Genomic DNA, 229,945 nt, shown 5'->3' on the forward strand with positions numbered 1-229,945 from the left:
TCCTGGTCTCGACCAGGCTGAAGATCGTCATCCTTGCTCCCAACGTTGGCATTAACCAGTGCACCAAGAGGCAAGATTGTCGCATCTCTAACTGGCCCAACTGTCGCATTACTAAATAGCCGCTACAAGTGTCGGTGGCGTAAGAGGTATTTATGGAACTGGAACATGCAGCAGGCGCGAACGAGCGGGTTTACTTCGGCCGGATGATTGGCATCACGCCAGAAAAAGAAGATAATCGCTCATGCAGCTCAATCGAGCGCACTGCCGAGGAGGGCGTAAAACTCCGGGAGTTTGTCTCGCTCGTCATCGAGGCTCATGCACATCTCCCGTCAGAGCGGTGACATGCGTGCGGTTTAGGGCTGCTTTTCAATTTCACAATAGACAACGCTCCGATTCGAGCCGGGCCAAACAGACACCTTCAGATCCGCCCCAGCCGCGCTTTCACTGGCGATCAAGCCCATCTCGCGTTCTGACCGCAACAGCAGTTCCCAGTTCATAAATGTCTCCATATAGCCATCGACGTCCGTCTCCGGGGAGAAGTTGGCGAACAGGAATGTGCCGCCGGGCTTGAGCATGCTGACGCACTTCTTGGTCAGCTTTACGGCTACGGCATCCGGCAAATAGTCATAAAGACCCGCGGCATAGACGAAATCGAACATTCCCAGCGCATGCCTTCCACCGAGCAAGGATTTGACCGACCCGTTGATTGACTCGACGGACGTGCCGGCGAAATCGCGGGCTACGGTTCCAACGCTCATCGGGTCCTGATCCAAAGCCACCCAGCGTTTGATCGCGCCGGCGCCGAGAGCGCGCGACAAAGGCCCCTCGCGAAGATGGCCCGACGCGATGGCCAAGACTTCGGCGGAACCGGGCCGAGCCGAAGCGATTTCGTCTACTCGGCGCGCCAGAATGTCCCGGCGCTCCCTTACCGCGACGGATGACGAAGCATTTCGAGTGTAGGCATAGATTGAACGTCCCAAGGTGCTCGATGATGCGACGGCGTCCTCGATCTCGGGCCTGCCGTAGATGAAGTCGAGAAGACGTGCGTCGCCAGAATAGCCGCGGGGTTTTTCAAACGACCAGCGGGTCAACGGATCCTGATTTAGATAGTGAGCAACTGGATGAGATTGCGCGATAGGAACGATGACATCCCACACCTCTGGATGAACGCGACGCCGTAACCGATGCAAGGCGTCGGTAAGACGCTCGATTATCGCACTTGCCTCGACGCCGGATTTGAACTGACGGATCGACACGTCAAGGCTGACAGCAAGGTCGGCTTTGGCAACGGTAAAGTCGCAGGGATTTGGCGCAGCAAACCTCCTTGTTGCCTGACGAATTTCACCCGGCGCAACAAGACTTTCACCGTCCAAGACAAGACTTCGTGCCATTTCGAGACTCCCTTGACCTCGCGTTAAGCATAATCACCCTCGAAATTAGATGCGACTAGAATCTGCACGGGATAAGGGTATTTCTACTGTTGCGGGTGGGAACCTGCTCCTCTACGAATGTTAAGTAATAAGACAAACCGGTTGCAGGTTGCCGAACGTAATTTTGGAGGGCGCCCAAGCATGGCTTACTTTTTACGCTCGTTAGCTCGCTGTCGGGCTGGTGTTGTTGAATGATCGCGGCTTACGCTAATGTTCAGCGCGACGAATCAACCGCCAGCTTTTCATTCGCCGAGGCTCGTAACTCTCTGGAAATTGAGAATGATACTGTCCGAAGGCGAAGCTCACGGCATGGCCTTTGGATCGCGGTTGCCGTTTATGTGGCCTTCGCACTTCCCGACCGATGGCTCATCCCCGATGTTGCGCCTGTGACGATCGCCGCGCGATTCGTTGTTGCAACGATCGCGCTGCTGGCTTTCGAAGCCTTGCGACTGGCAAAAGCGAAAACCGTCTGGCTGGACATCACATGCGCCTCTGCATTGCTTGTGGGCTATGTGGGCTGGCTTTACCCGGCGATCGGCACCCGCGATGTCACTGCCATGTCATACTACATGATATTTGGCGCCATCTTCATGATGGGCGCCAACCTCTTTTTCAGTTTTCCGTTTCGGCTCTCCGTGATCACCTCCAGCTTCGTTCTCGGCGCATTTTTTGTTACCATCGAGGAGTTCTTTCCTTCAGGCCAAACCTACAAGCTTGCCTTCGGGATGTTCTACATTTCGTGCTTTGTCTTCACGTCTTTCGTCAATTGGCGATTGAACGTGGAGCGTCGAAACGTGTTGCTGAACGCGGCAGAGGCTCGCTACCAGCACTGGGAAGCGTCCGAGCGTGGAAGATCACTGCTCGAGCTTTCAAATACCGATTACCTGACAGGCATAAGCAACCGACGCGCGCTGGATCGGCGACTCGACGAATGCTGGGCCATCTGGAAAGACGAGCGCCGCGACTTCGTCGTCTTCCTGATCGACGTCGATTTTTTCAAACGCTTCAATGACCGCTACGGGCATCAGGAAGGAGACCGATGCCTGACTGTCATCGCCAATGCGCTGAAGGCGGTTGTGGAGTCGTCCGGCGGCATGATCGGCAGGTATGGCGGCGAGGAGTTTATCGTGGTCTTGCCGGTTGAAACTCCTAAGATCGCGATGAGCCTGGCCGAAAAGATCAGAATGGAAGTCGAGTTTCTTGCGATTGCTCACGACGGGCGACCAGATGATAGCCCGATCGTAACCGTCAGCATTGGCGTCGCGTTCACTCGCGAGAAAGTTGGAGAGAAAGTCGAACGAATAGTGCGTGAGGCCGATCTTGCTCTCTACAATGCCAAAGCAAGTGGCCGAAATTGCATTCGCAGGTTTGATCCGTTGTTGCCTCGCCCCGACGACAATGCTGGTAAACTCGTCCCGCTGCTGACGGCCGCCATTGATCGCAAACTGGTCTCGCTCGTTTACCAACCGATCTTCGATGTGACCAACGAGAAAGCAAGAGCTGTCGAGGCTTTGATGCGCCTTAGGATGCCGGACGGCACCGCGGTTTCGCCGAAGACTTTCATTCCGGTTGCAGAACGGACGGGCGCTATCCTCGAATTGGGTAAGTGGGCGATCGAGACGGCATGCCGTGACATACTGATGACCGATCGCATGGCGACCGTCAGCGTCAACGTGTCGCCCATACAACTACGTTCCCCCGGCTTTGCTGCGAGTGTCGCTGATATTCTTGCCCGGTGCGGGGTCTGCGGGTCGCGACTGGCCTTAGAAGTCACCGAGGGCCTGGACATGGATATGCAGTCGGAGGTGCTCAAATGCATTGCAGATCTGCGGGCTCTCGGCGTCGAGATCTGGCTTGACGATTTCGGCTCCGGCTTCGCAGGCCTCTCTTGGCTGAGGGCGATCGAGTTTCAGACGGTCAAGGTCGATCGCACCTTCCTGCACGACTGCTCCAACCCGCGCGGGTTGACGATGCTTCAGGACATGATTGCTCTCATCCGCAATCGTGGGAATACGATCCTGGTGGAAGGCGTCGAAACTGCAGCACAATTGTCGCTGCTCAAGGATCTTCGCATTGACCGCGTCCAGGGCTTTCATATGGGGATGCCGGTTAGCGCTGAACTTCTAAGCGCGGCATAACTGGATCTCAAGGCTTCCAGAAGAACGTTGATTGCAGACGCGACGTCGCCCGCGATCTTGGGCCTGAACCGGCCCACGGCGCCGGAGGCACTTAGAAATTCTTTAGATGAAAGCGCACTGAACGCCTGAATTCCCGATCCGCGCTCGCAAGCGATCTTCGTTTCTTGAGGTGGTCGACTTAGACGGACATTCGATTACCGAGGAAAAATTTGTATCGCTCGGGTCGGATGAAGAATTCCGACCACTCGGCGCAGGCGCCATGATCGAAATATGAGGTTCGTTCAAGGACGAGCAAGACCGCATCTGCAGCAGTACCGATCAAGGACGATATTTGCGGCGGGACGGCGCGCGCGCCTATCGCGATCTCGGCGGAGGCAATATCGGCGCCTGCTTTCTCTTTAAGGAGGGCATAGGTCGGCCGTTGTTCGGCCGTTTCCAAAGCCAGCTCGGACATGACGGCGGGCAGGAGGCTCCGACCCAAGGCAATGGGCTCGTCATCCACCATGTGAAGACGCTCCAACAGCGCGCATTTTGCTCCGAACAACGGGACAAACGCCGACGGTGTGTCAATCGCCGTCAGTGCGACGATCCGCATCGTGGCATCGAAACCCTGCACTTTCAGCGACTCGTGGGACGCTGCCGTGGAGACTATCCATAGCCTCAACGAGCCCGGCCGCTTCGTCTGTTATCCGGGCACCGAATGGTGCGGCAACTCGGCAGCCGGCGGCGACCGCAACGTCGTCTTCCTTCGTGATGGCAAACCCTTCGATCAAGAGGGGCGGTCCCTTCGCTCTTTCGAATGGAATGAGACGACGGCCGGAACAATCCGACCCGGCATCTGGCCTGTAGAGCGGCTCCATACCGCCTATGAGGACGATCCAAAGGGCCATTTGCTGATCCCACATGTGGGCGGCCGGCGCTGCATTCTGGATTGGAACCATCCCGAGCTGGAGCGGCTGATCGAGATTGGGTCCGCCTGGGGACAATTCCATTGGCTCTACACCGAGGCGCTCGCGCGCGGATACAGGGTCGGAGCTTCCGCGGCGAGTGACGAGCACCAGGGCCGATGGGGTGGCGGCGCACCGGCAACCGGCACCTTCGGGTCGCGCGGCGGTCTGACCGGCGTCATCGCCGACCGCTTCGACCGTGCCGGCGTCGGCAGCGCACTCAGGGCACGGCGCACCTTCGTCACGACCGGTGAACGCAGTTTTGCTGTTCTGTCGCAAGGACGGCATTTCATGGGCGAGGTGTTCCATGCCGAACCGGAAAAGCCGCTGGCCTACCGCCTGCTCGGCCAGGTCGGCTGGGAAGAGGTTCAGCTTTATGACGGCGATCGCCTCGTGTGGAGCCGCGACCTGCATGTGGAGGCGGGTCTCAGCCAACGCAGCGTCCGGGTCCGTTTCGGCGGTGCGCGGATCAAGGACCGCTATCGGGCCGCCTATTGGAGCGGCGAGGTTGCTGTGATCGGCGCGGGGCTTCTTGATGCGCATGGAGTTGGCTTTGACCACCCTGAACAAAGCGTATGGCGTACCGGACTCGGCAAACTCCGCTTTAGAACGGCAACACATGGCGATGTCGACGGGATCGAGCTCAAGCTTTCCGACCTAAACGATGCTCACATCACGATTGCCGCGGACCTTCATGGTTACAGCAAGATCGGCGACCCGCTGCAGCCGCCACCGCATGTGCATGCCCCGGAAGCAAGACTAGAGGTAAATGGGAAGGATCTCCTTGCGAAGGGCTCGGTCACACTCGATCTACCAGGCGTCGAGCTGCGCCTTATCGTGGAAAGGGTGACAGACCAACCGCTACCGAGAGATCTTGCGGGTGAGATATTGCTGCGCGAACTGAAGCTCGATCCGGAACGCGAACATCCATTGTTCATCACGGCGCGCCAGCGTGACCAATCCCGAATTTGGACGTCTCCGTTGTTCTTGAAGCCTCGGTAGTTAATGCTCCTACAACAGGATGATTTTTGGCCGGATCGGCCTAAAATCTGAATCCTGTTCTACATCAAGGAGTTAGGCGCGACGATTGAGTCGCAGCTTGGGCGGCCCTTAGCCTGTCGAGTGTCGGCGGGTTGGGGCAACGGGAGGCGATTGATGCAGAAGGCGCCATGCCAACTCGGCAAAGAACGCAGCCGTTCCGCCGATAGTCGAAGACAGGAGGATCGACGGCGCCGATCTCAAAGGCCACCCGCCGTCATTGAGCGCAATTGGCTGATATGGGCGTGCCCAAGGGATCCATGAGGATGAAATTCGCAGAAACGTTGCGCGGGTTTGTGGCCAGCCAGCGCTCTGTCGAAAAATACGCCTTAGTCCTCACCTGCGAAGCTGAAGTCGCCTTAAGGCCAAGAACAAAATCAAAATTGTTTCCGCTGCCGGCTTCGCGCGTGAAGCTGAGATAGGCCCCGAATCGTTCATATTCGACATTTCGAAGGTTTTGGATCGCCTCAAGAGTATCCTCGAAATCACGCCAGCATGCCTGCTTCACAATGATCGCGAAAAGGTGCAGGACGGCGGGGGCTAGGCGCCCCTTCGCGTCTGTCGTCGGCTTAACGATCTTGGCGCGGATCTCAAGAATATCGCCGGTTTCATTGCCACGAACCTTGAGGAAGGTGGAACTGAGGGGACGCACCTCGTCCCGTTCGTAGATGCGCTGAAAATAACATTCATAATTGCGATTGCGCATCGATGCGGCTTTCCATTCGCTCATCTCGATGCCGGCCTCCCGAAGAGCACCGCAAATAACCGGCCCCGAGACGCGCCACGTCCGCAGAAATTGACTTGCCAACTCCGGCTTCGGGACCTCGATCAGCCGCGGCGATATAGACATCGGCGGGAGAAGAGAGGGAGCCGCCGTATCAGGACGGACGGCTATGGGCGCCGATCGGGCAGCGTTATGGAGAGCTCGATTTTCGGAGAGCCCGACCGGATCTTCGACGCGGTGGATTTCACGGTAAAAAACAACGCCTGCAAGAAGCAAAACGGATATCAAAAGCACTGGCCAACGCAGCCAGCGGCGGTCGCTCCGCAATAGGAATTTCCAGTGCCAAAACGGGATGTCGCGAGGCGGATCGACTGCTGATAACACCTTATCCACGGCGCGACCTCACGAGAAAAATAGCAGCGGATGCGAGTTCGAACGCAATCAACCTCGATCCTGTTTGCGACCAACCGGCGTCGGTCGGCGCGTGAGCCAAAGCTCCTGCTGGCGACTCCTTCTGAGGTGGGCAACGGATGTGAACAACGGTACAGTCTGTCCGACTCACCTTCGATACCGCGAGTGTGAGGTCGCGTGTGTGGAGCGTCAAGCAGCAACCCCGGTGGACGGCGTTCGCCCCCAAAATTCGCGCGGAAGAACGCACCGGCGGCCCTCAAGACAATCACATCAGCTAGAGCCTGTCTCGCAAAAGTGTGCTGCGGTTTTGCGTTAAAGACATGCGTAAAAACAAAGACCTAAAGCGTGACAAGCGAATCTGAAAGATCGCGACACGCTTTAGCGTCGCGACAACTGCGCAGGTCCTGAGTGGAGATGCTCAGCGTCGCATTTCTAACTGGCTGGCAGCGTCCCGTCTCTGATCCGTCGCGTCATCGCCACGTCCGCGCGAGCGATCATTGTGAATTCCAGATGAAAACAATGAAGCCGAAAGCGATCGCCATTGTCGTGGTGGCGGCGTAAAGCATGGTGAACCGGGCGGGACCGACGGATGCTGCCAGTATCACGCGGCCAATTGCGTTTGCAGCCATGGCGCCCAGTACCGCGTGGACGACGATGTCCGAAGCCTGGAGGTCGGTCCGGCGCAGCGCCGTCAACACTGCGACGTCGACGTCGAAGCTGCCAGAGATGATCGAGGCCAACAGGACCGCAGAATTTCCCAGGTATGCGACCAGGACTTCGCTCGCAGAAAGCGCCAGTACGTATATCGTCGCAAAAAGGAAAAGCGAGCGGACCTCGAAGGGGTTGCGGGCCGAGACGTCGACGGCGGCCCGCTTGTGTTCAGACCTCGTCAAGAACACGGCCATGCAGGCGAAAACCACTGCCGCGACCGTTGCCACAGGCGCTATCTTCGGCAAGACTGCGGGACCAACGATCAAGGTCAGCCCAGCCACGCGCAGGATAGACACCGTGGCCGCCAAACACGCGGCGCCGGCAAGTCTCCAAAATTCCGCTCCATCCTTGGCGGAACGAGCCAGCGTTAGCGTCACGGCCGTGGACGAGACCAAGGCGCCGGCGGCTGCGCCGATCAAAGTGCCCTTCCTCTCGCCGAATAGGCGTACGGTGATATAGCCTGCAAAAGAGATGGTCGCGGTCAAGACGGTGAAAAGCCATACTTCAAAGGGGTCACCGTCAGTGCCCGACCTACATCGCGGTTTGGTAAAAGAGGAAGTATGACGGCCGTCATGACCGCAAGCATCAGAGCCGAGCGCAGCTCGACCCAAGTCAAACGCCTGAGGAAGGCGTGAAGAACGTCGCGGCTCGCCAGTATGGCTGCAAGGGCAGTGCCGCCCGCCGCCGCGGCGACGTGATCGCCATCGACTGCAAGAGCGCCGAGTCCGAAAACGCATAGCGCGGCAATGACCGAGGTGACGCTGTAGTCTTCGTCGTCCCAGGCCTCCCGCAGCTTGAAGAGTCCGAATACGGCGGCAAAACTCATGAAGCCGCAAGCCAGGAGCAGCGAGGACCCGGTCGCGTTGGCCAAGGCCGCAATTACACCTCCAAGCAACCCCGAGATGCCAAAGGTTCGGATGCCCCCGGTTCTGCTCCCTGCAGGAGAATCCCGCTCCCGCCAGCCACGTTCCAGCCCGACCAGGAGACCGATGGAAAGCGCTAATGCAAATCTTGCAACGACCATGGAATTCACAAGGGCCTCCCTATGTCAAAGTTGCTGCGAGTCAGTCAGCACGCGCAGTACCGCCCGGACTGGTTTGGCAGACATCGTCGTCTGCGGTCCGACGTCAGTTTGTCCGGGTTGCGCTCCGACCGGACACGGCGGTGCTTTGACGAAGCGCAATGCGAAGTTCGGCTCGGGATGCATCATGGCGGAGGTATAACCTCAGGAGGTCAGCATGAAACCACAATTCCATCTCCCTTTGTCAACTTATCCCGATGCAAGTTCCTTCACCATCGTTGACAACGCGATCGACCTCGCCCGCCAGATTGGCGCCGACCTCCTCGCCAGTATCCCGCAGGTGCGGATCCCACCGATCCACCCGCCGTTTCCAACGGTGGTCGATGTAGACTCATGGCGGGGGCAAGCGGAAGGGTATAGCCGCGACAGTGGGGCCTCGCTTCGAAAATACATTGCCGACGCGGCCTCGGAGAGCGGCGTCGAGGTGCGAATTCATGGCTTCGACGCCAGGGAGCCGTTCGTCTTTGAGTGCTTCGCGAAAATCGCCAGGAGCCACGACCTGTCCATAGTGGAGGCATCGGAACTCTCTCGCCAGCTTTCGGAGACGCTGTTGCTCGAGAGCGGCCGTCCGTTGATTCTGTTTCCTGCCAGTAGCGTCTGTGGTCGCGTCGATACCGTTGCGATCGCCTGGGACGGCAGCGCGACCGCGGCACGAGCGATCTCCTGCGCCCGTATATTCGCCGAGCGGCTGACGAAGATGCAGGTCATCTCGGTGATCGACGACAAGCAGGTCGACGAAGCGAACCGTTCGCTCCTGATATCCTCGTTGAGGCACTCCGGGTTCGAGGTAGAAGACGTATCGATTCAGGCCGGCGGGCAGTCCCCGGCTGCCGCCCTTCAAGCGGCCGCGCTCGAACGGAATGCGGATCTCCTGGTGGCGGGCGGATTTGGCCACTCCCGGCTTCGCGAGTTTATCCTTGGCGGCGTCACTCGGGAACTCCTTTGCAATGCTGACATGCCGGTCCTTCTCGCGCACTAGAAGGCGCGAGGGGCGTGCCGATTCAGGCGGCGGGAGAGACCTCTGCAGCGGCGTTGAATTGGCAGCATTGGAACGGTGCCCAGAATGGATGCCAGGCGCTCCTGAGACGATGGCCTTCCGTGACCAAGATCAAAGACATCAACTTCGGCATCGCTGGCAGCAGACGCTTTTCGGGGGCGTGACCCGCAGCATGATCGAAAACGGTAGGACGCCGATATTCCTGTCGCATTGATTGGAACTCGCTTTAACAGATTACCTTTGACGGTCGCGCAAAGTTCATAGGCGTCATCATCGGCCAGGGCCATTTGATGGCCGTGGCCTTGTGCAGCAGGTCCTACAAGCGGGCGCAGCTCGTCCGACGAATAAGTCAGCGAACAGCTCGCCGACCCGCTTGAAGGCGCGGTTGACCGCGACCGCGAGATGCGCGACTTCCCGCGGCATTTCGTCGAACCCAAATGCGAACGGGAATCCATTGGGTCGATGCGATCGGCCGCTTCTGCCGCGGCCCGCACCGGACGCAATGCCTGCCGGACGGACAACAAGGTTCCACCGAGGACGAGGACCAGGAGAATGCTCATCGGCACGATCAGGTGTTCTATCACCTCGTTCCAAAAGGACATCGGACATGACGTCGGAAGGATCATCGATCGTTGCGATATCGACAAGGAAACGCTGATTTCCAATGAAAAATGCCCTGCCGCCAACAAGCGACAACGGCTTGCCGGGCGTCAAGGATCGCAACCAGAAATCCGGCGGGTTGACATCGGCCGGAAGGACGATCTCCTCGAACATGCTCTGGTCAACGCTGTCGAGCCGCGCGAGAGCGGTGAGCTGGCCAACGAAACGGACGAGATCATCGACGTCGGCCTCCGCCTGCCTCGCACGAGGATGGTCGATATGCCCGAGTTCCAGCTTCAAAGCCGCAAGCGGCGTTCGGACTTCATGGGCGATCCCAGATGTCAGGATCTTTTGCGACTTCATTAAACAGCGTGGGGGCACCCTGCAGCCCAGCGGCTTGGACCTGACAAACGAACTTCCAGCGAATGATTGTTTTCGTAGACCCACGGGGCGAGTTAAAGCGCTCCTCGCAGGCGGCATCGCAAGACTCGAACAGGAGCGCGCCGCTTGCTTGACGAACACGGGCCACGTAGCCGGTGCTACCCTGACTGTAACGCTGCTGCACATTTTCAGGAATTCGGTATCGAACGCTTGCACCATCGACCACGATCCCAGATGCGAGCCGCTCCGTTTCCGGCTCGACGAACAGTCGAGAAAGCTCCCCTACATTCCAGTAGTAGTCCGAGAAGACGACGGCGAGCTGCAAGAGCATGGCCAGGATCGCGAAGAATGCAATCCGGCGCGCCAGAATGGCTCCGAGCGTCGGGCGGGATCGGCTCAATCGCGTACCTCGCGCATCATATAGCCAACCCCTCTGATTGTTTCGATCGATGAGTAGGTCCCATGACCTTCCAACTTCTTGCGCAAACGGGAGATTGCCAGCTCGACGGCGTTGCTACTTCTTTCAGCGCCAAATTCCGAGAACGTGTGCTCGATCCTTGATTTTGCGACCACCTTGCCACCGTTACGCATCAGAAGCTCGAGCAATCCTTTCTCCGATGGGGCAAGCGCAATCTCTGTGCCGGCGCACATTACCTGTCGTGAAGCGACATCGAATTGAATTGCTGCATATTCCAGCACTGGCATGGAAGTGAGGGGCGCCCGGCGCATGATTGCGCGTATCCGGGCAACCAGTTCGCCATTGTGAAACGGCTTGGCCAGATAGTCGTCGGCGCCTGCATCAAGCCCGACTATCCGCTCGTCGATCGCACCACGCGCCGTCAAAAGAAGCACCGGTGTCTGCATGCCAGCGGCCCGAAGAGACTTCAAGACGTCGATGCCATCTTCGTCAGGCAGACCGAGATCGAGGAGCAGGAGATCGTACTCGCCCTCACGGAGCGCAAGCCGGCCTTCCTGCGCTGTCCCGAAGGCGTCGATCTTCCAACCTTCGTCCCTGATCGCCTCGCAAAGAAGATCGCGAAGCCGGGCGCTGTCCTCGATGAGCAGAACTCTCATGCCTTCTTTCGACCTGTAACCATCGACCAGACGAGATTTTCCCGATGCCGCCAGCTTTCCAAAATAGCAGCGCCGCCATGGATGAAAGCAAGCACTATAATGCTGTTGGCAATCGTGCCGTGCAATCGCTCCAACCATTTTTCGCCCCAGAAGGCATCCAGTGTCGTCATGCAACCAGTCGTGGCAGTTGCCACAAGAAGCACGATCAGCAACAGCATCATCACAGATGCCAGGGGACTGTGGCCGAGATGGCGCTTCTCGTTCCGACCGACAATGCCACGGATTTGATCCAAGACCTTACGCGGCGTCGGAAAGAAGTCGCTAAAGAGCGCGTGCTTCGTGCCAACGAAACCCCATTCAAGCGAATGCCGATCGCAGCGGCCACCACGTAGCCCGTAATGCGATGCCAGTATTTGCCCTCTTCCAAAATGAAAAGATTGAGGGTGCTGGCAACGACGATGGTCCAATGGAATACCCGGACAACCGGATACCAGACCTTGACGCTTTTCGGAGCGACGTCGGAGGGCGATGCGCCCTCCTTCCTTAGCGAGATCACCGTCATCCTCATTCGCCCTTCTGGACAATATCACCGGATACCGGATTGAAATAGACCTCGGCTCGCTTGCCGTCCTTGTCCTTGCCGTAGATTTCATAGCAATTGCCAGTGATTTCAAATGTCTTCACCTTGTAGCCAAGCGTATCGACCTTGGCCTTCATGGCGTCTTCGGACATCCACTTTGATTTCGGCTCCTTGGTGCAACTTGGGCTAGCCGATGCCAATATCGGCGTGGCGGCGATGATTGCGACAGCGGCGATCAGTTTCAACATGATGTTTTTATCCTTTGAGTAACCCGTCCGGGCGACCTCCGATCAATAGAGGTCACTAGCTGTCGGTTTACTGTCAGGACTTTCGAAACGCTCTCGGGGATTGAGATCAAGAGCCGGAATCATTTCGTCAATATGTGAAGGCCACATCGGGTACCGCTCATCCAAGTGCTTTCTTAGCCCTACGTCTGGCGTACACGAAGTCCGCAACCAGAATCACCCCGGCGACGGCAAATCCAGAATAGTCCCCTCTTTTCCCGCTGACCGGCTCCTTCGACGCGATATCGTCGGAAATCGTCTGGCCATACTGCGACGCGTGGTTCGTGACCGCGGTTTCGATGCATATGGTCCCTGGGGCGGGCGTGGGCATGAAGTCACCCGGATCGAGGACCTGCGAAGTCACTCGGGATCTCGTTCGGGGCGAACTGAACCATCGCGTCCTACGGTTCGCGTATTGCGTTATCGAGGCCACGCAGCAACGGATACAGAAAATAGGAGATCACCGTGCGGTTGCCGACCTTGATTTCCGTGGATACGGTCATGCCGGGAAGCAGCCGCACCGGCACATCTGCGGCATTCAGCCTTGTATCGGCAAGCAGTATCCGGGCCTTGAAGAAGGGGGCGGCCGGCTGGCCGGGGGTGGCGCTCTGTTCCTGTTGGCCGGTGAGGAACGTGTCCTGGCTGATGGTTCTCACCTCGCCCGAGGCGGTGCCGTATTTCTGGAAGGGATAGGCGTCGAGCTTGATACGCGCTTCCTTGCCGACGGCGACACGGCCGATGTCGCGGGTGTTGATCGAGACTTCGGCTTCGAGCGGCACGTTGATCGGCACCAGCGTCACCACCGGTTCGGCCTCGCGCACGACGGAGCCGACCGAGCGTTGCGCCAGGTCGAGCACGACGGCATCGGCGGGTGCGGTCAGCGCCACCATGTTGCGGCGCAGCTCCATCTTTTTCAGTTCCTCGTCAGCCATGTCGCGCTGGCCGCGCAGCTCCACCAGCTGCTCCATTGCAGCGCGGCGGAAATCCTCGATGAAGGCCTGGCGGTCGGCTCGGAGCTTGGCATACGAGTGGGCGGCCTCGTCGGCCCGGCCGCGGACGGCGGTCAGATCGGATTCGACGTCGAGGCGGGCGTCGCGGGAGCCGAGCAGCGTGATCAGCGAGCCGCTCTGTGTGTTATAAAGCCGCTCCCGCGCTGCCTCGATCTGCGAGAGCCCATCGCGCCTTTGGGTCAACACCGCTTCCTGGTTCTTGCTGGCGGTGAGCGACGCCGACTGGCCGGCGATTTGCTGCTCGAAATTCTGCAGCTGCGCCGCGTAGAAGGCCTGTCGCTGGCCGAAGAGCTGCGACTGCAGTATCTGGTCGGGCGTATCTCCCGCCATCTTCGTATAGTCGACGCCGGCAAGCTCGGCCTCGATGCGTCTCACCTGAGCGTCGAGTGCGGAGAATTTCGCCTGCTGCTGGTCGACATCGGCCTGGCTGAAAGTGGCATCGAGGGTCGCCAGCGTCTGCCCGGCATGCACCACCTCGCCGGCCTTCACCTCGATCGTGCGAATGATCGATGTTTCGAGCGGCTGGACGACGATGGTCGGCTGGGTGGTGACGAGCTTGCCGGGCGCAATCACCACCTCGTCGATGGAGGAAACCGAGGCCCAGATGATCGCTGAGGCAAGCAGCGCCGTCACGCAGTAGAGCGTCATGCGCGCCACCCGCGGCGGCGCGCGCTCCTCGAGCTCGACGGCATCGGACTGAAATTCCGCTATTGCCGGCGGCAGCGGCGGCCGGGCAGTCAGTTGCCTTCCCGTGTCTGAGGGGCCCTTGTCTGAGAGGCCTTGGCCTGTGGAGCCTTTGTCTGAAGGAACCGGCAGGTTTTCGCTGGATTTTCTGGCGTGCGCGTTCATGCGACCTGCCTCATTTGTTGGGACCACAGGTGGCGGTAGGTCATGCAGCGCGACACGAGCTGATCGTGCCGGCCGATATCGGCGACCTTGCCGCGATCGATGACGAGAATGGCATCGGCATCGACGAGCGTCGAAAGCCGGTGCGAGACGATGACCACGGTCCGGCCGGCGGCGATGCGGCTGAGGTTGTCGCGGATGATCGCCTCGCTGTCAGGGTCGAGCGCGCTCGTCGCCTCATCGAAGATCAACAGCTTCGGATCGGTGATCAGCGCGCGGGCAATCGCCAGGCGCTGCTTCTGGCCGCCCGACAGGTTGGCGGCGTTTTCTTCCAGCATGGTGTCGAAACCGCGCGGCAGACGCTCGATGAACTCCTCGGCGCCGGCGATGCGGGCGGCTTCCATGATCTCCTCGATGCTGGCATCGGGCTTGGCGGCGGCGATATTCTCGCGAACCGAGCCGCGAAACAGGAAACTATCCTGGAGCACCACGCCGATGCTGGTTCTTAAGTGCACCAGGTCGATCTCGCGGCTGTCATAGCCATCCATGCGCACGAGGCCTTCCTGGCTCTGATAAAGCCCCTGGATGAGCCTTGTGATCGTCGTCTTGCCCGACCCGCTCTTGCCGACCACGCCGAAGACGCAGCCCGCCGGAATGGCGAATGAGACATTGTCGAGCGCAGGCGCACTATCAGGCGCATAGCGGAAGGTGACCCTGTCGAATTCGATGCGGCCCTTCAGATGCGGCCGAACACCTCGCCCGCGGCCCGCCTGCTCCGGCCGCTGGTTCATGATCTCGCCGAGCATGCGCACGGAGAGCGCCACTTCCTGATATTCGTGCACCATGGTGACGATCTGCACCAGCGGTCCGGAGACCCGGCCGGCGAGCATGTTGAAGGCGACCAGCGCACCGATGGTCATCGAGCCGTTAAACACATCGAGCGCGCCGAGGCCGATGATCGCGACACTCATCAGCTTCTCCAGAAGCCCGGTCAGCGACTGGGCGATGGTCGAAATCTTGTCGACCCGGAAACGCACGGAGATCGACTGGGCCGAATAATCGTCCCACACCTTGCGCTGGCGCGGCTCCAGTGCCAGCGATTTGACGGTGCGCATGCCGTGCACGGTTTCCACCAGTAATGCCTGCCGGTCGCCTTCGGCCTGGTAAAGCGCCTGCAACCGGCGCTGGAACGGCCCGACGAGCATCATCACCACGAGGCCGACGAGCGCTGCGAAACCGAGCACCACAAGCGTCAGCTTGACGCTGTAGAGAAGCAGGATCGGCACGAAGACGAAGAGCGAAACGCCGTCGAGAAGCGTCAGGAACAGGCGCCCCGTCAGGAATTCGCGGATGCGCCCCGTCTGCTGCATATGCTTGACGAGAACGCCGGCCGAGGCCTGCTCGAAAAGTGCGATCGGCAGGTTGAGCAGATGGCCGAAGGTGCGTGTCGCGACGCGGATGTCGATCCTGTTCGTCGCGTAGAGCAGCAGATAGCGGCGCAGGAAGCTGAAGGTCGCGTCGAAGACGAGCGCGATAGCAATACCGATAGTCAGAACCGTCAGCGTCGCATAGCTCTGGTGCACCAGCACCTTGTCGATGACAAGCTGGAAGAAGATCGGCGTCGTCAGGCCCAGCCCGTAGAGCACGAAGGCGGCGAGCGCGACATCGCGGAAGAAGCTACGCTGCTTGATGATCTCGGGCACGAACCAGCGAAATCCGAAGGGCCGGTCCTCGTCGGACATGCGATAGTTGCGCTTCAGTAGGATCACCGATCCGAGCCAGGCCTTGGCGAACTGCTCTTCGCTGAGCATCATCACTTCGGCGCGTGACGCGAGCGGGTCAAGAACGCGAATTCTCTCCTCCTCACCCTCCCCGACGGCGCCGGCGATGACCACCCAGTTGCCGTTCGTCAGTTCCGCGATCACCGGAAAGGCTTCGCCGAGCTGAAACAGGGATCGCCAGCCGAGCGTCAGATGCCGGGCTCTGAGGCCGGCATCCTTGGCCATGCGCAGCAGCTGCCGCACGGCAACGGGATCGTTGCCGACGGCATAGTCGTGCTGCAATCGCTCAGGCGCGAGATCGACGCCGTGATGACGCGCGACGAGCGCTAGACAGTGCAGGTTGGTATGCAGAAAACCACTCATGGCCCACCCGAAACAATACGAGACCCAGTCACTATTTGTTTTATCAGTTGAAGTTCGGCGAAGCGTTCGAAGCGCCGGGCTGTACCGACTGGATATCGGCAGCCGCCGCAGCTGACATATCGCCGATGCGACGGACCGCGCCCGCCTCGACCAACCCGCCGAGCGCCTTTTGCATGAGGTCGACCGCATTGGCGAAGGCATCGACAGGCATGATGATGCGCTGACGGAAGACCGGCTTCGGGTTGTTGTTGGCGTCACGATCGGTTGCCGAAAGCGACATCAGGTCGATGCGCACGATCGTTCCGGTAATGGTGATTTCGCCGATGCCATCTGCATAAAGTTCGTCACTCATTGTTCTCTCCTCTGGTTGGTAATCAAAACGTCTTCACACTAGGCCGTCTTACGCCCATCATGACACTTCTAACTATTTGAATGTGCGAGGATATGTCCGTGCTGCCATGCCGGAAACGGATCGCGGAGGCCGACGGCGGTTTGCGGATCGAAACCCGTCTCCTCGCCGGTCAGGCAATCGCCGAGCGCAGCACGGATCGCTTCCTCGTCGAAGCCGGAACCGATGAAGACGAGCTCCTGGCGGCGATCGCCCCAGACATCGTCCCAATGCCGGTCGATGAGCTGGCGGAACTGCGGAAAGCGCGGCCATTGCACCCGCGGCACCGAGGCCCACCAGTACCCCCTGGTCTCGATGCGGCACTGGGTGCCGGCAATTGACAGAAGGCCGATCTCGTCCGGCCTCGTCGCCAGCCAGAAATGGCCCTTTGCGCGGATGAGGCCCGCCCATTTCCGGTCGAGGAAATCCTTGAGCCTCAGGGGATCGAAGGGCCGGCGACTGCGATAGACGAAGCTTGTTATGCCGTATTCCTCGGTCTCCGGCACATGATCGCCCCAACCGAAAAGTTCCTTGTGCCAGAGCGGATGGCGGGCGGCCTTCGCTTCGCTGAAGAGGCCGGTATCCAGGATCGCGCCAAGCGGCACCTGGCCAAAAACCGCCTCGACGACCTGGGCATCCGGATTGAGCGCCGCGACGACCCGGCGAACCTCGGCAAGGTCGGCGCACGGCACATCGCCTGCCTTGTTGATGATGACGACATCGGAAAATTCGATCTGCTCGACGAGCAGGTCCACGAGCTTGCGCTCATCGTCCCCGTCACGCCTTTCGCCGCGATCGGCAAGGAATTCGGCGCTCTGGTAATCGGTGAGAAGATTGACCGCATCGACGACGCAGACCATCGCGTCGAGACGCGCCACGTCGCAGAGGGCAGCCCCGCTCTCGTCGCGGAAGGAGAAGGTGGCTGCGACCGGCAGCGGCTCGGCAATGCCGGTTCCCTCGATCAGCAGATAGTCGAAACGGCCGGCGGCTGCGAGCCGGCGCACTTCGCTCAGAAGATCGTCGCGCAGGGTGCAGCAGATGCACCCGTTGGTAAGCTCTACCAGCGTCTCGTCGGTGCGCGAGAGGTCTGCACCGCCCTCGCGCACGAGATCCGCATCGATATTGACCTCGCTCATATCGTTGACGATGACAGCAACCCGGCGACCCTCCCGATTACTCAGGACATGATTGAGCACAGTCGTCTTGCCGGCGCCGAGAAACCCGGCGAGAACCGTTACGGGCAATCTGTTGTCTGCACTCATCATCGAAACTCTCACTCTTTACAGCATGCTTGGCCTTGCATCCTCGCGGGCTTTACGCCGCGAGCTGCGGTTTGAACGCCACATCCACATAGTAGTTCGTGCTGTTGTAGCTGGCTGTCGGGAACAACCCGCCCGCCCCGTAGGCATAGACGCCGTTGCTGCCGCCGGGCGCCTTGAGATCGCCGTTCGTCACATCGCTGGCAAAGTAATTGCCGGTCGCCGAGTAATTGCCGTTGCTCGAATAAGAAACGACATAGCTCGTATCCGCCTGGACCGCGATCTGCTGGGTGAGCTGCGCAGTCTGCCAGCCGCTGGCCGTCTCGTTGTTGAAGGTGACGCTGCCGAGCAGCGTGCCCGAGGCGGTCCAGAGATAGCCGCTATGCGGGCCGGTGTTGTCGGCCCCCTTGTAGAAGCGGACGCCGGTGATCCAGCCTGACGTATCGGCCTGGAATTTCATGCCGAGATTGATTTGCTGGTTGTCGTTGATGGAGACGATCGACGGCGTGGCACCGGCGGCAAAGAGGTTCTGCTCCGGCCCTCCCGTCTGGCCGCCGTTGATGGTGAGGGCAACCTGCGCCGACGCCGTGCCGCCCTTGCCGTCTGCTATCGCGTAGCTGAAGCTTGCCGGTCCCGAATAGCCTGCCGTCGGCGTGAAGGTCACCGTCTGGGCCTGGGCATCGTAGGCGACCGAGCCGTTGACCCCGCCGCTGACGCCGGTGATGACAAGCGGATCGCCATCGGCATCGGCGTCGTTTGCCAGGAGCACGGAGGCCTGGATGGTGATCGGCGTGCCGGTATTGGTCGAGAAGCCGCTGTCATTGGCGGCGACCGGAACCGCATTCTGCGCGCCGCCCTGCTGATAGAGCACGTCGACCCAATAATTGCTGGCATTGTAGGAAGCGGTCGGGAACAGGTTGCCCGAGCCATAGGCATAAAGGCCGTTGCCGCCGCTCGCCGCACTCGACGGCGCCGTCAGCGCACCGTTCGTATGATCCGTCGTGAAGTAGTTCGCCGTTGCGGAATAGAAGCCGTTCGAATGGTAGCTCGCCACATAGGTGGCGCCGGCCGTCACATTGATCGGCTGGATGAAGGAAACCGTCTGCCAGCCGCTCGCCGTCTCGTTGATGAAGGTCGCCTGAGCCAGAAGCTGGCCGCTCGCTGTCCAGAGCGAGCCGGCATGCGTGCCGGTATCCTGGGCGCTCCTGTAATAGGTGAGCCCGGTGATCTGGCCGCTGGCGGAAGCGATGAACTTGACGCCGAGTTCGACCGAGTTGGCGTCATTGGCAGCGGTAACGCCCGACGTGTCGGCGCCGGTGAACAGGCTTGCGGTCGTGCCGCCGCCAGGCTGCGAATTGACCGCGAGGCTCACAGTGGCCGACGACGTGCCGCCATATCCATCCGAGATCGAATAGGAGAAGCTTGCTGAACCCGTATAGCCAGAGTTCGGCGTGAAGATCACCGTTTTGGTCTGGCTGTTGAACGACACGGTTCCGTTGACCGCACCATTCGCGCCGATGATGCTAAGCGGATCGCCATCGGCGTCATGGTCGTTTGCAAGCAGGCTGGCTGCGGCAATCGAAAGTGCGGTGTTGGAATAGGTCGTGTAGCCATTGTCATTGGCGGCGACCGGCACCGCATTGGTTGTCTGGTTGAAGACGACATCCACCCAGTAGTTCGACGACTGGTAGCTGGAAGTCGGGAAATCCGTGCCATTGCCGAAGACGCCGTTACTGCCGGCAAGCGCCGTCAGCGCGCCGTTGGTATGCGCTGAGGTGAAATAGTCTGATGTCGCCACATAGGAGCCTGTCGTGTGGTAGGAGGCGACATAGGTTGTGCCGGCTGCGATATGCACCGGCTTGGTGAATGTCGCGGTCTGCCAGCCGCTCACCGATCCGCTGTCGGCGAAAGTGACGGTCGCGACCAGCGTGCCGTCGGCCGTCCAGAGGGAGCCGGTATGGGCGCCGGTATCGCCGGCCGCCTTGTAGTAGCGGATGCCGGAAATCATGCCGCTGGACGAAGCGACGAACCTCATCCCGAGTTCCAGCGACTGACCGTCGTTGAAGCTTGCGCCCGTCGGCCCTTCGCTTGAGGTAAACAGTGCTTCCCCGGCAGGGCCCTGGTTTACGGTGAGGCTGACGTTGCCCTGATCCGTGCCGCCGCGCCCGTCCGACAGCGTATAGGTGAAGCTTGCCGGCCCCGAATAATTGTTGGTTGGCGTGAAGATGACGGCGCCGTTCTGCTTGTTGAGCGTCACCGTGCCGTTGACGGCATTGCCGACGGCCGAAATCGTCATCGCATCGCCATTCGGATCCGTATCGTTTCCGATGAGCGAGGCGATCGAGATGACGACGCTGTCGTTGCGGGTGATGGTCAGCCCCGTATCGTCGGTCGCAACCGGGGCGCTGTTGGGCCCGGCATCGAAGACTACGTCGACCCAGTAATTGGTGCCGGTGCCGGGGCTTTGGCCGGGGAACGTGCCGGCAGTGGTGCCGTAGGCGAAGACGCCGCCGCCATCGACGGCCTTCACCGCGCCGCTGGCATAGGTGCCGCCGGTGAAATAATTGTTTGTCAGCGAGAAGAAACCGCCGCTGTGATAGGAGGCCACGTAGGTCGTGCCGGCGGCAATCTGGATCGGCGAAGAGAACATCACCGTCTGCCAGCCGGAGAGCGGTTCGTCGACGGACACGCCTGATGCCAGCAGCGTTCCGTTGGCGCTCCAGAGGCTGACGACATGGTCGCCGATATTGGAGAAGCCCTTGTAGAAGCGGATGCCCTCCACGGAGCCTGCTGTCGTCGTCTGGAAGCGCAGGCCGAGCTCGACGGAATCGCGATCGATCGCCACTTCGACCGCCGGCTTTTCCGCAAGCGTCCAGAGGCCTGTCGTTCCCGGCAAGGTGACGGTGACTTGCTTGCCGGCCGATGACGCCTCCATATTGACGCTGTCGTCGACGGCCCGTGACATGATCGTGTAGGTTCCGCTCGCCTGGACGACCCAGTTATAGCTCCAGCTCTCGCGGCCGGTGGCCTTGAACCAGTGCTGGCCGCCATCGGTCGAGACTTCCACGCCGGCAATGATGCCGCCGCCGAAATCCTGCGCCGTGCCCGTGATCGTCACATGCTGCCCTTCGAGGAAGCTTGCGCCGACGATCGGCGACGTGACCGACGAGGTGGGCTTCAGCGTGTCGGTCGATTGTGTCGCAAGGATCAGGCTCGCATCCAGCGTCGTCGGCTGAATGCCCATGTCCGCGAACATGTTGACCATCGCCTGTTGCACATTGCGATCGGTTGACGTCGCCGCGCCCTGATGGTTGTCACTCAGCCCCCAGGACCAGAAGACCGTGCCGGCGCCGAAGACCAGCGCGCCGCTTGCCGCCCGGTACATGGTCAGGCTGTGGGTCGCCACCGCATCGCCGACCGTCGTGCCGTAATCGCGCAGATAGGTGCTTACCGAGACCGAGGAGAGTGACAGGTCGATCAGCCCATCCGGACGGAAGCCGTTCTCGACATCGGAATCCCATTCGTAGCCGAGCAGGTTCTGCACGAGATTGTAGCTCTCGCCCTGCTGCAGCTCCGCAACATCGGTGTTGCGCCAGAAGCGCAGGTTCGAATAGTCGTAGGGAATGGAGATCGTATCGGAGCGGTAGCTGTCCACCTGGAACATCGTGCCCGTCAGCGAATTCTCCGGCTCCTGTCCCGCATCGGCATAACGCGGATCGCGCCAGGTGCCGGTGCCGACATTGCTCGGATCCGTGCTCGTGCCCCAGGTTTCCTTGTAGCAGACCATGGTGCGGTAGGCCTGGCCGCTGCCGTCGATGCTGCTTTCCCAGCGGACCTTCCAGTAGCACTCGTTGCCGCTCCAGAAGGCGAGGTTGACGCCGGCATCGCGCGCCGCCTCGACATTGGCGCGCTGTTCGGCAGACCAGTATTCGTCATGCCCGACGGAGAGATAGGCGTCGTGGTTGAGCAGCAGGCTGCCGCTGCGCGCTGCATCGACGCCCGAAATATAAGATACGTCGTAGCCGTTCTGCTCCAGCCACGAGATGGCAGAGGATTCGGCGCCGAAGATGTAGTCGTGCGAACCGCCGATCGGGCTCGTATTGGTAATGATCGGTCTGTTATAGCTGACCGCCGAGGCCCGGCCGATGGCCTGCAGGCCGCAGCTGCAGTTCGGTGGCAGGTAGCCGATCATGCTTGCGGGATCGACGGGCACTTCGCCATAGTAGAGGCTGGCGCCGCCCCAGGCATTATAGGCCTGCCATGTCGTGTCGGACGTCTGGAAGACGATATTGCTGGTGGAGGCGTCGTCGCGCACAACGAAAGGAATGATGCTGGCGTCTGCGGTGCCGTCCTCGCGCACCAGCTTGGCGAAATAGACGCCGGAGACCGCGTCCGTCGGAATCTGCCAGCTCGCCGAGACCGACCAGTTGCCGCAGTCGATGAGGCCGAGTGACATATCGACGATCGGATGCGGCTGGATCTGCGCCGTGGTCAGCGATTGCTCGATCGAGTCGACCTTGCGCGCCCCGGCCCCGCCATAATAGCCCATGCGGTAGATATCGATGCGGTAATGGGTGGAATCGGTGGCGATCTTGAAATCGACCGTCTGGCCGATATTCGTGCTGATTTCGGTGGCGAAGCCCTGAATGGTGCCGCCGCCGTCACCCTCCAGACCCCACTCGCTGATCGGGTTGCCCTGCTTCAGGTTTTCGAGCGCGATCTTGTTGGGCGTCGCCGCAGCCGAAGCTGCCGGTATCGATGCCATCAGTGCCGTCGGGGCCGCGGTCGTCTCAGCAGAAACGTCCTGGCTCGGCTCCACCGAGATGGATGCTATCGAGGCCTGAAGGCGCAACGAAGCCGTGCCGAGACTGCTGGAAGAACTGACCGGCGCCGCCGTTTTGGCGCTGCCGGTATCGGCATCGCTGGTAACACCCGTAAGCGCGGGAGCAGCAGGCAGTGTCGCAGCCTCCTCGGCCGGATCCGGGCCAAGCACAGTGCGTTGCAATGTCGAGGAAGGCGTCTGGAAGACCGTCGCAGCCGACGCCGTCTTCGTGGACGTATCCTGCGCGCCGCCATCGGCAGCAGGCGCAGGCATCGCCGTCGACGACGCAGGGGACGATTGCATGTCGCCTGATGATATCAGGAAAGATGTGACCGTGCCGGTGAAGGAGGATTGGACGGTTGCGCTGCCCTGATTGGCAAAGCTTGGGGAGCCATCGGTACTTCTCGACGATACGACCGTCGCGGATGCAAGTACTGCGCTCCAGGCGGAGGATGCACGAAAGATACTCAACGCTCCACCAAATGTACTCAGGTACTCACGATTACTCACATGAATTCTCCGCATCAGCGGCGTCCCCTTCCGCATCGGCCGGCTCTTCGCCCGCTGTAGCATGACGTTCATTCTGGCACCTTTGCTAAGGGAACGTACGACAGCAATCCGGGGTATGAGGGAGGTACCCCCCTACGCCCATAGGATGATCCTCACCGCACGCCGGCCGACAAGCTTCAAAGCTGCCCACCGTTCTGCCAAGTGGCCGACGCTGGTTGAAAGGAATTCTGATTCCGTATCATTCTGCTGGTCCGGCTGGTCGAGGTTGTCAACTCGAGCGTTGTCCTGCGCCCCGTGCTACCAGGCCGGAAACGGATCTTCGAGGGTGGCCCAGTCGCGCGGATCGGCGCTGGCGAGGCATCCGTCCAGCGCGGTCCGTACACCTGTCTCGTCCATACCAACGCCGATAAAAACCAATTCCTGCCGGCGGTCGCCCCAAGCGCTGTCCCACCGGCTCTCAAGGTGCTGACGAAACTGCTGATGGCCTGGCCAATCCTGCCGGGGCACGGCTGCCCACCAAAGCCCCATGGGCTCGCAGCGCCGTTGCACGCCAGCGGCCGACATCAGGCCAACGTGACGCGGGCGCGTGGCAAGCCAGAAATGGCCTTTGGCGCGGATCACCCCCGGCCACGGCTCGTCCAGGAATGCTCGAAACCGCTTGGGGTCGAAGGGGCGCCTCGTGCGATAGACAAAGCTCGAGACCCCGTACTCCTCCGTCTCCGGAACATGCTTATCAGGGCTGTACAGTTCCTTGTGCCACAACGGGTGCGCTGCCGCCTTTGCTTCATCAAAGAGGCCCGTATTGAGGAGGGTTGCGAGCGAAACCTCACCGAAATCCGTCTCCACCTGGCGTGCGTCCGGGTTGAGTGCAGAAATGATCTTGCGAACTTCCGCGCGGATCCCTTCGGTCGCCTCCGAGATCTTGTTGATCACGACGACATCGGCAAACTCGATCTGATCCACCAGCAGATCGATGAGTGTGCGCCGGTCCTCACCGTCGCGCTGCAGGCCGCGGTCGGCAAGCAGATCGGCACTGCTGTAGTCGGCTAACAGGTTTGCAGCGTCGACCACGGTGACCATTGTGTCGAGCCTGGCAAAATCGGCGAGCGAGACGCCGTTCTCGTCGCGGAAGGAAAAGGTTGCCGCGATGGGGAGCGGCTCGGCAATGCCGGTACCTTCTATCAACAGATAGTCGTATCGCCGGTCTTCGGCCAGCCGTCGTACTTCCGTCAGGAGATCGTTGCGCAGGGTGCAGCATATGCAGCCATTGCTGAGCTCGATCAATGTCTCCGTCGTATGCGACAGGTTGCAGCCGCCGTCTCGAATGAGACTGGCGTCTATGTTCACTTCGCTCATATCGTTGACGATGACGGCGACCCGCAGGCCCTGACGGTTATTCAGGACGTGGCTGAGGAGCGTCGTCTTACCAGCGCCGAGGAAGCCGGCCAGCACGGTTACCGGGAGCCGCTCGATCCTGTTCATCGGCATTCCTCGAATGTGGGGTCGGAGCGCCTCTCGCCGCGACCAGCATTTGCGTCGTATCAGAGCATGATGCCGAAAAGTGTGAGCGGTTTTCTTATGACATCATGCTCTAACTCTTTAAATTAGAACAGGATTCAGATTTTAGGCCAACCGGGCCTAAAATCATCCTGTTCTACCCTCATTCGAAATCGGTCCGTAACCTTGTCCTTTCTTCACCCGGCGAGCTGCGGCCGGAAGACAACGTCGGCATAGTAATTCGATGAATCGAAGGAGTTGGTCGGGAAGAGACCTGTGGTGGCGGAGCCGCCATACGCATAGACACCGTTGCCACCGGCGACCGCGCTTGTTTGGGCCGTCAACGGACCGTTGGTGACGGCAGTGGCGAAGAAGGCATCCGTTGCCACGTAGCCTCCGGTGGTGTGGTAGGACGCGACATAGTTGGTATTGGCGGCGATGGTAACGGGCGTTGTGAAGTTCACCGTCTGCCAACCGCTCCCTGTGGTGCTGGCGAAGGTGGCGGTGGCGAGCTTGGTGCCCGTCGTGGTCCACAGGTCGACGACGTTCTGGCCGTTGTCGTTGGCGCTGCGATAGAACTTGATGCCGGTAACGTCACCGGCAACGTTCGACTGGAACTTGACGCCAAGCTCGAGCTGCTGACCATCGTTGAGGTTCGTCTGGGTCGGCGTGCTGGAGGCGGAGAACAGGCTGTAGGTCGTTGCCGTCGCCGACACCGCGACATTGAAGCTCTCGTTGGCGGCAAGGCCGCCAAGATCTGTCGCCGTCACCTTGACGCCATAGGTGCCCGATGCCGTCGGTGTGCCGGAAAAAGTCCGCGTCGTGGCATTGAAGCTCAGCCAGGCGGGCAGCGCCGTGCCATCGGCAGCCGTTGCCGAGTAGGTCAGCGTCTCGCCGCTGTCGACATCGGTGAAGGTCGTCGTCGGCAGCACGAAGGAGAAGGCCGAGCCCACGGTCGCATTCTGGGCGACGGTCTGGACGGCCAGCACCGGCGCATCGTTGGCGCCATGGATGGTGACGGTAAGACTTGCCGTGGCCGTCGCGCCGGCGGTATCGCGCATCGTATAGCTGAAGACATCGCTCAGCGTGTTGGTCGACTGGCGCAGCCCCTGGACGGCGGTATTGCTCTCGTTGACGGCATAACTATAGGCGCCCGATGCACTGAGCACGAGACTGCCATAGGTGCCGCTCAGTGCCGTGCCGAGCGTGCCTGATGTCGCACCAAAGATCACTGCCGTGACGGTCTTGGTGTCACCGGCATCCGGATCGGTGTCGTTGGTCAGCACGTTGCCGCTCGCAACCACGCCGCCAGAACCGTTGGCCACCCCGCCCTTCTCGGTCGCATTACCCGCATCGGCAACTGCCGTCGGTGTCGTGTTCGAGCTCGGCGTCGTGAACATCACATCGACCCAATAGTTCGTCGACTGGAAGGTGCTCGTCGGATACAGGCTGGCGCTGCCATAGGTGTATACGCCGTTGCCGCTGGCTGGCGCCGTCAGCGGTCCGCTCGTCACATTGGCGATGAAGTAGTCGGTGGTTGTCGAGTAATTGCCGGTATTGGTGTGATAGGATGCCGTGTAGGTCTGCCCGGGCGTCAGGCTCACTGGGCTGGTAAAATAGGCAGTCTGCCAGCCGCTGGCGGTCTCGTTTGTGAAGGTGAGGGTCGCAACCCGCGTACCCGTGCTCGACCACAGTGAGCCTGTATGCGTACCGGTGTCCAGGCTGCCCTTGTAGAAACGAATACCGGTGACGGTGCCTGCCACGGAGGTCTGGAATTTGACACCGAGCTCGACGGCTGACGTATCGTCGGTATTGACGACCGCCGGCGTCGCCGCGCCAAAGAGAGAGGTAAAACTTGCCCCGGTCACGGTGACCGTGCGTCCTGTCGAGGGTGTTTCAAGGTTGATGTTATCGTCGACGGCCCGCGACCGAATCGTGTAGCTGCCCGCGACCTGCGGCGACCAAGTATAAGTCCAGTTCTCATCGCCTGTCGCCGGATGCCAGCTCGCGCCATTGTCGGTCGAAACCTCGACACTGGCGATGACACCGCCGCCCGTATCGGTGGCGGTACCTGTAATCGTGACTGTGGAGCCAACCGTCGCCGCTGACGGCCCCGTGATAACGGAAGTCGGTGCAACATGGTCCGTAGAACCGGTTGCGGCGGCGAGCCCGGATTGCAGCGTCCCAGGCTGAATACCCATGTCGGCCAGCAAATTCACCATTGCCTGCTGCACGCGGGGATCGGTCGCGGTCGCCTCGTTATCGTGATTGTCGCTCAGGCCCCATGTCCAGTAGACTGTGCCGGCCCCGAACACCAGTGCACCGCTCGGCGCACGATAGAGCGTCAGATTGTGGGTCGCGGTCGCATTGCCGGTCGTGTTTCCGTAGTCGAGCAGGTAACTGCTGACCGGAAGCGTCGTCGACGACAGCTTGACGAGGCCGGCCGGATCGAAGCCGTTATCAGGCGCTTCGTCCCATTCGTAACCAAGATAGTTTTTGGTGAGCGTTGCCGTCTGGCCAGGCTGGAGATTGGCGACGCTCGTATTGCGCCAGAAGCGCAGATTGGCGTCGTCATATCCGACCGTGATCGCGCCGAGATTGCTGCCGACATCGTCGACCTTGAATAATTGACCCGTTAGCGAGTTCTCAGGATTGCCGCCGCCGATAGCAGGTGGGCTGAGGCGTGGGTCGCGGAAGGTGCCGGTCCATTGGTCGGAAGGGTCGAGGCTGGTACCGGGTGGTCCCCATGTCTCCTTGTAGGAGATCAGGGTGCGATAAGGCGTTCCGTCGGCGCTGTAGGCATTGCCCCAACGCGTGCGCCAGTAGACCTCGTTACCGCTCCAGAACATCAGATTGACGCCCGCATCGCGTGCGGCTTCGACATTGGTCCTCTGCTGCCCCGACCAGTATTCGTCGTGCCCGGCATCGATATAAGTCTTGTGATTGAGCAACAGGCTGCCATAACGGTCGGCGTCGACACCCGACATGTACGAAACATCGTAGCCGTTCTGCTCCAGCCAGGAGATGCCCGCATATTCGGCGCCGAACAGGTAATCCTGCGGACCGGCATAGGTGCCGACGCCGCCGCGGGTCGCAATCGGCCTGTTGTAGCTGACCGCATAGGCACGACCCGCCCCCTGCCCCGTCGCCGGACCGTTGCCGCCGTAGAAGTTTGCACCACCCCAGCCGTTGTATGCCTGCCAGGTCTCGTCGGCGGTCTGGAAAACGATGTCGCTGTGGCTGGCATCGTCGCGCACGATGAACGGGATCTGATTTTCGCCGGAGGTGCCATCCTGGCGCACGAGCTTGGCGATATAGACGCCCGAGACGGCATCATCAGGTACCGCCCACGAGGCGGAGACTGCCCAGTTGCCGGCATCGACCGTGCCGGTCGTAGCATTGCGCAACGGATTGGGCTGGGTCTGCAATCCGGTGTGCTGCATGGTCGCAACCTTGCGGGCGCCCATGCCGCCATAATAGCCGAGCCGGTATATATCGATCCGGTAGTTGGTGGAATTGGTGTTGATCTTGAAGCTGACGGTCTTGCCGTTGTCGACGCTGATGTCAGTCGCAAACCCCTCGATGTTGGTGCTGCCGGCACCGTCGATGCCCCACTCGCTTTCCGGATTACCCTGCTTCTGGTTTTCCAGCACGATCGCGTTGCTGGCCGTCGCCGCAGCGGCCGCCAGATTTTGCGTCGTCAACGAGCGCTGCGCAGAAGGTTGAGGCGGCGTCGTCACCGAGCCGGAAAGGATGCCGACACCTTTCGTGGTGGTGCCCTTTCCGGTCTCTCCGCCGCCTGGCAATGATCCGTTCAGGGCCGTTGATTCTGTCCAATTTGCGGTTCCGCGCCAGCCCGAGAGAGGAGACAGGCTACGATCGAGAAGCGGGTCGCTGACCGAGGCTCCGATGGCCTTCTTGATCGACTCCACATAGTCCGGTCCTTCGGTCAGCCTTGTTCCCGGCAACTGACCATCTTGCTGAAGCAAGGCGCCGCCATGGGCCCAATCGAGAATCCGTGTGGGGGACGTATAGTAGCCGCACCCGCACACACCAAAGGGCATGCCAAACGCCAGCGCATTTGCTCCAGCATGCTGCCCGGTCGTCTGCGCCGTTGGCGTCGATTCCAGAATGACGACTTTGCCCGAGTGTGCACGCTCGCTAGCGACGGTGGCAGAACCGTGGCTCGACGCTGTCGGTGAAGGGCTTTGCGGCAGATACGGCGCCAAAGGATCGTCGCCTATGAGGTTCATCCCAGCGTAGGTGCGTAAAAGGGGTGATGCCGCCCCGAATGCAACTCCGTTCGCGTTCCCCTCGAAATGGGCAAAATCCGGCATATGAACTGACAATACGGACGCGGCTCTATCACCGCTTCGCTCTCCGATTTCGCGATTGATTGCGAAAGCGTCAGGCAAGGGCGGCGCTACGAGGCTGTCGTCGGCCCGACCGTCAGCGTCGCCGTTCACGCCCGCGCTCTGCCCAACCTCATGCTCGTTGAGCGCCGCGTCCTTATGGGGATCGCCGACGAGGGGGGCCTGCTTGTTTCCATCCGCCGTTTGCACCTCTGCCGCGAGTTGAGCATCGTCCCCGTGCTTTCCGGCAGGCTTGCGCGGCCTTTCCTTTCCGCCGACAGTCAACCATCGGGGAACCAACGAATCCAGCAGGAGTGAGCGCGAAGTCCACCGGCGAGCGTTGCGATACATGGCAGGTACCTCTCGCGAGATTGTCAGGGTCGAATCTATGAGGATCGCTTAAAGGCGAAGCTCTGAAGTATAGTCGAAATTAGCAGAGTATATCCTACGCCTTTCGCTCTACCGGCGGCATCCTTTGGGCAAGCGGCCGTGTTGCGTCGCCCACGCTACGTATCAGATGCCTGAGGACAGAGATTCGCCGTTTCCTGGGCAAGGCTCGAAGCCGCAGAGGTGGCGAAGCGGCGGGGCATCGTGCGGTAAAATCGGCGATCCGGAGCATAAAGACGCTGCCGGAGGGGTTGCGCTTTACCGAAGCGAGCGCGCCTATTTCTGCGTGCAGAACCTATTGATTTTCTGTGACGACGTCTGTGTGGCGCACCGACGATATATGTTTCTACCCAATTTAGTCTCCGCACCCTCCCCACCTCATCAATATTGATGTGGCAAAGCAGGCGACCTCCACCTTCCTCAAGGCTTCGCCAGACTGCACACTGGCGAAGCAGCTTCGGAATTGGCTTCCGGCGTTCGAGCAGAGTTCAAGTTATCGTATCAGCGTCCGTGTAAGAATGTTTTGCAGGCGAGACATATACATGAATCTATCGCACCGCGCCCCTAGCGTGTTCTTTCACGCGACGTTTGTCGTCAGCGCACTCGTCTTTCTCGCCGGGGCTGTGTCGCCCGCTGTTGCCGACAGCGCCCCCTTGGCTCCACAAACGAGAATCCGCCTGACGATCGTCCAATGGATCCAGTCCAAAGGCCAGTTTGAGCGATGGGATGGGATTGGAGGCGACTATACGGTTTCGGATGCAGGTACGGTCTCCCTACCCTTTCTGGGGGCGCTGTCGGTTGGAAATCTGGACAATGCGAGCCTCACCAACGAGATTGCCAAGCGCCTTCAGGCGAAGATGGGTCTGGCCCAGGCACCTGCAGTGACCATCGATATCCTCGACTATCCGTCCATTTACGTCGTCGGAGACGTGGTGGCGCCGGGAGAATACAAGTTTCGCTCCGGCCTCAGCGTCCTGCAATCCCTGGCCATGAGCGGCGGCCCGTTGCGGGCTGCGGCACAGCAGCAATCGCAGACGATCAGGCTTGCTGGCGATTTGCAGGAAATCGACCATTCGCTGCTGCGCGGTTCGGCAAAGCTCGCGCGGCTGCAAGCGGAGATGGCCGACGCGAAGGAGATCGCCTTCGATCCGCCGCCCGCAGCCGATCGGCAATATGCCGAGAGTATCGACCAGGAGGAGCGGGTCATTTTTCAGGCCCGTGCAAACGCGCTGGACAAGCAGTCGGTGGCGCTCGTCGAATTGCGCAATCTCTTGACGGCGGAAATCGATACACTGGAAGAAAAGCTGAAAGGTTCGGATGACAATATCCAGTCGGTCGAAGAGCAACTGACGAGCGTGAAGACGCTGGTCCAGAAGGGGCTTACGATCACCTCACGCCAGATGGATCTGGAACGATTGCTCACCACCTATCGCTCCGACCGGCTCGACCTCGTGACTGCCATCATGCGGGGCCGCCAGGCGATCAACGAGACGACGCGCAATCTCGAGGGACTTTCCGACACTCGCCGCAGCGAGGTCGCTTCCGAGGTGCAGGCGGAAAAAGCCAATCTCGATCAGCTCAAATTGAAGCGCGACACCACGCAACAACTGCTTCTCGAAGAATTTTCGAACGGCGCCAACGTGAATGACCGCCGTGAAGAACTCCCTCTGACGTTCGTCGTGAACCGGCGGGACAAGGGACAAGTCAATCAATTCCAGGCCTCCGAAACGACCGAGCTAGCGCCGGGCGACGTGATCAGGGTAACCCGAGGCCGCATCGCCGATGCGCCGTCCGAAGACGCCGCTGCCCCGCCTGTTCAGACCGAGGCGCATGTCAGTCAGGTAAGCCGGTGATACGCGAAAAGCATGTGCTGCAATCGAGCCTGCGGCGGGCCGTTGAACGCCAGCACGGGATAAACGGCTCGAACAGGATGATTTTAGGCCTGATCGGCCTAAAGTCTGAATCCTGTTTCAAATTAAGGGTTAGAGCATGATGTCGTCCGAAAACCGCGCACACTTTTCGGCATCATGCTCTAGGGGCTTCCGATGACTTTGCGCATCACCCCACCCACCAGCCAGACCTACACTCAGATCCTCAAGTCGACGATGCTGATGGGCGGCGCTTCGCTCGTGAATGTCGCACTCAGCATTATCAGAAACAAGGCGATGGCCGTTCTGCTCGGGCCGGAAGGCATCGGGCTTATGGGCCTTTATAGCTCGATCGTCGATATCGCGCAGTCTATCGCGGGTCTGGGCGTTGGCGGCAGTGGCGTGCGTCAGGTCGCGGAGGCTGCCGGCACCGGCGACGCAGCGAGGATTGCCCAGTCGGCGACCGTACTGAGACGTATATCGGTGGTGCTGGCGCTGCTTGGCGCGCTTCTTCTGGCCGCTTTGGCATATCCTGTCTCAGGTTTCACCTTTGGTGATTACCAGCACGTCGGCGGCATTGTGCTGCTGTCGCTCGCCGTTTTCTTCCGGCTGGTATCTGCGGGGCAGAGTGCATTGATCCAAGGCATGCGCGGCATTGCGGATCTTGCTCGCATCAACGTGCTTGCCGGGCTCTTCGGTACAGCCGTGAGTATCCCGCTGATCTACCTGTTCGGGATCCAGGCGATCGCACCGTCGCTCGTGGTAATTGCAGCTGCCTCCATCCTTCCGACCTGGTGGTACAGCCGGCGGATCTTCCCGAATCCCTCGCCCATGTCGACGCGCCAGTTCAGCGGGGAGGTGTCGGCGCTGCTCCGGCTCGGTTTCGTCTTCATGGCAAGCGGACTTCTGACCTTTGGTGCGGCCTATGCCATCCGCATCATCGTGCTGAAGGAGGGCGGCGTCATGGCGGCGGGATTGTATCAAGCAGCTTGGGGCCTCGGCGGTCTTTACGCCGGTTTCATCCTGCAGGCCATGGGAACGGATTTCTATCCGCGCCTGACCGCAACGATCGACAACAATGCCGAATGCAATCGGCTGGTCAATGAACAGGCCGAAATCAGCATGCTGCTCGCTGGCCCCGGCCTGCTCGGCACGCTGACGCTCGCGCCGCTCATGATGAGCCTGTTCTATTCGGCGGAATTTCACGGGGCAGTCGAGCTTCTGCGCTGGATCTGCCTTGGAATGATGCTGCGGATTATTTCCTGGCCGATGGGTTTCATCGTCGTGGCGAAGCGTACCCAGGCGATTTTCTTCTGGACGGAAGTTGCGGCGGCAGTCGTGCACGTGGGGCTTGCCTGGCTCTTCGTATCGCTGCTCGGTACGCAAGGAGCCGGCATGGCGTTTTTTGGCCTCTATGTCTGGCACAGCATCCTGATCTATGGGATCGTGCGGAAGCTGACCGGTTTTCGCTGGTCCGCCGCCAATCGCAGACACGCGCTGCTTTTCTTGCCCGCATCGGCAGTGGTTTTCCTGACGTTCTCAATTATGCCGCTATGGCCGGCGACGGTGATTGGCTTCGTCGCCGTCGTTCTCTGCGGGCTCTATTCGCTGCGCATGCTGATCGACCTGCTTCCGCCGGAGTCCGTGCCAGCAACCATCCGCGGATGGCTCACGAAATCGGCATAACGAACAATGCGCGCATCCGGAGACACGCGCATTGTTCGGTATGCCGATTGTTGCGTCAGGCAAATTGCGGGTTCAGGCGACAGCGACATCCATGGCACGTTGCACGCTGGCGGCTCCGATGATCGCTTCCGCAAGGGCTGCGCGAAGTGCCTCAACAACCCGGTCCACGTCAGACACCGTCATCTGGGCATAAAGCGGCAGGATGATCGTTTGCTGCTGCGCAGATACGCCCCGCATCAGGCTCGTGGCAGCGCGGTGGGAACTCTCATCGGAATAGGCTCCCTCCAGATGAATGTTCATCACACCACGCCGGGTCGAGATACCCTGATCGAGCAGGGTTTGCATGACGGCCCGCTGGTCGGCCGTATCGGGCAATCTCACACAGAAGCTCTGCCAGTTGCTGCGAGCCCAGCGCGGCTCGGCCGGCCGAGATAGCCCGGCAATCGTCGACAGACGTTCGCAATATTGCTCGGCAAGCAGCCTGCGCTGGGCAACCAACTCCGGCAGCCGCCGCAACTGCTCGCGTCCGACGGCAGCCTGAAGATCGGTCATCCGGTAATTGTAACCCAACTCGTCATAGTCTTCGAAGATGACCTGTTTCGAGCCGTGACGAACGGCATCGGTGACGCTCATGCCATGCTGGCGCCAGAGCCGGAACTTCCGGTCATATTCGGGATTGGCCGTGGTCAACATGCCGCCATCTCCCGTCGTGACGACCTTCCGGGGGTGGAACGAGAAGCAGGCAATGTCGCCATGCGCTTTGCCGATCTTTTCCCAACGCCCGTCCCACAGGATTTCGCTTCCCGTCGCACAGGCGGCATCCTCGATGACCGGTATCTGATGGCGCTTGCCGATCTCGACGATGGCGCGGAGATCGCAAGGCATGCCGAGTTGATGCACGCAGAGAATTGCCTTGGTGCGGGGTGTGATCGCTCTTTCGATCAGACTGGCTTCGATGTTGTAACCATCTTCTTCGATATCGACGAAAACAGGCACTGCATCGCAGTATCGAACCGCGTTTGCGGTCGCGATGAAAGAATGGCTGACCGTGACGACTTCATCGCCAGCGGATACGCCGACCGCCTTCAGCGCCAGATGCAACGCGGTCGTGCAATTGGACATGGCGCAGGCATGCACGGCGCCCACAAAGGCAGCGAATTCACGCTCGAAAGCCGCGACTTCCGGCCCCTGCGTCACCCATCCCGACAGAATAACGCGGCGCGCAGCCTCAGCCTCTTCCTCGCCGAGGACGGGTTTGGCGACCGGAATTGTGGCCGGAATCGTGGATTGAGATGAGCTCATGCTGCCTGCCCCCCTGCATCGGTCTGCTTTTGCCACCAGGCAACAAGATCACGAAGCCCTTGCTCCATAGAGATCTCCGCCTTGAAGCCGAGGAGCCGCTCGGCCTTGCTGATATCGGCGAGACGACGGGTCACGCCGTTGACCGTGCGGGCTTCCTTGTGCTGCGGTTCGAGTGAGGAACCCATAATGTCGCTTAGCATTTTCGCGAGTTCCAGCAGGCTTATTTCCTTGCCGCTGGCGACGTTGAACACCTCGTCCGTGACATCGCTTTTCGCGGCCAGAATGTTTGCGCGGGCGATGTCGCGGGCATCGACGAAGTCCATCGTCTGGCTACCGTCCCCGTAGATGAGGGGCGGCATTCCGGCCACTAGACGTTCCATCCAACGGATCAGAACTTCCGTATAGGCGCCGTAGACGTCCATGCGCGGGCCGTAGACGTTGAAATAGCGGAGCGCGACATAGCGCAGGCCATACATCTCCGCAAAGCTGCGCATCAGCCCCTCGTTGAATGTCTTCGCCGCGCCGTAGATCGTCCGGTTATTGTAGGGATGATGCTCTTCGGTCGTTGGAAAGCTCTCGGCCAGCCCCAGCACGGAAGCCGAGGAAGCAGCAACCACCTTCGAGACACCTGCCTTGACGGCAGATTCGAGAACGTTGAACGTGCCCTCTGCAAGGACATCGAAAGCCAGTCGTGGCTCTTCCGCGCATTGCGTGATGCGGATTGCGGCCTGATGAAAGACGATGTCGACGCCTTCGAAGATTTTGGCCAGAAGCGCCCTGTCGCGGATATCTCCCTCGATGATGTTGACGGACCCGCTGGCTATTGCCGTGCTGAGATTGTCCCGGCGTCCGCGCACGAAGTTGTCGAGGATGATGATCTCACGCGGTTTTTCCAATGCGACGAGATCGGCAATATGCGACCCGATCAGGCCGGCTCCGCCGGTAATGAGCACCCGTTGATTTCTCATGATCTTCCCTCACGCGACATGTTCGTCATCGGATCATTATCCGAACGCCAACGTATGAATTTCGCAGGTACACCTGCGACAACTGAGAACGGCTCGACGTCTGAAACGACAACTGCCCCCGCTCCAACGATCGCTCCCTTCCCGATGGTCACACCGGGTAGAATGGTCGCATTCGTCCCGATATCGGCCTCTGCACAGATGCGTACCGGCTTGATTTCAAGATCCGTGCGAATGATCGGCACATCCATCGGCAGTGCCGTGTGGGTCGAGCCAAGCACCTTGGCGCCAGGTCCCCACCCGACAGAATCCTCGATCACCAGATCGCGAGCGTCGAAATAAGCCATCGGCCCGATCCAGACATTGTCGCCGATCACGCAAGTACCGTCAAAGCGTCCCTGGATATAGGCCTGGGCGCCAATGAACACGCCATCGCCGATTTCGAAAGTTTCCGGATGTTTGAAACCGGCACCGCCTGCAACCTGCAATCCTGTGCCGCAGCTCCGCGCAATGGCTTGCCAGATGGCTTTTCGCATCAGCGTATCGATGACACCGTCACCGACCGCGAAACGACCGTAGAGCTCAATCAGGCCAGGGCGCCCATAAGATTGCCTGAGTTCTTCGGCCAACCCAGCTTGGTAGGCAGGGTCCGCCGGCCTTTCATGACGGCCATGGACCGCCTGTACGACCCGGGCCTCGTCGGCACGACTAGCTGACATAGGCGTACTCCAGCGCGGCGGCCACCTGATCGACGTGCCGCGCCGGCATCTCGGGATAGATCGGCAGCGACAGGACCTCCCGTGCGGCGACTTCCGAGATTGGGAAATCGCCGGGTCGGTAACCAAGGTCGGCATGGGCCTTCTGCAGATGAACGGGAACCGGATAGTGCAACCCGGACTGAATGCCCTCCGCGCTCAATACGCGCTGAAGCTCATCGCGATCGCGACTTCTGATGGCATAGACGTGATAGACGTGGCGCCGGTCGGTGATTTCGACAGGCGTCCTCAAATTCGCCGAACCGCCAAGCAGCAACGAGTAGCGGCGTCCATGGGCGCGCCGCGCTTCGGTCCAGGCTTCGAGATGCCGGAGCTTGATGCGCAGGATCGCACCCTGAATGGCATCCATGCGGTAGTTGAAGCCCTTCAGCAGATGGTGATAGCGCTGTTCCTGACCCCAGTCGCGCAACATGCGCATCGTTTTGGCCTGATCGTCGCTGTTCGTGACGACGATACCCCCCTCGCCGCAGGCCCCGAGATTTTTGCCGGGATAGAAGCTGAAACAGCCGGATGCGCCGATGCTGCCGGCACGCGCGCCTTTGTATTGCGCTCCGTGCGCCTGGCAGGCATCCTCGATCACCGGTATCCGGTAGTGGTCAGCAATCGCCCTGATCGCGTCCATATCGGCCATCTGACCATAGAGATGGACGGGAACAATGGCCTTGGTTCTGGGTGTGATCTTTGCCTCGAGCTGAGCTGGATCCATCGTAAGCGTCACGGGCTCGACATCGACGAATACCGGTCGTGCACCTGCGTAGCAGATCGCCGATACGGTCGCGACGAAGGTAAATGGCACGGTGATGACTTCATCGCCGGGGCCAACGCCTGCCGCAAGAAGCGACAGATGCAGGGCACTCGTCCCGGTATTGACGGCTATCGCATGTTTGACATCGCAATAGTCCGCGAATTCCTGCTCGAGGCGGGCGACCTCCTCGCCCAGTATGTATTGCCCCGAGGCAAGCACGCCGAGCACGGCGGCGTCAATTTCGCTCTTGATCGATTGATATTGTGCTTTGAGGTCCAGGAACGGGATCATGCGATGCGCCTCGCCTCTTCAAGCTCTATGATGCGACCGCGCTGGGCAAGCGACCGGCTTGCGGCTTCAAGGATGCGGACGACGCGCAGCCCGGCCTGGCCATCAGTGATGGGCCGCGAATTGTGCTCGATGCAATCGACGAACTGATCCAGTTCGCGTTTCAACGCTTCGGTCATATCGAGCTTGGGCGCCCACATGTCGCCGCTGCGGTAACCGACCATCATCTGATGCACCTTCTCGCCATACGCGTCGGAATTCGGGCACATGGTGATGCCCTTGTCATAGACCTTGATCTTTTCACTGGGCTCCAGATCGTCATAAACGATCATCTTGTTGCTGCCGCCGATCAGCGTGCGGCGGACCTTGACAGGGGCCAGCCAATTGACGTGGATGTGCGCGATGAGCTTGCTCTCGAAGAAGAGCGTCAGATAGGCGATGTTCTCCGGCTCGCCGAGTACATGGCTCATGCCCGTCGCAGAAACAGCCACCGGCCTTTCCTGCAGGACATGGTCCAGGATGGACAGGTCGTGCACCGCGAGATCCCAGATGACGCTGACATCGTGCTGGAAGAGCCCCAGATTGACCCGGACGGAGTCATAATAATACATGTCGCCGAGGCCGCTTTCGACGAGTTCGCGCATCTTGCGGACGGCGCCGGTGTGGACGAAGGTATGATCCACGGCCAGCACCAGGCGTCTGCGCGCGGCTTCCTCGACCATCCGCGCGGCTTCCTCCGTCGTCGATGCCATCGGCTTTTCGACGAAGACATGTTTTCCGGCCATCATAGCCTGCATTGCGAGCTTGAAATGGGTCGAGACCGGCGTTGCGATGGCGATTGCATCCACCCTCGGATCGCGCAGAACTTCCTCGAAATTGTCAGTGATCGTTACTGCGGGATACCGGCTTTTAACAGCCGCCAACCGTTCGACGTTCAGATCACAAACTGAAAGGAGGTTCGCGCCGGCCGCTTCCGAGATGTTACGAACCAGGTTCGGACCCCAATACCCATACCCAATAACAGCAATGCCGATCATCGCATTCCTCCCAACTCTTGCATGTTGACTGACCGGTCATGAACGCGACCGGTGATCCTCGCCGGAACGCCGGCAACAATGGTGCCGTCAGGCACATCCTTCGTTACAACCGCGCCTGCGCCGACTTGCGCGGCCTCTCCGATGGTCACGCCAGGCAGAATGGTGGCGTTGCTGCCGATCGACGCGTGGCGCTTGACCAGAGTGGGGATGACAACCCAGTCAGCCTCCGTCTGCAGACTGCCGTCCGAATTGACGGCGCGCGGGTAAGTATCATTGGTGAACATGACCCCGTGACCGATAAAAACGCCGTCCTCCAGCGTCACGCCTTCACACAGGAAGGAATGGCTGGAGATCTTGCAGTCTTTTCCGACGAGGACGTTTTTCTGGATTTCAACGAAGGTGCCGATGCGCGTTCCCGCGCCGATCGTGCAGCCGTAGAGATTGACAAGATCCCGATGGTGGATAACGCAGCCGTCACCCAGGTTGACGTTCGATGCAATCATCCCAACTCGCCCCCTACTCCTCAACAAACCCTGACTTGGGTGAAACCGGCAATCGCAAGAATGCATCCAAGGTTTCGTTTCGTCAGAGCAAATATTTCTTCCGCTTCAAAAAGAATTGTTTTCTTCCTTTTAGTAAAGAAACAAAACGTGGAAGCTCATCCACCTAAAGGCGTATCTGCTTACGAAATTTGATGACGATCGCATGCGAACGTCTATGGCCATCGATCATCAGCAGCGACAGGTCACGCAACGATCGATCCTGATCCTCCACGTCGAAGACGGGCATAGTTTACATGGGTTTAGCGAGTTAAATTGAATATGTGTAGCAACCCCATGGATCGACATACAAATGAACTAGACTCAGATTGATCAGTTTTAGAGATTCAACCATTTGTATCTTTCCATGGAACCTATGTGCTGAGGTAACCACTATTAATTAGTTTAACATCCCCGAAACTGTGGTATTAAATTAGCACTTTTGCTAATTAAACTCCCATATTTGCAGAGGAGTTTGATATTCGACTTTGAAGTACCGCGTAAAAAAGGCTGGGAGGATGGGGCGTTGGATACAATAAATATAAGCCACAGGCAGGAATCCGTATCTCTTCCGATAGAGATAGAAGATGGCTCGACGGCGTTTACCCGACCGTCGAAGTCAAAGCACTCACTAGTCATTCTTGACAGGAGGGAACTTGATCGGCACTGCCTTGCGCAATGCATGGCCGCCCACACGGCGGATTTCGTGATTCTGGCGTTCGGATCGATTGAAGAGTGGAAGCAAAAGCGCGAAGAATATCCTCCGCTTTCGGCAATCCTCTTGAACGTCGGTGGCAAGACGGTCGACGACCCTGTCGTTTCGGAGCAGATCAAGAGCCTTTCGTCGGAATTCGTGTCGACACCGGTCATCATATTGTCGGATAGTGACGATTTCGCTCAAATCGTCAGGGCGATCGACTACGGAGCCAAGGGTTATATTCCTGCCTCCGTCAGCATTAGCGTGTGCATGGAGCTGATTGCGCTATCGGTAGCAGGAGGACTCTTCGTGCCCGCAAGCGCCCTGTTCGCCATGCGTCACTTGCTGCAGTCGAACAACCCGACAGCGCACCCGCTGGCCGGGATATTCACGGACCGCCAGGCCGAAGTCGTCGCGGCACTGCGGCGCGGAAAGGCGAACAAGATCATTGCCTATGAGCTCAACCTGCGAGAAAGCACCGTCAAGGTACACGTTCGCAACATCATGAAAAAGGTCAAGGCAACCAACAGGACGGAAGTCGTGTTCAAGCTTAACGACTTGTTCCAGAGTGGAATTCCGGCACTAGCGTGAACAATACGTAGTGACGATACTAGGGCTTGGACAAATCTTTTCTTGCAACCACATTCTTGCTCAAATCACCCCCGGTGGCGCGAATGCGTCACCGGGTCTTCTTATACCAAGGCGATCTATTACGCTTCCCGCGATTTTGGCATGAGTAGCAATCGGGCGCTCAACCACGGCCTGTTTTTACCATACTTGCGGATGAACTGACCCGGCCCGATCCTGCCCATTCACGCCGCAACTCTTCGCCGCACAGAATTCAAGGCATACCAGCATTTTGGCCCGATCGTTTGCTTGCAGATCAACTTGATCCAGGGCAACGAATTTCGCACCTCAGGAGAAACCTCCAGTGCAAAACGCTGAATAGCCACGGCCGTCGCAACGTCGAAGTTGTTGAATGCAATACCAGCCTGTCGAAGCGCCTGTTTTCCGAGATCTCTGGCAAGAAAGCGTCGCAACATCTCATCTTTCCTGAGGCTATCGGCCGCTTGGTTAAACAGGATATCAAAAGCCATTTTTCTTTGTAGAAGGTCGGAGAGGATATTTTCCCCATAGTATTGCAGCGACATATTCGAAGCATGCTGGCGATAGACTGCTTGGTCGTCATTGATGTAGCCAACGCCGGCATGTGATGCGAGTCGCAGCCACATTTCCATATCGCCGGCATGCGGCAGTTCCTTGCGATAGCCGCCGACCTGCTTTTGCAGCGCCGTCCTCACAACAGCTGTCGGCGTTGGAACGAGATTGCGCGCTCCACTCAACCGCATGAATTGCCGACCGGACAAGACCTGCATGGGGTGCACGTTATTGTCGCCGAGAGGATCCGCGCGCTTGCTCGTAGTACCATCTGGCTCAGCTATGAGCGCGTTCCCGAACACCAACCCCACATCCGGATACTTGCGCATCAGCTCCGCCGAGCGGTCCAGCGCGCCCGGCAGAAGATAATCATCCGCAGAAAGAAGCAGGAATAAGTCACCGCCTGCCCAATCGATCCCTTCATTGTAGGTAGCGATGTGCCGCATGTTTGCAGTGTGCCGCCGATAAGTGACCCGCGTGTCGCGGGATGCCAGGGCCATCCCGACTTCCGGCGTATTGTCTGGCGAGCAGTCATCTATAATGAGCACGCGCACATCGACGCCCGCCTGCGAAAGGACGCTTTCAACGCATTCCTGCAAGAAATGGGAATAATTATAGCAGGGGACTACGACATCAACACGTTGCAAACTTCTTCCTCCGTAAGCACTGCGTCACTCCTGGTTTGACAAATCTTTCGGACGCGGCATCGTTTCTTTGTTATGCGTAATTTGTTTTCCGATTATTCTCGCATGCGTTGAGAATGTTTTCGCCTGGCTGATTTCACGCGAGGCCAGACAGTTGCCAACAAGGCGGACCGGGCAAGAAGACGGGATATTGCCGGCTCGGCAAGACTTTGGGTGTTCATATTTTGGCGCCGAGATAAGAGGTGGGGGAAAGCCTTGACAGCGCATATTGGCCGACCAGCTTTGCCACCGTGCGGCGCCTGAGGGGAAAGCCGAAATCCTGCCAGATGCGCCAGCGGTCCCGAGCCGGGAGAGACTTGAACCAGTGATATGGCTGGTCGGTGAACGCGAGGGTCTTGCTGCCTGCAGGAACAGGTTCTCCCATTCGCTTGTAGTCGGCTTCCCAAGTCGTCCGGTAGCATACCGTCGCGGTCGGTTCATGAGAGAGCGACAGCCGAGAGCTTCGGATCGAGCTCCAATAGACGGAATCTCCGACTGGATAGAGTTCCCTCGGCATGTGAGCCCAGCGCGCAATGATCGGCAGGGACGGTCGCGTGAGAAATAAGCAGTTCGTATCCACGTGCGTGCGACCGTCGCTCTTTGAGTCGTCGAACATGTAGGTGCCGTCCGCACGGTGCATCGAACGTCTCGATGTGCAAACCGCAGCACCGGTACGGCGGTGAAGCTCAAGCAAGCGCTGGATGTGGTCGGATCTGTACCAGTTGTCCGCATCGAGAAACGCCACCGCGTCATAGCCCTGGGCAAAGGCGCTGAGGCTGCCGATCACGCGAGCCATGTTGCCGGCGTCGCCGTGAGCATTCGGCAGAATGAAATGTTTTGCGCGCCAGCCACCGACGATAGCGTTCGGAAACCCGTCGGCAACAAAAACATGGTCGCATGCAACGGTTTGGTCGAGAACGCTCGCCCGGCATTGCTCAAGGAGCTCGTTAGGCTCCTTGTAGTATGGCGTAACAACGGCAACGCGCATGCCTCATTTCCTCATTGTTGTTTTTGCAGCGATTTGCACGTCCGACGGTTGCCGCTCATTTTGCAAACCGCGATTTGGGGCTCGGTCTATTGAAGAAACCGAGCCTTGATTTTCGCTTGCCGTTTCTGTTCACGTTCCCAGGGGCGCAGCTTGCGCAACAGGAAGGCCGACGGCCGGAGTAGGCAGATAGGTGTAAGCCGTTCGCGAGGACCGGACGCCAGGCACGCTCTTGGCTCCGCCAGAAAGCTTCCACTCGAAATACGCGATCGTTTTCTCGAGCCCCTCACGCAGGTTCACCGTCGGCTGCCAGCCCAGGTCCTGCTTTGCCCGGCTGATGTCGGGCTTGCGCTGTGTGGGATCGTCAATCGGCAGAGGATTGTAAACGATGCTTGATTTCGATCCGGTCATCTCGATGACCATTTCGGCCAGTTCCCGGACCTGGAATTCTCCTGGGTTGCCGAGATTGATCGGACCCGTGACGCCGGCCGGCGTACCCATCAGGCGGATGAAGCCCTCGATCAGATCGTCTACATAGCAGAAGGAGCGCGTCTGCGTGCCCTTGCCGAAGATGGTGATCGGCTCGTTTTGAAGCGCCTGAACGATGAAATTGGAGACGACGCGGCCGTCGTTGGTCTGCATACGCGGCCCATAAGTATTGAAGATCCGCGCCACGCGGATTTCCACACCGTATTGGCGATGATAGTCGAAGAATAATGTTTCGGCACACCGCTTGCCTTCGTCATAACATGCCCGCGGGCCTATCGGATTGACGCTGCCTCGATACTCCTCGGGTTGAGGGTGCACGGCCGGATCGCCATAAACTTCGCTGGTGGAGGCCTGGAAGATCTTCGCCTTGGTGCGTTTTGCCAAGCCGAGCATGTTGATGGCCCCGTGCACATTGGTCTTCACCGTTTGCACGGGGTCGTGCTGATAGTGGACCGGAGATGCCGGGCAGGCGAGGTTGTAGATCTCGTCGACCTCCACATACAGCGGGAAGGTAATGTCGTGGCGAAGAATCTCAAAGCGCGGGTCGTCGAGAAGGTGCAGCACGTTGTCGCGCGAACCGGTGTAGTAATTGTCCACGCAGAGGACGTCATTGCCCTCTCGCAAAAGCCTTTCGCACAGGAATGATCCCAGAAACCCGGTGCCGCCGGTAACCATAATTCTCTTGTGTCCGTGCATTGGTGTGCTCCGTTGTTGATGGTTGCCTCGTGGAAGTGGTCAGCAGGCTCCCCTGCGCTTGAAAACCGCGGGGATTGTGCCGAGAAGAATTTGGCAGTCGAACCACAGGGACCGGTTGTCGATGTAGAACTCGTCGAGTTGCTGCTGCAGCTCGATGTCCGCATCGCTTCGTTCAGAAATTTGCCAAAGGCCCGTGAGCCCCGGCGTGACGGAACGGCGCTTGTCCCGAAATTCGCCGTCCATCGCCGAAAGGTGATACTCCGGGAACGGGCGTGGTCCCACAAAGGCCATCTCGCCCGCAATGATGTTTGCCAATTGCGGGAGCTCGTCGATGCTCGATGAGCGCAGCATATGTCCTATAATCGGAAGGACGCGCGGATCGTCCTTGAGCTTGAAGTGGCTCAACCACTCGGCGCGCATGGCAGGGTTGTCTCGGAATAGTGCTTCGAGGCGCTTTTCCGCGTCTTGGTACATCGTCCTCAGTTTCAGGACGTGCACCGGCCTGCCGGACCGTCCTTCCCTGGCATGCCGAAAGAAGACAGGGCCTGGATCGATGGCATAGATTGCGGCCGCTGCCATCGCGATGAATGGCGCGACCACGATCGTTGCAGGGACGGCGATTGCGAGATCGAGGATCCGGCGAACCGGATCCGAGTTGATCGAACTCCCACCGGTGGTGAGGCGAATACCGATCTCTCCGCCGATATCCGCAGGTCGCAATCCACTTACCTTAAGGCTCGGCGTGTCGGACAGCAAAATGATTTCGGCGAACTTCCGACGCATCGCCGGCAAGTCGGACACAAGCGAGCCAGTGTCGCCGGCAATCACCGCAATGGATGGCCCGCCACCCGGCAATGCCTCCAAAGTATCGGAGGAAGAGGGCTCCGGCCTGATGCCATACTGCCAGTGGTCGTTGAAATGTGCCACGAGCGCGGGAGCAAGGTTGCGCCCCCCTATGACAACCGCGCGCTCCCCCCAAATTCCAAGTCTCCAGCACAGGCCACGTGCAAGCCAATGCACAAATGGCTGAACAATCAGCCCGAGACCGAGGAACACAATAATGGCAAGCAGCAGTCGTTCCCCCTCCGGCAGGACAATCGCTGCGAATGCCGCCAGGACAGCCACCTTGACGGCAGCCATAGTGCGCCGCCGCAGATGTTCGTGGTCATGCAGCCGATATCCAGGATAGAGGCCGGCCGATGCGTAAAGAACAATCGCAGCCAGTGCGGCGATCGTGAACGCACGCTCCACGAGCGTGCCCTCCGAACCACTGGGAAGAAAGAACAGGAGAACGAAATAGGCAGTCAGATAGCTGGCAATGTCGCCGGCGACCAGGAAGGACGACGTTGCAAGCCGAGGAAGCTGGCGCCCTAGTGCGACGGGCATATTCAGTCCAGCCGGCGCAAAGGCATCGGCAGTCCTGGCTGCTATGGGCGGCACGGACCCTGCCGGAATCGCCCGCGATGTCATGTCATTTGGTGTGGATGCCTTCGACGGACCCGGTGTCATAGCTGACGGCACAAATATGGACATGACGCTTTTACCCCTCTACTGCATTTGTCCCGACGCGCCCGATTCAGAAATGGCGTCTTCGATCGGAAACTTCCGAAGTCCCAGTCTCTGGAATGCTGACAGTGAGATGAAGGTCGGCACGACGAGCGCATAGCGCCGCCACAGCCGCCGCGGCTCGCACAGAAGACGAAACGCCCATTCGAAGCCGCTTCTTTGAATGAACCTCGGAGCCTGCCGCTTGAGGCCGGCGTGGAAATCGAACGCAGCTCCGACACCGATGAGCATCGATGCTTCCAGACGATCGCGCATGCGCGCCATCCAGAGTTCCTGTTTGGGACTGCTCAGCCCGACCCAGATGATATCGGCGCCCGACCGGTTGAGCCGGTCAGCAATATCCGTTTCCTCCCGCGTCGACAGTTTGCGAAAAGGCGGTGCATAGGAGCCGACGATCCGCGCTTGCGGATATTTTGCGAGAAGGCGCGCCTGCAGTTGTTCGAGCGTTTCGGCCGTTGCGCCATAAAGGAAATGGCGCAAGCCCTTGGCGCTGCCGGCATCGAAAACGGATAGCATGAGATCTGGTCCATAGACCCTGTCGCTTTCGGCATGACCAGCATGTCTCAGCGCCCAAACAAGCGGCATGCCGTCGGGGGTTACGAGGAACGCCCGGTTATGGATCGACCGGAGCTCGGGATCATCCTGACATCGGACGATGCCGTGTGCGTCGCGAACGCATACATATTCCTTCCTGCCGTCTTCGACCGCTTTTTGAATAAATCCCGTCGCGCTTTTGAGATTGACTGCCGAGACGCGAACACCAAGGACATTCGTCCATCCTAAAGAGCCCCCTGGATGAAGAACTGAAGTTGGGCTGCTGCCTACTGATTGTTTTCTCATGACCTACGCTTTCGCGACTGAAACTGTCATCAGAATATCCCGGCAGGTCGATTGCCTCCATACTTGCCGCTCCAGCTATTGGACGTAGAAGAGACTTCACGTTTACGTCTTACGCCGGGATGGCGTACGATATTCGAAGTAAGTCTACGTACCCCATGGCTTGCCATGTTGCTCTTTTTGATGACCGAAGAGCTGCAGAAGATATTCGCTCGCGCGAACAAAGCCGGGGAGGATCGTGTTCTATCGCCAGAATCGGAATGAACTCGCCGGCGACATTGAAGGTTCGACCGAAATCTCATCTCAAGGGTCTGGTAAAGGCCTTGCTAGAGAAGAGCCTGCGCGTACGAGCTGGCAATGCCATCATCTTTGATGTGCGGATCGAACATGCCCGGCAAATGCCGACGCTGGTTGACAGGAGCCAGCAGATCTTCGAGGCGATCTGGCTGCGGCTTCGCCTGACCCTCAAAAGGCCTTCGCCTTGACGCGATTGATCATTCGACGGATCGGCAGATCCCGGCGAACATTATCGCCGCAGAACACCGCTCGTCGCGGGGCGCGCGCCTTTTGTTACTCGGGCGGCGCGGCCACGCTCCCGGTGTCCGCCCCAGCCTTCTGAAGATCGCCTAGACTGCCAAATTCTCCCGAACGCATGATCCTCGGATCTATTCGGAAGCTCTTGTCGTTCAAGTTGCCGCTGTAGCGGTTGCGCGCGAATTGCACAAATCCAAGCCCAAGATCGGGAGCGTTGACGTACGCGACAATGCCGCTGTCACTGTCAACCGATACAACGTTCTCCTCAATACGATTGGGGCGTGCCCACGGTGGACGCCAACCCCTGCCGGTACCGTCATCAACGCGAAAAGCAGCGCCCGATCCGTTCGTGATGACGTTTCCCGCCACCAGGTTGCTCCAACCGCCATTGATACCGATCGCCGCGACGTTGCCCGAGAGCGTATTTCCCTCGATGCGCAGCCCGCTCGCCTTCCCATCCGTATAGATCGCCCAGCTGATAGGGGACGGCCATTCACCGGTATTTTCATATCCGGGAGGCCAGAACGTCCCATCGGCCCTGTTCATGAGATGACCGGTGCCGGTCACGAGATTGGAGCGGATGGTGCTGTTCAGAGGGTCGGCCTGCTCGCCCATCATCTTGATGGCACCGCCATCTGCCGTCTGCTGATTGGCGTTATGGATCACGTTGTGCTCGATGACAGCGTTATAGACGGCGTCATTGGAACCCCACAGCGAACCGCCGGCGATTCCGAACTGCGCCGTGTTTTCGATCAGATTGTCGGCGATCCTGACATTGTCAGCCGCCTGAAACCATATTCCGGCGGTTTCAATGTAAACCTTTCCGATGTCATGGATATGGTTTGAAAGGATCCTGGCGCCGTTCGACTTGCCGAAGGTGCCATAATTTGTGCCGACGTAGATCCCGTTGCCAGCCACATCCGCAATCACATTGGCGGCAATCAACGCATCCTTGCTTTCCGTCACATGGATCCCGACGCCGACATTCTCGATGCTGTTGCCGACAATCTTGACGCCATCAGCGTGTTCGATCCGAATGGCGCCAAATCCTCTGGTTTCCGTATAGAACTTGCCGCTGCCTTCGGGAGCTCCATCTCTAAACTCGAACCCTGATACAACCATCCCGCTGGCCCCATCCAACTTGAAGAATGTCGGCAGGATGCCAGCAACGACGACGGAATTGGGCAACGACTGATCGACAGGGATATAATGAAGCTCGCCCGCGACAAGGTCGTACCACCACTCTCCGGGAGCATCGAGCAAGGTCTTGGCTCCGGCAAGGAAATAGCGGCTGCCTTCTGCGGTAAAGAAATAGCCTGTGCCTTTCGTATGGACAGTCCGGCCGGCGTCATCGATGGATACAACGGGGAGCGTATCATTGCCCCACTGGCTTCCGGGTTGATACCCCCCAACGATGTCCACGACCAGTCCACTTGTATCACCCACTGCCGGAAGATCGCCGGCATGGAAACAAAAGCCCGTGTTTCCTTCTGACGCGTCGACGGTAGGCTGGCACTTTGCGGCAAACAACCATCCCTTGCGTGGATCGCCATCAGCGGGGGCGTTGGGGAATCGAGCTCTGGTTTGGCGTATCCCATCGACGAAAAGGTCACCGACCCCTTCATCCGGCGGCAACTTCAGCGGCGCCGTCCAGCGACCATCGGCTTGCTGCGCGAAGTCGCGCACGCGCGGCCCCCCATGCAAAATCGGCGCTTCATTGCATCTTGCCGTCAGGATCAAGCCCGTATCGCGGGCATCAAAGACGATCGGCTGAGTAAGGTAGTAATCGCCTTTACCCAGCGCGATGGTGTTGGTGCCGCCCTTCTCACGGGCAGCATCACGGGCTCTTTCAATGCTGGCGAAAGGGCCGTCGCCACCCTGCTGAGTTGCGGTCGGAAGGAGGCCACTCCAGGTGTCTTTGCCATCGGGAGAAACGTAAAATATCGTCCGCACCCCGGTGCTGCTGCTCAATTCGTCGCTTAAAGAAGTCCCCTTCAACTTGGCTGACAAAGTCGCGGAAGCTTCCGCGCAAGTCGCCTCCCTGACGAGCACCTGCAGGCGCTCGGGCCCATCTATCTCTGTCCCAACTGGCGCCGGATTGCCGGGCTGGGGAAAGAGCATGACAGGCAAAATGCTCAGGATCCGTCTAAAACGCCGCCTCATGATGTCTGCAACCCGCTCGTAAGGCCATGCGCGGGCGCCTGCCAAGCTGGCGAACGGCTGGTCGAAACGACGGGCGCGTATAGCGAAAACATGATGATGGCTGTGGTAAACAGGATGAAGATGGCGTCATTCTGAACGAAAAAAATACTCTCGGTCAGATTCATCACCGGAATCATGATCGTAAGGACATTGAGCCAGAGCCACCCGTACTGCGGATCATGACAGTGAAGGAACGCGCCCTGGCGAATTGCGTAGGGAAGCATCAGAGCGAACGGAATCATTCCAATGATGCCAAAGCTCAACAGGATATCGCGGTATCCATTATGCGCGTGGGGCGCCGGCCATCCGATTTTTAACCAGATGTGCGTCGCTTCAGGGTTCGCGACTGTCCAGAAAGCCTGGTAACCGTAGCCAAGCAACCAACGATCGGATATTTCGCGGTCAACCAGCTCCCACAATGGCACCCGACCCGTCAAAGTCGCGTCCTTGCCGAGCGCTACAAGGGCCGGAACCAGGAATTCGTGCAGCGAAATCAGAATGCCGACAGACAGCTGAACGAAAAACAGGACGATGACGACGCGGCCAATGCTGCTGCTTCTTTGCAGGAGGGAATAAAAGCCGATCAGGCAATACGCCACTGACGTTGCAATGATCGCGGTCATCGATCCGGAGCTTGCAAGGCAGATCACACCCGCCGCCAACAAGATGAACGCGGTTCGCCGCAGACCGAGCGTGCCGTCGATCAGCACCGCCGTCGCCACCAAGATCATCAGAGCCGCGTACCAGCCCAGGACGTTCTTGTGAATGAAGACGCCCCGCATAGCACCGTCCGGCATACTGGCGAGGCTTGGTGACACCACGGAGATAACCACACTCAGGCCGATACAGGCTCCAAGCGTCACAAATAGCAGGAACAGCAGCTGCCTTGGCGTGAAACGTATCGCCAGGACATAGGAAAGAAGCATGCAAAACAAAAGGCCGATTGCGCGCCTCAAGGTCGTTGGCGGTGATATTGACCACAGGGCAGACAAAAACGGCAAGACGAGCATCAGGGGAAGAATCAGATTTCGTCTGAGCGCCGTTAGAAACTGCGGAAAATTGCGTATCAGGATCACGATTGTAAATGCATAAACAGGAAAGCAAGGAAGACGCAGTATAGATTTGGCAGATTCGCTGAGCGTTCCGTCCGCATCAGCCAGGATAAGTGGCAGAAGAGCGCCTGCCTGAAGAAAAAGGGATATGCCGGCGCCCCAGCATTCTATGGCCCGCCAACTGATGGTTGGTCCGCTGGCAGTTCTGAGGCTATCTACTCTCATTATCCGTCCCGACTGACTTGAACAGACAAGCGGCTGTTGATCGCGGCAGATCAAAAAAACAGGTGTCGGCCTTTGTGGCTGCGCTGCTCTCAAGCAATCATCCGGCCACATCCCCGGTCAACCTGTTCTAGTGAAGGGCGGGCTACGCCTAATGCACCTTCGCTCCACCCAAAGACGATGTTGCGCCTAAGCTTTCAGCCGGCATTTACCCAAAAGGTGGGTCTTCATGCCCGCGAATTGCCCTTAAGAGCAGATGTTGCGCTTGTCCGTTCACCGGTACCGTGGCGATGAATCTCTCGTGAAGCGTGGTGGGTAAGCCGCGGTTCCACTGCAATGAGGCAACAATTCTGACAGAGGCTATCTCTGCAGTCGAAGCCTGGAAGGTTAGGATTACTATGTTTCTGCGTCATGATCCTAGTTCTCTATGCAACACGACCGGCGCTCTGCTCGTCGTGGCATTGTCAGCGGCGATCTCATCGGCTCTGCGCGAGATGCTGTTCGGCCGACATGGTATTTTGAATATCACCATCACCGAGGCTCCAAGCCTCGATGGCTACCTAAAGGTCGACCTCTCAAGCAACTTTGCGCTGCTGCACAGCAGCGCATCGCGGCAACCCGCCTGAGCGCGCGCCATGGAGCGGCCGGCCCTCAGTGTCCTCATCAATAATTACAACTACGCTCGCTTCGTTGGGCGGGCGATAGACAGCGTGTTGAGCCAGGACGCGCGCAACGTCGAGATAATCGTCGTCGATGACGGCTCTACCGACCAGTCGCGGTCTGTTCTGGAAGTGTATGACAACCGAGTAAAGGTGATCTTCCAGGAGAACGCAGGACAGGCGGCTGCGATCAATACCGCTGTGAGATCAAGCACGGGCGAGATCCTCTGTTTTCTGGATGCTGACGACTGGTGGGCGCCGAGCAAGCTGTCGGCGACGGCTGCAGCGTTCCGCGCAAACCCGCAAGCATCGCTCGTCTATCACCGACTGCAGCCAACGCTTGTCGATGGCACGCCGACTTCCAAGCCGATCCCTCGAACCCTGTGTTCGGGCGCTTTGTCGCCGCTACTCACCAGATCGGCTGGCTGGTGGCCTTTTCCGATGACGTCAGCCGTCGCGGTACGGCGTAGCGCATGGAATGCTGCCGGCAGCATTCCCGAACAATTCCGCATATCGGCCGACGCCTGGCTCGTGGGGATCTATCCGTTTCTGGGGGACGTCATTGCCATGCCGGATCCGCTTGGATTCTACCGCATCCACAATAACAACTGGTATCGCTCGACCGAGGATGCCACCACGCTAAGGAGGCGGATGACGCACTGGCAGCGTACCGTTGAAGCGACGAACCTGTTTCTCTCAACCCATCAACTGCCGGCAAGACTACGTCTGACGGATCACCATCCCTATCGCATCGCGTCGGCAAAGCTGCAGGGAGCCGATACACGCACCCGGTTCAAGCTTGCCGTCGAAGGCCTCTTCTTTGCCGGCGAACCGAACCTGCTCCGACGGACGCGCGATAGTTTGCGCTCTGCGCGCGGCCTGTCACGGCTCGGCCTGGACGTCGGCTTGTCGGAGGCAGCGAAATGAAGGCGCTGCTATTGGTTTCCGAACTGGAAGACTATACCATCTCCTTCGCCAGCGGCGTTGCCCAACACCTGAACGTTGTGCTTGCCGTGCCTCGCCGGCGCTATGCACATCTCGCCTCTTCTTTCGATCCGGCTGTCGATCTGCACCTTCTGGACTGGCCGAGACACCGTTCTCTCTCCAATCCCTGGTTTCTCTACCAGCTTACGCGTCTGATCCGGCGGGAACAGCCAAACCTCATCCATCTCCTCAGCAATTCTACGCTTTGGCTGAACCTTGCCGTGCCGTTCTGGCGCCCGATCCCGCTTGTGACGACCGTTCATGACGTGGAAATCCATCCCGGCGATTCCGATACGCGTTCGCTGCCCGACTGGGCCCCCGAATTGATGGTGAAACAATCCGGACATGTTGTCGTCCACGGCGAGGGACTGAAGCGGCTTGTCCTCGATCGATATTCAAAATCGCCGGACTGTGTCCATGTCCTGTCGCATCCCTCCATCCTTCGCTATGCGGAACTCGCGCGGCGACAGAAGATGGCACCGCGCGAAGCGGATGGTACCATACGCGTCCTGCTCTTCGGACGGATTTTCGCCTACAAGGGCCTGGAACATCTGGTTCGGGCCGAGGCGATGCTCAAGGACGCCCTTCCCAACCTGCGCATCACGGTCGCAGGCCGTGGCGACAATCCGCTGATATTCCAGCCGCTTATGGGGGATGCCGGCCGCTACGACATTCGCAATCGTTTTATCGAGGATGCAGAGGTCGCCCAGCTTTTCCTGGACACCGACATTGTCGTGCTTCCCTATACTGAAGCATCCCAAAGCGGTGTACTCAACCTTGCTGCCGCATTTGGCAAACCGGTGATCGTCACGGATGTCGGCGAGTTGCGGGGCACCGTTCAGCCCAACGGGTTGGGAATGGTGGTCCCTCCCGGAGATGCCAAAGAGCTCTCGGCAGCAATCAGGACATTGGCAGACAACGGCGAACTGAGAAACAATTTCGGCGCCAATGCGCTCGAATGGGCCAAAGGACCGAATTCGCCTGAACGGGTCGGCGCCCAGGCCGCGGCCGTTTATCGGGAGGTGATCGGGTCATGCTGATGGAGGCCGTGACGGACAGAAGTCGAATGGCACTACGGAGCACGGCCAGCGTCCGCCACTATGTTCCGGGCGGCTGCGAGAACGGCGGCGGCATTGGCAGGCTGGTCGGCTATATAACAGAGACAGCGAACGAGACCGGCACCGAACATTTCGTCACCGATACCAGAGGGGCTCGATGGTCCAAGGTGACGTCACCCGCACGCCTGCTCGGCGCCATCCTGACGATGGCAAAGGACCGGATTGTCGCGCCGGCCCGCATTCACCATATCCATATCGCCGGCCGCGGCAGCACCTCCCGAAAACTGATCCTGACCGAGGCTGCCCGTTTGTTCGGGTGCTGCCACATATTGCACCTGCACGACTACGACTATGCCGGCGACTTTGCGCAACGCTCGCCGCGCCAGCAACGGCTCATCCGTCGGATGTTTCAGAATGCCGATTGCGTTGTGGCGCTCGGCCGGCGCGATCGCATGACGCTGACCACACTTCTGGGCGTTGACGAGCGTCGCACGGTCGTTGCCCATAATTGCGTCCCCGATCCCGGGGCGCACGATATTCGCGTCGGCCAGACACCGCTGATCGTATTCCTCGGCCGGTTGAGCGAACGCAAGGGCGTCACGGAGCTTTTGTTGGCCCTGAGCCACCCGCTCATGAAAGAACTCCAGTGGCGGGCTGTACTGGCAGGCGACGGACCTGTCGAGGATTATCGCCGTCAGGCTGACGCCATGGCGCTTTCCGATCTGGTAGAGATGCCCGGCTGGCTCGACGCCGGTGAGGCGCGAGCCCTGTGTGCGCGTGCAGATATCCTGGTTCTGCCTTCGCACGCCGAAGGTCTGGCAATGGCCCTGCTCGAAGGGCTGTCCCACGGGCTCGCGGTCGTCACCACGCGTGTCGGAGCGCATGACGAAGTCATTACCGACGGTGAAACCGGGATTTTCGTGCCCGTCGGAGATCCGAATGCCTTGGCTGCAGCCATGGCGAAACTGGTGACCGATCCAGAAACCTGCATCCGCCTCTCAGTCCGGGGGCGCACGCATTACCTCAACCATTTCAGCATGAAGGCCTACATGCGGTCGCTCGAGAAACTATACGAAACCGTTTCCGCGAAACCTCAAGCAATGGTTGGCGCACGATGACGATTTCCACTCTTCCGCCGGACCGCAATCTTCCGATCTCGCCGATGCGCTATGACCCACGCTTTCAGGTAGAGACCAAGGCGGACAACTTCGATCTGGCATCCATTTACCGTCTCGTTCGCCGAAGAATGATCATGATCATCACGATAACCATGCTGCTCATGGCGCCCGCGGCGATTATGATCTTTGGGCTGAAGCCCACCTACCAGGGCTGGGCCCGGTTGATTGTCCACCAGCCCCTCGCAACATCGCTTGATACGGACGATGCCAACCACAGTGATCTACTTGACGCGAAATCGGAGACTGAGCGGCTTCTATCCAGAAGTATCGCAGAGCGAGTTGTCCGCGAACTGCAGCTTGACGTGCGGGAGGAATTCAATCCAGCGCTGCGGGAGACCTCGTTCATCGAAAGGATCCGGACAAAGGTGCGCGCCCTGTTCGACACAAAAAACCCCACCTCGCCTTTACGGGACAACATCAACGCCATCATCCCGGAATATTTTAGGGCGCTCGGCGTGTGGCATGAAGATAAGAGTGACGTTATCCAGATCAGCTTCAATTCGACTGATCCTGAACTCGCAGCCGCGGTTCCGAACCGGGTCATCGGCATTTACCTCGATGAGCGGAAGGAGAGTGTCCGTGGCCGCCTGGATGCGGCGGAAGAGTGGATACGACAGCGCATCACGGAACAGCAGGTTCGCGCTGACACTTCTCGAGACGCTGCCCGCAACTATCAAGAATCGATGGACGTCGTCTCGAAAGAGGACGCTCAGGAGGAACGGATCAAGTCATTTCTGGAACTCACTGGCCGAGAAGGGAAAATCGAAGAAAGCCGGGTTGAGGTAGAGGCGGCGATCTCGACGCTGGAAACAGCCGATAACGCTTCGGTCGCAGCGCAGAACATCGTCGTCCCCGACAGCATTGCCATAAAGCAACGCGATCTTCGCGGACAGGAACAGGATCTCGCCCGTCTTCTCGAGACATATGACGGCAATGCCGACGCCGTGGTGGAGCTACGTGGAGAGATCCAAGAATCCCGTGCCGATCTCGAACTTGCGACCAAACAATATCTCCAGACAATGCGGATCAAGCTCGTCGCACTTGATCATGAAGCTGAAGCAGTACAATCCAGGTTGGTTGTTGCTAATGAAAAACGCATACGCGATGCGCTGGTGCAGACGGAATTGTTGCGACTTCAGAAGATCGCGGAAAAGGAACAAACGGCACTCGACAAGCTTGAGAACCAGCGCCGTGACCTCGCCGCGAGGGCCCTGCTGCCGGGGGCGGAGTTGGAAGTTTTAACACCGGCTACAGTGCCGCTTGCATCACAGGGACGTGGACGGCTTTCCTATCTGGTGGGCGCCCTCCTGGCCGCAATCTCGGCCGCCATAACGGCCGCTTTCGTGATCGAAATGTGGGACCGGACGGTCCGGAGCTTCGACCAGATATCTGGAATGGCGCGCACGATACCGGCTGGACTTATCCCGCGTCTGGCGCGAAGGGAACATTCGAAGACGATGTTCACACATATACCGGTCCCGATGTTTGACGAAGCAATCCGTACCGTGGTGCTTTCACTCAAGCAGTCCAATGGCGGTAAGTTGCCGAACAGCATCGTCGTTACGTCGGCTCACAGCGGGGACGGCAAGTCGCTTGTCGCGCGATCGCTGGCTATCGAACTTGCCGCCGCCGCGATTCCGGTGCTGCTGGTCGATGGCGACCTTCGGCGGGGAAAACTCGATTCGTTTTTCAGGTCGGAGCTAACGCACGGATTGAACGAATTCCTGAATGGTCAAGCCGATTTCCGCGACATCGTCTACCACCATCCAAGCGGTATCGATTTCATTCCGTCTGGAAATTTCAGTCTCCAGCGGCGCGTCCGTCCGAACGGCCTCGCAGAAATCATCGAGATGGCGGTCGCGGCCGGCCAGGTTGTCATCTTCGACAGCGCGCCTGTGCTCGCCTCGACAGATACCGTGCATTTGACTGCCCTGGCGGAAAGAACACTGGCAATCGTTGGATGGGGAAAGACGAGCCGCCGCGCCGTCGAGTTCAGCCTGCAGCAAATGAAAAGCTCGCGGAACTCGGAAATCGTTGTCGCGATCAACAAGGTAAATCCCGAAAAGCACGCACTGTATAATTTCAGCGACTCGGAGCTTTTTTCAAAATCCCTGATGAAATACTACAAACTCAAAGTGTGAATACATCACACGCACTGATTAAATGCTCATTTTTTGAAATTGCACGAACTACACAGCATAATTTGCTTCTGCATTGGCATCCAAGTTGGAGGACCCATGGATACGAGAATGAGAGAGAACCGAAAAGTTGCGCTGATTACCGGTATAACAGGTCAGGACGGCGCGTATCTGGCCGAAATGCTCTTGGAGAAGGGCTATATCGTTCACGGCCTCAAGCGACGCTCATCGTCCTTCAACACCAGTCGTATCGAGCATCTCTACGAGGATCCCCACATCGAGAATCCTCGCTTTATTCTGCATTTCGGGGACATGACCGATTCAACGAATCTCATCCGTGTCGTTCAGGAAACGCAGCCGGACGAGATCTATAATCTCGCCGCACAGAGCCACGTTCAAGTCTCTTTCGAGACGCCGGAATACACGGCTAACGCGGATGGAACCGGCACTCTTCGGCTACTTGAAGCAATTCGCCTCCTGGGGCTGACCAAAAAGACCCGCTTCTATCAAGCGTCCACCTCAGAGCTCTACGGCAAAGTCCAGGAAGTCCCGCAGAGCGAAACGACGCCTTTCTACCCCCGATCACCCTACGCGGCGGCCAAGCTCTACGCCTATTGGATTGTGGTCAATTATCGCGAGGCATACGGCATGCACGCCTCGAACGGCATTTTGTTCAATCATGAAAGCCCAATCCGCGGCGAAACATTCGTGACACGCAAGATCACCCGGGCGGCGGCGGCGATCCATCTTGGCCTGCAGGAAAGGCTCTATCTCGGCAATCTGGATGCCAAGCGCGACTGGGGACATGCACGAGAATATGTCCGCGGCATGTGGCTGATGCTGCAACAGGACGAACCGGAGGATTATGTCCTGGCGACAGGCGAAACGCACTCGGTTCGTTCCTTTGTCGATAAGGCTTTTGCCAAGGTGGGCATGCCAATTGATTGGCGTGGGAACGGGGTTGAGGAAAAGGGATACGATAAGACATCCGGTCAGTGTGTGGTGGAGATCGATCCAGCTTACTTTCGTCCGACTGAAGTTGATCTTTTGATCGGCGATCCGACGAAGGCGCACACCAAGCTTGGCTGGAAACACGAGACCAGCCTTGATCAGCTGGTTGCGGAGATGGTTCGCGAGGATCTGAAAGTCATGGCACGAAATGTTCCGTCGCTAGGCGCAACCAAAGGCTTTGCTCATGCCTGAGGTGATCTACAGCCTTGCCGGAAAAAGGGTCTATGTCGCGGGCCACCGCGGCATGGTGGGCTCTGCGATCGTGCGGCGTCTCGCTTCCGAGGGTTGCGAGATTTTGACGGCCACCCGCGCCGAGGTCGACCTCAGACGGCAGGAGCAGGTGGAGGCCTGGATGAGTAAGAATCGTCCCGACGCCGTCTTCCTGGCTGCGGCGAGGGTCGGCGGCATTCTGGAGAACGCTACCTATCCGGCCGACTTTCTTTACGACAACTTGATTCTCCAAGCGAACGTCATCCACGCAGCCCATAGAACTCACGTCGAAAAACTGATGTTTTTGGGCTCGTCCTGCATTTATCCGAAATTCGCCGACCAGCCGATCGTGGAGGACTCCCTTCTGACTGGATCGCTTGAGCCCACGAATGAATGGTATGCGATCGCCAAAATTGCCGGATTAAAGCTCTGCCACGCCTATCGCAAACAGCACGGTAGAGATTTCATCTCGGCCATGCCGACCAATCTTTATGGTCCCGAGGACAATTTTGACCTCGGGTCAAGCCATGTCATGCCGGCGCTCATACGCAAGGCGCATGAAGCCAAGGTCAACCAGCAGCAAGAGATCTGCATCTGGGGTACTGGCACGCCGCGGCGCGAATTCCTGCATGTTGACGATTGTGCCGACGCCTGCCTCCATCTCATGAAGACCTATTCCGCCGAAAGTCATGTGAATGTCGGTTCCGGCGAAGACATTTCCATCCTCGAATTGGGACAACTCGTCTCCAAGGTCGTTGGCTTCGAAGGCAAGATCAAGCACGACCTCACCAAGCCAGATGGAACGCCACGTAAACTCTTGAGCATCGACAAGCTTCGCGCTCTCGGCTGGTCTCCCAAGATCGGTCTGAAGGAGGGTATCGAAGACGCCTATCGCTCTTTCCGTGACGGTCATTATCTCGAACGCAGCAACAGGATTATTTCCGGCGACCTGGTCGGCCAAAGCGACATCGGTATTGAGAGAGCCGAGACTTCGGCGCTGCATGCGTCCACGCTCTCTTCGGTCGCACATCATCCTCGCGCATAGCGAATTTGCGCGAGGCACAATGAGCTTTTGTCTCGGGGGGGACGCATATGCGGGGATGGAGCAAACAATGCGACCGGTAGAAATCAGGATTGTAGCGCTCATTTTCCTGATAGTCGTGTGGGCGCTGATTATCGGTGCGGCAATGGATTTTTTCGCGGTCGAGATGCCGATATCGCTTGTCGCTCTATTAAACGGATAACCACGTCGGATGGCTCCACGAGATCGCCTTCGGCCGGGCTGTCGGACGACGATTGCTACGGTAAAGTCGGCAGGCGCGGCCGCACCCACATGCAAACCGTTGCTCGAGCCAGTTTGCCAAACCAGCTCCGACTTTGCCGGGCTGCGCCTTGAGACAGGGTGGTTTCTGGAGCAATAGAATCAGTTAGTTACGCGCATCCACAGGAAAAATTGTTACGAGCATCGACCGGAAGCGTGGTACACAATCGAAATGGTGCTTTAGAACAGGATGATTTTAGGCCCGGTCGGCCTAAAATCTGAATCCTGTTCTACATTAGATAGTTAGAGCATGATGTCATGAGAAAACCGCTCACACTTTTCGGCATCATGCTCCAGGGAAGACGATCATGCGGTATCTTCGATCAGGGCCGCGTCGGCTTCAAACCCAGGACATGGGTGCCCCGCGCGCCAAAACAATTGGCCTCAGGTCCGGTGAAATCGCCGATCGAAATATTCGCGTCATTCTGGAAGCCATCCGCCGCCATGGTCCGTTGACGCGGATGGAGCTTGGCCGGCATAGCGGCCTGTCAGGCCCCGGCATCACCAATATTCTTCGCCGATTGGCCGACCAGAAGCTTGTCACCTCCCATCGCCGCAGCGGTCCCGGTGGCGGGGCGACCGCCACCGAGTTCGCCTTGCGTCCGGAAGGCGCCTTTTCGATCGGCGTCAAACTCCGCCAGCGGCGCGGCGAGATCGTGCTCATCGATCTCAGCGGCCAGGCTCATGATCGGGTCTATTTCAGCCTGGGCCCCACAGACAGGGTCGGCGCGGTGCACGCCGCCGTCAAGGACATCGCCGATCGCCACGCCGCCATGCCGATCCTCGGCCTTGGCATCGCCGCCAACGATTGGACGGACGAGCAAAGCGATCAAATCGCCGCACTGTCGGCGATCGCCCGTCCCTATGCCGAGAACGAGTGCACCGCGAGCCTACTCGCAGAGCGCACGATCGGCAGCTCTACGCGGGAGGGCGGGCTGGCGATGATCATCATCGATGACGACGTTCAGGCTGGTTTTCTCATTCGCGGCATTCCCTATTCCGGCGTCCACGGCAGGGCGGGCAGCATCGGCGAAATGCTGACCGGCCCCGACAATGTCCAGCTGAACACCGTCGTCGGTTTCGAGTCCCTGCGGTCGAGGATCGGCGACCAGGAATTCACGCGCTTGCTGGACGGGGAAGAATTCTCCTCGCCATCATTGTCGCAATGGATACGCGAGGCCGCCGGCCATCTGCTCGACCCGATCATCGCCATGGCCGGCTTTCTTGCGCCCAGCGTCGTCATGATCGGGAGCGATTTGCCACAAGGCGTGATCGAAGCCCTGATCCATCAACTTTCCATCGAGCGGCGCGACACCTCGACGAGGCCGTTGCTGACACCATGGATTTCGCCGATGAAACCGGCGAGCTTCAGCGGCGGCGGGGTGGCACTCGGTGCCGCCCTCCTGCCCTTCCTCAACACTTTACTGCTGCCGCCAGCTTCCGCCTGACGCCATTGCGTATCATGCATCACGCTAGAGCATGATGCCGAAAAGTCTGGGCGGTTTTCGGACGACATCATGCTCTAGCTATCTAATGTAGAACAGGAATCAGATTTTAGGCCGACCGGGCCTAAAATCATCCTGTTCTAGCGCTTCGTCGGCATGGCTGAGATCGGATGCCAGCGCCTTGTCGAGGATCTTCTGGATATTGGCGGCGCGGCGGAACGACGGTTCCTGCGTCCTGCCGGCTCGCACGGCCTGGACGAAACGCTGGTAGTTGGTCTCGACAGGATCGAACGGCACGTCGCTCCAGGTCGCAGTATGCACGTCTTCGCCGAGACAGGCGCGCAGCGTCGATTGTCCCGTATCGTAAATCATCTCGATCGAGCCGGTTTCGCCGTAGACCCTGAGGCGCAACTGATCCATCTGGCCGGCTGCCGTGCGTGTGGCCTGAATCGTGCCGATCGCACCATTGGTGAAATCGACATTCATCGTGAAGCTGTCGTTCGCATCGAGATCATATTCGCCGATCTTGTGGCCTGGCGCCTTGTCGAAGGTTTTCAGCCGCGCGAAGACATGGGCGACGTCGAGCCCCGAACCGTATGAGGCGAAATCGACGATGTGGATGCCGATATCGCCGAGTGCGCCGTTCGATCCATGCTTCTTGCTCAGCCGCCACAGCCATTTGCTTTCGCTCTTCCAGTCGCCCCAGTGTCGACCGACCAGCCAGCTTTGAAGGTGGGAGGCCTCGACATGGCGCACCGCGCCGATTTCGCCGGCGAGCACCATCTGCCGACCTTTCTGCAGCGCCGGCGAGTTGCGATAGGTGAAATTGACCATGCCGACCTTGCCCGATCGCTCGATCGCCTCGGTCATCTCCATCGCCTTGACCGCATCGGTGGCAAGCGGCTTTTCGCAGAAGACGTGTTTTTCGGCGGCGATCGCCTGAAGCGTCGTCGGGTGGTGGATGTTATCAGGCGTGACATTGGCGACCGCATCGAACTCGCCCCAGGCGAGAGCCTCTTCGAGGGAAGTGAATTGATTGGCGATGCCATGTTCGGTGCAAAAGGCAGTAAGCCTTTCCGCAACGACATCGACGCCTCCAACGACGCTGACGCCTTCGATCGCCTTGAATCTCGCGGCGTGCTGGTTGGCCATGCCGCCTGTGCCGAGAATGAGTAACCGCATCTTATCCTCCATGAGTTCGCTTCCGGCTACCGCGCAGCCGGACAAAACCTTTGCCTTGCCATCGCGGCCATCCGCGATCGCCTCGTGCTCTTCTTCAGGAAAATTGCGGATGGATGCGCCACGTGTCCGAAAGGCACGCGCTCCGTCACTTTAATTGGCGCATATCCCTTCCGAAAACCAGCGTGCGCGCTAGCTGCTGTTGAATGTCGCCAGCATTTCGATCCTCCCAAAAGCTCTGGCTTGACATCAAATCAAAGTAACTTAATCTATTTAATGCAGCACGGAAATGAGGAGAGGTCAACTGACCGCCAGGCTGTATTCGTTCCAAATGGGGAGGAGACCCATCATGAAGAGCGCCACCGTCAGCGCATTTGCGCTGAGCACAATGTTATTTTCAGCATCCGTTTCATTTGCCCAGGAACTCGCTACCAAGGACAGGATCGGCTTGGCCGATGCCCCGAAATCCCTCGTCGTCCGTCTGACGAACGACAGTCCGAACAATGCGGATCCGGCGATCGCCGAGGGCTATCAGAAGCTCTTCGTCGATTTCATCAAGAAGCATCCCGACTGGAAACTGCAGATGCAGTTCATGTCGTCGGACATCGGCACCGAACAAGCCAAGATGCTGGAGCAGGCCAAGGCCGGCAATGCGCCCGATTGCGCCGCCGTCGATTCCTTCGTGCTTTCACAGTTCATGGTCAATCACGTGCTTGCGGACTTCACACCCTACTTCTCGAAGGAAGAAGTGGCTGACCTCTTCCCCTTCATCCGCAGCGGCATCACCGACAAAGACCAGACGGTCCGGGCATGGTGGTGGGACACGGACCTTCGGGTGCTCTACCGCAACAAGTCGATCGTCGCGGATGCGCCGCAGACATGGGACGACCTGAAAAAGGCCGCGCTCGCCTCCACCAAGGAAGGAATGGAAGGCGTGCTCTTCAATGGCGGGCGCTGGGAAGGGACGACGTTCGACTGGCTCGCAAATTATTGGGCGCTCGGCGGCAAGCTCGTCGACGACTCCGGCAAGCCGGTCTTCGGCGAAGGCGAGAACAAGGAGAAATTCCTCAAAGCGCTGAATTACTTCAAGGATCTCGTCGATTCCGGCGCAGCGCCCAAGCGCGTCAGCACGATCGCCAATTACGACGACATGAATGCTGCGGCCGCAGCGGCGACGACGGCGCTCTTCATCGGCGGCAACTGGCAATATGCGCAGTTGAAGACGACGCTCGACGCGGACGAATTCAAGAACTGGACCTTCTCGCCAATCCCCGGTCCCAGTGCCGATCAGCGCTCGACCGGCACCGGCGGCTGGACGATCGCCTCCTTCAGCAAGGACAAGGACAAGGTCGAGATGTGCGCCAACCTCGCACGCGAGGTCTATATGGGGCCGGCAAACGCGCTGCAGCAGCAGCTGCCGACCCGCAAATCGCTCTTCGACAAATATGAGGTGTTCTCCACGGAGGCCAACAAGACCTTCGCCGCGGCTCTGGTCGACGGCCAGGCACGCCCCGGTGTGCCGATCTATCCGGAGATCTCCAACCAGATCCAGATCATGATGGGCGACGTGCTCTCCGGGACCAAAAAGCCGGAGGACGCTTTGAATGCCGCCTTCAACGCGGCAATGGAGGCTTACAAGCGCCTGTAACCCCGCGCCAAGCAATCGTAACGCTTCAGACAGCGGCGACGCCTGCCCTTCAGGCGTCGCCGACTTTGCCAAACCCGGACAGAGAGCTAATGAGCCCCATTGCCATCGAGGCTGACAGCCCGCCTCAAAGCAGAACGTTCATGCGCCGTTTCGCCGGCGCGCCCTTGCCCTGGATCATGCCCGTGATCATCGTCATCGGCATTTTCTATCTTTATCCGGTCATCGACGTTTTCAGGCTGTCATTTACCAATGCGACGCTGATCGGCGACAATCAGCAATATACGCTGGGCTCGATCACCAATGCCTTGAGTTCGCCGCAGCTGCCCGACATTTTATGGGCGACGCTGATTTTCGTCGGCGGCAGCGTTATCGGCCAGCAAATTCTGGGCATTGCCGTTGCCGTCGTGGTTATCCGCGGCGAAAAACGCGGCCTGTTCGGCACCACGATCCTGAGAACGACGGCGCTGATCGCCTGGGTCGTCCCCGGCATTGCCGGCGGCATCATCTGGCAGATGCTGTTTTCCGAAGCGCCTTACGGCGCATTGAACAGCATTTTGCGGCTGATGCACATGCCTGTTGTCGCCTGGCTTTCCGATCCCGCAATCGCCCCATGGTCGACGCTGATCTCCAACATATGGCGCGGCACGGCCTTTTCGATGGTCGTCATGTATGCGGCGCTGAAGGCGATCGATCCCTCGCTCTACGAAGCCGCCGAGGTCGATGGCGCAACCGCATCGCAGCAGTTCTTCTTCATTACCCTGCCGCAGCTGCGCGCGGCGATCCTCGTCAATATGATCCTCATCACGATTCAGACGGTGAATACTTTCGATGCGATCATCACGCTGACCGGCGGTGGTCCGGGGCGCGCGACCGAGGTCATCTCGCTCTACGTTTTCAATATCGTCTTTAGAAACTACGATCTATCAGGCGGCAGCGTGCTCTCCGTGCTCATGCTGATCATCAGCCTCGGGCTTGCTTTCGTCTATGCGTCATTCCTACCGAAGGAGGAAGAGCAATGAGCGGACGGACCGGAACGCGGCTCGGCGATGCCTTCAGCTATCTCTTCATGCTGGTGATGTTCATCTTCTTCGCCGGCCCCCTCACCTATCTCCTGTCGATGGCGATGCGTGACAAGCGCGAGATCTATCGCGGCGCGGCGCGCTATATTCCCCAGAATCCCACCATCGACAATTTCATCACCGTTCTGAACAACAGCTATTTCCCGGTCTATCTCTGGAACGGTCTCAAGCTTGCGGCCTTGAGCGGCTTCGGCGTGCTGATCGTAGCACTGCCCGCGGCTTACGCCTTTTCCCGCTTTCAATTCCGCGGCAAGGGCCTGTCGATGATGGGTCTGCTGCTTTTCCAGATGATTTCGCCGCTTGTCATCATGGTGCCGCTCTACCGCTACATGAACCGCCTCGGAATGCTGGACACCCATTTTGCCGTCGTCATGGTCTATATCGCCCTCGGCGTTCCGCTGGCGACCTGGCTTTTAAAGAGCACCGTGGACGGCATTCCGCGCAGCCTCGACGAGGCCGCCATGATCGATGGCTGCAACAGGTTTTCGGTGTTCTGGCGTATTGTTCTGCCCTTGTCGGCGCCGGGCATCGCCTCGGTCTTCATCATCACGGTGATTGCCGGCTGGTCGCAATTCCTGGTGCCTTTCCTGCTACTCACCAAAAATGACCTGATGCCGATCGGCGTCGGAATCTTTAACTTCCGCGGCATGCAGACCGACTCGTCCATCCAGCTTCTCGCCGCCGCCTGCCTGATCTCGGTCGTTCCGGCGATCGTGGCCTTCCTGTCGCTCCAGAGGCTGATCCTCGGCGCAATGACCAGCGGCGCGGTGAAGGGATGAGGGACGGTCAATCTCCATGCGTGAGGAAGGATACGACCCCATGAACCAAACGCTCGGCGCCAGGCTTTCCCCGGATTTGACCGGCGCCAATGTCGAAGATGCAGGCGAGCACAACAGGGCCGTCGTCCTGCGCTGCATCCATCGCCAGGCACCGATTTCACGCGCCGAAATCGCTCGGCAGACGGGTTTTACCAAACCGGCAATCGCCCGCATCGTCGATCGTTTGCTGGATGAGGGCCTGATCATGGAAGCCCGTCGGCGGCATGGGCTGAGAGGGCAGCCGGCGATTGAACTGGAGATCAATCCGGACGCCTGTTTTGCGATCGGCATCAATATCGATCGCGATCATCTGACAGTCCTGGCCGTCGATGCCGTCGGCAATGTCCGTGCCCGCGTGCATCATGAAAAGCGCTTCATCCTGCCGGTAGAATTCCTGCAGCTGACATCAGATGCGATTTCGCATTTCCAGCGCAGCCGGCTGATCGACGACGCGCGCCTGGCCGGCATCGGTCTGGCGATGCCGGATTGGCTTGGGGAGATTTCGCTGCTCGGTAAGCCCAAGGCCTATCAGGAATGGACGGCATTCGATGTGCGCGCGGCACTGGAAAACCTGACACAGCATCCTGTCTTCATCGAAAATGAAGCCAATGCCGCAGCCCTTGCCGAGCTCGATTATGGACTGGGGGCCGAAAGCAGCAGCTTCTTCTACATCGCCATCAATGCCTGCCCCGGCGGAGGTCTCGTGCTTGACGGCAACGGTCATCGCGGCGCCATGGGCCTCAGCGGCGAGATTGGCTGGCTTCCAATTGCCGACGGCAGAGACGAAAAGAGCCAAAAGGTCCAGCTTCTCGGCGAGATATTTTCGCTGTTTTCCCTTTACGATTTTCTTGCGCGGCACGCCGTCGAGGTGAGTGTTCCGCACGACCTCCTGAGCCTGGATGCGCATGGCAGGCGCCTGGTTTCGCAGTGGCTGAAGGAAATGAGCGCGCACCTGGCCGTCGCCGTCAAGCATATCGGCATGATCGTCGATCCCGACGCCGTCCTCGTCGGCGGCAGACTGCCGATCCGCATCGTCGACGAGTTGCTGCGTTATGTGCACGAGCATCTCGACCCCGAGGATACCAACCTGCCCTCGCTTCATCGCGCCTCGCTCGGCGAGGATGCCTCGGCGATGGGGGCGGCGGCCATGCCGATGGCGGCAGCACTGATGCTCGCATCGGCCGACGCGGCTCAACGCACCCGGTCGCCGCTCAAAAACATGGATCGCCTGAACAGCTGAAAACGGCCGGCACGGCCCCAGGCATTTGGTGAAGATGGGAGGATTTTGGTGAAGATCGGCTTTTACACCTCGACATTCAATGATCGCCCACTGGAGGAAGTGGTGGATTTCGCCGCATTGGCGGGGTTCGATGCCATCGAAATCGATGTCGGCGGCCATATCAAAACGCCCGACCGGGTTGAGGCCGCCGTCGCCCTCGCCCGCAGCCGCGGCCTCTTCGTCTCCTCGATCACCTATTTCGGCAATCAGCTCGACGCCGACCGCGACAAGCGCCGGGAGCTTCGGGCGAAAACCGCCGATTTTGCCAAGGCAATCGGTGAGGCCGGCGTCCCGATCTTCGTGATTTTTCCCGGCCGCGACGACAGCGCCAGCGAAGACGCCAATTATGACGACTTCGCCGAATTCGCAATCAGGCTGATCGGAGAGACGCAATCCGCCGGCCTGACCTTCGCGATCGAAAACTGGCCGGGTCCGAAGGACAATTTCATCGGCACGACGCCGAGAGGATGGCAGGAGCTTTTTCGGCGAATCTCGGATCCTCGCTTCGGCTTGGAATTCGACCCGTCGCATCTCATCCGCATCGGCGTCGATCCTTATCAGGCGATGGAAGCAGTGAAGGATCGCATCGCCATCCTGCACGCCAAGGATACGGCGATCGATAAAGATGTGCTGGAGGCTGTGGGGTATCACGGCAAGGGCTGGTGGCAATACAAGCTGCCGGGTCTCGGCCTCATCGACTGGCCGCGCTTTCTGCGCCAGGCGCGTGGGGCCGGCTTCGACGGCACGCTGTCGATCGAGCACGAGGACGCCGCCTATGGCTGGCCCGGCAAGGATTTGTCGGCGCGTAAGGAGGGCGAGCGTCTCGGCCTCGATTATCTCAGAAATGTCTTGAGCAGGCTTTGATAGCGATTTCAGGAGGACTGCAATGGCCCATGTTTCGGTCAACAATGCACGCAAGGATTACGGCGCTTTCAAAGCCATTAAAGGCGTATCGGTCGACATCGGCGACGGCGAGTTCGTCGTTCTGGTCGGCCCCTCGGGCTGCGGAAAATCCACGTTGCTCAGGATGATCGCCGGCCTGGAAGGCATCACCTCAGGGCAGATCCAGATCGGCAGGCATATCGTCAACGAGCTTGCGCCCAAGGATCGGGACATCGCCATGGTGTTTCAGAATTACGCGCTCTATCCGCACATGACCGTTGCAAAGAATATGGGTTTTTCGCTGCGGCTGAAACGAATGCCGAAGACGGAGATCGATCAGCGGGTCGGCAATGCCGCCAAGATCCTCGGCCTGGAAAGTCTGCTGGAGAGATATCCGAAACAGCTGTCGGGCGGCCAGAGGCAGCGTGTCGCCATGGGCCGGGCGATCGTGCGCGACCCGGCCGTCTTCCTCTTCGACGAGCCGTTGTCGAACCTCGACGCCAAGCTCAGAGTACAGATGCGCTCAGAGATCAAGGAACTGCATCAACGGCTGCAGACGACCACCATCTACGTCACCCACGACCAGATCGAAGCCATGACCATGGCCGACAAGATCGTCGTGATGAAGGACGGAGTGATCGAACAGTCAGGCTCGCCGCTGGAATTGTACGACCGCCCCAACAACCTTTTCGTTGCTGGCTTTATCGGCTCACCCGCGATGAATTTCATCAGCGGCAACATGACGCAAGACGGGTTCCGAACCGCCGACGGGCTGCTGCTGCCGAGCGAGCGCCGCCCGGATGATGCCGTGACTTATGGCATCCGTCCCGAGCATATTTTGCTGGATTCCAACGGCATCGAAGTGACGACCGTCGTCGTGGAGCCTACGGGTTCGGAAACGCTGGTTATCGTCCGGTTAGGAACGCAGACGCTCACCTGCGTCTTCCGGGAGCGGATCAGGGCGGCCCCCGGCGAGGTGCTGAGGGTTGCTCCGGTCCCTGATGCCGTTCACCTGTTTGCCGCCGGCGAGCAACGCATCACATCAGGCGAAACCCCGGTGAATTAAGCCGGCCGATTGCCCCTCCCCTTCGGCCGGGTGTCGGCCGGGGGCGCGTTTTCCGCGCCCCCGGCCGCGAAAACTCTTAAGTCTTCAGGCACTACAGCGCAAAGGACGCTGTAACTTGGAATTGCTGCAGCACCGGCCAAGTGCTTGAACCAACGCCGAAAAGGTTAATATGCGTTAACCTTAAAATTCTTGGCTGGCATCGGAGAATCGCGGATAATAACGGTTAGAAGGGCTTTTGGTCCCGAAAATCGTTATCCGAGAGATTGCTGCCAATGAACGCTAGTTTGATGCCTTTGAACAAGGCGCCGTTGCAATTCGAGGATCAGATCCTCGAACATGGCGACGTGATTTCAAAGAAGCTGCATCTGCTCAGCGTGCAGCGCTTTCCGCCCAATGCGAAGAAAACGCTGCGCAACTTCTCCCTGGCGGAGGTCGCGAATTTCGTCGGTGCCTCGCAAAGCACGCTGAAGAAACTCCATCTCGAAGGCAAAGGCCCCTGCCCGCAGACGTCGCCCTCCGGACGCCGCTCCTACACCGCCGAGCAGATGCTGGAACTGAGACGATATCTCGATGTCCACGGCCGCTCCGAAAGCCGCATGTATGTTCCCCATCGCCGCGGCAATGAGAAGCTGCAGGTGCTGGCCGTCGTCAATTTCAAAGGCGGCTCCGGCAAGACGACGACGGCCGCCCATCTTGCCCAGCATCTTGCGCTGACCGGCCACCGCGTGCTTGCCGTCGATCTCGATCCGCAGGCATCGCTCTCGTCCCTGCATGGGTTCCAGCCGGAGTTCGACCAGGCCGCATCCATCTACGAAGCGATCCGCTACGACGGCGAGAAGAAGTCGCTCGCCGACATCATCCACAGGACGAATTTTCCCGGCCTCGATATCGTGCCGGCCAATCTCGATCTGCAGGAATACGAATACGACACGCCGCTCGCCATGGCCGACAAATCGACCAATGAGGGCAAGACGTTTTTCACCCGCATCTCGCGCGCCCTTGCCGAAGTCGACGATCGCTACGATGTCGTCGTCATCGATTGCCCCCCACAGCTCGGTTACCTCACCTTGACGGCGCTGACGGCGGCAACAAGCGTGCTGATCACCATCCATCCGCAGATGCTCGACGTCATGTCGATGGGCCAGTTCCTGCTGATGCTCGGCGGCATCCTGAAGCCGATCCGCGCGGCCGGCGCCGAAGTGAACCTCTCCTGGTACCGCTATCTGATCACCCGCTACGAGCCGACCGACGTGCCGCAGGCGCAAATGGTCGGCTTCATGTCGACGATGTTCCACGAGTTCATGCTCCGGAACCAGATGGTCAAATCGACGGCGATCTCGGATGCCGGGATCACCAAGCAGACGCTCTACGAGGTCGAGCGTTCGTCGATGAACCGGGGAACCTACGATCGGGCGCTGGAGGCGATGGGCTCGGTCAACGCAGAGATTGCCGATCTCATTCACCAGGCATGGGGGCGATGAACTTGTCGGCTGACAAATTCATCGTTTCCTTAAACCGAATCAATTGATTGACCGCAATCGGGGGACGTGATGGCACGAAAGAATCTTCTGGAAGGGCTGGGCGACATGCCTGACGAGGGCGCAGGCGCGCCGAACTATCCGATGCGCGGGGCAGGCCGGTCGCTTGTCCGCTCGCTGGATGAACTGGCCAAACAGGCGGAGAAGTTCCTGGAGGGCGAGGCGGTCGTCGATCTCGACCCGGATGTCGTCGATGTCTCCTTCGTCAAGGACCGCCTGTCCGAGGACGACGAGGAATTCCGCGCGCTGGTCGAAGCGATCCGCGCCCGCGGGCAGGATACGCCGATCCTGGTGCGTCCCCATGGCAAGATCGACGGACGCTATCAGGTTGTCTTCGGCCATCGGCGCCTGCGCGCGGCCCGCCAACTCGGCCGCAATGTCAGGGCCGTCGTCAAGGCGATCGACGATCGGACCCATGTCATCGCCCAAGGGCAGGAGAATTCGGCCCGGGCCAACCTTACCTTCATCGAGCGCGCCCTCTTTGCCAGCCGGCTGGAGGAGCTTGGCTACGACAGGGAGGTCATCTCGACCGCACTCGCCGCCAATGCGGCGTCGATTTCGAAGATGATAACGGTAATGGATCGCATCTCGCCGGAGGTCGTCCAGGCGATCGGCGCGGCGCCCGGCATCGGCCGTGAACGCTGGGTGGAGCTTTCGCTGCTCGCCGGCAAGTCGGCCAATGCGGCCGATATCGCCAAGATCCTGGAAGACGACGATTTTCTTGGATCGCCCTCCGACAAACGTTTCGAAGCGCTCTACACGGCGCTGAACAAAAGCGCCCGGCCGGTGAAGAAAACCCAAGCCGCGGCAGGCAAGGTCAAATGGCAGCCGCGGGACAAGGCAGTTCAGGCAGAAATGAAGAATGACGGCAAGGCATTTTCGCTTTCGATGAAAGCCAGGAATGCCGGCCGCTTCGGAAAATTTCTCTCCAGCAGGCTGGATGTGCTCTATGAGCAATTCCTCGCCGAGGAGAGCAATCAAGGAGACTGAAACCGCAAAAGAAAAAGGCCCCCAAACGACCAGGTCGTGGAAGCCCTTCTCCTATCCTTAAGCAAGACAGAGAATCGCATTTTCACGAATCCCAGTCAAGAGTCCTGCAGCGCCGCCCGTGTCTTTTTCAGACACGCAAGGAACGCTGTAGCGCTTTGAAGCTACGCGCCGTTTGGTGAGCGGATTTCTTTTGCCTGATGAAAGGTGAAGGAAATGGAGAGTGAATGTGTGACGACGCCCTTCGGGCGGCGGCCAATGTCGCTTGCCATGCTGCTGAAACAGCGGCGAGGCGAAGCGATCGAGCCCGGGACGAGACGCAACAAGTGGAAACTGTTCAGATCTGTCTGCGAGGCCCGCGCGCGTCTCGGCGTGAGCGACCGCGCGCTGACGGTGCTCGATGCCCTGCTGACATTTTTTCCCGACGACGAGCTGTCCGGTGGGAAAGGACTGGTCGTCTTTCCCTCGAACGCGCAACTTTGCCTCAGGGCACGCGGCATGGCCGCCGCGACATTGCGCCGGCATCTCGCAGGTCTCGTTGAAGCCGGCCTCATCTCCCGCAAGGACAGCCCGAACGGCAAGCGCTATATCAGGCGCCACAGGGAAGGCGGGCTCGACGAGGCCTATGGCTTCAGCCTGGCGCCGCTTCTTGCCCGCGCCACCGAGATCGAAACGATCGCCGCCCGCATCGCCGCTGACCGACAGATGCTGCGCGCAATGAAGGAGCGGCTGACGATCTGCCGGCGCGATATCGCCAAGCTCGTTTCCGCAGCCGTCGCGGAAGCGGTTCCCGGTGACTGGGAGCGCACCTCTTCGATGTTCCAGGCGCTCCTGCAGCGCATTCCGAGGGCAGCAACGCCCGAAAACCTCTCGCCGGTCCTCGAAGAGCTCGAGACGGCGCGCCGAAACATCATCAACACATTGGAATCGCACGATAAAATACAGATAGCGAGCACCAATGAATCCCAGATTGAGCGCCACATACAGAATTCGAACCCTGAATCCACATCTGAATCTGAACCGGGCTTGGAAACGGGGCAGAAGGCGAACCGAGATTGCGAGCCGAGGGCAGGGCTGGAAAGGTGCGAACCCAGAATGGTGGGGAAGGACGGGGAGGGATCGCGGGCCATCGCCCGGACGAATGCTGCGGGATTGAAATCTTTCCCGCTCGGCATGGTTCTGCAGGCCTGCCCTGACATTGTCGACTATGGGCCAGGCGCCGCGATCGCCAGTTGGCGGGACCTGATGATGGCGGCGGTCGTCGTGCGCTCGATGCTGGGCGTCGGCCCGTCGGCCTATGAGGAAGCGGCGAAGGTGATGGGACCGGAGAACACCGCCGCCGTCATGGCCTGCATTCTGCAGCGGGGAGAGAGCATCAACTCCGCCGGCGGTTATCTCAGGGACCTGACGCGACGCGCCGAACGCGGCGAATTCGCGCTCGGTCCGGTGCTGATGGCGCAGTTGCGCACGAGGGGCTCATCTCCCTCGCACCCCGCTCAGGCAGCATTGCGATAGGCCCGCGTGCCGGACGCCGCCCTGCCCAGTTCGAACTGGGTAACCAGCTCGCGCAGGCGCTCGGCCTCGCCGGCAAGCGTGACGCTGGCGGCTGTGGTTTCCTCCACCATTGCGGCGTTTTGCTGGGTCACCTGGTCGAGCTGGTGCATGGCCGCATTGACTTCCGACAGGTTGGTAGACTGTTCGCGCGCCGCGCCTGCCAGTGCTTCCATGAACCGATTGATATCGACGATGAAGCGGCCGATATCACCAAGTGCTGCGCCGGTCTGGTTGACCAGTTCGACGCCGGTGGTGACCTTGGCGGACGACCGCCCGATAAGGTCCTTGATCTCCTTGGCGGCCTGGGCCGAGCGCTGTGCGAGTTCGCGCACCTCCTGGGCGACAACGGCAAAACCCTTGCCGGCCTCGCCGGCCCGGGCAGCCTCGACACCAGCATTGAGCGCCAAGAGGTTGGTTTGGAAGGCAATCTGGTCGATGACGCTGATGATGTTGTTGATCTGCTTGGACGATTCCTCGATCTGCCCCATGGCATCGACTGTCTGGGCCACGACCTTGCCCGAGCCTACGGCGCTGCGATTGGCACTGTCGGCGACACCGCGGGCCTCTTCGGCGATCTTGGAGGCTTCGTTGACCTTGGCAGTCACGGCGCTGAGCGCCGCGGCGGTCTGTTCGAGCGTCGCCGCCTGCCGCTCGGTGCGGCCGGAGAGTTCGTTGGAGCCGTTGCTGATCTCGCGAGTGCCGGAATTGATGATCGATACGCTTTCGGAAACGGAAAGGAGCGTGCCGCCGAGCTGCTCGACGGAGGCGTTGAAATCATTTCGGAGGGGCTCGAATTCCGGCGCGAACCGGTCCAAGAGCTTGAAGGCGAGATCGCCCTCCGCGAGCCGCTTCAGCCCGGCCGCGAGACCCGACGTGGCAACCGTCAGCCGCTCGGCCGCGCTCGCCTCCGCCTGCTCCTGGTCAGCCAGCCGGTTTGCTTCCGCCAGCCGCCGGTTTTCCGCGGCTTCGCCTTCGAGCCGGGTGCGGGCGATGGCGTTCTGGCGGAAGACTTCCACCGAGCCCGCCATCAGGCCGATCTCGTCGCGGCGCCCCGCATAGGGGATCGCCTTGTCCGTCTCGCCGCTCGCGAGCTCCTGCATGGAGTGCGTGATGCGCTGGATCGGGCGCGACACGTGCCGGGCGATGGCGATCAGTATGCCGAGACCGATGATGGCGGCAAGGCCCGCCAAGGCCAATTCGATTTCGATCTTCGTCTCCAACGCGCTGCCGGCGTCAGCCACACTCTCCGTCGCAATCTGATCGACGATGGCATTGACGGCGGCAATTCCGGTCAGGATCGCCTGCTGCGAACGCGCCAGCTTTTCGGCCGTCGGGACCTCTTCCGCCTGCTGCAGTCCAAGGCTGATCCTGACATTCTTATCCCAGACCTCATGCGCCTGGCGGAGCGATCGTACCCCCTCGGTCAGCGAAGCGGCGAGATCGATGCGGCCAAGCTCATCGAGCGATTGCGAGAGCACGCTGTCGGTCGCGTCAAACTCGGCCTTGACCTCGGTCGCCGGCACGAAGTTCGTCATCGACAGCACCCGCTCGACCACCGATGTGGCTTGCCGGAACTGCTGTTCGATATGAGCGGAGGCCAGCTTGGCGTTCACCGCCTCCTGCACCACCGCGGCGACCCGGGTCTGGCCGGTGACCGCCTGGTAGCCGATCAGGAATGCGCTGCCGAAGCCGACGACGATCGTTGCCACCATCGGCACGAGAATCTGCATGCGTATCGAGAGTTTCATTGCCTGCACCTCAGTTCGGCAGCGTCGGCAAGGGGATGTCTTGCTTTTCCGCGGTCAAAGTTCCCAGAAAGGCGATCAAATCTTTGCTCTCCTCTTCCGTCAGCAGGAAGGGCGACATCGCCGGATCGAGCGACGGACGGCTGACGCCGCCGCTTTCATAATGGGCGATCACCTCGTCCATGCTCTTCAGGCTTCCGTCATGCACATAGGGACCACGGTAGAGCGTGTTGCGCAGGCCGGGTGTCTTGAAGGCGTATTTATTGTTCGGGCTGCTCGCGTCGATCTTGTAGCGGCCGATATCGTCGCCTGGCAGACCGATGTCATGGAATTTGTTGTCGGTGAAATTCCAGCCCGTGTGGCAGGAGGAACAGCCCACAGTGCCGGTGAACAACTCAAAGCCCCGCTTGGCGCTGTCCGAAACCGCCTTCTCGTCGCCATCCACCCAGCGATCGAACGGCGACCAGTTGGAAACCACCGTCCGCTCATATGTGGCGATCGCCGTCAGCAGGGTCTCCTTGCTGATGCCCTTGTCGGGAAACACCTCACCGAACCAGTTCTTGTAATCGGGTATGCCCTGCATTTCGATCACGGCGTCGTCGAGCTTTCCGTTCATTTCGGCGGCAGCGGTGATCGGACCTGCCGCCTGCTGCTCCAGGTTCGGCGCGCGCCCGTCCCAGAAGAAGGGCGACACCCAGGCAACGTTCAGAACCGTCGGCGCCTGGCGCGCCAACGGGGTATTGGCGGCGCCGATCGGCGTCGTCACCGGCGTCTCGAAGCCGAAGGAAGGATTATGACAGCTGGCGCAGGTCATGTTCTTGTTGCCGGAAAGCCGGGGATCGAAGAACAGCATCTTGCCGAGCGTCGCCAATTGCGGGGAATAGGCCGTCACCCCCTCGAAAGGGACCGTCAGCGGTCTTTTATAGGCGGAAAGATCCGCGGCCGCGCTGGGCTGGACTGCGGCCAATGCGAAGAGGGAAGCTGCAATCAGGAGACGCGTCATTCTAGCAGGTCCGGAGAACGTTTCTGGCTGATGCTAAAATTAGCGCAATTGCATTAATGGTATGTAAAGCAAAATATATTTGAGGCCGACGTGAAGATTTTGCCAGCCAGCATTGCAATGCGGATATTTATCCCAGCGAAATACAATACCAGGTCTACTTATATCGATGTTGCGGATGCACGAACGACTTAAAGGAAGCCGGATATGGGCAAACCCAATGTCATCCTGCTCTGGCCGACGCGCCCTTCTTGCCGAGAAGAGCTGCGCGGATCTGTTCGCTCTTGCTCAGCAGGGGAAGGGGAACCGGTACTGGCGCTTCGGGCGCTTCGGCCTTGCCGGTGCTCTGCTTGAGACTCAGGAAGCGTTTTTGCGCGACCAGCCGGTCTTCGGGCGTCATTGGTTCGACGGGTTCGCCCTCGAGGCCGTGGCGCATGGAATCGGGCTGGGCGCTTGCAAAATAGTAGCGCCGGCAGTGAACATAGGCGGCGGTCGCCCGACGCAGCGTCGTCACGCCGGCTTCGGGCTTCAGCAGCGGACGCAGTTCGTTGAAAAGGCCGACGGCAAAGGGAAGGATCGGATCTCCTGCTTTGGCCGGAAGGACGGCGACCGACCGGATCAACAGCATGTTGATCGCGGTTGCCTTCTCAACGTCGAGCTCGGTTGCCGCAATCGGTCCGCGGCTGATCTTCCAGGGCTTGTCCATGCGTCCTCCATATAACGTCCATAGCGACCGACTATGATGGTATTTTGACGAAAAGGGCGAGTAACGGACGTGGCACATCGTCGGTCCGGCTGCAAGCCGCACTGAAGCGGTGCGGCAGCCCTGTGGCGAAATGCCGTTTCCTGGGTTGATGTCGCTCGGTGTTTTCGGAATGCCGTTTCATCTAATCGTTTTTATCGAGCAATATGCATTGACCTCCAGCATCGATTACAGTCCTTATCCGCGCCCAAGATAGAGTGACCGGCCGCGGGGAGGATGTATGCGGGTTTTCTCGAGTATTGACGAGCTGCGCCACACGCTGGATGCGCTGAAGCGGCAGGGGAGGACTGTCGGCCTCGTTCCGACGATGGGCTATCTTCATGCCGGTCATATGGAACTCGTCTCGCGCGCGCGCGCCGAGAACGACATCGTCGTCGTCTCGATTTTCGTCAATCCGCTGCAGTTCGGCCCGGCCGAAGACCTGAGCAAATATCCGCGCGATCCGGAACGCGACGCAGCCATGCTGAAGCAGGTCGGGGTCAATTTCCTTTTTTCGCCCGACGTCGAGGATATGTATCCCCAGCCGATGCTGACCGTCGTCGACGTTCCCGATCTCGGACACGAGCTCGAAGGGGCGGTCAGGCCTGGGCACTTTGCCGGTGTCGCCACCGTCGTCAACAAGCTCTTCAACATCGTGCAGCCGCAGACCGCCTATTTCGGAGAAAAGGACTATCAGCAGGTCGTCATCATCAAGCGCATGGTGGATGATCTGGCCGTGCCGGTGCGGGTGATATCGGTGCCGACGGTTCGGGACGGCGACGGCCTCGCATTGTCGTCGCGCAACGTCTATCTCAGCGAGGCGGAGCGGCGTGCCGCGGTGATCGTGCCTCAGACCCTCGACGAAGCGGAGCGTCTCATCGCCGGCGGCCTGACGGATCCAGCTGAACTCGAGAAAAAGCTCAAGGCGTTTCTCGGTCGAGAGCCTCTGGCAAAGCCCGAGGTCGTTGCCGTCAGGGATGCTTCGACGCTGCAGCCGGTCGCGTCGATCACAGAACCCGTCGTCGTGGCGCTCTTCGTTCGGCTCGGCACGACACGGCTTCTCGACAACCGGGTCCTCGGGGGTAACAGAGTGATCGGCGGGCGGGGCTTGCCGGGAAAGGGAGTGACCAGATGAGTGCGGCCGGAATTCAAAAGCGCCTTACGCCAGCCCGCATTTTAGCAATGAAGGGCGGCAAACCGATCGTCTGCCTCACCGCCTATACGACGCCGATGGCGCGGCTGCTCGATGAGCATTGCGATTTGCTCCTGGTCGGGGATTCGCTCGGCATGGTGCTCTACGGCATGGAGAACACCATTGGCGTCACGCTCGACATGATGATCGCACATGGCAAGGCGGTGATGCGCGGCGTCGGCAAGGCTTGCGTCGTCGTCGACATGCCGTTCGGCAGTTATCAGGAATCGAAAGAGGTTGCCTTCCGCAACGCCGTCCGCATCCTGCAGGAAACTGGCTGTGATGCCGTCAAGCTGGAGGGGGGCGAAGAGATGGCCGAGACCATCGCCTTTCTGACGAAGCGAGGGGTCCCGGTGATGGGGCATATCGGCCTGATGCCGCAGCAGATTAATACCGCAGGCGGTTATCGTTCCGTCGGCCATTCCGAACACGAGACGTCGAAGATCCGGCGTGACGCGCACGCCATCGGCGGCTCGGGCGCCTTTGCCGTTGTCATCGAGGGCACGGTGGAACCGCTCGCCCGAGAGGTGACTTCAGCCATGCACATCCCGAGCATCGGTATCGGCGCCTCCTCAGCCTGCGACGGCCAGGTTCTGGTCTCTGACGACATTCTCGGGCTCTTCAACGATTTCACGCCGCGTTTCGTCAAACGCTACGACGAGCTCGGCAAGCGGGTCACCGAGGCTGCCGCCGCCTATGCCGCCGAGGTGCGATCGCGAAAGTTTCCGGCAGCAGAGCACACGTTCAAGCGGCGATCCTGAGGACATCCGGCCATCACCGTGCGACCTGTCGTTCGCGCATAATGTCGGCCGACCGGCGAACCGCCTCGGAGACCTGCAGGAGCTGTTTGGCCATGGGGGTCGAATTGCGCCAGACCATGCCGATCGTTCGCGACGGCTGCGGAGACTGGAAGCGGGAGATCGAAACGTGCGCCGAGCGCGTTTCCACAGGAACCGCCATCTCCGGGATCAATGTGATGCCGATGCCGGCGCTGACCATCTGGACCAGGGTGGAGAGCGAGCTGCCTTCCATGACTTCCCGGGGGCGGGCCGACCCGATCTTGCAGAACGACAAGGCCTGGTCGCGGAAGCAATGGCCTTCTTCCAGCAGCAGCAACCGCATTTCGCGCAGCGCCTCGCGTTCGGGCACCGGCTTGCCCTCGTCTTCTGGCCGCCGCACCAACACGAATTCTTCCTTGAAGAGCTCGAGCTCGGTCAGCGACGGTTCCGACACGGGCAAGGCGACGATTGCCGTGTCCAACTGGCCTTGGGTAAGCTCCTGAACAAGCTTTGCCGTCTGCGTCTCGCGCACCTCGATCTGAATTCCGGCGAAAGTTTTGTTCAGATCGTTTATGATGACCGGCAGCAGATAAGGCGCGATGGTCGGTATGATACCGATGCGCAGCCGCGTCAGGAAGGAGTCGCTGGAGGCGCGCGCCAGCTCCCCCAGCTCGTCCACGCCGCGCAGGATCGCGCGGACCTTGAGAGCGAAGGTCTGGCCGAAGGCCGTCAGCTTTACTTCACGCGCGCTGCGCTCGAAAAGCGCGCTGCCCAACTCCTGCTCAAGTTCTTTGATCTGCATTGAGAGTGCCGGCTGGGAGATGGCGCAGGCGTCGGCAGCGCGCCGGAAGCGGCCATCCCTCGCCAGGGCTTCAAAATAACGCAGCTGTTTCAAGGTCAGGTTCTTCATAAGCTCAGCTTATCGCAGCAATCAGTAAATCCAACTTAAAATTATCATATGCTTCCGATATGAAGACAGCAAGGGAGAGCGGGGCGCCCACTCGGCTCAACGTTTGAATGGCAGACAGATCAAGCAATGAAGGAGACAATCATGGACAACCCCGCTGACAGCACAGGCAAATGTCCTGTTGCGCATCACAAGGCTCCAGCCGCCCGGTCGAACCGTGACTGGTGGCCGAACCAGCTGAACGTGCAGATTCTTCACCACAACTCCGGCCGCGCCGACCCGCTCGGCCAAGCCTTCGATTATGCCGAGGAGTTCAAGAAGCTCGATCTCGAGGCGCTGAAGCAGGATCTTCATGCGCTGATGACGGATTCGCAGGATTGGTGGCCGGCCGACTTCGGACATTACGGCGGCCTGTTCATCCGCATGGCCTGGCACAGCGCCGGCACCTACCGCATCACCGACGGCCGCGGCGGCGCCGGCCAGGGCCAGCAGCGTTTTGCGCCGCTCAACAGCTGGCCTGACAATGCCAACCTCGACAAGGCCCGCCGCCTGCTGTGGCCGATCAAGCAGAAATACGGCAACCGCATCTCCTGGGCCGACCTTCTGATCCTCACCGGCAACGTCGCCTTGGAATCCATGGGCTTCGAGACCTTCGGCTTTGCCGGCGGCCGTGCCGACGTGTGGGAGCCCGAGGAACTGTTCTGGGGTCCTGAGGGAACCTGGCTGGGCGACGAGCGCTACAGCGGTGAACGCCAGCTGGCAGAGCCACTCGGCGCCGTGCAGATGGGTCTCATCTACGTCAATCCGGAAGGCCCTGGCGGCAATCCCGATCCGATCGCTTCGGCGCGCGACATCCGCGAAACCTTTGCCCGCATGGCGATGAACGACGAAGAGACCGTGGCGCTGATCGCCGGCGGCCACACCTTTGGCAAGACGCATGGCGCAGGCGATCCGTCCCTTATCGGCGCCGAGCCGGAAGGCGGCGCGATCGAGGATCAGGGCCTCGGCTGGAAGAGCTCGTTCGGCAGCGGCGTCGGCAAGGATGCCATCACCGCCGGTCTGGAAGTGACTTGGTCGCAGACGCCGACCAAGTGGAGCAACTACTTCTTCGAAAACCTCTTCGCTTTCGAGTGGGAACTGACGAAGAGCCCGGCCGGCGCGCATCAGTGGCAGGCCAAGAACGCCGCCGCCTCCATTCCTGATGCCTATGATGCCTCGAAGAAACATCTGCCGACCATGCTGACCAGCGACCTGGCACTGCGTTTCGATCCGGTCTACGAGAAGATCTCGCGCCGCTTCCTCGAAAATCCAGATCAGTTCGCCGACGCCTTCGCCCGCGCCTGGTTCAAGCTGACCCACCGCGACATGGGACCGAAGGTCCGTTACCTCGGCCCTGAAGTGCCGGCCGAAGACCTGATCTGGCAGGATGTGATCCCGGCCGTCGATCATCCGCTGGTCGACGACAAGGACATCGCCGAGCTGAAGGCAAAGGTGCTGACAACCGGTCTTAGCGTGCAGGAACTGGTCTCGACCGCCTGGGCGTCGGCCTCGACCTTCCGCGGTTCCGACAAGCGCGGCGGCGCCAATGGCGCGCGCATCCGCCTTGCCCCGCAGAAGGACTGGGACGTCAACCAGCCGGCACAGCTCACCAAGGTGCTCGGCGTTCTTGAAGGCATCCAGAAGGACTTCAACGCTGCCCAGACCGGCGGCAAGAAGATCTCGCTCGCCGACCTGATCGTTCTCGCCGGTGCTGCCGGTGTGGAGAAAGCGGCAGCCGCCGGGGGTCATCCCGTCAGCGTGCCGTTTACGCCGGGCCGCACGGATGCATCGCAGGAACAGACCGATGCTGCCTCCTTCGCTGCCCTTGAACCGCGCATCGACGGCTTCCGCAACTATGTGAACGGCAAGCGCCTGCAGTTCATGAAGCCGGAGGAAGCCTTGGTGGATCGCGCCCAGCTTCTGACGCTGACTGGACCCGAAATGACGGTCCTCGTCGGCGGCCTGCGAGTCCTGAAAGCCGGCACGCCCGATCATGGCGTCTTCACCTCCGGCCCGGAAACGCTGACGAACGACTTCTTCGTCAACCTGCTCGACATGGCCACGCAGTGGTCGCCCGCAGCTGGCAAAGAAGGCGTTTACGAAGGCCGCGACCGCAGTACGAACGCAGTCAAGTGGACCGGCACCCGCGTCGACCTGATCTTCGGCTCGCATTCGCAGCTTCGCGCCTTTGCCGAAGTCTACGGCCAATCCGACGCCAAGGAGAAGTTCGTGAGAGACTTCGTCGCGGCCTGGACCAAGGTCATGAACGCCGACCGTTTCGACCTCGTCTGATCGGTAAGCATTCCCCCGGGCGCAGCTTCGGCTGCACCCGGGCATTTCTTTCTTTATGGAATGCCGCGCATCGGGAACTACCGCCCGACCATCCAATCCTCGACGCGCAAGCCATCCACGCGCCGGAACTCCCCGACATTGTTGGTAATGACAAACAGATCCCGGGCCTTCGCCTGGGCGGCGATCAGAACATCGTAGGGACCGATTGGCCTTCCCTTTGCCGCCAATGCCGCGCGGATCTCGCCGGCGGCCAGCGCATCCTCGCGTTCGAAACCAATGGCTGGGAAATCCGCCATGAACAGGCGCAGGGTCTCAAGATTGTAGGAAATTTTCGCGCTCCCATAGGCGCCGTAATAAAGCTCGTGCATCACGATCGTCGACAGTCCGATCGATCCCTCGTCGCTCTCAATCACGCGGCTCAAGAGTATGTTGGACTTCCGGCCGATCAAAGCGATCACTGCATTGGTGTCGACGAGATGGGTGATCACTTGAACAGGTCCTGTAGCCCAGGCCTCTCCTGATCCTCCGGCTGCCCGCGTCCTTCCGCCATGAAATCGTCACTGAAGCCGCGCTCCAAGGCGCTCTGCAACGACGCCCAGCGCCTGCCGTGATCGGTCCGCGGCCGCAGGATTATGGCATCGCCTTCCCGCGTCACTTCTACCTGGTCAACGTCGAAACGGAATTCCTTCGGCAGACGAACCGCTTGTGAATTGCCGGATTGAAACACTCGTGCATATTGCGGCATAGGAGCCTCCGCGATTTGTATATATTAGAACGTATATACGCGGTGCGCCATGTTTTTAAAAGAAGGAGAAGGCGTGCCAGGCACACCCCTCCTGTGTCATGCCGGCTCCGTGCCTCGAGCATCTGCCATCGATCGATGACAGATGCTCGAGGCACAAGCCGCGCACAACGAATATGCAGTCAGCAGTAGGAGACCCCGTGTGGGGTGAACACGGGATCTCCCTGCCGGACCAATAAGTCGATGAAACCTTACTTCTCCGGCATCATCGACGAGTGGTGCGAGGTGATCAGCCAGGTGCCATCCTTGAACTCATAGGTGTAGGTATAGCGGGCCGGCACCTTCGAACCGTCCTTCAGCGCGAATGTATAGGTGCCGGTATCGACTGCCCAGTTGCAGCCGGTCTTGATGTCGCGGCTGTCGATGTGGCCCTTGGGCTCCTTCGCCAGGAAGTGCTCGAAATAATCGATCCGTTCCGCCTGGGTCAGGCGAGGTTTGTCGGACAGGGTGGCGAGAAGCACGGAATCCTCGCTATAGTTCTTTGCGACTTCCTGCGGGCTCAGCGTCGCCAGCGACGTATTCCAGCGGTCGAAAAGCTTTGCCACTTCCTCCTCGCTGACTGGCGCGCAAGTCGCCGTTTCGGCCGCTGCCGCCGACTGGACCTGAACGAAACCGAGGACGAGGGCGGCAGCGATGATCGTACGCATGTTTGACTTTCCTTTATGGCGGCTCCAGCGGACATCGCATCGGTCAACCGCATGACCAATATCTAAGCGGCCGGCGCTGCGGCCCCATCTGCCGGGTGGCTCCGATCCGATTTGCCGAACGGCATAGATGACATTCCCACCGGAATGACTATCGTGCCCGCGTCATTCATTTCAGGAGCAGTCCCGTTGGGTCTGGAGCATAACACAGATACGGCGCATTCGCCTGATGTCGCGGAGATGAGAGCCCTTTACAGCGCGGGCGGCACGTCTGCGTTTCATCATCGAAGTGCGGAACCTTCTCGACACACACGCCTTCGAAACGGCCGCCCCAGAGGTCTTGTCCCGGCTTGCCGATTTCGCCGGACGGCCGCTTGCCAGGCTCGTCTTTCCGCCCTTGCAGGGAGAGGCGCCCGTGCAGCTTACGGTCGTGCAATCGAGGAGCTCGGAAAGCGACGGCATCCTGTTTGCCTCGCAGGATGGTTCCGCTCTCCATCTGACGCTCATCGGTCCTTCGAGGGCGCGCGCATACGATGCCGACGACCGGCAGACCTTGGAGGTGGTGGCGGGCCAGCTCGCCGACGCCTGCAATCTCGAACGTCAGGCGGCAGAAAAGCAGGCGCTGCTCGGCGATCTCGAACGGCAGCGCAGCGAGCTTGCCGCCCTGGTCGCGCAGCTGATCCAGGCACAGGAGCAGGAGCGGCAACGGGTGGCGCTCGATCTGCATGACGGCTCGGCGCAGCCGATCCTGGTTCTCACCGCCGACGCGACCTTGCCGACGCGCAGGCGGGCGCTGTCCCTCGGCGCCAAGGATTTCCTGACGAAACCCTTCGATGCGATCGAGGCGGTCCTGCGAATCTTCAACCTTCTTGAAACTCGCATTCTGACGTTGGAGCTCGCCAGACACGGGCTGGCGACGCCGAAGTCGGAACGGCCGTGGGTCGATCCACCCTTATCTTGAAGGGGCGTTGGCCGTCGGCGGCGGTTTGCGCGCTCGCGCGTCAGGCGAGCAGCACCTTACCGCCCGTCCGGAAGGGAAGGGCGGATTGCAGCGCCTGGCGGATATTTTCCAAGGGAAAAACCTCCCGCACCTCGGTCGCGATGATCTTCGAGGCGATCTGCGCCGCCACGTCGCAATAGGCGTGCTGGACGTCGCCCATGGCTTCGGAATGAACCCATTCGCGGAGATGGAAAAACGAAAAAGTCATATCGGGATGGGAGGCCCAGAAGGAATTCGGGATGCTTTGGCCTGAGAGCAGGCCGTAATGCACGAAGTGCCCGCCCGGCCGTAGCGCGTCGGCGAGCAGGCCGGCGCGGGCGCCGCCGACGCAGTCGAGTACCGCGTCGAGCCCATGCCGGCCGGCAAGCCCCGCGGCCAGGTCGCCGTTCGCCCTGTCGATGATCACGGCCTCGAGACGACCGTGGAGGCGCTGGAGGGATTGTTCGCTGCGGACGATCGCCACCGGTTCCACGCCGCCGGCATTTGCCAAGCCGATCAATATCGATCCGATCGAAGAGGCGGCGGCATTGACGGCGATGCGCATGCCCGGCCTCAGCCCGATCTTCTCCTGCAGCATCAGCCAGGCCGTCATCGGGTTGACGTAGCTCGTCGCGGCTTCGAAGTCGGAGAGCGCCTCCGGCACACGGAGACACCAGCTGGGATCGGTATCCTTGAACTCCTGCCATCCACCGGCGCTGCGCACCGGCAGTACACGCGTTCCCGGGGAAAGGCCATGAACCTCCTCGCCGCACGCTTCGACCACGCCGAAGGCTTCGAAGCCGGGGATGAACGGCAAGGTCGTCCGCCCCGCATAGGCGCCTGAAATGGTGATGATATCGGACGGATTGATCGAACGCGCGAGCAGGCGCACCCGGACCTGATCGCGCCGCAGCGTCGGCAGTGCGGTCCGTTCGATCTCGACGACATCCTGGGCCGGCCCGAATTTTCGCACGACCGCCTGATATTGCATTGCATCCCCCAGACAACAGCGGTTAGAACAGCCCACCAATTTTCGGTGATCGAATGAGTGTTGACGACAGGCCTTTAGCATCCTTCCGGGTGTCGATGCGAGACATCGACATCTATGGTCATGTCCATAACTCGGTTTACCTCGACTATTGCGAGGATGCTGTCGTCGAGTTCCTGCGGCACCGGCAAATTCTCAGCCACTTCCGCCACACCTCCTCGGGTGTGGCCTATCACGTGAAGAAGGCGGAGATCACCTTTCACAACCCCATCGACGTCGATGATGTCGTCGAGGCCAAGGTGGCTGTCGAGAAAATCGGGCGCACGAGCCTCTCCTTTGCGATCGAACTGTTTCGCCGGCGCGATGGCGCTCATTGCGCCTCGGCCGGGCTCGTCTGGGTCTGCGTCGGCCTCTCCGACAGCCGCCCGACGCCAATTCCCGACGCCACCAGGGCCGCTTTAGGCTGACGGCCGATCTTCAAACCAGCGGGTGTCCATGCCGATCCATGCGCAGCTTCTTCGACATGCAACGGAAAGGCCTGACAAGCCGGCCCTGGCGATCGACGGCCGCTCCCTGCGCTACGGCGAACTCTCTTTACGCGCCAAGGCGATTTACGGTTTTCTCCAGGAATTGCCGCACTCGACCCGCCGCACGCTCGATCTGCCCGGCGTGGAGAAACTTGCGGCCCTCAGCCTTGGCAACCACATCGGCTTTGCCGAATATTTCATCGCCGCCACCGCCTGGCCGCATGCCGCCGCGGTCATCGACCCGATGATGCCGCCGGAAAGGATCGAGCGCATCATCGAGCGGCTGGCGCCCGACGTGCTCATCGTCGACGACGAGGCGAGCCCGAGCGCCGAGATCGGCCGCAGGCTCGGCATATCAGTCATCACCGCCGGAGCGGAGCCCTTCGATTTCACCGAGACGGAAGGCGATCTGCCTGATGATGCCGAGGGCATCTTCCTGATCGGCTTTACCTCAGGCACGACAGCCGAGCCGAAAGCCTATTATCGCTCGCGCGGGCAATGGCGCCGGAGCCTTGATCGCGGACGCGTCATTTTCGAACTCGAAGATGCTCCGTCCACCATGTGCCCCGGCGCCCTGGCGCATGGGTTGGCGCTTTACGCCATGGTCGAAGCCTTGGATGCCGGCGGCACCTTTTATTCGGTGAGGAAATGGGATGCCGAGGCCGTCGCGCGCACGCTCTCGGCCGAAGAGATCGAGCGGCTGGTCGCCGTGCCCACCCATATAGCCGGCATATCAAGGGCCTGGGCCGCCAAACCGGCTCTGACATCCCTGCGCGATGTCCTGACCGCCGGCGCAAAATTGGACGTGAACGGGGTCGAATCCATGCGCCGTCTTTTTCCGAAGGCGCGCATAAGGGAATATTACGGCGCATCCGAAATCGGTTTCATGACGGTCTCGACGCTCGTCGGCGGCGCGGTCGATTTTCCGATCGATCGGGTGGGACAAGCCTATCCCGGCGTGGAAATTTCCATTCGCGACCCTGATGAAAACAACGTCGGGACCGATGTGCCGGGAACCATATTCGTCAGGAGCGACCTGATCGCCGACGGCTATCTCTGGGGTGACGACGGTCAGGCATTCCGGGTCACCGAGGCGGGAGCGACGGTCGGGGACCTCGGCGAACTCGATGAAAACGGCATGCTGCGGGTGATCGGCAGGGCAGGCGGCATGATGATATCCGGCGGCAATAATGTTTATCCCGCCGAAGTCGAAAGCGCCCTAAAAGCTTGCCCGGGGGTCGACGATGCCGTCGTCTTCGGGCTGCCGGATGCCTATTACGGCCAGCGGATCGTCGCGGTCGTGTCGGGAGAGGCGACAGATCCAAAAATCCTGGCCGATTATTGCGCGGATAAGCTCGTCAGGTACAAGATCCCCAGGCAATTCTACCATATCGGATCCTGGCCGATGACGAGCAGCGGCAAGATTGCCAGGGGGCACGTGGAAACGGCTGTGATCTCGGGAGACGATCTTGTCCTACGCCTATCAGCCTGACGAGGATTGGCAGCCGGTCGTGGTTGCCGCTTACCGCACGCCGATCGGGCGGGCTTTCGGATCGCTTTCGACAGTTGCGGCGGAAGACCTGCTCGCGCCGATCATCCGTCGGATCCTTTCCGAAACGGCAATTGCGCCCGACGTTATAGACGACGTCCTGGTCGGTAACGCCGCCGGCGGTGGTGGCAACATCGCGCGGCTGGCGGCACTCGCCGCAGGCCTGCCCATGGCGGTTCCGGGTGTGACGATCGACCGGCAATGCGGTTCAGGCCTGGAAGCGATCATCATGGCCGCCCGCCTGATCCAGGCGAAAGCGGGCTGCTGCTTTCTGGCCGGCGGCGTCGAGAGCGTCAGCACCGCGCCATGGCGTGTCGAACGACCAAAAGCCAATGGGGCACTACCGCGCTTTTATGGGCGCGCCCGGTTTTCGCCTGATGCCGTCGGCGATCCTGAGATGGGAATTGCCGCCGAAAACGTCGCCCGTCAATTCGGCATATCGCGGCAGAGACAGGATGAATTCGCGCTCCGCAGTCACCAGCTCGCCGCCGCGGCGGCCGATGCCGGCATCTTTCGGCCCGAGATCGTCGAAATCTCCACCGGCCACGGACTGGTCGAACGCGACGAATGCCCGCGCCCATCCACATCGCTCAAGGCGCTCGCAAACCTCCGGCCGGTCTTTCTCCCCGGCGGTTCGGTGACAGCAGGCAATGCCTGCCCTGTGAATGACGGCGCCTGCCTGGTGCTGGTCATGAGCCGCGGGATGGCGAAAAGTCTCGGCATCGACAAGGGCCTCGCCTTCATCGACAGCGCGGCGGCCGGTGTCGACCCCAACCTGCTTGGCATCGGTCCGGTTGCCTCGACCAAAAAGCTCTTTCAGCGTCAGCCCGGGCTCTCGCTCGCCGCCGTCGATGCCATCGAATTCAACGAGGCTTTCGCGGCCCAGGTTCTGGCATCGCTGGATCAACTCGAAGTTTCCGCGGACGCGGTCAACAGCAATGGCGGCGCCATTGCCTTGGGTCATCCGTTCGGCGCATCCGGTGCAATCCTCGTCACCCGGCTCTACAGCCAGCTGATCCGCGCCCATAAAAGCGGCTCAGCTGCCGGCGCGACCGGCCTGGCAATGATCGGCATCGGCGGCGGCATCGGGCTGACCGCCATGTTCGAGACCGCCACGCTTTCCTGATCATAAGGGTATCGTGTGTCATCGCCACCAAACATGACACCGAGTAACAAACCAGGTTTTTAGCAAACTGAGCCGGGCGAAGCTCTTCGCCCGGTCCGTTCTTCATGCTGCGATCCCGTCAGGCGGCGATGCGCTTGTGATCCGCGGGGTGCTGAAGCCGGAAGCCGATCGCCAGCCTGTTCCAGGCGTTGATCATCGCAATGCCGATCGAAAGGGCCACGAGTTCGTCATCCGAAAAATTGCTATGCGCCTCTTCATAAACATTATCAGGCGCATGGCTTTTCGCGATTTCTGTGAGCGCCTCGGCCCAGGCGAGGGCGGCCCGCTCCCGTTGGGTGAAGAGCTGCGACTCGCGCCACGCATTCAGAAGCAGCAGCCGGTCGTCCGTTTCGCCGAGCTTCAGGGCGTCCTGACGGTGCATATGCAGGCAGTGAGCGCATCCGTTCATCTGGGAAACGCGCACTTTGACAAGTTCGAGCAGCTTCGGGTCGAAGCTCTTGGCGATCCAGGCTTCGACGGCGACCAGACCGTCAACGCCGCTGTTCTTATGGGCTATGAAGTTCAAACGCTTGATCATTCTCGTCTCCATCGAGAGGGTTGATGACGCAAGCCACGGCTTGCCCGACAGTGGATACGCCGTGCCATCAGGCTCGCCTATCTGCTCCGAGGGTAGGTTCGGCCGATCCCGGATGACGTGAAACTCCTCCATTTCGGCCGGATGGATCGAGCGCAGGGCGAGCCCGGCTACTGCCTACGCATAGGGTGACCGCGACTGGGGGAGAATGGTTCGGGGCCGCGATCCGGCGCATTCTGCAGCCCGTCGGTTCCGGCCGGCCGCGCCGGAAAATCCCCGCGGCGACGGTCCCCATTCCGATGAAGTCGCTTGCCTCGCCGAGGAGGCGATTTCGGCAGCCACCTCAGGTCAACAGAGGAAATCCTCGCAAGGACAAGGAGACTACCCATGAAGATCGTCATTATCGGCGGCACCGGGCTGATCGGCTCGAAGACCGTGGAAAGATTGCGCAACAAGGGACACGAGGTGCGGGCGGCGTCGCCGAATTCGGGCGTCGATACGATCACCGGCAAGGGCCTGACGGAGGCGCTCGCAGGTGCCCAGGTGGTGCTCGATCTCGCCAACTCACCCTCCTTCGAGGACAAGGCGGTCCTCGAATTCTTCCAGACTTCGGGCCGCAACCTGCTCAAGGCAGCGGCTGCCGCCGGCGTGAAGCATCACATCGCGCTGTCGATCGTCGGCATGGAGCGGCTGCAGGGCAGCGGCTACATGCGCGCCAAGATGGCCCAGGAAGAGCTGATCAAGGCTTCCGGCATCCCCTACACCATCGTGCACTCGACGCAGTTCCATGAATTCATGGCCGGCATCGCCCAGTCGGGCACGGTCGGTCAGATGGTGCATCTGTCGCCGGCCTATGTGCAGCCGATCGCATCGGACGATGTCGCCGACGTCATGGCCGAAGTGGCGCTTGCCGAGCCTGCGAACGGCACGATCGAGATTGGCGGACCGGAGAAAATCCGCCTCACCGACATCGTGACGCGCCTCCTGAAAGCGACGAACGATCCGCGCCAGGTGATGGCGGATCCCCACGCCCGCTATTTCGGCGTCGAGCTCGAAGACGACTCGCTGGTAACCGGAGCCAAGGCGCGGCTCGGCCGGATCCGCTTCGACGATTGGCTCAGCCGGCAGCCGCCGCAGAAAAAGAGCGCCTAACAGCGAGACCACGTCCCATCAACGCAGGAGACCACACATGCTCAGAAAAATGATCTCGGCGGCCGCGTTCGCCATTGTCCTTGCCGCCGGCACTCAGGCTTATGCTGCAGGCGGCGACGCGAAGGTTCGCGTCGTTTTCGACCAGAAGCTTCCCAATGTTCCCGGCAAGAGCATGCGGGCGGTGCTCGTCGAATATGGGCCGGGCGGCTCGTCGCCCGGCCATACGCACCCGGCCTCGGCCTTCATCTACGCCACCGTTCTCGAAGGGGCGATCACCAGCAAGGTGAATGACGGGCCGGAGAAGGTCTATAAGGCCGGCGAAAGCTTTCCCGAATTTCCGGGTGATCATCACGCCGTCAGCAAGAATGCCAGCAAGACAAAGCCGGCCCGCCTGCTTGCGGTCTTCGTGCTGAATACCGACGAGACGGAACTGACAACCGACGACAAGTGACGTCCCCACGATGCCCGGCGCCGCCGGGCATCGATTTCCCCGCCGTATCAGGCCGCCTGCAGCGCCATCTCCAGGTCGGCGATCAGATCGTCCGGATGCTCGATGCCGATCGACAGGCGGATCGTCGATTCCAGCACGCCGATGCGCTGGCGGACATCGGCGGGCACGCCGGAATGCGTCATGGCGGCCGGATGGCTCGCAAGCGATTCCGTGCCGCCGAGGCTGACCGCAAGTTTGAAGACCTGCAGCGCGTTCAGGAATTTGAAGGCGGCCGGCTGGCCGCCGCGAATGTCGAAGGAGAAGGTGGAGCCGGCGCCGGTGCATTGCGCGGCGAAGGTCCGGCCGGATGGTGAATCCGGATCGTGATAGGGCAGGTAGTGGACCTTCTCGACCTTCGGATGATCGCGCAGAAAATCGGCAACGGCCCGCGCATTGCTGTTTGCCCGTTCCATGCGCAGCTGCAGCGTTTCCAGCGACCGGCCGAGCATCCAGCAGGAATGCGGATCGAGCTGCGTGCCGATCGCGCCGCGCAGCGCCTTGACCTGCTTGATGACAGCCTTGCGGCCGAGAACGGCGCCGGCGATCAGGTCGGAATGGCCGCCGACATATTTGGTCAGCGAATAGAGCGAGATATCGGCGCCGTGTTCGATCGGCCGCTGGAAAACCGGGCCGAGCAGGGTATTGTCGCAGACGATGTTCGGCGTATGCCCCTGCTTTGCGCCGATCGTGTGGGCCACGCGCCGGATCATCGCGACATCGACCAGGCTGTTGGTCGGATTGGCGGGTGTTTCGATCAGGATGACGGAAACGCGGCCCTTCGCCATCGCCTCTTCCGCCGCCTTCTGCACCGATCCCTCGCTGACGCCATCGGCAAAGCCGACGGCGCCGACGCCGAAATTGAGGAACGTCTTTGCCAGCAAGGTTTCCGTGCCGCCATAAAGCGGCTGCGAATGCAGGATCGCATCGCCCGGCCGGACGAAGGCGAACAAGGTCGTGGCGATCGCCGACATGCCTGAGGAAAACAGCGCGCCGCTTTCCGTCCGCTCGTAAACGGCGAGCCTGTCCTCGACGATCTCGCTATTGGGATGATTGAAGCGCGAATAGACGAGACCCGCGCCTTTCCCCGCCGGCGGCTCGCGGCGGCCCGAGACGTAATCGAAGAAATCGCGGCCATCCTCGGCCGACTTGAAGACGAAGGTGGAGGTGAGGAATACCGGCGGCTTGACCGCCCCTTCCGAGAGTTCGGGATCGTAGCCGTAATTCAGCATCTGCGTTTCGGGATGCAGTGCATGATTGCCGATATGGGTTTTGGAAGGATGCGGGGCCGTCATGATCGTCTCCTCTGTCGGGGTTGCGGAAGGATAAAATACATCAAAACCACAGGTGAGGCGCAGTCATTGATGATGCTCCTCAATGATCAGTTGACGGCCTCGCCCAGAGTGTCTGCAACATAGGCGCCACGCGCGCCCATCGGCAGCGGCGTGCCCGTCGTCGTATCCCTCGCGGTCTGATGCTCCAGTTCGGCGTTGAGCTCCGCGCCGATGACGAGAATGACGACGGAAAGCCAGATCCAGATGAGGAGGCCGATCAGCGCACCGAGCGTGCCGTAGGTCGCGTTATAATTGGCAAAATGATCGAGGTAGAAGGAGAACCCGAGAGACATGGCGGCCCAGGCGACCGTCGTCAGAACGGCGCCCCACGTCATCCACCGGAGCTTGGCAGGCTCCCGGCTGGGGCCAAAGCGGTAGACTGAGGTAACCGCCACCGCGACGACCAGCAGCAGCAGCGGCCACCGCAGGAGAAGGGCCATGTGCTCGTTGAACTGATCGAGCCAGAGATAGGAAAGCACAACCGGCATGACGCCGACAAGCGCCACCATCACCACCGTCAGAAGCATCGCGCTCAAGGTGAAGCAGAGTCCGACGAGGTTCAACCGGATAAGACCGCGCTTTTCATTCTCCTCATAGGCGACGTTCATCGCATCGAAGATCGCCAGCGTGCCGCTATGCGTGCTCCATAGCGCGATGCCGAGACCGACGAAAAAGGTGATGCCAAGTGCACTGTCGCGCTTATTGACGAGTTCCTTGATCTGATCGGCAAGTAGATCGAACGCTCCCGGCGGCATGAGGCCGGCCAATTCGCGAAGATGTTCGGATATGGTGATCGGATCGGCAACCAGCCCGTAGAGCGCCACCAGAGCCGCCATGGCGGGAAACAGCGCCAGCAGCAGATAAAAGGTCACACCCGCGGCAATGAGTGTGACCCGGTCGTTCAGGACTTCATGGTAGACGCGCCAGAACACATCGCGAAGTCCGCGGAGCGGAATAGCCTCGGGCGTCGCGGCGCTGCGGCCATGATCGTCAACCGCGCGGCGGGGTTCGGCACTCGGGGGAACGGAACTGCGCTCCGTTGCCTGCATCAACGCAAGTGCGCCGATCGCCGCAGCCACCATCGCCGCTGCGATCGACATCTTCTTGAGGTGAAGCACATCTGGCATGAGGATGCTCTCCGCTCTGGTGCGGGGATAACGCAGAGTGCCGCTAAAGGATGCAAGCCGCTGCCTCCCGCGACCATTCGAGCGGGGGGCAAAATCATTCCGTTCCTCGAGCCTGTCGAGTAACGGCAATTTTGACCGATTCGGGCTTGTCAAACCGGTCGCTGCGGGGGAATCTATCGCCTGGTGGCGGGGGGTATGGTGCAGCTTACAAAATTCTAAGCCATTGATCTCGTTATTATCACTTCCAGTTATGGAAGTGAATTCGCACTTTAGTTTCGTTACTGACTGGGCGGTCTTTTCGACAAGCCTGCCCGACAACCATCGTTTCGGTCTCAAAGGCAGCGAATTCTGGCTCCAAGCGTCTGCAATGTTGCGACCACAGCGCCTGTCAGCGATCGACAAAACAATAACGCCAGTGGCAATCCCCTGCAATAGCTGCTCTCGTTATCGACCGCGAATATCGGGAACCGGACGCGGAGGTGCTTCTGCCCGGCATCATCCATGTTGCCCGCCGCCGAAGCCGGAGCATTGCCTGCCCGCGATCGAGATCGAGATCTCAATACCTCGGTCGCAGCCGGACAACGCATTCACGATACGCCCCCGAAAGTCTCGTCTGCAGACCGGGTCGGCGCTGCTTGAGAACCAGCCCCTCCCCTGCTTCATGGTCATTCGGTTCGGCCGCATGGCGAGGCCGGCCAGACTGCCGTGCGCCTCGACCAGCCATCGCGCGATGGATGCGGTGTCACATGGCGGAAGGGCAATCGGCTCGATATCTCCAAGCATCGACCGATGAAAAATGCACGTCCGACGATGCACGCGATCGCCTCGTCACGGGCGTGCGACAGCCGAGCCTCGGCCGGGTCAGACCTCGGCCAAAGGCTCTTCCCGGCACGAGGCCTGGCGCGTCACCAGGCGAATCCCTGAACTCGGATGTAGGTCCGCTTGCCTGATTGCCCGTTGTCCGCGGACAACTTCCAATCAGACGATGGCCGCAAAGCCTATTCAACACGCCCCGCAACTGGTGTGCATGGCAGCGAAATGCGAGGGGCGCACCGACGCCGAATGGATGCAAAGAGCAGCGCTGCGGCGTCTCCCTCGAGGCAATGGCCTTCGGCCTGTGCCCCTTAGGATGAGGGACGCCTAGAGGGTGCCGCCGTCCATAGGAGACGCCAGGAATCTGCGCCCAACAACGAGCGCTGGAGAATGCCGTGCCGTGGCCCACGAGAGCCTCATCCCGAGGCGCACCGCCTCGAAGGACGAGGCGGGCGCGCCGACGTCGAAGGAATGCAAGGAGCAGCGCTGGAGCGGACCCTTCGAGGCTCCGGCCGTCGGCCTGCGCGCCTCAGGATGAGGAACGCCCTGAGGGTGCCGTCCTCAACAAGGGACACTGCGGATCTGCGCTCCAATAGTGCGCGTTGAAGAACCCGCGCCACCGCACACGAGGGCATCATCCTGAGGCGCCCCGCAAGAGGCCTCGAAGGGCGAGGCCGGTGCGCCGACGCCGAAGGAGTGCAAGGAACGGCGCTGAGCACGTCCTTCGAGGCTCCGGCTGTCGGCCTGCGTGTCTCAAGATGAGGCGCACGCTGGAGGATGCGCCCCCAACAAGGGGCGGTAGATTTCCTGCGTCTCAATTTCAGGCGTTGAAGATTCCGATACTACCCCCGAGAGCCTCACCCTGAAGCGCGCCGCTCGGGGCCTCGACGGGCGATGCGGGTGCGCCGACGTCGAGGGAAATGCAAGGAGCAGCGTCGGCGCCGCGCGCTAAAGGTGAGGAAGGATCAGCTATGCAAAAGCCTGAGCGTCGAGAATACGGGATTGATCGTAAATGGGTTGTCCGCGGACAACCCGGTGACCATCGAGACAGAACAAGTTCTCGAGAACACTTCACCTTACGCTGTCGTCCAATTGAGCCTGAGGCGCTCCCCGCAAACGCCTCAAAGGACGCAGCGACCTGCTCGCTTCGGGAATGAGTGGCGGCGCAGCGCAAGTTGTCCGCGGACAACGCCGCCGAATCCGGCCGCGAGCAATAATCAAAAGCTGCGCCCAATTCGACCCTCTTGCAGCGTCACCCGTCTTGCCACCCAGCCGCCAAGCTTGAATTTGCCGCGTCGCGGCACTACCTCGTGATGGACCGAAGCGCTTCACCCCTCCGAGCCGCTTGGGTCCGACAGACAGTCATTCCTCCTCCCAGGCTGTCGCTCACTATCGAAGCCCGGTGCCTCTCCCGCGCCGGGCTTTCGCTGTTTCGGCAAACCACTGGAGTAGCCGGACAGGCCACATCCTCCATTTCTTCCGCTCCTATCGATCCGGTCCTCAAACGGGATCGGCGGAGCCGGCGGCAAAGTTCATTGCCTGCGTCGCCAACCTGCGCCGAAGCTGCCGCCTTGCCGCCGGCGGTGGTGCGCAATTCATATGAACTTTCGCCGCATGGCCGCGGCTCGAATACTCGGCGCCTCCGGCTCGATCTCGAAGATCATCGACAGCAAATTTCAACAGCAGAGTTTCCCGCTTCAACTGGGGAGAGGCGCCGTTGGCGAGCTTGCGCTAAGCTTCGGGAAGGCCGGATCTAAGGTCGACACTCCGAACGTGTCATCGCCCATACCATCTCCGCCGGATGCTCGGGTGTTGCGATGTCGTCGCTGATCAAACCTGCGGCCGACTGATCGCGCCGGGCGAAGGGGCGAGGGGCATCGAGATCTTCGGCGTGGTGGGCTGCGTCGCTGTTCGCAACGGAGATGCAGCAGTCGGCACTCTGGAAGGAATGCTTCAGGGATCGTCATAGCAGAGCGCCCATTGGTCGCCGATATACCAGCAGCGTCCTATCCGCGGGTCCGTCTTCCAGAGCAGGCTTTTGATGAACTCGATGCCGCCACGCTTGAAGGCGGCCGTCAGCTTCTCCACCTCGGCCTCGTCGGTCGTCAATCCGCCATTGGCGCAGACGAAATACGCATTGCCGATCCAACGCGCCGCATATCCATTCGCGCCGCGCTCGATACGCAGTGCGGCGCCATGGGATGCATGGCGACCGCCGTTCGACGGTCGGCCCTGGCGCGGTACGCCAAGCGGCAACACCAGGCGCCCTCCGGCTCGCAGCTTTTCGATCCACGGCGCTGCGGGACGCCCGACGGCGAAATTCACGCAGATCGCATCCACTTCTTGCTGCGGCCATTGGTTGCCGTCGGCGGTGATGACGCTGACATTGGACCGGTCGGCAAGCGCTGCTTGGGCATGGCCGGCCAGATCGGGGTCCATTTCTACGGCATAGACATGCCCGGTGGCGCCCACCAGCTCCGCGAGAATGGCGCTATAATAACCGGTGCCGGCACCGATATGAGCGATGCGATCACCGATCCGGGCGTCCAATTCCGCCAGGAGGCGGGCATGCAGCGACGGGCTGCCATTGTTGACGCCCTTGTCGGGCTGCAAGGCGAACAGCGCATCCTGATAGGCCAGAACCACATCTGAGGAGAGCAGGGGGCGATATCCGCCACCGAGATTGGCGATCTGCCATGGCGGCGCACCGAGGAATTTTTCGCGAGGGACAGCGGCAAAGGCAGCCTCGATCCGCGGGTTCGTCGTTCCGGCGGTTGCCGTCACCTGATGGGCGTAAGCGCGGCGGATCAACGCAAGTTCGTCGGTCGTGAACATCGCAGCGGACATGGCTAATCTCCGGACATGACTTTGATCGGTGCCGTTTTCTCCGTCTTTGCGCCTGCAGATCTCTCCACGCTCGATACCTGGCCGCTGTCGACGGCGGATAGCGTCCTGAAGCAGTCTGCACGCATGGCGGAAGTTAAGCTCATTTTTGCTTCCATTGCAGAAAACTACGTTGTTACGTCATGGGCTTAACATGGCAACACTATATAATTCGAACCCGCCGCCGCAGGTCAGAACCGACCTGCACGCGGGCATCACCGGCGCGCGGCGTCGACACCTCCCCATAACGCCGTCGAGGCATTCAGCCGTGCGGCGTCGCGCGACCCATGGCGTTTACGCTGAAACGCGTCTTGATCCTGTCGACTTGCGTTCCGTCCTGAAGCGGAACCTGAACCAGCCTGTCATAGGTCTCAAAGCCCATCTTCGCGTAATAGCCAAGTCCGCTGATATTGTCGGCGCGGATGGTCGCATTGATGAATTCCAGCCCGAGCTCTTTTGCTGCCGCTCTTGTCGCGGGAAAAAGCGCGCTGCCGACGCCCGCGGTCTTTGGGCTCAGGCGGGCAAAGGTCGCAATGTCGGCGACGCCTTTCGGCGGATCGCCGTATAAGCTCAGCGATTGAAAGCCGACAAGCGACTGATCGTGCTCTGCAACATGGCAGACAAGCGGAAACTCGCCGTCGATGAACCAATCGACGAACTCGGCGGCCGAAAGCGGGGTCTCGAGCGCTGTCGTTCCGCCTGCCCGGATGAGCTCGTTCAGGAGAGCGCTCAACTCTTCGGCGTCGGGGGAGGCGGCTTTTCGGATGTGCATGTCTTGGCTACCTCGTCGTTCGCCAACAACCTATCGGCGAGATTTTGAGATGACAAGTCACCATTTCGTCTGCCAGGATGAGGCATCGTCCAGCGCACCCGACACCGATTTCGCGTTCGCCGATTGCGCGGAAACTGTCGTCAGGCGTTCAATCGCTGCTGCGTCTGCCGGTCGAAGAAATGAACCTTGGAGGTTTCGAAGGAAAGCTTCACCGGCTGTTCCGGGACGAGCTCGACACGTTCGCGCACGACCCATGTCAGCTCCCGGCCGTCGACTTCCACGGCGACATGGGTTTCCGATCCCGTCGGTTCGACCACCTTGACCACGGCATCCACCCCGTTCTCGCCGCCGAAGGCGATGTCTTCCGGGCGGATGCCGAGCGTCAGCGGCCGGTTGGCGGAATTTGCCGGCGCCCGCGAGAGCGCCACGCGCGAACCGCTGGACAGCGCCAATGCCGGCTTTCCCCCATCGTCGATCGTCCCTTCGAGAAAATTCATGGCGGGGGAGCCAAGGAAACCGGCGACGAAGATGTTGCGCGGCCTGTCATAGAGCTCGAGCGGGCTGCCGATCTGCTCGACGCGGCCGCCATGCAGCACGACGATCTTGTCGGCCATGGTCATGGCTTCGATCTGGTCATGGGTGACGTAGACGATGGTGGTCTTCAGCCGCTGGTGCAGGGCCTTGATCTCCGCCCGCATCTTTACACGCAGTTTCGCATCGAGATTGGAGAGCGGCTCGTCGAACAGAAAGACTTTGGGATCACGAACGATGGCGCGGCCCATGGCGACGCGCTGGCGCTGCCCACCGGAAAGCTGGGCCGGCTTGCGGTGGAGAAGCGGCTGCAAGCCGAGAATAGCGGCGGCTTCGCCGACCTTCTTCTCGATCTCAGGCCGCTTGGCGCCGGCAAGCTCCAGCGCGAAGCCCATGTTCTGGGAGACGGTCATCTGAGGGTACAGCGCGTAGTTCTGGAAGACCATCGCGATATCGCGATCCTTCGGCTGCAAATTGTTCACCACCCGGCCGTCGATGCTGATCTGGCCGCCGGTGACGTCTTCGAGCCCGGCGATCATGCGCAGCAAGGTCGACTTGCCGCAGCCGGAGGGGCCGACGAGAATGGTGAATTCACCATCGGCGATCTCGACGTCGACACCATGAATAATATCGACGGTGCCGAAGGATTTCTTGACGTTTCTGATGCTCAAGCCTGACATTTTGGACCCCTTGATTAGTTCTTCCCGCGTCGGCGCACGCGCAGCGCCTGGTATGGCTTGCGCGGGATTTTGACGCCGAAGGCCGCGTCCGGCTTGCCGCCGCGCACGATCGAGCCATGGCGGGTCGGATGCGGAACGGGCGCGGCCACCTTTTCAGCCGGCGTGATCGTCATCTCCCAGGTGTCGATGATATCGACATCGTAATCGTCGCCATCGACAGGCAGGCCAGTGGACCAGATGACCGGCTGATGTTCGCCGAAATAGATCAGCCGGAAATCGCCGTCGCCGTCACGCGCGCCCGATACCCGCGACCAGGGCCATTCGCCGATGATACCGAGCGGCTCGAGCCCATGTTTGACGTCGGCCTCCAGCAGATCGCGAAGGAAGCCGATGCGCTTCCAGGCCTCGCCGCGCAGCTCGCCGCCCTTGGCCCACCAGATCAGATCCTCGGGATGGGAATAGGTCTCGCCATGGCCGGCATAACCGCCGCGCGCCATGGTGATCCAGAAGCGATGCACGAGTTCCCCCGCATGGAGATTGCCCCATGACTGCAGGATGTCGCCCTCATATTCCGGCTCGTCGTTGACGACAGGCTTGCCATAGGCATCGCGCCATTCCTGGGTGCGCTTGACGTCAGGGTTCTGAATGCAGCTATGCGTGACCCACGGCTTGCGATGATCGAAATTCGCCGTAACGTCGCCATTGTGGATGGAACGCAGGTGCTGGTAGGGGTCGTTTTCCTCCAGGATGTGGAAGTAGCGGTCCCACTGCGCCATCGGTTTGGTGTCGATGAGGAAATCATATTCATTGGCGAGCGACCACCAGACGTTCCGGCAGGCGGAAAGACGCGCGGCCAGATATTCGACATAGCGGAAATCCTGCGCGGCCGACATGTCGGCATAGCCCCAGCGGTCATAGGGGTGGAAGATGATGATATCGGCCTCGATGCCGAGTTCGCAAAGCGCCGCGACCTGCTTTTCGAAATGCTGGAAGGCGGCGGGGTTGGGCCGGTCGAAATCTTGGCCGCCATCCGCGCCGCGTTCGAAGCAGGCATGCAGCGGCTCGTTGACATTATAGGGATAGTCCTTTGGAAACACGCCCATGCGCATCTTGTTGAAACGCGCCGTCTTGAGGGTTTCCAGCGTCTGCTTCTGCATGTCGAGCGGCTGGTGCGTCCAGGCGTAGCAGGTTGTTCCGAAGGAGAGGAACGGCGTGCCGTCGGCATAGGCGAAGTGGAATTTGTTGCGCACGCGCACCGGGCCGTGATTGCCGGCCGAAGGTGCGGTCGCGGTCAAAACACCGGTCTTGCCGTCGAGGGCCGCAGTCTTGGAGCGCGTCTTGAACGACCACTCACCCTCACTGTCGGGCATGAAACGGATGCGATAAGTGCCGTTGCCGTCATAGAAGCCCGGCACGCGCACATCGCGGCTCTTCTGGGTGAACACGGCATCGAATGCCACGTCGAGATAGGGATTGCCGCCGGCCGGCCCCTCGAAGGCGGCCTCGAACACACCCCATTTTTCGACTGTTGCATCAGACATTCTGTCTCTCCTCGTGAGATAAGATTTCGCGATCAGCCCTTGACGGCGCCGGAGGTGAGGCCGGAGACGAAGTAGCGCTGGAACATGAGATAGACGATCGTCGCCGGCAGAACGGTCATGACGATCGCCGCGTTGAGCTGGCCGTAATTGCTGGAGAACTGCCCCTGGAATGACATCAGGCCGAGCGGCAAGGTCCACATGTGCTGGTCCTGCAGCAGCACCAGCGCCATGGCGAATTCGTTCCAGGTGGAAACGAAATCGAGGATGAGCAGCGCGGCAAGCACGGGCAGGCACACCGGTAGGAAGATCCGCCGGAAGATGGTGAAGTGGGTGGCGCCGTCGATGAGGGCTGCTTCCGACAGCTCCTTGGGAATGCCCTTGAAGAAGCCGTGCAGGATGAAGACCTGGTAGGGAACGCCGAAGGCGATATAGGGCAGGATGACGCCGGGATAGGTGTCGATCAGTCCGAAGGAATTGACCAGGGTGAAGAGCGGCGCCAGCATCACCTGAAAGGGGATCATCGTGCCGAAGACGACGACGAGCAGCAGGGCCTTGCTGATCTTCAGCTTGATCTTGGCCAGAGCATAGGCGGCCATGGCCGACAGGAACAGGCCGAGCGGCACCTTGATGACGGTGATGACGACGCTGTTCAGAAAGGAGTTGGCGAAATTGCCGCGGCTCCAGGCAGCGCTGTAATTGTCATAGGCAAGCTCGGTCGGCGGCATGAAGGCGCCGGTGCTCGTCACCGCCGCCGGCGTCTTCAGCGAGGTAAAGACGATGAACACGAAGGGCGCAACCCAGACGAGGGCGACGACGACAAGCGTGATCCAGAGGCCGATCAGAACGGGATCGCGCTTCATCGACGACGGCTGGACTTCGAGATGCACGGCGGCGGTATCGCTCGGCACTGCTGTCACGATTCGACCTCCTCGTGTTTCTGGGTCCATCTCAAATAGGGAATGACGACGGCCATGGTGATCAGCAGCAGGACGACGGAGATCGCCGCACCCCGGCCGAAATCGAAGATCTGCATGGCCTGCGTGAAGGCCCAGAGCGCCAGCATCTGGGTGGACTGCGCCGGCCCGCCGCCGGTCAGGCCGTAGACGATATCGAAGGCCTTCAGCGAGGAGATGATCGAAAGAACGAGAACGATGGTGATCGTCGGGCGCAATGCCGGCAGCGTCACATGCTTGAACACCGCCCAGCGGCCGGCGCCGTCGATGCGCGCGGCCTCGACCAGCGTCTGCGAGACACTCTGCAGGCCGGCCAGGAACAGCACCATCGAGAAACCCACCGTCTGCCAGAGATAGGCGACGAAGACAGAATAGAGGGCGATATCCCTGTTGCCGAGCCAGTCCTTGATCCAGCTCTGCATGCCCCAGGAGGTCAGCAGCTGGGCGAACAGGCCAAAGAAGGGATCGTACATCCATTTCCACATGGTGGCGACGGCGATCGGCGCGATGATGACGGGCAGATAGAAGATCGCCCTCAGGCCATTGCGGCCGAAGATCTTCTGATTGAGGCTGAGCGCCAGGAGCAGTCCGACCATCGGCGGGAAGATCAGGCTCATCAAAGTCCAGATCACCGTGTTGCGGAAAGCAACCCAGAAGACCGGGTCCCGGGTGAAGATCGCCGAATAATTGGCAATGCCCACGAATTGCCGGTTGGCATCCAGCCCGTTCCACTTCTGGAAGCTCAGGATGACGACGTTGAGCATCGGGTAGAGCGCAAAGACCGCATAGATCGCCAGCGCCGGCACCAGCAGGATCGCCGCTTGCACGCGCGGATCATGAGTCGATTGTCGAAGTGACATGCTTTCCTCCTGAGGGCAAAGCAGCCGCCAGCTGATGAAAGAATGTGCCAGCCGATCAACTCAGCGGTCGATCGACTGGCGCCTTGGAAGGAATCAGCTTCTGCTTGCGATGAAACTCTGCAGCTGCTTGGCCGCGTCGGCCGGCTCGGTGTTGCCGGAGGCGACGTCGTTGATGACGCGGAAATATTCCGTCGTGACATCGAGCGGGAAGGCCTGATCGCCGTTCATGTAGACCTTGCCGTACTTCTGGAAGATCTCCAGCCATTCCGCCTCGAGCGGCTTCTGGTTGGCGTATTGGACGTTCTTGTTGACGGAGGTCGAGCTCAACTGGCCGAGCAGATCCTGCTGCACCTTCGTCGACAGGAAATAGTCGAGGAATTTGGCGGCTATATCAGGATTCTTGCTCTTGGTGCTGATGTAGTTGTACTCGGCGAAGCCATAGAGACGCTCGGTATTGGTCGGGAAGGGGAAGATGCCGTAATCGTCGAGATTGGCGCCGGAGCCGTTGAGCTGGCTGACCAACCAGTCGCCTTCGAGCATCATCGCCGCGCGGCCTGCGGTGAAGAGGCTGTAGGACTGCTTGTTGTCGATGCCCATGAACGGCTGCAGCGTATAATCCTTCGTCCACTTCGCAAACTCGGCGAAGGCGTCCGTCGCACAAGGTTCCTTGGTCCAGTCCAGCGTCATAGCCTTCAGTGCATCATGCTTTTCGGCGCCGCACTTGGTTTCGAGTATGACGTCCATCAGGCGCATGACGTGCCAGTTGACGGTGCCACCGAAGGTGAAGGCGGGGATGCCGGCGGCTTTCAGCTTGTCGGCCGCGGCGAGAAGTTCCTCATAGGTCTTCGGCTCTTCCTTGATGCCGGCCTGTTCGAAAAGCTTCTTGTTGTAATAGACGGCTTCGCCCTTGAAGGTGAAGGGAACGCCGTGCTTGCCGCCGGGATAGAGGTCGGCGAAAGCCGCAGCGGCGGGCAGCAATTCGTCGTTCCATTTATATTCGGCATAATATTTGTCGAGTGGCAGGGAGAGACCGGCCTTCACATATTCGCCGCCAAGGCCGAGGCCCGCCCAGCTGAAATAAATGTCGGGGCCTTTGTCGGAACCGGCCGCGACACGCAGGGCCGTCTTGTGTTCGTCGACGGCGCGCTGAACGATCTCGACATGGGTTCCGGGGTTTGCCGCTTCGAAATCCGTCGCAACCTTCTTGAGCGCGCCGTTGGCGGCGTTGTTGTCGAAGTTGAGGGTCCAGAGCGTGATGTCTTCGGCAACAGCCGGAGTTGCAGCCAGAGACGCCACAGCCATCGCGACGATGCTCGCAGTCTTCAATTTCGCAGATAGGGTCAGCATTACCGTCCTCCTCTTGATAAGCCGGCCCCTTGTCGCAGATGATCATTTACATGTCAACTGGTATGATGAGATAACCATCGCGATGCCGGATGAATTTTGCAATGGAAGCGATGATGATGACGGCCGAGGCGGCACCCGGATCGATATGGCCAATCACTCGATCCCCCAGCCGCGAAGCCCGTCCCTTGGCCGCTGTCATCTCCCGGGTCGCTTCGCAGCCTTGGCGCGCTGCCCGCTCCGCCATGTCGAAGCATTCAGGAAGGGCGGTTCCCGACGCCCAGGCCCTGAGCGCCGCATCGGTCGCCGGCTTCCAGGCGTCGACCATGGTCTTTTCGCCGGGCTCCGCCTTGCCGCGTTCCTGAATGCCTTGCGCCATCGCCGCGAAAGCCCGCACAAAATCGTCATCGCTCAGGTCAGACCTGTCCTTGACCGAAGCGCCGGCGCGCATGAAGGCGGTGGCATAGAGCGGGCCCGATGACGCGCCGACCGCATTCAGAAATGCCTTTGCAGCAGCGTTGAAGGCAGGCGTCGGCGCAGTCTGCGCGGCATCGAGCCCGCTGATCGCCTTGGCGGCGGCTTCACAGCCGGCGTCCATGGCAAGGCCGTGATCTCCGTCGCCGATGGCGCCATCCAGCTCGCAGAGATGATCGCGCTGCGCGGCGATGTCCTCGGCGATAAGGATAAAGAGGTGCTGCAGGTCTTTCGTCGTGATCAGCATCGATCACCTCGTAAACATGGCGCAATCGCAGGGATGGTCGATCAGCCGCTGAAGCTCGTCGTCGAGGTGCATGAGCGTCACCGAAGCGCCGGCCATTTCGAGCGACGTGCAGTAATTCCCGACGAGCGAGCTATGGATGACAAGCCCCGCCTCGTCGAGCCGCACCTTCACGCGCCGCATCATGATGTAGAGCTCCATCATCGGCGTGGAGCCCAGCGAGTTGACGAGCACGGCGACACGGTCGCCCCGTTCTGCCTTCATCTCGCGGAGGATGCTGTCCATCAGTTCGTCGGTCACCGCGTCGGCCGCCTTCAGCGGCTCGCGGGCCATGCCGGGCTCGCCATGGATGCCCATGCCGATCTCCATCTCGCCGTCGCCGATCAGGAAATTCGGTTTCAAGGTCTGCGGCAGCGAACAAGGCGCGAGCGCCACACCCATCGTATAGGTTCGCGCATTGGCATGGCGGGCGGCGCGCTCGACCTCGTCGAAGGAATAGAGAAGATCGCAGGCAGCACCAGCGGCCTTGAAGATGAAGACATTGCCCGCCACGCCGCGCCGCCTGTCCCTCTGATCGGCGGGGGCGGACGCGACATCGTCGGTGGTCAGGACGGTGCGCACCTCGATCTCGTCAAGCGCCAGCATTTCGGCGGCCATGTCGAAGTTCATGACGTCGCCGGCATAATTGCCGTACATGAAGAGCACGCCGGCGCCGCCGTCGACGGCTTTGGCGCAGGCGATGATCGGATCGGGGGGCGGCGAGGCGAAGACATTGCCGATCGCGGCAGCATCCGCCAGCCCCTTGCCGACATAGCCGAGGAATGTCGGTTCGTGCCCGGACCCGCCGCCGATCACCAGCCCGACCTTGCCCTTGCGCGGTCCGTTTCTGGCAATGATGGCGCGCGGCATGTCGTCCACGGCATAAAGGTGCTCGGGATGGGCCGCGAGAACGCCTTGCAGCATCTCATCGACGGCATCTGCGCCTGCATTGATAAGCTTTTTCGTCTTCACGCCGATCCTCCCCAGAACGAGCTCCGACTGCATAGATGCGGCTGTATCGCCGGAGGTCAATCCGCCAGCGGCAAGACGACCGTCCCGAAAGGCGCGAGCCGCAGCTCTTTATCCAGAGCACCGCCGTCGACCCTTCGCTCTTTGCTGGTCAGATTGACCACATAGATCCTGGCGCCTGCGGCATCCCGCGCCACGAAGGACAGCACTTCGGACGGCGAAGACGAGACGCATTCCTGCCAGGACGCGCCGGCGAGGGCCGACAAGGTCCGCACCGTGTTGAACAGCGGCCGCCGCCCGCCTTGCTCGACCGGTTCATCCGGGCCGGCGATCAGGCCGAAAGGGCCGGTCAGTGCCGAAAGCGTCAGGCATTCGAGATCGGCATTCAGCACCCGGATCGCGTAGCCGAGCGCGAAAGCCTCCGCGAAACGCCCGTTGTGGCGCGGGTCGCGATTGGCCATCGGGATGCGTCCGCCCGCAGGATTGTCCATGGTGCGGCTACCATAAGGGTTCTGCCGCATCGGGATCGTCGACGGGCCGATGCGGTAGGGCTTGTCGCGGTAGACCGCGCGGACGGATCGCGTGATGAAGGGCAGCGCTTCCAATGTCTGCATGACGCTGAGATCGTCGGCCGCATGCACGATCGGATTGGTGCAATGGCTGACGAAATCGATCTCGCCTGATGGCACGCGCTTGCGGTTGAGCTCGGTGAAATAGCTCAGCATGCCGCCGCCGATGCGAGTGCCGGGGAAGGCGGCGCGGGCCGCGGCATAGATCTCTTCGAGGGGAGGGCAGTCCGGCCATTTGCTGCCAGGCGGCGTCGATTGCCGATCGACGGAAGGCGAGATCAGGATCGCTTCCGGCTCGAAGTCCGCGCGCTGCATCTGGCGGGCAATCTCGGCCGCTTCGCTTGATGGCGACGACTTGCAGGCAAGCGCGATCTCCAGCGTCGTACGGCCAGGATGGTCGGCAGCGATAGCGGCAAATTTCTGCAGCGCTTCGACGCCATGTCCAGCGTTCGGATCGAAATGGAAGAGAAGCTCGCGCGGCGCGATCTCCGACAGGAGGGACCGAGCCGAGAGGGTCGCATCGGCCTCCTGCGGCGTAACGACCACACCGATATCGGGCATGGTGCCGGTCCGTGTTCCAAGTTCGAGCCTTATGACATCGCTCGACGTCGCGGCTGAGACCGCTGCGGAACGGCTGGCGTCCCTGATCATCAGCGACGTCTTCTGCCGAACCGGTTGGTTGGCGGGAATCCGATAAGGCCAGGGCAGGGCGAGCGGCCTGACATAAGTCTTGTAAGAGGCATCGGACCAGTTCCTCTGATCCTCCATTTCGAAGGTGTCACCTTCCATCCGGCATTCCGCCGTCACATCAGGCATGACCTCATGGGAAATAGCGCGCATATCCTGGAACGGCTGCCAGGGTTCGATCACATCGGGAAAGCGTGTCTCGACGATCCGGCCGTCGACATGCTCGACCGTCGCGGCTGAACCGGCGACACCGACAATCGGATGCAGGATGCAGAAGCCGCAGCGATTGGTCTCGAAGCCGGTCTCGCTCGTGGCTTCGGCCTCGAAATCGAGCCGGTCCTGATATCCGATGATGCGGACGTCGATGACGAGGCTCGTTCCGTCGGATGCCTCGCAACGTGCCCGATAAGCGACTTCGAAATGGTCGTCGCCCTGCTCGATCCTGAGATCGGCGATCTCGGGGCTGTAGGTGCCCCAGTCCCGGTCGCGAACGAGATAGGAAATCGCCCGCAGCACCTCGACACCGTCGTAACGGATGGTGCGGAGATTGCCATCGGCGAGATCGGCGGCCAGCTTTCCGGCCGTCAGGCGAACCGGCGGCGTTTCCAGAGCATGGGTGCCGTAAAGCTGGAAGGCATCGCCCGTCATTGCAGCATCGCCCCGACGTCGATGGTCTTTCCCCCGGCAGCACTGTCATAGGCAGCCTCGACAAGGGCGAAGGTCTTCAGATTGTCGACGCCTGACGTCGAGTGATCCGCGCCGCGCTTGAGTTGGTCGACCCAATGCTGCTGGATCGCGTAGACGCTCTCCTGGATATTGTGCCAGGGCCGAGAGGCCCATGATAGCAGCTTCGGAGAGACATCCATTTTGGTGGTGCCCTCGGCGTTGTTGATTTCGAGGCCATAACCCTGGCTCAGGCGGATCGTGCCCTCGGTGCCATCGAGCTCGATCAGGGTCTCCGGGAACGGCTCTTTGGAAAGCTTGGTGGCGTAGCTGACATCGACGACCGAGGTGGCGCCATTTTCATGATCGAGCAGAATGGTCGCGACGTCCTCGCCCTTGATTTTTGGATTGACCCGCCTGGTGCGCGCCGTCAGCGAGCTGACATCGCCGAGGATATAGCGAGCGATGTCGAGCGTATGAATGCCGAGATCTTCGATGATGAAGCGCTCGCCTTCGGCGAGATAGGGCTGGCCGGAAAAAACGTCGTAGCCCGAACGGAAGGAGAAGCGGCCCCAGAAGGGCGTGCCGATCGCGCCGGCATCGAGCGCCTTGCGAACCGCCTGGATCGGCGTCTGCCAACGAAAATTCTCGTGCACCATCAGGGCGACGCCGGCGTTGCGGCAGGCCTCGACCATCGCCTTCGCATCCGACAGCGTCTTGGCGAACGGCTTCTGGCAGATGGCCGGCACCTTATTGCCGGCGGCCATTTCCACCAGCGCGCGGTGGCTCTGGACGGTGGTGGCGATATCGACGAAATCGAAGCCGCCATCGGTAAACAAGGCCTCGGCATCGCTATAGCGGCGCTCGATGCCGAACTGGTCGCCGACGATGTCAAGCCGCTCCGGATCGCGGTCGCAGATCGCGACGATCCTGGCGCCGTCGACATCGCTCCAGGCGTGCATCTGGTTGATCGCAAAGAAACCGCAGCCGATCAACGCGCCTTTCAATTCGGTCATCTCAACCTGCCCTTGCCATCTGCATGAGGGTGACGCGCTGCTGCAGGCGGCGCTGCGCCTGGTCGACGACCACGGCGATGATGATGACGAGGCCCTTGATGACCATTTGCCAGAAGGAGGAAACGCCCATCATGACGAGCCCGTCGGAAAGGATGCCGATGACGAAGGCGCCGATGATCGTTCCGCCGATCGTGCCGCGGCCGCCCGACATCGAGGTGCCGCCGAGCACGGCTGCCGCGATCGCATTGAGCTCGAAGCTCTCGCCCGTGGCCGGATGGGCGGCCATCAGTTCCGAGGAGATGACGACGCCGACGATGGCGGCGCAAAGACCGGAGAACATGTAGACGAAGATCTTCACGACATCGACGCGGATACCGGACATGCGCGCGGCTCGCTCATTGCCGCCGACGGCAAAGATGTGGCGGCCGATCGGCGTCGAGCGGGCGACATAGGCGGCCACAAGCGCCAGCACGATCAGGATCCAGATCGAGACCGGCAGGCCGAGAATGCGTCCCGCGCCGAAGAAGTCGAAGCCGGTCGTGGCATATTCCGGCCGGCCGACGAGGTTCGGAAAGGTCTGACCATCCGACGACAACAGCGCCAGGCCGCGGGCGATATAGAGCGTGCCGAGTGTCGCGATGAATGGCGCAACGTTAAGCTTGGTGATCAAGAGGCCGTTGATCAGACCGATGATAAGGCCGATCGACAGCGTGATCAGCACGATCTCGAAGAGGTTGAAATAGATGGTGTAGCCGATTGGCAGTTCGATGCCGTAGAGGATCAGGCCGCCGGCAACCATGCCGCACAGCCCGACGATCGACCCGACGGAGAGGTCGATGCCGCCGGTGATGATGACGAAGGTCATGCCCATCGCCAGGAAGGCGTTCAGCGCCACATGTTTCGACATCAGGATCATGTTCGCTGTCGAGGTGAAGTTCGGCGCGAAGATCGCAAAGAAGATGATGACGGCGAAAAGCGCGATGAAGGTCCTGAGCTTCATCAATGTCAGAAGCACGGAGCCGTTGGCGCCTTTTGGCGCAAGAGTGGTAGATGTAGCCGCCATCATGACGCGAGTTTCCCTTGATGTCCGTGTCCCTTGGCCGAAGCCGCGATGATCGCTTCCTCAGTCGCCTCATCCCTGTCGAAGACAGCGACCAGTTGGCCGTTGCTCAAGACCGCGATGCGATCGGAAAGCGCCATGACCTCTTCGAGGTCGGAGGTCGAAAACAGAATGGCGAGCCCGTTTGCCGCCAGCCGGCGCATGGTGCGGAAGACGTCTGCCTTGGCGCCGACGTCGATGCCGCGGCTCGGCTCGTCCATCAGAAGCACCTTCGGATTGGTCATCAGTGCCTTACCGATGACGACCTTCTGCTGGTTGCCGCCGGACATCGAGGTGATCTCGAAATCTGGATTGGGCGCCTTGATCGAGAGATCGCGGATCGCCTCCTGAATGGCGTTCTTTTCCGCGCCGCTGTCGATATGGAAGAGCCGGGTGAAGCGCGAAAGGCTTGCAAGCGTCAGGTTGGAGGCGATGGAGAGCACCTGCACCAATCCCTCCCGCTGCCGGTCTTCCGGGATCAGAGCAAGGCCGCGGCGGATGCGCCGCGTGGTGTCGCGGGCGCGCACTTCCTTGCCGTCGATGAAGATCCTGCCGGTCGAATGCGTATGGCGCCCGATCACGCATTCGAAGAATTCGCTGCGCCCGGCGCCCATCAGGCCGTAGATGCCGAGGATCTCGCCTGCCTTGACCGACAGGGAGACATCGTTGACGGCAAGCCCGCCGGTCGGCCTCGCCAGGCTGATGTTTTCGGCGCGAAAGACCTCAGCCCCGACGGCATGCTCGACGGATTTTGCAAAATCCTTGGCGTCCGAGCCGATCATCGAGCGCACGATCCAGCGCGTGTCGATATCGCGCACCATGGCATGGCCGGTGATCTGGCCGTCGCGCAGCACCGTGATGTAGTCGCCGATCCGCATCAGCTCTTCCAGTCGGTGCGAGATATAGACGATCGCCACACCCTGGGCTTTCAGCTCGGCGATCACCTTGAACAGGATTTCGACTTCCGCCGCCGAAAGCGCGGAGGTCGGCTCGTCCATGATCAGGATGCGGGCATCGAGCGACATCGCCTTGGCGATCTCGACGAGTTGCTGCTGGCCGATCGGCAGATCCTCGACCATCGTATCCGCCTCGATGCCGGCATCGAGACGCCGCAGAAATTCATTGGCCTTTTCGACCTGCGCCTTGTGATCGATGCCGAGCAGGCCGCGGGTGATCTCGCGCCTTGTGAAAATGTTTTCGGCCACCGACATGTTGGCGAAGAGATTGAGCTCCTGGAAGATCATGCCGATGCCATTGGCCTGCGCGTCGGCCGGACTGTCGAAGGATATGGGCTTGCCATCCAGGATGATGCGGCCGAGCGTCGGGCGCTCGACGCCGGCGATGATTTTCATCAGCGTCGATTTGCCGGCGCCATTTTCGCCAACCAGAACGTTCACCGCGCCGCGGCGCAGCTCCAGATTGGCGCGCTTGACGGCGACGATGCCCGAATAGACCTTCGACACATCGTCGAGGCGCAGGATGATGTCGTCCTCTTGTGCCTCTGCCGCTGTCATGAGCCCACCTTCAGTTCCGAAGGTGTCACGAGCGGAAGCTCGCCGCTTTTCGGCAGCGGAAAGGCGCCGATCACCGTCACCGTCTTGCCGGCCAGGCCGTCGCGCGGAACGGCGGAGAGAACAGCGGTATTAGCCTTCTCGTTGAACGCCTTGCCGAACTGCGCCCATTCGATCTGGTTCTTGAATTCATTGAAATTGACGAAGTCCAGCGTGTCGCGCAGTGCGGTGCCGCGCAGCGCCGGCCCGATCTGCACCTTGGCATCGGCCTTGCCGTCGCCATCGGCGTCGAGATCAAGCGTTGCCGCGCGCGACGCCGTGTCGGCCGCAACGACCGTGCCGGTGATCTTCACCGCATAGGTCCAGGGCGAGCTGCTCTGCTTGCGAGTATTGCCGTATTTCTCGCCGGCGGCATCCGGGTTGGAGGCGGCAAGCTGCATGACGTCCTTCAGCTCGCCGGCGCGCTTTTCGAAATACGGCACGACGTCAGGCTGCCAGATCGCCTCGACCTTGGCATTCGGGTCGAAAGCGGTCTTGGCCGCTTCCGCGGCCTTCTCCTCTGCAGTCGGCGTCTTGATGATCTTGCAGCCGGGCAAGGCCGCCGCCACGACGGCGGCCAGCAGGGCGCCCTTCATTCTCAACATGCGATGAACCTCGACGTCTTGCAAAATGCATTGCGGAGGGCGCAACGCTGCACCCTCCGCAATTGGCGCTGATCAGTTCGTCAGGGCGAAGGTCTCGAGCTTGCCGGCATTGTCGGCATTGACGAGAACGCAATCCATCAGCTGCTTCTCTTCCTTCGGCGTCGTCTTGTTCTTGATGTAGGCGTCCGCCTGTTCCACCGCCAACTGGGCCTGCGCATAGGCGGGCTGCAGCACGGTCGCCTTGATGCCACCCGACTTGATGGAGTCGCGCACGTCGTTGGAGCCATCGAAGCCGACGACGATCACGTCCTTGCGGCCGGCTGCCTGAAGGGCTGCGATCGCGCCCATGGCCATGGTGTCGTTGCCGGAGATGACGCCCTTGATATCGGGGTTGGCCTGGAGGATGGTTTCCATCTTCGAATAGGCTTCCGTCTGGCTCCAGTTGGCCGACTGCTTGGCGACGGACTTCAGCTCCGGATAATCGTCGATGACGTCGTGATAGCCCTGTGAGCGGATGCCGGCATTGGTGTCGGACTCCTTGCCCACCAGCTCGACGTAATTGCCCTTCTCGCCCATCAGCTTGACGAATTCCTGCGCCCCGAGCTGGGCGCCCTGATAGTTGTTCGAGACGATCTGGGCGACGGCAACGCCGGTCGCATTGATTTCGCGGTCGATCAGGAAAGAGGGGATGCCGGCATCCTTCGCCTTCTTGACGGCGGCGACGGAAGCGTCCGCGCCGGCATTGTCGAGGATGATCGCCTTGGCGCCGCGCCCGATCGCCGTATCGATCATTTCCGACTGCTTGTTGGCGTCGTCGTCATGGGTCATGACGAGGGTCTCGTAGCCGAGTTCCTTCGCCTTGGCTTCGGCGCCGACGGCTTCGGCCTTGAAGAAGGGATTGTCATGTGCCGGCGTGATGATGGCGATGAGGTCGGCCGCAAAGGCCGGCATGGCAGTTCCGAGCGCCAGTGCGCCGGCAAAGGCTGCAAGTGTTAGTCTGCGCGTCAGTTTCATTTTTTCCTCCCGTTGTGAATGAAGCCCCGTTCTCCCCGGAGCGGTTGCCCCGTCTCCGGGGCGGTAGAGGGGGAGGGACTTGCCTCCCCGGGCCGGTTCAGGTGATGCGCCGGATGCTCTCGGCGATCTCCTGCGGTTCGAACACTTTCTTCCAGTCGTCGCGCATCAGCGCCGGAATGCCGAACTCGATCGCCTTGTTGCAGGCGTCCGAGAACACGCCGTCGACCTCCTTGAAGATGACCGCGCCGAGCACGTTCATATGGCCGAGCAGAAAGTCGCGGGCCGCTTGTTCAGGCACGCCGCGCGCCACGCATTCGTCCATGGCCTGGCGCATGACGACGAGCAGCGATGCGCAGACGGTTTCGGAAAGGCCGGGTTCGAGCATGGCGAGCTGGTCGACAGTAACCCGGTGCGAGCGCATGACCGGCGCCCAGATGAGCTTGGCAATTTCCTCGCCGAGTGCATAGGCGCTGTCGGGCCCCTGCATCAGCGCTGAGACGATGTGCTGCTTGGCGAACAGGCCGCCGAAATGGTCCTTCTTGGCCTGCATATCCGTCTCGTCGTTGAAGATCGGCGGATGGCAGGGATGGGTGACGAAATAGGTTAGGTCGTCGCGCTTCGGCAGGTGGCCGGCAAAGGGAGCGGCGGCATCGAGCGCAACCACCATCGTGCCGGGTGCGAGCTTGTCGACGATGCCGGCTGCGACCTTGCCGATCGCCGTATCCGGTACGGCGAGGATGACAACATCAGCGCCGTCGAGCGCGGCCTCGACAGGCAGACAATCGAGACCGAGATCGTTCTTCAAACGCGCCTTGCCCGCGTCGCTCACCTCGACATGGCGCACCTGGAAGCGTGAGCCTTTGAGATTTTTGGCAAGCCGGTATCCCATTTTGCCGCCGGCGCCGAAGAGAGCAATCTTGGTCATGTTTTCCTCACTTTTTCAGTTCTGGATAGGATCATAAGCTGGTATGATGAGTCAATCACCATATCACTACTTTAGTTGTTCAAGACCCATGTTTTTCGGCGTCGAGCCGGTCGATCGCCTCAACGTTGCCTGCCGATGGGCCGTCAGGGTCGAATTCGGATGCAAGCCAGACGTCGACGATCGATTTCGCCAGTTCCGGCCCGATGACGCGCGCCCCCATCGTGATGATCTGGGCGTTGTTCGATTTGGCCGCGCGTTCCGCCGAATAGGTATCGTGCGTCAGCGCGGCGCGGATGCCCGGCACCTTGTTTGCGGAAATGCACACACCGATGCCGGTGCCGCAGAACAGGATGCCGCGCTGATGTTCGCCGTCGACAATCGTCTGCGCGAGACGCTGGGAGAGATCGGCGTAGAAGCCGGCCTGACTGAGATCGTGAACTTCGAGATCCGCCTTGCCGGCGAGATGGGCGGCAATAACATCCAGGAGCGGTTTGCCGGCGCTGTCGGCGCCAATTGCAATCTTCATAGCAGTTTCCTTTCATCGCCCTCGGGCATGGAAATCACCTTTCGATCGCCGCGCTGACGCGGCGAAGAATGTCGAGGTAACCGTCGACGCCCCAGGCGGAGCGGCCGATGAACAGGCCGTCGATATGCGCCTCGGTGATCAGTTCCTCGCAATTTTCCGGATTGACGCTGCCGCCGTAGAGAACCGGCACCGCACGTCCAACAATGGACTTCGCCACCTCGGCGATCTTTCCGTGTCGCTCCGACGCGTAGTCGGCGGTCGCCGGCATACCCTTGGCGCCGATCGCCCAGACCGGCTCATAGGCAAGCAGGACCGGAGCCTCGGCCCCGGCGTCGACGCCCCTCAAGGCGGCCTCGACCTGCCGCCGTAAAACCGCGTCGGCCCGACCCTCCCGGCGCTCCTGCAACGTCTCGCCGATGCAGATCAGCGGCGTCAGGCCATGGCGGATCGCGGCGGAAACCTTGAGGCCGACGGTTTCGTCGGTCTCGCCGAAATGCTCGCGCCGCTCGGAATGACCGAGTTCGACGATATCGAGCTGGCAGTCCTTCAGCATCAGAGGCGAAATCTCGCCGGTCCAGGCGCCGGCGTCTTCCCAGTGCATGTTCTGGGCGCCGACCTTGACCGATGTCTCGGCCAGCACACGCTTGACCTCGCGCATCGCGGTAAAGGCGGGAATGACGAAGCGCTGCACGCGGATGTCGCGTTCGCTGTCTGCCTGGGCGAGGTGGCGCGCGAAAGCGAGCGCTTCCTCAACGGTCTTGTTCATCTTGAAACTGGTGCCGACCCAGACGACCATCAGCTTTTCCTTCCGTCGCGGATCTGCGCGAAATAGCCGTCCGTCCCGACCTGGCCGCCTTTGAGCGCAATCTGCAGGCCGTTGGTCGGCGGAAAGTCGCCATGGGCGAGGCACAGCGGCGACCCCGGCGTCTGGGGAAGCGGCAGAAGCGTCGTCAGCGCGTCGATCTTCAATTGCCGGAGTGCGTGACTGGAGGTGTCGCCGCCGGCGACGACCGCACGCGACAGCCCTTCCGCCTCGACCAACCGGCAGAGGATTGTGCCAAGCGCGCTTCCCAGCCGGTGACGCGCGCCAGGCAGCCGGTCGATATCGGCGCCGCGGTCCGCGGAGGGGCCGAGAGCCGTGTAGAGGATGACGCTCTTGCCTTCTTTCAGCTTTTGAATGCCTGCCTGTATCGCTCCATCCACGGCGCCTTCGCCATTCGAGACCAGCGTCAGCGGATCGAGCGCAATGCTTTCGAAGCCGTTCTCGACAGCGGTGCGGATTTGCCGCTCGGTCGTCGGCGAGACGCTACCCGAGACGACGGCGAGGCGGTCGACGGGGCCGACATCGGGAAATTCGCCGCTGCTCGCGCCGATCAAGCCGGCCCGCCGCCATGCGCTGAGCAGGGCATATTCGACCCCCGAGGAGCCGGCGACAAAGCTTGCCGAGCGGCTGGTGACACGCAGCATCTGCCCGCCTGCCGCGATCTGTGTTGCCTCGGAGTCGACATCGAGGAGCAGGATCCCGTCCGGGCTCGACGCTAGCGCGTCTATCCGTTGATCGGCGTCCGCCGCGGTGATCGTGACAAGATCGGCAAGCAGGACGGGGAGGGAGGTCTGCTTCGACAGGTGGACCGTAAGGTCCGCCTCGTCCATCGGCGTGACCGGGTGGCGGCTCATGACGGGATGGCGGTCGATGCGGAAGACGCGGCCCTGATAAGCGGCGAAGAGATTGCCGAAGGCGGTATAACGCTTCAATTGCGGCGCGCCGACGATAACTGGCACAATGGATTGCCCGAATATCGTGCGGCCGATTTCGATCGCCTTGCCGATATTGCCGATCTCGGGGCTGGAATCGAAAGTCGAGCAGACCTTGTAATGGCAGATGGCAGCGCCGAGCGATTTCAGCCAATCGAAAGCAGGCGCAAGGTGCTCCTCCATCCAGTCCGGCGTCTCGGAGCGGCTCGTTCCGGCAATGCCGATCGCCCGGCAGTGTTTGAAGCGAGCGAGCAATCCCGGCGTCGGAATGTCGAGGAAGAGTGCCGTCTCGACACCGTTCGAGGCGAGCGCCTCCATGACATCGGTCGAGCCGGTAAAATCATCCCCGTAATAGCTGACGAGAAGTCGATCCATATCGGTCACGCGCCTTTGCCGTCGCTGAATTTCGCAATCGAGGCGGCAAGCTCCGGATGATCTCTCGCGTAGATCTCAAGTGGTATGTCGGCGACAGCCGCCTGCCAGGCCTGCTGCACCGCCCGGACGCCGGCAGCCGGGCCGCCGGGATGGCTGACGATGCCGCCGCCGCAGAGATAGAGCAGATCGACAGTGCGGCCGGTGCGGCGATAGGTTTCCGGCGCCTGTCCGCCCCACTGGCCGGAGCCCGCGACCGGAAGCGGGCAATCGGCGGCGTCGAACAGCGGCGTGCTGACCGCCTTGAAGGATGAGACGAAGCTGTCGTCCGGCTCCCAGTATTTGACCCTGATGCCGTTGATCTGAAACTGATCGACCCCGAGCAGCCGCCAGAACTGCTGATAGACCTTGAAATCCAAGCCGGCGCCCGGATCGCGGGTCAGCACGTCCCAGCCGTTTCGATGCGCGTGCAGCACCAGGCTCGAGCGTTTGCGTAGAAAGCTCATGCCGCCGAAGCCGATCGAGTTGATGTTGACGACGGCGCAATTACCGCCGGCCGCAGCCACGATGTCGTGGTTGCGCATCATCTCGTCGGGGTCGGCATGCGAGATGCCGAAGGCATACATGACCTTTTTGCCGGTCTTCTGCTCGTGATCGAGAATGCGCGGCATGATCGCCGCGACGCGGTCCTTGAGCGGCGAGTAGGCCGGGCTCATCAGCTTCTCGTCGTCCTTGATGAAGTCGACGCCTGACGCAATCAGCTCGCCGACGAGTTCCGCCGTCTCGTGCGGCCTCAGCCCAAGCGCCGGCTTGACGATCGTTCCGATGATCGGCCGGCCTTCAACGCCGGTGAGGCGGCGGCTTCCAGGAATGCCGAACTGCGGCCCGGGATGGGCGCTCTTGAAGGCGTCGGGCAGCTTCATGTCGACGATGCGAATGCCGGTCATGCCCTTGATCGAATAAACGCCGCCGATCGCGATGGTCATCAAGGCCGAGAGATCGGTGCCGATCGCCTCCAGCGGAAAGCCGATGTCGACATCGGCGCGTCGGAGCAGCGTGCCGGCAGCGACCTCAGGCCAGGTCGGATGGCGCGCATCGTCGAGCGGCCGGATGGCCAGCACGCGGGCGGCGACACGCGCTTTCAGCTCCTCGGTTTCGCCCGGGACCGGCACGAAGGTTCCGGTCGACTGGTCGCTGGCGATCTTGTCCGCCATCGCCTCGACGCTGCCGGCCGTTTCGATGCGGTAGGTCAGGGTAATCATCATGAAACGGACGGCTGCTCCTCTCGCCAATGCAGATTGCCATGGCGTCAACTCATGATCTGGTATAATGAGTATTCCAACCAATGAAAAGCGAATTTTTTGAGTGTGCAAATTTCCAGTCGCAAGCTTTGTCCTTGGTCCGGAAAACTGTTAGGAGGAGACATTTTGAGCCAGCGAGATGTTATGACCCAGCCCCTCGAACAGATCGTCCGCCGCAAACTCTCTGACGAAGTGTTTGATCGACTTGAGCGATTGATCACCTCAGGCGAGCTTCAGCCCGGCGATGAAATGCCCTCCGAACGGGTGCTGATGGAGCGCTTTGGGGTCGGCCGGCCGGCGATCCGCGAGGCCATGCAGTCGCTTGCCAACAAGGGTCTCGTCAACATTTCGCACGGCGAGCGGGCGAAGGTTCTGAGGCTGACGGCAAAGTCGATCTTCCGCCAAGTCGATCTCACCGCCAAGATCATGCTGGCACAATCGGCTGACTCGCTGGAGCATCTGAAGAGCGCCCGCATCTTCTTCGAGCGCGGCATGGCGCGCGAGGCCGCGCAGCGCGCCTCGGCAAATGATATTGGCGACCTCAGGGAGATCATCGAGCGCCAGCGCAGGTCACTCGGGCAGCCCGAAGAATTCATCGATGCCGATATGGAGTTCCATACCCGCATCGCCCAAATCTCAGGCAACCCGATCTACGTCGCCGTCAGCGAAGCCATGCTCGCCTGGCTGAAGGAATATCATACCGAAATGCTGATCTGGACCGGCAAGGAAAAGTTCACGCTCGCCGAACACGACGAAATCGTCGGCCGCCTTGAAGCCAATGACGTGGACGGCTCGGAAATAGCGCTGCTCAAGCATCTCGAACGCTCGCGCGCGCTTTACGCGAAATAGCCTCAACTCTGTATGTGAGCGGTGCGCCGCCCACCTTCCTGCTGACGCTCAACCCTCGGCCGGCCCGGCTTCCGAACGGTAGCGTGCATTTATCCGCAGCAGCGGAACAATGCTGTGCCGGCGAGGTTGTGGATAGGCCAAGCACGCAAAGATCCCCAAGGAGGACACCACATGCGTATGAAACTCGTAGCAGCTTCGCTTCTCGCCCTCGGCATGGCCACTTCAGCCTTCGCCCAATCCAATCCGGCGCCGGCCGGTGCCACGATCGACAAGAACCAGGCCGATCAGGGTGGTGGTGCAACCAGCGACCCGAAGACTAAAAAGCCGATGGCAACCGATTCCACCATGACCAATTCGACGACCGGCGGCACGATGAAAATGGACAAGACCAAGTGCCCCAACCCGGTCAACAACTCCGCCAATCTCCAGACCCAGGGCGGCACCAGCAACGCCACACCGATGGATGAGGCCTGCGCGGCCCATAACAACTGATCGGCCTCACCACAAAAAACCCCGCTTCGGCGGGGTTATTGCGCGAGCCGACCCCCCGGCAGGCGGCATTTGCGTCAGCGATTCCATCATAACTTGACTTACTGCAAAACGCGCGATATCAATTTGGGTAATCGATAACCCAAAAGAGATCCCGTGACCGCCTCACTCAATGACATAGCCGCCCGTGCAGGTGTCTCCGTTAAGACCGTGTCAGGTGCATTGCATGGCGGCTCGGCGCGCATGTCGGAAGACACCCGCCAGCGGATCAAGGAGATCGCCGCGGAGCTCGGATATGTCACCAACTTCGCCGCACGCAGCATGCGGCAAGGCTGGATGCCACTTGTCGGCCTGGTCGCGGACGACTTGATCACCTCGCCTTTCGCGACCGAAATCATTAGGGGGCTCGATGGCGCCGTGCGCGCCGCCGACATGGCCGTCTTCGCCATGACGCTCGGCGGCCATCGCAGCGTAGCGTCGATCCTCGACGAGATGCGCCGCTTTCGCCCGCGGGCGATTGCCTATGCCGCCATGTATCACAAGAGCGTCGACCTGCCGCCCGAATTTGCCGACACGGTCGGAGTCATGATCAACTGCCGTGATGCCAACGACCGCGTGACCTCGCTGGTGCCGGATGAAACGGGGGCGGCGCTCGAGATTACCAACTATCTGATCGATGCCGGCCGGCGCAATATCGCCTTCATCAATCTGCCGGGGCTGCTCGCCGGGGACCTTCGTGAACTCGGCTTCCGACAGGCGCTCGATCATGCGGGCATCGACGGAGCCGGCGCCATCGTCTTGCCTGCCGTCAGCAAGGCGATCTACAGCGACCGGGCGCACAGCCTCGTGGCCACACATGTGCATGAGCTGATGAGCGGCGCCCGGCGCCCCGATGCCATCCTGTGCGGCAATGACCGCGTGGCCATGGAGGTCTATGCCGCGCTGCACCGGACAGGCGCGGCCATTCCCGACGATGTCGCCATTGCGAGTTTCGACAACCAGGTCGAGATCGCCTCGCGTCTCGACCCGCCGCTGACCACCATGGCGCTGCCGCACCGCGCCATGGGCCGCCAGGCGGCGCAAATCCTGCTTGCCGAAGACCGGGTCCCGGTCGGGGTGCAGAAACTGCCGTTCCAGCTGGTGGAGCGGGCATCCGTATAAATTGAGATAGGCCATCCAATTGAGGAGGAATTCTAATGGGTAAACGTTTACTTTGGTCTCTGATCCTGTCCTCGGCGTTGACCGCGCCATGGGCGCAGGCAGCCGAGAAAACCACAATCCAGGTCATGCATCAGGGCGATCCCGGCTTTGTCGCCGCCTATGGCAAGGTCGCCGAGCGGTTCGAGGCGGCCAACCCCGATGTCGACGTGCAGTTCATCTATGCGCCGCACGATGCCTATAACGAGAAGTTCAGCGCGGCCGTCATGGCCAAACAACTGCCCGACGTCATGGAACTCGATGCGCCGTTCCTCGCCAATTACGTCTGGTCGGGCTATCTTCAACCCATCAAGCCGCTGATCGACAAGGACCTCCTCGACGATATGACGGAGTCCAATATCGCCCAGGGCACATACCCGATCGACAAGGACCTCTATGCACTCGGACTGACCGACTCGTCGGTCGTCCTTTACGGCAACAAGAAATATCTCGAAGCGATCGGCGCCCGCATCCCGAAATCCGTCGACGATGCCTGGACTCGGGAAGAATTCGAAACCTATCTCGAAAAGCTTTCCAAGCTCGACGGCGTGAAGTGGCCGATCGATACCTTCCGCGGCTACGGCATCAAGACCGAATGGATCACCTATGCCTATGGCCCGATCCTGCAATCGGCCGGCTGCGATCTCATCGACCGCAAGGCTTGGAAATCCGAGGGCACGCTGGATAGCGACGCCTGCGTCGATGCTCTCGCCATGATGCAGAAATGGGTCAAGAACGGCTGGGTCGTGCCGCAGTCGGCCGGAACCAACCAGTTCTTTGCCGAAGGCAATCCGGCGGCGCTGGCGCTCGGCGGACACTGGGTCTATGCGGAGGCCGCCGCGACCATGAAGGACAACATCGTCGTGCTGCCGCTTCCAAAGTTCGGCGCCAAGGGCGCGAGCCCGAATGGCACCTGGATCTGGGCGGTCACCAAGACCTCGACACATCCCGAGATATCAGGCAAGTTCATCAGCTTCCTGCTGAAGGACAAGGAGTTCCGGACCTTCGCCGCAAGCCAGTCGGGCTATCCCGGCTTGAAGAGCTTCGCTGCCGAATCTCCGCTCTATGCCACTGGCGGCCCGATGGCGATCGCCTTCGAGCAGGCATCGAAGACGGCCGTCGCCCGCCCGCCACATCCTGCCTATCCCACAATCACCTCGGCCTTCATGCAGGCCGTCGACCAGGTGTTCAATGGCGGCGATCCCAAGGAGGCGCTGACGTCAGCCGCCAAGAAAATCGATCAGGATATCGAGGACAATGACGGCTATCCGCCATTCGGCGACGGGCAATAAGCGTGATCGCTGCCGATAGGCGAACCCCTGCGATGTCTCAGGCAGATATCGCAGGGCGCGACCGGCATCTAAAGCGCGTCGCGATCTTTCAGATTCGCTCCTCGCGCTTTAGCTCTTTGTTTTTACGCATGTCGTTTGCGGCAAAAGCGCTCAGCGCTTTGCCTGGCAAAGCCGCTGCTCACTTTTGCGCGACATGCTTTAGGCTTGGAAAGGAGGAGTTGCATGGTCATGCAACAATCGACATCTTCGACATCCGTCCGAAAGGCTCCGGCGCGCCGGCATAACAAGGGACGGCTGATGCAGGAAGCCGCCATGCTCGCGCCGGCCATGATCCTGTTGACCCTCTTTCTGATCCTGCCGTTCCTCTTGTCATTCTGGACGGCAATGACCAACCAGCCTCTGGTGCCGCGGCCGACGCCCGTCCGGTTCGTCTGGTTCAACAATTTCATCCGCATCTTCCAGGACTATCTTTTCTGGACCGCCCTTTGGAACGTCGCGCGCTTCACCTTCTGGATCATTCCAGCGCAGTGCGGCCTCGCTTTCGCGACGGCGCTGCTGCTTCATCAAAAGCTGCCGTTCCGCAATCTGCTGCGCGGCATGTTCTTCCTGCCGGCGATCACCTCGATGGTCGTGGTCTGCGTCATCTGGGGCACCCTGTTCCAATATCCCACGGGGCCGTTCAACCAAATCCTCGGCTTTCTCTCAGGCGGAGCGATCCAGCCGATCGATTGGCTCGGCGATCCGCAATGGGCGATGTTCTCGCTCGTCCTGCTCTCGGCCTGGCAGGCCTACGGCTTCCAGATGATCGTCTATCTCGCCGGCCTCCAGGGCATTCCGGACGAACTCTACGATGCCGCCAAGATCGACGGTGCGAACGCTTTCCGGCGCTTCTGGCATGTGACCATGCCCGGCCTGCGGCCGACCCATGTCTTTGTCCTGGTGATCACCACCATCCAGGCGTTCAAGCTCTATACCCAGGTCGCCATCCTCACGCAGGGCGGACCGAAAAGCAGCACCGAAACGGTGGTGCACTACATGGTCCGCGCCGGCTTCGAAGAGCAGAAGATGGGCTACGCATCCGCCGTTTCGGTCATATTGTTCGTGATCGTTCTCGTCATCGCGCTGATCCAGCGCCAGCTGCTGAGGCGCTTCGATGTCTGATATCGCACTCTCGATCCCGCAGGCCCGCACAGCGCGGCCCCGTTCCGCCGTAAAGGTTCTTCGTATCATCCAGACGACGTGCATTTTCATCATCGCATTGGTGATCGTCTCTCCATTGCTGCTCCTGGTCGTGGCAAGCCTCAAGGATGACCGGTTCCAAATTCTGGCCGATATGGGCAGCTTCCGGGCCTTCTGGGTTTCGAACCCCACGCTTAACAACTATGCCGAGGTCGGCCACCTCTCGGGTGAACTCGCCTTCGGACGCTACCTCATCAACTCGCTGATCATTCTGGTCACGACGGTCTGTTCCGGCCTGATTGTCAATTCGATGGCGGCGTTTGTCCTGGCCTGGGGATCGCTCAGGGGCCGCGCCGTCATCCTGTCGATCGTGATCGCACTCTATGTGATCCCGCAGGAAAGCATCATCATGCCGCTCGTTATCATGGTCTCGCGGGCGGGAATGTCCGATACCTTCGCGGTGCAGATCGTGCCGTGGATCGCCAGCCCCCTCTATATCTTCCTGCTCTACCAGTTCTTCGCGCAACTGCCGAAGGAATTGCTGGAAGCCGCCGAGATGGATGGCGCATCTTTTTTCCGGGCCTATCGTTCCATCTTCCTGCCGCTCAGCCTGCCTGCACTCGCCACCGTGTCGATCCTCATGGGTATCGAGACCTGGAACCAGTATCTCTGGCCGATCTTGGTGACGCAGACGGACTATGCCCGGCCGATCGCCGTCGCCATCGCGACCTTCTTCGGGCAGGACAGCATCTACTGGGATCGTGCGATGGCAGCCTCCGTTTTAATGATGATCCCGATCCTGGGGCTCTACCTCGCATTCCAGCGCTGGTTCGTGAGTTCCTTTATCGGCTCTGCCGTGAAAGGTTGAATTGATGACAAGCCAAGCGACTTCTCCGTCCGATGAAGCGGAGCTGGAGACGATCAGCGCCTTCCTGCCCGCAGGGTCCACGATTCATGCCTGGATCAGGGCGTCGCATGGCGACGCTCCGGGAAGGTTGACGGCACATGTCGATGGGAATCCGGCCTGTGCTGTCGAAACTTCAAATCCGCATGAGTTTGAGTTTCGGCTGCTAACGCTGGAAAGAGGCGGAGAGGCTGCTTTCTCCTACGATCCCATGACGACCGACGTCTCGGTCCTCTATGCCTTCCTTCAGCCCCACGTTCTCGAAGAAGGCGTCCGGCTGCTGCATATCAGCCCTGCCAATGCCACACCCGAGGTCCCCGGCAGCTATCACTTCCGCCCGCCTTTCGGCTGGATGAACGATCCCAACGGGTTTGGAAGGTTCGGCGGCAAGCTGCACCTCTTCTACCAGCACTATCCCCACAGCCTTCGGTGGAACAACATGCATTGGGGTCATGCGGTCTCGGAGGACTATCTTCGCTGGAAGCATCTGCCGATCTTTCTTTTCCCTTCGGATGAACTCGCTGCGCGGGCCGACGGGCGGGGCGGGGCATTTTCCGGCTCCGCGATCGCTCTTCCCGGCGATGAAGCCGGCCTTCGCATTTTCTTCACCGAGCATATGAAGGATCGGGAACCGGAGGAACAGGTTCAGTTCACGGCCACCAGCCGCGATCTTGTCAATGTCGAGCCGGCGAGCCTGATCCTGCCGGCGCGTCCCGCCGGGCTCGGTCTGACGACCGACTTCCGCGATCCCTATGTCTTCCTCGGGCCCGACGGCCAATGGAAGATGTTGCTCGGCACGCGAGACCGCGAGGGCGGCGTTATCCTGCTCTACCAAACCGATGACCCGGCTGCGGCGACGGGATGGAACTTCCTCGGCATGCTTCACCGTGAGAACCGCTTCGGGATGACGGCGGCGGAGTGCCCCTGCATGGTGCCGCTCGATGGTCCCGCCAATGATCCGACGACGCGCTGGGCCCTGATCTTCGGTCTGCTCACCAGCCGCGACCCGGCAACGGGCCGGCGCAACATGACGCTTGCGACTGTCGGCCGTTTCGATGGCCAACGGTTCTCAATGGAATTCGAACAGGAACTGGACTTCGGCACCGACGCCTACGCGTTCCAGGCCTTCGTCGACGAGGGCGACCCGATCGGCATCGCGTGGCTTGCGAACTGGACGGATATTTCCAGAGAGATCGACATGCCGACGGCGATGACCCTGCCGCGCCGGCTGGCATTGCAAAGTGGGGCGCTGATCACGCCGCCGGTGTCAGGTGTCGAAAGCCTGCGGCAACGGCGACTGGATGCCGGAGGTTTTCTCGATGGCCGGACCGTCGATCTTGCCAACGGCTCCGTCGAAATCCTTCTCACTCTCAGGCAAGCCGGCAATGCGTTCCGCCTCGATCTCGAACATTCCGAGGCGACGGTCGCGGTTCAGTTGGATGAGGCCGGGCTGAGCATTCCCTTCTCGGTGGCGAATGCCAAGGCATCGCCCCGCTATATCGCCGCCGGCGCAGGCCCATCGACCATCCGGATCTTCCTCGATGCAGGCTCGATCGAGGTCTTCGCCGACGATGGCCGCTGGACGGGAACCAAGCGGCTGCCCGGCGTCAAGGGGGTAAGTGCTGCGCGTCTGACCGCATCCGAGGGAAATATAATCGCCGCTGAAATCTGGCAGCTCGGTCTTTAATCGCTGGAGGATAAAACGACATGGCATCGGTTACGATAGACGAAGCCCGCAAGCATTATGGCGCCGTTCCGGTGATCCACGGCGTCTCCGTCGATATCGAGGACGGCGAATTCGTCACGCTCGTCGGTCCCTCTGGCTGCGGCAAGTCTACCCTGCTCAGAATGCTAGCAGGGCTGGAGGAGATCAGCGACGGCGAAATCCGCATCGGCGGCCGGGTCGTGAACGACGTGGCGCCGAAAGAGCGGGATATTGCTATGGTGTTCCAGAGCTACGCGCTCTACCCGCACATGACCGTCGCGGAGAATATGGGCTTCGCTCTGAAGCTCCAGGGCCAGAACAAGTCGACGATCGAAAAGCAGGTGAAGGAGGCGGCTGACATCCTGGCGCTCGGACCTCTCCTCGACAGATTGCCCAAACAGCTGTCGGGCGGCCAGCGCCAGCGCGTCGCCATGGGCCGCGCGATCGTCCGTCACCCGCAGGTCTTTCTCTTCGACGAGCCGCTCTCGAACCTCGACGCCAAGCTGCGTGTGACGATGCGGGCGGAAATCAAGGAGCTTCACCAGCGACTGAAGACCACCACCGTCTATGTCACCCATGATCAAGTCGAAGCCATGACCATGGCCGACAAAATCGTCGTGATGCGCAGCGGCCGCGTGGAGCAGATCGGCAAGCCGCTCGAGCTCTTCGACCGTCCGGCAAACACCTTCGTCGCCTCTTTCATCGGCTCGCCCGCGATGAACCTGTTCGAAGGTGAAGTCAGGAACGGCAGCTTCGTTTTGGGCGGAACCAGCCTGCCTCTGCCGCCCGGCCGGCAAGAGGCGGACGCCGTCACCTATGGCATCCGCCCGGAGCATATGGCGATCCGCGAGGACGGCGTGCCGGCCACCATCGTCGTCGTCGAGCCGACCGGATCGGAAACCCACATCAACGCTAGGCTTGGAAGTGCCGATATCACGCTGCTTCTGCGTGAACGGGTCGACTTCAAGCCGGGACAACAAATCTCGATCGCCCCTGACCTGTCGAAGGTGCATTTGTTTGGAACAGGCGGCAATCGCCTAAATTAAGATGAATGCCCTGTGGGTCGCTTTGGGCGGCGTGCCGATTGTGAGTGTCGCAGAGGTCCCTCGCAAAATGCCCAACTTTTGCGAGGGACTTCTTCCATAGATCGTTCGGGAAGATCAAAGCGGGTGGCTCCGCAGGATTTGTGCAGCAACGGGCTCCGTGATTACGCTGGAGACTTGCGGTCCCTCACGCCGTTTATGGATGGCCCTTCTGAAAATCTGAGGTTTCTGATGTCTCAACCGACAGATTGGGGCCGAGAGCGCCCAGGAAACTCGCGGCATGGAAAATGGCAGCCGGCGGCTTTGCGCCGGTATCGCGGATATCACCGGACAAGATACGCTGGACCGCTTCGCAGATGATCGGCGCCGTGACGGCATAGATGTCCTGTCCCTGGGCGAGAATCCGGCGGCGCAGGTCGCCTTGCGTGACGATCACCTCAACGGCGAAGCGCTGCGCCGAACGTCCGGTTTCATCGATGGCCTGGGGCGGGGGCGTCGATGGATCCCGAACATCCCGCAGGGCTGTCGTGCTGAGAAAGGTGTGCAACTCCTTCGTCCGGACGTGGCGGGCGATCAGCGGCACTTCCGAAAATGGAAGCTCGACGAATGTCTGCTGGCCGAACGGGGCCGGTAAAACGGATACCTTCTCGGCCGGCGGCTGATGCACGGGTCCAAGCTGCCCGCCGCTGACGGCCAGGCGCTGCGCGGTGTTCTTCTCCCCGGTCACGCGCGTGCCTTTCGTGGGCAGCCAGCTGTCGAGCGCAACCCGGATTTCGACAGTGTCGGCATGCAGCCATTCGTCCATCAGGGCTGCCACCAGCAGGTCTGCCAATCCGCCGTAAAATCCCATGGCCGGGATGACGGCTACGCCCGCTTCCCGGGCCGCAACCTCATGCCGGTCGAATGTGGCCTGTACGCTCGGCTGTTCAGCCGTTACGTCGAGATAATGGATGCCGGCCCGGAGCGCGGCACGCACGACCGCGTCGGCCGTGTCCATGAACGGGCCGGCGCAGTTGATGACCGCCGCCGCTCCTGCGAACGCGCTGTCCAGCGCCTCGTCATCCTCTATCGCTGCTTCGCGGCATTCGACGCCGCGTTCCGGAAAGCCCGCCTCTGCCAATCGTCTGGCACTCCGTCCGATCGCAATCGGCGTCAGCCCGCGCCGCAACAGTTCGGCGACGACAAACCGGCCGGTATGGCCGTTCGCTCCAAGGACTGCCACCACGGCGTGGAGTGTTCCAGTGTTGTCGGTTTGATGAATGGTCATTGCTCTCTCCTGCGCTACCGACCTGTCTGTAGCTATAAAACATACAGGTCTGTAGCGTGTCAATCCGCTTTCTGCTAGTGTGGCTGAATTGGAGATGAGCGAATGACGAAAAACACAGCGAACGCCCCGGCCGTGAATGAGGTACGGGATAGAATTCTCGAGACTGCATCGGAACTCTTCTACCGGCGCGGTGTACGCGCCGTGGGCGTCGATCTGGTGGTGGAAAAATCAGGTGTCGCCAAAACCAGCCTTTACCGCCATTTCGGCACAAAGGACGATTTGATCGCGGCCTTCCTGAAGCGCGAGGACCTGGATTTCTGGAACACCTGGGATAGGGTAACCGAGCGGCATGCGGATGACGCCTTAGCCGAACTCGACGCCCATTTCGAGTGGATCGGCGAAAGGGTCGGGCGGGATAATTACCGGGGCTGCCCGCAGATCAACACGGCGGCCGAGTTCCCGGAAGCCGGTCACCCCGCCCGCAAAGTCGCCGAAGCCCATATGCATGAAATGCGGCGGCGCTTGATGGCCATCGCCGGGAGACTGGCGGTTGCTGCACCCGACCGGCTTGCCGGGCAACTCGCGGTGCTGATCAACGGCGCTTTTGTCAGCATGCAGGTCTTCGAACCCGGCGAGGCGACGGGTTTGCTCCGCGATGCCGCGCACGCCCTGATCGCCGCTGGCCGCAATTGATTCACTGGAGGCACATTTCCCAGAATTGGGAAATGGGTCAATAGGAACTGGCCACGCATCGGGATCGAGAGTTCCCGACATTCGTCGACGTGCGGCACAGCCAAAATTTGTACCGCAACATCTACTGTCGGCGCTTTTGGCCGCCGGTTCGGATCCCTTCAAGGCGATCAAGCGGGGCCAACTTCGTCAAAGACGCGACGAACCCTCGCATGAGCCGGGCTACAAGGTGCGCGTTCACCCGAATGACCGCAACAACAGATTAAGAGAGACGGCAACCTTGTCGATGTCGCGAATATCCCGCGAATATTGACCGGTGTAGAGTTTGACAATCATGCTGTCGCGAGCAGCGCCGCTGAGTTCGAAATACAGGTGCAGGTAATAGGCTTGCTTTGTCGCCGCTGCGACTTACGCTCCTTCGTCGCTGAGTGACCTGTCCGAGCTCCGCTTTGAACGGGGCGAAGCCGGGGAGTTTCTCCCGCTTTGACCAATATGGTCAAGCCATCTCCGGCGCGGCGACTGACGTATGGGTGATGATGGAGTGGGAAATCACTGCGCCGCGCCTGACAGTGCTGCCATCTCATTCAGTCAGAAACAGCATAATTCCACGCGATCTTTTTTCTAGAGCATGATGCCGAAAAGTGTGAGCGGTTTTCTCATGACATCATGCTCTAACTCTTTAATCTAGAACAGGATTCAGATTTTAGGCTGGGTCGGTCTAAAATCATCCGGTTCTAATGCGGTCGAACCCTTTTGGTCGCGATCAGCATGACGAGATCTTCGGAGGCATCTGCGAGCTCCAATGCCAATTCCGCAGCCGACCATCCACGTTTCTGCAAAGTGACGAGCATTTCCACCATCGCGACTTCGACCTCTCGTCTGCAGCTCGAAATCGGCTTCAATTCGATATGTTTCTCATCACATGCGGTGGTCATCTTAGCCTCCGATCTGCCATAGAAATGGGCAGCGTTACAAAATTCGCCAATGGGTGGATATGGTAAGGGTTGCGTGCAAGCCTCGGCCTCATTACGCATCGACACAGACGGCCTCGGCCTGCGCGCAACCCCTTCGCGTCCTTATTTGCCGATTTCCGGCATCAGGAGCGTCTCGCACGAAGGTGAGCAGAGGAAACCCGCACTATTGGCGATAGGAATTTTTCCCGGCGCCTGAGGGTTATGCGGAGAAGAATTCCTGTCGTAAGCCGATGCTCGCGCAAAGCGCGCACGAATATTGCCCCGATAGTTCACGACCTATCCTCCTCTGCTTGCATATTTTGTTGTGAATTAGTGTCGTTTCACGTTGAGAGTGCTTTGAAACTGCATTGCACTGGCAAGTGAGTATTTGGGCTTTCCGAACGTCCTTCGGAACTAACCCTTGCTCATTTAGATACAGGAACAGGACGCAATTGTCGTTATCGCCGCATCCCGAAAATTATCGGTCCGTCCATTTCTGCTCGTAAAGGAATATGATAAGTAGCTTATGCACGTAGGACTTCAGTCGATTCGGTTTTGTCGGATGGGCTGCGCGGACGTTTCAGCCGCGAAAACGATTTTTTGCCTCAGTTTCAACAGCCCGGATCGGCTTATGCGCTGGAGGAATTGGATGGTTACGGAGTCTGGAGATGACCCCGCTGCTGGACAGGAATGGCCGGCCCACCTCGAGCGGCGGCGCTGGCCGCGCGAACCGTCCTCGCAGAAAGAACATCGGGTGGACGTTCCGCCTGCATTGGTGCCCTTGCGATTTTCGACGCGAGACCTGCCGCCGAAAGAACAATTCCAGTCCTGGCGATCACATATGGCGCCGCTTATGGATGTTCATCTGCCGGACGGACAACCAGAGGACGACGGTTTTCTCGCGGAACAGACCGGCTGGCATCTCGGCGATATCCTCATCGTCCAGCAGCGGACGCAGGCATGCAGCTATGTTCGCGATCAGGCCATGCTGCGATCGAGCCCAATCGATCACTGGAACGTCGGCGTACTTCGCAGCGGCCGGGCCTGGACCGAGGCCAATCGGCATGTAACGGAGACCGGCCCGGGTGAGATATTTTTCAGGTCTCTTGGTTACCCATACCGCGGGCGGATGACCGATTCAGCCGCTGTGCTCGTCTTCTTGCCCTATGAACTGTTGACCCGTGATACGCCTCTTCTGCAGAGCGCCAACAACATCGCCCCCTCCGGTAGCCTCGCCGAATTGCTCGTCAGCTATATCAACGGCCTGGAGGCGAACCTGGGCAATTTGACGGTGGAGGAGGTGCCGCGGATCATACGGACGATCGGCGATATGGTCGTTGCATGCGCTGCATCGTCCGCAAGTTTGGATCGCGGTCAGGAACAGAACAATATGGGCCTGATGGAGCGGGCGCATCGCTATATTCACCTCAATCTTCTTTCAGATAGCTTGACGCCTGACGTCATGTGCCGTGCGCTGGGCATCTCGCGGACGCGGCTCTACCAATTGTTCGAAACGAGCGGGGGCGTCTTCAACTACATTCGCAAACGTCGATTGCTGCAGGCATATGCGGATCTTACCAACCCGACCGACAACAGGCCGATCTCGGAGATTGCCCAGGCCGCCGGCTTCGACGTTGCAGCCAATTTCACGCGCGCGTTCAGCCATGAATTCGGGCTCAGCCCGCGTGAAGTGAGAAAGACCATAGCAACTGAGCGCCCCGCCATCCCCACAACACGTTCCATGCAACGTTTTGGGACAACGATCGGCGATTGGCTAACGCTCGCACGTTGATGCGGTGGGCTAAGCTTTCCTCAACTCAGTCTGAGATCCACCCGAGGATTCACCTCGGTCAGATGATTTTCGATATCGCACGGCAGATCGAATATTGCTCCAGTTTCACGCGCCTGGAGTCGGGCGATGTCATTGTCAGCGGCACGCCAGGCGGCATTGGCTCGTAGGGAGGCAGCCGAATGAACTGGCATTCACAGTCTCAAAGCTGAAGCCGAAGAGGCAATTCCCTCACCCGCCCGCTCCTCCCTTGCAACCCGGCCCAGCCGGTCGGATCGGGGGCTGATCAACAGTGCCAGTGTCGCATCTCTAACTGGCTGGCGGCGTCGCATCTCTATCAGCTTTGACATTATTTGTAGCCGCAAAGTTAGAATGTCCTGTTTCTGCAAAGTTGGAATGCCACACTCTGCCCGTTTTGATGACGGCGGAGATTGCAGAAGGGATTGATAGCGATGAGCGAGCGTGATCTGCAGCGGATGACCTAATCCTGATTGGCAGCCACCGGCAAACTGCCTTCGCTCGAATGACGGGTTTCGGTCTGCCGGGCGGCAGAGACGACGCGGCGTTTTGCGCGGATGGCGTGCCATTGTTGGTCGATCAGGACGCCGATGAGGATCACGCCGCCCATGACGGCGAAATTCAGAGACGACGGGATGCCGAGCAGATTGACGAGGTTCTGCAACTCCTGGAGCAGGACTGTACCCAGCACGACGCCGACGATCGATCCCTCGCCGCCGCGGAGCGAGAAGCCGCCGAGCACGGCCGCGGCAATCGCGTAGAGTTCGTAGAACTGGCCATGGCTCGCCGGCGAGATCGAGCGCGTGTACATGGCGAAATAAATCGCCGAAAGCGCCGTCAGCAGCCCGCAGATGACATATGCCGACATGATCATGCGGCTGGTCCGAATACCGGAATAGCGGGCCGCCTCCTCATTCTTCCCGATCGCGTAGAGATAACGCCCGAAGACGGAGCGATGCAGCATGATCCACATGACCACGGCAATGATCACGAGGGCAGTGAAGGTATTGGGAACACCGTAGAACCGTCCGGCGGTCAGGAATTCGAGGTCCGGAAAATTTTGGCCAAAAGCAAAGCCCGCCGTTCCGTCGGCCGTATAGAAGCGCGCTGCCCCACGATAAATCAGCAGGCCGCAGAGGGTGACGACGAAGGGTTGCAGGTTGAGCCGGGTGATCAACCAGCCGTGGACGGCACCAACGACTGCGCCAAGCACGAGAATGAGCGGCAGCGCCAGCATCCACGACATATCCTGGACGGCGATGAAATCGACGAACAGCACACCGAGAAGAGCGACGAGTGAGCCCACGGAAAGCTCGATGCCGCCGGTAATGATGACAAAGGCCTGACCGATCGACAGAATGCCGAACAGGCCGATCAGGTTGGCGGTGTTGGCCAGGTTGATCGGCAGCAGGAAGCGCGGATTGATGACGGCGACGACAATGCCGACGACGACGATCAACAGCAGCAGTCCGAGATCTTTCTTGATCATTCGAGATCCATTCCCCGATACCTATTTGTATTGCCGCAGCCGCTATTTTACCCTTTTGCCGACCGCAAGCAAAAGGACGTTTTCCTGGCTGAATGCGTCCTCTTCCAATATGCCGGCGATCTGGCCCTCCTGCATGACGGCGATGCGGTCGGAAACGCCGATCACCTCTTCCATGTCGCTGGAGATCATCAGGATCGCCACTCCGGCATCGGCTAGCGCTCGCATCAGGCCGTAGATCTCGTTCTTCGCGCCGATATCGATGCCGCGCGTCGGCTCGTCGAAGATCATCACCCTCGGGCTCATCGACAACCATTTGGCAAGCACGACCTTTTGCTGGTTGCCGCCGGACAGAGTGCCGGTTCGCGTCGAAACGGATGGCGCCTTGATCCCGAGGCGAACCCGCTGCTTTTCGGCCGCCGCCGTCTCCCGTTCAGCAGAAAGCATGAAGCGGCTGGAAAGCCTGGGAAGATCGGAAAGGGTTATGTTCTGGGCGATCGGGAAATCGAGAAGAATGCCGTTGCGCTTGCGATCCTCCGGCACCAGGAAGATGCCGCGAGCGACGGCGTCACGGGCAGAACGGACCGAAATTTCCCGGCCGTCCTGCAGGATGGTTCCGCCGTAGCTCCGGTCGATGCCGAAGAATACCCTTGCAAGCTCGGTGCGGCCCGACCCGACGAGGCCTGCAAGCCCCATGATTTCCCCATACCTGATCTCCAGATCAACGGGACGGCCGGGATAGGCTTCAGTGCGCACGCCGCTTGCCTTCAGCGCAACCGAGCCGGGCGAGCGCTGCGGTTTTGCGGTCCGGGCCGCAAGCACCCGGCCGATCATCAGCTTGACCATCTGGTCGTGGCCAATGTCCTTCCTGGCGAGCGTGCCCACAAGCGTACCGTCCCGCAGGACGACGACCCGGTCTGCGACGCGCTCTACCTCGTGGAGGCGATGCGAGATGAAAATGACGCTGATTCCGTCGGCTTTCAGCGATTTGATAATGCTCAGAAGCCGCTCGGTTTCGGCCAGCGGCAGGCTGGAAGTGGGTTCGTCGAAGATGACCAGCCTGGCGTTGATCGACAGCGCCTTGGCGATTTCCACCATCTGCTGCTCGGCAAGGGAAAGCGACGCCACCGGTGTGTCGGCGGAAAAATGAGCCCCGACGCGTTTCAAGAGCGGCTTCACCATGTCGCGCAGCCGATCGCGATCGACGAGCTTGAAAGGTCCCGCCTTCAGCGGTTCGCGACCCAGGAAGATGTTGGCGGCAACGTCGAGATTTTCAAAGAGATTGAGTTCTTGGTGCACGAAGGCAATGCCGGATGAGATGCTCGATTCCACCGTCAGAGAACGAAGCTCCGCACCGTCGAGCAGGATCGTGCCTCGGTCGGGTGCGATCACGCCGCCAAGGATTTTCATCAGCGTCGATTTTCCAGCCCCGTTCTCGCCGACGAGGCCGATGACCTCTCCCGGCATGATGTCGAGCGACAGGCCCTCAAGCGCCACGACGCCCGGATAGGTCTTGCCAACGCCGGAAAGCGAGAGGAACGGCGTTGCAAGCGGGTCCGGTGACGTGATGTCGGAGCTATGGTTCATCGCCTGTCCATGGCAGCTAATGCTGTGTCGGCATAAGACGTCTATCGCGGCAGCGGCGAGTGCCGCCGCCGCGAAGGAGGGCTATTTTCCAGACATAGCCTTCAGGCTGGCGGCATACTTGTCAACGTCATCCTTGCCGATGACCACCGTCGGGATGATGATCAAGCCGTTGCTGGGAACGCCGGATTTGTCGCCCTTGAGGTAGGCGGCCATCAGCTTCATACCCTGATAGGCCCACTCGAATGGCTGCTGCACGACGGTTGCTGCGATCGTGCCTTCCTTGACGCCGCCCAGTGTGATCGGATCGTCATCAAAGCCAACGACGGTGATCTGGCCGAGTTTGCCGGCGTCGCGCAGCGCCTCATAGATGCGCGGCGTATTGTAGGAATAGAAGCCGACCATGCAGGTGACGTCGGGGCTCGCCACCAGCGCATCCTCGACGTTCTTCTTTGCACGCGTCTGGTCGATATCGTCGCCGCGTACATCTGTCAGCTCGATTTTCGTGCCCTTCAGGCCGTCTTTCATGCCCTGGATACGTTCCTTGGCATTATCGGCGCCGAGCAGGCCGACGAAGCCGATGCACTTGCCGCCGTCCGGCATCGCCTTCTTGGCGATTTCGGCGGCCTGCATCCCGGCGTCGACATTGGATGAGCCGATATAGGCGACGCGGTTGGTCTGCGGCGCGTCACTATCGGTCGTGAAGAGAGCCGTCTGCGAGCCGATCTTGCTCAAGCCCTCCGTCTGGGTCTTGGGATCGACCGCGGAGACCATGACACCCTTGACGCCGGCACTGACCAAGTCTTCCATCAGGCGTTGCTGAACGGCAACCGATGCCTGCTCAGGGTATTTCAGCTCCATCTGATAGTCCGGCATTTCGGCCTGCGCCTTCTTCACACCGGCCTCTGCGGCTTTCCAGAAGTCGGACGCTCCGTTGACGACGAATGCAAGCGTCGGTTTGTCGGCGGCATGGGATACGGCAATCGGGGCCGCGCTCAGCATCAACCCGGCGAAGAACAAGGCTGCATTGCGTTTCAGCTGTTTCATAATACACCTCCCGAGGGGCCGCAGTGCATGGGCCCGTTTTCGACTTACGGCCGGCCGGATGCGCCCCCTCCCAGGGCCGCCGCAAAGCGACGAGTGGCATTGGTTCCGATCGCTCCGTGACGGTATAGAAGAATTTTAATTAGTAAATAGTATTATCAATCCAGATCAAAACATTTCATCGTGCGTCGACACGGACGCGATTTTGTACTGGAAATTACCATTAACTGGCGGCGTTGCAGCAATTGATGCAATTGCCAGCGCTTTCAGATGGATGCTAATAGTAATTACCAAAACGGCAAATCCAGGCAAAGACAGTTTTCCGCGAATGCGACAACCCACGACCCAAAAGAGCAATAAGCCCGCCGCGGACAAGCCTGCCCGCGTGACGATGATGGATATCGCCGCCGCCGCCGGCTGCTCGCAGGCGGCCGTGTCCTTCGTTCTCAACGATACACCCGGCACCCGTATCTCACAGCAGACCCGCGACCGCGTATGGGAGGCGGCGCGCGCACTTGGCTACACGGGAACGACTTATACGACGAAAGCCTCTTATTCGGGGCTGGACAATGTGATCGGTTTCGCGGTGGATCAACTCGCCACCAGCCCGGAAGCGATCGTTGCGATCGAAGGCGCGCGGCAAGCCTCATGGAACGCCGGCAATGTCCTGTTGGTAACCCAGACACTCAGTGATCCCGTCATGGAGCCGAAAGCCATCAAGGCGTTGACGAGCGGAGGCATTTCGGCGCTCATCTATATGACGATCTATACCCGCCAGGTAGAGCTTCCTTCTTACGTCAGCAAGCTCAACATCCCGACGGTCCTGCTGAATTGTTATACGGCGGACCATGCCTTTCCGGCGGTGGTGCCGAGCGAGATCGCCGGAGGGCAGAGCTCCACCCGGCATCTGATCACGCACGGGCACCATCGCATCGCGACGATCACCGGTGAAATCTGGATGCAGGCTGCACAGGACCGCCTGACCGGATATCGGCGCGCGCTTTCGACCGCCGATATCCCCTTCGATCCGGAATTGGTCATCGAAGGCGACTGGTCGGCCGGTGCCGGCTATGCCTCCACGATGAAGCTGCTTGCTCTGAAAGAGCCGCCGACCGCGATCTTCTGTCAGAACGACCGCACCGCCATCGGGTGTTATGAAGCGCTCAAGGATGCAGGGCTTCGCATTCCCCAGGACATGTCGGTGGTGGGTTATGACGACGAGGAAATTTCACGGCATCTCGTCCCCCCGCTGACGACTTCGGTCCTTCCACATCTTGCCATGGGGCAATGGGCGATCGAACATCTCAACCCGGAAACCATGCCCGGCAAACGCTATCCGATTGCCAAGCTCGAATGCTCGCTCGTCAAGCGTCATTCCGTCGCCGCGCCAAGGGCCGAGGCGCGGCAGATGCTCGATGGCGTACATACCTCGCCATAGGCGCCGGACCGAAGGCCGGCAGCGGTGGCCGGGAACAGATCACCGACGAAACCCTTGCAAAGAACCTCACCTGTCGGTCGATCCTCCGACCGCGAACGCGATGCTGACCGCACGTTTCACGGCGGTCGCAAGAACGGACATGTGGGTCTCACCGGCGTAAAGCTCGAATTCGGCACGCAACCCGTCGGCCGTGCTATTTAATCGCTCCGCCATCTCCTGCGCCAGGAGGATCGTCCGCTCCATCTTCCTCTTCTCCAGGCGTATGGCGGCATCTTCGTTCCGATACTGAAAGGGTGCCAGTTCATCGCCTTCGTATTCTCCGGCGGACAAATGCAGGAAGGCGGAATTTCCCGGGATGAGTTGACGCTGCGCCTCATGGACAGGAATATGCGATAAGGCTCGCCGCCCGCAGCCGGAGCCAGATCGAAAAAGCCCGTTCCGGGCAATGAATAGACGCTGACAGGATTAGTCATGAGAAGGTTTTCTGATGTTTGCACGAGAGGATAGGAGGAGCAAAATTGATGTGCGATTCATTGGTTGCTTTTGAAGGGTGGGGTCAAGGATGAAGCCTGACTTGCGACGGGTAATGATTTATCACCCGCAAGGAAAGCGCAATGAACCTCACCTACTCTCACGTCAACCTGGATAAACGCTGCAAGATCGCTCGGCAGCGCATGGCCGGCATCAATTGAAATCATTGCCGAGAAACTCGGGCGGCATCGCTCGCCGATATGGGATGCGGGCAAGGCGCCTATATCGGGTTGGCGGCAGCTGGAACAGTAAGGGTGTTCGCACCGAACGAGTAATCGAGGCACAAACGCAGCACGCGAAATGCGCGTCCACCACGGTGGCTGTTGTCACTGCGTCTTAGCTGACGCCAAGAAACTGTTTCAGTTCTGCAGTCTGTGGATTGGCGAAGACTTCCTCCGGGACGCCGACTTCGTGGACCCGGCCCTGATGCATGAAGACGACGCGGCTGCAGACGTCGCGGGCAAACTTCATCTCGTGCGTTACCATCAGCAGCGTCATTCCCTCAGCGGCAAGCTCGCGCACGACGGCCAGAACTTCGGCAACCAGCTCCGGATCCAGCGCCGAGGTGATCTCGTCGCAAAGAAGCGCGCTCGGCTGCATGGCGAGCGCGCGGGCGATGGCGACGCGCTGCTGCTGACCACCCGAGAGCTCATCGGGATAGGCGTCGAACCTGTGGGCCAGCCCCACGCGCTCCAGCATCTTGCGGGCGATGGCTTCGGCATCGGGCTTTGAAGTCCTCTTGACCACGGTCTGAGACAGCATGACGTTGCCGCCAACGGTCAGGTGGGGAAAGAGGTTGAACTGCTGAAAGATCATGCCGACCTTAAGGCGCAGCGCCTTGAGATGCATCTCGTCACCGATGAGTTGCGCACCGGCCACGGAGATGGAGCCGTCGGTGATGGTCTCCAGGCCGTTGATGCAGCGAAGCAGGGTCGATTTGCCCGAACCGCTTTTGCCGATAATGGCGATGACTTCGCCCACCTCCACATCGAGATTGATGCCTTTCAGCACTTCTGTGGTTCCGAAGCTCTTTCGGACTTCAGTGATTTCGATGAGCGACATTAAGCTTCCTTTCCAGGATCTGGCTGCTTTTTGACAAAGGCCAGCAAAGGGCAAAGTAGATAAGGGCGACGAGCCCGTAGACGATGAAGGGTTGGAAGGTCGCATTGGTGACCACCGTGCCCGCTTTCGACAATTCGACGAAGCCGATGATCGAGGTCAGCGCTGTTCCCTTGACGATTTGCACGGAGAAGCCGACCGTGGGCGGTATGGCGACCCTCAACGCCTGCGGGAGGATGACGTAACGCATCTGCTGCAGCCGGCCCATGCCAAGGCTGGCTGAGGCTTCCCATTGCCCCCCGGCGACCGCTTCAACGCAGCCTCGCCAGATTTCGGCGAGGAAGGCGGCGCTCCACAGGGTGAGCGCCAGCCCAGCAGCAAGCCAGGCCGGCACATCGATGCCGAAAAGGCAGAGACCGAAAAAAGCGATGAAGAGCTGCATCAGCAGCGGGGTGCCCTGGAAAAGTTCGATGTAATATTTCGCGAGCACCTTGAATGCCTTGCGCTTGCCGATGCGCAGGAACAGCAATCCCAGTCCGACCGCACCGCCGCCGACGAACGAGACGAGCGAAAGCAGGATCGTCCAGCGAGTGGCGAGCAACAGGTTGCGCAGGATATCCCAGAATGTGAACTCGATCATCGTGCTTCTCTCGGCGGGAAAATAAAGCCGCCGACGATCCCCAGCACCTGCCGGAGCAGGATTGCCAGCATCAGATAGATGGTTGTCGAGACGATGTAGGCCTCGAAGGCGCGGAAGGTTCGCGATTGTATGAAGTTCGCGGCAAAGGTCAGATCCTCGGCAGCGATCTGCGACACGACCGATGAGCCGAGCATGACGATGACGACTTGCGACGACAGCGCCGGCCAGATGCGCTGCAGTGACGGCACGAGAACGACATAGCGGAAAGTTTCGAAGCGCGTCATGGCAAGGCTTTCGCCTGCTTCGAACTGACCCTTCGGGGTTGCCTGGATGCCGGCGCGGATAATCTCGCAGCTATAGGCGCCGAGGTTGACGACCATCGCGAGGTTGGCGGCCGTCAGTTCGGAAAGCCGGAAGCCGAGCGATGGCAACCCGAAGAAGATGAAAAACAGCTGGATCAGGAACGGCGTGTTGCGGATCAGTTCGACATAGGTGGCAATGGCAGGCTTCAGCCAGATCGGGCCGAGTGCGCGCACCCAGGCGCAGAAGATGCCGAGCGAAATGCCGAGCACTCCGCCGACCGCGATAAGCTCCAAGGTGATCAGTATGCCCTTGATGATCTCAGGGTAATATTGAAGCAGCCAGCCGAATTCGAAATGGTAGCTCAAGAAATTCTCCCCTCTTGCGGTGACGGAGCGGATGTCATCCCGCCAGCCAGTGCGGGATGACGTCCGTGAAACCGGTTTCCTTACAGATCCGACGGGAGATCGGTGCCGAGCCACTTCTGCGATATGGTGTTCAGCGCGCCATCGGCTTTGGCGGCAGCAATAATGCCGTTTACCTTCTCCAGAAGAGCCGTCTGCTCCTTGTTGAGACCGATGTAGCAGGGCGAGTTCTTGATGAGGAACTTCAGCTCGGGGCGCTTGAGGGGATTTTTGGCGAGGATCGCAGCAGCCACCACGTTGCCGGTAGCGACAGTGTCAACCTGGCCGGACAGGAAGGCCGAGATAGTGCCGTTATTGTCCTCGTAACGCTTGATCGTCGCGTCGGCCGGCGCGATCTTCGTCAGCTCCAAGTCCTCCACGGCGCCGCGCGTAACGCCGATGCTCTTGCCGGCGAGATCTTCCGCCTTGGCGACCGAAAGATCGGCCGGCGCGAAAACGCCGTTGAAAAAGGGGGCGTAGGCGACAGAGAAATCGATCACCTTTTCACGCTCCGCATTTTTTCCGAGGCTGGAAATGACCAAGTCGACTTTGTTCGTCTGCAGATAGGGAACGCGGTTGGCGCTGGTGACCGGCACGAGCTCGGCTTTGACGCCCAGCTTTTCGGCAATGAGATTGGCCATATCGATGTCATAGCCCATCGGCGCCATATCGGTGCCGACACTGCCGAAGGGCGGAAAATCCTGCGGCACAGCGACGCGCAGCGTACCGCGTGCCATGATGTCGGAGAGAGTATCGGCGTGAGACGGCGAGCTGAAGCCGAAGCTTGCCGCCAGGGTCGCGATTCCGATGAGTGCTCGTCTTGTCAGCATGTGTTCATTGCTCCTTTGGAGTTGTGGTTTTGAAGTTTAACGATGGAGGAGAGGAGGACACGGTCTTGGGAGGGAGTGAGAGGGAGCTGCGCAGTTCCGAGAGCGGGTCCGGGCGCGTGGTGAGGTCGAGGCCCATTTCCACTTCATCAAGATGTTCGACAGAAAGCGCCGCAGCTCTGAAGAAATCGCCCGCCTGCATGGCCTCGAAGATACGGCAATGCCCGTCATGAGATTGCGCTGCGTGAAATTCAGACTGATAGAGCATCGAAATGAGGATCGTCCTCGCCGTTAGATCGCGAAGGATATCGACGATGATGGCGTTCCCGCTCAATTCGGCGATGCGGATGTGGAAATCGCCCATCAAATAGGTCAAGCGCTGGCGATCGGCGGCAGCCATTGCGCTTTTTTCCTCGTTCAAATGTTGCGGCAAGAGCCTTGCGTCCGTCATCTGTCAGCACGCGCATGCCGCGCAGCGATCCAGCCTCGACGACACGCCGTGCCTCATAGACAGCGATCGCCTCTTCTGCGGACGGCTCAACGACAAACCAACCCCGCCGGGGACTTACATGCACGGTGCCGCGTGTCTCCAAGCGCATCATGGCTTCCCTGACCCGGGTCCGGGACACCCCGAAGAGCGCGGCCAGCTGGTTTTCGCTGAGACGCGTACCGGGCCGAATCTTTGCCGAAAGGATCCCGGAGACGATCGTTGCCTCGATGGACTTCTGCGCGGTCTCGGGTGTGTGGCTATCTTGCATAAAAGAGAGAAAGCAAAGCATATGCCAAAATCCTGCGTTCAGGATTTTCAAGATGTCTCGAAGGCTTGGCCGGGAATTTGCCTGCCGGGAATGCAGATTGACCGAAATTTGTGCGCGCGCCCGCACCTCCTCGTCCCGACATTTGGTCCGGTCGTCATTGCCGCCGGCGCCCACTGGCAACGAGGACTAACAGTTCCCTCGATCGGTTGCCCTGTTGGCAGATTTCTTTCTTGAAGACGGAGCGGCCGCGCGTCGAAACTCGCCTTGGATCGGGCGCCATGCAGGTAAGCAACGCTGATGGTCCACGCGGCCTCTTTTTCGTCTAAAGCGCGTCGCATCAAATTTGATGCATGCGACGCGCTTTTGCCCTTTGTTTTTATGCATGTCGTTGTCCCGGAACCGCTGCACACTTCCGGGCGACATGCATTAGTTGAAACTCGAGGTTTTGAGGAATTCTGCGAGCCGTTCGGTCTTCGGCCGCACGAACATTTCCTTCGGATCTCCCTCCTCGCAGATAACGCCCTGGTTCATGAAGATGACGCGCGATGAAACCTCGTAGGCGAAGCGCATTTCATGGGTGACGAGCAGCATGGTCATGCCGTCGGAGGCAAGCCCCTTGATGACCTGCAGCACTTCGCCCACCAGCTCCGGATCCAGCGCCGAGGTCACTTCGTCGAACAGCATCAGCCTCGGCGACATGGCGATGGCGCGGGCGATCGCGACGCGCTGCTGCTGGCCGCCGGAAAGCTGTCCGGGATAGTGGTTGGTGCGCGCGGCGAGGCCGACACGATCGAGCCATTTTTCCGCGATGGCGCGGGCTTCCGGCTTCGTCATTTTCTTCACCTTGACGAGACCGAGCATGACGTTTTCAGCGGCACTCATATGCGGGAAGAGATTGAACTGCTGAAAAGCCATGCCGGTCAGCGCGCGCTGGCGTGCAATTTCCTTCTCGCTCTTGCGGCGCCGCGTAGCGCCTTCGGCGCGGTAGCCGATCTCCTCGCCATCGAGGCTGATCGTGCCGCCCTGGAATTCCTCCAGCATGTTGACGCAGCGCAGCAAAGTGGTTTTCCCGGAGCCGGACGAGCCGATGATGGAAATGACCTCGCCTTCCGCTACGGCGCAATCGACGCCTTTGAGAACCTCGTGGATGCCGTAAGTCTTGCGCAGGCCTTTGATGTCGAGAATGGTGTTGGCCATCGGGGGAACTCCTCAGGACGGCAGGGCGGTCTTGCGCTCGACATATTTGCCGAAGTGCTCGATGCCGTAATTGACGATGAAATAGAGACCGCCGGCCAGGAAATAGAACTGGAGGCTCATGAAATTGCGGGAGATGATCTCCTGCGTGCGCAGCAGAAGCTCCGCGACGCCGATGACCGAGAGCAGCGTCGAGGCCTTCACCATCTCGGCGGCGGTATTCACCCAGGCCGGCAGGCACTGGCGCATGGCCTGCGGCCACAGCACCGAGGTGAAGGTCTGGGTAAAGGTCAGGCCGATCGCCTTGGCGGCTTCAGTCTGCCCCTTCGGGATCGCCTGAAGCGCACCGCGGACGATTTCGCCGACATGCGAGGAGCAGAAGATAGCAAGGGCGAGCACACCGGCTGAAAACGGCCCGAGATCGAGACCGACAGCGGCAGAGACATAGTAGCTCGCCAGCACCAGCACCAGCACCGGCGTGCCGCGGATGATATCGGTATAGGCGCGCACGGCCACACGTAAAACAACGCCGCCATAGACGAGCGCCAGGCCGACGAAAACGCCGAGGACGGAACCCGCGAGGATGGCCAGCAGAGAGATCGATACGGTCACACCGACGCCATTGATGATGACGTAGCGGGCGATCCAGAGTTGTTCGAGAAAGGTGTGGGTCATCAGGTCTATCTCGGCAGGGCCAGGCGGCGCTCGACGAAGCGCATCACGGCAGCGATGAGGAAACAGGTCACGACGTAGAGGGCCGATGTGACCATCCAGGTTTCGATGACGCGAAAGCTCTCGACATTGATCTTGCGGGCAGCAAAGGTCAGCTCCGGCACGGCGATGGCGGCGGCGAGCGAGGTGTCCTTGAAGAGCGAGATGATCGTCGAGGATAACGATGGCAGCACGTTACGCAGCATCAACGGCGCGATGATAGAGCTGCGGATCTGCATTCCCGTCAGGCCGATGGCGAGGCCGGCTTCCGTCAATCCTCTCGGGATCGACAACAGCCCGGCGCGGAACACCTCGGCCAGATAGGCGCCGGAATAGAGCGATAGGACCAGCACGAAGCTTTTTATCTTGTCGAGGCGCAAGCCCATCTGCGGCAGCGCGAAAAAGACGAAAAGCACCAGGACCAGAATCGGCAGGTTGCGGATTACCGTGACATAGAGCCGTGCAGGCACGACCGCGAAGCGGCTTTTGGACGTCAGCGCGAATGCCACGGCGAGACCGATCGCAGCCCCGATCAGGATCGAGATCACCGCAAGGCCGAGGCTGAGCGCGAGCCCGCTCAAAAGGAAATCGAAATTGCGCCAGACGGCGCCGAAATTCAACGTGTAACCCATACGGGCCGCCCTTTCAGACTGAACATGATGCCGAAAATTGTGCGCGGTTTTCTTATGACATCATGCTCGCACTGTTTAATTGAAAACAGGATTCAGATTTCAGGACGACCCGGCGTGAAATCATCCTGCGCAGCGGAGCGGGAGAACAGTCCCGCTCCGCATGGCCGTTACTTGAATTCAACAGGAAAGCCGATCTGCGGTGGCGTCAGATCCTTGCCGAACCAGGTCTTGAAGGACTTGGCGTAGAAGTCGAACTCGACGCCGGTCATGGCTTCATGCAGGGCGGTGTTGACGAAGTTCAGCCAGTCCTGGTCGCCGCGCTTGACCGCGCAGGCGTAGGTCTGCGGGTTCCAGCCGTAACCAGCGTCCTTATAGCGGCCCGGATTTTGGGTCATGTACCAGGCGAGCGACGACTGGTCGGTGGCGACGGCGTCGGCGCGTCCCGACTCCAGGGCCTGATAGATCAGGTCGACGGAATCATACTGATCGACGGCCGCCTCCGGCAATGCCGCATGCACCATTGTCTCGGCGTAGACGTTCTGGAGAACCGAGATGGTGACGGAAGAACCAGCAGCCTTGAGAGCGGCGTAGTCGGCATATTTTGCGTCCGCCTTGAGCATCAGGCCCACACCCTCGCGATAATAGGGAATGGTAAAGGCAACCTGCTGGGCGCGTTCGCCGGTAACGGTCATGAACTGGCAGGTGATGTCGACCTTGTCAGTGGTAATGTTCGGGATGCGGGCGTCGGAGGACTGGTTCACATATTCAATTTTCTCAGGATCGCCGAAGAGAGCTTTGGCGATGATATGGCCCATGTCGACGTCGAAGCCCTGAAGCTTGTCGTCTGCGCTCTTAAAGTGCCAAGGCGCGTTGGTGCTGCCCGTGCCGAGGACGAGGTGGCCGCGGGCCAGCACTTCATCGAGCTTGCTGCCGTCGGCCAGCACAGGCGTGGACAACATGGCGGCGGCGACCAGCGACATCACGCCGGTGCGAAAGGAAATGGTCATGGCGTTCCCCTTATGGATGGTTCCCATTATTCCAGTATAATGGACGTATGTCTGTTTTACTGGAATAATGTATCAAGTGCCATGAAGGATGAATTGTCAATGGGTGGTGCCGAAAAAACGCGCAGTGAAATGCGTGACGATTTTTTTGGCAGTGCAGCATTTTCCTGTTGCCACCGGGGCTGACCGCCGGAGGCTTGCTGACCATTTCGCTGAAGGGATATCGAATCGAACAGTGCCGCGTCTCAACGGTCGGCGATGTCTTCGTTGTTGGAAGCGAGACAGACTTTAAAGCCGTCGACACGAGGATGCCGCCGCCTGAGAGGAGGCCCCGGCTCGCAGCGGCTGTTTCCCGACCATGGCTGCTGCGGCCTGGCTGAACCCGCCGAGCATAGTCGATTGCCTTCACGCAATACTGACAGATCGGGTCATTTTGCGCGCGAAACGACATTGCCGACGCATCGCGAACGGCTTCCGTCACCTTGCACAGATCGTCTACGGAAGATCGTTTGTCATTTAGGCAGGCGAACGGTACTGGTTTTCGGCCTCCAGCCCGCGGGCGGGTTCATTGCCGGAAGATTTGTCGTTTGCATCACGGGTTTCAGGATCGCGGCGTGACGGAACGAGCCCGAGCATTTGTTCGAGACGGACAGCATTGAGCGGAGCGCTTATTCCCTTGAAGTTCATGATCCATCTTTCGTCTGCGCATGGCCTGTGTGACGCCGGAGAGATAAGCGCAATTTGAACCCGCCGAGAACAACCCGTGGCAGTTATCACCATCTTTTCCCAAGCGAAAAAGGGGAGGGGCCTCCAGAGCTGGCGCTAACCCGGTTGACCAGATCGCATCTCCATCTTCCGCAAACGGGCACTCTTTCCTGTCGGGGCTTTTTTGGTTGGTTCGCCCCGGGCAGTGGAGTTGGAGCCTATCGCGCCTTCGTTGCCTCGCGATTCGTGAAATGCGCATTGCCCAGACCCGTACCGATCGTCAGTACCGCCCACCTCGACACGTCGGTCATAAATGGGATCTGCGACAATCCCTGCACGACGGCGTCGTTGTGCATCATCACGAATGTGCTGTCGTCGCCGATCTCAGGAATGGCCTTCATCAGCGCGGCGGGCAGGTTAAAGCTGTCGCTTTCCCAGTTTCCGCCCGGCAGGTTCTGTCCGCCGCGTTCGATGGAGCCATCGGCTTTGATAATGCCGGGGCAGGCGATCCCGATGATGGGCGCAGGTTTGAGATTGGCCTTCTCCGCCTTGCCGATCAGTTCGTGCAACATCGCAGCCAACTTCTCGATGGTTGCGGTGCGACTTGGCTCATCGTCCGCATGGCGCCAGATGGCTGATTCCCATACGCTCGCATCCGCGAAGTTCGGCGCGTCGTCCTTTCCGAATATAACGACGCCGGCGCGAACGTTGGTGCCGCCGATATCAACGGCCAGGATCGCCTCGTGGCCCTTGAACATCCAGCGCGGCATCAGCTGGACCGAGCCGATCAGTCCAGCCTCATCAGGATGGTGAACGATCGGCACGACCTCGACGTCTATGCCGGCCGCCTTGAGGATAACCATGGTCCTGGCGATGGTCAGCTCGCCGAACCGGCTCTGCCGGAAGCCGCCGCCAACGACGATGCGTTCCGTCTTGCCCCAGCGCTTGTCTTTCAGGAACTTTCCGATCACGTCGGCAAAATCCTGAGCGAAGTCTTCCACCGCCCCCATGATCAATGCCGCTGCCTCCATGTCGTCGCCCTTGAGGAAGGCATCGATCTTCTTCTTGGAAAGCTTCGCCGTCGCGGTCTTGCCGATCGGGTCGTCTCCGACCTTGCGGATGCGTTTTCTCCAATCGTCAAGCTTCATTTGAAAAGTCTTCTTGTTGGCGTTGTCGCCAACGAAACCATTCTTGTCACGCAGCTCGTTGTTGTAGTCGTCGATCGTCACCAATGGCAGGTTTAACGCGCCATGTGCCAGCGGGGCATTGAGCTCATCACGGGGCTCGGAACTGCTTTTGGCCATCAAAATACCTTCTACGGCGCGAGTGCTCGAACGGGCGGCGAGATACAACGCGGACCAGCCGCTTGATGTTCCGGAGTCGGAAAGCTCACCTTGCCCTCATCGCTTGGCGACCTAGCTTCAATGACTGCAGCGTTTGGAGAATCCCGTGCAGGACGATAGCGCCACCCAGGAAATGCTTTCACTGGTCTTGGAAGAGCCGGATCATTGGGCGATGTTTCTCGATATCGACGGGACGCTGCTCAATCTTGCGCCCACGCCGGACGCGATCGAAGTTCCGGAGGCGCTTCCCGGGCAACTTCACCGCCTGTCGAACAAGCTTGGCGGCGCCTTGGCACTGGTCACCGGACGGTCGCTTGCTTATGCAGACACGCTGTTCAAACCCTTTGCATTTCCGACGGCAGGCCTTCATGGCGCGGAAATCAGGAGCGCCGCGGGAATGCAGACGGTCGAGGCGACACCTGAGTTTCAGGCGCTGAAGCACGCGCTGACTGCGGAAGCCGAGCACTATCCGGGAGTCTTGATCGAGGACAAGGGCGCCGCCGTTGCCGCCCATTACCGGCTGGCGCCCGAATATGAAAAGGTACTCGAGGACCGCATGCACCACTATGCGGAGCTGGCAGGGTCGAACTGGGCGTTGCAGCTCGGCAAGATGGTCTTCGAGCTGCGTCCCGCACGATCGAGCAAGGGCGATGCGCTGGAACGGTTTTTCCAGTCCGACCCTTTCAGGAACCGCTGCCCGATTACCATCGGCGATGATCTGACCGACGAGTCGATGTTTGCGATCGCCAATGCGCGCGGCGGCGTTTCCGTGCGGGTCGGCGCGATCGGCGCCCCGAGCTGTGCCACGAGCCGGCTGTCCTCCTCTGCACTGGTCAGAAACGTCATTGCCGCCTTGGCCGGCTGAAGCATGTCCTCGGATGATGTGCAATGCCGATTGCTGTCGTCTTTCCGCCAGCTGCGAAGCGTCGATCGTCAAAAAAGTATCAGTTTTGCCTGGAAATCGTGGTGGCGGGCGTGAGACGTGCCCACTACACTCCGCTTAACAATAAAGCCAAAAAGGGAATTTGGCACGCGGGCTTACCACCCGTCCTCGGAGGAGGAAACAATGGAACCTGACTTGGAAGTCATTCAGATCAGACCGGGCGAATCCTTCGCAACGAAGGCCCATGGCTATCCCTATCATACGGTTCGTTGGCATTTTCATCCGGAATACGAACTTCATCTCGTCGTGGCGACAACCGGACGATATTTCGTTGGCGACTTCATCGGCGAGTTCGAGCCAGGCAACCTTGTGCTTGCCGGGCCTAATCTTCCTCATAACTGGATCAGCGATGTCCCGAAAGGATCGAGCATTCCGCTTCGATGCCAGCTCATCCAGTTCAGCGAGAATTTCATCAGCGACACCATGAAGGTGCTGGCCGAGCTCGGCCCGTTCGATCCGGTTCTCGAAGCCTCCCGCCGCGGCGTGCTCTTCGGCGCCGAGACCAGCCGGCAGGTTGCTCCCCTGATGAACGAGGTGCAGCAGGCTCACGGTGTGCGTCGCATCGAGCTCTTCATGATGATCGTCGGCCTGCTCAGCCGGGCGCAGGATTCCCAGTTTCTTGCCAGCCCGAACTATCTGCCCGATCCGTCGGGCTACATGTCGGCCGGCATCAACAAGGCACTCGCCTACATCAGGGAAAATCTGACCAAATCCTTCGATGAAGCCGATCTCGCCAGGATTGCCGGGCAATCGGCCGGGGCCTTTTCGCGCGCCTTCCGCCGCCATACCGGCATGTCGCTGGTGCAATATGTGAAGCGACTGCGCATCAACCTCGCCTGTCAGATCTTGATGAGCGACGACCATGCATCGATCACCGACATCTGCTTCGAGGTCGGCTTCAACAATCTGTCCAATTTCAACCGGCAATTTCTCGCGGAAAAAGGCATGACGCCTTCCCGTTTCCGGCGGCTATTGGGCGACAATATCAACATAGCGAAAGCGGCCTGAGCCAGCCGAGCGAACAGGAACCCGGGAATAGGACGACGTTTCGCCGAAGACGGCGATAGGGAGGACGAGGAGGAGGAACGAAAACTGACATTGATTGAACGCGAGCGCGCAGTGAGCGGTTCGCGAGAGGAGACGCTTGTCCTCAGAAAACGGCAAACCGCCGGGACAGGCGTGGCGGTTCGCTCAGCCGAACGGCCACAGCGAAACACTGCAACGAAGAAGCTACACAATTTTTTTCCAACGGGAGGATATGGAAATGATGAAATTCTCAACCAAGGTGGCAGGTGCGACAGCAGTTGTCCTATCCCTGCTCGGCGGCACGTCCGCCTTCGCGCAAAACGCCGTTTCGGATGCGACGGTCGCATTCCTTATGCCCGACCAGGGCTCGACCCGTTACGAAGAGCACGACCATCCAGGATTCGTCGCGGAAATGAAGAAGCTTTGCGCCTCGTGCAAGGTTCTCTATCAGAATGCCGATGCCGATATTGCCAAACAGCAGCAGCAGTTCAATTCGGCCATTACCCAGGGCGCCAAGGTTATCGTGCTCGATCCGGTGGATTCGGCAGCCGCCGCGTCTCTCGTCCAGCTCGCCCAGAGCCAGGGCGTTAAGGTCATTGCCTATGACCGTCCTATCCCGAAGGGGAAAGCCGATTTCTACGTCTCCTTCGATAACAAGGCGATCGGCAAGGCAATCGCGGAATCGCTCGTCCAGCATCTGAAGGCTAAGAAAGTGCCGACCGATGGCGGCGGCATCCTGCAGATCAACGGTTCACCGACCGACGCGGCTGCCGGGCTGATCAAAGACGGTATTCACGATGGTCTTGCCAGTGGCGGATACAAGACGCTTGCCGAATTCGACACGCCGAACTGGCAGCCGGCGAATGCCCAGCAATGGGCAGCCGGTCAGATCACCCGCTTCAGCAAACAGATCGTCGGCGTGGTCGCCGCCAATGACGGCACCGGTGGCGGCGCCATTGCAGCCTTCAAGGCAGCGGGTGTCGATCCCGTGCCGCCGGTGACCGGCAATGATGCGACGATCGCTGCACTGCAGCTGATCATATCGGGGGATCAGTACAACACGATCTCCAAACCGAGCGAAGTCGTTGCGGCTGCCGCTGCCGACGTTGCCGTCAAGCTCCTGGCTGGAGAAACGCCGAAGGCCGAAATGACGCTTTACGACACGCCGGCACAGCTTTTCGTGCCTGCGGTCGTCACTGCCGAGAACCTCAAGGCCGAGATCATCGACAAGAAGATCAACACCGCCGAGGAGCTGTGCACCGGCCGCTACGCCGACGGCTGCAAGAAGCTCGGCATCACCAAGTAATCGAACCAAGGGAAAGCGCGGCCGGTCCGCCGGTCGCGCTTGCCGTTTCGCTTTTTCCAAAAGGCCAGGCGATGTCTGAAACCTCTCATACTCTTGACCCTTCCCGCCAGCCCGTCCTCAGCCTGCGCGGAATATCGAAGAACTTCGGGGCGGTGTCGGCACTCACCGATATCGAACTCGATGTCCATGCCGGCGAGGTCGTGGCACTCGTCGGCGACAACGGCGCCGGCAAATCGACGCTGGTCAAGATCCTGGCCGGTGTACACCAACCAAGCTCAGGCGCGATCCTGTTTGAGGGTGAGCCAGTCAATCTGCCGAGCCCAAGTGCTGCCCTCGGGCTCGGCATTGCAACCGTCTTTCAGGATTTGGCGCTTTGCGAGAATCTCGATGTCGTCGCCAATATCTTTCTCGGCAAGGAGCTCAATCCTTTCCAGCTCGATGAGGTCGCCATGGAGATCCGTGCCTGGAAGCTTTTGAACGAGCTTTCGGCCCGAATCCCAAGCGTACGCGAGCCCGTCGCCTCATTGTCCGGCGGACAGCGCCAGACCGTGGCGATCGCCCGATCGCTGCTGCTCGAGCCGAAACTGATCATGCTCGACGAACCCACCGCAGCGCTTGGCGTTGCCCAGACCGCCGAAGTGCTGGATCTGATCGAGCGCGTACGGGAACGCGGACTCGCCGTCATCATGATCAGCCACAATATGGAGGATGTGCGCGCCGTTGCCGATCGCATTGTCGTCCTTCGGCTCGGCCGCAACAACGGCACTCTGCTGCCCGATGCTTCCAACGAAGAGCTCGTCAGCGCGATCACCGGCGCATCCAACAATTCCGTCTCCCGCCGCGCGTCGCGCCGCCAGGCGCAAAGCCAGCAGAACGAGGAGGGCAGGCCATGATGAAGACCATCCAGAATGAACCGGCAGCACCTGCGCTCCTCGACCGGCGTGACGAAAGAGTGCGCCATGACGATAGTCTTGCCGGCTCAATCCGCGCCTTTTGGGATCGCATCCGCGCCGGCGACCTCGGCTCGCTGCCGGTCATTGTTGGCCTGGCAATCATCTGGACGGTGTTCCAAGCGCTCAATCCAGTGTTTCTCTCCAGCGCCAATCTCGTCAACATGCTGTTCGACTGCTCGACGGTCGGCGTCATCTCGCTGGGTATCGTCTGCATCCTGATGGTGGGCGAGATCGATCTTTCCGTCGGCTCGGTCAGCGGCTTCGCCTCGGCGCTGGTCGGCGTCTTCTGGGTCAACCAGGGCTGGCCGGTGGTCCTGGCGGTCCTCGTCGCCATGGTCGTCGGCGCTCTGATCGGCTCTCTCTACGCCTTCCTGTTCAACCGCTTCGGCATGCCGAGCTTCGTCTCCACCCTATCCGGGCTGCTCGCGGTTCTCGGCCTGCAGCTCTATATCCTCGGAGCGACCGGTTCGATCAATCTGCCCTATGGTTCCTGGCTCGTGAGTTTCGGCCAGATCATGGTCATGCCGGACCCGATCGCCTATCTGCTGGTAGCCCTTGCCGGCATTGCATTCTTCTTCTCCAGCTACCGCACGGCGGCGCGCCGGCGGGCAGCCGGCCTGTCGGCGAAATCGGCCCGGGGGCTGCTCCTTCGCGCCGTCATCATCACCGCCGCCTTGGAAGCTGTCGCATTCTATCTCAACCAGTCGCGCGGCGTTCCATGGATGTTCGGCCTTTTCGTCGGACTCGTTGCCGTCATGAACTATGCGCTGATGCGCACCAAATGGGGACGCTCCATGCATGCCGTCGGCGGCAACAGGGAGGCCGCCCGCCGCTCTGGCATCAACGTCTCGCGCATCTATACGAGCGCCTTCGTCATATGCGCCTTGCTTGCGGCAACCGGCGGCGTGCTTTCAGCTGCCCGGCTGGCGACAGCAAGTCAGCAGGCCGGCACCGGCGACGTCAATCTCAACGCCATCGCTGCGGCGGTCATCGGCGGCACGAGCCTGTTCGGCGGGCGCGGCAGCGCCTATTCAGCCCTTCTCGGCATCATCGTCATTCAGTCGATCGCCAGCGGGCTGACGCTTCTCGATCTGTCGTCATCGCTTCGATACATGATCACCGGCGCCGTTCTCGCCGTCGCCGTCATCGTCGACTCGTTGGCACGCCGATCGCGGATTTCGCACGGCCGGGCCTAAAACCCATCAAGAAAGCAGAGGAAGAAAATGAGACAGGATCTGTCTGGAAAAGTCGCGGCCGTCACCGGAGCGGCATCGGGTATCGGCCTCGAATGCGCCAAGGCCCTGCTTGCCGCCGGCGCCCAGGTGGTGTTGGTCGATCGTAACGAGGAGGCATTGAAGGAAATCTGCTCGAAACTCGACGCGAACGCCATTCCGTTGGTCATCGATCTAACCGATCCGAAAAGCGTCGAAGGGATGATGCCGCAGATTCTGAAGAAGGCAGGCCAGTTGGATATCTTCCACGCCAATGCCGGCTCCTATATCGGCGGCGAGGTACTGGGCGGCGACCCCGACGCGTGGGACCGGATGCTCAACCTGAACGTCAATGCCGCCTTCCGCTCGGTGCATGCCGTGCTGCCGCACATGGTCGAACGCAGGACCGGAGATATCATCCTCACCAGTTCCGTCGCCGGCTTGATCCCCGTCGTCTGGGAGCCGATCTACACGGCCTCGAAACATGCGGTTCAGGCATTCGTCCATACACTGAGGCGACAGGTGGCCAAACATGGCTTGCGCGTCGGCGCCGTCGCTCCAGGCCCAGTCGTCACGGCCCTTCTCAGCGACTGGCCGCAGGAGAAGTTGGATGAAGCACTTGCCGCCGGCGGCCTGATGGAGCCGAAGGAGGTGGCCGAAGCGGTGCTCTTCATGCTGACGCGTCCGCGCAACATCACGATCCGCGATCTCGTCATCCTGCCGCAGAGCACGGATATCTGACGCGTTTGTACCGGCTCTGAAAATCACGGAAGGAAACGGAGATGATCTTCGATAGGTTTCGCTTAGATGGAAAGGTAGCGCTGGTGACCGGCGGCACGCGCGGCATCGGGCTTGCCATCGCCGAGGCGCTCGGCGAGGCTGGCGCCAAAGTCCTCATCACGGGAAGGACGCGCAATGCAGCGGCGGAGGACAGGCTCGCCAAGGCCGGTGTCGATTGCGATTTCGTCGCCGCCGACCTGATGAAAGACGATGCCGCCGACGCGCTCGTCACGGAGACGCTCCTACGGGCGGGCCAGCTCGACATCCTCGTCAACAATGCCGGCATCGCCATTCATGGCGACAGCGGCGCGTTCTCCGACGCGATTTGGCGCGAGATCATGACCGTCAATGTCGACGCCGTCTTCCGCGCCTGCCGCGCCGCACTCGCCCCCATGCGGCGTCAGGGCGGCGGTGTCATCCTCAATATCGGCTCGATGTCGGGCATCGTCTCCAACATTCCCCAGAACCAGGTCGCCTACAACACCTCCAAGGCGGCGGTTCATATGATGACGAAGAGCCTCGCCAGCGAAGTTGCCGCCGAGAATATTCGCGTCAACGCCATTGCGCCGGGCTATATCGAGACCGATCTGTCGCGCGGCGGCATCGCCAATCCCGACTGGTTCCCGACCTGGCGCAGCATGACCCCGATGGGACGGGTCGGGCAGCCGGAAGAGGTGGCGGGGGCCGCCTTGTTCCTCTGCTCGGCAGCGGCAAGCTATGTCACCGGCGAAGTGCTGGTGATCGATGGCGGCTATACGACACGATAATGGCCAGACACTGAGAGGAGAGCGAAGCATATCGCCCATGAGCGGCATATGCTCACGCCAAGCAGTCGAGCATCCACTGGACACCAAAACGATCGGTGAGTTTGCCGTAATAGCTCCCCCATGGCTGGACCGCGAGCGGTGTCGTTATCTTGCCGCCTTCGGCGAGCCGGGCGAAAAGCCCGTCGGTCCTGTCGCGGTCATCCAAGATCAACATGTGGGCGGAGCCTCGCATCGGCTCCGCATCGTGATTGTCCGAGGCGAAGAACAAGACACCAAGCCCTTCGAAGCGAGCGTGCATCACCTTGCCCCGCATAGCTTCGCTGGCAATGGGCATTCCGTCCGCGCCGTGGCGCTTCAATTGCGTGACCCGGCCAAGCCCGCATTCGGCATAAAAGGCCAGCGCCTCCTCGCAGCCGGTGGAAAAGAATAGATAGTTGGCAAGCTGCATGATCTCGCTCCGTCGCGCCGCCGGATGGCGACGCATTGCTGAATCAGGTCTGAGATTTCCGCGCATGCACCGCGACCCTTACAACGCGGCGGCCGTGCCCTGGATGGCGCCGACGAAATCCGCATTGCTGTAGCTGTGGCCGGCGATTCCCCACGCCCCTTCGGGCGCGTAGACGATGTTCGACCAAATATGATCGCGCTTGAGCCGGCCTTCGGCGGCCTGTTCGACGACATCGGCCGCTTTTTCGATGAAGGCCTGTTTCGCTTCGGCGCTTACCAGCGCGACCTCCGGCAATTTGAGTTCGACGAATGCCGCAGCGATCGGCTTTCCCGCCGCAAGCACGTGCTCGCGCGGCAGCACGTTGATCGTGCCGATGACATTGGCGGTCATGAAGGCATTGCCGGTCAAACCGGCTACATCGAGCAACGCGTCCGTCAAGCCGGCAAAGGCTTGCGCCTGGGCCTCCGGCGAGAGCAGGCCTTCCGGAACGGTGAGTGTGATAGGCATCGGATATCTCCCTCTTTGAATCGTGACCGCTTGTGATATACCGATCACTCTTTATAGATACACAGCGATCGCTCTCTTAGCAAGCAATAAAGAGCGTTCACTCTTATTGAGGCATTCATGCGTTATAGCGCCGAACACAAATCAGAAACCCGCGCCCGCGTCCTCGCAGCCGCAGGACAGATCTTCCGCAAGGACGGCTATGGCGGTGCCGGTATCGATGCGCTGACGAAGGCCGCCGGCGTGACAAACGGCGCCTTCTACGGACATTTCAAGTCGAAGGCCGAAGCCTTTCGCACAGCCGTGCTGGAAGGCCTCGAAGAACTGCGGCAAGGAATCGCCGCGTTGAAGACCAATCAACCGAAAGACTGGCTGACGACCTTCGTCGGCTACTATCTCGGTTATAAAAGAACCTGCGATCTGGGCGAGAGCTGTGCTCTGCCGAGCCTTTCGCCCGATGTGATGCGTGCGGACGATGAAACGCGAAGCGCTTATACGGCAGAGATCAAACGCCTCGTCGAAGAAGTCGCCGCCGGCCTGCCGGAGATAGACGGCCGATCCGACATTGTGCGGGAAGACCAGGCGATCCTGCTCCTCGCCATGCTGAGTGGCGGTGTTACCCTCGCGCGCGCCGTTTCCGACCCGGCACTCTCCGAACGCATTGCAGAGGTCATCGCGCAGGCTGCGTTGACAGCGATAAAGCCTGGAAGCTAATCCGCATGCGGCGATGGCGTTTGGGTTCAGGACTGCGCACACGTGTTCCCAACCCTGCGAGAACTACACGGGCATGGTGATTTCGAACTCGGCACCTGCGCCGGTCGTCGGCAGCAGGCGGATCGTACCGCCATGGGAGCTCAGCATGGCGCGAACGATGCCGAGACCCATGCCGGTGCCGCCCTGTTCGCGGCGGGTTGAAAAGAACGGCTGAAAGACATGTTGGCGATTTGCCTCGGAAATACCGCCGCCGTCGTCTCGGACAAGAACAACGGTTGTCCGGACATCGGCTGACGCGCTGAGTTCCAATAGCGTGGCGCCATGCTGAAAGGCATTCTCGGCGAGATTGGCAAAAACGATGCCGGCTGCTTCTCGGGGAAGAGCAACCGATATGTCCGTATCGCCTTTACCGGAGATATCGAGGGATGGAAATTGCCGGCGCAGCGAGGACAGGATGTCCCTGATGCTGCTTTTGCCCTCGGCTAGAGGGATTTCTGCTTGGGCAAGCTCCCTCAGCCGCAGCAACAGCGCGTCGAGCCGAGCTGCATCGACGACGATATTATCGAGAAAGTGCAAACGCTGCGCCTTCGTCATCGCCTTTTCGGCATCGTCGTCGCGCAAAAGCTCCGCCGCACCGCGGATCGCCGTCAGCGGCGACTTTAGTTCGTGGGAGACGTGGGCGGCAAAGGAGCGGACATATTCGGTGCGATCGACCAGTCTTCCGGCGAGATCGAGGAAGCTCTGCGACAGGACGGCGATCTCGCGCGTTCCATAGCTGTCCAGCGGCCGGATCGCCCGCTTACCGCCCCGGGCGATCTCTTCCGTGCGGGCGATCAAGGCGTCGATCGGGCCGGTGATGGTGCGCGTCAGCACATAGGCGACGCCGAGCGTCAATATGAAGACGACGGCGAGGGCGACCATTTCCGCCGGCGCCATCCGGTTCGAACTCACTTCCACGGCGCGGAACCAGATGACGATCAGGATCGGCAGCGCCATGACGGCGAGAAGCACGACATAGACGATCAGCGCCAGCGTCGGGCGCCATTTCATCCTGACTTTCGGTACCGGCATCAGGCATTCCTCCCGATTTCACCGCCGAGTTTGAAGCCGATGCCGTGAACCGTCGCGATGATCCCCTGGCCGCCGGCCGCCAGGAACTTGGCCCTGATGTTGCGGATATGACTGTCGATCGTTCGGTCGGCGACATAGGTTCCAGCGCCATAGGCCGCCTCCATCAGTCGTTCGCGGCTGAAGACCATGTCGGGGCGTGACAACAATGCGTCCAGGATGGCGAATTCGAGCGCCGTCATCGTGATGGCCCTGTCGCCGAACATGACCGTCCTGCCGTGGCGATCGAGGCTGAGTTCGCCGGCGATAAAGATGGCGTGACGCCTTTCAGGCGCGGGTTCATTGCCGCTGCGCTTCAAGATCGCCTTGACCCTGGCGACGAGTTCGCGCGGGCTGAACGGTTTGGTGACGTAATCGTCTCCGCCGATTTCCAACCCCAGCACCCTGTCGATCTCCTCGTCGCGTGCGGAAAGAAACAGGATCGGCAATCCCGATGTCTTGCGGATCTGGCGGCACACTTCCAGACCATCCATATCGGGCATGCCGATATCGAGAATGATGAGATCGATGTTGGCGCGCCGGAATGCCGTCATCGCCTCGGTTCCGCTGCGGACCGCCGTCGGTGTCAAGCCGGCACGCTCGAGGGCGAAGCAGATCACATCGCGGATGTGAGGTTCGTCATCGACGACGAGAATTCGGGGCGCCATCCACCAGTCCTGCGTTGTTTGTCGTGCCTGTTGTTATCGTTCTCGTTCTATCTTGCAATGGCTGCAGGAGACAGAAGATAGGTCTCCAGCCGCGCTGCCCGGAAGGTCCAGTTCCGCCAGTCGTGCGGGCGCCGCGCGAAGTCCCTGACGAGATAGTACCGAATCGCCAGTGCCTGATTCCTCTTGTCGATCAGCTGATCCGGCAGCATGTGGAGATAGAGATCGATCGCCGGAATGGCGGAAGGGCCAAGCGAGGAGAGATAATCGAGATCGAGCGGTGGACCTTCCTCAGTGATTTCCTGGCTGTGGGCGACATTGAAGCGGGCGATAATATCAGGGAAATCAATGAAGGCGCTGATGTAGACGACTACAAGCAGAGAGGCGAGATTCATCGCGATCAGCCACTCGTTGGATCGGCTGAGCAGAATGCGCAGCAGGATCAAGAAAAGACCGATGGCGACGAGGCCCATCCAGAGACCGGCGGCGACACGCAATTCCGTCAGCGAATAGACCTCGACGTAAAGCCCAAGCCGCAGCATCGACGACAGGCAAAGCAGAATATTCTGGCCGATCCAGGTGTGGACGAGGCCGCGGATCAGCGGGCTGTGATCGCCGGGACCACCGCGCCGCATAGCGACCAGCACGAAACCGGCGGCAAGAAGCGCTGTCGCAATCAGCGGATAGGCGCCGCGATGAGCATATTCGGCACGGCTCATGTGATCGGGCAGATCTGCGCCGCCCCAGAGATAGACGAGATCGAGGAGCGTCTGCACGGCAAAGAGCGCGTTGAACAGGACGAGCGCCCGCAACAACGAGGCATAACCGAGCGGCGCATTTCTGGTGGGCACGATCATGAAGGCCCTGGCGGCCTGCGACCTCGCACCGCGGCGCTTGAGGCGCGGCCGCAACATCGCCCAAACCACAATAGCGACGATCATCCAGAAGCCGATCCGCCAGAGATCGAGGAACTGCAGCAGAACGGCAAAATCGATGCTGCGCAGAGCGATCTCGATAAGTGGGTTGGCCGCCGCAAAGAGAGATACGAAGACCGCTGCAAGAATGAGCGGCATGATCCAGAGGGCGATGCTCTGTCGGGTTCCGGCGAAAGAGTAACGTTTCCCCGGTGTCGCAAGATATTTCCTGATATCCTCGGCAAGCCGCAGGGGAACGACAAGGGCGAAACGGAAGAAAACCAGGGGCAGGGCGGCGGACAGGCGACGCGGCAGGAGCCTGGCGCTGACGAGCGCAACCGACATCAGGGCGCCGAGGCAAAAGGCAATGCCCGTAAGCGAAGGCGATTCCAGCAGCGGCGCCGACGCCAGAACCGAAAAGCCGAGCAACATGATCGCTTGGGAAAGCCGAGGTCTCTTGCTGGCCGAAAGCAAAGTGGCGGCGCAGACGGCGAGCGCAAAAAGGAAGATATTTATCCCGGGTTCATGGCCAAAGATCAGAAAATCTGAAAGCGCCACGAGCGCCAACAGCCCGGTCATCCGGCCACTGCCCCGCCTCATCGGCATTGCTTCCGTCAGGATATCTGTTGTGTCCATTGCTGCTCCTCTCGTAGATGCGGCTTTTCGATCGTCATGAGCATGACTGCGGAACTCGCATGGGAAGGCGGGCCTTGTGTCCCGCACGTCTCCGTCAGCCACCAACCGTCGTTGCGAAGGCGGTCCGGCAAAGTGGGAGGTATAACGCGGGGCGGCATGTCGTTCTGGTTCATGGCAGGAAGATGCCGCGCCGGATTGCAGATTTTGTGCAGAGAGTGAGGAGCAATTCAGGAATCGCCCGCGGGGCGGAAACGCCGGGAAAGTCTCGCGAGGTCGTATCGGGCGTGAAAACGGCTTGTCATTTCCGCTTTTCGGGGAGGCCCCGGTCGCAGAGGACGGCGCCGCACTCATTTCAGCAATCGGGGAAAGCAATCCGCCAAGCGAACGAGCCTCACCCAATCAATACATTCCTGGCGCAGTCTCATTTGCCGGCTGACTTTGCCGGCATTTGTGAAAAGATCATCGAAGGAATGAAGGGAGGTTTATCTGAACCTCGGCGCGCGCCTGGCATTGTGGAGTAGTTCGCAGGCTGTCGCGAACGGTCCGAAAAGTTTGAGCAACAGCGCTTGTTCCTCGGTATCTATTCGATGGCGAGCGCAGAACTCGGTAACGGACCAGACTTTCGTCAGCTCATCGGTCTCAATTTGCTTGGGTTCGATGTGTTCGGTCAAGGGCGTATCCTCCGAACTTCGAGACTACGCCTCCCCGGCATTTATAAGAACTAGCTAAAAAGAATTATATCGACCGAATATGTCAGGTGCCGCCAGGCCCCGCATCAAGAGAGGCGGAGATGCAAAAACGCCCGCCGATTGCGCGGCGGGCGTTGTGTCATGCTGATCTATTGATCAAGCGATATGGGGAAGAGCATCCGTGCCGGTGATGTTGAGGGTCACCTTGGCAGTGTCCGTGTGGCCGTCACCATCGGAGATCTTGTAGTAGCGCAGAACTTCCGTGACATGATCGCCAGCAGCGATATCGTGCGTCAGCTCGTAGGTGAATTCGCCGTTCGACTTGACATGGAACGTACCATAGGTGCCGGCGACGTCGGTGGTTGCGCTCGGGTTGCCGTCGACCTTCGTGGTCAGGAACTGACGGAGGAACATCTTGCCGTTGTCGCCGGCAATGTCGTTGTCCAGAACGTTGCCGCCGATGGCATGGCCTTCGGTGAAGCTGTAGACATCGTCAACTGCGATCGGCTTGACCTGGGTTACGCCCTGAATGTTCAGGGTGAACAGGCCGACGTCGGTATGACCGCTGCCGTCGGAGATCTTGTAGGAAACCTTTTCCTGGTACGATTCGCCGTTGGCGAAGCCAATCTTGGCAGCATCGCTCAGGACATAGGTGTAGCTGCCGTCCGGCTTGACGAAGAACGTGCCGTAGTCGCCATGGATTTCGGTGATCTGGCTGTTGCCGCTTTTGGCGCCAACGGTCTCGCCGTCGAAGGCGCGCAGGAAAAGGTGGCCATTATCGGATGTATCGTTGGAAAGGAGATTTCCGGAAATAACGTCAGTTTCTAGAAATGTTGCACTATCATCAGTTGCGTGTATCGGCGAAGCCATCGCTCTCTCCTCAAATTGTTATAGACGGGTCAGTTTCGACCTCAGCGAGCGGCTCCTTTAACAACCTATTAATACTGCAAGTCAATGGGTTATTTAACGAAAGGTTAATTTCGTAACCGATATGGGCGTTGCTTAATTCCTGGGCGAATAATTTCGTTTTCACACCAAATTGAAGAAAATTTGACCGAATCTATACCCGGCTAACTTGAACATCGGCAATGAATATATCTAAGGATGATTCCGGCCGTTAAACCGAGCCATCGGGGTCAGCTGTTGCAATCGCGCGCTCCGCCAACTATTTTAGGGCTAAAGCGGAAATCGAAGCCGTCGCCGGCTTGGGAACGAGACGCTTGTACATCGGCTGAATCGGCGCATGCCCTTGAGGCAGCGCGATGGTCAAATCCACAACGATCGATGAAGCCGGCAATGGCCGGTATAAGGATTTCTTTTTGAACGACACAAATACAGCCACTGCGATTGCGGTGGTGAACTCGCGTGAGGGTGACGTGGCCGTCCGCCGCGCTGCCAAGACTTGGAAGCCATCACCCTGCCTTCTCACCCGCCGCGAGTTGCGGGCGCTCATCGCCGAGCAGCTCGGCTGAGCGTCCCTTACATAGGAGAATTCGAAATGCAGGTACTCGTCAGAGAAAACAACGTCGATCAGGCCCTCAGGGTTTTGAAAAAGAAAATGCAGCGCGAAGGGCTGTTCCGCGAAATGAAGGAACGGCGCGCCTATGAGAAGCCCTCCGAACGACGCGTCAGGGAAAAGGCGCAGGCGATCAGTCGGCACCGTAAAGCCGCACGCAAGAAGCTGCAGCGTGAAGGCCTGATCGCCGGGCCGAAGCGGACGGCCGCCCGTTAACAGGCCATCCCGGCCGGCCTTCCCAGGCTTCGACGACAACATTCCCCGGAAAGGACAGACAATGGACGAACTCAATAGCCTCACCGTTTCAGAAGAACGCCTCGAGGATTGCCGCGATGTCGTGGAGCCGGATCTGCAGGATCTGATCCAACGCGCATTGACGTCGGGCTTTTCCCGCGAGGAGGTCCTGATCGCCGTCAGTGAACTGGTCGCTGAGGACTTCGCCATGGTCATGGAAACCCCAAGCGTGCATTGAGGATAAACGCAGGCAGCAGGAACATTCCATCCCGCCTGTCGATCGATTGCGGGAATTGGCGGGATGAACCACGGGAACATCGGCGCCGGCAGACGGTTATTTCGTCTTTTGCACAGATGGAGATGACGATGGCCGAGCATGATGATGCGACACGGGTGTGGGAGCTGATCGACAGAATAGGGTTTTGCATGCTGACGACCCGCAGCAGTGACGATCTGCGCGCCCGCCCGATGTCCGCCTATACCGCCCAGATGGAGAATGCGGTCTATTTTCTGACGGATGTGGCCAGCCACAAGGACGACGAGATCGCCCACTGGCCAAATGTGTGCCTGGCCTTTGCCGACACCAAGGGACAGAAATATGTTTCCGTGTCTGGGACGGCCCAGGTGCAGAACGATCGCGAGAAGATCAGGGAATTATGGGCAACGCCGGCCAAGGCGTGGTGGGACAATCCCGACGATCCCTCCATCCGCATCCTCAAGATTACCCCGTCCTCGGCGGAATATTGGGATAGCCCGGGCACCATCATCAGCTATATCAAAATGGCAGCTGCAGCGGTCTCGAACAGCAAACCGGATATGGGCGACAACGCCGAGGTCAAGCTTTAACGGATCGCAGCGCTCTTCAAGCCTGCTTGGCCGAGGCCTTGACGAAATCAATGAAGGCCCGCAGCGGCGCTGGCACCAGCCGCCGTCCAGGATAATAGAGAAATGGCCCGGAAAACCGCTGCCACCAGGGTTCGAGAATTGGCTCGAGAGCGCCGCTGTCAATATACGGGCGCAGCCAGTCCTCGAAAACGCAGATGATCCCAGTGCCCGATATCGCTGCATCGACGGTAAGATCGGTCGCGCCGCCGACCCTGACGATCAATGGTCCTGAAGGTTCGACCCGCACCACCTCGCCATCTCGTTCGAACTCCCATGGCGTCGTCAGCACACCACTGGCAAAGCGGCCCAACAGACAGGCATGGCCGAGCAGATCGCTCGGATGTTGCGGCCGGCCATGGCGGTCGAGATAGTCAGGGGAGGCGGCGGTGGCAAAGCGCTGAACACGCGGGCCGATCGGCACGGCAATCATATCCTGCTCCAGCCGCTCGTCATAGCGGATGCCGGCGTCGCACCCGGCAGCAAGCACATCGACGAAGCTCTCGTCGGCGATCACCTCCAGCCGAATGTCGGGATAGGCGGCGAGGAATGGCGGAACGATGGCGGGCAGCACCAGCCGCGCCGCGCTGACCGGCACATTGAGCCGCAACGCACCGGCCGGCCTGTCGCGATATCCGTTGACCACATCGAGTGCGGACTCCACTTCGGTCAAGGCAGGGCCGAGCCGTTCCAGCAGGCCCTTGCCGGCTTCGGTCGGCACGACGCTGCGTGTCGTGCGGTTGAGCAGCCTCACACCGAGCTCGGCCTCCAGCCGACGCACCGCCTCGCTGAGGAAGGAAGCACTGCCGCCGTTTGCACGCGCGCCCTCGCGAAAACCACCGGCCCGCGCCACGGCAAGGAAGGCATTCAGATCACCCAAATCGACTTTCACTGTTCGCCACTCCGCACAGCCTGTGCGGATTGTAACGAATTATCAGGCGCGCCGACAACGCCTATCTTGGCGTCGACTCTTGAAAGGAGTGAGTTCATGTCCACCATCGATCAGGCCGGCACCTTCAATCTCGGCGACAGCAGCATCAAACGGCTCGGCTACGGCGCCATGCAGCTTGCCGGGCCCGGCGTGTTTGGCCCGCCCAAGGATCACGGCGCGGCCTTGGCGGTGCTGCGCGAGGCTGTCGCAAGCGGCGTAAACCACATCGACACCAGCGATTTCTATGGTCCGCACGTCACCAACCGGATCATCCGTGAAGCGCTCCATCCCTATCGTGACGACCTCGTCATCGTCACCAAGATCGGCGCACGGCGCGGCGCGGATGGATCATGGATTCCGGCCTTTTCGCCAGAAGAACTGACGGCGGCAGTCCACGACAATCTTCGTCACTTAGGTCAGGATGTGCTTGACGTCGTCAACCTCAGGCTCATGTTCGACGTGCATGGCCCTGCCGAAGGCTCGATCGAAGGACCCCTGACGGTGCTTGCCGATCTCCAACGGCAGGGACTGATCCGTCACCTGGGCTTAAGCAACGCCACAGCGAAGCAGATCGCCGAAGGGCGCGGGATCACCGAGATCGTCTGCGTGCAGAACCAGTACAATCTTGCGCATCGGGCCGACGATCGCCTGATCGACGAGCTCGCCCGCGAGGGCACCGCCTATGTGCCCTTCTTCCCGCTCGGCGGCTTCACACCGCTGCAGTCGTCCAGCCTGTCTAATGTCGCCGCACGCCTTGATGCTACGCCCATGCAGGTCGCACTTGCCTGGCTGCTGCGCCGCGCCCCGAACGTCCTGCTGATCCCCGGCACCTCGTCCGTCGGCCACCTCAAGGAGAACCTCGCCGCTGCCGCGCTTGTTCTGCCGGATGAGGCTGTCGACGAACTCAACCAGATCGGGAACATCGCCGCCTGATCGCATTCAAAGGCCGCGAGCTACCGCCACACCACGCTCACACGTGGTGTGGCGGAGCCGAAAGCGTCAGCGACGCTGAAATCCGCTCGTCATCTCCGGCCGGGAAGGCCGGTATGGTTATGCCTTCAATAGCGCTCCGGCACGAGCATTTCAGACGCAACCGGCGCCCTGTTGTAATCGGCATGGCGGATGCGATCCGGCAACTCGATTTCCGGTTTCGGAACATCCTCGTACGGGATTTGTTCGAGAAGATGGGCGATGCAGTTCAAACGCGCCCGTTTCTTGTCTACCGCCTGCACCACCCACCAGGGTGCATCCTTGGTGTGCGTCCGCGCCAGCATTTCTTCCTTGGCCTTGGTATATTCCTCCCAATGGACGCGACTTTCCATATCCATCGGTGAAAGCTTCCATTGCTTCAGCGGATCGTGGATACGCATCTTGAAGCGGAATTCCTGCTCCTCGTCGGTGATCGAAAACCAGTATTTGATCAGCACGATTCCGGAACGGACCAGCATCCGCTCGAATTCAGGCACCGAGCGGAAGAACTCCTCGAGTTCATCAGGGGTGCAGAAGCCCATCACGCGCTCGACACCGGCGCGGTTGTACCAGCTTCGGTCGAAGAGCACCATTTCGCCGGCTGTGGGAAGATGCGGGACATAGCGCTGGAAATACCATTGATGGCGTTCCCGTTCGGTCGGGGCGGGCAACGCAACCGTCCGGCAGACGCGTGGATTGAGCCGCTGGGTCACCCGCTTGATCGCGCCGCCCTTGCCGGCCGAATCGCGGCCTTCGAAAAGCACCACCACTTTCAACTTCGTGTGCTGAACCCAATCCTGCAGCCGCACCAACTCGTGCTGCAGCCGAAACAGTTCCCGGAAGTAGGTCTTTCGCTCGAGCGTCGGCTCCGCCGCTTCCGACATTCCTTCGGCGACCAGATCGTCCAGCCGGTCTTCCTCCATCTGCATTTCCAGCTCTTCATCGAAGCTGTCGGCGATTTCGGCCTTTATCCGGCTGAGTTGGTCCTGATGGTTTTGAGACATGGGCTTTTCCTTCCTGCTTTTTTTGACAGGAGCATGTCACTGCGAAGTTTGTATGACGGTTCAAGTAGCGATGGTGGACCATCGGCGCTCTGCCTTGGCCGTGGTCGCTCACGTCACGGTCCGGCGCTGACGCGCATCGGCCTGTTTCATCAGCTTGGCGTATTCTATCTCGGTGATATCATCCAACGGGAACATGCATTCGATCCTCAGTTCCTGGGTCGTTATTGTCTGTGCGGTGCCGACCGTCGTCACCAGCGAGAAGAAACTTAGAAGCTGCCCATCCTTCATGAACGACAAGGGGATGACGGGTGTGCTGTCCGCTGTCGTGGAGACCTTCCAGGCACTATCCACATCCGGATAGGCAAGCAGCGCGTCGATCAGTGCCTTGGTGCGCATGTCGATGACGCGGCCGACGGACTCCCTGAATATCCGCGCCATCAGGCTTCTTGCCGTTTCCTCCCAGTTCGGAATGAAGGGCCGCAAACCGGCCGGATCGAATATCAGATGCAGCAGATTGCGCGGTTTTTCCCGTGCTGCCATGTCGATGAAGCAATTGAAGAAGCGCTGCGTCGCATCGTTGGCCATCACCACGTTCCAATACCGGTCCATCACCACGGCCGGAAATGGTTCATGCTGAAAAAGCATGCGTTTAAGCACATCCGTGACGCTTTTCATTTCAAGATCGTCGATACCGTTTTCTGCATAAATAGGCGCATAGCCGGCGGCGAGCAGCAGCGTATTGCGCTCCCGGAACGGCACATCCAGGGCGTCGGCGAGATGCAGCAGATTGTGGCGGCCAGGCGTGCTCCGGCCACTTTCGATGAAGCTGATTTGGCGCTGCGATATGCCGGTGTCGAGCGAGAGTGCCAACTGGCTCTTGCCTCGCGTGCCGCGCCAGGCACGCAACTGCGCCCCAAGCTCGGTCGGCGCTCTGCTTAAACGGTTGTGCGTCGAGCTCATCTTCCGGCGGTCTCCGTTATCCGTCCCGTTGGTAACTGGCGGGCAATAGCGCTCCCGCCAGCGATTTGTGGATTAAAATGCAACGGGGCCGACAGACCCGTACCAGCGACCAACTTTGGCAGGTTCTCGTTCGTCCATGTAGAAAAAGTGTGTCATGACAGGCTTGACGACCGGTTGCGCCTTCTCGTCGGGTGTCATGGTGACAGTGCCGCGAAAGATCTTAAGCGAGCCGCCGTCCCAATATTCCGTCACATCGTGAAGCGCTGAAAAACCCGTATCGATGAAAGCGCGCAGGTTCTCGCGAATGGCCTCCCGCCCCTTCCAGTCGGCGACGCCGAGATTGCAGGTGGCGTTTTGCGCCAGGCAATCGAAGCCTTCGCCGAAGGTCTTGTCATCGATTTCTTTCCAGAAAGCCAGCAGCCATTCCGGGGGCTCTCGCTTGGTAAAGTTCACCGTCGTCATCGTCGTTCTCCTCGGCCGCCTCGTACGGTTGACAGCGGTTTGGCCGTCGACATCCTCCGGATTGGCCGCTTCTGTTTGAGGACTGGAATGTTCCTCCTGCAGGAAGGCCGTTCACTGATATCGCGGGAGGGGGAATGCCCTCAATTACATCGGGTGTAATAAGCCAGGCGAAAACGCATCGTCTTCCGATTTCGCAGCCTTTGTTGCTGGCGAGACCGATCTCATCGACTTCGCAGAACGTTGAGGCAAGCTAAGACCGGCAGGGAAGGCCGGACCAGCAGGCCGGGTGTGTTTGCCATTGGCAATGCGGACGCGGTCGCTCACCTTGCGCATGCCTCCGCGGCAGGCACAGCCGTCGGCCCGGTTGTCACCATGGACCTGTTCGAACAGATCCTTGCCGAGCGTCGGGACGCCAAAGCGGCGTGAACGATCTTGCAGTACAGCCGCTGAGGCGCAGCTACAGCTGTCCTGTCCGGTATTGCGAGACAAGATTCCGGCAGGCGCGGATCGTCAGAGCCATGACGGTGAGTGTGGTGCCGGCGATGCCGCTGCCGGGGAAGGCGCTGGCGTCGGTGACAATCAGGTTCGGGACATCCCAGACCTGGTTGTAGGGGTTGAGCACCGAAGCTTCCGGGGTTTCACCCATGCGCGCGCCGCCCGTTTCATGGATTGCCGCGCCCATGCACATGGTCTTGCGGAACCAACTGCGGAACATGAAGCGGCTGAAGGCATCGGCCTCGGGAAAGGCGCCCTTGCCCATCTCCTTGAGGCCGGTGGGCGAACCGATGAATTCAAGATCGCCTCCGACCTCGCTGATCATGGCGATCAGCGTCTCTTCCTGCCGGCGAAGCAGCGCCTGCTCCTCCGCTTGCATCACGCAGCGGATATGCGCAACGGGAATGTTCCAGGCGTCCTTGCGCCTGACATCAAGCGTAATGCGATTGTCGGCATAGGGCAGCATGCGGCCGAAACCGAAGAAGGCGAGACGCGCATCAGCGTCGCCGGAGACCGGCGCTCGGCCGACGCTTCCCTGGTAGTCGAAATCGCCGCGGGCAGCGTCGCCCTCACCGAAGCGGGGAATGAAGATCCCGCCTGATGGATTGTAGAACGGATCCGTCGGGGCGGAGCCATCGGGCGCCCAGCCCTTCGCCTTCGAAAAGGAACCGAAGGCGAGGCACGGAAGCTGGTCCATGAAATAGCGGCCAAGAGCGCCTGAGCTGTTGCCGAGCCCATCCGGATGTTTTGCCGAAGCCGAATTCAAGAGCAGCCGCACGCTCTCTATCGGCGAGGCGGAGAGAACCACCGTCGCGGCGCGGGCCGTCGATACTTGTCCGGTATTGCGATCGGTGAACTCCGCGCCGGTGGCACGTCCGGTTCTCCCGTCCGTGGTGATGCGGCGAACGACGGCATCGTAGCGGACTGTCAGCCTGCCGGTGGCCTTGGCTTCCCGCAGCGGTCGCGGCATGCGTTCGGCATCCGGCGCGATGTAGCGCCAGGAGACAACGTGCCTTTCCGGCCAGCGGCTTTCGACCGCCTGCTTGAAGATCTGTTCGGCGGGCGTCAGGCTTGCCGGCTTCGCATAGACGCCGTCCGGCAGGGTCGGCACATCGTCCTTGTTGCCGTAGAGCCCGAGATAAGTCTCCACTTCGTCGTAGAAAGGCGCCAATTCGCAATATGAGACCGGCCAGTCAACGCCCTTTCCGGCGCGTGATCGGATCTTGAAATCATCATCGGTCCAGCGCAGCAGCACGCGGCCAAAACTGTGGAGGCGGCCGCCGCCCTGGCGGCCACGGATCCAGAGGAAAGGCTCGCCCTTCGGCGTGGTATAGGGGTTCTTGCGGTCGTTGACGAAGAAGTGGCTGAAGCGCTCGGTAAAAAACGCCGCCCGCGCCTGGATCGGCTGGCCCTTGAGTGTCGCCCGCGCACGCTCCCAGATATTGATGCTGCTTGCAGGCGCCTTCTTGCGGGCGGGATCGAAATCCTTCGGCCCAACAGCGGGGCCGGCCTCGAGAAGCAGCACCGAAAGGCCCTGCGCTGTCAGCTCTTTGACCGCGAAGGAACCCGCCGCGCCGGAGCCGATCACCAGCGCATCGTAGACAATCTCAGACATTTCCAAATCCTGTCCTGGAGCAATTGCTCAAAACCGCGCGCAACGCGCCGGCAATTGCGGGAAAACAAAGGGACGAGGCATCACAGCCGCGATCCGTCGGCGCCGAAGAGCGACGCCTTGGCGATATCGAGCCCGGGAGCCAGGGCATCGCCGGGCTGCAGGGTGACGTCGCCCATCAGCCTCAGCGAGAGGCTTTGATCCGCCCAGTCAAACCAAACGACGGCGTCCGAACCCATCGGCTCGACGACGGAAACACAGCCGGGAATGATGGGCAGGCTGCTTACCGCCCTATCGAGCACAAGATGCTCAGGGCGAAAGCCGAGCGTTGCCGGTCCTTCCGCCGCGCCTGCGCTAAAGGAATAGCCGGAGAGATCGACGGCGAGCCCCTTGCTCCGGAAGACCGGTGAGGAGGCGGCGCGCTCGATCCTGCCTTCGATGAAATTCATTGCCGGCGCGCCGATGAAACCGGCAACGAAGAGATTGGCCGGGCGGCGATAGATCTCAGCCGGCGAAGCGAGCTGCTGGATCACGCCGTCGCGCATGATGGCGATGCGATCGGCAAGCGTCAGCGCCTCTACCTGATCATGGGTCACGTAGATCATAGTGTTGCCGAGGCGCTGATGCAGCTTCTTGATCTCGACGCGCAATTCGTTGCGCAGCTTGGCATCGAGGTTCGACAGCGGTTCGTCGAAAAGGAAAACATCGACTTCGCGCACCAGCGCCCGGCCGATGGCGACGCGCTGGCGCTGGCCGCCCGACAGCTCGGCAGGGCGCCTGTCGAGCAGCGTGTCGAGATGGAGGAGCGCGGCCGTGCGGGCGACGCGGGCCTCGATCTCGGCTTTCGGCAGACCGGCGACGCGAAGGCCGAAGGACAGGTTCTTGCGAACCGACATGCGTGGATAGAGCGCGTAGGACTGAAAGACCATGCCGATGCCGCGGTCCTTCGGCTCCTCCCAGCTGACGTTCTTGCCTGAGATCCACACCTCGCCTGATGTAATGTCCTGGAGGCCTGCAATGGCGCTCAGAAGCGTTGACTTGCCGCAGCCGGAAGGGCCGAGCAGAACCAGGAATTCCCGGGGAGCGATATCGATCGACAGCTTCTCGATCACCGTATGGTCGCCATAGGCGATCTTCAGGTCCTTGACGGAGACGGCAGATTGCATGGAAGCATTACCCCTTGACTGCGCCGGCCGCGATGCCGCGCACGAACCAGCGGCCGGACAGGAAATAGATGGCGAGCGGAACGATGGCGGTCAGGATCGTCGCCGCCATGTTGACGTTGTAGGTCCGCTCGCCCATCGTGGTGTTGACGATATTGTTGAGCTGCACGGTCATCGGCAGGTTGTCACGCCCGGCAAATACCAGACCGAGCAGGAAGTCGTTCCAGATGCCGGTGAACTGCAGCATCGAGACCACCACCACCATCGGCACGGCGATCGGCAGCATGATCTCGAAAAAGATACGCCAGAAGCCGGCGCCGTCGACGCGCGCCGCCTTGCAGAGCTCCTCCGGCACGCTGATGAAATAATTGCGGAAGAGCAGCGTCACCAGCGGCAGGCCGAAGATGACATGCACGAGAATGATGCCGGCGAGCGAATTGTAGAGGGCGATATTCGCCATCGCCCGGACCATCGGATAGAGAAAGATCTGGTAGGGGATGAGGCCGCCGGCCATCAGCAGGCCGAAGAGCAGGTTTGCCCCTCGCGGCCGCCAGAGCGACAGCGCATAGCCGTTGACGGCGCCGATAAAGACCGAGAGCGCAACCGCGGGAAGGGTGATCGCCACCGAATTCCAGAAGCCGCTGCGAATGCCGACACAGACGGTCCCCATGCAGGCGCCCGACCAGGCGGTCGTCCAGGCGGAAAAATCGAGCGTCGCCGGCAGGGCGAAGATCTGCCCGAGCCGGATTTCCTCCATCGACTTCAGCGAGGTGACGACCATCGTGTAAAGCGGCAGAAGAAAGAAAAGTGCGGCAACGACCAGGAAGGCATAGAGGCCGATGCGCCCGACGGTGATCTGCGCCGGCTTCGGACCGTTCGGATGAGGACCGGCCATCACGCGGCTCCCTTCGCTCTGTCGCGCATGTGCATCGCGTAGCGGAACGGCGCGACTGCGATGATCACACCGAGGACAAGCACCGTCGCGCCGGCAGTGGCGAGGCCGAGGTTCTGACGTCCGAACAAATTGTCCATGATGAATTTCGCCGGCACCTCCGTCGCATTGCCGGGGCCGCCGTTCGTCATGGCGACGACGATGTCATAGGTCTTGATCACCCCCATAGCGAGCAGCATGCCGGCCGCGGCCAGCGCCGGTCCGAGCTGCGGCAGGACGATCGAGACATAGATCCGCCAGACGGGAATTCCGTCTATCCGCGCCGCCTTCCATTGCTCGCCTTCGATGCCGCGCATGCCGGCGAGCGCAATGACCATCACCAGCCCCGCACCCTGCCATACGCCGGCAAGCACCAGCGCATAGATCGCCATGTCACGATTGACCACCCAGTCGAGGACAAAACTCTCCCAGCCGAGCGAACGCACGCTCGCCTGGATGCCAAGGGTCGGATTGAGCATCCATTGCCAGATCAGCCCGGTCACCACGAAGGACATGGCATAGGGATAAAGAAATATGGTTCTGAAGGCGCTTTCAAAACGGATCTTGCGGTCCAGCGCCGCGGCCAGCAGGAAGCCGAGCAACAGGCAGCCCGCGACGTAGAGGACGCCGAAGATCAACACGTTTTGCAGCGATGCAAGCCACTTGGCGGAAGAGAACAGCTTCGAATACTGCGAAAAGCCGACATAGGTTGAAGATGGAAAGAGCGTCGAATTGGTGAAGGACAGGCGGATCGACCAGGCCATGGTGCCGATGAAGACCACGACCGCGACGAACCAAGTCGGCAGCAGCGCAATGGTGGCGGAAAGATTGGATTTGCGTTTGATGGGCATCGGCCGGCTCGTTGACTGAAAAAGCGGGGCACACGCCACCGCGAGGCAGCGACGTCGGCCGCGGCGTCGGGATCAGGCCGACGCCGCGGGCACTATTCTACTCGAAGACAGCGAAGAAATTCTCGGCCCCAGTAGCTGCATCGTTCGAGCCACCGCTCCAGTATTCGTCGACGAAATCGTCGAGCGCGCCGACCTGCTGAGGAGTAAGCACGATCGCCTGATCCGGGACGATCGCACCGGCAGCCATCAGCTCGACACCCTTCTGAGCGCAGACATCAAGCTTCGACTTGTCGACATCGGTTCGCATCGGAACCGAGCCCTTCTTCAAGGCGAATTCGACCTGCACCTTCGGATCCATCACGACTTCGGCGAGAAGTTTCTGCGCCTTGTCGGTCGCGGCATTGCCGGTCTTCGGGAACCAGAGGGAGTCGGCGATATAGACCATACCCTTGGACTCCGGCACGATCATGCAGCCATAGTCTTTACCCGGCTCCTTGCCGGCAACGGTGAATTCGCCCTTCGCCCAGTCGCCCATGAACTGCACGCCGGCCTTGGCGGTGATCAGCATGGCCGTTGCGTCGTTCCAGTTGCGGCCGGCGGCACCCGCATCGACATAGCCGCGCAGCTTGGCGAGAATTTCGAGGGTCTTCTTCACGCCGTCGACCGAGGCCTGGCTCTTGTCCTTGTCGACATAGATCTTCAGGAAGCCGTCGATCCCGACCTGCGAGAGCAGGATCATATTGAAGACCTTGGTCTGCTGCCAGGGCTGGCCACCCCAGGCAACGGGAACGATGCCGGCAGCCTTCAGCTTGTCGAAGTCGGCGAAGAACTCGTCCCAGGTCTTGGGCTCCTCGGCGATGCCGGCCTTGCCGAAGGCTTCCTTGGAATAAAAGACCCAGCTTTCGCCATGGGCGCCGGTCGGCGCGAGATAGACCTTGCCGTCATAGGAGATGAGATCATGGATCGATTTCGGCAGGACGTCGGCCCATTTGCCGGCACCGGCTACGTCGTCGATCGGATTGAACAGACCTTGGTTGATGAAATCTGCGGCCGCGAGGCCGATGACGCCCTGCTTGGCCCCGGGCGCGTCACCGGCGACGATACGGTTCTGGAAGGCGGCATCGGCGGCGCCGAAGCCGGCGATCGAGGAATCCTTCCAGACGCCGCCGCGCTTTTCGAACTCGTTCTTGATGACGTTGAGGGCTGCCGCTTCGCCGCCCGACGTCCAGGACGACATGATCTCGATCGTCGGTTTGTCCTCGGCATGCGCCGAAGCGAAGAGACCGGCGAATGCCACACCGGCAAGAAAAAGCTTCATCATTGTCTTCATTGTTCCACCTCTTGAAAATGCCCTCTTTGCGGGGCGTTCGTTGTCTTGGGAATAATCGTCAGCGGTAGATCGGCAGGAGCGCCTGCCGGACGAGCGTCAGCCCGTTGGCGATGTCGCGGACGGGATCCGGCGCGGCATCGAGTTCGAGAATTGCCCAACCTTCAAAGGCACGGTCGCGCAGCAGTCGGATCCAGGCCGGCCAGTCGACCCGTCCAAAGCCGAAGCTGCAGAAATACGGCTGGTGGCGATCGTGTATGTGCTTGTCGATCGGCGTGTCGGCGGGCATAGGCCCGACCGCATCCTTCCAGTGGGCAATGATCATGCGCTCGTGGTGGCGATCAACGAGCTGGATGGGATCGGAGCCGGCAACGATGATATGGGCAGTGTCCGGGCACATATGCACATAGGCTGGGTCGGTCAGCAGCATCATCAGGTCGACGTCGCGTGCAGCGGCAAAAATCGAATGCGCCTCGGTGTGCAGCGCCAGCCGCACGCCCCTGGCATAGAGGGTCGCGCCGAGCCGGTTCAGGAAATCGGCGATCACCTTGGCGCGGTCGAAATCGTAAAACTGCACCGGCTGGGCGCCGAGCGTCTGGCGAAGCGGGGCGCCGATCACCATGATGTCGCTGCCGCAGGCTTTCAGGAAGTCGGCATATCGCTCCGCCTTGTCGATCAGCGCGCGCTGGGCTTCGGGCTCGGCGAAGTCGCCCGCCGCCTCCAGTTCCGCGAAGAAGCCGCTGCAGAGCGTCAGGCGGCGTCTTGCCAGCTCGGCTGCAAAAGCATCGACGGAACCATAGGTCTTGATCGCATCCTGCCAGTTGAACGGAGAAAAGGTCAGCTCGACGCCGGTGACGCCGGAGGCCTGGACGCTGTCGAGAATCTTGTCCCAGAAGGCGCGCGGTTCGGTGCGCGCATAGTCGATGATCGCGTCATGGCTATCGACGCCCCAGAAGCCGGGATCGAAGAACGTCACGAGATCGACGCCGAATCGGAGCCTGTCGCCAGTAGCCATAATCCATCCATTTCTTAAGGCATGACCTACTCGCGTGCGGAAGATCAGTTCCGCAATCAATAAATCATGAATTTTCAACGCATTAAGGAATGGCAATCGTTTGCCATGCCTAGATGATAATCAAGCTGGTTTTTTAAGCAAGCGATTTTTGGCAAACGTTTGCTATAAATCGGCGGCTGCCTTAGAGTTGCAAATCGAAGCATCCGGGAGAATGAAACAAACGTGAATAAAAACAAGGATGTGGCCATAGAGGAGCAGCCGGGCGCGCTGATGGCCGATGTCGCGCGGCTCGCCGGTGTCGCGATCTCAACGGTCAGCCGCGCGCTCGCCAATCCAGGACGGGTCAACGAGAAGACGCGCGCCAAGATCAACGCGGCGGCCAAGCAGCTCGGCTATACTCCCAATGCGATGGCGCGCGGTCTCAGGGTCGGCAAATCCAACATCATCATGATCATCCTGCCCGGATCGCTCTATTATGGCGTCTCACAGATCATTCCGCAGGTCCTGCAGAGCATCAACAAGTCGCTGATCCAGGGCGGCTACAACCTGATGATCGCCAACCTCGATCGCGACGAGATTTCCGAGCGGCACATTCTCGACCTCGCCTTCGGCGGCAGCGTGCGCGGAGCCATTATCCTGTCGTCGAAGCTTCCGGAGGTCGATGGGCGCTCGCTGGCAAGTTCCGGCCTGCCGATCGTTTCGATGCTGCTCGACATGAGCGATGCGGGACTGCAGAGCGTCGTGACGAACGACCGCGAGGCTGTGCGCGACGTCACCGCCGAACTGATCCGGCTTGGCCATCGCCGGTTCTTCTACCTTGCAGGACCTGAAGGCAATTATCATGACGTCGAGCGCTATGGCGGCGTGCTCGAGGCGCTTGCGGCAGCCGGCCTATCGAAGGAGGCCGTGCGTCGCTCGGGCGGTCGTCTCGATTATCAGCATGGTTTCGACATCGGCGTGCAGGCGGCAGACGATTTCGCTGGATTGGACGAGAAACCAACGGCAGTCATCGCCACCAGCGATGACATGGCCATCTCGTTTGTCAGTTGCGTCAAGCGAGCAGGCTTGAGCATTCCCGATGATCTGTCCGTCGTCTCCTTCGACGGTTCGCCCGTCTGCGAATTCTCCTCGCCACCGCTCTCGACGATCGAGCAGCCGGTGGAAGAGATGGGCCGCGCCGCAGTGGATCTCCTGCTCGACGCCCTTGGCCAGAGCCAGAACCCTGCTTCTGTGCCCACCGTCATCCGCAGCAGGCTTATCCTGCGGGAAAGTATTGCCCCTCCGAAGAGTTGACGATGGGGAACCGGTTCGCGCATCCCGTACAGAAACGCCAGGCCCTCATTCGGAGGGTGCCACCCTGAAGCGCCGTGTGCAACTTCTCGCTGCCGTAATCCGCGACCTCGAGGCTCTCCGGGAGTTCTTACGGGCGAGACGGCGATTTTAGTTGTCAGTCATACGATCGTCCGGCAACATTACTGGCTAGCTTCTCGAATTGAATAGTATTGCCACCAGCACGTTGGGGAGACGGGCATGTGTGCAGAGCTTGTCGAGCGTCGATTGACGGCTATTCTGGCTGCCGATGTGGTGGGGTACAGCCGTCTCCTGGAGGCAAACGAAGAGGAGACGCTCAATGCCCTTCGGCAGCATCGCCGCGAGCTCTTCGAACCAGCTGTCACGACCCACGACGGGCGTATAATCAAGGTGATGGGCGACGGTTTCCTGGTCGAGTTCGGCAGCGTGCTCAGTGCTGCACGATGCGCAGTCGATATCCAGCGCGGCATGCTGGAGCGCAACATGGGGATTCCAGCCGACAGGCACTTTGCGTTTCGAATAGGCTTGAATTTGGGCGACATCGTCTTCGATGCGGATGACTTTCATGGGGACGGCATTAATGTGGCGGTCCGGCTACAAGCCCTTGCAGCTCCGGGCGGTATTGCCTGTTCGGCGGCTGTGCGCCACGAAGTCGGAAACAAACTCGGGCTCGATTTCGCAGACCAGGGCGAAAAGACCGTCAAGAACATCTCCCGTCCTGTGCATGTCTATTTTGCCGATTGGGGCAATGTCGCCTCCGGTGAAGGGGTGCCGCTTGCGGCAAACGGCCACACGCAGGCACCCGTCAACAAACCATCCGTGGCAATCCTGCCATTTGCCAACATCAGCGACGATCCCGCCCAGGAGTTTTTCAGCGACGGCATTACCGAGGACATCATCACTGATCTGTCGAATGTTTCAGGCCTGTTTGTCCTGAGCCGCTACACTGTCTTCACATGGAAAGGCCGGAGCGAGAACCTGCAGCGCATCGCCAGGGAACTCGGGGTTGCCTATGTCGTAGAGGGCAGCGTCCGCAAGGCCGGCAACCACGTGAGGATCAATGCCGAATTGATCGACGCAGCCAGCGACGGCCACGTCTGGGCCGCGCGTTACGATCGCGACCTCACCGATATCTTCGAAGTGCAGGACGAGATCACGAAGGCAATTGTCGAGCAACTCAAGGTCAAGCTGCTCCCTGAGGAAAAGGAGGCAATCGAGCTGGCGCCGACAGAGAGCGTCGAAGCTTATACGCACTTCCTCAGGGGGCGCGAATACTACCATATTGCCTCGCGCTCGAACCATCTGATGGCCAGGCAGAGCTTCGCCCGAGCCATCGAACTGGATCCGAATTATGCGCGCGCCTATGCCGGTATCGCGGTTTGCGATGCGCGTCTGCGATCTCAGTTCGGCGCCGAGATTTCGGTGGAGGACATTCTCGCGAATACGACGATGGCGCTCGTTATCGATCCCAATCTGGCGGAGGCCCATGCGGCCAAGGGATTTGCGTTGGCGGTGGCCGGCAATCGCACCGAGGCAGTTTCTGCGTTCGAACAGGCTTTGTCGCTCGACGCCAATTGCCACGAGGCAAATCGGTACTATGCCGAATTTTGCGTCACCGAAGGTCATTTCGAACTCGCGGCTACGCACTTTCAGCGTGCGATGGAAATCAAGCCTGCCGATTATGGCGCGCCGATCATGCTTGTGAACGTCCTTCGTTCGCTCGGGCAAACAGACAAGGCCAGAAGCTATGCTCGGATCGCGTTGAAAAAGGCGGAGGAAGAACTGCGGCGACATCCGGAGAATGCCAATGTTGCCTGCCTGGGAGCGACGGCGCTGGCCTTTCTCGGTGTCCGCGATCAGGCTCTGGAGTGGTTGGCCCGCTCTTTGGCGACGGATCCCGACGATATCAACATTCAGTACAATGCCGCTTGCACTTATGCACTGCTTGGCGAGATTGAGCGAGCGATAGACTTGCTCGAGGTCTGGATGCCTCAGGTCGGCATCGAGATGCGGCTATGGTTCAAGAACGATTCCGACCTCGATCCCATTCGCAGTCACCCACGCTATTTAAGCTTGGTTGAGCTGTCAGAATAACGCCCCGTAGATTTTGGCAGGTTAGTTCTAATTCTATTTTATTACTTGCTAAACTTCTTGCAAGCGCCGATCGTCAACTTAAACTGGCAATCATAAAAGTCTTTTGAGGGGGAGCGGATGGGCACCCGGTTCAGGCTTTTTGTACAGCCTCCATTTGAAGATGCTCGGTCTCGTCCCGAGATCGTCGAAGTTTCGTCTCCGTTGGGTAGCGCGACAGCCGGCCCGGCCGACGATCGCATGTTCGTTGTGGAGCCGGTCGGCAAGACCGGTCCTTACGGTGTGAACCGCGGGCCGCTCGGAACGCCGTACATCTATCTGCCGCCCTGGACCGGGAAAATCCTCGAGCCCGCCACCCCCGACGCGTGCGGCAATTTCGACTATCTCCGACCTTCGATGGCTGGCTTCGAAGCCGCGCATGTTTTTGGATGCGTGCGATTCACGCTGGATGTGTGGGAGCGCTATCTCGGCCAGCCGCTCACCTGGCATTTTCGTGATCATTATGACCGCCTGGAAATCTCGATCCTGCCGCAATGGGACAACGCCCAGTACGGTTATGGTTTCCTCGAAGTCGGGAGCCAGTTCGAGAGCGACGGGCGCATCCTTCCCTTCAGCCTGGATTTCGACGTCATCGCGCATGAGGTGGGGCACGCGATCATCTTCAGCGTTTTGGGCGTGCCGCGTCCGGGAGCCGAGTATCCTGAATATCTTGGCTTCCAGGAGGCCTTCTCCGACTGCGTGTCGCTGATCGCGGCCATGCATTTTCCGTCCGTGATCGACAATGTTCTCGAAGAGACGCGCGGTAACCTCTACCGCGCAAACCGCCTATCACGCTTTTCGGAATTTTCGCCGCATCGCCAGATACGGTCGGCAAATAACAAACGGACGATGGCCGAGTTCGCGCGTGGTTGGAAAGACGAGCATGAGCTCTCGCAACCGCTCACCGGTGCGATATTCGACATCCTCGTCGACATCTTTCATGAGAGCCTAGTGGCGCGCGGCTTGATCTCCCATGCGGTTGAAGATCTCGCCGATATTGCGGAGTTCGATCCGGCCGCCGAGGCGCCGGTGCAGCATACTTTCGACCGCGCTTTCGCGCAGAACGCTGATGGCTTTGTCGAGGCACTGCTCGACGCACGCGATATCGTCGGGACGTATCTGGCGGAAACCTTGTGGGCTCTCGCTCCCGATTTTCTCGACTACGGCGACGTAGCGAGAACGATGCTTGCAATTGATCAGGACGAAAGCGGCGGTCAGTTCGCACGGATCATCAACAGAAACTTCAGACGGCGGGCGATTGGTGAGATGCACGCGGGCCTGCACCTCAAAGGCGGCGAGCATGACAGTCATGTCCACTCTGCTCGGACGTTACTGCCGATAGACTATCTCGGGCTTCCGAAGATGAGCTATCGCGAGAAAATTTTGCTGTCGAGATCAGGCATCGGTCAATAATCAGTAGATGGAGGCAGACGTGGCTGACGAAGAAACCTTACTCGGAGTATCAGCGGTATATCTGTTTGGGCGTGAACTCAGTGATCTGATTGTTAGAGGCAGCGTTTACGGGTCTCTCAAGATACCTAAAACAGGGAAGAACAATTTTCTGAGGCGCCAGCTTGGTTCGGGCGAGGCCACTCTCGCGCGAATCTATGCCTTCTCTTTCGAGGGAGTTTTCGTTGAACTGGGGCGGCCAGCAATCTTCATTGTCCACGGCTCCGGCGCGGATCCCGACGGTCCCCCTCCGAGCTCCCTCAGGTACGACAGCTTGTCTCGCTCCCCTGGTTCAAGTGCTCGAACGGGCCTCGGTTCCCAAATTGGAGCTCTCGCTAGGGAGATGAGGGTCTGGATCTATGACAAGGCCGATCTCTCGATGAGACTCGATGCCGAGACGGGAACCTTTGAGCAAATCCTGCTCTCGGCCGAGGTTTCAGCCGATCCCAGAGGAATGGCGAGTGGCGGAATGTCCCGATCGGGCGGCGCCCTGTCCCGCTCCGGCGGCGTGATGTCAAGATCAGGCGGATTCATACCGCGCAGATCGGGCGACAACGATTAATCTATAGTTGGGGACAGACCAGGGAGGCTAACATGTCCGACGACAAGTCTGAAGTAGAGGTTAAAATCGACAATTTAGACCCGGATCCTGTAGAGGCTCCGTTATTTGCCAATAAGAGTTTTAAACTCGTAGGTCATGGCTTCGGCAAAAAAGAGCTCGATGTATATATATCAACCGACAAAAATGGCGGTAATAAAATTTCAAAAATCAAAGTATCTATTGATGACCATGCTACGATTGCGGATGACTTTTTGATGGTGGTTGCCAAGCCCGAGCTTGGCGCTCCGATGGAGACGGTCTTGTGGGTTGCCGTAGAATTGAACGGTAAGTTTCAAGACGCCAAAGAAGGATTCAAAGTCGTCTGATTTTCGAGCGATCACCTCGACGCTGGTTGGCGGTCTGCGACTTCGCCAGCCACCGCCTTAATGCGCAGTCTGTCTGTCAGTCGCGCCATCCGATGAGACTGAACCGAGCAAGAAACGAGTGCTCGCCGGTTCGAATCTCCCATCAAGAGCGGGCATCGCCGAACGACCTGTTCTCATTGGAGGATTCCGGCGGGGCCGGCGACAGGTCCCCGCCGGGCCGATTGCACTCCATCAAAACTTCGTCTGACCCCATCAACCCATACGTCGTGCTACGAAAATCACGACACCGGGCGATCTGAAACTTCAGCTATGCGCGGTGGAATTTTGAAATTCCGAGCACGCACATGGACCTCTCGAAGATCAAGACGCTGATCGACTTTGTCGGACGATCGAACATTACCGAGCTGACCGTGACGGAAAAGGCCGTGACGGTTCGGATTTTCCGCACGTCGCCGGGAGAGGCAGACGCTGCTGAGCCCCCGCAAAAGCCGGAATCGGCGATAAGCCTCGTCTCCGATACGCCTCCGAGTGTCGAGAAAACCTCCCATGCGGTGAAGGCGCCCGTCTTCGGCGTTCTGCACCGGGCGCCGACGCCCGGCGAGCCGCCGTTCGTCGCGATCGGCGACGCGGTGGAGGAGGGGCAGACCCTTTTCATCATCGAAGCGATGAAGGTCTTCAACACGATCGCCGCGCCGCGGTCCGGGCGCATCACGCACCTGACCGATATCGACAATGGCGAGGTTGAGACCGGCGATCTGCTGGCGGAGATCGCCTGATGCCGGAAACATCTGAACAATCCGCCGCTTCAGGCCGCCGTTTCGATACCGTCCTCATCGCCAATCGCGGCGAGATCGCTGTCCGGATTCAACGCGCCTGCCGCGAACTCGGCCTGAAGACGGTCGCCATCTGCTCCGAGGCGGACAGGCAAGCGCCCTACGGCAAGACTGCCGACAGTTTTCTCTGCATCGGCCCGTCGACTGCGGGCAAGAGCTATCTCAATCAGGATGCCATTCTGCTCGCGGCACGTCTGACCGGCGCTGGCGCCATCCATCCGGGTTATGGCTTTCTGTCGGAAAACGCCGCCTTCGCCGACGCCGTCGAAAGGGCCGGGCTGGTCTTCATCGGCCCGACGGCGTCATCGATCGCGACCATGGGCGACAAGATCGCGGCAAAGCGAGCAATGATGGCCGCCGGCGTCCCCTGTGTTCCGGGTCCCGATACCGCGCTGCCCGACGACCCGGCCTCGATCGAGCGCATTGCGCTGGAGATCGGCTATCCCGTCATCGTCAAGGCGTCAGGCGGCGGCGGTGGACGCGGCATGCGCGTCGTGGTGAAGGCCGACCAGCTGCATGAGGCAATCGCGCTGACCCGCGAGGAGGCGCGCAAGGCCTTCGGCTCGCCGTCGCTCTACATCGAGAAATTCTTAGAGCATCCGCGCCACATCGAGATCCAGGTCATCTGCGACGATCACGGCAATGCGGTGTGGCTGGGTCACCGGGATTGCTCGATGCAGCGCCGCCACCAGAAAGTGGTTGAGGAAGCGCCGGCGCCCGGCATCGCGCCCGAGATCATCCAGCCGGTCGGCAGGGCTTGTGTCCAGGCCTGCCTTCAGATCGGCTACCGCGGCGTCGGCACCTTCGAATTCCTCTATGAGGATGGCGCCTTCTATTTCATCGAGATGAACACGCGGCTTCAGGTCGAGCATCCCGTCACCGAGCTGACCAGCGGGGTCGATATCGTCCAGGCGCAGATAAAGGTGGCCCAGGGTGACGTTCTGGATCTCGCCCAGAGCAATGTCACCTGCGAGGGCCACTCTTTCGAATGCCGCATCAACGCCGAGGATCCCGACACCTTCCTGCCGTCGGCAGGTGTCGTCACGCATCTGGCTTTGCCGCAGGGATCAGGCATCCGCGTCGATACGCATATTCATTCCGGCTACAGGGTCTCGCCCTATTACGACTCGCTGATCGCCAAGCTGATCGTCCACGCACCGACGCGGGCGAAAGCGATGGCCAGAATGTGCGAGGCGCTTGCCGGCATCGAGATCGAGGGCATCGCCACCAATATCCCCTTCCTGCGCGCCCTGTTCGAGGATCACGCATTCGCGCGCGGTGAGACCGATATCCACTATCTCGAGCAATGGCTGAAGCTGAGGAGGACGGCGGCATGAGCACCATCGATTTCAGCGATCCCGCAACCATCGCATTCCTCGCCGACGCGCTGACGGCCGCCGGCGTGGAGGGCCTCGAAATCTCCCGGCCGGACGGGCAGATTCGCATCGTCATTTCAGGGGAGGGCGGCGCCCGGATCGGCGTACAAGAAGCTACACCCCGCGCTCCAGGCCACGCACCTGTCATCGTGAAGGCGCCGATCGCAGGACATTTCTGCGCCGAACATCCGGCCGCCGCCGTCCTGCCCCAAACTTTGCCGCGCTCCGTATCCGATGCGGATATCCTCGGCTTCATCAAGATAGGGCATGTGCTGCTTCCCCTTCGCGCCGGCTATTCCGGTGTTTTGTCCAAAGAGCTCGCTGAGTCCGGCGCATTGGTCGGCTTCGGCGATCCTCTGTTCGAAATCGAGCTGCCATCATGATCGTCACGACAACCCGACATGCATCCAGACATGCAGCGCAGCGCGAAATCGTTCCGGCCACCCAAAGCCGGGCACGGGTTTCCTCGATCGGGGCCAGATCCTTCCTGCTCGAGGCGCCAGGCGAGTTCGACCTCATCGCGCAGCGGCGGATCTGGGCCCTGTCCCAGACGGTGAAGGGTTGGACGGATCTTGCCGAAAACATTCCCGGGATGACCAACCTGCTGGTGATCTTCAAGGAGACGCCCGAAGACCCCGATGCAGTGGTCACCCGGCTGCTGGAGGCATGGGAGAATGCGCAGAGCATCGATCTCGATGGCAACACTATCGAGATCCCCGTCACTTACGGCGGCGAACATGCGACGGATCTTCCCGCCCTTTGCGATCTCTCCGGCTTGAGCGACCACGAAGTCGTCCGCATCCATCATGAAGCGACCTACCGTGTCTTCGCCCTGGGCAGCGCGCCCGGTTTCGGCTATCTGCATGGCCTCGATCCGCGCATCTATATGCCGCGAAAGACCGTGCCGTCGCTGAAGATGCCGAAGGGCTGCGTGACCATCGGCGGCATGCAGACCGGCGTCGCCATGCTGACCGGTCCTAATGGCTGGAATTCCATCGGCTTCGCATCACTGCAGATGTTCGACCCAACCTCGCCGACCCCCGCCATGATGGCGCCGGGAGATACGGTGCGGTTCCTGCCGGCAAGGATCGAACTATGATCGAGATCTTGGAAACCGGCCCGTTCAACACGGCGCAGGATCTCGGGCGTTCCGGCTATCGCGACATCGGCGTATCGGCGAGCGGCGCCATGGACCCGCTTGCGGTCAGGATCGGCAATATTCTTGCCGGCAATGATGAGAATGCGGCCGTGATCGAGGTGCAGACCTTCCCGTTCAGCCTGTGTTTCGAGCGTCGCACCGTCTTTGTCGTGACCGGGGCCGACGGCGGTCCGCATCTCGATGGATCGGAACTGCTTCCATGGTGCGCCTATACGGCAGAGCCCGGACAGGTCCTTGAATTGAAGCAGCCCCCGAGGCTCGCGCGCTCCTATATTTCGGTCGGAGGAGGGCTGGATATCCCAGTCGTCATGGGGTCGCGGAGCACGTCGCTGCGCGGCGGTTTCGGCGGCAATGCCGGCCGGCCTCTGACGAAGGGCGATCGGATCGCGGTCGGCGAGGATGCGGAGATCGCCATGCTGCCCGCCTCGGGTCTCGCCGTCGTCGAGCCCGCGGTGGCGCTACGTGAAGTCTTTCCGGCTCCTATCGACGGCGCCTTGCCAATCCGTGCTCTGCCTGCCGGCGAGCACGATCTTTTCGCCGGCGACGGCGAAGCCTTCTGGAGCCAGACCTGGAGGATTTCCTCCCGCAGCGACCGGACGGGCTACCGCCTGTCCGGCGAGCCGATCACGCCGACCGCATCCATCGAAATGCGCTCCCATGGCGTCGTGCCCGGCGTGATCCAGGTTCCGCCGGGCGGCGAACCGATCGTACAGATGAGCGATGCCAACACCGCCGGCGGATATCCGAAGATTGCCGGCGTGATCGAGTGCGATCTGTGGCGGCTCGGGCAGGCCCGCATCGGCGCCCGCCTGAAGTTCGTCCGGTCAACGCATGCGGAAGCGCGCGCCGTCGAACAGGCCGTCGCCCGCTATGTCGACGATGTCAGGCAAACATCGGGGATGGTCAAGCGCGCCCTGAAGGCGATGGCTTAAGGGAGGCGAAAGGAGGAACTGATGAAGATCGATCTGAATTCCGACATGGGCGAAGGATTTGGTCCTTACCGGCTGTGCGATGACGAAGCGATGATGAAAATCGTCTCCTCGGCCAACATCGCCTGCGGCTTCCACGGCGGCGACCCCGAGACGATGGGGCGCATGGTGCGGCTTGCGAAACTGAACGGTGTCGGCATCGGCGCCCATCCCGGCCTGCCCGATCGGCTGGGCTTCGGCCGACGCGAAATACCGTTCCAGGCAGACGAGCTTCGCCAGCAGATGCTCTATCAGCTCGGCGCACTGATGGCGATCGCCAGAAGCGAGCGGGTCGCTGTCTCCCATATCAGCTTCCATGCGGCCATGGGCAATATGGTCAACCGCGATCCTGTCCTCGCCGACCTGATGATGGACTCGATTGCCACCGTCGACGCCAATCTCGTCGTCTTCGTCACATCGGGCAGCGGAATTGAGCAGGCGGCGAAACGCGCGCGCCTGAAGACATTGGCGCTATTCCTTGCCGACCGGGCCTATGACGCCGGCGGCAGGCTGGTTGCGCGCGGGCTTCCCGGCGCCGTGATCAAGGATGAAGCTGCGGTGCGCGCCCGCGTCCGAAAATTCCTGCTCGACGGTAGCGTCGAGACGATCGACGGCGCCGTGATCGCCATGCCGGCGCGCTCCATTCTCGTCCACAGCGACACGCCGGGCGCGCTTGAGCTTGCCGGCATCGTGCGCGGCGAGATCGAGGCCACGGGCGCGACGCTCGCTCCGGCCACCGAACTCGCCGACTGACGCAATCCCGATCGCCTGCCGGCGGTCTTTCTTCCAAAGTCTCATCGAAGGACCATCGTGATGTCCGCCATATCGGATCGCCTGAAAAACGTCTCCATATCCGCATCCGCCGCCATGACACAGCGCGCCCGGGAATTGGCCGCCAAGGGGATCAAGGTCGTCAGCCTCTCATCCGGCGAGCCGGATTTCCCCACTCCGGCACACGCGATCGAGGCAGCCCATGCGGCGGCGCTTGCCGGCGATACGAAATATCCGCCGATGGACGGGACGCCGGCCCTCAAGTCAGCCATCATCAGGAAGTTCAAGCGCGACAACAATCTCGACTACGATGCCAGCCAGATCGTCGTCTCGGCCGGCGGCAAGCAGGTGATCTTCAATGCCATGCTGGCAACCTGCAATCCGGGTGACGAGGTGGTCATTCCCACACCCTCCTGGGTCAGCTATGCCGACATCGTCAAATTCGCCGGCGGCGTCCCGGTCGCGGTCCCCTGCTACGAGCAGACCGGCTTCAAACTGCGTCCGGAGGATCTGGAAGCGGCAATCACGCCGCGCACCAAATGGCTCTTCCTGAATTTCCCGAATAATCCCACAGGAGCAGCCTGCACCCGGGCGGAGATGGCGGCCATCGCCGAGGTCATGCTGCGCCATCCCGATGTCTGGATCATGACCGATGATATCTACGAACACCTGGTCTATGACGACTTCCAGTTCTGCACGATCGCGGAGGTCGAGCCCGGACTGTACGATCGCGTCCTGACGATGAACGGCGTCTCCAAGGCTTACGCGATGACCGGCTGGCGGCTCGGCTTTTGCGCCGGACCGAAAGACCTGATCTCCGCCATCAGCAACGTCAACGGCCAGAATGGCGGCGGCATCGCGACATTGACGCAGGCGGCTGCGACCGCAGCGCTCGACGGGCCTCAGGATCTGCTGAAGGAGCGTGCGGCGATCTACAAGGAAAGACGCGACTTCGTGCTCGCCAAATTGTCGGAAGTGGAAGGGCTGCGCTGCCATCGGCCCGAAGGCGCCTTCTACATCTATCCCAACATTTCAGGGCTGATCGGCAAGACCAGCAAAGGCGGTCGAAAGATCGGGACTGACGTCGATTTCGTTATGGGGCTGGTGGAAGAGCATCATGTCGCAACCGTGCAAGGCGCCGCTTACGGAATGAGCCCCTTCTTCCGCATTTCCTACGCCACGAGCATGGAGAAACTGGATGAAGGCTGCGCGCGCATAGCCCAGTTCTGCAAGGACATGCGCTGACCGGCAATTGCGTCTCAGGCTTTCAGCCGCGCCGTCAACTCCAGAAGGATGTCTCGGACGGCAAGGGCCGGTTCCGACAAGGGATTCTGGTCGGAAACGCAAAGCGAAAGGGTTTCCTCGATCCGGGGCGAGACGAGCCGGCAAATCAGCGGCTCGCTCGATTCAGAGACGATGCGGTCGGCGATGGCTTTCGGCATGATCGTCGCGCCGAGACCGCCGTCCACCGCGCGGGCGAGCGTGCGGACGATTTCGACTTCCGCCACGACTTTCAAATTGGTGCGCGTGCGGGTGAAGGCGGTATCGACCGCGCGGCGGACGAAATTATAGACCGGGGGCAGGAGCAGCGGTATTCCGTCGAGAGTGTTGACCGGAACCGGTTTCGCATCCGCTTCAATGGCAAAGTCGCGATGGGCGACCAGGAAAAACTCTTCGCTGAGGATCGGTTCGAACCGCACGCCCTTGATCGGTCCGGTTCCGTGGAGAAGCGCCATCTCCAGCCGCCCGTTCATGATCATCTGGCTATAGGTCTGACCGACACTTTCGGTCAGATGCAGGAGAATTCCGGGATGCCGTTTCCGGGTCTCCGCCAGCAGGTCGACCGAGAGCGTCGCCGCACTGCTGAACGGCACGAGGCCGACGGAGACGCGTCCGGCAAGCGAATTTCCGGCCGCCGATGCATCGGCCTGCGCCTGCTCCATCTGCCGAAGGATAATCTGCGCATGGCGATACACCGCGTGTCCCGCATCGGTCATGCTGACGCCCTGCTGGCTGCGGATCAGCAGCTTGTGGCCGAAATGCTCTTCCAGCGCCGCAAGCTGCTGACTGAGAGCCGGCTGGGCGATATGCAAAAGATCCGCCGCTCGCGTGATGCTGCCGCTGTCGACGATCACGATGAAAGATTTGAGGCGTCTGATGTCCATGGGGATCGGGGTACCGTGCTGATCTGCGGATGGCATGTTGCAGACGCGCGTCGCTTTTGCAACGCGACGCGGCCTGAGGCAAGGCCGCGAGAGAATGCCGGCATCGCCGCTTTCTCTTCTTCGGCAGACCGCACCGGCTCCATAACCGTTGCTTATTGCTCCAGAGATAATCGGTCTTAGGCAAGGGGTTGAAGCTTCGCTACTCTCTCTTTCAACAACAAGGGAACGACAATGCCATTCTCCGACTACAAGACCGCACTGGTGACCGGCGCATCCTCCGGTATCGGCGCAGCCGTGGTTGAGCGGCTTCGCCGAGAGAACATCGAAGTCCATGCCGTTGCCCGCAGTGCCGAAGCACTGAAACAGTTGGCGACACGCACAGGCTGCGTCGCCCACACCATCGATGTGACCGACCGTGAGGCGATCGCCGAGCTCGCGCGTCGGGTGGAATTCGACATCCTCGTCAACAATGCCGGCGTCGACCGGCCGAAGAAGTTTCTGGAAGCCGACGAAAGCGATATCGATCTCATCGTCGACGTCAATCTGCGAGCCGTCCTGCACATCTGCCGCCTGGTCGTGCCGGGCATGGTGGCGCGGGACCGCGGCCACGTCATCAACATCTCGTCGATCGCCGGCGCCTATAATTTCGGCGGCAATTCCTCCTATCACGCCACCAAGGCAGGGGTGAGCATGCTGTCCAACCAGCTGCGCATCGACGCTTTCGGCAAGCGGGTACGGGTCACGGAAATCTGCCCCGGCCGCGTCGCCACGGATATTTTCAATCACGTCCACGGCGATGATCCGAGCATTCGGGAAAAGTTCATCGACGGTTTCGAACTGCCGCAGGCGGGCGATATCGCCGACGCGATCGCCTTCGCCATATCGGCCCCCGTCGCCGTCAACATCGGACATATGGAGATCACGCCGACGCTGCAGGTCATGGGTGGCCTGCAGACCGCAAGGCCGCAGCTAAAGACAGATCCCTCCGGGGAGCCAACTCCGTGAGCGGTTTCGACCTTTCGGCAATCCTCGGAAATCCGGAATATGTCGCCATGCTGCTGCATGGCATCGAGATGACCTTCATCATCTTTGCCGGATCCTGGTCGCTAGCGATGGCGCTGGCAGTTCTGCTGCTCAGTTTGCGTCTGTCGCCCTTTCGCTTCGGCGATCCGATAGTTGCCGCTTACGTATCCTACCACCGCAACGTCCCCACCCTGGTCCAGCTGATGCTGTGGTATTTCGGGATCTTCACCCTGATGCCGAGCGGGCTGGGAGAATGGCTGGCCATCCATAATGCCGAGGCCATCTTCGCGGTGATCGGGCTTGGGCTTTGCCAGGCGGCCTATTTCAGCGAAGATCTTCGTTCGGGCGTGCGCTCGGTCGGTCCCGGCCAAATGGAGGCGGCTCGGGCGCTGGGCCACGGTTATGTCTCGGCGATGCGTTTCGTCATCATGCCGCAGGGCGTGCGCAACGCGCTGCCGCCGCTCGTCAATCATAGTGTCTCGCTGTTCAAGAACAGCAGTCTCGCCGTCATCATCGGGGCGTCGGAACTGACGCATGCGGTCAAGGAAATCGAGAACCTCAGCTTCCGGACCTTCGAAATCTACCTGATCGGCACCGTTCTCTACCTCTTCTTCTCGCTCGTGATCATGAGCATCGGCGCCTATCTGTCGATGCGCGCGGATCCTGCCAGGAGCGCGCGCGCATGATCCACGATATGATCGCCATTGTCCGAGACTATTGGCTGCTGCTCTTGATCGGCCAATATCCGAACGGACCGCTCGGCGGGCTCGCCAATACGCTGATCCTGTCGGCGCTGAGCATCGCTCTCGCCTTTCCGGTCAGCATCGTATTTGCAATGGCGCGGCTCTCTCAGTCGCCGCTGCTGCGCTGGCCAGTCACTGCCCTTGTTTATTTCACCAGGGGCGTGCCGCTGCTGATGCTCATCCTGTGGAGCTATTTCCTGGTTCCGCTGCTGACCGGCGCCGACGTGCCAAGCTTCGTCACCATGCTGACGACACTCGTGGTCTACCAGAGCGCGTTCCTGAGCGAGGTCGTCCGTGCGGGCATCGTCGCGCTCGGACCGGGCCAGATGGATGCGGCGCGTGCGCTTGGCCACGGTCATATCGGCGCGATGCGCTACATCATCCTGCCGCAGGCGCTCTACAACATGATCCCGAGCATCCTCTCCACCTTCGTGTCGACGATCAAGGACACGACGCTCGGCTACGTGATCAACGTGCCGGACCTGACCTTTGCGGCAAGCCAGGTCAACAATCAGCTGCTGACGCAGCCTTTCCAGGTCTTCCTCATCCTGGCGATCGTCTACTTCGCCATCTGCTGGACGCTGACCTACTTCGCAAATCGCCTCGAGCGGCGCATCACGCGGCGGCGTGCGGGACTTCTCAACGTCCCCGCCGCCCTGGTCACGCCGTCGAAAATCGTATCGGAGCAGCTATGACCATGTCCGTTTCAACGCAGGAATCGCAGACGATCCGGCTTTCGCAGGTCTGCAAGAGCTACGGCGACTATCCGGTCCTGAAGGACATCGATGCGCAGGTTGCGCGCGGCGAGGTCGTGGTCATCTGCGGACCGTCCGGTTCGGGAAAATCCACGCTGATCCGCACGATCAATCGCCTTGAGGAGATCAATAGCGGATCGATCACGCTCGACGGGCAAAACATTCACGCCTCGATGCGGGCGAGAGAACTCAATACGATGCGCAGCCGGATCGGTTTCGTATTCCAGAATTTCAACCTGTTTCCGCATCTTTCGGTCGCCGAAAACGTATCGATGTCGCCGATCCGGGTGAAAGGCGTGGCAGCCGCTGCCGCGCACGAAAAGGCCCTTAAGCTGCTCGATCGGGTCGGCCTCGCCGACAAGGCCCGGTCCTATCCCGGTCAACTGTCGGGCGGCCAGCAGCAGCGGGTGGCGATCGCCCGCGCCCTTGCCATGGAACCGCCGGTGATGCTGTTCGACGAGCCGACGAGTGCGCTCGATCCCGAAATGGTCGGCGAGGTGCTCGCCGTCATGAAGAGCCTGGCGTCCGAAGGCATGACCATGCTCTGCGTCACCCACGAAATGGGTTTCGCGCGCGACGTCGCCGATCGGATCTGGTTCATCGATGCGGGCCAGATCATCGAAACGGCGACTCCCGAGGACTTCTTCAACAATCCGACCCATCCCCGGGCTCAGCGTTTCCTCGCTGATCTCAGGCATTGAGACCAACGACCAAAAACAAAGGAGAACAGCAATGAACTGGAAATACCTGAGCCTCACCGTCGCATTTGCCGGCATGGCGGCCGCCTTGCCCGCGAAAGCCGATCAGCTCGACACCATCATGTCGGCGAAGACCCTGCGCTGCGCGACTTTCGCCGACGTTCCCCCCTTCGCTTCGCCGGATCCGAAGACCCGCGAAATGGCCGGTTTCGACGTCGATCTCTGCGGCGCCATCGCCAAGGAATTGGGCGTCAAGGCTGAAATCAAGCCGGTTTCGGTCGAAGCCCGCGTGCCCGAGGTCAAGCTCGGCCGCGTCGACATCACCGTTGCAAACCTCGCCTATACGGTGAGCCGCGCCGAGCAGATCCAGTTCAGCGATCCCTATTATCTCGCAAAGGAGATGCTGATCGTGCCGGCCGACGATGCCGGCAAGAAGAAGGCCGATTATGCAGGCCAGCGCCTCGCTTCGACCAAGGGTTCGACCTCGGAAATGTCGATCAAGCTTAACAAATCCGACCCGCTGACATTCCAGGATACAGCCTCGGCCTATCTCGCCGTCCAGCAGGGCAAGGCCCGCGGCATGGTGGCCAACACCATGACGACGACCAAGTTCGTCAATGAATCGAAGAGCAAGGGCAAGGAAATGCGGATGATCGAGGAGCCGATGCTTTACCAGCCGATCGGCATCGGCATGGCCAAGGATCAGCCGGCGCTGACCGCCAAGGTCAACGAAATCCTTCACAAGCTCGACGCAGCGGGCGAGATCAACAAGATCTGGGACAAGTGGCTCGGCCCGGATACCGAATACAAGATGACCCGCACCGATAAGGTCGTGCCGCTCTCCGAGCTGAAGTTCGACCCGATCCCGTGAGGCCTCCCGGCCTCAACGTCCTCAAGTGACGATTTCCAAACGAAATCCGACGGCGGGGCATGCCCGCCGTCACCAACGATGTGAGGCATCCATGATCCATATAAAAGATATCACTGAGCGGCCTGATAAAGCCGATATAGACGCCGTTTCCAAGTTTTCGCCGGCGACGATCCACGAAGCCCAGGGACGCCGCGGCGCACTTTCCTCCCGCCTCAAGCCCGTCGACTACCGCATGAAACTGTGCGGCCCGGCCTTTACGGTGAAATGTGCGCCGCGCGACAACATCATGCTGCAGCTTGCCATCAACTACGCAAAGCCCGGCGATATCATCGTCGTATCGGCAGGGGAATACGAGGAGGCCGGATCCTTCGGCGATGTGCTCGCCAATGCCTGCCTGGCGAAGGGCATCGGCGGTCTCGTCACCGACACCGGCGTGCGCGACACGCTGCAACTGCGGGAACTCGGTTTCCCGGTCTTCTCGCTCAGCGTCTGCATCAAGGGCACGGTGAAGGAAACTATTGCGGCGGTGAACGACCCAATCATCGTCGGCGGCGAAACCATCAATCCCGGCGACATCATCGTCGGCGATGCCGACGGACTGGTGGTCGTGCGCAGGCAGGAAGCGCGGGAAGCCGCCCGGCTCTCGCAGGCCCGCGAAGACGCCGAAGCCGGCTATATCGCCGCGTACAAAGAGGGCAAGTCGGTCATCGAGGTCAGCAATCTCGACGCGGTGCTGAAAGCCAAGGGCCTTGTCGTGGATATTTGATGCACGGCGGGAGCGCCGAAGGCCTGCACCCAAAGATCAGCCTGGACACTATTATGGACACGTGTTCTATAAAGTGGACAGTTTTGGGAGCGCGCCATGCATCTTTCCATGTGGACTTACCCCTGGGATATCCATGATCAGGGGGTCGACACGATTGCCGCCGAGCTTCGCAACCGGGCCGGCCTCAATACGGTCAGCCTTGCGACCTCTTATCATGCCGGCCGCTTTCTCCAGCCGCGCAGCCCGCAACAGAAGGCCTATTTTCCCGAGGACGGGACGGTTTATTTCCGGCCGGATGAAAGCCTGTGGCAGGACAAGGTGATCCGGCCGTTGATGGCCAGGAATGTAGCCGAGCGCGGCGACATGCTGGAAGCGCTCGTCAGGGAGCGTGAGACAACCGGTCTCAAGGTCTCCTGCTGGACGGTCTGCCTCCATAATAGCCGCCTCGGCATGCTGCACCCCGACCACGCGACGCAGAACGCCTTCGGCAATCCCAACTATTACAACCTTTGCCCCTCCAGCCCGGCGGCGCGTGCCTATGCCGTCACTCTCGTGCGCGACATCACGACGAACTACCGGCCGGACATGGTGGAACTCGAAAGCCCGAACTTCATGGGTTTCGCGCATGAATACCATCACGAAAAAGATGGTGTCGGCCTGAACGCCGAAGACGATTTCCTGCTGTCGCTCTGCTTCTGCGACCATTGCACGGCGCGCGCCACCAAGGCCGGCGTACCGGTCGAAGGCGCGCGCCGATCGGTCAAGCGCTTCATCACCGAACTCTGCGAAAGGGCTGTCCCGGAGCGGCAGTTCCCGGACTTTCCGGCAGCGGGCAACGACGCCTTCCGCGACCACCCCGATCTGCATGCCTTTCTTGCCTGGCGCAGCGAACCGGTGACCAGCCTGATCGGCGAGATCAAGGCGGCAGCCGATCCGGCGACACGCATCGTGCTCATCGACCTGAAGGATGGCTGGCTCGGCGGCGTCGATCTCGCAGCCGTCGGCAGGCTCTGCGACGGGGCGATCCTCTGCTGCTACGACATGGAGCCGGATTCGATCGGCGATGTCATCCGCACCGGCCGGGCAGCCCTTGGATCGGAAAAGTTCCTCGGGGTCGGCCTGCGCGTCTTCTATCCCGAGGTCGGTGAAGCCGCTGTGCTGGCGGCCCGCTCCAAGGCGGCCGTTGATGCCGGTGCCGACGGCGTGAACTTCTACAATTACGGCCTCATCCCCGCAAAGCGTCTCGACTGGGTCAAGGCGGCCGTCGCCGCCATCACCTAAGCTGCAATGGGTTCGGCGACCTGGATTAAACAGTCGCCGGCCTGGCTGTCGCAATGCAGACGCTGGGAAATGACGATGCCGCTCTCGGCAAAGCGGAGCTCTTCCTCCGGCTGCTCCAGCCGTTCCAGATCGTGATACCATCCGGCCAGATCGCCGGCAGAAACGGTGGCTTCAAGCGTGACGGCCGGTTCGAACCAGCCTCTGCGGTTGGCATAGATGCCCTGGCTGTGCCGGGACAGCGAGAGAAGCTGCAACGGCCCCGGTTCGGCGAGGGTCGCTCGCGACAGGATCGGGTGTTTGACGATACGGAGCGTGAGGAGCAACCGGTCGATCGCTGCCGCGGTGAAGGCCATCGTCGCAGGCGTCACGGTCCCGCCACCGCCGAACTCGCCGGAAAGACCGACAGTCCCCACCCGTGCCGCAGCCCCCATCGATGTCGGCGCCGCCGGCCCGTTGTCGGCGATGAAGGCATGCGATGCTCCGATCGCCCGCATCAGCGAGACGGATCGCTCGAAGCGGGCGGCGTCGGCCTGCCGCTCGATCAGCGTGCAGGGCAGGTGCGCCATCGACGTGCCGCCCGAGTGCAGGTCGAGCATGACGTCGTGGCGCGGAAAGAGTTCGTGTTCGAGGAAATGCGCCAGCCGCGCCGTCGGCAACCCCAAGGGATCGCCGGGAAAGGCCCGGTTGAGGTTGCCGCCGTCGAAGGGCGAGCAGCGTTTGGCCGCCATCACCGCCGGCAGGTTCGCCATCGGCAGGATGGTGACGGCACCGCGGATCTGAGTAACTTCAAGCAGGCGGATCAGCCGGGAGAGCTGGAGTTCGCCCTCGTATTCGTCGCCATGATTACCGGCCATCAGCAGCAAAGACGGTCCCTCACCATTTCTGAGACGGAGGATCGGAATGCGGATCTGATAATAGGGCGAACGATCGATCGAATAGGGAATGGCGAGATGGCCAGCCTGTCGGCCCTCGCGCGAAAAGTCGATCGGATTGACGAGGCCGCTGTGCATGAAGTCTCCAGTGCGGGCGGTTGCCGTGCAATTATAGCGCCGCGACCGCGGTCATTTCGACGCGCAGATCCGGATCGGCGAGGCGCGCCTCGACGCAGGCGCGGGCCGGCGGGTTTTCCATGTCGATCCAGCTGTCATAAACGCCGTTCATCGCCTCGAAATCGGTAATCGCCGGCAGGAAGACATTGACAGCGAGGAGACGCGAGCGGTCGATACCGGCTTCCTTCAGAAGGGCGTCGATCTTGCCGAGCACGTCGCGGGTCTGCTCCTCGATATCAGCCTTGCGATTTTCCGCGACCTGACCGGCAATATAGACGAGACCGCCATAGCTGACGGCTTGGCTCATGCGCGAACCTTTCTGGTAACGCTGGATCATGCGGGTTTTCCTTTTCTTGGCTTTGCAGGGAGAATTCAGCCGAAGCTGGTCAGATAGGCCGCCGTCACCGAATGATCCGGGTCGAGGCCATACAGGATTGCATGCCGGTCAAGGCAGGTGCAGGGATGCGAGATGCCGAACTCGATGACGTCGCCGACCGCGATATCACTGCCATCGGCGAGCGTGACGAAGGCATGTTGATCGTTGAGCCGGATAACGTCGGCACTTCCCAAATCGGTAAGGCGGGCGCCATGGCGATAGAGCGCCAGCGGCCGCGGCAGGCCCTGGTCCATTGCCACGTCGCGCATGCCCATGCCGCAGATCGCAAGCTGCGGCTCCGGCCGCGACAGAACCTCGGCCCAGACGCGCAGCGCCGGACGGAAACCGGCCGCCGCCGAAACCGTCTCGCCGCCGATACGCAAACCGCCGCGCGCGTCGAGGCCGGCAAGGCCACGCTCGTAGATGCCGTGATCGTGGAAGAAGATCGCGCCGCTGCGCAGCACCAGCCGGCAGGCGGGATCGGCTGCGACGGCGGCTGAAAGCCGGGCCACCACGATGTCGAAAAACACCGAACCGCCTGATGTGACGAGAAGCGGCCGCTCCTTGCCGATGCGGGCGCGTATCTTCGGCAGGAATTCGGCGGTCAGGGCCATCAGCGCGCCGATGCGGTGCATCGTCTCGTCGGCATTGGCGGTCGCGGCCGCACCTTCATAGGCGGCGATGCCGGTGAGCCGGAAGGCCGGCGTCTCAATGGCCAGGATCGCATCGAGGATTGCCTCGGCAGCGGCGGCGCTTCGAAGACCGGCGCGGCCGGCGCCGAACTCAACCAATAGGCCGAGAGGCGGCAGATCTGCGCGCTCACGCCATGCGGAGCGAAGCGCCTCGACGAGCGTTGTCGAATCCACGAAGATATGGAATTCCGCATCCGGATAGTGGCCGAGCAGGGCAGCAAGCCGGCGAGCAGCGGCGATCCCACCGATCTCGTTGGCGAGGATCAGCCGGCGTTGTCCCGCCTTGAGCAGGACGGCTGCCTGGCGGATATCGGCAACGGTCGTGCCCCAGGCGCCTGCCGAAAGAAGCGCGTCTGCCAGCACCGTCGACATCGGGGTCTTGGCGTGCGGCGCGATGTCGGCGCCATGGCTTTTCACATAGGCCATCATCAGTTCGACATTGCCGGTGAAGGCCCGGCGGTCGAGCGAGATCAGCGGCAGGGCCATCCTGCCGTCATAGGGCTTCCACCCCTGCGTTCCGATTGCAGCAGGCGAAAGCGGAGGGTTGTCCGGCGGAAAGCCGCGAACCCGGTCGTCGATCAGCCGGTTTTCCGTCGTGGCATGAAGGTCAGACATGGCGGCCTCGCCCGATCTCGGCCGGATCGCCCAAACCGAGGCGATAGGTGTCGTTGGCGGTGGCAAAGAACAGATCGCGCTGCTCGTCGGGAGAAAGTTGCGCGGCGACCGTGCGGAAAACCTGATAGACCTCGTCGAATGAGGCGTGCAGGCCCGCGACCGGAAAGTCGCTGGCGAACATCGAACGTTCAGGGCCGAAACAATCGAAGCAGTGCTCGATCACCGGCCGCAGGCTTTCGAGCGTCCAGTCATTGTCGTAGGCGACGAGGTCGGAGATCTTTAACCGCACGTTCGGCTCTTTGCCGAGCGCTCGCAGGCCGTGACGCCAGAGCGCCATGCCGTCCTCCGATCGGTCGGCGGGGCTGCCGCCGTGGTTGAGCACGAACAGCGTTTGCGGAAAATCGCGCACCAGCTCGAGGGCCTGATCCATCTGCCAGGGGTAGAGCATCAGCTCGAAGACCAGCCCCAACTGTGAAGCGTGAGCAAGCCCCGCCCGCCAAGCGGGATCGGCCATGCGATCTGCGCGCAGAGCAAAACTCTTCGCCGGCTCCGAATGCCAACTCAGAATATCGCGGATGCCGACGACATAAGGGCTCGCCGCTTCCGCTTCGAGCAGGCGCGCGGCGTCCGGCCCGTCGAGGGGAACCCGTGCGATATAACGCTTCGCCACGCCGGAGCTGCGGTCGAGACCCTCCAGCCAGCGGCTCTCTTCCAACGGATGCGCATCGGACCAGCCAGCCTCCACATGCACGGTTGCAATGACGTTCTGACGCCCGGCATCGGCACGATAATCATCGATGCCGTAGTCGCGCAGGATCGGCGCGAGGCTCCCGAAAACCATCTCTTCGCCGGAAGCCCGCGCCTTCTGAAGCCAGGGGTGGCGCTGCAGGCTGAGGTCCCAGAGATGGTGGTGCGGATCGATCACCGGCCCGTCGTAGCGCGCCGTCATCTGCGTGCCTCACGGCCGGACACGAGCAGAAGGGCGAGGATCAGCGTGCCGAACATGATAGACCGCCAGCCGGGGGAGGCGTTGACGACGGTGATCAGCGCCGTCGTGGTGACGAGCAGGATCGCCCCCGGTATCGTGCCGGCATAGGTGCCGCGGCCGCCGAGGATGGAGGTGCCGCCGAGCACGACGGCGGCGATCGACGTCAGCAGATAGGGATCGCCGATGCCGACATAACCTTGCCGGTTCATGCCCAGCACGAGAATGCCGGCAAGCCCGGCGAAAAAGCCGGACAGAGTATGGACGATCAGCGTGTTGAGGGTGACGCTGACGCCGGAAAGCCGGGCGGCGAGCGGGTTCGCCCCGAGCGCCAGAAACCGTGCGCCGATCGGCATGCGATGAATGAGCAGCAGGACGACGACCGAGACGACGAGCCACAGCAGGATGCCCGAGGGGATGCCGAACGGCCGCGCCTGCCCGAGCAGAATGACCGCCGGATTGCTGACGGTGACGGCGCTGCCGCCGGCGACGATGACGAGCAGGCCCTGCAGGAAGGTCGCCATCGCGAGCGTCATGATGATCGGCGGCACACGAAGATAGGCGGCCCCCGCGCCGTTCATCAGGCCGATGCCGGTGGCGATGGCAAGGGCCGCCGCGATGCCGGCAAGGCCGGTTGGATCCCAGGCGGGCGAAATCAGCGGCAGCAGGATCGCCGTGACGGTGATGACAGCACCGACGGAAAGATCGATGCCGCCCATCAGGATGACGAGCGTCTGGCCGGCAGCGACGATGCCGATCACCGCGGCAAGCTCCAGCAGATAACGCAGATGGCCGTAGGCGCCGAAACCGCGAAGCGTGAAGCTTGCAACGATCCAGACGAGCGCGACCAGAAGAAAGGTCAGGAGCGGCGGATTGCGGAACGCAGACCGGATGATGTTCATCGTCTTGCCCTCCATACTCCAAGAAGTTCCGGAACGGCGACTGCGCCGACGATGATCAAGCCTTGCGCGACATATTGCGCGACGGGCGGAAAGCCCAGGAAGAACATCACGTTGATCATCACCGAGAGCAGCAGGCTGCCGCAGATCGCGCCGCGCATCGTGCCCTTGCCGCCGAGGAAACCCACGCCGCCGAGCACGGCGGCGGCGATCGAGTTCAGCGTGAAGGGCGTGCCGATGATGGGATCGCCCGAGCCGGTCTGCGCCGCAACGAAGAGACCGGTGAGAGCAGCAAGAAGGCCGGAGAGCGCGAAGGCTGCGACCTTCACCCGTTCGACCGGCACGCCGGAGCGGAATGCGCCGACCGGGTTGTCGCCGGCCGCATAGATGCCGAGGCCGAGCGGCGTTGCCAGAAAGGCTTTCCAGAGTATGAGGATGACGACGAGCAGCAGGAAGGCGACGGGCGTATGGCCGGCAAGCACCGTCGACAGCCAATCGGGAATGAATCCGCCCGGCCGCGGCAGCAGGATGAGCGCGACGCCGCCGATGATGAAGGAGCCGGCCAGCGTGACGATGATCGCCGGCAATCTCAGATGTGTCACGATGGCGCCGGTGACGGCGCCGATCAATAGGCCGGCGACGGCGACCGCGACAATGCCGCCGGGCACACCGAGCGGCCCTTCCATCGTCGTCGCGGCGATCACCGCGCCGAGACTGACCAGCGGCCCGATCGCCAGCGTGATGCCGCCATTCAGCATCAGCAGCGCCTGCGCCATGGTGACCAGCGCGAGCGGAAACCAGTTCTGCGTGAACTTCGAAAAGCCGCCGATGGAAAGGATGCCGGGAAAGAGCAGCGCATAGAGGATGAGAAAGGCAGCGACGACCAGATAGAGGCCGGCGAGGCCGCGGTTGCGGCGGAGTTGGATCGCGCCGTAGAGACGGGATGCCGAAATTGTATTCATGCCGCCTCTCCCTGCGTCGTGGTCGTCACGCCCATGGCCGCGCCGACGATCGCTCCTTCGCTGATCCGATCTTTTGACAGCGTCGCCGCGACGCGCCCCTCGCGCAGGACCACGACACGGTCGCAGAGATGCACGAGTTCCGGCGTATCGGAACTGGCCAGAATGACGAGCCGCCCCTCGGCGGCGAAGGCGCGCAGCATCAGGTAGATCTCACGTTTGGTCTCGATGTCGACGCCGCGCGTCGGATCGTTGAGGAGCAGCACAGACGGATCGAGCGGCAGCCATTTGGCGAGCGCCACCTTCTGCTGGTTGCCGCCGGAAAGCGCCTGCACCGGCCGAGCCGCATCGCCCTTGATCGTCAGCCGGCGCGCGAGATCGGCGACCAGGCCGTTTTCCGCCTTCGCGTCGCGCAGCCCCTTGCGGGCAAGCCGCCCGAGCGAGGGCAGGATGAGATTGGAGGCGATCGAATGCGGCAGCACCAGTCCCTCGTGCTTGCGGTCCGCCGGGACGTAGACGATACCAGCCGCATTCGCCGCGCCGACATGGGCGGGCAGGTGGGGATTGCCCGCTACCTCCGCCCGGGTCGCCGAGGCTGGAATCGCGCCATAGAGGCCGAGCAGCAGGTCTTCTTGACCCTGCCCGACAAGCCCGCCGATGCCGACGATCTCGCCGACGCGAGCGGAGAAACCAATGTCACGCACGATGCCGGCCGAAAAACCTTCGACGCTGATGCGCATCGCACCGGGTACCGCGGCCGGGCGCGGCGGAAACAGGTCGCCGGTTTCGCGACCAACCATCAGGCGCACCAGACCCTCGCCGTCGATGCCGGACAGCGACTGGTCGGCCGTTACGCCGCCGTCCTTCAGCACGGTGACATGCGAGCAGAGCGCCTGCACCTCGTTGAGGCGGTGGGAAATATAGAGAAGTGCCGTGCCGCGACCCTTGAGCGTCTCGATCAGCTGGGCAAGAATGCCGGCTTCATGCGCGGAGAGCGACGAGGTCGGTTCATCCAGAATAAGCACACGCGGCCTGCGGAACAGCGCCTTAGCGATCTCCACCATCTGACGGCGGCCGAGCGCGAGATCGGCAACCGGCACGTCGAGCGGTTCTGTCAGCCCGACCAGGTCGCAAACCTCTTGCACGCCGCGATGAAGCGCTCCGTAATCGATGAGACCGAACCGGCGCGGAAACGCGCCGATCCCGATGTTTTCGGCAATCGACAGGTTGGCCGTGAGGCTCAGCTCCTGTTGCACGACAGCGATGCCGGCCGCGCGCGCCGCCGCCGGGCTGAAACGCCCGACCGGCCTGCCGTCGACGAGGATGGACCCGCCGTCGGGCTGGAGGGAGCCGGACAGGAGATTGATCAGCGTCGACTTGCCGGCGCCGTTTTCACCGAGCAGGGCGTGAACCCTGCCCGGCAGAAGGGCGATGTCGACGCCCTTCAAAACGGGATTGCCGAAAAATCCCTTGAACACCTGCCGGGCTTCCAGCAGGGGCGCTTCTTCCGTCATGACGGCGTCCCCCAACCGCGGATTACTTGGCAAGCAGCTTGTCGAACAGCGCCTTGTCGTAATCCGAGTAGATATAGCCGTCGGCCGGGAACTTGTCGGCCCGTGCGAGGTAGCTGCCGATCGTGCTGTCGTCGATGACAGGCAGCGGCACCTTGACGAAGGCCGGCACGTTCTTGCCTTGCAGCGCCTGCACCGCAGTGTAGACGGAAAGGGCGCCGAGCCAGTTGGGCTGCATCGTCGCCCAGCCTTTCAGGCTCTTCTCCTTCCAGAGTTCCAGGAACTGCCTTGCATTTTCACCTGTGGTCGGCACCTGGTCGCGGCCCTGGCGCTCGAAGGCGAGGACGGAGCCGGCAGACAGCGCGCCGCCGAGCGACAGCACGCCGTCGATTTCGGGATTGGCGAAGAGCAGGCTGGTCATCGCTTCCTGTGCCGGCGCGACGTTATATTCGGTGTTCGTCTCGGTGATCACCTTGAGACCTGGATTGGCATCGAGGACCGGCTGGGCGCCCTTGCGGCGGTCGTCGCTGACCGAGATGCCGGCCGGGCCGTTCATGATGATGATCTTGCCCTTGCCGCCGAGCTGGCTGACCATCCACTTGGCAGCGGTCGCACCCCATTCGCTGGAATCGGTATTGATCTTCGCCGTCACCTTGTCGGTGTTGACCAAGCTGTCGAAATTGACCACGGCGATGCCCTTGTCGCAGGCATCCGATATGACGCGGTCGAGCGCGTTGGAGGAGCCGGCGATGACGACGATGGCGTCGACATTGGCGTCGATCATCGACTGGATATGCTGGATCTGCGTCTGGGCGTTGCCCTGCGCGTCAGTGATCATCAGGTCCTTGACGAGGCCGGCCTTCTTCAGCTCCTCCACTTCAGCGGTAATGGTGCCTTCGGTCTGTTTCATCCAGGTCGGCACGGAGTAGATGTTCGCCCAGCCGATCGTATAGGGCGCTTTTCTGTCGCCCTTGATGCAATTGGCAGCGGCCGAGGCAGTGCCGGTGGAAAAGACCAGGAGGGTGGCTGCTGCGGCAGCGCCCGCGAGGAGGCGGCGGCGCAGCGAAGCGGAAATGCTGTTTTCAAAATTCTTCATGTCGATCCCCTTTTTTGTGCGGCAACCTTGACGGTTTGCCATCTATGTCCAATATATCGTACATGTGATCTTTATACCGGACGAGGCGATCTTATGCCGATTTTTTTACCCCGCAAGAGGGGTGGGGAAATTTCATTCGCGATTGAATGACGGGATCAATTGACAGATACGGCAGGCGGCTTGAAAAGCTTGGCCGGACAAAAGAACAGGACGATAGCAATGGATGCAGTTCAGGACGAAGCAGCCGGCAAACGCGCCCGAGGGCTCGACCGCGCCTTCGAAATCCTCGATTTCCTGCGCCAGAAACGGCAGGCCTTGAAGCCGAACGAAATCGCCGCGCAGATCGGTGCGCCGCGTTCGTCCGTCTACGAACTCGTCAACCTGCTGCTCAGTAACGGCATTCTCGAATTCACCGGCGGCGAGGGGCGCGTCTATCTCGGCCGCAAGCTCTATTTCCTCGGCGCCGCCTATGAGAACCATTTCGACTTCACCCGCGAATGCGAGGCGACGCTGGAACGGCTTGCCGATGAAACGCGGGAAACGGCGCAGTTCTGCATGCTGGATGGAAACAGGTATACGGTCGTGCGCATGCGCGAGGGGGCGCGGCCGTTCCGCATTTCGACGGATGTGGGACAGTCGGTGCCGATTCCGTGGACGGCGTCGGGGCGCCTGCTCGTCGCGCATCTGTCGGATCAGGACATCCTGAACTTCATTCCGTCGCAGGATTTCCGTCTGCCGGGCGGTGAATGGCTCGAGCCCCAGACCTTCATCGCCGAGGTGCGCCAGGCCGAGCGTGAAGGCTTCTTCACCTTCAACAGCATCGTCGACAGCTTTACCCATTGTTTTGCCGTGCCGGTGCGGGGCGAGGAAGGCCATGCAGCTGCAACGCTCTGCCTCGTCACCCCACGCGACGACGGTATCGCGAACCGGGACCGCTACCTCGACTGCCTGAAGAAGGCCGCCGCCGGCCTGGAGCATGCCCCTTCCCGGCCAAAACGGGGCTGATGCCCAAGCATAGCCAGGCACCGCTATCCGGCGGCACGCACCGCTCATGCATGACCCGTGCCCGGCTGCATGTTCCCATAATCATATCACGAAACAGGACGTCGCTCGTCGACCTGTCTGACATGGAAAACATCAAAGACGGCCGCAAGACGACATATCTCTTGTTGGCCGCCTCGATCGTCGATTTCCAGATTCAAGCCAATCCCGCAAAACTATTCACTCTTCCTCCGAAATTATGAAATGAAGTTTCTCTATAAAATTTATGGAGAACGTAGTGTAGAGTCCTGACAGCCAACCTATACCATGGCCCTGGAAAACACCGGGCTGTGGGCGGCAAACGGAGAGGACGCGAAATGACACGCAAAATCAGGCTTGGGGCATTTCTTCCCGGTGGCGGACAGCATGTTGCATCCTGGCGGCATCCTGACCAGCCGGCCGACGGTGCCACCAGTTTCGAGTTTCACAAGCAACTCGCCCTGACAGCCGAGCGCGGACTCTTCGATGCGTATTTCCTGGCCGACGGACTGGCTGTCGGTTTTGGCGGAGCGCGCGAAGGCGGCAATGCCCGCGTCGCCGGCTTCGAACCCGTCACATTGTTTTCCGCGCTTGCGCCTTTCACCACCCATCTCGGCTTTATCGCGACGTCTTCCACCACCTATGAGGAGCCCTATACGACTGCTCGCAAATTCGCCTCGCTGGATCTGATCTCCGAGGGCCGCGCCGGCTGGAATGTCGTGACCACGACGGGCGACCTCACGGCACAGAACTTCAACCGCGATACGCAGCTTCCACATGCCGATCGATATCGCCGTGCTGCCGAGCATGTCGACGTTGTCCGCAAACTCTGGGAAAGCTTCGAGGACGACGCGTTCATCCGCGACAAGGAGTCGGGCGTATTCTTCGATCCGGCGAAGCTGCACGACACCGACCACCGCGGCGAGCATTTCAGCGTGCGTGGCCCGCTCAACGTCTCGCGCTCGCCCCAGGGACATCCGGTCATCGTGCAAGCCGGGCAGTCCGACGACGGGCGCGGGCTTGCCGCGGCAACGGCCGAAGTCATCTTCACCGCCCATCAGCACATCGAAACAGCCCAGGAATTCTACCGCGATATCAAGGCACGCGCCCGCGGCCTCGGCCGCAACCCCGATCACATCCTCGTCATGCCCGGCGTCTCCGCTTTCGTCGGCAGGACCGAAGCGGAAGCACGCGAGAAGTACGACCGTCTGACCTCGCTGATTGTCGAAGAGGATGGAATCGGCCTCCTTAACGGCCTGACCGGCGGTACGCTCGACCTGCACGGTTATGATCTCGACGGGCCGCTGCCGCCGGCGCCGCCGACGGAAGGCATGAAGAGCCGCCAGGCCCTCATCCGCCAGATCGCAGACGAAAACAATTTTTCCATCCGCCAGCTCTATCAATGGATCGCGTCGGCCCGCGGTCACTACACCATCGTCGGAACGCCTGAAAAGATCGCCGATACGCTACAGCAATGGTTCGAGAACGAAGCGGCCGACGGCTTCAACATTCTGCCGCCCTGGCTGCCGACGGCCCTCGACGATTTCGTCGATCTGGTCATCCCGGAGTTGCAGCGCCGCGGACTGTTTCGCACGGCCTATGAGGGCAAGACGCTCCGGGAAAACCTCGGCCTGCCTTTCCCCGCCAATCGATGGGCTGCCGGACACGCAGCTCTCCAGGCAGCAGAATGAGGGAACGGACCATGGCCTATGAAATCAACCAGACTCTCCCGAGAAGCTTCGGCCGCCTGAAAAGCAGCGAAAGCACCATTTCCACTCTCGGCTCCCATGGGCGCGGGTTGCTCGCATCGTTTTTGCCGCGTTATGGCCTGCTCCTCGCCTTCCTCGCGCTCTGGCAGGTGTCGAGCACCAGGGGCTGGATCAATCCGGCCATCTTCCCGCCCCTGAACGTGATCCTGTCTGCTCTTTGGACCAATCTTGCCAACGGCGCGTTGCTGGACGACATCGCCATCAGCCTGCAGCGAGCCGGAACCGCCTTCGCCTTTGCCGTCGTGATCGGCATTCCGCTCGGCCTGTTCATGGGCCAGGTTCGTGCGGTCGAGCAGGCGCTCGATCCGATCCTGCAGCTCTTCCGCCAGACCTCGGCGCTGGCGCTCTATCCGATCTTCATCCTGCTGCTCGGCCTCGGCGAAACCTCCAAGATCTTCGTGATCTTCTGGGCCACCCTGTTTCCGGTGCTGCTCGCCACGATCGGCGGCGTCAAGGAGGTGGACCAGAAGCTTATTGAGATGGCGCGGACTTATGGCGCCGGACCGCTGACCATCTTCCGCCGCGTCATTCTGCCGGCGTCCGTCCCTGCGATCTTCGTCGGCCTGCGTCTCTCGGCGACGACTGCGCTTCTCCTGTTGATTGCCGCCGAGATGATCGGCGCCAACAAGGGTATCGGCTTCCAGGTGATGAACGCCCAGTACAATTTCCAGATCCCGCTGATGTTTGCGGCGATCCTTCTGCTCGCCTTTCTCGGGCTTGCCGCCAATGCCTTGCTCGTTCTCCTGCAGCGCCGTCTCTGCCGCTGGTCTCAGCCGAGCCGCTAACCTGCTTCCCCCGATTTTCCTCTTCCGAAAGGGATACGTCATGACATTCCATCCCCGCAACCTTCTCCTCCCGGCCGTCATCGCGCTCGGCCTTGCTACGCCGGCCGCAGCTGCCGACACGATCAAGCTGCGCTACCTCGCCAGCCAAGGCGGTCTTGCCGCCCATGAGCTCGCCGACGAGCTCGGCTATTTCAAGGGCACCGGCATCACGTTCGAAAATGTCGGTTATGCTCAAGGCGGGCCGGCCTCTCTGATCGCCCTCGCATCCGGTGATGTCGAGATCGGCAGTGCGGCCACCTCCGCCGTGCTGAATTCGATCATCGGCGGCAATGACTTCGTCGCCGCCTATCCGTCGAACGGCATCAATGACGAGGTGCAGTCGACCTTCTATGTGCTGGAAGACAGCCCGATCAAGAGTATCAAGGACATTGCCGGCAAGAGCATAGCAGTCAATACGCTTGGCGCGCACCTCGATTATACCATCCGCGAGGCCTTGCATTCCGTCGGCCTGCCGAGCGACTCCGCCAATCAGATCGTCGTTCCCGGGCCGCAACTCGAACAGGTGCTGCGCTCCAAGCAGGTCGATATTGCCGCCTTCGGTTATTGGCAGACGACCTTCGAGGGTGCGGCGCTCAAAAATGGCGGCCTGCGCGCGGTTTTTGACGATACCGACGTGCTCGGCGACATTGCCGGGGGGTTTGTGGTCCTGCGCCGCGATTTCATTCAGCAACATCCCGAGGCCGCAAAGATTTTCGTCGAGCAGTCGGCCCGCGCGCTCGACTATGCCCGCGAACATCCTGAAGAAACCAAGAAGATCCTGGCCAAGGCGCTCAGCGAGCGTGGCCAGAACGCTGATATCGCGCAATATTTCCGCGGCTATGGCGTGCGCGCCGGCGGTCTGCCGGTCGAGCGCGACATCCAGTTCTGGATCGACGTCCTGGTTCGCGAAGGCAAGCTGAAGCAAGGCCAGTTGGCGGCCAAGGACATCCTCTTCACGGCCGATGCCAAGCCGGCAAGCAACTGAGGAACCGAGATGAGCATTGCTGAGGACATTCGCCGCGGCGAGGTGACGATCCGTCGCCTCTCCAAATCCTACAAGTTGAACGGCACGCCGCTGCAGGTTCTCAAGGATATCAATCTCCACATCCGCTCCGGCGAAAGCCTCGCCATCGTCGGTGCCAGCGGCTCGGGCAAAACGACCCTGCTCAGGGTTCTTGCAGGTCTCGAGGATGCCGACACCGGAGAGGTCCTCGTCGACGGCAAGGTGGTGCGGGGCGTCGGCGCAGAGCGCGCCGTCATCTTCCAAGAACCGCGCCTTCTGCCCTGGCTTGATGTGCTCGACAATGTCGCCTTCGGGCTGGAAACAAGTGGTCTCACCCGTCAGCGGGCGAGGGCGCGGGCGCGCCACTATGTCAAGCTTGTCGGCCTGCAGCAATTCGAGGCCGCCTATCCCCGGCAGCTCTCCGGAGGCATGGCGCAGCGCGTCGGGATCGCCCGGGCGCTGGCTGTTCAGCCCGAGATCCTGCTGCTCGACGAACCGCTCGGCGCGCTCGACGCGATGACCAAGATCGGCATGCAGCAGGAACTCGCCCGGATCTGGCGCGATGAGGATGTGACGACCATTCTCGTCACGCACGATCTCGAGGAGGCGATTTATCTCGCCGACCGGATCCTCATCCTGCCACGGGAGAAGGGCGGCGAACCGCGCCTGATCGACATCGATCTGCCGCGACCGCGCGACCGCAGCGCACCGGAATTCGTTCGCCACCGCGAGGAGCTGCTGAACCTGTTCGGATTGCATTGACGGCTGCGCTGTAGCCTTCGCCAGGACTAAAGGATCCAGGGATTGATCAGTTCGATCCCCAAGCCGTCGAAATCCTTCGTGTTGCGCGTCGCGAGCGTGAGATCGTGAGCAACCGCGGTGGCAGCGATCAGGCCATCCATCGACGGCAGGCCACGGCCGCTCCGCTTTGCATGGCCCATGAGGTCCCCCCAGGCCAGGGCAACCGATTCATCCACCGGGATGATGCGGTGCTCGAAGCGCTGCGTCAGGTCCCGGGCGAGCCATTCAGCCAGCGCGTCGCGTTTTCGTCCCTCGTCCATCAGGGCAACACCACGTCGGATCTCTGCGACCGAGACGATGCTGATGAAGGAGCGATCCTCGTCGAGCCTGTCCAACCATTGCAAGACGTGCGCATCAGGCTTCGGCTTCATCACCTCGGACAGGACGTTGGTGTCCAGCAAAAGTCTCACAGCGCCGGATCACGCGGTTCGTCGCGTTGACGCTCAAGGTCCAGATTGGCGCCGCGCAGCGGCGACTCCATCAGAAATTCGGCAAGCGTCCCTTGGCGAGCGGTCTTGCGCTGCCATTCCTCGGCAGAGACGACGACAACGCTCGGCTTGCCGTTCCTTGTGATTGTCTGTGGCGCGGATTGCGCGCGTTCGATGACTTCGGAAAGCTTCGCCTTTGCACTGGCAACGGTCCAGCTTTCATTGTCTTGCCGTGATGGCTGCATTGCTCAGCTCCTGACCAGAATGACTATAGTGACTATATAACTGGACTGGGGTGAGTTTGCAAGCGGCGGGATCGAGCGGTTCAATTGGCGGGGCCGAAGAAACCTGAGGCGGCTATCACGATTTGCTCCTCGCCCCGGCAGTCAGATACGGCCGCCGATCCAGTTCCTGCGACCTCAAGGAACTGCGTAGCCGCAGCAGATCCTTGCGGGCGATCAGGCCGCACAGCTTGCCGGAAGCGGGATCGACGATCGGAATACGCCCATCGCCCGTCGACAGCATGAGGTCGGCGATAAAGGCAACGGTATCATCAGGATGCCCGACGGGAACGGAATCGTCGGTGACGTTTTCGGCAAGCGTCTGGAGGGTCAGGTCCGGCGTCCCCTGCCAGCGCAGGGCATCGGCCCGCGAGACGATGCCCGCCAATCTGCCTGCCGCGTCGATCACCGGGTAGATCCGATGGGTTTTCTCCTGAGAGGCGAAGAAATCGCAGGCCTCCCCCACCGTCATGGTGACGGGAAGCGTGTCGACATTGCTGATCATGATCTCCCGTGCACGGGAGAGCTCGAACGGATCGACGCCATATTCGCGGGTGATGTGCTGCCCGCGGCGCGCAATCTTCTCGGTAAGGATCGAGCGGCGCAGCAGAAGAACCGTGACGGCATAGGCCACCACCGTTGCGGCGAGCAGCGGAACGAGCGTGCTCACATCGCCGGTTATCTCCATCGCAAAAAAGGTCCCCGTCAGCGGCGCGCGCATGGTTCCGCCCATCATCGCCGCCATTCCGAGCAGCGCCCAGAAGCCGGGATCGTTGCCCGGCATGACAAGGCCGACCAGCCATCCGAGAGCACCGCCGAAGATGAGAAGCGGAGCAAGCACGCCGCCCGAGGTGCCGGACGACAGCGCAAACAGCCAGATGATCGTCTTCACCAGCAGGATCGACATCACCGCCGGTGCGAGCAGCCGGTTGTTGAGCAGGCCATCGATGATGTCGTAGCCGACGCCCATGGCACGCGGTTCGATCAGACCGCCGAGGCCGATGACAAGACCGCCAAGCATCGGCCACCACATCCAGTGGATCGGCAGTGCCTCGAAGAGGTCCTCGATCCGGTAGAGCAGCGTCGTCAGCAACCCCGATTGCAGCCCCGATATGATGCCCATCGCCGCACAGGCGAAGATCCCCCACCAGGGCAAATCTACTTGGAAATGGGTCGGAAACAGCGGGCCGGTGCCGAACAGCAGCGGGCGCCAGCAGATCGACACGCAGGCGGCAACGGCGACAGGAATGAAGCTGCGCGGCTTCCATTCGAACAACAGCAGTTCGACCGCCAGCATGACCGCGGCAATCGGTGAGCCGAAGATCGCCGTCATGCCTGCGGCTGCACCGGCGACGAGCAGCGTCTTCCGCTCGGCAGCGCTCATGTGAAAGAATTGCGCGAAGAGCGATCCGATCGCCCCGCCGGTCATGATGATCGGCCCCTCGGCGCCGAACGGACCACCCGTTCCGATCGAGATTGCCGAGGACAGCGGCTTCAGGACCGCGACCTTCGGCGACATCCGGCTGCCGCCGATCAGGATCGCCTCTATGGCCTCGGGAATGCCGTGGCCGCGGATCTTCTCCGATCCGAAGCGGGCCATCAGGCCGATGACCAGCCCGCCGAGCGGCGGCACCAGCACCACCCACAGCGAGCGCGGCACGGCAGCCAGCGAAGCAGGCTGGATGCCGATCTGCCCGAACCAGATGACATTCGTCACCAGCGCGATCAGGCTGACGAGACACCAGGCCGCAAACGCGCCGCCGGTGCCGACGATGATGGACATTCCGATCAGCAGGAGGACCCGCCTGTCGGTGGTGAAATCGCCGGCCTCGCGCCGGGAAAGGCCGCCCGTGAAATCGTGCGGCCGGTTGCTTGGTTGATGCTGCGCCATGGAAGCCTCTGCTACGCCGGAAATGGATACACTTGAGCGACGTCAATATATCGTGATACGATATAAATCAATGGGTGAAGGCATGAAGGTGAAAATGTCTGTAGAGATGCCTCACTTGACCGGCTGTCGGATGCCCATCTATTCGAGATGGCGGGATGGCTCGCGACCTTGGCAGCCGTTGCGGCAGAGGAGAATGCGTTTGAAGAAAACCGTGCCGGCGCTGAGACAGGAGGATTATGAGGCGCTCGCCGATCTCAGATTCGCACTTCGGCAATTCATGGACTTCAGCGCCTCTGCCGCCCAGCTGGAAGGGCTGCCTGTACAGCAGCATCAGGCGCTGCTGGCGATCAAGGGGCACCGCGGCGATGCCATGACCATCGGCATGCTGGCCGAGCGGCTGATCATCGCGCCGCATACGGCGACCGAGCTTGTCGGGCGGCTGTCGGACGCGGGCCTGGTCGAACGCCATGCCGATCCGACCGACAGGCGCCGTCAGACGATACTTCTGACGGAGAAGGCCGACGCGCTTCTGGTGAGACTGAGCGCCGCCCACCTCTCGGAAATAAGGGAGATGGCGCCGAAGCTGATCGAGCTTCTCCTCGAGCTGCAGAAGACCGCCCAAGCCTGATGAGCCGACCGGCGTCGAGCCTATCTTAAAAGCGTCTTGCTGAGGCGATGGATATGGGCGGCGCCGATGCCGCAGCAGCCGCCGATGATCGTCGCACCGGCTTCGGCCCAGGAGCACGCAAAGCGCGAATAGGCGTCGTCGTTCAGATCGTCACGGGTCTCATGCAGCCCTTCATTGGCGGCTGATGTGCCTTGTTCGCCTTCGAAGGCATTGGCATAAACGCCGATTTCGATCTGAGCGTCCGTCTTCCGGAATACGCGCGCTACCGTCTCTACCGCCGCCTGCATGACTTCAGGCTTGCTGCAATTGAAGAGCAAGGCCTTCGCACCCGATGAAACTGCCCAGGATGCCGCGTCCTCGACGCTTTCGCCGGAGCGAAGCTTCGGCCCGCCGCTTTCGATGTCTGCCTCGTCATCCGCCAAGGTGAAGGAAATCCAGAACGGCTTGCCTGATGCCGCCACCGCCTGGCGCACGGCCTCTCCCTCGGCGATCAGGCTCAACGTCTCGCCGAGCCAGACATCGACGAAGGGAGCGAGGTTTTCGACCAGCACCTTGAGATAGTCTTGCACCCGTGAAGGCTGAAAATTTTGCGGCTCGTAGGAGCCGAAGATCGGCGGCAGCGAACCGGCGACCAGCACCTTGCGATCGGTGGCGGCATCGGCCGCCTCGCGCGCCAAACGACCGGCGAGACGGGTCAGCGCCGCCCCCTCCTTCTGGAACCGGTCCTCACCGATATGGAAAGGCACCAGCGCATAGCTGTTCGTGGTGATGACCTGCGAACCGGCCGCGATGAATTCCTTGTGGACCTCACGGACGATGTCCGGCGCGTTGATCAGCGCCAGTGCCGACCATTCCGGTTGTTTCAGTTCGGCGCCCAGCCGCAGCAACTCGCGGCTCATGCCGCCATCGAGAATTCGTGTCGTGCTCATGAAGAGGTTTCCATTCAGGCTGTCGCGCCGTCACCGACGGCGGGCTTTTCATAACAAAGTGGGCGGATTGCAAGTGATTGGTGCGCGAGGGAGTTCATGGCCGGTTCCTTTTTCGTCGGCCTAACGACGAACGGGTACCTGCGCTTCGAGACCTCGAAAGACGCGGGCAATTACTGCGGTCAAAGCGAGATAGAAGACGGTGACGACAAGCAGCGGCTCATAGACCAGCAGCGTGTCCTGGCGAACCTTGTTGGCCACGGCGTAGAGATCCATCACCGTCACCGTGAAGGCAAGCGGCGTCGCCTTCAGCTGCATGACGATCTCTCCGGCAATCGTCGGCAAGGCGATGCGGATGGCGCGCGGCAGCCAGATGCGGCGGACGAGCTTCCATGGCGACAGGCCGAAGGCCCGGCCGGCTTCCAGCTCGCCTTTGGGAACGGCGAGCAGCGCACCGCGCAACACCTCCGCCTCATAGGCCGCATAGTTCAGCGTGAAACTGACGGCCGCAAAGAAGAAGCCCTCGCGCAGGATCGGCCAGAACAGGCTCTGGCGGATGCCGGGAACCATGGGCAGCAGCGAGCCGACCCCATAATAGAGAAGCCATAGCTGGATCAGCAGCGGCGTGCCGCGGAAGAAGGTGCAATAGCCGCGGGCGAGCAGCCGCGTCAGCCTGCCGCCGCTGACCTGCGCGAAAGCGAGACCGATGGCGATGGCAAAGCCGAACACCACGGAGATCACCAGCAGCGCAACGGTCTGCCAGGCGCCGGTCAGAAGCAGCGGCCAATAGGAAGAGATCCAGCTGAAATTCATGCGACGCTTTCTTCAGGCAAGGCGCGGCTGTCCCCGCCGCACCCGCGCCTCGATCAGTTTGAAGGCGACGTTGGAAACGAGCGTGATGGCGAGGTAGAGGAGGGCCGAAGCCAGGAAAAACACGAAGTAATGTTTGGTGCTTGCCCCGGCGAGGCGGGTGGCAAGCGCCAGTTCCTGGTAGCCGACGACCGCCACCAGCGCGCTGTCCTTGGTGACCGACATCCACAGATTGGCAAGCCCCGGCAGCGCGTTCGGCAATAGCGCCGGCAGCAGGACGCGGCGGAAGCGCAGCATCGGTCCCATGCCGAAGGCCTTGGCGGCCTCGATCTGGCCGGCGGGAATAGCAAGGATCGCGCCGCGCAGCACCTCCGTCATATAGGCGCCCTGCACGAAGCCGAGCACGGCGACGGCCGCGACGAAGCCGTTCACGTTGATTGGCGGCAGGTCCAATGCCGCCAGCAGCCGATTGAGACCGTCGGTGCCGGCATAATAGAGCCCAACGATCAGGATCAGCTCGGGAACCGCGCGGATCACCGTCGTATAGAGATCGAGCAGCAGGCGGAGGGCGCGATTGCTGGACAGCTTTCCAAGCGCGCCGCCCGTGCCGAGCAACAGGCCGATTGCGAAGGCGCAGGCCGAGATGGCGACCGTGGAGACTGCACCTGTCAAAAGAACGCCGCCCCATCCCGGAGGATAGGGAGACAGCAGGTCCAGAATGCCTTGTTGCGCGGTCGCCATCAACGAGACTGCTTACTTCGCGCCGTAGATATCGAAATCGAAGTATTTCTTGTTGATGGCGTCATACTGACCGTTGGCGCGAACGGCAGCGATCGCCGCATTCAGCTTGGCTTTCAGCGCCGTGTCTTCCTTGCGCAACCCGCCCGAAACGCCGGCTCCGAGAATCTCCTTGTCGTCGGCGACATCACCCATCTTGGCGCAGCAATCTTTGCCGCCATCGCTTTTCAGGAAAGCGTCGAGCGCCAGTGAATCACCGAAGACGTAGTCGATGCGGCCGGAGGCGAGATCCTGGAAAGCCTCGTCGAGCGTCTGGTAGGTCTTTTCCTCGGCAGCGCCTGCAAAATACTTCTTGTAATATTCCGACTGGATCGTCGACACCTGGATGCCAATCGTCTTGCCCTTCACGTCCTCGGCAGTGGCGCCCGGCTTCTGGTCCTTGGGGCCGATCAGTGTGCTCGGCGTATTGTAATATTTGTCGGTGAAATCGATCACCTTCGAGCGTTCGGCGGTGTTCGACATCGACGACCAGATCACATCGAACTTCTTGCTCTGGAGAGCTGGAATGAGACCATCCCAGGAAATCTCGACGATTGAGCATTTCTCCTTCATCTCGTCGCAGACGGCGTTCATCAGATCGATTTCCCATCCGTGCCACTCACCAGAGGCATCCTTGGCGAAGAAGGGCGGATAGGATTCGTTCATGACGCCGAAGCGGACTTCGGCCTGTGCCGTGACGGCGGAAAGCGCAAGTGCAACGCCGGCGAAAAGCGTGGGGAGCAGTTTCATTCGCGGGATTCTCCTGGTTCGTGTGGTGTCGATGATGGCTGGTGTGATCAATGGGCGCTGAGACGGGTGAACTCCCGACAGCGGGCACTGACCGGCGCCCCGAAAACTTGTTCCGGCGGACCTTCTTCCTCGATCCGTCCCTGATGCAGGTAGAGAACTCGGCTCGAAACATCCCGGGCAAAGCGCATTTCATGCGTGACGATCAGCATGGTCCGGCCTTCTTCCGCAAGATCGCGGATGACTTTGAGAACCTCGCCGACCAGCTCCGGATCGAGCGCCGATGTCGGCTCGTCGAACAGCATGACGGCGGGATCGACGCAGAGCGCCCTCGCAATCGCCGCGCGCTGCTGCTGGCCGCCGGACAGGAAGGCGGGATAGGCGTCGCGCTTGTCAAAGAGCCCGACCTTGTGGAGCAGGGCTTCGGCCTTTTCGATCGCCTCGCGCTTTGAAATGCCCATGACGTGCACTGGCGCCTCGATGACGTTTTCCAGCACGGTGCGATGGGCCCAGAGATTGAAACTCTGAAAGACCATGCCGAGCCCTGTCCGCAGCCGTTCGATCTGCCGCCAGCTCTGCGGCTGCAGCCGGCCGCCGCGACCGATTTTCAGCGCGACTTCCTCGCCGTTCACCGCAATGCGGCCGCGATCCGGCGTTTCCAGGAAATTGATGCATCGGAGGAAGGTGCTCTTGCCGGAGCCGGACGAGCCGATGATCGAAATCACATCAGACTTGTGGGCCTCCGTCGAGATACCCTTGAGGACCTGTTGCGAGCCGAAGCTTTTATGGAGATCTTCGACGCGAAGAGCAGGAAAGGGTTGATCCGACATGCAGTGGTCCGGCTGAACTGAATTTGCGAAGGATAATGATAAAATAACGCGGTTTTTTCGCGCAATTATCACCTCTTTTGCATATTATGTGCAAAATAATCTTCCTCGCGCATCGAATGCGGCAGAATGTATGAAGTGCCGCAACTGGAATTGGACTGAATGATGGAACAGCTGGATCGTTTTGACCGTGACATTCTCGACATCGTTCAGCGTGACTGCCAGCTGAAGGCCGAAACGATTGCCGAACGGATCGGGTTGTCGGTCTCGGCCGTGCAGCGACAGTTGAAGCGGTTGCGCGAGGAAGGGATCATCAAGGCGGAGGTCGCCGTCGTCGACCGGAAGGCGACGGGAACATCGATGGTGTTCATCGTCGGGATGGAGATCGAGCGGGACAATTACGACGCACTGGCGAAGTTCCGCCTTTGGGCGGAGAAGCAGGATCATATCCAACAGGTCTATTACGTTACCGGCGCGGTCGATCTGATCGCCATCATTACCGCCCGCGACGTCGAGCACTATGACGACATCGCGGCTCTGATCATGGCGGAAAACGCGCAGATCCGCCGCATGCACACCAATGTCGTGCTGCGCGACGTCAAACTCGGCCTGTTCGTGCCCCTAGAATAGCGCCTAGAGCATGATGCCGAAAAGTGTGAGCGGTTTTCGGACGACATCATGCTCTAACTCTTTAATTCAGAACCGACATTGATCCGGTCGCGCGGCAAGCGCGACAAGCCGCTGGACTCACATTCGCCAAAGGGCATAATTCCGGCCGCAAATCCCGGGAGGAACGACCCTTGACGTTACGACACCAGATCATCGCGTTGGCGATCGTCCCGCTCGTCATCTCGATCCTTGCGATCACCACCTTTATCACCTGGCAATCGGCAAATCTCGCCAAGAACAGCATCGACACGTTCGAGCAGAACAGGCTGAAGACCAAGGAAGCCGAGATCCTCAATCTGACCAACCTTGCGCTGTCGGCCATCCAGACGATCTATGACAAGGCCGGGGCCGACGACGAGGCCGCCAAGGAGCAGGTGGCCGCGATCCTGACCTCGCTCGACTACGGCAAGGATGGATATTTCTTCGTCTACGACTATGACGGCAACAATATCGTCCACCCGCGCCAGAGCTTCCGGCATGGGCACAATTGGCTCGATCTCACCGATCCGGATGGCGACAAGGTCATCGCCGAACTGATCGCCACCGCGCGAGCGGGCGGCGGCCTGCATCAGTACAAATGGCAAAAGCCATCGACCGGACAGATCGCCGACAAACTCTCCTTCGTCGTCAGTCTCGACAAGTGGCGCTGGGTCGTCGGCACCGGCGTCTATCTCGATGACGTCTTTGCCCAGAGTGCCGCCGCCAACAAGGTGATGCGCGTCAACATAAGACGGACCTTCGTCATCGTCGCGCTGATCGCCGTGCCTTCGGTGCTCGTCGTGTTCACCACCTGCATGCTGCTGACCTTCCACGAGCGCCGCATGGCCGATAGCCGGCTCAAGGCGCTGACGCAGCGGGTCATCGACACCCAGGAAGAAGAGCGCGCGCGGCTTGCCCGCGAACTACATGACGGCATTTCCCAAAATCTCGTCGGCGTGCGCTATGCGATGGATCTCGCCGGCCGCAAGGTCAGGACCAATGTCGACGATGCGGCGCTGACCATCCACCGCGGCGTCGAGGCGCTGAACGGCGCCATCAAGGAGATCAGGCGGCTCTCGCACGACCTGCGCCCACGCGTGCTCGACGACCTCGGCCTGAAGGCGGCGCTTGAGGCGCTCTGCTACAATTTCGCCGAGCGGACAGGAATCGAGACGGAAATCGACGCTTCCGCGTTCACCGACAGGCTGAAAGCCGAAGCCAACACCGCACTTTATCGCGTCGCACAGGAAGCATTCAACAATGTCGAGCGCCATGCGGGCGCCTCCCGGCTTACGGTCAAGCTCTGGAGCGACGGCGGCCGCGCCCGCATGACCATCTCCGACAACGGCACCGGCTTCGACGGCAGCAAGGACGGCGCCTCAGGCAGAGCGGGACTCGGCCTGCGCAACATGCAGGAGCGGATGGCACATTTCCGCGGTCTGTTGTTGATCAACAGCAGCGAGGCCGGCACGACGCTGACGGCCATGATGCCGAGATCGGCCAATCTTGCCGCCGGCAAGCAGGCGGAAGCCGCATGACGGCACGCCCGAAAATCAAGGTGCTGCTGATCGACAACCATCCGCTGGTGCTGGACGGGCTGAAAGCCGTGCTCGACACATTCGACCATATCGAAGTCGCCGGCACCGCCGGCTTGGCTCAAACCGGGCTCGACATCGCCCTGCAGGTTCAGCCGCAGGTGGTGCTGATGGATATCAACATGCCGAAGCTCAGCGGCATCGATGCGATCGAATTGTTCAGGAACGAACTTCCGCAAACTCGCGTCGTGATGCTCTCCATGCATGACAGCCGCGAGTATATTTCCTCGTCGGTCATGCATGGCGCCGCCGGCTACGTCCTCAAAGACGTCTCGACCGACGAGATCGTCGCAGCTATCGAAACCGTCGCCGGCGGCGGCACCTATTTCTCCTCCGGCGTCTTCGATGCGCTGATGGGCGAACGCGCGGAGGAGGGGAGCGATCCCTTGACGCCGCGTGAGCGCGACACTCTCGGGCTGATCGTCGCAGGCAGGAGCAACCGCGAGATCGCAGAGGTGCTGGGGATAAGCTCCGCCACGGCCGAAACACATCGCAAGAACCTCAAGAAAAAGCTCGGCATCGCAACGACAGCAGGTCTCATCCGCTATGCGCTCGACCACGGCATCGTCCCGAAAGTCGGCGTGGATCCGCGCCTACCCACTTCTGGGTAGAGCCCGGCACTTCAGCTCCTCGCCCATCTTGTGAGGATAAATCCGACGCCCTAGGACTCCATTCGCCGCTAGCCAAGTGCAAGCCGCTGGGAGGAATTCACATGCGTTACATCAGCTTCCGAACGTCCGGAAAAGCTCGAGCGACCCGAACAGGGCCTGCTGCCGCCGCCGGCTGACAGACCTGCCTTCCACGCCGACAACTGGAACATGGCGACCGCCGCCCGCGGCGCCTGAAAGGTATTCCGACATGGAAAAACCACGTAGCAAGGCAGCGCTCTGGCTGCTGATCATTCCGTATATAGGCCTGCTCTGGCCGGCATTTTACAATGTCCGCGAGCCGTCCCTTTTCGGCTTTCCGTTCTTCTACTGGTATCAGCTTCTCTGGGTGCCGATCACCGCGACGCTAACCTGGATCGCTTATCGGAGCACCCGCCATGACGACTGATATCAACGGCCAGGCGCTTGCCGTCTTCATCTTCTTCTTCGTCCTCGTCACGGTCATGGGCTTCGTCGCCAGCCGCTGGCGCAAGCCCGAGACGCTCGCCCATATCGATGAATGGGGCCTCGGCGGCCGCAACTTCGGCACCTGGATCACCTGGTTCCTCGTCGGCGGCGATTTCTATACCGCCTATACGGTGATCGCCGTCCCGGCGCTGGTCTATACGGTCGGCGCCTACGGCTTCTTCGCGCTGCCCTACACCATCGTCGTCTACCCCTTCGTCTTCATGGTCATGCCGGTTCTGTGGAAACGCGCCAAAGAGTTCGGTTATGTGACGGCTGCCGACGTCGTCCACGGCCAATACGGATCGCGCGGCCTCGAACTCGCCGTCGCGGCAACGGGCGTCATCGCCACCATGCCCTACATCGCCCTCCAGCTCGTCGGTATGACTGCGGTCCTGAAGGCGCTCGGGCTGCATGGCGAATTGCCGCTCGCGATCGCCTTCATCGTGCTGGCGCTCTATACCTATTCGGCGGGCCTGCGCGCGCCGGCCCTGATCGCCTTTGTCAAGGACATCATGATCTACATCGTGGTGATCGCAGCCGTCGCACTGATCCCGTCGAAGCTCGGCGGCTACGCCAATGTCTTCGCCTCGGCCGATGCGGCCTTCCAGGCCAAGGGCTCCGGCAACCTGCTGCTCGGCGGCAATCAATATGTCGCCTATGCCACGCTGGCGCTGGGTTCGGCGCTTGCCGCCTTCATGTATCCGCATACGCTGACAGGCATCTTTGCCTCCAACAGCGGCAAGACGATCCGCAAGAACGCGATCATGCTGCCCGCCTATACGCTGCTGCTCGGTCTTCTGGCACTGCTCGGCTATATGGGTCATGCCGCCAATCTGAAGCTCGACAGTGCCAATGATGTCGTTCCGACCCTGTTCAAGACGCTGTTTTCGGGCTGGTTCTCCGGCTTCGCCTTTGCGGCGATCGCCATCGGCGCGCTGGTGCCGGCGGCGGTGATGAGCATTGGTGCCGCCAATCTCTTCACCCGCAACTTCTGGAAAGCCTATGTCGATCCGAAGGTCAGCGATGCGGGAGAGGCGAAGGTCGCAAAGATCACCTCGTTGGTGGTGAAGGTCGGTGCGCTGCTCGTCATCATCTTCCTGCCGACGCAGTTCGCACTCGACCTGCAGCTGCTCGGCGGCATCTGGATCCTGCAGACACTTCCGGCCCTGGTCTTCGGCCTTTACACCAACTGGTTTCGAGCACCCGCTCTGCTGGCCGGTTGGTTCGTCGGCTTCTGCGGCGGCACCTTCCTGGTCTGGGATGCCGGTTGGAAACCGCTGCATATGATCAGCCTCGGCGGCGAGCCCTTCACCGTCTACACGGGACTGCTGGCGCTTGCGGCAAACATCGCGGTCGCAGTCGTGCTCAATGCCCTGCTTCCGGCCAAGGTTCCGGCCCGGGCGTGAGACCAATCAAAGCAAAGGGCGGCACACGCCGCCCTTTGCAATTTGCTATCCAGCAGAAGCTGACCGGAAATCAGTCCGATTTAAAACTCTTCCCAATCGCCGGCCAATGCTGCGTTCCCCTGGGCCGCATTTCCCTGGCCCGCGCTTCGCTGAAACGACCTGCCTACCTTGGCAATCATCTGGCGCGCCGGCGAGGACACCGGCTGAGCATGTTGTGCCGCGGCAGCGGGCTGCGTTGAGCGCTTCGATACCACCGCGCCCCCGATGCTGAACTGGCCTAGGAGCTGGAACAGCGCGTCGGCTTCCTTGGCGAGGTTATGGGCGGCGGCCGTCGCTTCTTCCACCATGGCTGCGTTCTGCTGCGTGCCCTGATCCATCCTGTTGACAGCGGTGTTGATCTCCTTCAGACCCGTTGCCTGCTCTTGCGAAGCGCCGACAATAGCGCCGACATTGCCGTCGACCTGCTGCACTTGTGCGACGATCTCTTGCAAGGCTTTTCCGGTCTCGCCGACCAAGGCGACGCCGTTTTTCACGTGGCCGTTCGACGCGTTGATCAGCTCTTTGATTTCCTTTGCAGCCTTGGCGGAACGTTGCGCCAATTCGCGCACCTCCTGGGCAACGACGGCAAAACCCTTGCCTGCTTCACCGGCGCGGGCGGCTTCGACACCGGCATTCAACGCAAGCAGGTTGGTCTGGAAGGCGATTTCATCGATGACACCGATGATGCTTCCGATTTCAGTAGCGGAGGATTCGATCTTGCCCATCGCGTCGACCGCACCCCGGACGACGCTGCCCGAACGCTCCGCGCTGTCCTTCGTCTTGCGAACGAGCTGCCCTGCTTCCTGGGCCTTGTTGCTCGAGTCGGCGACAGTGGTGGTGATTTCCTCGAGCGCAGCAGCGGTTTCCTCAACGGATGCGGCCTGCTGTTCGGTCCGCTTGGCGAGATCATCCGACGAAGATCGGATCTCCTGTGCGCCGGCGGCGATCGCACTTGCGTTCTGAGCAACCTTCTGCATGGCGGCGCGGAGCTTTTCGACAGCGGTATTGAAGTCGGCTCTGAGCTTTTCCAGAGACGGGATGAACGGCGTGTCGATCTGCTGTGTGAGGTCGCCGTCGGCCAGCGCCTGCAATGCATCGCCAAGCTGGCCGACAGCCCGGTCGGTCTGCTCGGCAAGAGTGCGGCGTTCATCGGCATCCTGTTCGAGCCGATGCCGTTCTGCGACAGCCCGCTTGGCTTCCGTGTCAGCTTCCCGTTCGGCCTTTGTCGAAATGGCGTCACGCAAGCCGGCCACAGCGCGCGCAAGCTTGCCGATCTCATCACCTCGCGCTTCGAGGCGACGATCGCCGTCGAGATTGCCCTCCGCCATCGCTTTCAACGAAAGCTGCAATTTTGCCAGCGGGCCGACGATCGTACGCGCGGTAATCGCAGCCGCAATGATCGAAAGAAGAGCCGCGATACCCAACGCCGTCAGCACGATCGGCTTGAAGCCGCTTGCCGTGCTGCGAACCTCGCCACCAATCGATTTGTTCAGTGCTTCCTGATAATCGATGAATTTGTTGATGGCGCCCAGCCAGGAAATGAAGGCCGGTCTTGCCTGTTCGAGCAGGATCTTGCGGGCCGCGTCGCCATCGCCCTTTTCCTGCAGCGCAATGATCTGAGCGACCAAAGGATTGGTTTTCGCCTGTATGTCGGCGATGTCGCCCAGAATGGTCTTTTCCTGATCCGTCGCACCTGCCGGAGATGCAACCATATCCGCCATGCGCTTTTCATTCTCGGCGTAGGTGGCGGCCAGCTTTTCGATCAATGCCTCGGCCGCTTTGCGTTCATCGGCAGAGGTCACCAGAGTGACGTCGCGAATGGCAATCGCCCGATCGTGCACGCTGCCGCGATAGTTGATGGCAAACCGCTGCTTGACGCTGTTGACGTCGTTGATCGTTCCAAGGTTGCTGTTGATCTCATCGACCTGTACCGCCGAGTAGATGCTCAGGCCGGCCATCAGCACAATCAGGAAGCTGAAGCCAAGAGCGAGACGCATCGCGATCCCGAAACTTTTAATAGTATCCATTGCCAGGCTCCATCGTGTTGGCGAGGTTTGTCAAAGGTGTCTATGACCAGGATCTGTGCCCGAATGCGTCCGCCGTGCACTACTGCGCGCGTCGCGCCTAAAGCGGGGCGAGCGTCAGCGTAACAACGTCGATTCATGCGAGATTTCGGTATACCTGGCCGGCCATCATGGCGTAGGTGACGATCCTCAGAACGTCGCTCCGATACCCTTAAAAATAGGGGGAGATATTTTAGAGAGTGTAAACGAAGCCGGCAGGGCGTCATATTGCTGCGCTTTTTGACTATTTTGTCGCATTTTTCGTCTTAAACGGCTCGACGTCCGCGCGGAAAACCTACACCAAGTTGTTGGTTTGAAGTGACGCACATCTCCTGTTGCAAACGGATGGTTTGAATCCACTTGCCAAGAGCCAAGCATTGATCTGCCTAGGCGTAGTCGATGTTCAGCGATGCAATCGGCATGAATTGCAGCTTCTGCGCCGCGTTGCTGGGCGACACTGGACAGGAAGGCTGTCTGACGATCCGGATGGGCGGCGAGGAATTCCTGCTGTTGTTTCCCGGGCGAGTGCCGGGGACACCTTTGCCGATGTCGAGCGGCTGCGGACCACGAATGGCCAAGGTGACCCCGAAGCTTGAAGTCACCTGTTCCATCGGCCGACTGCCTGGGGGCGGCGCTGCATATGGCGGACGCCAACCTTTATATCGCCAGGAATTCCGGCCGCAATCGATGAGTTGCGACGGCGACCTGACGCAGTCATCAAGACCATCACCCGGAAAACATGCGTTGCAAAATCGATGCGCCGATCTCAGGCGGTATGCGGCGAGTATTCGTTGGCCTGGAAGACGTGATGATGCACCTTGCCGGTGAAGAGCTGGAGGAGTTCGCCGGTGACCTCGCGGCTCTCGAAGCGCACATCGGAGCAAAGCGCTGCGTTCACTGCATCCATATCCGGGTAACGAATGGCCAAGGCCATGGCATAGACCGGGGCGCCTTCGTCGCGCTCCATCCCGTCCAGCACCCGGACTTCCTCGGCGCCCGGAAATTTCGTCCAGAGCGGGACGAGCCGCTGTTTCACGAAGTCGCGGAATTCCTCTTCCCGACCGGGATGGATTTCACCTTCAAATAAAGCATAACGAATAATCATAGCTTCTCTTTTCCAAAACTCGCCGGAGCTGGATCGATGGGGATGCGAGGAAGTGAGGGCGTATCGACCGATACGCCCTGATCGGAGGCTTATTTGCCCCAGACTTTCTTGTATTGATCGCGATAGCCGTTATCGGGATCGAAGCTGTTCTTCGGTCCGCCGTCGAACTCGACGTTGGCGCTGGTCACCACATGCAGTGGCGACACGTAACCCGACCACGGAACGCCCGCAAAGGCGCGGTTAAGCTCGTCGACGAGCTGCCAGCCCTGGAGGTTGAGCGGCTCGGCGACCGTGACGGCCTGAAACTGCTTGGCGCGGATACGTTGATAGGCGCTCTCCGAACCATCGCCTGCTGCAACGTTCACCGGTTTTCCGTCGCCGGCAATGCCGGCTGAAGCGAGCGAAGGCCCCATGAAGTCGTAATAGAGGTCGTTGATCGCCAGAGAATGCGTCCACTTGGCGCCATACTTCTGCAGCAGCGACGTGGTCAATTGCGGCATGCGCTGAGAGGTTTCGGCAATCGGCGTGTCGACATATTCGAGCACCGTGCCGCCGAGATCCTCGATCTCCTTCTTCATGCGGTCGGCCTTGGCGATCGCGATCGCATAGGTGGAGTCGGTAAAGATGATGACGCCAGGCTTGCCGCCTGCGTCGACGAAGGCCCAATCGGCCGCAGACTTCGATACTTCCATCGCATCGGTCGTCACGTTAGCGAAGACGCCGACTTCGGGAACGGGGCCGACAGCCGAGGCGGCGTGCCAGGAAACCATTGGAATACCGGCCGCCTTGGCCGCTTCCATCGCCGGCTTCTGCTCGACCGCGTCGAAGCCGTTGATGATGATGCCATCCGGCTTCAGGGCCATCGCCTGGCCGAACGCCGCGGTCCGCCCGCCGATCGAACCGGCGCCGTCAAGCGCCTTGACCGTCCACCCCAGCGCGCCCGCCGCTTCCTGAACGCCATTGACCACGCCGAGAATGCCGCCATTCTTCATGTCGCCGGCCAGAATGACGATGTTCTTTCCGCTGGCGCCCTTGGGGCCGCTCGTCGGGCCATCCCAGGCGCTCACCTTGGAAGCATACTTGCCGACAACGGCCTTGGCGTCGGCCATTGAATCGGCCAATGCCGGCATGCTGAGCATAACGGCGACGGTTGCGACCGTTGCCTGCAATAATGTTCTGCGCTTCATGTCCACTCCTCCATTTTGTTTGTTGTAAGATGCCGGGATGAGCCGGCATCCTCATTTGGATGCGGGTGTGATCCTCCTCACAGCTCCGCGCTTGCGCTGGGCATACCCTGCTATGCCGATCGCAATCAGCAGGGTTACGCCGTTGAACAGCGGCTCGACGAAGAACGACCCGCCGAATTGCTGAATTCCGGATATGCCGACCGCCAGAATGATGACGCCGATCAAAGTGCCCCAGACGTTCACCCGCCCCGGCTTGATCGTCGTCGATCCGAGAAATGCGCCGACAAGCGCCGGTAGCAGATATTCGAGGCCGACGCTGGCCTGGCCGATGCGCAGCTTCGAGGCGAGAAGGACCCCGGTCAGCGCTGCCAGCAGGCCTGAGGTGACGAATGCGCCGATCACGAATTTGCGGACCGGAATGCCATTGAGGGCTGCCGCCTTGGGATTGGCGCCGATGGCGTAGAGATAGCGGCCGATCGGCAGGTATTCGAGCACGACCCACATGCAGATGGCGATCAGCAGCACGTAGAAGCCGGTGATCGGCAGGCCGAACAGCATGGTGCCATTCAGCGCATAGAAACCCTCCGGCAAGACGCCGACCACCTGCCGCCCGCCGGTGTGCCAGAGGGCAAGCGCGTAGAGAACCGTTCCCGTACCGAGCGTGGCGATGAAGCTGTCGATCTTTGCGACTTCGACCAACAGCCCGTTGATGAAGCCGGTGAGGACGCCGAGCGCCAGAACGATGATCACGGCGACCGGCCAGGGCAGGCCATAAGCGGTCTGCAGGCTGATGGCGAGAATATGCCAGAGCACGATGCCGTAGCCAACGGTCAGATCGATGCGGCCCGATGCCATCGGGATCATCGCGGCGAGCGACAGAAGCGCGATGATTGCCTTGTCTGAGACAATCGAGCGAACGTTCAGCACGGTGGGGAACGTATCCGGCAGAAGGATCGAGAAGATCACGATCAGGCCGACGGTCAGGATCACCAGCCCGTAGACCGGGATCAGGCGTCCGATCTTCTGGCCTGTGGACAGGCCGGCCATTTCGCTCTTGGTTGGCTCCAGCGCGGTGGATTCAATGGATTGCATGGCTGTTCTCCCGATGGCTCAAGCCGCTTCCGACGCGGAGGCGGCGGTGATGACCGCCTCCGTCGTGAGGGCGCTTCCAGTCAGTTCGCTGACGATTTTGCCGCGCGAGAAGACCAGCGCGCGGTGGCATATATGGGCGATTTCCTCGAAATCGGTCGAGACGACGACAACCGCGAGACCCGCCTCGAGCGCCTGGGTGATCAGACGGTAGATCTCGGCACGCGCGCCGATGTCGACGCCGGCGGTCGGATCTTCCGCGACCAGCAGCTTGCGGCCGGTCGCCAGCCAGCGACCGACGACCACCTTCTGCTGGTTGCCGCCCGACAGGGCCTCGACCGGCAGATCCGGATCGTTCGGCCGCAGGCCGACGGTGTGGCCGATCGCATGGGCAAGGTCGGCTTCGCCGCGCGGCGACAGGAAGGACAAAAGCCCGCGGCCGACGGCGCCTGGATTGAGATAGGTATTTTCCCGGATGGAAAGCGACAGAGCAACGGATTCTTCCGTCCGGTCACGGGCAATCAAACCGATCCCCGACGCCATGGCCCGTCGCGGGCTCGAAAGATCCGGGGCCTCGTCATGCAGCAGAACCGTGCCGTTGAAGGGCTCGCAACCGAACAGCGCCCGGCCGATCCGTTCCTGGCCGGCGCCACGCAATCCGGCCAGGCCGAGCAGCTCACCTTCGCGGATATCGAAGGATATCGGGCTCGTGCCGGCACAGATGAGGTCACGAACCTTGACGATCGCCTTGCCGGGCGTAATCGCGGCCTTGGAAAAGAGACTATCGCCGCTGCGACCGATGATCATCGTCACCAGCTCGTCGGGCGCCGTTTCGCTGACCGGCTTCTGTCCGACCATGCATCCGTCACGCAGAACGGCGACCCGATCGGCAATACGGAAAATCTCGTCGAGCCTGTGGGAGACATAGATCATGCCGACGCCGCGATCCTTTAGAGGACGGATCGCATTGAACAGCCGGTCGACTTCATCGGCGGGCAGGCTCGCCGTCGGCTCGTCGAGCACCAGAACGTCAGCTTCGACGGCAAGTGCGCGAGCGATGGCGACAAGCGATTTTTCGGTGCGCGACAACGTCGAGACCCGCGTGGTGGGGTCAAAATCGCAGCCAACCAGTTTCAGGGCTTCCTTGGCGCGCGCTTGCGTCCTGTTCCAATCGATCAGGCCGCGGCGCATCGAGAAGCCCTGCGACAGGCCCATATTCTCGCCGACCGTCATCCACTCGATCAAACCGAGATCCTGGTGGATGAAGGCAACCGGCTGCCGCTCGTTCGGCTTCGGGGGGCGATGGTGGTAGCTCTCGCCGCGGAAAAGGATGTCGCCGCTATCTGGCTTGTAGATGCCGGCGAGCGTCTTGATGAGCGTCGATTTGCCGGCGCCGTTTTCTCCGAGCAGCGCGAGAATTTCTCCCTCGCGCAAATCGATCGAGACATCACGCAGCGCTTGCGTGCCGCCGAAGCTCTTGGTGATCGATTGGAACTCCAGCAGTCTCCTGGCTTCCACTGTGGCTCCTCCCAAAGCTGCGGTTGTCATTGGCTGTATGTTATCGATAACATTTGCTGATGGTCAAGCAGAAAGATGACAATCTCGAATTTCGAATAAAGATTGGCGTCAGCCGGGCTGAAGCCCGTCGAGAAGGCGCATCATTTCGGCGGAGTCCTTCGGCCCGAGCCCGGCGGCGCAGAGCAGTCGGTGGATTTCGACTACCGCGCCGGTCATCGGCAAGGGCGTCTTTGTCTTCAGCGCAAAGGCCTGCAGCGAATCCAGGTCCTTCAGCATGTTGTCGATCCTGCCGGTCGGTGAGAAATCCCGGGCGGCGAATTTTGCCATGAATTCCTGCATGATCCGATTGTCCGCCCGACCGCCGGCAAGAGCTGCCGGGATGGCTGAGGGATCGACGCCGCCGGCTTCGGCAAGCTTGACGGCTTCAGCGACGGCCTGAAACAGCACGGCGCAAAACAGCTGGTTGATCAGCTTCGTGGTCTGCCCGGCGCCGGATCCGCCCATCAGCGTGTAATTGGCGGCAAGATGCCGCATCACCACGCGCGCCCGTTCGAAATCCTCAGGGCTGCCGCCGGCCATGATCGTCAGGCGCCCGCTCAGCGCACCGGGCACGCCGCCGGAAAGCGGGCAATCCACCCATGCCATGCCCGTTTCCCGGCGCAGTCGCATCGCCATGTCCGCGGTCTCGGCGGGATCGATGGAGGACATGTCGATCAGCAGCTTGTCGGCGCTCGCCGCCGCTGCAACGCCCTTCTCGCCGAAGACGACGGCACGCACGATGTTCGCATGATTGAGGCTGAGCACGCAGAATTCCGACGCCGCGACCGCATCTTGCACGGAACTCGCCGCGTGGGCGCCCTTGGCTGCTAATGCCGCAACTTTTTCGGCATCCAGGTCAAAGACCGATACTTTGTGGCCGGTTTCGATCAGTCGGCTGACGATCGCCGTTCCCATGATGCCCGCGCCGATGACGGCGACATCTGCTCTATAGTCACACTGCATGAAACCCTCCCTTGACAGCCACGCCGCTCAGCCCTTTGCAAGCCAGCGCCACAATATCGTCCAACACATTATCGATCGGCACCGTCACCACGTGAGGTTCACCGGCCGGCGGCTCCAGCGCCTGCAGTTGGCTGTCAAGCAAGGACGCCGGCATGAAATGACCCTTGCGGGCCTGCATCCGCGACAGCAATAGATCGCGAGACCCTTCCAGGAAAACGAAGGCCAGACGCCCGCTTGCCGCCTGCCGCAGCCTGTCCCGATAGGCTTTCTTCAGCGCCGAACACGAGATCACCAATCCCTGCGACGCGCCTTGCGCAGTGGTTATTTCCTCACCAATCCGGTCGAGCCAGGGCAGCCGGTCGGCGTCGGTGAGCGGGGTGCCCTCAGCCATTTTCGCGACATTTCCGACGGGGTGGAGTTGATCGCCCTCGACAAATCGCATGCCGTATTCAGCGGCGATGCGCTCTCCAACCGAGGATTTGCCGCAGCCGCTTACGCCCATGACAACGACGGCAAGAGGCGGTGCCTTTCTTTCGAAGTCCATTGTCTCGTCTCTGTCAGAGGCAGGTCGTGATGCCGCCGTCGACATAAAGCGTGTGGCCGTTGATGAAGGACGAACCGCCGCCCGACAGGAAAACGGCAGCGCCGACCAGTTCCTCGACATTGCCCCACCGTCCGGCCGGCGTCCGCTTCTCGAGCCAAGACGAGAATTCGGGGTTGTCGACGAGCGCCTGGTTGAGCGGCGTCTTGAAATAACCTGGCGCAATCGCGTTGATCTGCAGGCCGTACTTGGCCCAGTCGGCGCACATGCCGCGCGTCAGATTGCGCACCGCGCCCTTGGTTGCCGTATAAGGAGCAATGCCGGGGCGGGCGAGTTCGCTTTGAACCGAGGCGATGTTGATAATCTTGCCCTTGCCGCGGGCGATCATGGCTTTGGCGGCTGCCTGGCCGACGTAAAACACGCTCGAAATATTGGTGGTCAACAGCAGTTCCCATTTGTCCGCCGGAAAATCTTCCAGCGGGCTTCGAAACTGCATGCCGGCATTGTTGATCAGGATGTCGAGCGACCCGATATCGGCTTCGACCGCGTCAATGCCCTGTTTGGCCGCATCCTTGCTGGTCACGTCGAAGATCGCCGCATGGGCAGACAGGCCCTGAGCCTTGAGGCTCTCGACTGCGCGCTTGACGCTTTCGGGCGTGCGGCCGTTGATGATGACCTCGGCGCCGTGTTGGGCCAGGCCTTCCGCCAGGGCATAGCCGATCCCCTGGCTCGAGCCGGTGATCAGGGCAAGCCGTCCGGTCAGATCAAACAGGTTCTTCATGCAAATAACTCCTCCAGTGTCGCTGCGAATGACCGCTTATACCGCCACTCGCGGTGAAACTCACTTGACATCCCGCCTTCGAATTATATGTTATCGATAACATAATCAACTGTCAAAATGCCGGATGGAGACGGAATGCCTGAGGTAGAAATCTTGATGACCGGAGCCTATCCGGAGTGGGACATGGTGGATCTGGAGGCGAAGTATCGCGTCCATCGCCTGTGGGAAGCGGCAGACCGGCAAGAACTGATCGTAAGGGTCGGCAGGGATATTCGCGCGATCGCGACGCGTGGTGAACTCGGCGCCTCCGCCGAGCTGATGAAGCAACTGCCGAAGCTGGAGATCGTCTCCTGTTACGGCGTCGGCACCGACGCGATCGACCTGTCCTTTTCCCGCGCCAATGGCATTCGCGTGACCAATACCCCCGATGTGCTCACCGAAGATGTCGCCGACATCGCCATCGGGCTGCTGCTTGCCACGGCGAGACAGGTTCCGCAGGCCGACGTTTTCGTCCGCTCCGGCCAATGGGGCAGTGTCGCCATGCCGCTGGTGACGCGCGTCTCCGGCAAGAAGGTCGGGATCATCGGCATGGGCCGGATCGGCCAGGCAATCGCCAGAAGGGCTGCCGGTTTCGGCTGCGACATCGCCTATTTCACTCGCCACGAGCACACGGATGTCGCCTATGCCTACCAGCCGGACCTGGTGGCGCTTGCCGATTGGGCCGATTTTCTGATCGTCATCGTTCCGGGAGGGGAGGCGACTGTGAAGATCATCGACGCCGATGTGCTTAAAGCCCTCGGCCCCAACGGCATTTTGATCAATGTTTCGCGCGGGACGACCGTCGACGAAGAGGCGCTGATCGCCGCACTGCAAGACCGTAGCATTCAGGCTGCAGGCCTCGATGTCTTCCTGAACGAACCCAAGATCGATGCGCGTTTCCTGACGCTCAAAAACGTTGTGTTGCAGCCCCATCATGGCTCCGGTACCGTCGAGACACGCAAGGCAATGGGCCAACTGGTCAGAGACAATCTCGCTGCGCATTTTGCCGGTCGCCCGCTTCCAACTCCCGTCGTGTAAGGATTTCGATATGAAGGCCATCGTCATTCATGCCGCCAAGGATCTGAGGATCGAAGAGCGAGAGCCGGAGGTTGTAGGCGCGGGGCAGGTTGAGATTGCCATCGAAGCCGGCGGCATCTGCGGTTCCGACCTGCACTATTACAATCACGGCGGCTTCGGCACCGTTCGTCTGCGCGAACCGATGATTCTCGGCCATGAGATTGCCGGGACGGTCAAGGCACTGGGCGCCGGCGTTGCCGATCTTGCCATGGGAGACCGTGTTGCGGTTTCCCCAAGCCGGCCGTGCAATCATTGCCAATATTGCCTGAAGGGACAGCAGAACCACTGCCTCAACATGCGGTTTTATGGCAGCGCCATGCCGATGCCGCATATTCAGGGCGGTTTTCGCCAGCGGCTGGTGGCGGAGCGCTGGCAATGCCACAAGGTCACTGAGGGCATTTCCATTCATGAGGCCGCCTTCGCAGAACCCTTTGCTGTAACTTTACATGCGGCAAACCGCGCCGGATCGCTGCTGGGCAAACGGGTGCTCGTCACCGGCTGCGGCCCGATCGGGATGTTGGCAATCATTGCGGCGCGCGTTCTCGGCGCCCGCGAAATCGTCGCGACTGACGTGACGGATAGCGTTCTGGCCATCGCCCGCACCAGCGGCGCGGATCGAACGATCAATGTTGCCACCCATGCTTCCGACCTTGCGGCCTACAGTGCCGAAAAGGGATACTTCGATGTGATGTTCGAGGCGTCAGGTAATGAGCGAGCCGTGCGCGCCGGCCTGGAAACGCTGAAGCCTCGCGCCGTTCTGGTGCAACTGGGCCTTGGCGGTGATGTCTCCATCCCACAGAACATGATCGTTGCCAAAGAAATCGAGATGCGCGGGACGTTCCGTTTTCACGAGGAATTCGCGCTCGCCGTCGAGCTGATTAACGCGCGCCGCGTCGATCTGAAACCGTTGCTGACGGGCGTTTTTGCCATCGATGAGGCCGTTGCCGCCTTTGAGCTGGCAGGTGACCGCAGCAAATCGATGAAAGTGCAGATCGCCTTCTGATATCGGCATCCGACTATTGGGCGGCGCTGCGGCCCGTGCTTTCGCGCAGGACGACCCTATAGCCGGTCAATATGATCTCGTCGCCGGTCGCCTCGCCGCTGCCCTGCAGCGCGTCCAGCAGGCGGGCGGCGGCCTGGCGGCCGATGCCGTAACAGTCGACATTGATGGTCGTGATGCTGGGATGACAGATCGACGAAATCTCGTAGTCGCCGAAACCGGCGATGGCGATATCACCCGGCACTTTCATTCCCCTGCGCTTGCATTCCATGATCGCACCGAAAGCGGAAAGGTCGGAGACGCAGAGAACGACTTCCGTGTCCGGCCAGCGCTCCAAGAGGCTGACGATCGCCTGGCCGCCCTGTTCCATGGTGATCGGCGGTACGCCGAAGGAAATCATCCGCCCCGGTCCCAGGCCGAGTTCTTCGACAGCCTTCTGGAAACCGCTTCGCCGCTGACTGCCGCGCGTATCGCGTGCCGTCGTTCCGCCGATATAGCCAAACTTCCGGTATCCCTGGCCGGCGAGCGCCCGCACCAGAAGGGCCATCGCCTCGCTGTTGGAAAAGCCGACGACATGATTGATCGGGTCTTCTGGAAGCTCCCAGGTCTCGACAACAGGAATGCCGGCTTTTGCAAGCATCCGCCGGGCGCGCGCCGTGTGCGAACCACCGGTCAGGATAATGCCCTCAGGACGACGGCGCAGCATCGCCTCGATCAGCTCTTCTTCTTTCTCCGCCGCGTAGTCGGTATAGCCGAGAAGAAGCTGAAGGCCGGTATTCTCCAGCGCATCGGTGATGCCGCGCGCGGTGTCGGAAAAATTCGAATTGTTGATGGAGGGCACCAGCGCGGCGATGAAGCCGCTGCGCCTTGACGAAAGACTGCCGGCCGACAGGTCGAGCACGTAGCCGAGCGCGTCGACAGCTTCCATGATGCGCTTTCGCGTCTCCTCGGAAACGCTTGCATCCTGGCGGAAGGCCCGCGAAACGGTCATGGCGGATACGCCGACATATTTGGCAACCTCCGCCATCGTCAGCTTTTGAGCGTCTCCCGGCTTCAGACGCTTGTCTTTCGGCTCATCCTCGTTTTTCACTGGTCTCCGCTTTCAAACACGCTTCCTGCGCTCGACAATCCAGACACGATAAAGTTATCGCTATCATCGCACAATCGATATTTTCACAAGAATGCGCCACTTCCTCCGGCAAAAACCTGCGTTTCTGGTGCAATGCACAGGAACGACGTCAGGTCGGATGGCTGTACGAAGCCTACAAAACACGACATTATGATATCGATAACACTCAAGAGTAACGGAGGAACAGATGTTCGGGGAAATTGACGGTACAGGTTTTGAGGTTCTCGACCCGCGCTTTGAAAGCTGCTTCGTCGGTCACGCACGTGTCGAACGGCTTTG

212 protein-coding genes and 7 pseudogenes (1 of these 219 cut by a window edge) are annotated in these 229,945 nt (G+C 60.6%); 95 read left to right on the forward strand and 124 right to left on the reverse strand.

Going from position 1 to position 229,945, the window contains the following annotated elements; all coding sequences use genetic code 11:
* The first annotated feature begins 152 nt into the window (after positions 1-152).
* Positions 153-341, forward strand: a complete 189-nt coding sequence (locus HJB82_RS00005) for a hypothetical protein (protein ID WP_207584419.1) — start codon at positions 153-155, stop codon at positions 339-341.
* Positions 342-353: 12 nt separating this feature from the next.
* On the opposite strand, the gene HJB82_RS00010 is transcribed toward HJB82_RS00005, so the two are convergent.
* The gene (locus HJB82_RS00010; RefSeq protein WP_221139373.1) at positions 354-1,391 is read right to left on the reverse strand and encodes a class I SAM-dependent methyltransferase; all 1,038 of its coding nucleotides are present in this window, start codon (positions 1,389-1,391) and stop codon (positions 354-356) included.
* Positions 1,392-1,621: 230 nt separating this feature from the next.
* On the opposite strand from HJB82_RS00010, the gene HJB82_RS00015 reads away from it, so the two are divergent.
* Entirely contained in the window at positions 1,622-3,568 is a 1,947-nt protein-coding gene (locus HJB82_RS00015) for a bifunctional diguanylate cyclase/phosphodiesterase (protein WP_221117637.1), read from the forward strand.
* A gap of 178 nt (positions 3,569-3,746) precedes the next feature.
* Here HJB82_RS00015 and HJB82_RS00020 read toward each other — a convergent pair whose 3' ends face one another.
* The gene (locus HJB82_RS00020; protein ID WP_311044389.1) at positions 3,747-4,184 is read right to left on the reverse strand and encodes a UTRA domain-containing protein; all 438 of its coding nucleotides are present in this window, start codon (positions 4,182-4,184) and stop codon (positions 3,747-3,749) included.
* 25 nt (positions 4,185-4,209) lie between these two features.
* Between HJB82_RS00020 and HJB82_RS00025 the strand changes: the two genes are divergently transcribed.
* Positions 4,210-5,517, forward strand: a complete 1,308-nt coding sequence (locus tag HJB82_RS00025; RefSeq protein WP_259671282.1) for a hypothetical protein — start codon at positions 4,210-4,212, stop codon at positions 5,515-5,517.
* Positions 5,518-5,770: 253 nt separating this feature from the next.
* Here the strand turns inward: HJB82_RS00025 and HJB82_RS00030 are convergent, their stop codons facing one another.
* The 3 genes from HJB82_RS00030 to HJB82_RS31430 all read right to left on the reverse strand — a co-directional run bounded on the left by HJB82_RS00030 (position 5,771) and on the right by HJB82_RS31430 (position 8,423).
* Positions 5,771-6,670, reverse strand: a complete 900-nt coding sequence (locus tag HJB82_RS00030; RefSeq protein ID WP_405049164.1) for a DUF6030 family protein — start codon at positions 6,668-6,670, stop codon at positions 5,771-5,773.
* A 512-nt stretch (positions 6,671-7,182) separates the two neighbouring features.
* Positions 7,183-7,884 (reverse strand): DUF4010 domain-containing protein, encoded by a 702-nt coding sequence (locus HJB82_RS31425; protein ID WP_259671283.1) that lies wholly within the window; start codon positions 7,882-7,884, stop codon positions 7,183-7,185.
* Entirely contained in the window at positions 7,881-8,423 is a 543-nt protein-coding gene (locus HJB82_RS31430) for an MgtC/SapB family protein (protein WP_259673898.1), read from the reverse strand. Before HJB82_RS31430 ends, HJB82_RS31425 begins: the two co-directional genes overlap by 4 nt.
* A gap of 214 nt (positions 8,424-8,637) precedes the next feature.
* Between HJB82_RS31430 and HJB82_RS00040 the strand changes: the two genes are divergently transcribed.
* A complete protein-coding gene (locus tag HJB82_RS00040) occupies positions 8,638-9,459 on the forward strand; it encodes a universal stress protein (RefSeq protein ID WP_207584416.1) in 822 nt (273 codons plus the stop codon).
* A gap of 375 nt (positions 9,460-9,834) precedes the next feature.
* Here the strand turns inward: HJB82_RS00040 and HJB82_RS31435 are convergent.
* From HJB82_RS31435 to HJB82_RS00100, 12 genes and pseudogenes are all read right to left on the reverse strand, one after another.
* A pseudogene (locus HJB82_RS31435) lies at positions 9,835-10,245 on the reverse strand (two-component sensor histidine kinase); the annotation flags it as partial.
* A gap of 289 nt (positions 10,246-10,534) precedes the next feature.
* A pseudogene (locus tag HJB82_RS00050) lies at positions 10,535-10,858 on the reverse strand (two-component sensor histidine kinase); the annotation flags it as partial.
* Positions 10,855-11,532: a response regulator transcription factor gene (locus HJB82_RS00055; protein WP_207584415.1), complete on the reverse strand. Its 678-nt coding sequence runs from the start codon at positions 11,530-11,532 to the stop codon at positions 10,855-10,857. The gene HJB82_RS00055 and the pseudogene HJB82_RS00050, both read right to left, overlap by 4 nt.
* Positions 11,529-12,094: pseudogene (locus tag HJB82_RS00060) on the reverse strand (cytochrome b/b6 domain-containing protein). The gene HJB82_RS00055 and the pseudogene HJB82_RS00060 overlap by 4 nt, the downstream one beginning before the upstream one ends.
* Positions 12,095-12,096: 2 nt before the next feature.
* Positions 12,097-12,363 carry a PepSY domain-containing protein gene (locus HJB82_RS00065; protein WP_207585179.1) on the reverse strand — a complete coding sequence of 89 codons (267 nt, stop codon included), beginning with the start codon at positions 12,361-12,363 and terminating at the stop codon, positions 12,097-12,099.
* 434 nt (positions 12,364-12,797) lie between these two features.
* A complete protein-coding gene (locus tag HJB82_RS00070; protein ID WP_221117635.1) occupies positions 12,798-14,255 on the reverse strand; it encodes an HlyD family type I secretion periplasmic adaptor subunit in 1,458 nt (485 codons plus the stop codon).
* Entirely contained in the window at positions 14,252-16,396 is a 2,145-nt protein-coding gene (locus tag HJB82_RS00075) for a peptidase domain-containing ABC transporter (protein ID WP_221117634.1), read from the reverse strand. Before HJB82_RS00075 ends, HJB82_RS00070 begins: the two co-directional genes overlap by 4 nt.
* A 43-nt stretch (positions 16,397-16,439) precedes the next feature.
* On the reverse strand, positions 16,440-16,748 hold the full coding sequence (locus HJB82_RS00080) for a hypothetical protein (protein WP_207584412.1): 309 nt from the start codon (positions 16,746-16,748) through the stop codon (positions 16,440-16,442).
* A 68-nt stretch (positions 16,749-16,816) separates the two neighbouring features.
* Complete coding sequence (locus HJB82_RS00085) at positions 16,817-18,049, reverse strand: GTP-binding protein (protein ID WP_207584411.1); 1,233 nt, start codon at positions 18,047-18,049, stop codon at positions 16,817-16,819.
* A 49-nt stretch (positions 18,050-18,098) separates the two neighbouring features.
* On the reverse strand, positions 18,099-23,447 hold the full coding sequence (locus HJB82_RS00090) for a DUF4082 domain-containing protein (RefSeq protein WP_221139374.1): 5,349 nt from the start codon (positions 23,445-23,447) through the stop codon (positions 18,099-18,101).
* A 225-nt stretch (positions 23,448-23,672) separates the two neighbouring features.
* A complete protein-coding gene (locus tag HJB82_RS00095) occupies positions 23,673-24,857 on the reverse strand; it encodes a GTP-binding protein (RefSeq protein ID WP_221139375.1) in 1,185 nt (394 codons plus the stop codon).
* Positions 24,858-25,069: 212 nt separating this feature from the next.
* Entirely contained in the window at positions 25,070-29,575 is a 4,506-nt protein-coding gene (locus HJB82_RS00100; protein WP_221139376.1) for a N,N-dimethylformamidase beta subunit family domain-containing protein, read from the reverse strand.
* Between the two features lie 578 nt (positions 29,576-30,153).
* Here HJB82_RS00100 and HJB82_RS00105 point away from each other — a divergent pair.
* Entirely contained in the window at positions 30,154-31,464 is a 1,311-nt protein-coding gene (locus HJB82_RS00105) for a polysaccharide biosynthesis/export family protein (RefSeq protein ID WP_221139377.1), read from the forward strand.
* A gap of 192 nt (positions 31,465-31,656) precedes the next feature.
* Positions 31,657-33,165, forward strand: coding sequence for an O-antigen translocase (locus tag HJB82_RS00110; protein ID WP_207585162.1), 1,509 nt, complete (start codon positions 31,657-31,659; stop codon positions 33,163-33,165).
* Between the two features lie 72 nt (positions 33,166-33,237).
* Here the strand turns inward: HJB82_RS00110 and HJB82_RS00115 are convergent, their stop codons facing one another.
* Genes HJB82_RS00115 through HJB82_RS00140 form a run of 6 tightly spaced genes read right to left on the reverse strand, consistent with a single transcriptional unit; the run spans position 33,238 to position 38,781 of the window.
* Entirely contained in the window at positions 33,238-34,467 is a 1,230-nt protein-coding gene (locus HJB82_RS00115) for a DegT/DnrJ/EryC1/StrS aminotransferase family protein (protein WP_221139378.1), read from the reverse strand.
* Entirely contained in the window at positions 34,464-35,435 is a 972-nt protein-coding gene (locus tag HJB82_RS00120) for an NAD-dependent epimerase/dehydratase family protein (RefSeq protein ID WP_207585160.1), read from the reverse strand. The genes HJB82_RS00115 and HJB82_RS00120 overlap by 4 nt, the downstream gene beginning before the upstream one ends.
* Positions 35,432-36,151 carry a DapH/DapD/GlmU-related protein gene (locus HJB82_RS00125; RefSeq protein WP_207585159.1) on the reverse strand — a complete coding sequence of 240 codons (720 nt, stop codon included), beginning with the start codon at positions 36,149-36,151 and terminating at the stop codon, positions 35,432-35,434. The genes HJB82_RS00120 and HJB82_RS00125 overlap by 4 nt, the downstream gene beginning before the upstream one ends.
* On the reverse strand, positions 36,141-37,244 hold the full coding sequence (locus HJB82_RS00130; protein WP_221139379.1) for a DegT/DnrJ/EryC1/StrS aminotransferase family protein: 1,104 nt from the start codon (positions 37,242-37,244) through the stop codon (positions 36,141-36,143). The genes HJB82_RS00125 and HJB82_RS00130 overlap by 11 nt, the downstream gene beginning before the upstream one ends.
* The gene (locus HJB82_RS00135; protein ID WP_207585157.1) at positions 37,241-38,278 is read right to left on the reverse strand and encodes a Gfo/Idh/MocA family protein; all 1,038 of its coding nucleotides are present in this window, start codon (positions 38,276-38,278) and stop codon (positions 37,241-37,243) included. The genes HJB82_RS00130 and HJB82_RS00135 overlap by 4 nt, the downstream gene beginning before the upstream one ends.
* Positions 38,275-38,781 (reverse strand): acyltransferase, encoded by a 507-nt coding sequence (locus HJB82_RS00140; RefSeq protein WP_207585156.1) that lies wholly within the window; start codon positions 38,779-38,781, stop codon positions 38,275-38,277. Before HJB82_RS00140 ends, HJB82_RS00135 begins: the two co-directional genes overlap by 4 nt.
* A 562-nt stretch (positions 38,782-39,343) precedes the next feature.
* Here HJB82_RS00140 and HJB82_RS00145 point away from each other — a divergent pair.
* Entirely contained in the window at positions 39,344-40,105 is a 762-nt protein-coding gene (locus HJB82_RS00145; protein ID WP_207585155.1) for a response regulator transcription factor, read from the forward strand.
* A 221-nt stretch (positions 40,106-40,326) separates the two neighbouring features.
* On the opposite strand, the gene HJB82_RS00150 is transcribed toward HJB82_RS00145, so the two are convergent.
* The 5 genes from HJB82_RS00150 to HJB82_RS00170 form a co-directional block, all read right to left on the reverse strand.
* Entirely contained in the window at positions 40,327-41,319 is a 993-nt protein-coding gene (locus HJB82_RS00150) for a glycosyltransferase (protein ID WP_207585154.1), read from the reverse strand.
* 214 nt (positions 41,320-41,533) lie between these two features.
* Positions 41,534-42,343: a glycosyltransferase family 2 protein gene (locus HJB82_RS00155; RefSeq protein ID WP_207585153.1), complete on the reverse strand. Its 810-nt coding sequence runs from the start codon at positions 42,341-42,343 to the stop codon at positions 41,534-41,536.
* Positions 42,344-42,472: 129 nt separating this feature from the next.
* A complete protein-coding gene (locus HJB82_RS00160) occupies positions 42,473-43,525 on the reverse strand; it encodes a UDP-glucuronic acid decarboxylase family protein (protein ID WP_207585152.1) in 1,053 nt (350 codons plus the stop codon).
* A 39-nt stretch (positions 43,526-43,564) separates the two neighbouring features.
* Positions 43,565-45,058 (reverse strand): sugar transferase, encoded by a 1,494-nt coding sequence (locus tag HJB82_RS00165; protein WP_207585151.1) that lies wholly within the window; start codon positions 45,056-45,058, stop codon positions 43,565-43,567.
* Positions 45,059-45,073: 15 nt separating this feature from the next.
* The gene (locus HJB82_RS00170) at positions 45,074-45,931 is read right to left on the reverse strand and encodes a WecB/TagA/CpsF family glycosyltransferase (protein ID WP_221117630.1); all 858 of its coding nucleotides are present in this window, start codon (positions 45,929-45,931) and stop codon (positions 45,074-45,076) included.
* Positions 45,932-46,086: 155 nt separating this feature from the next.
* Here HJB82_RS00170 and HJB82_RS00175 point away from each other — a divergent pair, with 155 nt between their 5' ends.
* Positions 46,087-46,413, forward strand: a complete 327-nt coding sequence (locus HJB82_RS00175) for a hypothetical protein (protein WP_207585149.1) — start codon at positions 46,087-46,089, stop codon at positions 46,411-46,413.
* 85 nt (positions 46,414-46,498) lie between these two features.
* Here the strand turns inward: HJB82_RS00175 and HJB82_RS00180 are convergent, their stop codons facing one another.
* Positions 46,499-48,625 (reverse strand): right-handed parallel beta-helix repeat-containing protein, encoded by a 2,127-nt coding sequence (locus HJB82_RS00180; RefSeq protein WP_221139380.1) that lies wholly within the window; start codon positions 48,623-48,625, stop codon positions 46,499-46,501.
* Entirely contained in the window at positions 48,622-49,941 is a 1,320-nt protein-coding gene (locus HJB82_RS00185) for an O-antigen ligase (RefSeq protein WP_207585147.1), read from the reverse strand. Before HJB82_RS00185 ends, HJB82_RS00180 begins: the two co-directional genes overlap by 4 nt.
* Before the next feature lie 395 nt (positions 49,942-50,336).
* On the opposite strand from HJB82_RS00185, the gene HJB82_RS00190 reads away from it, so the two are divergent.
* The 8 genes from HJB82_RS00190 to HJB82_RS00225 all read left to right on the forward strand — a co-directional run bounded on the left by HJB82_RS00190 (position 50,337) and on the right by HJB82_RS00225 (position 59,945).
* Positions 50,337-50,564, forward strand: coding sequence for a hypothetical protein (locus tag HJB82_RS00190; RefSeq protein ID WP_207585146.1), 228 nt, complete (start codon positions 50,337-50,339; stop codon positions 50,562-50,564).
* Positions 50,565-50,573: 9 nt separating this feature from the next.
* Positions 50,574-51,524 (forward strand): glycosyltransferase, encoded by a 951-nt coding sequence (locus HJB82_RS00195; protein WP_207585145.1) that lies wholly within the window; start codon positions 50,574-50,576, stop codon positions 51,522-51,524.
* Complete coding sequence (locus HJB82_RS00200) at positions 51,521-52,621, forward strand: glycosyltransferase family 4 protein (protein ID WP_221139381.1); 1,101 nt, start codon at positions 51,521-51,523, stop codon at positions 52,619-52,621. Before HJB82_RS00195 ends, HJB82_RS00200 begins: the two co-directional genes overlap by 4 nt.
* A complete protein-coding gene (locus tag HJB82_RS00205; protein ID WP_221117627.1) occupies positions 52,615-53,757 on the forward strand; it encodes a glycosyltransferase family 4 protein in 1,143 nt (380 codons plus the stop codon). The genes HJB82_RS00200 and HJB82_RS00205 overlap by 7 nt, the downstream gene beginning before the upstream one ends.
* Complete coding sequence (locus tag HJB82_RS00210; RefSeq protein WP_207585142.1) at positions 53,754-55,958, forward strand: polysaccharide biosynthesis tyrosine autokinase; 2,205 nt, start codon at positions 53,754-53,756, stop codon at positions 55,956-55,958. The genes HJB82_RS00205 and HJB82_RS00210 overlap by 4 nt, the downstream gene beginning before the upstream one ends.
* Before the next feature lie 96 nt (positions 55,959-56,054).
* Complete coding sequence (gmd, locus tag HJB82_RS00215) at positions 56,055-57,158, forward strand: GDP-mannose 4,6-dehydratase (RefSeq protein WP_207585141.1); 1,104 nt, start codon at positions 56,055-56,057, stop codon at positions 57,156-57,158.
* The gene (locus HJB82_RS00220) at positions 57,151-58,221 is read left to right on the forward strand and encodes a GDP-L-fucose synthase (protein ID WP_221139382.1); all 1,071 of its coding nucleotides are present in this window, start codon (positions 57,151-57,153) and stop codon (positions 58,219-58,221) included. Before gmd ends, HJB82_RS00220 begins: the two co-directional genes overlap by 8 nt.
* A gap of 584 nt (positions 58,222-58,805) precedes the next feature.
* A complete protein-coding gene (locus tag HJB82_RS00225; RefSeq protein ID WP_221117625.1) occupies positions 58,806-59,945 on the forward strand; it encodes an ROK family transcriptional regulator in 1,140 nt (379 codons plus the stop codon).
* A 99-nt stretch (positions 59,946-60,044) separates the two neighbouring features.
* Here the strand turns inward: HJB82_RS00225 and HJB82_RS00230 are convergent, their stop codons facing one another.
* Positions 60,045-61,124 (reverse strand): Gfo/Idh/MocA family protein, encoded by a 1,080-nt coding sequence (locus HJB82_RS00230; protein WP_207585138.1) that lies wholly within the window; start codon positions 61,122-61,124, stop codon positions 60,045-60,047.
* Positions 61,125-61,470: 346 nt separating this feature from the next.
* On the opposite strand from HJB82_RS00230, the gene HJB82_RS00235 reads away from it, so the two are divergent.
* The 9 genes from HJB82_RS00235 (at position 61,471) to repC (ending at position 71,933) form a co-directional block, all read left to right on the forward strand.
* On the forward strand, positions 61,471-62,769 hold the full coding sequence (locus HJB82_RS00235) for an ABC transporter substrate-binding protein (protein WP_221116882.1): 1,299 nt from the start codon (positions 61,471-61,473) through the stop codon (positions 62,767-62,769).
* 89 nt (positions 62,770-62,858) lie between these two features.
* Positions 62,859-63,788, forward strand: a complete 930-nt coding sequence (locus HJB82_RS00240) for a carbohydrate ABC transporter permease (RefSeq protein ID WP_207585136.1) — start codon at positions 62,859-62,861, stop codon at positions 63,786-63,788.
* Positions 63,785-64,627 carry a carbohydrate ABC transporter permease gene (locus tag HJB82_RS00245; protein ID WP_007635896.1) on the forward strand — a complete coding sequence of 281 codons (843 nt, stop codon included), beginning with the start codon at positions 63,785-63,787 and terminating at the stop codon, positions 64,625-64,627. The genes HJB82_RS00240 and HJB82_RS00245 overlap by 4 nt, the downstream gene beginning before the upstream one ends.
* A 40-nt stretch (positions 64,628-64,667) precedes the next feature.
* The gene (locus tag HJB82_RS00250) at positions 64,668-65,906 is read left to right on the forward strand and encodes an ROK family transcriptional regulator (RefSeq protein WP_221116881.1); all 1,239 of its coding nucleotides are present in this window, start codon (positions 64,668-64,670) and stop codon (positions 65,904-65,906) included.
* Between the two features lie 48 nt (positions 65,907-65,954).
* Positions 65,955-66,809, forward strand: coding sequence for a sugar phosphate isomerase/epimerase (locus tag HJB82_RS00255; protein ID WP_221116880.1), 855 nt, complete (start codon positions 65,955-65,957; stop codon positions 66,807-66,809).
* Positions 66,810-66,831: 22 nt separating this feature from the next.
* The gene (locus HJB82_RS00260) at positions 66,832-67,893 is read left to right on the forward strand and encodes an ABC transporter ATP-binding protein (RefSeq protein ID WP_221116879.1); all 1,062 of its coding nucleotides are present in this window, start codon (positions 66,832-66,834) and stop codon (positions 67,891-67,893) included.
* A gap of 272 nt (positions 67,894-68,165) precedes the next feature.
* Positions 68,166-69,374, forward strand: a complete 1,209-nt coding sequence (repA, locus tag HJB82_RS00265) for a plasmid partitioning protein RepA (protein WP_221116878.1) — start codon at positions 68,166-68,168, stop codon at positions 69,372-69,374.
* Between the two features lie 69 nt (positions 69,375-69,443).
* Positions 69,444-70,421, forward strand: coding sequence for a plasmid partitioning protein RepB (repB, locus tag HJB82_RS00270; RefSeq protein ID WP_221131316.1), 978 nt, complete (start codon positions 69,444-69,446; stop codon positions 70,419-70,421).
* A 213-nt stretch (positions 70,422-70,634) separates the two neighbouring features.
* Positions 70,635-71,933, forward strand: a complete 1,299-nt coding sequence (gene repC / locus HJB82_RS00275) for a plasmid replication protein RepC (protein WP_221116876.1) — start codon at positions 70,635-70,637, stop codon at positions 71,931-71,933.
* Here repC and HJB82_RS00280 read toward each other — a convergent pair.
* The 3 genes from HJB82_RS00280 to HJB82_RS00290 form a co-directional block, all read right to left on the reverse strand.
* Positions 71,915-73,720, reverse strand: coding sequence for a methyl-accepting chemotaxis protein (locus HJB82_RS00280; protein WP_221131317.1), 1,806 nt, complete (start codon positions 73,718-73,720; stop codon positions 71,915-71,917). The two genes, repC and HJB82_RS00280, sit on opposite strands and share 19 nt — an antisense overlap.
* Positions 73,721-73,730: 10 nt before the next feature.
* Complete coding sequence (locus HJB82_RS00285) at positions 73,731-74,720, reverse strand: cytochrome-c peroxidase (protein WP_221139383.1); 990 nt, start codon at positions 74,718-74,720, stop codon at positions 73,731-73,733.
* Positions 74,721-74,940: 220 nt separating this feature from the next.
* On the reverse strand, positions 74,941-75,423 hold the full coding sequence (locus HJB82_RS00290; RefSeq protein WP_207585127.1) for a ProQ/FINO family protein: 483 nt from the start codon (positions 75,421-75,423) through the stop codon (positions 74,941-74,943).
* 277 nt (positions 75,424-75,700) lie between these two features.
* Between HJB82_RS00290 and panC the strand changes: the two genes are divergently transcribed.
* Positions 75,701-76,594, forward strand: a complete 894-nt coding sequence (gene panC / locus HJB82_RS00295; protein WP_207585126.1) for a pantoate--beta-alanine ligase — start codon at positions 75,701-75,703, stop codon at positions 76,592-76,594.
* Entirely contained in the window at positions 76,591-77,412 is an 822-nt protein-coding gene (gene panB / locus HJB82_RS00300; protein ID WP_207585125.1) for a 3-methyl-2-oxobutanoate hydroxymethyltransferase, read from the forward strand. Before panC ends, panB begins: the two co-directional genes overlap by 4 nt.
* A 13-nt stretch (positions 77,413-77,425) precedes the next feature.
* On the opposite strand, the gene HJB82_RS00305 is transcribed toward panB, so the two are convergent.
* The gene (locus tag HJB82_RS00305) at positions 77,426-78,340 is read right to left on the reverse strand and encodes a hydrogen peroxide-inducible genes activator (protein ID WP_207585124.1); all 915 of its coding nucleotides are present in this window, start codon (positions 78,338-78,340) and stop codon (positions 77,426-77,428) included.
* 141 nt (positions 78,341-78,481) lie between these two features.
* Here HJB82_RS00305 and katG point away from each other — a divergent pair, with 141 nt between their 5' ends.
* Positions 78,482-80,668, forward strand: a complete 2,187-nt coding sequence (gene katG, locus HJB82_RS00310; RefSeq protein WP_221139384.1) for a catalase/peroxidase HPI — start codon at positions 78,482-78,484, stop codon at positions 80,666-80,668.
* A gap of 77 nt (positions 80,669-80,745) precedes the next feature.
* On the opposite strand, the gene HJB82_RS00315 is transcribed toward katG, so the two are convergent.
* From HJB82_RS00315 to HJB82_RS00325, 3 genes are all read right to left on the reverse strand, one after another.
* Positions 80,746-81,156, reverse strand: a complete 411-nt coding sequence (locus tag HJB82_RS00315) for a type II toxin-antitoxin system VapC family toxin (RefSeq protein WP_221139385.1) — start codon at positions 81,154-81,156, stop codon at positions 80,746-80,748.
* Positions 81,153-81,413, reverse strand: a complete 261-nt coding sequence (locus tag HJB82_RS00320) for an antitoxin (RefSeq protein WP_207585121.1) — start codon at positions 81,411-81,413, stop codon at positions 81,153-81,155. Before HJB82_RS00320 ends, HJB82_RS00315 begins: the two co-directional genes overlap by 4 nt.
* A gap of 248 nt (positions 81,414-81,661) precedes the next feature.
* The gene (locus HJB82_RS00325; protein ID WP_221116868.1) at positions 81,662-82,117 is read right to left on the reverse strand and encodes an SgcJ/EcaC family oxidoreductase; all 456 of its coding nucleotides are present in this window, start codon (positions 82,115-82,117) and stop codon (positions 81,662-81,664) included.
* A gap of 412 nt (positions 82,118-82,529) precedes the next feature.
* Here HJB82_RS00325 and HJB82_RS31440 point away from each other — a divergent pair, with 412 nt between their 5' ends.
* Positions 82,530-83,075: a hypothetical protein gene (locus HJB82_RS31440; RefSeq protein WP_246762856.1), complete on the forward strand. Its 546-nt coding sequence runs from the start codon at positions 82,530-82,532 to the stop codon at positions 83,073-83,075.
* 40 nt (positions 83,076-83,115) lie between these two features.
* Here the strand turns inward: HJB82_RS31440 and HJB82_RS00340 are convergent, their stop codons facing one another.
* Entirely contained in the window at positions 83,116-84,084 is a 969-nt protein-coding gene (locus tag HJB82_RS00340; protein WP_221139386.1) for a zinc-dependent alcohol dehydrogenase family protein, read from the reverse strand.
* A 53-nt stretch (positions 84,085-84,137) separates the two neighbouring features.
* Between HJB82_RS00340 and HJB82_RS00345 the strand changes: the two genes are divergently transcribed.
* The 3 genes from HJB82_RS00345 to HJB82_RS00355 are packed head-to-tail and all read left to right on the forward strand — an operon-like array spanning position 84,138 to position 87,283.
* Positions 84,138-84,548 carry a thioesterase family protein gene (locus tag HJB82_RS00345; RefSeq protein ID WP_221139387.1) on the forward strand — a complete coding sequence of 137 codons (411 nt, stop codon included), beginning with the start codon at positions 84,138-84,140 and terminating at the stop codon, positions 84,546-84,548.
* 28 nt (positions 84,549-84,576) lie between these two features.
* A complete protein-coding gene (locus HJB82_RS00350; RefSeq protein ID WP_221139388.1) occupies positions 84,577-86,100 on the forward strand; it encodes a class I adenylate-forming enzyme family protein in 1,524 nt (507 codons plus the stop codon).
* Complete coding sequence (locus HJB82_RS00355) at positions 86,078-87,283, forward strand: thiolase family protein (RefSeq protein WP_207585116.1); 1,206 nt, start codon at positions 86,078-86,080, stop codon at positions 87,281-87,283. Before HJB82_RS00350 ends, HJB82_RS00355 begins: the two co-directional genes overlap by 23 nt.
* Before the next feature lie 118 nt (positions 87,284-87,401).
* Here the strand turns inward: HJB82_RS00355 and HJB82_RS00360 are convergent, their stop codons facing one another.
* A complete protein-coding gene (locus HJB82_RS00360) occupies positions 87,402-87,860 on the reverse strand; it encodes a carboxymuconolactone decarboxylase family protein (RefSeq protein WP_207585115.1) in 459 nt (152 codons plus the stop codon).
* A gap of 384 nt (positions 87,861-88,244) precedes the next feature.
* On the opposite strand from HJB82_RS00360, the gene HJB82_RS00365 reads away from it, so the two are divergent.
* Both HJB82_RS00365 and HJB82_RS00370 read left to right on the forward strand, forming a co-directional pair.
* Positions 88,245-89,009, forward strand: a complete 765-nt coding sequence (locus HJB82_RS00365; RefSeq protein ID WP_221139389.1) for an SDR family oxidoreductase — start codon at positions 88,245-88,247, stop codon at positions 89,007-89,009.
* Positions 89,010-89,046: 37 nt separating this feature from the next.
* Positions 89,047-89,460, forward strand: a complete 414-nt coding sequence (locus tag HJB82_RS00370; protein WP_221116862.1) for a cupin domain-containing protein — start codon at positions 89,047-89,049, stop codon at positions 89,458-89,460.
* 47 nt (positions 89,461-89,507) lie between these two features.
* On the opposite strand, the gene HJB82_RS00375 is transcribed toward HJB82_RS00370, so the two are convergent.
* Together HJB82_RS00375 and HJB82_RS00380 are read right to left on the reverse strand one after the other, a co-directional pair.
* On the reverse strand, positions 89,508-90,791 hold the full coding sequence (locus HJB82_RS00375; RefSeq protein WP_221139390.1) for a cystathionine gamma-synthase family protein: 1,284 nt from the start codon (positions 90,789-90,791) through the stop codon (positions 89,508-89,510).
* A gap of 86 nt (positions 90,792-90,877) precedes the next feature.
* Positions 90,878-91,957 (reverse strand): YihY/virulence factor BrkB family protein, encoded by a 1,080-nt coding sequence (locus tag HJB82_RS00380; protein WP_207585111.1) that lies wholly within the window; start codon positions 91,955-91,957, stop codon positions 90,878-90,880.
* Between the two features lie 1,213 nt (positions 91,958-93,170).
* On the opposite strand from HJB82_RS00380, the gene HJB82_RS00385 reads away from it, so the two are divergent.
* Positions 93,171-93,308 (forward strand): hypothetical protein, encoded by a 138-nt coding sequence (locus HJB82_RS00385; protein ID WP_207585110.1) that lies wholly within the window; start codon positions 93,171-93,173, stop codon positions 93,306-93,308.
* 1,415 nt (positions 93,309-94,723) lie between these two features.
* Here the strand turns inward: HJB82_RS00385 and HJB82_RS00390 are convergent.
* Positions 94,724-95,617, reverse strand: a complete 894-nt coding sequence (locus HJB82_RS00390) for a protein-L-isoaspartate O-methyltransferase (protein ID WP_221139391.1) — start codon at positions 95,615-95,617, stop codon at positions 94,724-94,726.
* Positions 95,618-95,638: 21 nt separating this feature from the next.
* Between HJB82_RS00390 and HJB82_RS00395 the strand changes: the two genes are divergently transcribed.
* Positions 95,639-95,806 carry a hypothetical protein gene (locus HJB82_RS00395; protein WP_221139392.1) on the forward strand — a complete coding sequence of 56 codons (168 nt, stop codon included), beginning with the start codon at positions 95,639-95,641 and terminating at the stop codon, positions 95,804-95,806.
* A 109-nt stretch (positions 95,807-95,915) separates the two neighbouring features.
* Here the strand turns inward: HJB82_RS00395 and HJB82_RS00400 are convergent, their stop codons facing one another.
* The 19 genes from HJB82_RS00400 to oiaX form a co-directional block, all read right to left on the reverse strand.
* The gene (locus HJB82_RS00400) at positions 95,916-96,425 is read right to left on the reverse strand and encodes a GNAT family N-acetyltransferase (protein WP_221139393.1); all 510 of its coding nucleotides are present in this window, start codon (positions 96,423-96,425) and stop codon (positions 95,916-95,918) included.
* A gap of 140 nt (positions 96,426-96,565) precedes the next feature.
* Complete coding sequence (locus tag HJB82_RS00405) at positions 96,566-97,636, reverse strand: ABC transporter ATP-binding protein (RefSeq protein ID WP_221139394.1); 1,071 nt, start codon at positions 97,634-97,636, stop codon at positions 96,566-96,568.
* A 14-nt stretch (positions 97,637-97,650) separates the two neighbouring features.
* Positions 97,651-99,177 carry a DUF5060 domain-containing protein gene (locus tag HJB82_RS00410; protein WP_221139395.1) on the reverse strand — a complete coding sequence of 509 codons (1,527 nt, stop codon included), beginning with the start codon at positions 99,175-99,177 and terminating at the stop codon, positions 97,651-97,653.
* Between the two features lie 32 nt (positions 99,178-99,209).
* Entirely contained in the window at positions 99,210-100,037 is an 828-nt protein-coding gene (locus tag HJB82_RS00415) for a carbohydrate ABC transporter permease (RefSeq protein WP_259673899.1), read from the reverse strand.
* 53 nt (positions 100,038-100,090) lie between these two features.
* A complete protein-coding gene (locus HJB82_RS00420) occupies positions 100,091-100,990 on the reverse strand; it encodes a carbohydrate ABC transporter permease (RefSeq protein ID WP_221139397.1) in 900 nt (299 codons plus the stop codon).
* A 93-nt stretch (positions 100,991-101,083) separates the two neighbouring features.
* On the reverse strand, positions 101,084-102,337 hold the full coding sequence (locus HJB82_RS00425) for an ABC transporter substrate-binding protein (protein ID WP_221139398.1): 1,254 nt from the start codon (positions 102,335-102,337) through the stop codon (positions 101,084-101,086).
* A gap of 46 nt (positions 102,338-102,383) precedes the next feature.
* Positions 102,384-103,055: a dihydroxyacetone kinase subunit DhaL gene (dhaL, locus tag HJB82_RS00430; protein ID WP_221116853.1), complete on the reverse strand. Its 672-nt coding sequence runs from the start codon at positions 103,053-103,055 to the stop codon at positions 102,384-102,386.
* Between the two features lie 3 nt (positions 103,056-103,058).
* Positions 103,059-104,063 (reverse strand): dihydroxyacetone kinase subunit DhaK, encoded by a 1,005-nt coding sequence (locus HJB82_RS00435; protein ID WP_221139399.1) that lies wholly within the window; start codon positions 104,061-104,063, stop codon positions 103,059-103,061.
* 56 nt (positions 104,064-104,119) lie between these two features.
* A complete protein-coding gene (locus tag HJB82_RS00440; RefSeq protein ID WP_221116851.1) occupies positions 104,120-105,964 on the reverse strand; it encodes a hypothetical protein in 1,845 nt (614 codons plus the stop codon).
* Entirely contained in the window at positions 105,961-106,995 is a 1,035-nt protein-coding gene (locus HJB82_RS00445; RefSeq protein WP_221116850.1) for a Gfo/Idh/MocA family protein, read from the reverse strand. The genes HJB82_RS00440 and HJB82_RS00445 overlap by 4 nt, the downstream gene beginning before the upstream one ends.
* A 1-nt stretch (position 106,996) precedes the next feature.
* Positions 106,997-108,061 (reverse strand): ABC transporter permease, encoded by a 1,065-nt coding sequence (locus HJB82_RS00450; protein ID WP_221116849.1) that lies wholly within the window; start codon positions 108,059-108,061, stop codon positions 106,997-106,999.
* Positions 108,058-109,608: a sugar ABC transporter ATP-binding protein gene (locus HJB82_RS00455; protein ID WP_221116848.1), complete on the reverse strand. Its 1,551-nt coding sequence runs from the start codon at positions 109,606-109,608 to the stop codon at positions 108,058-108,060. The genes HJB82_RS00450 and HJB82_RS00455 overlap by 4 nt, the downstream gene beginning before the upstream one ends.
* The gene (locus tag HJB82_RS00460) at positions 109,605-110,249 is read right to left on the reverse strand and encodes a DUF2291 family protein (RefSeq protein WP_221139400.1); all 645 of its coding nucleotides are present in this window, start codon (positions 110,247-110,249) and stop codon (positions 109,605-109,607) included. Before HJB82_RS00460 ends, HJB82_RS00455 begins: the two co-directional genes overlap by 4 nt.
* Before the next feature lie 72 nt (positions 110,250-110,321).
* Positions 110,322-111,263 (reverse strand): D-ribose ABC transporter substrate-binding protein, encoded by a 942-nt coding sequence (locus HJB82_RS00465; protein ID WP_221116846.1) that lies wholly within the window; start codon positions 111,261-111,263, stop codon positions 110,322-110,324.
* Positions 111,264-111,360: 97 nt separating this feature from the next.
* The gene (locus HJB82_RS00470) at positions 111,361-112,188 is read right to left on the reverse strand and encodes a phosphogluconate dehydrogenase C-terminal domain-containing protein (protein WP_221116845.1); all 828 of its coding nucleotides are present in this window, start codon (positions 112,186-112,188) and stop codon (positions 111,361-111,363) included.
* 79 nt (positions 112,189-112,267) lie between these two features.
* Positions 112,268-112,714 (reverse strand): RpiB/LacA/LacB family sugar-phosphate isomerase, encoded by a 447-nt coding sequence (locus HJB82_RS00475; protein ID WP_207585093.1) that lies wholly within the window; start codon positions 112,712-112,714, stop codon positions 112,268-112,270.
* Positions 112,715-112,748: 34 nt separating this feature from the next.
* Positions 112,749-113,510 carry a triose-phosphate isomerase gene (locus HJB82_RS00480; RefSeq protein ID WP_221139401.1) on the reverse strand — a complete coding sequence of 254 codons (762 nt, stop codon included), beginning with the start codon at positions 113,508-113,510 and terminating at the stop codon, positions 112,749-112,751.
* On the reverse strand, positions 113,510-114,844 hold the full coding sequence (locus HJB82_RS00485; protein WP_221139566.1) for a four-carbon acid sugar kinase family protein: 1,335 nt from the start codon (positions 114,842-114,844) through the stop codon (positions 113,510-113,512). The genes HJB82_RS00480 and HJB82_RS00485 overlap by 1 nt, the downstream gene beginning before the upstream one ends.
* A gap of 5 nt (positions 114,845-114,849) precedes the next feature.
* Complete coding sequence (gene oiaX, locus HJB82_RS00490) at positions 114,850-116,106, reverse strand: 3-oxo-isoapionate-4-phosphate decarboxylase OiaX (protein ID WP_207585091.1); 1,257 nt, start codon at positions 116,104-116,106, stop codon at positions 114,850-114,852.
* A gap of 180 nt (positions 116,107-116,286) precedes the next feature.
* Between oiaX and HJB82_RS00495 the strand changes: the two genes are divergently transcribed.
* The 9 genes from HJB82_RS00495 to HJB82_RS00535 all read left to right on the forward strand — a co-directional run bounded on the left by HJB82_RS00495 (position 116,287) and on the right by HJB82_RS00535 (position 124,803).
* Positions 116,287-116,991, forward strand: coding sequence for a transcriptional regulator NanR (locus HJB82_RS00495; RefSeq protein ID WP_207585090.1), 705 nt, complete (start codon positions 116,287-116,289; stop codon positions 116,989-116,991).
* A 171-nt stretch (positions 116,992-117,162) separates the two neighbouring features.
* Entirely contained in the window at positions 117,163-117,483 is a 321-nt protein-coding gene (locus HJB82_RS00500) for a hypothetical protein (protein WP_207585089.1), read from the forward strand.
* Between the two features lie 153 nt (positions 117,484-117,636).
* A complete protein-coding gene (locus HJB82_RS00505) occupies positions 117,637-118,641 on the forward strand; it encodes a LacI family DNA-binding transcriptional regulator (protein WP_221116840.1) in 1,005 nt (334 codons plus the stop codon).
* A gap of 35 nt (positions 118,642-118,676) precedes the next feature.
* A complete protein-coding gene (locus HJB82_RS00510) occupies positions 118,677-119,969 on the forward strand; it encodes a sugar ABC transporter substrate-binding protein (protein WP_207585087.1) in 1,293 nt (430 codons plus the stop codon).
* Between the two features lie 32 nt (positions 119,970-120,001).
* Positions 120,002-120,253 (forward strand): hypothetical protein, encoded by a 252-nt coding sequence (locus HJB82_RS00515; RefSeq protein WP_207585207.1) that lies wholly within the window; start codon positions 120,002-120,004, stop codon positions 120,251-120,253.
* The gene (locus HJB82_RS00520; RefSeq protein WP_221139402.1) at positions 120,192-121,130 is read left to right on the forward strand and encodes a carbohydrate ABC transporter permease; all 939 of its coding nucleotides are present in this window, start codon (positions 120,192-120,194) and stop codon (positions 121,128-121,130) included. Before HJB82_RS00515 ends, HJB82_RS00520 begins: the two co-directional genes overlap by 62 nt.
* Positions 121,123-122,016: a carbohydrate ABC transporter permease gene (locus tag HJB82_RS00525; protein ID WP_207585085.1), complete on the forward strand. Its 894-nt coding sequence runs from the start codon at positions 121,123-121,125 to the stop codon at positions 122,014-122,016. The genes HJB82_RS00520 and HJB82_RS00525 overlap by 8 nt, the downstream gene beginning before the upstream one ends.
* Before the next feature lie 4 nt (positions 122,017-122,020).
* On the forward strand, positions 122,021-123,739 hold the full coding sequence (locus HJB82_RS00530; protein ID WP_221139403.1) for a GH32 C-terminal domain-containing protein: 1,719 nt from the start codon (positions 122,021-122,023) through the stop codon (positions 123,737-123,739).
* Between the two features lie 20 nt (positions 123,740-123,759).
* Positions 123,760-124,803: an ABC transporter ATP-binding protein gene (locus HJB82_RS00535; protein ID WP_207585083.1), complete on the forward strand. Its 1,044-nt coding sequence runs from the start codon at positions 123,760-123,762 to the stop codon at positions 124,801-124,803.
* 193 nt (positions 124,804-124,996) lie between these two features.
* Here the strand turns inward: HJB82_RS00535 and HJB82_RS00540 are convergent, their stop codons facing one another.
* Entirely contained in the window at positions 124,997-126,067 is a 1,071-nt protein-coding gene (locus HJB82_RS00540; RefSeq protein ID WP_207585082.1) for a trans-acting enoyl reductase family protein, read from the reverse strand.
* A gap of 102 nt (positions 126,068-126,169) precedes the next feature.
* On the opposite strand from HJB82_RS00540, the gene HJB82_RS00545 reads away from it, so the two are divergent.
* The gene (locus HJB82_RS00545) at positions 126,170-126,760 is read left to right on the forward strand and encodes a TetR/AcrR family transcriptional regulator (protein WP_221116838.1); all 591 of its coding nucleotides are present in this window, start codon (positions 126,170-126,172) and stop codon (positions 126,758-126,760) included.
* Positions 126,761-126,994: 234 nt separating this feature from the next.
* Here the strand turns inward: HJB82_RS00545 and HJB82_RS31445 are convergent.
* Positions 126,995-127,232, reverse strand: a pseudogene (locus HJB82_RS31445) (Curdlan synthase); the annotation flags it as partial.
* Positions 127,233-127,491: 259 nt separating this feature from the next.
* On the reverse strand, positions 127,492-127,692 hold the full coding sequence (locus tag HJB82_RS00550) for a hypothetical protein (RefSeq protein ID WP_207585080.1): 201 nt from the start codon (positions 127,690-127,692) through the stop codon (positions 127,492-127,494).
* Between the two features lie 667 nt (positions 127,693-128,359).
* On the opposite strand from HJB82_RS00550, the gene HJB82_RS00555 reads away from it, so the two are divergent.
* Positions 128,360-129,502 (forward strand): AraC family transcriptional regulator, encoded by a 1,143-nt coding sequence (locus tag HJB82_RS00555; RefSeq protein WP_221139404.1) that lies wholly within the window; start codon positions 128,360-128,362, stop codon positions 129,500-129,502.
* A pseudogene (locus HJB82_RS00560) lies at positions 129,502-129,666 on the forward strand (fumarylacetoacetate hydrolase family protein); the annotation flags it as partial. The gene HJB82_RS00555 and the pseudogene HJB82_RS00560, both read left to right, overlap by 1 nt.
* 314 nt (positions 129,667-129,980) lie before the next feature.
* Here the strand turns inward: HJB82_RS00560 and HJB82_RS00565 are convergent.
* From HJB82_RS00565 to HJB82_RS00575, 3 genes are all read right to left on the reverse strand, one after another.
* A complete protein-coding gene (locus HJB82_RS00565) occupies positions 129,981-131,006 on the reverse strand; it encodes an ABC transporter permease (protein ID WP_207585078.1) in 1,026 nt (341 codons plus the stop codon).
* Between the two features lie 42 nt (positions 131,007-131,048).
* Complete coding sequence (locus HJB82_RS00570) at positions 131,049-132,590, reverse strand: sugar ABC transporter ATP-binding protein (RefSeq protein WP_221139405.1); 1,542 nt, start codon at positions 132,588-132,590, stop codon at positions 131,049-131,051.
* A gap of 81 nt (positions 132,591-132,671) precedes the next feature.
* Complete coding sequence (locus tag HJB82_RS00575; RefSeq protein ID WP_207585076.1) at positions 132,672-133,634, reverse strand: sugar-binding protein; 963 nt, start codon at positions 133,632-133,634, stop codon at positions 132,672-132,674.
* Positions 133,635-133,959: 325 nt separating this feature from the next.
* On the opposite strand from HJB82_RS00575, the gene HJB82_RS00580 reads away from it, so the two are divergent.
* Positions 133,960-135,069 (forward strand): substrate-binding domain-containing protein, encoded by a 1,110-nt coding sequence (locus HJB82_RS00580; protein ID WP_207585075.1) that lies wholly within the window; start codon positions 133,960-133,962, stop codon positions 135,067-135,069.
* Between the two features lie 66 nt (positions 135,070-135,135).
* Here HJB82_RS00580 and HJB82_RS00585 read toward each other — a convergent pair.
* The 12 genes and pseudogenes from HJB82_RS00585 to HJB82_RS00635 form a co-directional block, all read right to left on the reverse strand.
* Positions 135,136-135,462, reverse strand: a pseudogene (locus tag HJB82_RS00585) (alpha/beta hydrolase); the annotation flags it as partial.
* Between the two features lie 474 nt (positions 135,463-135,936).
* The gene (locus HJB82_RS00590; RefSeq protein ID WP_207585073.1) at positions 135,937-136,662 is read right to left on the reverse strand and encodes an amino acid ABC transporter ATP-binding protein; all 726 of its coding nucleotides are present in this window, start codon (positions 136,660-136,662) and stop codon (positions 135,937-135,939) included.
* A complete protein-coding gene (locus HJB82_RS00595; RefSeq protein ID WP_221139406.1) occupies positions 136,640-137,299 on the reverse strand; it encodes an amino acid ABC transporter permease in 660 nt (219 codons plus the stop codon). Before HJB82_RS00595 ends, HJB82_RS00590 begins: the two co-directional genes overlap by 23 nt.
* On the reverse strand, positions 137,296-137,967 hold the full coding sequence (locus HJB82_RS00600; RefSeq protein WP_221131335.1) for an amino acid ABC transporter permease: 672 nt from the start codon (positions 137,965-137,967) through the stop codon (positions 137,296-137,298). Before HJB82_RS00600 ends, HJB82_RS00595 begins: the two co-directional genes overlap by 4 nt.
* A gap of 80 nt (positions 137,968-138,047) precedes the next feature.
* On the reverse strand, positions 138,048-138,833 hold the full coding sequence (locus HJB82_RS00605; RefSeq protein ID WP_221139407.1) for a transporter substrate-binding domain-containing protein: 786 nt from the start codon (positions 138,831-138,833) through the stop codon (positions 138,048-138,050).
* 4 nt (positions 138,834-138,837) lie between these two features.
* Positions 138,838-139,230: an FCD domain-containing protein gene (locus tag HJB82_RS31960; RefSeq protein ID WP_405048954.1), complete on the reverse strand. Its 393-nt coding sequence runs from the start codon at positions 139,228-139,230 to the stop codon at positions 138,838-138,840.
* A gap of 202 nt (positions 139,231-139,432) precedes the next feature.
* Positions 139,433-139,609 (reverse strand): annotated as a pseudogene (locus tag HJB82_RS31965) (GntR family transcriptional regulator); the annotation flags it as partial.
* A 405-nt stretch (positions 139,610-140,014) separates the two neighbouring features.
* Complete coding sequence (locus HJB82_RS00615) at positions 140,015-140,785, reverse strand: amino acid ABC transporter ATP-binding protein (RefSeq protein ID WP_207585069.1); 771 nt, start codon at positions 140,783-140,785, stop codon at positions 140,015-140,017.
* Between the two features lie 12 nt (positions 140,786-140,797).
* On the reverse strand, positions 140,798-141,457 hold the full coding sequence (locus HJB82_RS00620; RefSeq protein WP_207585068.1) for an amino acid ABC transporter permease: 660 nt from the start codon (positions 141,455-141,457) through the stop codon (positions 140,798-140,800).
* Between the two features lie 5 nt (positions 141,458-141,462).
* Complete coding sequence (locus HJB82_RS00625) at positions 141,463-142,125, reverse strand: amino acid ABC transporter permease (protein ID WP_207585067.1); 663 nt, start codon at positions 142,123-142,125, stop codon at positions 141,463-141,465.
* A gap of 167 nt (positions 142,126-142,292) precedes the next feature.
* Complete coding sequence (locus tag HJB82_RS00630; protein WP_207585066.1) at positions 142,293-143,132, reverse strand: transporter substrate-binding domain-containing protein; 840 nt, start codon at positions 143,130-143,132, stop codon at positions 142,293-142,295.
* Between the two features lie 920 nt (positions 143,133-144,052).
* Positions 144,053-145,138, reverse strand: coding sequence for an ROK family protein (locus HJB82_RS00635; protein ID WP_221139408.1), 1,086 nt, complete (start codon positions 145,136-145,138; stop codon positions 144,053-144,055).
* A 124-nt stretch (positions 145,139-145,262) separates the two neighbouring features.
* Here HJB82_RS00635 and otsB point away from each other — a divergent pair, with 124 nt between their 5' ends.
* From otsB to HJB82_RS00670, 7 genes are all read left to right on the forward strand, one after another.
* Positions 145,263-146,042: a trehalose-phosphatase gene (gene otsB / locus HJB82_RS00640; RefSeq protein ID WP_221116885.1), complete on the forward strand. Its 780-nt coding sequence runs from the start codon at positions 145,263-145,265 to the stop codon at positions 146,040-146,042.
* 201 nt (positions 146,043-146,243) lie between these two features.
* A complete protein-coding gene (locus tag HJB82_RS00645; RefSeq protein ID WP_207585064.1) occupies positions 146,244-147,128 on the forward strand; it encodes an AraC family transcriptional regulator in 885 nt (294 codons plus the stop codon).
* Between the two features lie 250 nt (positions 147,129-147,378).
* A complete protein-coding gene (locus tag HJB82_RS00650; RefSeq protein ID WP_221139409.1) occupies positions 147,379-148,452 on the forward strand; it encodes a sugar ABC transporter substrate-binding protein in 1,074 nt (357 codons plus the stop codon).
* A 71-nt stretch (positions 148,453-148,523) separates the two neighbouring features.
* Positions 148,524-149,345 (forward strand): ATP-binding cassette domain-containing protein, encoded by an 822-nt coding sequence (locus tag HJB82_RS00655; RefSeq protein WP_207585062.1) that lies wholly within the window; start codon positions 148,524-148,526, stop codon positions 149,343-149,345.
* On the forward strand, positions 149,342-150,601 hold the full coding sequence (locus HJB82_RS00660; RefSeq protein ID WP_207585061.1) for a sugar ABC transporter permease: 1,260 nt from the start codon (positions 149,342-149,344) through the stop codon (positions 150,599-150,601). The genes HJB82_RS00655 and HJB82_RS00660 overlap by 4 nt, the downstream gene beginning before the upstream one ends.
* Positions 150,602-150,628: 27 nt before the next feature.
* Positions 150,629-151,357 carry an SDR family oxidoreductase gene (locus HJB82_RS00665; RefSeq protein WP_207585060.1) on the forward strand — a complete coding sequence of 243 codons (729 nt, stop codon included), beginning with the start codon at positions 150,629-150,631 and terminating at the stop codon, positions 151,355-151,357.
* Between the two features lie 41 nt (positions 151,358-151,398).
* Positions 151,399-152,163: an SDR family NAD(P)-dependent oxidoreductase gene (locus HJB82_RS00670; protein ID WP_207585059.1), complete on the forward strand. Its 765-nt coding sequence runs from the start codon at positions 151,399-151,401 to the stop codon at positions 152,161-152,163.
* A gap of 52 nt (positions 152,164-152,215) precedes the next feature.
* Here the strand turns inward: HJB82_RS00670 and HJB82_RS00675 are convergent, their stop codons facing one another.
* Together HJB82_RS00675 and HJB82_RS00680 are read right to left on the reverse strand one after the other, a co-directional pair.
* Positions 152,216-152,611 carry a VOC family protein gene (locus HJB82_RS00675; RefSeq protein ID WP_221116827.1) on the reverse strand — a complete coding sequence of 132 codons (396 nt, stop codon included), beginning with the start codon at positions 152,609-152,611 and terminating at the stop codon, positions 152,216-152,218.
* Positions 152,612-152,689: 78 nt separating this feature from the next.
* The gene (locus tag HJB82_RS00680; RefSeq protein WP_207585057.1) at positions 152,690-153,118 is read right to left on the reverse strand and encodes a Tautomerase enzyme; all 429 of its coding nucleotides are present in this window, start codon (positions 153,116-153,118) and stop codon (positions 152,690-152,692) included.
* Between the two features lie 117 nt (positions 153,119-153,235).
* Here HJB82_RS00680 and HJB82_RS00685 point away from each other — a divergent pair, with 117 nt between their 5' ends.
* Positions 153,236-153,829: a TetR/AcrR family transcriptional regulator gene (locus tag HJB82_RS00685; RefSeq protein ID WP_221116826.1), complete on the forward strand. Its 594-nt coding sequence runs from the start codon at positions 153,236-153,238 to the stop codon at positions 153,827-153,829.
* Between the two features lie 63 nt (positions 153,830-153,892).
* On the opposite strand, the gene HJB82_RS00690 is transcribed toward HJB82_RS00685, so the two are convergent.
* The 5 genes from HJB82_RS00690 to HJB82_RS00710 all read right to left on the reverse strand — a co-directional run bounded on the left by HJB82_RS00690 (position 153,893) and on the right by HJB82_RS00710 (position 158,710).
* Entirely contained in the window at positions 153,893-154,900 is a 1,008-nt protein-coding gene (locus HJB82_RS00690) for a HAMP domain-containing sensor histidine kinase (protein WP_221116825.1), read from the reverse strand.
* Positions 154,900-155,604: a response regulator gene (locus tag HJB82_RS00695; RefSeq protein ID WP_207585054.1), complete on the reverse strand. Its 705-nt coding sequence runs from the start codon at positions 155,602-155,604 to the stop codon at positions 154,900-154,902. Before HJB82_RS00695 ends, HJB82_RS00690 begins: the two co-directional genes overlap by 1 nt.
* Positions 155,605-155,651: 47 nt before the next feature.
* Positions 155,652-157,151, reverse strand: a complete 1,500-nt coding sequence (locus HJB82_RS00700) for a DUF4173 domain-containing protein (protein WP_221116824.1) — start codon at positions 157,149-157,151, stop codon at positions 155,652-155,654.
* A gap of 482 nt (positions 157,152-157,633) precedes the next feature.
* Positions 157,634-157,822 (reverse strand): hypothetical protein, encoded by a 189-nt coding sequence (locus tag HJB82_RS00705; RefSeq protein WP_207585052.1) that lies wholly within the window; start codon positions 157,820-157,822, stop codon positions 157,634-157,636.
* Between the two features lie 174 nt (positions 157,823-157,996).
* Positions 157,997-158,710 carry an Ig-like domain-containing protein gene (locus HJB82_RS00710; protein ID WP_207585051.1) on the reverse strand — a complete coding sequence of 238 codons (714 nt, stop codon included), beginning with the start codon at positions 158,708-158,710 and terminating at the stop codon, positions 157,997-157,999.
* A gap of 392 nt (positions 158,711-159,102) precedes the next feature.
* On the opposite strand from HJB82_RS00710, the gene HJB82_RS00715 reads away from it, so the two are divergent.
* The 4 genes from HJB82_RS00715 (at position 159,103) to HJB82_RS00730 (ending at position 160,436) form a co-directional block, all read left to right on the forward strand.
* The gene (locus HJB82_RS00715; RefSeq protein ID WP_207585206.1) at positions 159,103-159,312 is read left to right on the forward strand and encodes a hypothetical protein; all 210 of its coding nucleotides are present in this window, start codon (positions 159,103-159,105) and stop codon (positions 159,310-159,312) included.
* Between the two features lie 26 nt (positions 159,313-159,338).
* Positions 159,339-159,572 carry a 30S ribosomal protein S21 gene (rpsU, locus tag HJB82_RS00720; protein ID WP_207585050.1) on the forward strand — a complete coding sequence of 78 codons (234 nt, stop codon included), beginning with the start codon at positions 159,339-159,341 and terminating at the stop codon, positions 159,570-159,572.
* Between the two features lie 61 nt (positions 159,573-159,633).
* The gene (locus HJB82_RS00725) at positions 159,634-159,828 is read left to right on the forward strand and encodes a hypothetical protein (protein WP_116409581.1); all 195 of its coding nucleotides are present in this window, start codon (positions 159,634-159,636) and stop codon (positions 159,826-159,828) included.
* Between the two features lie 128 nt (positions 159,829-159,956).
* Positions 159,957-160,436 (forward strand): pyridoxamine 5'-phosphate oxidase family protein, encoded by a 480-nt coding sequence (locus HJB82_RS00730; RefSeq protein WP_221139410.1) that lies wholly within the window; start codon positions 159,957-159,959, stop codon positions 160,434-160,436.
* A 16-nt stretch (positions 160,437-160,452) separates the two neighbouring features.
* Here the strand turns inward: HJB82_RS00730 and HJB82_RS00735 are convergent, their stop codons facing one another.
* Positions 160,453-161,364 carry a LysR family transcriptional regulator gene (locus HJB82_RS00735; protein ID WP_207585048.1) on the reverse strand — a complete coding sequence of 304 codons (912 nt, stop codon included), beginning with the start codon at positions 161,362-161,364 and terminating at the stop codon, positions 160,453-160,455.
* Positions 161,365-161,460: 96 nt separating this feature from the next.
* Between HJB82_RS00735 and HJB82_RS00740 the strand changes: the two genes are divergently transcribed.
* On the forward strand, positions 161,461-162,336 hold the full coding sequence (locus tag HJB82_RS00740; RefSeq protein ID WP_207585047.1) for an aldo/keto reductase family oxidoreductase: 876 nt from the start codon (positions 161,461-161,463) through the stop codon (positions 162,334-162,336).
* 125 nt (positions 162,337-162,461) lie between these two features.
* Here HJB82_RS00740 and ppk2 read toward each other — a convergent pair whose 3' ends face one another.
* The 9 genes from ppk2 to HJB82_RS00785 form a co-directional block, all read right to left on the reverse strand.
* The gene (gene ppk2 / locus HJB82_RS00745) at positions 162,462-163,376 is read right to left on the reverse strand and encodes a polyphosphate kinase 2 (protein ID WP_141335705.1); all 915 of its coding nucleotides are present in this window, start codon (positions 163,374-163,376) and stop codon (positions 162,462-162,464) included.
* A gap of 108 nt (positions 163,377-163,484) precedes the next feature.
* Complete coding sequence (locus tag HJB82_RS00750; protein ID WP_207585046.1) at positions 163,485-164,336, reverse strand: helix-turn-helix domain-containing protein; 852 nt, start codon at positions 164,334-164,336, stop codon at positions 163,485-163,487.
* Positions 164,337-164,408: 72 nt separating this feature from the next.
* Positions 164,409-164,798, reverse strand: coding sequence for a nuclear transport factor 2 family protein (locus HJB82_RS00755; RefSeq protein WP_207585045.1), 390 nt, complete (start codon positions 164,796-164,798; stop codon positions 164,409-164,411).
* A gap of 457 nt (positions 164,799-165,255) precedes the next feature.
* A complete protein-coding gene (locus HJB82_RS00760) occupies positions 165,256-166,908 on the reverse strand; it encodes a GMC oxidoreductase (protein WP_221139411.1) in 1,653 nt (550 codons plus the stop codon).
* 80 nt (positions 166,909-166,988) lie between these two features.
* Positions 166,989-168,071 (reverse strand): ABC transporter ATP-binding protein, encoded by a 1,083-nt coding sequence (locus HJB82_RS00765; RefSeq protein WP_207585043.1) that lies wholly within the window; start codon positions 168,069-168,071, stop codon positions 166,989-166,991.
* A gap of 7 nt (positions 168,072-168,078) precedes the next feature.
* Entirely contained in the window at positions 168,079-168,963 is an 885-nt protein-coding gene (locus HJB82_RS00770) for a carbohydrate ABC transporter permease (RefSeq protein WP_207585042.1), read from the reverse strand.
* Positions 168,963-169,850 (reverse strand): carbohydrate ABC transporter permease, encoded by an 888-nt coding sequence (locus HJB82_RS00775; protein ID WP_221116820.1) that lies wholly within the window; start codon positions 169,848-169,850, stop codon positions 168,963-168,965. Before HJB82_RS00775 ends, HJB82_RS00770 begins: the two co-directional genes overlap by 1 nt.
* 97 nt (positions 169,851-169,947) lie before the next feature.
* Complete coding sequence (locus HJB82_RS00780; RefSeq protein ID WP_221116819.1) at positions 169,948-171,180, reverse strand: ABC transporter substrate-binding protein; 1,233 nt, start codon at positions 171,178-171,180, stop codon at positions 169,948-169,950.
* Positions 171,181-171,238: 58 nt separating this feature from the next.
* Positions 171,239-172,192, reverse strand: a complete 954-nt coding sequence (locus tag HJB82_RS00785; RefSeq protein WP_221131341.1) for a sugar phosphate isomerase/epimerase — start codon at positions 172,190-172,192, stop codon at positions 171,239-171,241.
* Positions 172,193-172,414: 222 nt separating this feature from the next.
* Here HJB82_RS00785 and HJB82_RS00790 point away from each other — a divergent pair, with 222 nt between their 5' ends.
* The 12 genes from HJB82_RS00790 to HJB82_RS00840 all read left to right on the forward strand — a co-directional run bounded on the left by HJB82_RS00790 (position 172,415) and on the right by HJB82_RS00840 (position 184,361).
* On the forward strand, positions 172,415-173,485 hold the full coding sequence (locus HJB82_RS00790; RefSeq protein WP_221116817.1) for a LacI family DNA-binding transcriptional regulator: 1,071 nt from the start codon (positions 172,415-172,417) through the stop codon (positions 173,483-173,485).
* 237 nt (positions 173,486-173,722) lie between these two features.
* A complete protein-coding gene (locus tag HJB82_RS00795; RefSeq protein ID WP_221116816.1) occupies positions 173,723-175,597 on the forward strand; it encodes an adenylate/guanylate cyclase domain-containing protein in 1,875 nt (624 codons plus the stop codon).
* Between the two features lie 117 nt (positions 175,598-175,714).
* A complete protein-coding gene (locus HJB82_RS00800) occupies positions 175,715-177,046 on the forward strand; it encodes a hypothetical protein (RefSeq protein WP_221131342.1) in 1,332 nt (443 codons plus the stop codon).
* Positions 177,047-177,053: 7 nt separating this feature from the next.
* Positions 177,054-177,644 (forward strand): hypothetical protein, encoded by a 591-nt coding sequence (locus HJB82_RS31450; protein ID WP_259671284.1) that lies wholly within the window; start codon positions 177,054-177,056, stop codon positions 177,642-177,644.
* Between the two features lie 32 nt (positions 177,645-177,676).
* Positions 177,677-178,009, forward strand: a complete 333-nt coding sequence (locus HJB82_RS00805) for a hypothetical protein (RefSeq protein ID WP_221116813.1) — start codon at positions 177,677-177,679, stop codon at positions 178,007-178,009.
* A 344-nt stretch (positions 178,010-178,353) separates the two neighbouring features.
* Entirely contained in the window at positions 178,354-178,785 is a 432-nt protein-coding gene (locus HJB82_RS00810) for a biotin/lipoyl-containing protein (RefSeq protein ID WP_221116812.1), read from the forward strand.
* Positions 178,785-180,179: an acetyl-CoA carboxylase biotin carboxylase subunit gene (gene accC / locus HJB82_RS00815; RefSeq protein ID WP_221116811.1), complete on the forward strand. Its 1,395-nt coding sequence runs from the start codon at positions 178,785-178,787 to the stop codon at positions 180,177-180,179. The genes HJB82_RS00810 and accC overlap by 1 nt, the downstream gene beginning before the upstream one ends.
* The gene (locus tag HJB82_RS00820) at positions 180,176-180,601 is read left to right on the forward strand and encodes an acetyl-CoA carboxylase (protein WP_221116810.1); all 426 of its coding nucleotides are present in this window, start codon (positions 180,176-180,178) and stop codon (positions 180,599-180,601) included. Before accC ends, HJB82_RS00820 begins: the two co-directional genes overlap by 4 nt.
* Positions 180,598-181,317: a 5-oxoprolinase subunit PxpB gene (pxpB, locus tag HJB82_RS00825; protein ID WP_207585030.1), complete on the forward strand. Its 720-nt coding sequence runs from the start codon at positions 180,598-180,600 to the stop codon at positions 181,315-181,317. The genes HJB82_RS00820 and pxpB overlap by 4 nt, the downstream gene beginning before the upstream one ends.
* The gene (locus tag HJB82_RS00830; protein ID WP_221116809.1) at positions 181,314-182,309 is read left to right on the forward strand and encodes a biotin-dependent carboxyltransferase family protein; all 996 of its coding nucleotides are present in this window, start codon (positions 181,314-181,316) and stop codon (positions 182,307-182,309) included. Before pxpB ends, HJB82_RS00830 begins: the two co-directional genes overlap by 4 nt.
* Before the next feature lie 21 nt (positions 182,310-182,330).
* Positions 182,331-183,098, forward strand: coding sequence for a 5-oxoprolinase subunit PxpA (locus tag HJB82_RS00835; RefSeq protein ID WP_221116808.1), 768 nt, complete (start codon positions 182,331-182,333; stop codon positions 183,096-183,098).
* Positions 183,099-183,158: 60 nt separating this feature from the next.
* On the forward strand, positions 183,159-184,361 hold the full coding sequence (locus HJB82_RS00840; RefSeq protein WP_207585027.1) for a pyridoxal phosphate-dependent aminotransferase: 1,203 nt from the start codon (positions 183,159-183,161) through the stop codon (positions 184,359-184,361).
* 14 nt (positions 184,362-184,375) lie between these two features.
* On the opposite strand, the gene nac is transcribed toward HJB82_RS00840, so the two are convergent.
* Positions 184,376-185,281, reverse strand: a complete 906-nt coding sequence (gene nac, locus HJB82_RS00845) for a nitrogen assimilation transcriptional regulator NAC (RefSeq protein WP_207585026.1) — start codon at positions 185,279-185,281, stop codon at positions 184,376-184,378.
* Positions 185,282-185,512: 231 nt separating this feature from the next.
* Here nac and HJB82_RS00850 point away from each other — a divergent pair, with 231 nt between their 5' ends.
* The 7 genes from HJB82_RS00850 (at position 185,513) to HJB82_RS00880 (ending at position 191,418) form a co-directional block, all read left to right on the forward strand.
* Complete coding sequence (locus HJB82_RS00850) at positions 185,513-186,286, forward strand: SDR family oxidoreductase (protein WP_207585025.1); 774 nt, start codon at positions 185,513-185,515, stop codon at positions 186,284-186,286.
* Positions 186,283-186,990: an amino acid ABC transporter permease gene (locus HJB82_RS00855; RefSeq protein ID WP_207585024.1), complete on the forward strand. Its 708-nt coding sequence runs from the start codon at positions 186,283-186,285 to the stop codon at positions 186,988-186,990. The genes HJB82_RS00850 and HJB82_RS00855 overlap by 4 nt, the downstream gene beginning before the upstream one ends.
* Positions 186,987-187,742 (forward strand): amino acid ABC transporter permease, encoded by a 756-nt coding sequence (locus HJB82_RS00860; protein WP_207585023.1) that lies wholly within the window; start codon positions 186,987-186,989, stop codon positions 187,740-187,742. The genes HJB82_RS00855 and HJB82_RS00860 overlap by 4 nt, the downstream gene beginning before the upstream one ends.
* A complete protein-coding gene (locus tag HJB82_RS00865; protein WP_207585022.1) occupies positions 187,739-188,503 on the forward strand; it encodes an amino acid ABC transporter ATP-binding protein in 765 nt (254 codons plus the stop codon). The genes HJB82_RS00860 and HJB82_RS00865 overlap by 4 nt, the downstream gene beginning before the upstream one ends.
* Before the next feature lie 31 nt (positions 188,504-188,534).
* Positions 188,535-189,371 carry an ABC transporter substrate-binding protein gene (locus HJB82_RS00870; RefSeq protein ID WP_207585021.1) on the forward strand — a complete coding sequence of 279 codons (837 nt, stop codon included), beginning with the start codon at positions 188,535-188,537 and terminating at the stop codon, positions 189,369-189,371.
* A 91-nt stretch (positions 189,372-189,462) separates the two neighbouring features.
* A complete protein-coding gene (locus HJB82_RS00875) occupies positions 189,463-190,137 on the forward strand; it encodes a 4-carboxy-4-hydroxy-2-oxoadipate aldolase/oxaloacetate decarboxylase (protein WP_207585020.1) in 675 nt (224 codons plus the stop codon).
* Positions 190,138-190,233: 96 nt separating this feature from the next.
* Positions 190,234-191,418 carry a hypothetical protein gene (locus HJB82_RS00880; RefSeq protein ID WP_207585019.1) on the forward strand — a complete coding sequence of 395 codons (1,185 nt, stop codon included), beginning with the start codon at positions 190,234-190,236 and terminating at the stop codon, positions 191,416-191,418.
* Here the strand turns inward: HJB82_RS00880 and HJB82_RS00885 are convergent.
* Genes HJB82_RS00885 through HJB82_RS00920 form a run of 8 tightly spaced genes read right to left on the reverse strand, consistent with a single transcriptional unit; the run spans position 191,415 to position 199,600 of the window.
* Positions 191,415-192,428: a succinylglutamate desuccinylase/aspartoacylase family protein gene (locus HJB82_RS00885; RefSeq protein ID WP_221131347.1), complete on the reverse strand. Its 1,014-nt coding sequence runs from the start codon at positions 192,426-192,428 to the stop codon at positions 191,415-191,417. The two genes, HJB82_RS00880 and HJB82_RS00885, sit on opposite strands and share 4 nt — an antisense overlap.
* Before the next feature lie 31 nt (positions 192,429-192,459).
* Positions 192,460-192,804, reverse strand: a complete 345-nt coding sequence (locus tag HJB82_RS00890) for a RidA family protein (protein WP_207585017.1) — start codon at positions 192,802-192,804, stop codon at positions 192,460-192,462.
* Positions 192,805-192,839: 35 nt separating this feature from the next.
* On the reverse strand, positions 192,840-194,150 hold the full coding sequence (locus HJB82_RS00895) for an alanine racemase (RefSeq protein ID WP_221139412.1): 1,311 nt from the start codon (positions 194,148-194,150) through the stop codon (positions 192,840-192,842).
* Positions 194,143-195,099 carry an amidohydrolase gene (locus HJB82_RS00900; protein WP_207585015.1) on the reverse strand — a complete coding sequence of 319 codons (957 nt, stop codon included), beginning with the start codon at positions 195,097-195,099 and terminating at the stop codon, positions 194,143-194,145. Before HJB82_RS00900 ends, HJB82_RS00895 begins: the two co-directional genes overlap by 8 nt.
* The gene (locus HJB82_RS00905) at positions 195,096-196,037 is read right to left on the reverse strand and encodes an ABC transporter permease (protein ID WP_207585014.1); all 942 of its coding nucleotides are present in this window, start codon (positions 196,035-196,037) and stop codon (positions 195,096-195,098) included. The genes HJB82_RS00900 and HJB82_RS00905 overlap by 4 nt, the downstream gene beginning before the upstream one ends.
* The gene (locus HJB82_RS00910) at positions 196,034-196,996 is read right to left on the reverse strand and encodes an ABC transporter permease (RefSeq protein WP_207585013.1); all 963 of its coding nucleotides are present in this window, start codon (positions 196,994-196,996) and stop codon (positions 196,034-196,036) included. The genes HJB82_RS00905 and HJB82_RS00910 overlap by 4 nt, the downstream gene beginning before the upstream one ends.
* The gene (locus HJB82_RS00915) at positions 196,993-198,507 is read right to left on the reverse strand and encodes a sugar ABC transporter ATP-binding protein (RefSeq protein WP_221131349.1); all 1,515 of its coding nucleotides are present in this window, start codon (positions 198,505-198,507) and stop codon (positions 196,993-196,995) included. The genes HJB82_RS00910 and HJB82_RS00915 overlap by 4 nt, the downstream gene beginning before the upstream one ends.
* A 22-nt stretch (positions 198,508-198,529) precedes the next feature.
* On the reverse strand, positions 198,530-199,600 hold the full coding sequence (locus HJB82_RS00920) for an ABC transporter substrate-binding protein (RefSeq protein ID WP_207585011.1): 1,071 nt from the start codon (positions 199,598-199,600) through the stop codon (positions 198,530-198,532).
* Between the two features lie 219 nt (positions 199,601-199,819).
* On the opposite strand from HJB82_RS00920, the gene HJB82_RS00925 reads away from it, so the two are divergent.
* From HJB82_RS00925 to HJB82_RS00945, 5 genes are all read left to right on the forward strand, one after another.
* A complete protein-coding gene (locus HJB82_RS00925; RefSeq protein WP_207585010.1) occupies positions 199,820-200,605 on the forward strand; it encodes an IclR family transcriptional regulator in 786 nt (261 codons plus the stop codon).
* 353 nt (positions 200,606-200,958) lie between these two features.
* Positions 200,959-202,311: an LLM class flavin-dependent oxidoreductase gene (locus HJB82_RS00930; RefSeq protein ID WP_207585009.1), complete on the forward strand. Its 1,353-nt coding sequence runs from the start codon at positions 200,959-200,961 to the stop codon at positions 202,309-202,311.
* Positions 202,312-202,322: 11 nt separating this feature from the next.
* A complete protein-coding gene (locus HJB82_RS00935; protein ID WP_207585008.1) occupies positions 202,323-203,174 on the forward strand; it encodes an ABC transporter permease in 852 nt (283 codons plus the stop codon).
* Between the two features lie 40 nt (positions 203,175-203,214).
* Positions 203,215-204,198, forward strand: a complete 984-nt coding sequence (locus HJB82_RS00940; protein WP_221139413.1) for an ABC transporter substrate-binding protein — start codon at positions 203,215-203,217, stop codon at positions 204,196-204,198.
* Between the two features lie 9 nt (positions 204,199-204,207).
* A complete protein-coding gene (locus HJB82_RS00945) occupies positions 204,208-204,978 on the forward strand; it encodes an ABC transporter ATP-binding protein (RefSeq protein WP_207585006.1) in 771 nt (256 codons plus the stop codon).
* A 26-nt stretch (positions 204,979-205,004) separates the two neighbouring features.
* Here the strand turns inward: HJB82_RS00945 and HJB82_RS00950 are convergent, their stop codons facing one another.
* The 3 genes from HJB82_RS00950 to HJB82_RS00960 form a co-directional block, all read right to left on the reverse strand.
* Positions 205,005-205,427 (reverse strand): type II toxin-antitoxin system VapC family toxin, encoded by a 423-nt coding sequence (locus HJB82_RS00950; protein WP_221139414.1) that lies wholly within the window; start codon positions 205,425-205,427, stop codon positions 205,005-205,007.
* Positions 205,424-205,690 (reverse strand): type II toxin-antitoxin system Phd/YefM family antitoxin, encoded by a 267-nt coding sequence (locus tag HJB82_RS00955; protein ID WP_207585004.1) that lies wholly within the window; start codon positions 205,688-205,690, stop codon positions 205,424-205,426. Before HJB82_RS00955 ends, HJB82_RS00950 begins: the two co-directional genes overlap by 4 nt.
* Positions 205,691-205,805: 115 nt before the next feature.
* Complete coding sequence (locus HJB82_RS00960; RefSeq protein ID WP_207585003.1) at positions 205,806-207,617, reverse strand: chloride channel protein; 1,812 nt, start codon at positions 207,615-207,617, stop codon at positions 205,806-205,808.
* Between the two features lie 199 nt (positions 207,618-207,816).
* Between HJB82_RS00960 and HJB82_RS00965 the strand changes: the two genes are divergently transcribed.
* On the forward strand, positions 207,817-208,245 hold the full coding sequence (locus HJB82_RS00965; protein WP_207585176.1) for a MarR family winged helix-turn-helix transcriptional regulator: 429 nt from the start codon (positions 207,817-207,819) through the stop codon (positions 208,243-208,245).
* A gap of 20 nt (positions 208,246-208,265) precedes the next feature.
* Here the strand turns inward: HJB82_RS00965 and HJB82_RS00970 are convergent, their stop codons facing one another.
* The 5 genes from HJB82_RS00970 to HJB82_RS00990 all read right to left on the reverse strand — a co-directional run bounded on the left by HJB82_RS00970 (position 208,266) and on the right by HJB82_RS00990 (position 212,335).
* Positions 208,266-209,174 (reverse strand): homocysteine S-methyltransferase family protein, encoded by a 909-nt coding sequence (locus HJB82_RS00970; RefSeq protein WP_207585002.1) that lies wholly within the window; start codon positions 209,172-209,174, stop codon positions 208,266-208,268.
* Between the two features lie 120 nt (positions 209,175-209,294).
* On the reverse strand, positions 209,295-209,984 hold the full coding sequence (locus HJB82_RS00975) for an ABC transporter permease (protein WP_207585001.1): 690 nt from the start codon (positions 209,982-209,984) through the stop codon (positions 209,295-209,297).
* A 12-nt stretch (positions 209,985-209,996) separates the two neighbouring features.
* A complete protein-coding gene (locus HJB82_RS00980) occupies positions 209,997-210,722 on the reverse strand; it encodes an ABC transporter permease (protein ID WP_207585000.1) in 726 nt (241 codons plus the stop codon).
* 12 nt (positions 210,723-210,734) lie between these two features.
* On the reverse strand, positions 210,735-211,508 hold the full coding sequence (locus HJB82_RS00985; RefSeq protein WP_207584999.1) for a transporter substrate-binding domain-containing protein: 774 nt from the start codon (positions 211,506-211,508) through the stop codon (positions 210,735-210,737).
* Positions 211,509-211,555: 47 nt separating this feature from the next.
* Positions 211,556-212,335: an ABC transporter ATP-binding protein gene (locus HJB82_RS00990; RefSeq protein WP_207584998.1), complete on the reverse strand. Its 780-nt coding sequence runs from the start codon at positions 212,333-212,335 to the stop codon at positions 211,556-211,558.
* Positions 212,336-212,497: 162 nt separating this feature from the next.
* Here HJB82_RS00990 and HJB82_RS00995 point away from each other — a divergent pair, with 162 nt between their 5' ends.
* The 5 genes from HJB82_RS00995 to mctP all read left to right on the forward strand — a co-directional run bounded on the left by HJB82_RS00995 (position 212,498) and on the right by mctP (position 217,096).
* On the forward strand, positions 212,498-212,962 hold the full coding sequence (locus HJB82_RS00995) for an Lrp/AsnC family transcriptional regulator (RefSeq protein ID WP_221139567.1): 465 nt from the start codon (positions 212,498-212,500) through the stop codon (positions 212,960-212,962).
* A gap of 170 nt (positions 212,963-213,132) precedes the next feature.
* The gene (locus tag HJB82_RS01000) at positions 213,133-214,518 is read left to right on the forward strand and encodes a cache domain-containing protein (protein ID WP_221139415.1); all 1,386 of its coding nucleotides are present in this window, start codon (positions 213,133-213,135) and stop codon (positions 214,516-214,518) included.
* Positions 214,515-215,186, forward strand: coding sequence for a response regulator transcription factor (locus tag HJB82_RS01005; RefSeq protein ID WP_207584996.1), 672 nt, complete (start codon positions 214,515-214,517; stop codon positions 215,184-215,186). Before HJB82_RS01000 ends, HJB82_RS01005 begins: the two co-directional genes overlap by 4 nt.
* 247 nt (positions 215,187-215,433) lie before the next feature.
* Complete coding sequence (locus HJB82_RS01010) at positions 215,434-215,631, forward strand: DUF3311 domain-containing protein (RefSeq protein ID WP_164012938.1); 198 nt, start codon at positions 215,434-215,436, stop codon at positions 215,629-215,631.
* Positions 215,621-217,096 carry a monocarboxylate uptake permease MctP gene (gene mctP / locus HJB82_RS01015; protein WP_221114913.1) on the forward strand — a complete coding sequence of 492 codons (1,476 nt, stop codon included), beginning with the start codon at positions 215,621-215,623 and terminating at the stop codon, positions 217,094-217,096. The genes HJB82_RS01010 and mctP overlap by 11 nt, the downstream gene beginning before the upstream one ends.
* Positions 217,097-217,176: 80 nt before the next feature.
* Here the strand turns inward: mctP and HJB82_RS01020 are convergent, their stop codons facing one another.
* From HJB82_RS01020 to HJB82_RS01060, 9 genes are all read right to left on the reverse strand, one after another.
* Positions 217,177-219,162, reverse strand: coding sequence for a methyl-accepting chemotaxis protein (locus HJB82_RS01020; RefSeq protein WP_207584994.1), 1,986 nt, complete (start codon positions 219,160-219,162; stop codon positions 217,177-217,179).
* A gap of 422 nt (positions 219,163-219,584) precedes the next feature.
* Positions 219,585-219,809: a hypothetical protein gene (locus tag HJB82_RS01025; RefSeq protein ID WP_207584993.1), complete on the reverse strand. Its 225-nt coding sequence runs from the start codon at positions 219,807-219,809 to the stop codon at positions 219,585-219,587.
* A 155-nt stretch (positions 219,810-219,964) separates the two neighbouring features.
* The gene (locus HJB82_RS01030) at positions 219,965-220,303 is read right to left on the reverse strand and encodes a hypothetical protein (protein ID WP_221139416.1); all 339 of its coding nucleotides are present in this window, start codon (positions 220,301-220,303) and stop codon (positions 219,965-219,967) included.
* Between the two features lie 89 nt (positions 220,304-220,392).
* Complete coding sequence (locus tag HJB82_RS01035; RefSeq protein ID WP_221114915.1) at positions 220,393-221,490, reverse strand: substrate-binding domain-containing protein; 1,098 nt, start codon at positions 221,488-221,490, stop codon at positions 220,393-220,395.
* 51 nt (positions 221,491-221,541) lie between these two features.
* Positions 221,542-222,582 carry an ABC transporter permease gene (locus HJB82_RS01040; RefSeq protein ID WP_164012916.1) on the reverse strand — a complete coding sequence of 347 codons (1,041 nt, stop codon included), beginning with the start codon at positions 222,580-222,582 and terminating at the stop codon, positions 221,542-221,544.
* An 18-nt stretch (positions 222,583-222,600) separates the two neighbouring features.
* Positions 222,601-224,097 (reverse strand): sugar ABC transporter ATP-binding protein, encoded by a 1,497-nt coding sequence (locus tag HJB82_RS01045; protein ID WP_207584990.1) that lies wholly within the window; start codon positions 224,095-224,097, stop codon positions 222,601-222,603.
* 108 nt (positions 224,098-224,205) lie between these two features.
* The gene (locus HJB82_RS01050) at positions 224,206-225,099 is read right to left on the reverse strand and encodes an NAD(P)-dependent oxidoreductase (protein WP_207584989.1); all 894 of its coding nucleotides are present in this window, start codon (positions 225,097-225,099) and stop codon (positions 224,206-224,208) included.
* Positions 225,089-225,643, reverse strand: coding sequence for a gluconokinase (locus HJB82_RS01055; protein WP_207584988.1), 555 nt, complete (start codon positions 225,641-225,643; stop codon positions 225,089-225,091). Before HJB82_RS01055 ends, HJB82_RS01050 begins: the two co-directional genes overlap by 11 nt.
* 13 nt (positions 225,644-225,656) lie before the next feature.
* Positions 225,657-226,421: an SDR family oxidoreductase gene (locus tag HJB82_RS01060; RefSeq protein WP_207584987.1), complete on the reverse strand. Its 765-nt coding sequence runs from the start codon at positions 226,419-226,421 to the stop codon at positions 225,657-225,659.
* A gap of 135 nt (positions 226,422-226,556) precedes the next feature.
* Here HJB82_RS01060 and HJB82_RS01065 point away from each other — a divergent pair, with 135 nt between their 5' ends.
* Both HJB82_RS01065 and HJB82_RS01070 read left to right on the forward strand, forming a co-directional pair.
* Complete coding sequence (locus HJB82_RS01065; RefSeq protein ID WP_221114916.1) at positions 226,557-227,498, forward strand: 2-hydroxyacid dehydrogenase; 942 nt, start codon at positions 226,557-226,559, stop codon at positions 227,496-227,498.
* Positions 227,499-227,508: 10 nt separating this feature from the next.
* Positions 227,509-228,540, forward strand: coding sequence for an L-idonate 5-dehydrogenase (locus HJB82_RS01070; protein ID WP_221114917.1), 1,032 nt, complete (start codon positions 227,509-227,511; stop codon positions 228,538-228,540).
* A gap of 13 nt (positions 228,541-228,553) precedes the next feature.
* Here HJB82_RS01070 and HJB82_RS01075 read toward each other — a convergent pair whose 3' ends face one another.
* Positions 228,554-229,627, reverse strand: a complete 1,074-nt coding sequence (locus HJB82_RS01075; protein ID WP_221114918.1) for a LacI family DNA-binding transcriptional regulator — start codon at positions 229,625-229,627, stop codon at positions 228,554-228,556.
* A gap of 226 nt (positions 229,628-229,853) precedes the next feature.
* Here HJB82_RS01075 and HJB82_RS01080 point away from each other — a divergent pair, with 226 nt between their 5' ends.
* Positions 229,854-229,945, forward strand: the 5' portion of a protein-coding gene (locus HJB82_RS01080) for an SMP-30/gluconolactonase/LRE family protein (protein WP_221114919.1). The gene runs 835 nt beyond the window's last position; the window shows 92 of its 927 coding nt (coding positions 1-92); its start codon is at positions 229,854-229,856; its stop codon lies beyond the right edge, outside the window.

The sequence above is a fragment of the Rhizobium sp. NZLR10 genome (assembly GCF_019685125.1).
GTDB lineage: Bacteria > Pseudomonadota > Alphaproteobacteria > Rhizobiales > Rhizobiaceae > Rhizobium.

Bases quoted from the DNA above. Each gene is read 5' to 3' on its own strand.
- HJB82_RS00340 (WP_221139386.1), bottom strand. From the start codon at position 84,084: ATGCAATATCAGGCGGTCGTGCGAAAATTCGGGCCGGCCCAGGATGTC.
- HJB82_RS00290 (WP_207585127.1), bottom strand. From the start codon at position 75,423: ATGGACAAGCCCTGGAAGATCAGCCGCGGACCGATTGCGGCAACCGAG.
- HJB82_RS01055 (WP_207584988.1), bottom strand. From the start codon at position 225,643: ATGGACTTCGAAAGAAAGGCACCGCCTCTTGCCGTCGTTGTCATGGGC.
- HJB82_RS00755 (WP_207585045.1), bottom strand. From the start codon at position 164,798: ATGACGACGGTGAACTTTACCAAGCGAGAGCCCCCGGAATGGCTGCTG.
- HJB82_RS00920 (WP_207585011.1), bottom strand. From the start codon at position 199,600: ATGAAGAATTTTGAAAACAGCATTTCCGCTTCGCTGCGCCGCCGCCTC.
- HJB82_RS00555 (WP_221139404.1), top strand. From the start codon at position 128,360: ATGGTTACGGAGTCTGGAGATGACCCCGCTGCTGGACAGGAATGGCCG.
- HJB82_RS00660 (WP_207585061.1), top strand. From the start codon at position 149,342: ATGATGAAGACCATCCAGAATGAACCGGCAGCACCTGCGCTCCTCGAC.
- HJB82_RS00185 (WP_207585147.1), bottom strand. From the start codon at position 49,941: ATGAGAGTAGATAGCCTCAGAACTGCCAGCGGACCAACCATCAGTTGG.
- HJB82_RS00205 (WP_221117627.1), top strand. From the start codon at position 52,615: ATGCTGATGGAGGCCGTGACGGACAGAAGTCGAATGGCACTACGGAGC.
- HJB82_RS00895 (WP_221139412.1), bottom strand. From the start codon at position 194,150: ATGTCTGACCTTCATGCCACGACGGAAAACCGGCTGATCGACGACCGG.
- HJB82_RS00285 (WP_221139383.1), bottom strand. From the start codon at position 74,720: ATGACGCGTCTCCTGATTGCAGCTTCCCTCTTCGCATTGGCCGCAGTC.
- HJB82_RS00860 (WP_207585023.1), top strand. From the start codon at position 186,987: ATGATCCACGATATGATCGCCATTGTCCGAGACTATTGGCTGCTGCTC.
- HJB82_RS01060 (WP_207584987.1), bottom strand. From the start codon at position 226,421: ATGAAGAACCTGTTTGATCTGACCGGACGGCTTGCCCTGATCACCGGC.
- HJB82_RS00930 (WP_207585009.1), top strand. From the start codon at position 200,959: ATGACACGCAAAATCAGGCTTGGGGCATTTCTTCCCGGTGGCGGACAG.
- HJB82_RS00545 (WP_221116838.1), top strand. From the start codon at position 126,170: ATGACGAAAAACACAGCGAACGCCCCGGCCGTGAATGAGGTACGGGAT.
- HJB82_RS00100 (WP_221139376.1), bottom strand. From the start codon at position 29,575: ATGTATCGCAACGCTCGCCGGTGGACTTCGCGCTCACTCCTGCTGGAT.
- HJB82_RS00685 (WP_221116826.1), top strand. From the start codon at position 153,236: ATGCGTTATAGCGCCGAACACAAATCAGAAACCCGCGCCCGCGTCCTC.
- HJB82_RS00820 (WP_221116810.1), top strand. From the start codon at position 180,176: ATGAGCACCATCGATTTCAGCGATCCCGCAACCATCGCATTCCTCGCC.
- HJB82_RS00565 (WP_207585078.1), bottom strand. From the start codon at position 131,006: ATGATCAAGAAAGATCTCGGACTGCTGCTGTTGATCGTCGTCGTCGGC.
- HJB82_RS00655 (WP_207585062.1), top strand. From the start codon at position 148,524: ATGTCTGAAACCTCTCATACTCTTGACCCTTCCCGCCAGCCCGTCCTC.
- dhaL (WP_221116853.1), bottom strand. From the start codon at position 103,055: ATGCTGATCACGACGAAAGACCTGCAGCACCTCTTTATCCTTATCGCC.
- HJB82_RS00980 (WP_207585000.1), bottom strand. From the start codon at position 210,722: ATGGCGACCGCGCAACAAGGCATTCTGGACCTGCTGTCTCCCTATCCT.
- HJB82_RS00350 (WP_221139388.1), top strand. From the start codon at position 84,577: ATGCCGATCCATGCGCAGCTTCTTCGACATGCAACGGAAAGGCCTGAC.
- HJB82_RS00905 (WP_207585014.1), bottom strand. From the start codon at position 196,037: ATGAACATCATCCGGTCTGCGTTCCGCAATCCGCCGCTCCTGACCTTT.
- HJB82_RS00830 (WP_221116809.1), top strand. From the start codon at position 181,314: ATGATCGAGATCTTGGAAACCGGCCCGTTCAACACGGCGCAGGATCTC.
- HJB82_RS00570 (WP_221139405.1), bottom strand. From the start codon at position 132,590: ATGAACCATAGCTCCGACATCACGTCACCGGACCCGCTTGCAACGCCG.
- HJB82_RS00695 (WP_207585054.1), bottom strand. From the start codon at position 155,604: ATGGCGCCCCGAATTCTCGTCGTCGATGACGAACCTCACATCCGCGAT.
- HJB82_RS00890 (WP_207585017.1), bottom strand. From the start codon at position 192,804: ATGATCCAGCGTTACCAGAAAGGTTCGCGCATGAGCCAAGCCGTCAGC.
- HJB82_RS00240 (WP_207585136.1), top strand. From the start codon at position 62,859: ATGAGCCCCATTGCCATCGAGGCTGACAGCCCGCCTCAAAGCAGAACG.
- HJB82_RS00850 (WP_207585025.1), top strand. From the start codon at position 185,513: ATGCCATTCTCCGACTACAAGACCGCACTGGTGACCGGCGCATCCTCC.
- HJB82_RS00885 (WP_221131347.1), bottom strand. From the start codon at position 192,428: ATGCACAGCGGCCTCGTCAATCCGATCGACTTTTCGCGCGAGGGCCGA.
- katG (WP_221139384.1), top strand. From the start codon at position 78,482: ATGGACAACCCCGCTGACAGCACAGGCAAATGTCCTGTTGCGCATCAC.
- HJB82_RS00785 (WP_221131341.1), bottom strand. From the start codon at position 172,192: ATGGCTACTGGCGACAGGCTCCGATTCGGCGTCGATCTCGTGACGTTC.
- HJB82_RS00155 (WP_207585153.1), bottom strand. From the start codon at position 42,343: ATGCGCGTTGCCGTTGTTACGCCATACTACAAGGAGCCTAACGAGCTC.
- HJB82_RS00015 (WP_221117637.1), top strand. From the start codon at position 1,622: ATGATCGCGGCTTACGCTAATGTTCAGCGCGACGAATCAACCGCCAGC.
- HJB82_RS00970 (WP_207585002.1), bottom strand. From the start codon at position 209,174: ATGAGCACGACACGAATTCTCGATGGCGGCATGAGCCGCGAGTTGCTG.
- HJB82_RS00990 (WP_207584998.1), bottom strand. From the start codon at position 212,335: ATGTCGGATCAACCCTTTCCTGCTCTTCGCGTCGAAGATCTCCATAAA.
- HJB82_RS00550 (WP_207585080.1), bottom strand. From the start codon at position 127,692: ATGACCACCGCATGTGATGAGAAACATATCGAATTGAAGCCGATTTCG.
- HJB82_RS00925 (WP_207585010.1), top strand. From the start codon at position 199,820: ATGGATGCAGTTCAGGACGAAGCAGCCGGCAAACGCGCCCGAGGGCTC.
- HJB82_RS00805 (WP_221116813.1), top strand. From the start codon at position 177,677: ATGTCCGACGACAAGTCTGAAGTAGAGGTTAAAATCGACAATTTAGAC.
- repA (WP_221116878.1), top strand. From the start codon at position 68,166: ATGAACGCTAGTTTGATGCCTTTGAACAAGGCGCCGTTGCAATTCGAG.
- repC (WP_221116876.1), top strand. From the start codon at position 70,635: ATGGAGAGTGAATGTGTGACGACGCCCTTCGGGCGGCGGCCAATGTCG.
- HJB82_RS00455 (WP_221116848.1), bottom strand. From the start codon at position 109,608: ATGACAGCGGCAGAGGCACAAGAGGACGACATCATCCTGCGCCTCGAC.
- HJB82_RS00200 (WP_221139381.1), top strand. From the start codon at position 51,521: ATGAAGGCGCTGCTATTGGTTTCCGAACTGGAAGACTATACCATCTCC.
- HJB82_RS00095 (WP_221139375.1), bottom strand. From the start codon at position 24,857: ATGAACAGGATCGAGCGGCTCCCGGTAACCGTGCTGGCCGGCTTCCTC.
- HJB82_RS00900 (WP_207585015.1), bottom strand. From the start codon at position 195,099: ATGACGGCGCGCTACGACGGGCCGGTGATCGATCCGCACCACCATCTC.
- HJB82_RS00140 (WP_207585156.1), bottom strand. From the start codon at position 38,781: ATGATTGCATCGAACGTCAACCTGGGTGACGGCTGCGTTATCCACCAT.
- HJB82_RS00365 (WP_221139389.1), top strand. From the start codon at position 88,245: ATGAAGATCGTCATTATCGGCGGCACCGGGCTGATCGGCTCGAAGACC.
- HJB82_RS00975 (WP_207585001.1), bottom strand. From the start codon at position 209,984: ATGAATTTCAGCTGGATCTCTTCCTATTGGCCGCTGCTTCTGACCGGC.
- HJB82_RS00725 (WP_116409581.1), top strand. From the start codon at position 159,634: ATGGACGAACTCAATAGCCTCACCGTTTCAGAAGAACGCCTCGAGGAT.
- HJB82_RS00280 (WP_221131317.1), bottom strand. From the start codon at position 73,720: ATGAAACTCTCGATACGCATGCAGATTCTCGTGCCGATGGTGGCAACG.
- HJB82_RS00865 (WP_207585022.1), top strand. From the start codon at position 187,739: ATGACCATGTCCGTTTCAACGCAGGAATCGCAGACGATCCGGCTTTCG.
- HJB82_RS00710 (WP_207585051.1), bottom strand. From the start codon at position 158,710: ATGGCTTCGCCGATACACGCAACTGATGATAGTGCAACATTTCTAGAA.
- HJB82_RS00450 (WP_221116849.1), bottom strand. From the start codon at position 108,061: ATGATGGCGGCTACATCTACCACTCTTGCGCCAAAAGGCGCCAACGGC.
- rpsU (WP_207585050.1), top strand. From the start codon at position 159,339: ATGCAGGTACTCGTCAGAGAAAACAACGTCGATCAGGCCCTCAGGGTT.
- HJB82_RS00875 (WP_207585020.1), top strand. From the start codon at position 189,463: ATGATCCATATAAAAGATATCACTGAGCGGCCTGATAAAGCCGATATA.
- HJB82_RS00375 (WP_221139390.1), bottom strand. From the start codon at position 90,791: ATGACGGCCCCGCATCCTTCCAAAACCCATATCGGCAATCATGCACTG.
- HJB82_RS00955 (WP_207585004.1), bottom strand. From the start codon at position 205,690: ATGCAGCCATCACGGCAAGACAATGAAAGCTGGACCGTTGCCAGTGCA.
- HJB82_RS00995 (WP_221139567.1), top strand. From the start codon at position 212,498: ATGGAACAGCTGGATCGTTTTGACCGTGACATTCTCGACATCGTTCAG.
- HJB82_RS31450 (WP_259671284.1), top strand. From the start codon at position 177,054: ATGGAGGCAGACGTGGCTGACGAAGAAACCTTACTCGGAGTATCAGCG.
- HJB82_RS00115 (WP_221139378.1), bottom strand. From the start codon at position 34,467: ATGAGCTCATCTCAATCCACGATTCCGGCCACAATTCCGGTCGCCAAA.
- HJB82_RS00195 (WP_207585145.1), top strand. From the start codon at position 50,574: ATGGAGCGGCCGGCCCTCAGTGTCCTCATCAATAATTACAACTACGCT.
- HJB82_RS00515 (WP_207585207.1), top strand. From the start codon at position 120,002: ATGTCTCAGGCAGATATCGCAGGGCGCGACCGGCATCTAAAGCGCGTC.
- HJB82_RS00120 (WP_207585160.1), bottom strand. From the start codon at position 35,435: ATGAGAAATCAACGGGTGCTCATTACCGGCGGAGCCGGCCTGATCGGG.
- HJB82_RS00945 (WP_207585006.1), top strand. From the start codon at position 204,208: ATGAGCATTGCTGAGGACATTCGCCGCGGCGAGGTGACGATCCGTCGC.
- HJB82_RS00475 (WP_207585093.1), bottom strand. From the start codon at position 112,714: ATGAAGATTGCAATTGGCGCCGACAGCGCCGGCAAACCGCTCCTGGAT.
- HJB82_RS01050 (WP_207584989.1), bottom strand. From the start codon at position 225,099: ATGCAGTGTGACTATAGAGCAGATGTCGCCGTCATCGGCGCGGGCATC.
- HJB82_RS00415 (WP_259673899.1), bottom strand. From the start codon at position 100,037: ATGAAGCGCGATCCCGTTCTGATCGGCCTCTGGATCACGCTTGTCGTC.
- HJB82_RS00230 (WP_207585138.1), bottom strand. From the start codon at position 61,124: ATGCGGTTACTCATTCTCGGCACAGGCGGCATGGCCAACCAGCACGCC.
- HJB82_RS00130 (WP_221139379.1), bottom strand. From the start codon at position 37,244: ATGATCCCGTTCCTGGACCTCAAAGCACAATATCAATCGATCAAGAGC.
- HJB82_RS00810 (WP_221116812.1), top strand. From the start codon at position 178,354: ATGGACCTCTCGAAGATCAAGACGCTGATCGACTTTGTCGGACGATCG.
- HJB82_RS00180 (WP_221139380.1), bottom strand. From the start codon at position 48,625: ATGAGGCGGCGTTTTAGACGGATCCTGAGCATTTTGCCTGTCATGCTC.
- HJB82_RS00190 (WP_207585146.1), top strand. From the start codon at position 50,337: ATGTTTCTGCGTCATGATCCTAGTTCTCTATGCAACACGACCGGCGCT.
- HJB82_RS00085 (WP_207584411.1), bottom strand. From the start codon at position 18,049: ATGATGAGTGCAGACAACAGATTGCCCGTAACGGTTCTCGCCGGGTTT.
- HJB82_RS00760 (WP_221139411.1), bottom strand. From the start codon at position 166,908: ATGTCTGAGATTGTCTACGATGCGCTGGTGATCGGCTCCGGCGCGGCG.
- HJB82_RS00530 (WP_221139403.1), top strand. From the start codon at position 122,021: ATGACAAGCCAAGCGACTTCTCCGTCCGATGAAGCGGAGCTGGAGACG.
- HJB82_RS00110 (WP_207585162.1), top strand. From the start codon at position 31,657: ATGACTTTGCGCATCACCCCACCCACCAGCCAGACCTACACTCAGATC.
- gmd (WP_207585141.1), top strand. From the start codon at position 56,055: ATGGATACGAGAATGAGAGAGAACCGAAAAGTTGCGCTGATTACCGGT.
- HJB82_RS00780 (WP_221116819.1), bottom strand. From the start codon at position 171,180: ATGAAGACAATGATGAAGCTTTTTCTTGCCGGTGTGGCATTCGCCGGT.
- HJB82_RS00880 (WP_207585019.1), top strand. From the start codon at position 190,234: ATGCATCTTTCCATGTGGACTTACCCCTGGGATATCCATGATCAGGGG.
- HJB82_RS00460 (WP_221139400.1), bottom strand. From the start codon at position 110,249: ATGTTGAGAATGAAGGGCGCCCTGCTGGCCGCCGTCGTGGCGGCGGCC.
- HJB82_RS00650 (WP_221139409.1), top strand. From the start codon at position 147,379: ATGGAAATGATGAAATTCTCAACCAAGGTGGCAGGTGCGACAGCAGTT.
- HJB82_RS00525 (WP_207585085.1), top strand. From the start codon at position 121,123: ATGTCTGATATCGCACTCTCGATCCCGCAGGCCCGCACAGCGCGGCCC.
- HJB82_RS00840 (WP_207585027.1), top strand. From the start codon at position 183,159: ATGTCCGCCATATCGGATCGCCTGAAAAACGTCTCCATATCCGCATCC.
- HJB82_RS00480 (WP_221139401.1), bottom strand. From the start codon at position 113,510: ATGGTCGTCTGGGTCGGCACCAGTTTCAAGATGAACAAGACCGTTGAG.
- HJB82_RS00370 (WP_221116862.1), top strand. From the start codon at position 89,047: ATGCTCAGAAAAATGATCTCGGCGGCCGCGTTCGCCATTGTCCTTGCC.
- HJB82_RS00400 (WP_221139393.1), bottom strand. From the start codon at position 96,425: ATGCACATCCGAAAAGCCGCCTCCCCCGACGCCGAAGAGTTGAGCGCT.
- HJB82_RS00405 (WP_221139394.1), bottom strand. From the start codon at position 97,636: ATGTCAGGCTTGAGCATCAGAAACGTCAAGAAATCCTTCGGCACCGTC.
- nac (WP_207585026.1), bottom strand. From the start codon at position 185,281: ATGGACATCAGACGCCTCAAATCTTTCATCGTGATCGTCGACAGCGGC.
- HJB82_RS00160 (WP_207585152.1), bottom strand. From the start codon at position 43,525: ATGCACGGACACAAGAGAATTATGGTTACCGGCGGCACCGGGTTTCTG.
- HJB82_RS00495 (WP_207585090.1), top strand. From the start codon at position 116,287: ATGACCCAGCCCCTCGAACAGATCGTCCGCCGCAAACTCTCTGACGAA.
- HJB82_RS01030 (WP_221139416.1), bottom strand. From the start codon at position 220,303: ATGATTATTCGTTATGCTTTATTTGAAGGTGAAATCCATCCCGGTCGG.
- HJB82_RS00135 (WP_207585157.1), bottom strand. From the start codon at position 38,278: ATGATCGGCATTGCTGTTATTGGGTATGGGTATTGGGGTCCGAACCTG.
- HJB82_RS00680 (WP_207585057.1), bottom strand. From the start codon at position 153,118: ATGCCTATCACACTCACCGTTCCGGAAGGCCTGCTCTCGCCGGAGGCC.
- HJB82_RS00665 (WP_207585060.1), top strand. From the start codon at position 150,629: ATGAGACAGGATCTGTCTGGAAAAGTCGCGGCCGTCACCGGAGCGGCA.
- HJB82_RS00690 (WP_221116825.1), bottom strand. From the start codon at position 154,900: ATGCCGGTACCGAAAGTCAGGATGAAATGGCGCCCGACGCTGGCGCTG.
- HJB82_RS01065 (WP_221114916.1), top strand. From the start codon at position 226,557: ATGCCTGAGGTAGAAATCTTGATGACCGGAGCCTATCCGGAGTGGGAC.
- HJB82_RS00870 (WP_207585021.1), top strand. From the start codon at position 188,535: ATGAACTGGAAATACCTGAGCCTCACCGTCGCATTTGCCGGCATGGCG.
- HJB82_RS00985 (WP_207584999.1), bottom strand. From the start codon at position 211,508: ATGAAACTGCTCCCCACGCTTTTCGCCGGCGTTGCACTTGCGCTTTCC.
- HJB82_RS00535 (WP_207585083.1), top strand. From the start codon at position 123,760: ATGGCATCGGTTACGATAGACGAAGCCCGCAAGCATTATGGCGCCGTT.
- HJB82_RS00575 (WP_207585076.1), bottom strand. From the start codon at position 133,634: ATGAAACAGCTGAAACGCAATGCAGCCTTGTTCTTCGCCGGGTTGATG.
- HJB82_RS00540 (WP_207585082.1), bottom strand. From the start codon at position 126,067: ATGACCATTCATCAAACCGACAACACTGGAACACTCCACGCCGTGGTG.
- panC (WP_207585126.1), top strand. From the start codon at position 75,701: ATGCGGGTTTTCTCGAGTATTGACGAGCTGCGCCACACGCTGGATGCG.
- HJB82_RS00940 (WP_221139413.1), top strand. From the start codon at position 203,215: ATGACATTCCATCCCCGCAACCTTCTCCTCCCGGCCGTCATCGCGCTC.
- HJB82_RS00960 (WP_207585003.1), bottom strand. From the start codon at position 207,617: ATGGCGCAGCATCAACCAAGCAACCGGCCGCACGATTTCACGGGCGGC.
- HJB82_RS00800 (WP_221131342.1), top strand. From the start codon at position 175,715: ATGGGCACCCGGTTCAGGCTTTTTGTACAGCCTCCATTTGAAGATGCT.
- HJB82_RS00360 (WP_207585115.1), bottom strand. From the start codon at position 87,860: ATGATCAAGCGTTTGAACTTCATAGCCCATAAGAACAGCGGCGTTGAC.
- HJB82_RS00740 (WP_207585047.1), top strand. From the start codon at position 161,461: ATGTCCACCATCGATCAGGCCGGCACCTTCAATCTCGGCGACAGCAGC.
- HJB82_RS00345 (WP_221139387.1), top strand. From the start codon at position 84,138: ATGAGTGTTGACGACAGGCCTTTAGCATCCTTCCGGGTGTCGATGCGA.
- mctP (WP_221114913.1), top strand. From the start codon at position 215,621: ATGACGACTGATATCAACGGCCAGGCGCTTGCCGTCTTCATCTTCTTC.
- HJB82_RS00730 (WP_221139410.1), top strand. From the start codon at position 159,957: ATGGCCGAGCATGATGATGCGACACGGGTGTGGGAGCTGATCGACAGA.
- HJB82_RS00445 (WP_221116850.1), bottom strand. From the start codon at position 106,995: ATGACCGAATTGAAAGGCGCGTTGATCGGCTGCGGTTTCTTTGCGATC.
- HJB82_RS00225 (WP_221117625.1), top strand. From the start codon at position 58,806: ATGCGGTATCTTCGATCAGGGCCGCGTCGGCTTCAAACCCAGGACATG.
- HJB82_RS00750 (WP_207585046.1), bottom strand. From the start codon at position 164,336: ATGAGCTCGACGCACAACCGTTTAAGCAGAGCGCCGACCGAGCTTGGG.
- HJB82_RS00620 (WP_207585068.1), bottom strand. From the start codon at position 141,457: ATGACCCACACCTTTCTCGAACAACTCTGGATCGCCCGCTACGTCATC.
- HJB82_RS00165 (WP_207585151.1), bottom strand. From the start codon at position 45,058: ATGTCCATATTTGTGCCGTCAGCTATGACACCGGGTCCGTCGAAGGCA.
- HJB82_RS00595 (WP_221139406.1), bottom strand. From the start codon at position 137,299: ATGATCGAGTTCACATTCTGGGATATCCTGCGCAACCTGTTGCTCGCC.
- HJB82_RS00175 (WP_207585149.1), top strand. From the start codon at position 46,087: ATGGCTTGCCATGTTGCTCTTTTTGATGACCGAAGAGCTGCAGAAGAT.
- HJB82_RS00250 (WP_221116881.1), top strand. From the start codon at position 64,668: ATGAACCAAACGCTCGGCGCCAGGCTTTCCCCGGATTTGACCGGCGCC.
- HJB82_RS00500 (WP_207585089.1), top strand. From the start codon at position 117,163: ATGCGTATGAAACTCGTAGCAGCTTCGCTTCTCGCCCTCGGCATGGCC.
- HJB82_RS00675 (WP_221116827.1), bottom strand. From the start codon at position 152,611: ATGCAGCTTGCCAACTATCTATTCTTTTCCACCGGCTGCGAGGAGGCG.
- HJB82_RS31430 (WP_259673898.1), bottom strand. From the start codon at position 8,423: ATGGTCGTTGCAAGATTTGCATTAGCGCTTTCCATCGGTCTCCTGGTC.
- HJB82_RS00580 (WP_207585075.1), top strand. From the start codon at position 133,960: ATGCGACAACCCACGACCCAAAAGAGCAATAAGCCCGCCGCGGACAAG.
- HJB82_RS00615 (WP_207585069.1), bottom strand. From the start codon at position 140,785: ATGGCCAACACCATTCTCGACATCAAAGGCCTGCGCAAGACTTACGGC.
- oiaX (WP_207585091.1), bottom strand. From the start codon at position 116,106: ATGATGATTACCCTGACCTACCGCATCGAAACGGCCGGCAGCGTCGAG.
- HJB82_RS00235 (WP_221116882.1), top strand. From the start codon at position 61,471: ATGAAGAGCGCCACCGTCAGCGCATTTGCGCTGAGCACAATGTTATTT.
- HJB82_RS00010 (WP_221139373.1), bottom strand. From the start codon at position 1,391: ATGGCACGAAGTCTTGTCTTGGACGGTGAAAGTCTTGTTGCGCCGGGT.
- HJB82_RS00125 (WP_207585159.1), bottom strand. From the start codon at position 36,151: ATGTCAGCTAGTCGTGCCGACGAGGCCCGGGTCGTACAGGCGGTCCAT.
- ppk2 (WP_141335705.1), bottom strand. From the start codon at position 163,376: ATGTCTCAAAACCATCAGGACCAACTCAGCCGGATAAAGGCCGAAATC.
- HJB82_RS01070 (WP_221114917.1), top strand. From the start codon at position 227,509: ATGAAGGCCATCGTCATTCATGCCGCCAAGGATCTGAGGATCGAAGAG.
- HJB82_RS00410 (WP_221139395.1), bottom strand. From the start codon at position 99,177: ATGTCTGATGCAACAGTCGAAAAATGGGGTGTGTTCGAGGCCGCCTTC.
- HJB82_RS01010 (WP_164012938.1), top strand. From the start codon at position 215,434: ATGGAAAAACCACGTAGCAAGGCAGCGCTCTGGCTGCTGATCATTCCG.
- HJB82_RS00105 (WP_221139377.1), top strand. From the start codon at position 30,154: ATGAATCTATCGCACCGCGCCCCTAGCGTGTTCTTTCACGCGACGTTT.
- HJB82_RS00420 (WP_221139397.1), bottom strand. From the start codon at position 100,990: ATGTCACTTCGACAATCGACTCATGATCCGCGCGTGCAAGCGGCGATC.
- HJB82_RS00795 (WP_221116816.1), top strand. From the start codon at position 173,723: ATGTGTGCAGAGCTTGTCGAGCGTCGATTGACGGCTATTCTGGCTGCC.
- HJB82_RS00635 (WP_221139408.1), bottom strand. From the start codon at position 145,138: ATGGCCAAAAGCAGTTCCGAGCCCCGTGATGAGCTCAATGCCCCGCTG.
- HJB82_RS00470 (WP_221116845.1), bottom strand. From the start codon at position 112,188: ATGACCAAGATTGCTCTCTTCGGCGCCGGCGGCAAAATGGGATACCGG.
- HJB82_RS00210 (WP_207585142.1), top strand. From the start codon at position 53,754: ATGACGATTTCCACTCTTCCGCCGGACCGCAATCTTCCGATCTCGCCG.
- HJB82_RS00390 (WP_221139391.1), bottom strand. From the start codon at position 95,617: ATGTCCGCTGCGATGTTCACGACCGACGAACTTGCGTTGATCCGCCGC.
- HJB82_RS00220 (WP_221139382.1), top strand. From the start codon at position 57,151: ATGCCTGAGGTGATCTACAGCCTTGCCGGAAAAAGGGTCTATGTCGCG.
- HJB82_RS00425 (WP_221139398.1), bottom strand. From the start codon at position 102,337: ATGCTGACCCTATCTGCGAAATTGAAGACTGCGAGCATCGTCGCGATG.
- HJB82_RS31960 (WP_405048954.1), bottom strand. From the start codon at position 139,230: ATGGCTGCCGCCGATCGCCAGCGCTTGACCTATTTGATGGGCGATTTC.
- HJB82_RS01025 (WP_207584993.1), bottom strand. From the start codon at position 219,809: ATGGAACAGGTGACTTCAAGCTTCGGGGTCACCTTGGCCATTCGTGGT.
- HJB82_RS00245 (WP_007635896.1), top strand. From the start codon at position 63,785: ATGAGCGGACGGACCGGAACGCGGCTCGGCGATGCCTTCAGCTATCTC.
- HJB82_RS00080 (WP_207584412.1), bottom strand. From the start codon at position 16,748: ATGAGTGACGAACTTTATGCAGATGGCATCGGCGAAATCACCATTACC.
- pxpB (WP_207585030.1), top strand. From the start codon at position 180,598: ATGATCGTCACGACAACCCGACATGCATCCAGACATGCAGCGCAGCGC.
- HJB82_RS01020 (WP_207584994.1), bottom strand. From the start codon at position 219,162: ATGGATACTATTAAAAGTTTCGGGATCGCGATGCGTCTCGCTCTTGGC.
- HJB82_RS00325 (WP_221116868.1), bottom strand. From the start codon at position 82,117: ATGCGTACGATCATCGCTGCCGCCCTCGTCCTCGGTTTCGTTCAGGTC.
- HJB82_RS00005 (WP_207584419.1), top strand. From the start codon at position 153: ATGGAACTGGAACATGCAGCAGGCGCGAACGAGCGGGTTTACTTCGGC.
- HJB82_RS01040 (WP_164012916.1), bottom strand. From the start codon at position 222,582: ATGCAATCCATTGAATCCACCGCGCTGGAGCCAACCAAGAGCGAAATG.
- HJB82_RS00935 (WP_207585008.1), top strand. From the start codon at position 202,323: ATGGCCTATGAAATCAACCAGACTCTCCCGAGAAGCTTCGGCCGCCTG.
- HJB82_RS00170 (WP_221117630.1), bottom strand. From the start codon at position 45,931: ATGAGAAAACAATCAGTAGGCAGCAGCCCAACTTCAGTTCTTCATCCA.
- HJB82_RS00305 (WP_207585124.1), bottom strand. From the start codon at position 78,340: ATGAAGAACCTGACCTTGAAACAGCTGCGTTATTTTGAAGCCCTGGCG.
- HJB82_RS01035 (WP_221114915.1), bottom strand. From the start codon at position 221,490: ATGAAGCGCAGAACATTATTGCAGGCAACGGTCGCAACCGTCGCCGTT.
- HJB82_RS00075 (WP_221117634.1), bottom strand. From the start codon at position 16,396: ATGAGTGGTTTTCTGCATACCAACCTGCACTGTCTAGCGCTCGTCGCG.
- HJB82_RS00700 (WP_221116824.1), bottom strand. From the start codon at position 157,151: ATGGACACAACAGATATCCTGACGGAAGCAATGCCGATGAGGCGGGGC.
- repB (WP_221131316.1), top strand. From the start codon at position 69,444: ATGGCACGAAAGAATCTTCTGGAAGGGCTGGGCGACATGCCTGACGAG.
- HJB82_RS00670 (WP_207585059.1), top strand. From the start codon at position 151,399: ATGATCTTCGATAGGTTTCGCTTAGATGGAAAGGTAGCGCTGGTGACC.
- HJB82_RS00765 (WP_207585043.1), bottom strand. From the start codon at position 168,071: ATGCAATCTGCCGTCTCCGTCAAGGACCTGAAGATCGCCTATGGCGAC.
- HJB82_RS00520 (WP_221139402.1), top strand. From the start codon at position 120,192: ATGGTCATGCAACAATCGACATCTTCGACATCCGTCCGAAAGGCTCCG.
- HJB82_RS00440 (WP_221116851.1), bottom strand. From the start codon at position 105,964: ATGACGGGCGATGCCTTCCAGCTTTACGGCACCCATGCTCTGGAAACG.
- HJB82_RS00485 (WP_221139566.1), bottom strand. From the start codon at position 114,844: ATGGATCGACTTCTCGTCAGCTATTACGGGGATGATTTTACCGGCTCG.
- HJB82_RS00775 (WP_221116820.1), bottom strand. From the start codon at position 169,850: ATGCCCATCAAACGCAAATCCAATCTTTCCGCCACCATTGCGCTGCTG.
- HJB82_RS00070 (WP_221117635.1), bottom strand. From the start codon at position 14,255: ATGAACGCGCACGCCAGAAAATCCAGCGAAAACCTGCCGGTTCCTTCA.
- HJB82_RS00605 (WP_221139407.1), bottom strand. From the start codon at position 138,833: ATGCTGACAAGACGAGCACTCATCGGAATCGCGACCCTGGCGGCAAGC.
- HJB82_RS00260 (WP_221116879.1), top strand. From the start codon at position 66,832: ATGGCCCATGTTTCGGTCAACAATGCACGCAAGGATTACGGCGCTTTC.
- panB (WP_207585125.1), top strand. From the start codon at position 76,591: ATGAGTGCGGCCGGAATTCAAAAGCGCCTTACGCCAGCCCGCATTTTA.
- HJB82_RS00645 (WP_207585064.1), top strand. From the start codon at position 146,244: ATGGAACCTGACTTGGAAGTCATTCAGATCAGACCGGGCGAATCCTTC.
- HJB82_RS00625 (WP_207585067.1), bottom strand. From the start codon at position 142,125: ATGGGTTACACGTTGAATTTCGGCGCCGTCTGGCGCAATTTCGATTTC.
- HJB82_RS00320 (WP_207585121.1), bottom strand. From the start codon at position 81,413: ATGCCGCAATATGCACGAGTGTTTCAATCCGGCAATTCACAAGCGGTT.
- HJB82_RS00715 (WP_207585206.1), top strand. From the start codon at position 159,103: ATGGTCAAATCCACAACGATCGATGAAGCCGGCAATGGCCGGTATAAG.
- accC (WP_221116811.1), top strand. From the start codon at position 178,785: ATGCCGGAAACATCTGAACAATCCGCCGCTTCAGGCCGCCGTTTCGAT.
- HJB82_RS01005 (WP_207584996.1), top strand. From the start codon at position 214,515: ATGACGGCACGCCCGAAAATCAAGGTGCTGCTGATCGACAACCATCCG.
- HJB82_RS00910 (WP_207585013.1), bottom strand. From the start codon at position 196,996: ATGAATACAATTTCGGCATCCCGTCTCTACGGCGCGATCCAACTCCGC.
- HJB82_RS00465 (WP_221116846.1), bottom strand. From the start codon at position 111,263: ATGAAACTGACGCGCAGACTAACACTTGCAGCCTTTGCCGGCGCACTG.
- HJB82_RS00835 (WP_221116808.1), top strand. From the start codon at position 182,331: ATGAAGATCGATCTGAATTCCGACATGGGCGAAGGATTTGGTCCTTAC.
- HJB82_RS00590 (WP_207585073.1), bottom strand. From the start codon at position 136,662: ATGTCGCTCATCGAAATCACTGAAGTCCGAAAGAGCTTCGGAACCACA.
- HJB82_RS00770 (WP_207585042.1), bottom strand. From the start codon at position 168,963: ATGGCCGGTCCTCATCCGAACGGTCCGAAGCCGGCGCAGATCACCGTC.
- HJB82_RS00055 (WP_207584415.1), bottom strand. From the start codon at position 11,532: ATGAGAGTTCTGCTCATCGAGGACAGCGCCCGGCTTCGCGATCTTCTT.
- HJB82_RS00090 (WP_221139374.1), bottom strand. From the start codon at position 23,447: ATGAACGTCATGCTACAGCGGGCGAAGAGCCGGCCGATGCGGAAGGGG.
- HJB82_RS00380 (WP_207585111.1), bottom strand. From the start codon at position 91,957: ATGCCAGATGTGCTTCACCTCAAGAAGATGTCGATCGCAGCGGCGATG.
- HJB82_RS00630 (WP_207585066.1), bottom strand. From the start codon at position 143,132: ATGACCATTTCCTTTCGCACCGGCGTGATGTCGCTGGTCGCCGCCGCC.
- HJB82_RS00510 (WP_207585087.1), top strand. From the start codon at position 118,677: ATGGGTAAACGTTTACTTTGGTCTCTGATCCTGTCCTCGGCGTTGACC.
- HJB82_RS00915 (WP_221131349.1), bottom strand. From the start codon at position 198,507: ATGACGGAAGAAGCGCCCCTGCTGGAAGCCCGGCAGGTGTTCAAGGGA.
- HJB82_RS00040 (WP_207584416.1), top strand. From the start codon at position 8,638: ATGAAACCACAATTCCATCTCCCTTTGTCAACTTATCCCGATGCAAGT.